The sequence below is a fragment of the Rhodospirillales bacterium genome (assembly GCA_023898805.1).
Classification (GTDB): domain Bacteria; phylum Pseudomonadota; class Alphaproteobacteria; order Micavibrionales; family UBA1664; genus UBA6145.
The window spans coordinates 514825-740718 of record CP060260.1 but is presented as its reverse complement, the minus strand read 5'-3'; the positions used below and the strand labels follow the sequence as shown (position 1 = coordinate 740718).

Genomic DNA, 225894 nt, shown 5'->3' with positions numbered 1-225894 from the left:
TAAGCAGGCATTCGTCGAAGCCTTCCTTGAGATAGATCTGGCGTTGCGCCATCTGGACGTCCGCAGTCAGCACGATCACCGGCAGACGTGGGCGCGACGGGTCCGCCTCTTCCTGTTCGCGGATCGCGCGCACCAGCATGTAGCCGTCCATTTCCGGCATGTGCAGATCGGTGAAAAGGATGCCGTATGCGCCGGTCTTGAGTTTTTCCAGCGCTTCCGCCCCGTTGATCACGAAATCGACCTCCGCCCCGCCCAGCGATTCGATCTGCTTTTGCAGGATGTTGCGCACGATGTCGGTGTCCTCGGCGATCAGCAGGCGGCGCGGTCCGGTCAGCATTTCCGAGCCGCGGCGCGCGTTGTCCTTGACCGCTTCGCCAAGGCCGAGGCGGCTGGCCGGTTTGGAAAGATAGGTCGCGCCCAGCATCCTGATCTGGTGCTGCAACGCGTAGTCATCGTGGACCGTGTACATGACAAGGCCGGTCGACGGGCGCAGGTCGTTGATTTCGCGCATCAGCTCCAGCCCGTTGCCGTCGGGCAAGCCGTGGTCGATGACCGCGACGTCGAACGGGCGGCGTTTGATGAGGTCGAGACCCTCTTGATAGAATGAACATGCCTCGACATCCGCGCCCATGGATTTGAGGGAGGAGACGATTTCCTTGCGTCCTTGTGGATGATCCTCGACCACCAGCACGGCCAGACCGTCGAGCTTGGGCAGGCTGACGGTGTTGTCGGAGGTGTGGATGGCAAGTGTCGGGATCTCGAACCAGAAGGTCGATCCCTTGCCGATTTCGGAATAAACGCCGATCTCGCCGCCCATCAGGGTCACGAGTTTTTTGCAGATGGACAGGCCAAGGCCGGTGCCGCCGAATTTTCGCGTGGTGCTGCTGTCGGCCTGGGTGAAGGACTGGAACAGGCGCGCGCAGGTTTCCTCGCTCATGCCCATGCCGGTGTCGACCACTTCAAAGCGAATGACGATACCGTCGGGGTCGACGGGCTTGACGTGCTTCGCGTTCGTGGTGACGCGCAGCGTCACCGAGCCTTCCTTGGTGAATTTGAGCGAGTTGCTCATGAAGTTGATCAGGATTTGGCGCAGGCGCTTGGGGTCGCCCTTGATGACGAAGGGGACGCCCTGTTCGATATCGTCGAGCAGCGCGACATTGCCGTGGCGCTTGACCGAAAGCGCCTCGACCGTGCCGCGCGCGAGCATGCGCACCGGCACCTCGAACTGGTCGAGTTCCATTTTGTCGGCGTCGAGTTTGGCGAGATCAAGGACGTCGTCGAGAATTTCAAGCAGGCCGGAGGCCGAAGCCTTGGCGGTGTTGATCATCTCCTCCATCGCGGGGGAGAGTTTTTCCTGTCCGATCAACTCCAGAAAACCGAACACCGCCTGCATGGGGGTGCGGATCTCGTGGCTCATGGTCGCGAGCAGGTTGGATTTCATCTCCGCCGCGCGTTCGGAGGCGCGGATCGCTTCGAGAAGTTTTTCCTCGTACATCTTGGTCGTGGTGGTGTCGAGGAACCACAGGGCGTAGGACGGCACGCCCTTGTAGGTCAGAAGCTCGCCCTTGACCCGCATCCAGCGGTCCTGCTTGATTTCCGCGATATGGACCGCGATTTCGTGCTCGAAGGACCGGGGATGGTTGTACAGCGCCATCTCGATTTCCGGTCCGAAGAATTCGGCCAGAAGCTGGTTTTTGACGATTCCGCGAAAGCCGATCAGCGGTCCGAAGGCCGGGTTGGCATAGGTGATCGAATAATCCCGGCCGTTGACCAGACAGAAGCCGAAGGGCGCGGTGTCGATCACCGAGAGGAAATCAGCCTGCAGGCCCTGAATCATTGGTGTTCGACCTTTTTAACCATAATGGACGTCATGGACGCTGTTGATTCTATCTGATTTTCGGCATCGCCCCAAGATACCTGCAAAATATGAAAATTTTTTAAATTCAAAAGGATGGACGCTAAAACCCGGGCGTGGTCTTATGACTTTTCAAAGACGTTTTTTTGGAGATTTGCATGGGTTTGAAGGTAGCTGTTGTCGGGGCCACGGGCGCGGTCGGGCGTGAGATGCTGGCGACGCTGGCGGCGCGGCAATTTCCGGCGGATACGGTGGTGGCGCTGGCCTCCCGTCAGTCGGCGGGGCGCGAGGTGTCGTTCGGGGACGACAAGGTTTTGAAGGTCGAGGCGCTGGACGGGTATGATTTTCGTGGCACCGACATCGTCCTGTCCTCGCCTGGCGGAAAGGTGTCGGCGGAATTCGCGCCGCTGGCGGCGCAGGCAGGGGCGGTGGTCATCGACAATACTTCGCATTTTCGCATGGATCCGGACGTGCCGCTGGTGGTGCCCGAGGTCAATCCGGAGGCGATCGCGGATTATAAAAAGCGCAATATCATCGCCAATCCCAATTGTTCGACCATCCAGATGGTGGTCGCGCTCAAGCCGCTGCACGATATCGCGACGCTCAAACGCGTGGTGGTCGCGACCTATCAATCGACGTCGGGCGCGGGCAAGGACGGGATGGACGAATTGTTCGAGCAGTCGCGCAAATTCTTCGTTTCCGACGCGGTGAAGCCGGAAATCTTCCAAAAGCAGATCGCCTTCAACGTCATTCCGCAGATCGACGTGTTCATGGACGACGGCAGCACCAAGGAAGAATGGAAGATGATGGTGGAAACCAAAAAGATCATGGGTACCGACATCAAGGTATCCGCGTCCTGCGTACGGGTGCCGGTCTTTATCGGTCATGCTGAGGCGGTGCACGCCGAATTCGCGGACGAAATGACGCCGAAAATCGCGCGTGCGGCCTGGAAAAAGGCGCCCGGCATCACGGTGATCGAGCGCGAAAGCGAGATGGAATACGTGACGCCCGCCGAAATCGCGGGCGAAGACGACGTGTTCATCAGCCGTATCCGGCAGGATATCAGCGTCGATAACGGGCTGGCTTTCTGGTGCGTCGCGGATAACGTACGCAAGGGCGCGGCGCTTAACGCCGTCCAGATCGCGGAGATCCTTGCGCAAAAATATCTTTGATTGTCGCGTAAGGATATGGCGCGATTTCGCAACTGCGAAGTCGCATGGGCGCAAAGTTTCCGAAACAAAAAGTACAAGTTCAGCTTTTTGCCTGAAGTTTGGAAAAAATAAAGAATTCTTGATTCCGGTGCGGCAGTTTGTCTAAGGTTTGCGTCCGTAGAACCGGTATAGGATTGATTCGACCATGACCGTTCCGTTCCCGCTTCCCGATATTACTTTGACTGCCGTACGCGCCGCTCAGGTGCGGGATGTGCTGCGCCAGATGACCGGAATGCTGGAAAAAACGCATGCGGTCGATTCCGCGGCGATGGCCCAGTTGCTGATGGACGCGGAAACCACTGGCGGGTCTGCGATCGGCGACGGGATCGCCGTGATCAGCGCGCGGGTGCCGGTTGATGTCGCGCCGCGCCGCCTGTGCGCTTTCGCGCGGCTGGAACGTCCGCTGGCGTTTCGTGGGGTTGAAACCCATCCCTGCGACATTGTCTATATGATGGTGACGCCGGAGCACGAGGCGCAGGCGCATCTGCGCGATCTTTCGGCGATCATCCGCGCCTTACGCGATCGTGATTTCGTGGCCCGGCTGCGCGAGGCCGACACGCCGGAGCGCGTCGCCAATCTGTTTCGCGCGCGCGACATGGCGCTTACCCGCGCGGCCTGATTTTTTGTAATTTGCCTTTTTAAAGCCTACTGCACCATCACCGGCAGCAGATCGCGTTCGCGCGCGGCCAGCGCGGCCAGATCCTCACTGGCCTCCAGCCCCAGCTTTGTGCCATCGGCACCGTGCAGGGCATAGGCGGGAATGCCGCCCATGTCGATGCGCCGGACATAGGCGACCAAAGGCACGCCAAGGGCCTGGAATTCGGATGCGTTCATGGTGCGGATCATATCGGCGGCGTTGTGCGGCGCGGTGATGCGGTTCATGACTGTCTTCCTTCCACCTCGATGATCTTTTCGGCCGGTTTGGCCGTTTTCGTACCTGCCTTCTGGATCCGGATTTTCTGGACCTGGCTTTCCGGCACGATGCGGCGCAGGTCGATATGGAGCAGGCCGTTGTCCAGCGTCGCTTCGCCGATTTCGATTCCGTCGGCCAGTACAAAAGCGCGCTGGAACTGGCGGGCGGCGATGCCGCGATGCAGGAAGATTCGCGCCGGTTCTTCCGTCTGTCTGCCGCGAATCGTCAACTGGTTGTTGTCGATCTCGACGTCGAGATCGTCCATCGAAAACCCGGCGACCGCCAGCGTGATGCGCAGGCCGTTTTCGCCGATTTGTTCGATGTTATAGGGCGGGTATCCGTCGCCGCCGGATTTCTTCAACCGGTCGAGCGAGCGTTCAAAATGCTCAAAGCCCAAAAAAAGCGGGGAATCAAAAAGTGTCAGGCGCGTCATTTTCTTGTCCTTTGCAAAGAAGCGACAAATTCATGCCGTTTCGTCATCGTTCGATGACGAAAGCATTCAGACGCAACGCAGGCTTCGCGCTATCGCGCGGGCTTGCAGTCGCAATCCTCATACCGATTTTTATCAAGAAATAAAAACCGGTATCACCGGCCCGATGGCACCGGCAGGGGGAGTATATAGGATTATAATCTTGAAGGGCGAGTCTATTTTTTGCTGAAAACCCGGTCGCAATAACCGCAGGTCACGGTGTCCGCGCTATCAAAGCTGTAATAGACGCGCGGGTGGCCAAGTGCGCCGTTGCCGCCATCGCAGGCGACTTCGTCGGCGCCTTTGGGGACCTGGATGTGGGTCGGTGCGGTTTTGGGGGCGGCGGTCATGGCGAGGGTTAACGCTTTGCTTACGGGTTACGGGCTATACATTGAGGGTAACCTGCCCTGTTTTCAAGGCTTTTTGGTCATGTCCGTTCCGTCATCCGCATCCTTGCCCTTGCCCGTTTTTACGGATAACCCCGTGGCGTTGGCGCAGGCTGGCCGGTATGCCGAAATCTGCGTCGATGCCGCGCGCGTGCTGGCGGACTGGCGGCGCAGCTTGTTCGCACACGAACTTTTGGACGCGGACGGCCGCGTCAAGGGCGACGAAGACCTGTCGGAAACGCGTCTTGAAAAACGCGAAGCGGCGCGCGCAAGGCTGCGTTCCGGCGCGGCGCTGGAAAAGCCAATCCTAGGCATCGGTATATTCGACAATGTCGAGATCGGCGCGGGGTCGGATGTGTTGGCGTTGCTGGTGCTGGAAGGGTGCACCGCGGTGCCCGTCCATGTCCGCAGCGGGCAGGTTTCCGACTTCAAGGCGTTTGTGGTTTGAAAAACCCCGCCGCATCGGGTTTACTCCCGATCATGGATACGACACATACGCTGAAGCTCACCAATTCCCTCGGCCGCCGCAAACAGGTCTTCGAGCCGCTTGATCCCGCGCGCATCGGCGTCTATGTCTGCGGCCCCACGGTCTATAACTACGCGCATATCGGCAATGCGCGGCCCGCGGTGGTGTTCGACGTGCTGCGACGGATTTTGACCTTGTTGTACGGGCGGGTCGAATATGTTTCGAACATTACCGACATCGACGACAAGATCATGGCCGCGGCGCAGGAAACGGGCCAGCCGATCGATGCGATCACGCGCAAATACACCGATATCTATAACGCCGACATGGCTGCGTTGGGCGTACTTGCGCCGGATCGCCAGCCGCGCGCCACAGACACGATCCCGGAGATGATCGCGTTGATCGAAAGCCTTGTCGCGCGCGGGCACGCCTATGAAGCAACAGGTCATGTGCTGTTCCACGTGCCGTCGTTTCCGGATTATGGGCGCCTGTCCGGGCGCAATCGCGACGAGCAGATCGCGGGCGCGCGGGTCGATGTCGCGCCCTATAAAAAGGATCCCGCCGATTTCGTTTTGTGGAAGCCGTCTTCCGACGACCAGCCGGGTTGGGAAAGCCCGTGGGGACGCGGCAGGCCGGGCTGGCATATCGAATGCTCGGCGATGGCGGAAAAATTCCTGGGCCGCGATTTCGACATTCACGGCGGCGGGCTGGACCTGACCTTTCCGCACCATGAAAACGAAATCGCGCAAAGCGTATGCGCGCACGACGATACAGGTTTCGCGCGGGTGTGGCTGCATAACGGGTTTTTGGCGGTCGAGGGCGAAAAAATGTCGAAGTCGATCGGCAACGTGCTGCTGGTCCACGATTTGATCGCGCACGCGCCGGGCGAGGCGATTCGCTTTGCGCTTCTGGCCACGCATTACCGCCAGCCCTTCGACTGGACGCAGGCGGGGCTGGAGGAAGCGGTCCGCACGCTTTCGCGTTTTTACGCGGTCATCGAGGCTGCGGGGCAGGCGGCGGAAGGCGGCAAACCGGACGCGGCCTTTATCGACGCGTTGTGTGACGATCTGAACACGCCGCTGGCCATCGCGCGGCTGCATGCGCTGGCCAAGGCCGGGGACGGCGCGGCTTTGCGCGCGTCGGCGCAGATCATGGGGTTGCTTGCCGAGACACCGGCGGAGTGGCGCGCGGCGCTTGAACGTACGGGGCGCGTGCGCCGCGTCGATGCGCAGGCGGTCGAGAAACTGGTGGCCGAACGCAACGCCGCGCGGGCCGCGAAAAACTGGGCGGAATCGGACCGGTTGCGTGACGTGCTGGCCGCGATGGGCGTGACGCTCAAGGACGGGCCGGGCGGTACGGAATGGTATGCTGAATAGGCTACAGGCGGATGCCTGTGACCTGCCAGTTTACGCCGTGACGGGTAAGCAAGGCTGCGGGTTTGCCTTCAGGGCTGGTCAGCACGAACTGATCCGTTGAAATCCAGTGGCCGTCGCGCAGCACGCGTTTCCATGAATCGCTGATGCCCAGCGCCTCGCGCGGCTGGCGGTCCTTGAGAACGGCGACCATCGTATCCGGGGTGACCAGCGACCCCGCCGCCGCGCCCGCCAAGTTGCCGATCATTTTTCCAAGCCCGCCGCCTTCGGCCTGTCCGCGCGCGGCCAGATCGCGTTGAAGATAGGCCTGTACCGCCTGCACGTCGACATAGGTGGCGACGGCCTTCGGGTTTTCATCCTCCAGCGCGGCGGCAAGGCGCGTGACGGTGTAGTAGGGCGACAGGAAAAGGGCCAGTGCGACAAGCACGGTGAGAGCGATGATGGTCTTGAGCATGTCGTGAATTTAGGGCGTGCGCGGCGCGGAATCAACCAGCGCCCAGCGCTTTGGATTCTGTTCGCTTTGAATCATCACATAATCAAAGAGTTCGGCTGCGCGCGTCCACGGCACAGCAAAGCGCATTTCGTTGTCGAGGATATAATCGCCTTGCGCGGTGCGTGCGGTCAATACGGCGTGGGTCGTGCGGTCGGCGAAGTCGGCCTGTTTCAGACGCACGATCGTTATCAGCAGTGATTCCTCAGGCCAACCCAGGTCCATCAGGCGGCGGCGCTTTTCGATCACGATGTCCTCGCAATCACCGATATTGTCTTGCGGATAATCCCAGTGATCGACGAGGTCGGAGTTAAAGAAAATGTCCTCGTTGACCTCGCGGTTGACGTCGTTGAGTTCGCGCATCCGCCGCGTGGTCAGTTGCGGGCGGGCATAGGATGGCGCGGCGGGCAGGCAATCCTCGGGGTGGCGGCGGCAGAAATCGAGAAAGCCAGCGGGCGCGCTTACGCTGGCGCCCATGGGGATCATGCCTACGGGGCGGTCCCATGGGTCGGTTGGCTGCATGGCATGCGTGACGCTATACGGCACAAGTGATGCCAGCATGCCCAGTGATACAAGTATGTGCCTGAATTGATGTTTCCAGAACATTGGTATTCTTTAATTTATGTTATGGCATTTGTCCATTCCATAATTCAAATCAGGGCTTTTAGCGGGTAAAAAAAACAGCGGAATGGAAACCATTCCGCTGTCCGTGTTGGGTTCAGGCCGGTTCAGGCGGCGCGGGTCGAAGAGGCCCCTTCGGTCATCGAGGGGTCGACCCAACCGATATGCCCGTCGGGTCTGCGGTAGACAACGTTCAGCCCACCGGATTTGGCGTTCTTGAACAGCATGAAATCCTGATCGGCCAGATCCATGCGCATCACCGCCTCGGAAACGCTGAGCGCGGGAATCTGGGTCGTGGTTTCGGCGATGATTACGTGGTCTTCGCTGCCCGATAGCTGTTGCGGCTCGTTCATCTGGGCGGTTTGTTCGTTTTCCTCCAGATCCGCCTCGTCGGTTTGGAGGGTGTAGTCGCGCGCTTGCAGATAGGCGCTTTCCGGTGTCTTTTCCAGCCGCTCATGGTGGTCGCGCAGGCGCGTCTTGTAACGGCGCAACTGCTTGCCCACGCGTTCAAGCGCGTCATCGAAGGCGGCATAGGCATCGGCATTTTCCGATGTCGCCTGCACCTTGATGTCGTGACCGACATGGAAAGTTACGGCAGAGCGGAAAAGATAGTGCCCTTCGCGGCTGAAAAAGACGGTCGCGGTCGTGACGCGGTTGAAATACTTGGATTTCAGATTTTCCATCTTTTCTTCGATATGGGCGCGTAAAGCTTCGCCGACATCCACGTGTTGGCCTTTGACGGACAGATTCATGGATTGCACTCCTGAATTTTTGTTTATGGGACAAGGGGCAATATAGCCGGTTTAGACATGGGCCTGAAGCCCCCTTATTTCAAGTCTGGTCTTTATTCTTTAAGAAGATTTTAACTTAGCCGAGGGCGGACTTGTTTTTCAGGCGGCGGCGGCGTTCGGACGACGCGCCGATGCCTACCGCCTCGCGGTATTTCGCGACCGTGCGGCGGGCGATGTCGATTCCTTCGGCCTTGAGTTTTTCGGCGATGTCATCGTCAGACAGCACGGTATCCAGCGTTTCCGCGTCGATCATGGTCTTGATCTTGGCCTTGATGGCCTCGGCCGCCAGTTCGGTGCCGCCCGCGGCGCCGACGCCGGAATCGAAAAAATATTTGAGTTCAAAAAGCCCGCGCGGCGTGCCGATGAATTTGTTCATGGTGACGCGGCTGACCGTGCTTTCGTGGACGCCCACCGTTTCGGCGATGTCGCGCAGGGTCAAGGGTTTGAGGAATTCGACGCCGAACAGGAAAAACCCGTCCTGCCGTTCGATGATTTCCGAGGCGACCTTGAGGATCGTCTGCGCGCGCTGGTCCAGCGCGCGGACCAGCCAGTTGGCCGAGGCCAGCCGGTCGTTCAGATAGGTCTTGTCCTGTTTGTCCATGTGTTTGAGCCGGTCGGCCTGTCCCACATGCGCGTTCATCACGATGTTCGCGTATTCACGGTTGACCAGCACGCGCGGCAGCGTGTCGTGGTTGAGTTCGACTTTCCAGCCGCCGCCCAGGTGTTTCGGGATCGGGCGCATCACCACGTCTGGCAGGGCGGTTTGGGCTATGCTGTGATCGAAGCTGGCGGAAGGCTTTGGGTTGAGTTCGCGAATCTCGCGAATCATGTCGGCCACGTCCTCGACCTCCACCCCACAGATACGGGCCAGTCCCTTGAGATCGCCGTCCGCCACTTTCTGCAGATTGGCAAGGCAGGCCTGCATCGCGGGGTCGAGGCGGTCGCGTTCGGCCAGTTGCAGGGCCAGACATTCGGAAAGATCGTGCGCGAACACCCCGGACGGATCGAAGGCCTTCATGCGCTTGAGCAGCGCGTCGATCCGCGCCTTCGGGCAACCCAGTTGCTGGGCCAGAATTTCGATGTCCTCGCGCAGATAGCCGGCTTCATCCAGACGGTCGATCAAAAGCGTGCCGATCATACGATCCGCCGGCTGGTCGGCCATGATCGTCAGTTGTTCGATCAGATGCGCGCGCAGGGTCTTTTTTTCCGAGACGCGGTCGGTGAAGCTTTCGTCGTTTTCATCGAAACTGACGCTGCCGCCCTTGCCGACATTCGCCCAGTCGGATCCGGTGTCGAAGCCTTCGCCGGCGAAGGCTTCATCCATCGGGTCGCTTTCGCCGCCTTCGGGTGCGGATTCCGGTGCGACGTCGTCTGAACCGCCATCCTCGCCATCCGGGGATTTTTCGTCTTTTTCAAGGAAAGGGTTTTCGGCCAGTTCGTTTTCAAGATAACCGGCAAGCTCGATATTATTGAGCTGAAGCAGCGAAATCGCCTCGCGCAGTTGCGGCGTCATGACGAGCGCCTGCGCGTTTTTCAGTTCCAGCGTGATCTTGGGCTTGAAATCGGCCATGCGGCGCAAGGATAGCACCGCACGGCCCGGAATCAGAGCGAGAATTTTTCACCCAGATAGACGCGCTTGACCTCGTCATGCGCGACAATTTCGTGCGGGCTGCCTTCGGTCAGTACCTGGCCATCGTGCAGGATATAGGCGCGGTCGACGATATCCAGCGCCTCGCGCACGTTGTGGTCGGTGATCAGTACGCCGATCCCGCGTGTCTTGAGATAGGCGATCAGCATACGGATGTCGCCCACCGCGATCGGATCGATGCCCGCCAGCGGTTCGTCAAGCAGCATGAATTTCGGGCGGCAGGCCAGCGCGCGCGCGATTTCCAGCCGCCGCCGCTCGCCGCCGGAGAGGGCGACCGAGGGGGTGTGCCGCAAATGCGCGATCGAAAATTCCTCCAGCAATTCTTCAAGAAAGCGGTTTTGGTCGGCGTCGCTCAGGTCGCCGCCCTGAAGGACCGCGCGGATATTGTCTTCGACGTCGAGGCCGCGAAAGATCGAGGCTTCCTGCGGCAGATAACCGATGCCCAAACGGGCGCGGCGGTACATCGGCAGGCGGGTGATGTCCTGTCCGTCGATCAGGATGTTGCCCCCATCGGCGTGGATCAGCCCGGTCATGATGTAGAACAGCGTTGTCTTGCCCGCGCCGTTAGGACCAAGCAGCGCGACCGATTCGCCGCGTTCAACGCGCACGGACACGTCGCGCAGCACCGGGCGCTTCTTGTATGACTTGGCGATATGCAGGGCGGACAGGCCGGGTTCGACCGGGCGCAGACGCGCCTTGTTTTTCGCTTGTGTGTTCGCGCTTGCGTTCATCGCCTTAAGGGATAGATCAGGACCCGAAATCCGTCAACTTTCATGCGGTTCATTGCGAGTCGGGGTAAAATACCCCGCGTACGCGGCCATCGTCGCTGGTTGCGCCAGTTCCGGTCGTAGCCGGGCCGCCGAATATTTTGGAAATATTGGTGTTCATGTCGATTTCGCCGCGTGCGCCGGTAATCACGTTCGGGCCGCGGTCGATGCGTACGTGCCCGGTCACGGTCGCAGTGTTGCTGGCGGCGTAATAGATGCCACGATCGCCATGCAGTACATCGGTCGGCGTGGTGATAACGACGTTGCCTATGGCCTCCATCTCCTTCATTTTCGAGGTGCCGTCCGAGGCTTTTTCAAAGCGGCCGATCAGACGGTCGGCGGTGATGACGTCGCTGCCGCGGGTGGCACGCGCGTTGCCGTACGCATTCGCCTGGTTTGCGCCGGCTTCATAGGTGAGTTTGTCGCGGGCGGTAACGGTATCGCCGCCGTTCGAGGTCAGTTTCAGATTGCTGCCGGTCAATTCGGCATAGCCGCTCGCGACGTCGTAATAGCCCTGATCGCCGGTGGCGGTGGAGCCGTCGGAGACGACGGTGACATTGCCCGCCGCGTCGATACGGGTAATGGTCGATCCCTTGCCGGTCTTGCCATCGACGTATTTCGCGGTCAGCGTGTCGCCGTGCAGTTCGCTCGTACCCTGTTTCGCGACCGCAAGCCCGCGTGCGATATAAAGTTTCTTGTTGCGGTTCCATTCCAGCGATTTTTTCGCCGTCACCTCGATCGGTTCCTTCGAGGGCTTGAAATCCTGCGCGCCCGCCGCGCCTGCGTACAGCAGGGTCAGCACGATCAAGGCAATACGGAACGGCATCACGGTCATGGCTTGCCTTTCGGTTCAGTGGCGGTCTGGCTTGGCGCCGGGTTTGGCGTGTCGCCAGTGGAATATAAAATCAGTTTCGCCGGGCCGGCAAAGATCGTCACCGCACCGCCATCGGTCATATCCATACCCTGCGCGGTCAGGTGGCCTTGCGGCCCGTCGATCGCAACCGGCATGTTTGTGTGGGAATCATTGGTCATCAGATCCACGAAAAGCTCTTGCGTGGTCATAGTCGTGCCGTCGGAACGGGTCAGCACGACATCGGATTCAAGGGTCAGGTGCCGACTTTCCTGCGCGTACAGACCCTGTTTCGCCTGTGCGGAGAGGGTGGTATCCGCGTTTAGGCGCAACGTACCGCGCGGGTCTTCCAGAATCACTGTATCCGGGTCGTCGTTCTTTTGAATCGCCTGTTTCGCAATAATGCTAAACGGGCGACCATTGGAGTCGAGGGCCGAAAAATCCGCCCCGATCAGCCGGTTTTCGGATGCGGCCTTTTCCAGCGCGGCCTTGTCCAGTCTGGAGGGCGCGAAGCGGCGCTGTGCCAATTCGGTTTCGATTTTGGGCCAGATCATGACAACGCCCAGGATGCCCAATGCTGTCATCGGGAGGATGCGGCGCAAATGGTGGACAAAGCGCGAATAGGCGCGTTCGGCCGGGGCAAAGCGAATATTGCGGCGGCGATCGGTCAGTGCCTCCAGCCGTATGGGCGGGGGGGCATCGCTTTGTGGTCCTTTTTCGGTGGATTCGGCCATAACCCTGTTATATCGCGGCGGTCACAGAACGCCAGCCTGCAAGCAGGTCTGAAGGCGGATCAGGCCCGCAAGGCGGCCATCCTTCATCACCAAAAGGCTGGTGATTGGGGTTTTGAAGGTCCTGAGCATCATGTCCACCGCCTCGGCCGCCAGCGCGTCGGGGGCGATGGATTTCGGGTTGGCCGTCATCACCGCGCCCGCGGTTTGGGTGAGCAGCGTCGGTGACATATGCCGTTTCAGGTCGCCGTCGGTGATGATGCCTGCGACCGTGCCTTTTTCGTCCTCGACGATGACGCAACCTAGATTCTTTTCCGTCATCACCAATAACGCCCTGTCCATTGTGGTGGCGGCGGCAATGACCGGAAGATCGGCCAGCGGGTCCATCAGGTCCGAAACCTTTTTCAGGCGTTGGCCCAGCTTTCCGCCGGGATGAAAGACGCGATACTGTTCCGGAGTCAGGCCGCGACGTTCAAAAAGCGTGACCGCCAGCGCGTCGCCCAGCGCCATAGCGGTGGTGGTCGAAGTGGTCGGGGCCAGACCGTTGGGGCAGGCCTCGGGCATGTCGGGCAGGGCCAGCACAACGTCGGAATGCTGGGCCAGAGTCGATGCCGGTTTCGCGCTTATGCCGATCAACGGAATACCGAAACGGCGGGTATAGGCGATGATGTCGGAAAGCTCAGGCGCTTCGCCGGAATTGGAAATCGCGATCACCGCATCGCGTTCGGTGATCATGCCCAGATCGCCGTGGCTGGCCTCGGCGGGGTGGACGTATTGCGCCGGGCTGCCGGTCGATGCCATGGTCGCGGCGATCTTGCGCGCGATGTGGCCGGATTTTCCCATGCCGGTGATGATGACGCGACCGCCTGTTTTGAGCGCCTTTTCCAGTGTTTCGATCGCGTGCACAAAACGTCGGTCAAGCGCATCCGCCAACGCACCCAACCCGTCGCGTTCGGCGAGGATGGCGGCGCGGGCGGTATCGAGGGCGTCTTTCATCGGGGGTATCAATGCGCGAAAATATCCGGATCTTCCCATTCAAGAAGATCAAGCTCGGCGCGGGTGGGCAGGAAGTCGAAACATTCCTGCGCCAGACGGTCGCGTTCCTCGCGCTTTAAAAGCACGTCGAGTTTTTCTTTAAGCGCGTGGAGGTGCAGGACGTCGTTGGCGGCGTATTGCAACTGTTCGTCGGAAAGCGTGTCCGCACCCCAGTCCGAAGTCTGTTGCTGCTTGCTGATTTCAACCTGCAAAAGGTCGCGTAGCAGCTCCTTAAGGCCGTTGCGCTCGGTATAGGTGCGGGTCAGTTTAGCCGCTAGTTTGGTGCAATAGACGGGCGTGGTGCGCACGCCCAGATAATGTTGTATCACCGCGATGTCGAAGCGGGCGAAATGAAAGATTTTGAGCAGGCGCGGGCTTGCCAGTACGGCCTTGAGGTTTTTTGCATCCTCGTAATCGTCGGGGCCTAGCTTGACCAGATGCGCGTCACCGTCACCGCCCGAGATCTGAACCAGGCACAGCCGGTCGCGTTTTGGCTTCAGGCCCAAGGTTTCGGTGTCCACCGCGATCGCGGGGCCGAAGGATAATCCGTCGGGCAGGTCGCCGTGATGCAGATGAATGGCCATGGGATGTTTCCAATCGTATTCGGGTGGCCTTGAAGTATGGTGCCCAGAAGAGGACTCGAACCTCCACGCCTCGCGGCACAGGTACCTGAAACCTGCGCGTCTACCAATTCCGCCATCTGGGCATTCTATTTGGTCGGCTTACTTACCAAACCGTCCGTTAAAAAATGCGCCCTTTCCTTAACCTGCATTGTCAGGCCTGTCAATTGGCTGATAGAATAGCGGGATTGCCGGTCCTGCCGTGGCCGAAACAACCCTTTCCTGCCGGATGCCCGCACCATGAACATCCTGATTATCGACCGTGACCGTGATTCCTGCGAGCACCTGCGCGGTCTACTGGAAGACGAGGGGCGCAACCGCGTTGCGGTGGAGCCGATCAAGAACAGCGCCATCGAACTGATCCGCAAGGAAGATTTCGACGTTATTTTTTATGACCCCGTACCGCAGAACGAAATGCGCTCTTTCATCGTCGGCGTGCGGCGCAGCACCGGGGCGTTTCCGCCGTTCGTGCTGATTACGCACAATCTTACCCGGGCTCAGGCGCTGGCGGCGGGCGGAAATGCCATACTGCAAAAGCCGATCGACGATGCGAAAGCGCTCAAGGCCGCGCGCGATGCGGCCTCGATTTCCAAAATCTCACGGTTGATGGCCGACGAGTCGGAGGATTTCCCCTCCAAAAACGGGATCATCGCGAAATCCGCGTTCAACCAGCTCTGGATCACCTCTCTTGACCGTGCAGACCGGCACGGCGAGGAATCATTCTTTATTTTCATCGAGGTTGAAAATCTCGACCAGATCGCCGCCAAGGATGGGGCTGAGGCCGCGGCGGAAGTCGCCGGCAATCTGCGCAAGACAATTAGCCGTACGCGCCGTACGTCTGATATCGCCGGGCATATCAGGTCCGCGCAATTTTGCCTTTTGCTGTCACGGCCATCGCGCGAGGACGAGCCATTTCTGGCCGCCAACCGTTTTGCCGAGTCGCTTAAAGAGAATCACGACCTGATCTCGACCACGCCGACGCGCGCGATTCTAAAGATTTCGCTTCTTTCCGTTCCTTCGGGCGAAACGCCGATCGAGCATATTGTCGGACGCGATTCCTGACACATTTCATGCTGATGTCTTACGAGCCAGACCCGGATCGCGGCATTCGCGAACAGCTTTTGCGTCTTGCCCGCGCGGCAGGGGCCGAAGCGGCGGACGTCGTGGCCATGCGCGCGCAGACGCTGGATGTCAGCGTGCGCAAAGGTGCGCTTGAGGATGCAGCGCGGGCCGAAAGTTTCGGCGTTGGTTTGCGCGTGTTCAAGGGCAAACGGCAGGCCTATGGGTCGAGCGCGGACACCAGCCCTGAAGGCCTGCAACGGCTGGCCGAGCAGGTGAGCGCGATGTGCGGCGCGGTACCGGAAGATCCTTTCACGCGACTGGCGGAACCTGCGGAAATGGCGCGCGGATGGATTATTCCAGACCTGTACGATGCCGCGCCCGCACTTTCGGTCGCGCAGCTTGGCGATCTTGCGCGCGCAGCCGAGGATGCGGCGCTGGCACAGTCTGGCATCACCAATTCCGATGGTGCCGGGGCCGGACAATCCGTGCATTGGATCGGGCTTTCGACCAGTACGGGTTTCAGCGGCGGTTATGCGCATGGCGGCACGCATGTTTCGTTGGGCGTGATCGCTGGCAAGGGCGACGGGATGGAAACCGATCATGCCTCGGCTCAGGCCACCTATGCCACGGATCTTGAAAAACCAGAATCGGTGGGCTTACGCGCCGCCACACGTACACTGGCGCGGCTGGGTGCCAGACCGGGAAAAACTGGTGCGTTTCCGGTGGTGTTCGATCGACGGATCGCGGCATCGCTTTTGCGGACGCTTTCACGCGCGATTTCCGGGCCGCGCCAGGCCAAAGGTACAAGTTTCTGGCAGGAACGTATCGGTACGGCAGTGTGCGCATCCGCGATCACGGTGATTGACGACCCGCTTAAGCCGCGCGGCCTGCGGTCGGTGCCGTTCGACGCGGAAAGCTTGCCGGTCGCGCGGCGGGCGATGGTCGAAAACGGGGTGTTGAACGGGCTATACCTCGATTTGCGTTCGGCGGGGCGGCTTGGTCTTACGCCGAGCGGTCATGCTTCGCGCGGGCTTTCGTCACCGCCGGGACCAAACCCGTCCAATCTTTGGATCGCGGCGGGTACCGTCACGCGTGACGACATGATCGCGGGTATCGACGAGGGGTTTTTGGTGACCGAGCTGATGGGGGCGAGCATCTCGCTTTCCACAGGGGATTATTCTCGCGGTGCATCTGGATTCTGGATACGCGGCGGTAAAGTTGTCCATCCCGTCGCCGAGATGACCATTGCGGGAAACCTCAAGGACATGTTTCTCAACATGGTTCCGGCGGACGACCTCGAATTCCGCGATGGCGTCGATTCCCCTTCGCTTCTGGTCATGGGCATGACCGTGGCAACGCGCTGATATTGTTTCGTCATCATGCGATGACGAAAGCGTTCAGACGCCACGAGAGGCTTCGCGCTATCGCGCGGGTTGCAGTCGCAACCCTCATACCGATTCTCATATAATGAATGAGAATCGGTATGACGTACGGCCGTACGACCCTGGTTTTCCGGCATAAAATTTCTTATGCCGGACTTGGTAATCATTCGCGAATACGGCACAATTGTGGATAAGTGGTCAGCTTTTCCCCTTTCGATTCCAACATGATGTCAATTTTTATCCACCGTGTTTCAAAATATCTGATGATATTCGGCGTGCTGGTGCTGGCCGGATGCTGTAACCATGCCTGCGCGCCCGCCGCGCCGATGGCGGTTGATGCGCTCCACAAGCCACAACCCGTTTCCAGCGTGCCACATGTGATTGTCACGGGCGACGTGCTTAAGGTCACGGTTTTCGGTGAAAGCGATTTGAGCGGCGATTACATCGTCGGGGAAGATGGCGAAATCGCCATGCCGTTGATCGGCGCGGTGGAGGCGGCGGGACAGACGCTGGAATCCCTGCCCGGCGACATCGCCGGGGCGTATCGCGCCGGTTACCTTAAAAATCCAAACGTCACGGTCGAACTTAAAAGCCGCGGGGCGTCATGAGCATGTTCAGCGAGGTTCCGGTGCGTGACGGCGCGGTTTTGCGCGCGCGCGGCGCGTATGCGGGGCATGCGTGGTTGCGGCTGGCCGACGCGCTTTGGCGCGCGCGGCGTATACCGCTGCTTTGCATGACTGTGGGCGCGGGGCTTGGGTTGGCGCTGTGGCTGGCGCTGCCACCGGTTTATAACGCACGCGCGCAGATCATGATCGCGGACGGGGCGCGGCAAGACAGGTTGTTAGGCGGATTGCTGGAATCCGAAGTTGCGATCGCGCAGTCGGTGCCGGTGCTTTCCAAGGTCGCCGGGCGGCTGAATTTATATCGCGACCCGGTGTTCGCGCGCACGGGCTTTCTTGCCCGCATATTCAGACATGACCGTGACGAAAGCGCGGCGGCCGCGCGCGTGATGGGGCGACTGCGGAGGATGATCAGCGTCCACGTGCATGGCGGCACAAGTATCATCGACATGGATGCGCGTGCGGCGGATCCGGCGCGCGCGGCGCAGATTGCGAACGCGCTGCTGGCATCGTATCAAGAGCGCAAGGTGGACGAGCGTTTCGAACAGTCGCGCCAGATCGGTGCGTGGATGGGCAAGCGGCTTGAAAGCATCAAGGCGGAAGGCGATTCGGCGCGGCAAGCGCTTGGCGATATTCGTGTTGCGCATGTACGGCTTGCGCCGGGCGGCGCCGATCTGTCGGGTGCGCGCATCACGCTTTTGAATGGCGACATCGCGCGCACGCAAAACGATATCGCGACACTGTCGGCACAATTAGGCGCAATAAAAAAGGATGGCGGCAGCGGGCCCGCGACGCTTGTCGAGGTTCTGAAATCGCCGCGCATTAGCGCGCTCAAAAAAAGCGAGAGCAGGCTTGAGGACGAGCTTGCGCAGATGAGCGAGCGTTACGGCGATCTGCATCCGAAAATCATCGCCAAGAAAGCCGAAATCACACGGATGCGCCGCGCGATCGTGCGCGAAACGCAACTGGCGGTCACCGCGATCGGACAGAATCTGGAGGCCGCGAAGGCCAAGCTTTCGGCTCTGGAATCGCAGGTCGCCACGATAGACGACAATATCGATTTTGACAGCCGTTTGCAGGAACAGACGCGGACGCTGGAAAGCCAGATCGCGGCGAATGACCGGCTTTATGCCGATTTTATGATGAAATATCAGGAAGAAATGGCACAAAGCGAGTTGGCGGGTGCGGATATCCGGGTCATCAGCATGGCAACGGTGCCGGAGCGTCCCGACAATGCAGTGCGGGCGCGGCTGGTTTTGCTGCTTGCCGCGGTTGGCTTCGCTGGTGGGTTTTTGTTCGTGCTTTCGCGCATTTTACTGGCGCGCGGTTTCACCACCGCCGACCAGCTTGAGGCGATGACCGGATATCCCGTACTGGCTGCGGTTCCGTTGGCTAGTGCCCGTACGCCTGATGGCGTACATCACAGCGTAATGCAAAATCCTGCCGCCATTCTTGCCGAGTCCTTGCGCGGCTTGCGCATCAGTCTGCGCTTGCGCAGTGAGATGAACAACGAGGCGGGCGGCAGGCTGGGGCGGCGGGCGCGGGTGATCGCGTTTACCTCGACACTGCCGGACGAAGGCAAGACGTCGCTTGCCGTGATGCTGGCGATGATTGCCGCCAAGGCGGGCGAGCGTGTGTGCGTGGTCGATTGCGATTTGCGTCGGCCTAGCGTGCATAAGGCGTTTCGTATCGGCAACGCACGGGGATTGACCGATTACCTTGGCGAGCGGCTGGATATCGATGATGCGATCTATCGCAAGGATCCTTCGGGCGTGCATCTGCTGGCGGCCAAAGCCGTGCCGTCCTATTCGCTTACGCTTTTGACATCGGGCCGGATGGAAACGCTGATCGAAACGTTGCGCGAGCAATACGATCTGGTCATTCTTGACGCGCCGTCGTCACTGGCCTTCGTGGATTCACGCGTGCTGGCGCGCATGGTCGACCAGACGCTGTATGTCGTTGCGTGGAACCGTACGCGTCGGGATACCGTGCTTGCCGCGCTCAAGCCCTATGCCGATATGGGGTATGCCGGGTTGTCGCTGGTGCTCAACAAAGTCGATCTGGACGCCTATTGCCGCGATTCCGCAGCAGGGGTTGTTTATCGCTATGGACAGGAAGGTGGCGAAGACGGCTCTCTGGCTCCGGCTTGACAGACGGCATGTGAATTCCGTATTATAGGTATATTGTCCTAGGAGGACTCTGCCCGGACCGCTGCTGCGGCCCGGGTTTTTTTATGTCCGAAACCCGTTTCAAGGAGATTTTTTCCATGACCACACTTCCACTCGATTCCGACCAGTTTCCGATTCCAGCGCTGCGCCTTAAACCCACAGGTGGCGCGCACGCCATTGCCGCCTCCACGTCCAGCGCGCGCAACGGCACCACGTTTGACGCGAATACCCGCGTGGTTTCCGTCTATGCGACCGGGAATGTCTATTTGCGCTTCGGCGGGGCCAGTGTTGCGGCGACGAATGGCGATCACTTTTTTCCAGCAGGCGTGTATTATGATTTCGCGATCGGCGGCGGCAAGATCGGGCAATTTTCAAATTTGGCCGTGTTGCGCGCGGACGCCAGCGACTGCATGGTGTACGTGTCTGAAAAGGCCTGATTTCAGGCGTTTTTAACCGCAGTGCGGGAGCGCAGCGCGGTGGTCAACGTGCCGTCGTCCAGGTAGTCAAGTTCACCGCCAACAGGCATGCCATGGGCCAGCCGGGTGATGCGGACATTCATCTGCGTCAAACGATCGGTCAGATAATGCGCGGTGGTCTGGCCGTCGACGGTTGCGGAAAGCGCAAGCACGATTTCCCCGACTCCGCCTGCCGCCACGCGTTCCAAAAGTTCGGCGATGCGCAGATCGTCGGGTTTGATTCCGTCAATCGCGGAAAGCACGCCACCGAGCACATGATAGACGCCGTCATAGGCACGGGTGCGCTCGATGGCCCAGATGTCAGCGATGCCCTGCACGACGCAGACGATTTCGTGGTTGCGGCGTGGTCCCGCGCAAATCATACAGGGGTCGCTGGCATCCAGATTCCCACACGTATGGCATGTCCGAACATTGCCGTATGTCTTTTCCATCTGGAGCATCAACGGTTTCATCATCCCTTCGCGATCCTCCAGCAATGTCAGGGCCAGACGTCTTGCCGAACGCGGACCAACGCCCGGCAGGCGCGCGAGTATGCGGATCAGATCGTTGATGTCGGGGCTGGTCATGCGGGTTCCGGGATTTCGATGTCGGTGTAAATGAAGGCCGGGTTTGCACCTTGCGCACGCAGGGTGGCATAGACCGGCGGCATCATGGCGTGCGGCCCGCTGATATAAATCGCATGATTCGCAAGGTCGGGGGCAAGATCCTGAATCAATCGGTCAGGTGTGATGTGGCCGGAGGCCAGATGCAGGGTCAATTCACCTGTCGCGCGCAACTGGTCGAGTTCGCGCGCGCAGTACAGAGTTTGCGCATCGCGTGTGCCATAGATCAAGGTCAGGCCTTCCTCGGTCAGGCCGCGGCGGGCGATGTCATAGGCCAGCGCCAGCATCGGCGCGATACCTGTGCCGCCCGCGACCATCAGAACTGGGCGTGCCGTTGCGTGATCGGCGATCATTTCACCGAACGGGCCTTGGATGAATACCCTGTCGCCGCACTTGACGGATTTAGCGAGATGGCGGCTCAATCCACCACCTGTGTCGCGGATGTGAAAACACATGTTTCCGTCCATCGAGGGGGCGGCGGCCATTGAAAACGGGCGCGGCTCAAAACCGTCGCTGTGGATCAGTGCGTATTGCCCCGCGCGCCAGTGAAAATGCGCCTGCGGGTGCAGGGCCAGGACACGTACATCTTCCGCCCGGTCCTCGATCGCGACGATTTTCGCTTCGATGGTGCCGGGTTCATGTTGCGTATCAGAGGAAACCATGGTGCGTACGGCCTAGTTGTTGAGGCGCGTACGGCCCGTCGGGTCCTTGTAGACGAAATATTGCGGCGGGACGGGTACGCCGAGCTGCAGATCGCTTAAGGTCATGCGGGTGGTCAGGCCCTGCGCGTCGACGACACTCCACGACCGGAGCATGAACGGATCGAGGGTGAAATCGACGGTCAATTGGCCCGCGTCCGGGTTTTTGGTCTGGACCATGGCAATCGACACCACGCCGTCATGTTCGCGCACGGCGCGCACGGTGACGTCACCGCTCAGGCTTGCCTTCTTGCGCAGCAGGAAATCGGCCAGCGTGGTGCCGATCGGCGCGGTCGAGGTCTGGCGCTGCTGCGCATCGTAGAAATAGATGAACACGCCGTCCGCGACCACGAAATCCTTGGCTGGCGGGTCGTATTCAAAACGCAAACGGCCGGGGCGCGAGATATAAAAGGTGCCGGCGGCCGTGCTGCCGTCATAGGCTTGCTGGACGAAGCGGGCGCGGCCGGTTTTCAGGTTGCGCAGCCAGTCTTCGGCCTTGCGCACATATTCACGGGCGTCGATTTGCGTAGCCTGAGTCGCGACTTGCCGCTGCGCGGCTGTTTCCGGATAGGAGCGGCGGGCGTCCTGCGCGCAGGCGGGCCATGCGAGCAGAACCGCAAGAATTCCGGCGGCGAAAGAAAACGGGACGTTTTTCATCATTTTTTTCATGGTTGCCAGCATAAGCGCGCATTGCGGCCTTGGGAAGGCGCTGAAATGGCGGGTCGTGACCTTTTCAGTCCAACCCGACATAGGCGCGTATATCCGCAGGCGTCCAGCCCTGTTTGCGCAGCGCATGCAGTGTGATGGAATGGTCGCGCTTGGCGAAACGCTTGCCGGTTTTCGGGTCCAGAATCATTTTGTGATGCGTGATTTCAGGTGGTGTATGGCCCAGCAGGCGAAAAATCAGGATATGCAGATCGGCGATGTCGGCCAGATCCTCGCCGCGAATGATTTGGGTCACGCCCTGATCGGCGTCGTCCATCACGCAGGCGAGGTGATAGGACGTGCCGACATCCTTGCGGCCCAGAATGACGTCACCATGACGCGCGGCGGCGCGTTCGCCCGTGATTTCGATCGCGCGCGCCATGTTCAGGCGCCAGGAAAAAGGCAGGCCGCGCGCCAGTTTTTCGTCCTCGCGCGGGTCGGGTGCGCCGGTAAATGCCTGCGCGTGTGCGTGCGCGTGTGGGGCGCCCATGCTGTCCGCGATATCCTTGCGGGTTTTAAAGCAGCGATAGACAAGGCCGCGCGCGTGCCACTCGCGCAGCTGCGCCTCATAGACCGCAAGGCGTTCCGATTGGCGGCGCACCGGCCGTTCCCACGCAAGGCCCAGCCACGCCAGATCCTCGTAAATCGCGGTTTCGTATTCGGGTTTGCAGCGCGTGTTGTCGATGTCCTCGATCCGCAGCAGGAAACGCGCGCCCGCGTGCGCGTTCAGGATCGCGCTGTAGGCATGGCCGGGGTGCAGATAGCCGGTGGGCGAGGGCGCGAAGCGGGTGACAGGCCGGATGTCAGCGGTTTCCAACCAGCACTTCCCGCTTGCCGACATGGTTGGCGGGGCTGATGACCCCTTCTTTTTCCATGCGTTCGATCAGCGTTGCCGCGCGGTTGTATCCGATCTGGAGGTGGCGCTGGATGAAACTGGTCGATGCCTTGCCTTCGCGCGCGACGATCGCGACCGCCTGATCGTACAGGGTGTCGCCGGACCCGCCGCCGGGGCCGCCGAACATGTCGCCGGTTTCGCCGTCGTCGCCGCCTTCGGTGACGCTTTCGACATAATCCGGTTCGCCCTGCGCGCGCAGGTGTTCGACGATTTGCTGGACTTCGTCGTCGGAAACAAACGGGCCGTGGACGCGCTGGATGCGCCCGCCCGCAGCCATGTACAGCATGTCGCCCTGGCCGAGAAGCTGTTCCGCGCCGCCTTCGCCCAGAATGGTGCGCGAGTCGATTTTGGATGTGACCTGAAAGGAAATGCGGGTCGGGAAGTTCGCCTTGATCACGCCGGTGATGACGTCGACCGACGGGCGCTGGGTCGCCATGATGATGTGAATGCCGGCGGCGCGCGCCATCTGCGCCAGGCGCTGGACCGCGTTTTCGATCTCTTTGCCCGCGACCAGCATCAGGTCGGCGAATTCGTCGACGATGACGACGATATGCGGCAATTCGACCAGTTCGATCGGCTGTTCCTCGTAGATCGGCTTGCCGGTTTCGGGGTCGAAGCCGGTCTGGATCTTGCGGGTCAGGACCTCGCCCTTGCCGCGCGCCTCGCGGATGCGCTGGTTGTAGCCGTCGATGTTGCGGACGCTGAGCTTGGACATTGCGCGGTAGCGCTCCTCCATCTCGTGCACCGTCCATTTCAGGGCTACCACCGCCTTGCCGGGCTCGGTGACCACGGGGCTGAGCAAATGCGGAATGTCGTCATAGACCGAAAGCTCCAGCATCTTGGGGTCGATCATGATGAAGCGGCATTGTTCCGGGCTGAGCTTATACAGCAGCGAGGTGATCATGGTGTTGACCGCGACCGACTTGCCCGAGCCGGTGGTCCCGGCGACCAGAAGGTGCGGCATGCGCGCAAGGTCGGCGATGATCGGTGCGCCGCCGATATCCTTGCCCAGCGCCAGCGGCAGCTTGCATTTCGATTCGGCGTAGTCGTCGGTCTGGAGCAGCGAGCGCATGTATACCATGCGGCGTTTTTTGTTCGGAATCTCGATGCCGATGACATTGCGTCCCGGCACCACGGCGGCACGCACGGACACGGCGGACATGGAACGCGCGATGTCATCGCACAGGCTGATGACGCGGCTGGATTTTGTCCCCGGCGCGGGTTCGAGTTCATACAGTGTGACCACCGGGCCGGGATGGATTTTCACGATTTCGCCGTTGATGTTGAAATCCTCCAGCACCTGTTGCAGCAACTCGGCGTTGCGGGTCAGGATTTTTTCGTCGTGTTCCTCGCCCGCGTTTTCGTCCGGTTCCTCTTGCAGGATTTCAATATCCGGAAATTCCCATTCATCCTCGCGCAGGGTCAGAGCGTTCTGGCGCGGCTTCTTTTTCTTGATGGGTTTTTTCAGTTTTCGGACAAGGGAATCGTTGCTCGGCCTGATCGCCCGCAGCAAGCCGCCGCCGCGTTCTTCTTCCCCGTCGTCATCGTCCTCATCCTCATCTTCTTGTGCGTCCTCATCCTCGTCATCGGCGTCGACGATGTCGTCTTCCTCGTCGTCTTCATCTTCGTCACTACTTGCGATGGCTGGGGCGCGGCGCATGTTGCGCGCGGTGGTTGCGCGGCGGCGCGGCGAGAGATCGTCGTCCGCATCGCCGGATGAAAACCAACCGTGGATGCGCGCGACAATGGCGGCAGTGCCCATCGTGACCCATGCGGTGAAAGACAAGGCGATGCGCCCGGCATCGCCCCAGTTGGATGCAGGCATTCCAAGCGCGAGGCCAGCCAGAATCAGGGCGGCGACGCCAGAGAGGAGTGCGGTGATCAGGAAGGCCGCCCCGCCCGTCCATGGCTGGATCGCGCCCGCGATGCCCGAAAGCATGCCTGTACCTGCAACGCCGCCCATGTAAGGCACGGGTGCCCATGATTCCGGTGCGCCGATACGGGCGCAGGCAATGGCGGCGACAAGGGTCGCGAAAACGGCGAAGATCAGGCGCAGCCCCAGACCGAACACAGTTTCGGACCGGCGCAGGACCATAAAACCGCGGCCAAGTGCGATCAATGCGGGCAAGATGCCCGCGATGCCGATGGTCTGGACCAAGGCGTCGGCAATTGTCGCGCCGAAGCGCCCGCCTAGATTCGCGGGAATGGCGGCTGAGGCGTTGTTAAGCGAAGGGTCACCGGGCGTATAGGATGCGAGCGCAAGCAGGACATAGGCGCCGGAGCACAGCAGAATCAGGCCCCAGGCGTCGGTTGTGCGGGCGCGGAGGAAGCGGCTGACCGGTTCGGGCAGGAAGCGGCGGGACGTGTCGCGGCGGCGATAGCTGGCGGCGTAGGAGGCGCGGGGCATGGAACCTGTAATTTTATGGCGGATTTGCTTGAGTCTGGCCGAGGGCCAGCGCAGCGGATTCTATCTGAATCGAACCTTTCATACAAGGAAAAGGCATTCTTATGACATTAACGCTTTTTTAAGAGTCGTGAACGGAAAATGAAGACAGTCACCACGCGATTTCCGGCTTCCTTCGGGAATCGTCATCAGGACAAAACAGGGTTTAGATCGTTACCGGAAAGGACGCCGCGCCTATGGGGCCTATGGGGAGTCGAATACCTGCCATGCTTATGCCTGCCGTGAATTCCTATTTCGCGATTTATACGCTTGAAGGCGCGCGCGCCGCCGATACTGCATCGCGTCGCGGCCTGTTTTGGGATTTGCACGCGACCGCCACAGACCGGACGCTGGCGATTTCACATGCGCGGATGCTGGTCTTGCAGCCCGGCGTGCGCGAGGTGCAGGTCAAGCAGGTGACAGAGGACATGGCTTCTGGGCAGGTTAGTGTACGCGACGTCAAGCGTTGCCGTCGCGGGCAGGTCGCACATCGCGGCGCGGCCGCACTAGCCGTATGCGCCGGAATCTGCGCGCTGATGCTTATGCGTGCGTGGCTGTAGGCGTTTATTTATTCAGCCGGAATTTCGCCTGCGGGAAGGTGCCGAGGATGCGGTAATCATTCGTGGTGTAGAACGCGACTTCATCAAATGCCAGTTGCATCCTGCGTTCATCAGGATGGCCTTCGACCTCGCAATAAAAATGGGCGGCGCGGAAATCCTCGACATAAGATTCGATCTTGGTGAAATTGATCTGGTTGGTCGCAAAGGCCCCAAGTACCTTGTACAGAAACGCGGGGATGCTTTTACCCACAAAGATGAAGGCGGTGAGGCATGGAACGGAAACGTCCGGCACCACTTTTTCTTTTGAAAAGACCACGAAGCGGGTGACGTTGTCCTGCGTGTTCTGGATGCCGCGCTTGAGAATCTTCAGGCCATAGAGTTCCGCCGCCAGTGCCGAGGCCAGCGCGCCCTGCGTGGGATCTGCCTTTTTTGCGATCATTTCTGCCGCGCCCGCCGTGTCTTCGTGTGTGACCTCCTTCAGGCCCAGCGCCCGGGTCGCCTTGCGGCACTGGGGCAGGGCCATGACGTGGCTGTGGACATGGGTCAGGGTCTTGAGCGTGCTGTCCTTCGTGCCAAGCAGGCAGAATTCAACCGGCTGGAAATGTTCGGCCACGACGTGCAGGCCCTGCATGCGGGGAATTAAATGGTGAACGTCTGCAACGCGGCCTGCGATCGCATTTTCGATCGGGATCATGGCCAGATCGACCCGGCCGTCGTTGAGCGCGGCAAAGGCGTCGTCGAAGGTGACGCAGGGCAGGGTGCGCGCGCGCGGAAACATCGCGCGACAGGACATATCGGAGTATGATCCCGCGATTCCGGAAAATGATATGCTGGATGCATGCTTTAAGGTTTTTGCGCGCCCCGCGCTGGTTTTGCGCTTTGCCGGCTTTCCGATCTTGGTCATGTTTTTGCCATGGGTTTGCGTTCTATTGTTTTGTGCTGTTTTCTCTGCCATAAGGTACGGGAATTCAGGGGAATTCTCCATTCACTCCAGCAAACGAGTCAACATATGTCAGGCAAGATCAGTAAAGTTTTCGCGGCCCTTCTTATCGCAGGTGCCGTTGCGGTGACCAGCAATTTCGTTGCGCACAAGGTGATGGCGGTCGAGCCGTTGAAGCAAAACGCCTATAAAATCGAGGTCGCGCAGGCCGATACGACCAGCGCCGCGCCCGCTGCCCCCGCCACGGATGCCGCACCCGCGGTGCCGGCCACGGAAGCAGCGCCTGCAGCCGCCGCGCCGGAGGGGGCGGAGCCGATTTTGGGCCTGCTTAAATCGGCAGACGCCGCCAAAGGCCAGACCATCGCCAAGGCCTGCGCCGCCTGCCACAGTTTCGGCAAGGGCGAGCCTGCTCGCGTGGGACCGAACCTTTACGGCATCGTCGGCAACAAACATGCACATATGGAAGGCTTCGCCTATTCCAGCGCGATGAAGGGTCTGCACGATCAAACCTGGACCTATGAAGCGCTCAATGCCTTCCTTTGGAACCCGAAAAAGGACATCGCGGGCACCAAGATGACCTTCGCCGGCCTGAAAAACCCGGAACAGCGCGCCGATGTGATCGCTTATCTGCGCACGCTGTCGGATTCGCCGGCGCCGTTGCCGACGGATGCCGAGATCGCCGCTGAAGGCAAAAAGTAACATTATCCCGTAGCCACGCCGCATTTGTCATAATTTGACTTTTTTGTGTGGCGTGGCTATATACGTAGCCATGGTTTCCGATACCCTGAATTTTGCGCGATCATCCGCTTTGTCATCATCCCCTTGCGCGCGGACCCTGCAGGTCGATTTCAACGGGGTGGCGGGATGGAAAAAGTTCTCCGTTTTAAGACCCTTGCAGCTGCGGCGCGGCTTGCTGTCCCTTCTGGCTGTCGTGACAGGCCTTGGTATTTTTCGCGATACGTATGTCAGCGATCCGCGCCAATCCCTGAAATTCGAGGCGCGCCGCTTTGCCCATTTGCGCCGGGCCGGGTTTCTTGCGCCTGAAATCGTCGAATACAGCCCGGACTGGTCATGGTTCGTGACCGGATCGATCGGCAAATCCCTGCGTCAGATATTGCTGGACGAAAACGATCCGCGCGCGCGGCGCGCCCTGCTGATTCACGGGATCGAGGAATTGGCCCGGCTGCACAAGGCGGGCCAGTATCACGGGCGGCCATATATGCGTGATATCGTTCTGTCACCAGATGGCAAAATCGGCTGGCTCGATCTGGAGCACGATGCGTTACGTTCCATGCCCCTGCGCGAGGCGCAGGCGCGGGACGCGCTTTTGTATCTGCTGGGGGCGACGCGGTACCAAAAATCCGACGCGCAGCTTTTGCCGCATCTTTTGCACCGCTATGCACGTCTTGCGCCCGACGGGGCGGTTGCAAAGATGGGCGATATTACGCGAAAACTGCGTCCTGCCGCGCTGACGGCCTGTTTCGCGGCCAAAGCATTCGGGACCGGCCGTCCGCCGCGCGCGGCGGACGTAATACGGTTTACGGCGCGGGTGTTGTTGCGCCCGCGCCCAGAAGAACGCGGTGCAGCTCGTATAGCAGCGCGGCCAGCGTAACCAGCGCGCCCGCCTGATAGAGTATCGCCAAGGGCAGGGTCGCGCCGGAAACCACTGTGAGAACACCCAACCCCAACTGAATCACGATGGCGGTCGCCAGCGTCGGGCTTTGCGCGCGCCATGCGAAGCCAAGGACGATCGCGCAGACCGCCAGCATCGGCGTGTGCCGGATGATCTGTGCCATCGCTGGGTTTGCGAGCAGGTTCGTGACGGTGGGATGTTCCGCCCATTGATCCGGATTCATCCATCCCGCGTCGTTCAAAACCGCGTTCGGTACGGGACGGAACGCGGCAAGAGCCGCCAACAGACCGGCCAGCGCGAGCGCAACGCGCCCGTGCGTGCGCAGGGACGGGGTGGAATCGACGGGGCGCATCACCAGCGCGCCGTCACGGCGCAGCAGAGTGAGCGCCATCCAGAATGTCATCGCGCCCGCCAGCATTGCAAGCACGGGGTGGATAAAATTACAGGTTTCCAGCGGCGTGTAGGGATTGGCGGTCGCGCACCAGCATGCCGCGCATTGAATACCCACCAGCGCCAGTATACCGACGTATTTCGCGCCGTAGCCGCGCGCAACGCCGTGCGCGGCCCAGAACAGCAGCAGCGGCAGGAATACCGTAAGAAGGGTCAGCCCGTCCCAAAGGCGAAGCAGGGCGCCGGGCGCGAATACAAAACGCGCGACCTGAAACCCCGTCCGATCCATGGGAAAGGCCCCGATCATTACCGCCGCGAATGAAAGCGCGGCGCAGACCAGAAGCCAGTTTGCGTTCAGAACATCGGTTGAAAGCGTGCTTTTGTCCAAAGTCAAAGCCTTGTCATTGTCCTTGATATAAGTATTGTGCCTGACCATGGAAGACAACATGCAATCGACGGATGTGATCATTGTCGGCGCCGGGCCGGTCGGCCTGTTCGCCGTGTTCGAACTTGGGCTTCTGGGCCTGAAATGCGCGCTGATCGACATTCTGGACAAGCCGGGCGGCCAGTGCGCCGAGCTGTACCCCGAAAAGCCGATTTACGACATTCCCGCACTGCCCATCGTCACCGGGCAACAGCTGACCGACCAGTTGATGGAGCAGATCAAGCCCTTCAACCCGGTCTTTCATCTGGGACAGATGGTCGAAAAGCTGGAGCGCGCGGGCGATGCGTGGCAATTGACCACCGATACCGGGCAGATATTGCGCGCGCCAGTGATTGTGATCGCGGCGGGCGGCGGGTCGTTCATGCCCAAGAAACCCCCGATTCCGGGGATCGAGGCGTATGAGGGCGAATCCGTGTTCTATGCCGTGCGCAAGATGGAGGCGTATCGCGACCGCACGCTGGTCGTCGCGGGCGGCGGCGATTCCGCGCTGGACTGGTCGATCAATCTGCAACCGCTGGTCAAGAAGCTCACGCTCGTCCACCGCCGCGACGAATTCCGCGCCGCGCCGGATTCCGTGCGCAAGATGCGCGAGCTGGTGGCCGCGGGCAAAATGGAGCTTATGATCGGGCAGATCACGGGGATCGAGGGCGCCGGGGCGCAGATTTCTGGCATCGTTACCGACAAGGGCACGATTGCGTGCGACCGATTCCTTGCGTTTTACGGCCTGACCATGAAGCTCGGGCCGGTTGCCGATTTCGGGTTGGAACTGAAAGACAATCTGATCGTCGTCGATACCGAAAAATTCCAGACCAGTCAGGCGGGTGTGTTCGCGATCGGGGATATCTGCACCTATCCGGGCAAGCTCAAGCTCATCCTTTCCGGCTTCCATGAAGCCGCGCTGATGGCGCAGGAAGCGTTCCGTATCTGCCGCCCGGGCGAAAAGCTGCGTTTCCAGTACACGACATCGTCCTCGGATTTGCAAAAAAAGCTTGGCGTGGCCTGACCCGGCGGTATCTTGGGGCGCATGTTCAAGGATACCCCACCACCGCCGCCATTCCCGATCATGGAATCGTTCCTGGGCGGTTTTCGCCTGTGCGCCGCGCATGCGCGGCTGATCCTGCTGATGTCGTTTTTGCCCTTCGTGGTGACGCTTGCGACCGTGGTGGCGTTGCGTCTTGCGGGCGATTCCGTGCCGCTGTTCTGGCTGCCGCTGGCGCAACTGCCCGCCGGGTTCGTCACCGGGCTTGAAAGCGCGTTGATCCTGCGGTTGATGGTGTTGCACGAATATCCGCTGATCGACGACGAGGTGTCGCGGCGCGCGCGCAACCGCGCGGTGGTGCAATCCGGGTTCATCTATGCCGCGGTCGGGTATTTTACCACCGGCCTCTATGTCGCCATGGCCACGGCGCGGCAGTGGTTTGTTTCCGACCCCCCCGCGTCCTCGCCCTATGCGCCGTTGGCGCTGGCGCTCCTTATCCTCGCGCTGTTCGCCGTGCGCTGGTTCTGGCTGCACGTGCCGCGCGCGCTGGACTGGCAGACGCAAGGGTTTTACGCGCGGCTGGGGGGTTGGGGCGGCAGTCTTCGGGTTTTCGCGCTGTTCGCCCTGTGCTCGCTTTGCCTGAGCGTCGTCATCACGTTCGTGCAGGTGGTGATCCATGCGCTGGCGGCGGCGCCGATGGCGGGGTTTGCGGCGGCGTTCGACGATGCGGCGGTGGCGGCGGGCACGCTTGCGCTGGCAATTCTGTTTACGGCGTGCACCGCGGCGGCGGTGCGATTTATGATGAAGGCAAGGACGGCAAGGCCATGAAACTGAAAGTTACGGACCAGGACGGCAACAAACACGAGTTGGAAGGGCTTGAAGGCTGGCGCGCGATGGAGGTCATCCGCGATTACGGCCTGCCGATCAAGGCCGAATGCGGGGGGTGTCTGGCCTGCGCGACCTGTCACGTCTTCGTCGCGCCGGAATGGGCCGCGCGGCTGCCCGCGCCAAGCCCGGAGGAGCAGGACATGCTGGCTGACCTGCCGGATTCAAGCGAATATTCGCGCCTGTCGTGCCAGATCATCATGAATGACGATCTGGATGGGCTGGAGCTTACCCTGTCCGAAAGCGCGCGACCCTAACCTCAGGGCTTATTTCGTCTTGCACGCCTTGTCGATCGCGTCGTGGGCGGTGCCAGAGCCTTTGAGCGAGTATGTATCGGTGGTTTCCGTGCCGCGGGCAGACGTTCCCTTGACCACCATTTTCGAGCCTTTTTTCACCGCGTCGGTGATGCGGTTGTCGGTGTCGGCGTCCTTGGCCCAGGCCATGTCCTTGTGGGTGAACAGGTTGAAGGTCTTGTCGTCGATGGTCAGGATCACATCCGACCCGGTCTTGTAGGTATAGCCCGCGATATAGCTGAAGACGTTATGCGTGTTTTCCGCCGGGCGGTGGGTGATCAGCGCGAAAACGGGGTCGCGTTTGGTGTATTTGCCTTCGGCCTTTTTGGGCTGGCTGGCCATGTAGCATACCGTGCCGTTGCCTTCCTTGAAGGAATAGGCCGACCAGTCGCCACTGGTGGAAATCAGTTTCGGTTCGTCGGCCAGCGCGGGAAGCGTGAACAGGCAAAGCAGCGCGGCGGCGAGAACGAAACGGCGGATGGTCATGATCGGGGTACCTTTTATCGATGCGATTGAAATGAACGGAACTAGGTGTTCGTCATGCGAACCGGCAAAACTTAGGAAAATTCGCCGCGCATGGCAAGCCGCGAGGCACGCGGTTTATTTTTCCTGTGATTTCAGGGCCCTGCGGCTCAGGCGCCGGTGACTGCCGAAAGGTTGCATTTCAAGGTCCTCGGTCGGGCCGCCGGGCCGCACGGGTCGCGGGGCGTGGCGCCCAAGGCTGATCAGCCGGTCGTACATCACCAGCGCGCCCGCGACGCCGACATTGACGCAGAATTTCATCGGAATTTTGATCACATGGTCGCACAGCGCCAGCATTTCCGGCGAGAGTGAGCCCATTTCCGGCCCCAGCACATAGGCCGCTTGCAAAGGGTGATGGAAGGACGGCAGGTCGACCGCATCAGGCAGAAATTCGACCCCGACCAGCGCGCAGCCGCGCGGCAGCATCATCTTTTTCGGGTTTTCGTAGACGTAAAACGGCATGTGCAGCGCCGATGCGGCGGTGTCGGAAACACGGATTTCCTCCATCGCCACGTTGGGGGCGATGGTGAAAAAGAAACTGCCGCCGAAGGCGTGGGTCGAGCGCACGAGATTGCCCAGATTCGCGCCCTTGGAAATGCCTTCGACGCCGATGCCGAAATAACCGCGCATGTCACCCATGGTCGTAATGTACGCGGTCAAGGTCCTTGAAGCGCGTGTACTGGGCGTCGAAATACATCTCGACGATGCCGATCGGTCCGTGACGCTGTTTGCCGATCACCGCCTCGGCGACGTTGTGGACCGCGGTCATGCGATTTTGCCATTCGGCCATTTTGGTGGCGTCTGCCTCGTTCGGTTTTTCGCGCTCGACGTAATATTGCTCGCGATAGACGAACATCACGACGTCGGCGTCTTGTTCGATCGATCCGGATTCACGCAAGTCGGAAAGTTGCGGGCGTTTGTCCTCGCGGTTTTCGACGGCGCGGGAAAGCTGCGAAAGCGCGACCACGGGGATCGCCAATTCCTTGGCGATGGCCTTCAGGCCGCGCGTGATTTCCGATACTTCAAGCACGCGGTTTTCCGATTGTTTCGAGCCCGTGCCGCGCAAAAGCTGAAGATAGTCGACCACCAGCATCCCCAGATTGTGCTTGCGCTTCATGCGCCGGGCGCGGGTGCGCACGGCGGTGATGCTCAAGGCCGCCGTGTCGTCGATATAGATCGGGATCTGCGCAAGCCGTGTCGATTGTTCGGCCAGACGGTGGAAATCCTCCTTCGAGAATTCGCCGCGGCGGATTCGATCGCCGGAAATCTCGGCAAGGTCGGAAAGAAGTCGGGTGGCCAACTGGTCGGCCGACATTTCCAGGCTGAAGAAACCCACGATCGCGCCTTCCTGCCCGCCGGATTCGGCATAGGCGCGCGCGGCGTTGAAGGCCATGGTGGTGGCGAAGGCGGTCTTGCCCATCGATGGACGGCCCGCGACGATGATCAGATCGGAAGGTTGCAGGCCGCCGAGTTTTTTATCGAGATCGCGCAGGCCGGTGGTCACGCCCGTGACGTGGCCGTCGGATTTGAAGGCCTTTTCGGCCAGTTCGATCGCCGCCGCGGTAGCGGCGTGCATGGTCACGAATCCACGGTCGGCCTGGCCGCTTTCGGCCATTTCAAACAGACGGGATTCCGCGGATTCCAGACAGTCGGTGGCGGAGGTGTCGATGTCGGCCTCGTACGCCTCGTTGACCAGATCGTTGCCTACGGCGATCAGGTTGCGGCGCAGGTAGAGATCGTGGATGAAGCGCGCGTAGTTGGCGGCGTTGATCACGGTGACGACGCTGGCCGCCAGATCTGCCAGATATTGCGCACCACCGCGTTCCTCAAGCTCCGCATCGTTTTCAAAATAGGGTTTAAGGGTTATCGGGTCGGCATTCTGGCCGCGGTCGGCCATTTTTCGGACCGCGTCGAAAATACGCTGGTGGACCGGGGCGAAGAAATGCTCGGCCTTGATGATGTCGCCGACGTTTTCAAGCGCGCGGTTGTCGACCAGAAGCGCGCCCAGAAGGGCCTGCTCGGCCTCCAGATTATGGGGCAGGATGCGGAAGCCCTGCGCCTCCAGCGCCGTGCCCGCGCCGGTGCGGCCGCCCGGCAGGGTAATGAGATTGTCGGAAACCATGCCCGGACCCTAGCAGATGCCGGATGCGGATGTGAATCGGAATCGGCCAAGTTGTGGATGCAATTGATGTTTTTTTGTGGGGCAAGCCTGTGCAAAAGCATCGGGAAAAGCGGTGGACGGCATGGGGTGGGTGGTAGGAGGCGGATGGCAGGGGACACGATATTGCCTTTTTTGGGTCACGCGAATGACCGAAGCCAGGGCAAGGATTCCTGTATTGAAAAAGGACATCCCCATGCGCCCGTTTTATAAATCCGTGATCCTGACCGGCGTCGCCGGGGTAACTTTCGGGGCTTTCGCGCCGCAGGCCACGGCCGGGGCGGATACGCCGATCAATAGCGCCTATAACAATCTGGTGGCGGCGAACAGTTCGATCGCCGCGCGGCGCGACGTAAAGGCGATCGACAGGCTTGAAGACGCGAAATGGGCGCTGCGCGAAAACGAGATCATGAACAAGAACAATGCCGAGGTGCAGGCGGACGAAACCCTGCGCAGCGACATCGCCGCGATCGTGGGGATTTTGCGCGGCCAGGATACAAACCGGTTCGACGCGGCAGCAGCGGCCACGCAAAAAGTCGAGGACGCGGTGCAGGCGCGGATCGAAAAGAAGGACACGCATAAAGTCGATTGAGTTTTCATCCCACCGGCGAAGGCGGGGGCCTGCCATTCTCCCCCTGCGTTATGCACGGGTCTCCGTTTTCGCCGGTGGGATGAAAAAACGCCATATAAATAAAAAGCCCCGCGAAATTCGCGGGGCTTTGATCGTTGTAGGCAGGAAGATCAGGCGGCCTGTTCTTCGTCGGTTTCCGCGTTGGCTTCCACATTGGCCTGGGCTTCGCCGTCGGCTTGTGCCGCAGGTTGGGCCTTGGGCGCTTCGTCCTCGTCGGTCTTGACCAGAGCCTTGCCGGTTTTTTTCTGGATCGCGGCCTCTTCCTCGGTGCGGGCGATGTTGACCGTCACTTCGACCTTCACCTCGGGGTGCAGGGCGACGGTGACCGGGAACAGACCCAGCATCTTGAGCGGGGCGTGGAGCACGACGTGGGTGCGCTCCACATGCACGCCCGCGCCCGCGGTCGCCGCCTCGGCGATGTCGCGGGTGCTGACCGACCCGTACAGAGCGCCCGCTTCGGACGCCTGACGGATGATGGTCACGTGCTGGCCGGAGAGTTTCTTCGACTCTTTCTCGGCGGCATCGCGTTTTTTGGCGTTGTTGGCTTCGAGGGCGGCCTTTTCACGCTGGAAATAGGCGCGGTTCGATTCTGTCGCGCGCAGCGCCTTGTTTTGCGGCAACAGATAATTGCGCGCATAACCGTCGCGAACGCGGACTTCTTCGCCCAGCGAACCCAGATTGTCGATCTTTTCAAGAAGGATGACCTGCATGATTAACCCTCCTTCGTGTTTTCAAAGTTGCCGAAGGAACGGTCGCCACGGTCGCCGCGCGGGGCGCGGTCACCACGATCGCCACGGTCGGCGAAGCTGCGTTGCGGCGGCAGTTCGTCGCGGACATAGGGCATCAGCGCCATGAAGCGCGCGCGCTTGATGGCCAGTGCCAGTTCGCGCTGCTTGGTCGCCGAAACGGCCGTGATGCGCGAAGGCATGATCTTGCCGCGTTCGGAGATATAGCGCATCAGGGTCTTGACGTCCTTCCAGTCAATGCGCGGGGCATTGTCACCCGAAAACGGGCAGGTCTTGCGACGACGGAAGAACGGCGCGCCGCCGGAGGACGGGCCGCGGCCTTCGCCGCGTTCGCCACGGGATTCACCACGGCCTTCGCCGCGCGATTCGGAACGGGGTTCACGTTTTTCAAAAGACATTACGCAGCCTCCTTCGCGGGTTGGTCCTTGCGCTCGGACGAGAATTCCTCGATCCGCAGCGACATGTGACGCAGCACGTCCTCGGACAGGCGCAGATTGCGCTCAAGCTCGTGCAGGGCGGCGGGCGGCGTGTCCAGTTCGAACAGCACGTAGTGGCCCTTGCGGTTTTTGTTGATGCGGTACGCCAGGGTCTTGAGGCCCCAGTGTTCGGTTTTGTGGATTTTGCCACCTTGATCGGTGACGATCTTGCCCATCTTTTCGGCCAGTTGCTCGACCTGTGCGGGCGCGAGATCCTGCCGTGCGATGAACACGGTTTCGTATTTCGGCATTCGTTTCTCCTTACGGTTATGACGGGGACCATCCCCGCCAAAGCCGGATTTCCCGGCAAGGTTGCGCGCAAAAAAGCACAAAACCGGGGGGAAAGGCAAGCCTTTCTTGACAGAAGCCGATTCCGTGGGTTTTGGTAATGCCGACCATAACCGCGACAAGAGGGAATTCATGACACGCGCATTCGTGTTTCCGGGACAGGGCAGCCAGAGCATCGGCATGGGCAAGGCGCTGGCCGAAAGCTTCGCCGAGGCGCGCGAGGTATTTGAACGGATCAACGACGCGCTGGGGCAGGATCTGACCAAGGTCATGTGGGAGGGCGCGGAATCCGACCTCAACCTGACTGAAAACACCCAGCCCGCGCTGTTCGCCGTGTCGATGGCCGTGGTGCGCATCCTTAAAAAGCAGGGCGGAATCCGGATTTCCGAAGCCGGGGCGTTCGTCGCCGGGCATTCTTTGGGCGAGTATTCGGCGTTGACCGCCGTCAAGGCGCTGGAGCTGGACGACAGCGCGCGGCTTTTGCGCGCGCGCGGGCGGGCGATGCAGCGCGCGGTGCCGGTGGGCCAAGGCGGCATGGCCGCGATTTTAGGCCTCGATTTCGAATCGGTGAGCGCGCTTGCGCGTGAAAACGCCGCGACGAACACGGACGGTGACGGTGTATGCGAGGCCGCCAACGACAACGCGCCGGGGCAGGTGGTGATTTCCGGTCATCTGGAAGCGGTGCAGCGTTTCATGGCGTTGGCGCAGGGGCATGGCGCGAAGCGCGCGATCATGCTGCCGGTTTCGGCGCCGTTCCATTGCCGTTTGATGGCGCCTGCCGCCGCCGAAATGGCCAAGGCGCTGGCGCAGGTGACGATCCGCCCGCCGTCGATCCCGGTGGTGTGCAATGTTTCGGCCAAGGCCGAGGACGAGCCGGGCCGCATCCGCCAATTGCTGGTCGACCAGATCACGGGCCGGGTGCGCTGGCGCGAAAGCATCCAGTGGATGGCGGGCGCCAACGTCACCGAGGTAGTGGAACTGGGCGCGGGCAAGGTGCTTTCCGGTCTGACGCGGCGCATCGACGACCGGCTGGCCGCGTTCAACGCCGGTACGCCCGCCGAGATCGAGGCGCTGATCAGGCATATCAAGGGATAAATTGACTAATACAACTTCCGAGCCTTAATGTCTTTTCATATTTAGACAAGGAGAAGGTCATGGTAACTGCGGATTACTTGGGTGACGATCCCGAGGATATTTTTAATCCTTACGAGGTGCCCTCTGCTGAAATTGCGAGGGCGTTTGCGGCTGCGGTAGCGCAAGCTGGAGAGGGTGGGCTAGTACATCAAGTTTACGGTTTGGGGACGTACACGGCCAAAGGCTATAGACCAGACGAAATTCCGGAGGAATTGCGGCGTGAATTCCGTATTTAAGCTTTAACCTTCGGGCAGTTGCGTTATAAACCTCGCATATAATCATGCGAGGTTTTTTATGTTCTCACTTTCAGGCAAAACGGCATTGGTCACCGGCGCTACCGGCGGTATCGGCGAAAGCATCGCGCGGGCGCTGCACGCGCAGGGTTGCGTCGTTGGCATTTCCGGGCGCAACCGCGACAAGCTGGACGCTTTGGCCGCCGAATTGAAGGAACGCGTGCATGTGCTGCCCGCCGATCTTGCCGACGCTGCCGCGACGGACCAGCTGGTCGCCGACGCCACGGCGGCCATGGGCAAAATCGACATCCTGATCAACAATGCGGGCCTGACGCGCGACAATCTTGCGCTGCGCCTGAAGGACGAGGACTGGCAAGCCGTGCTGGACGTCAATTTGACCGCGCCGTTCCGCCTTGCGCGCGCGTGCCTGAAGGGGATGATGAAAAACCGTTTCGGGCGGATCGTGAACATCACCTCGATTGTTGGTGTTACCGGCAATCCGGGGCAGGCGAATTATGCCGCGTCCAAGGCGGGGATGATCGGCTGGTCGAAATCGCTGGCCGCCGAAATCGCCTCGCGCAATGTCACGGTCAACTGCATCGCGCCGGGATTTATCGCGACCGCCATGACCGGCGCGCTGGACGACAAGCAGAAAGCCGCGATTGATTCCCAAATTCCGATGGGGCGCATGGGCGTGCCCGCCGAAATCGCCGCCGCCGCCGTGTATCTGGCATCGGACGAGGCCGCCTATGTGACCGGCCAGACGCTGCATGTGAACGGTGGCATGGCGATGATTTGATGAAGGCCACGCTTTATATCGCCAGCTCTCTCAACGGCTTTATCACCAAGGGCGAAACAGATTCCAACTGGGTTTCGTCCGAAGATGAAAAAATGTTCACACAGGTTTGCGGACAGGTCGGCTGCGTTCTTGTCGGGTCGAAAACTTTTCAGCAATATCAGGATACGGTTTATCCCGTGCCGGGCGTGCAGAATGTCGTTTTGACGACGCGCGCCCTGCCGCAGGTCGATCCTTCCGTCCACGGTGCCAGCGACATGGATACAGCCCTGAACAAAATAAGGGCTCTTGGTTTTGATCGTTTTGTCGTGGTGGGCGGTGCCAGTGTTATCGACCAATGTTTTCAACGCAAATTGATTGATCGTGTTTATTTAAGTTTACACCCCTGTCTGTTTTCCGATGGGTTGCCGTTGGCCCTGGTGGATGCGCGGTTGTCCTTTGAAGGTATCAAGGCGCAATCCGACGCATTTGTTCTTCTGGATTACAAGGTCATTGCTTATGACTAAGGCTGTTCTTTTCGATTGCGACGGGACGCTGGTCGATACCGAGGAATTGAGCGCGGTGGCGTTCACGGACGTGCTGCGCCGCGATTTCGGCATCGATATTCCGTGGGATAATTTTCGCGATACGTATATGGGCATGTCGCTTGCGAACATCGTCAGAGCGATTTGCCTGCGATTCGAACGCGACCTGCCGTTCGAAGCGATACGCGACGGGTACGCGGCGGGCATGGAAGCCAATATCGCCACCCATATGCGCGTGCTGCCCGAAAGCGTGGCCTTCGTCCGCGAGTTGGCCGGACGACCGGCGAAGATGGCCGTGTGTTCCAACGGGGTGCGGCGTTTGGTGCTGCAGGAGCTTGCGGTTGGCGGATATGGCGACTTGTTTCCCGAAGCACATGTGTTCACGGGCGATCAGGTGGCGCGGCCCAAGCCGGAACCCGATCTGTTTCTTTACGCGGCGCAGGTCATGGGCGCGGCACCCGAATCCTGCGTAGTGGTCGAGGATTCGGCGGCAGGGGTGCGCGCGGGCGTGGCGGCGGGGATGCGGGTTCTTGGTTATACCGGACTTGCGCACGATCCGGCGGCGCAGGCGCAGACCCTTGAAAAGGCAGGTGCATTCAAGGTTTTCAGCCGGCTTGAGGCGATCGAGGACTGGCTTTAAGGGGGTGTTACAGGAAAGCGGTTGTCTTGACCTTCCGGGCCTGCTAAGACTCTCGCGGCTTAAAGCACCTGTAAACAGAATCAAGGAATTAGGAACATGAGCGATATCGCAGCCCGCGTTAAGAAAATCGTTGTCGAGCACCTCGGCGTCGAAGAGGACAAGGTGGTCGAATCCGCCAGCTTCATCGATGATCTGGGCGCGGATTCCCTGGACACGGTCGAACTGGTCATGGCGTTCGAGGAAGAATTCAACATCGAAATCCCGGACGACGCCGCCGAGAAAATCCAGACCGTGGGCGATGCCGTGAAATTCATCGGCGAAAAAGCCGCCGGCTGATCCGCCTTTTAGGTTTTTGCGTCGCGCCGGCACTTCACTGCCGGCGTGTTGCGTTTGAGAATATGTACGAACGGGGTTTGGCAAGGGTATGAAACGGGTCGTCGTCACCGGCATGGGCATGGTCACTCCGCTTGGGGCCGGGGTGGGGCATAACTGGTCGCGGATCACCGCCGGCGAGTCGGGCATCACGCGCATCGCGCATTTCGACGCGTCGGAGCTGTCGTCGCAGATCGCCGGCATGGTGCCGCGCGGATCCGCGCCCGGTCAAATGAACCCGGATATCGCGGTCGCGCCCAAGGATCAGAAGAAAATCGACGATTTCATCCTGTACGCCATCGCGGCGGCGCAGGAGGCGGTGGCCGATTCCGGCTGGGTCGCGCAAAGCGAGGAAGACAAATGCCGCACCGGCGTCATGATCGGTTCGGGCATTGGCGGGCTTACGTCCATCGCCGAAACGTCGCTGCAATTACGGGACAAGGGGCCACGGCGGATATCGCCGTTCTTCATTCCGGGGGCGCTGATCAATCTTGCCTCCGGGCAGGTGTCGATCCAATACGGATTCAAGGGGCCGAACCATTCGGTCGTCACCGCGTGCGCCACCGGTTCGCACGCGATCGGCGATTCGGCGCGGCTGATCATGTGGGGCGACGCGGATGTCATGGTCGCGGGCGGGACGGAATCGGCGGTCAATTATCTGGGTGTCGCGGGCTTTGCCGCGTTGCGCGCGCTTTCAAGCGGGTACAACGACAGACCGGCGGAGGCTTCGCGTCCGTTCGACGCGGGCCGCGACGGATTCGTGATCGCCGAGGGCGCGGGCGTCGTGGTGCTTGAGGAATACGAGCACGCGAAAAAGCGCGGCGCGAAAATCTATGCCGAAGTCACGGGGTACGGGCTTTCGGGCGACGCCTATCACATCACCAGCCCGGCCGAGGACGGCGATGGCGGCTTCCGCGCGATGCAGGCCGCCCTGGCGCGGGCGCAGATCAACCCCGGCGATATCGATTACATCAACGCGCACGGCACCTCGACGCCCGTCGGCGACGGAATCGAATGCACCGCGATCAAGCGTCTGTTCGGCAGCGCACTCGACCATGTGTCGATGTCGTCGACCAAATCGGCGATCGGGCATCTTCTGGGCGCCGCGGGCGCGGTAGAGGCCATTTATTCGATCAAGGCGATCGAAACCGGCGTGTTGCCGCCGACTCTGAATCTTGAAAACGTCAGTCCGGAATGCGCGGGCATCGACCTTGTGCCCAAAGTCGCGAAAGAGAAAAAAGTCCGGGTCGTTTTGTCCAACTCCTTCGGTTTCGGTGGCACCAACGCCTCTCTGGTCATGAAGGCGGTCTAGCCATGCGCGCGCTTTTGCGGTTTGCCGTTCTGGTCATCATTGTCGGGGCGGCGGCGGCCTTCGCGCTTAACTGGTTCGGGCGCGAGCTTGCGCGCCCCGGCCCCAATCAGGCGGAAAACATCGTTTATATCGCGCCGGGCACCGGCGTGCGCGCGATGGCACAGATGCTGGCGCAAGAAGGCATCATCCGCGAACCGCTTTTGTTTCTGGCAGCGGTGCGGATCGAAGGGGTGGAGAGCAAGCTCAAGGCCGGGGAATACCAGATGCCGGCCGCCATATCGCTGGGCGACGTGGTCGAAAAAATCGCCAGCGGCACGGTATTTCGGCGCGACGTCACTCTTCCCGAAGGGTTGTGGTCGTCGGAAATCAAGCAAATCATCAATGGCGCTCCGGCGATGAACGGGACGATCGCGCAAACCCCGGCGGAGGGCAGCATCCTGCCCGAAACCTATGCCTATATCCGTGGGGAGGACCGGGAAAAACTGCTGGCGCAGGCGCAAAAGGCCATGGACGAAACGTTGGCACGCGCATGGGAATTACGCGCCTCCGGCCTGCCTTTCGCCAGCAAGGAGGAGGCGTTGATCCTTGCCTCGATCGTCGAAAAGGAAACCGGCGTTGCGGCGGAGCGTCCGCGCATCGCGGGGGTGTTCATCAACCGGTTGCGGGCGGGGATGATGCTGCAATCCGATCCGACGGTGATTTACGCGGTCACGCACGGGGAATCGAAACTGGATCGCGTGCTGTATGCGCATCTCGCGGTCGATTCGCCCTATAATACCTATCGTCATGCAGGTTTGCCGCCGGGACCGATCTGCAATCCCGGCAAGGCTGCGATCGCCGCGGTGCTCAACCCCGAAGCCAACGATTTCCTGTATTTCGTGGCTGACGGCAAGGGGGGGCATGTCTTTGCCAAAACCATGGTCGAACACAACGCCAACGTCGCCCGGTTCCGCACGGTGCAGCAGGCCGAGCGCGCCGCCCGCAAGGCGGCGGAAGCGGGAGCGGCGCAGGGGGTGGAACAAGCCGGGCAGAAAGCTGTGGACACCGCGCCGAAAGCGCCTTGAAAACAGGTTGTTTGGCGTTTTGTGCGTGATATACCTTGGGTCAGGATTCTTTATCTGGAAGGGCTTTTGCACCCATGAAACTCTCGATCAGCCGGGCTGACCTGATGCGGGCGCTCTCCCACGTTCAAAGCGTGGTCGAACGGCGTAACACAATTCCCATTCTTTCTAACGTGCGTCTACAGGCGCGCGACGGGGCGTTGAGCCTGTCGGCCACCGACATGGACCTTGAAATCAACGAAACCGTGCCCGCCAACGTCCAGACGGTGGGCGCGACCACCGCGCCCGCGCACACGCTGCACGACATCGTGCGCAAGCTGCCGGAAGGCGGCAATGTCGACATGGCGCTGGAAGGCGCGGGGGCGATGATGACCGTGAAATCGGGACGTTCGACCTTCAAGCTGTCCTGCCTGCCGGTTTCCGACTTCCCCGAACTGGGCAAGGGCACGCCGGACGTCAGCTTCTCGATCCCCGCCGCGTCGATGCGCGATTTGATCGACAAGACACGCTTTGCGATGAGCGCGGACGAAACCCGTTATTACCTCAATGGTATTTACGTACATGCGGCACAGCACAGCGGCGTCGCGGTGCTGCGCGCGGTGGCCACGGACGGGCACCGTCTGGCGCGGTTCCAGATGCCCTTGCCCGATGGCGCGCAGAAAATGCCGGGCGTCATCATCCCCCGCAAGACGGTGGGCGAGCTGCGCAAGCTGCTTGAAGAAGCGGCGGACAACGTCAAGATCGGCCTGTCGGAAAACAAGATCCGTTTTTCGGTCGATCATATCGAGATGACGTCGAAGCTGATCGACGGTACTTTCCCCGACTACGAAAAGGTCATTCCGAACGACAACAACAAGGTGATCGAGGTCGATTCCAAGGTGTTTTCCTCGGCCATCGACCGGGTGTCGACCATTTCCTCGGAAAAAACCCGCGCGGTCAAAATCACGATCAACGGCAAGGGCATGACGCTTTCGGCGCAGTCGCCGGATGCCGGTTCCGCGACCGAGGAAATCGAAATCAACAATGACGGTGTGGCGATGGAGATCGGGTTCAACTCGCGCTATCTTCTCGACATTACGCAGCAGATCGATTCCGACGGTTGCCGCATGATACTGGCGGACGGCACGGGGCCGACCATCATTCAGGATACGGCGGATGAATCGGCGCTTTACGTTCTGATGCCGCTACGCGTGTGATCAGAATCGGATTAGGCTTGATCCATCACCAGTTACGCCGGGGCCGGATATCCGCCCCGGCGATTTTTATTGTGATGGCCGCATTGATGCGGAAATCCATGACATTCACGGGGCCCGGCCCTAAAATGGCGTGATGAGCGCGGTTCTTTCCCTGCAACTCCATGGTTTTCGCAATTACCGCGATACGCTGCTGGGCGATCTCGGTGCCGGGTTCGTCGTGCTGACGGGCGCGAACGGTGCGGGCAAAACCAACGTGTTGGAGGCGGTAAGTCTGTTGTCCCCCGGTCGGGGTCTGCGCGGCGCGCGGGTGGGCGAGATGCGCAACCGTTCGTTGCCCGACGGCGTGCCATGGTCGGTCGCGGCCAGCGTCGATACGCCGGTGGGAATCGTCAAAATCGGCACCGGGCTCAAGCCCGCCACGGGCGAAGCGAAGGCCGAGCGCCGCGCGGTGCGTGTCAACGGCGTCGATCTGAAGGCGCAGGCCGATCTTTCCGAATACGTGTCCTGCGTATGGCTGACGCCGCAGATGGACGGGCTGTTTTTGGGGCCGGCGTCCGAACGGCGGCGGTTTTTCGACCGGTTGGTCTATGCCTTCGACGCGGCCCATGCGGGGCGGGTGACGCGGTATGAAAATGTTTTGAGTCAGCGCGCGCGGCTGTTGCGTGCTCAGGCCGAGGACGGGGTGGCTGCGGACCCGGCGTGGTTGTCTTCGCTTGAGGCACAGATGGCTGAAACCGGTGTTGCGATCGCCGCCGCGCGCGCGCATACGCTGGAATCGCTGATCGTGCGGGGCGAGGGGATTCTTGCGGGCACCGGGTTTCCGGCGGCGCGGCTTACGCTGGCGGGCGGGGTCGAGGACATGCTTGCGCATATGCCCGCGCTGGAGGTCGAGGACCGGATGCGCGCGCGGCTTGAACGGGCGCGCGGCGCGGACGCGCAGACCGGCGGCGCTTCGGTGGGGCCGCATCGCACCGATTTACAAGTCGTTTTCGCGGCCAAGGACATGCCCGCCGCGCAATGTTCGACCGGCGAGCAAAAGGCGCTTTTGACCGGTATCGTGCTTGCACATGCGATGCGCACCAAAACGCTGCGCGATGCTGCGCCGATTTTGCTGCTTGACGAAATCGCGGCGCATTTCGATGCCGTCCGGCGGGATGCGCTGTTCGGCATTCTGCACGATCTGCGCGCGCAGGTGTTTTTGACCGGCACGGACGCGCATTTGTTTTCAGGTCTGTCGGACGCGCGATATCTGGGAATCCACGCCGATTCGGTGCGCGAGGCGGCTTAAAAACGCATGCGTCCGTCCGCCCGGATGAAGAAAAGCACAAAGTCCAGCCAGTCTTACAAAAATCAATTTAAAATCAATATTTTGCGCCTGTGTCCATGATGCGTTTTTGCTTGGTTATTGGGCGCGAAACCTGCTAGTTTCAGGCATTCATTCCGGCAGGCGAAACGCAGGCAAAACCATGGCTGACAATACCGTGAAAAAGACGACGAACGATTCCGATTACGGCTCCGATTCCATCAAGGTCCTCAAAGGGCTCGACGCGGTGCGCAAGCGTCCGGGCATGTATATCGGCGATACCGACGACGGGTCTGGCCTGCACCACATGGTTTACGAGGTCGTGGACAACGCGATCGACGAATCCCTGGCCGGGTATTGCGACGAGATTTTTATTTCCCTCAATCCCGATGGGTCGGTGACGGTGCGCGACAACGGGCGCGGCATTCCGGTCGACATCCATAAGGAGGAAGGCGTCAGCGCGGCCGAGGTCATCATGACCCAGCTGCACGCGGGCGGCAAATTCGACCAGAATTCGTACAAGGTGTCGGGCGGGCTGCACGGCGTGGGCGTGTCGGTGGTGAACGCGCTGTCGGAGTGGCTGGATCTGCGCATCCGCCGCCAAGGTAAGGAATGGTACATGCGCTTCCGCCACGGCGAGGCCGAGGCGCCGCTCAAGCCCGTGGGCGAATGGGATGGGCGCAACGGGACCGAGGTTACCTTCCTGCCCAGCCCCAAGACGTTCACCAAGACGGAATTCGATTTTTCGACGCTTGAGGACCGGCTGCGCGAGCTTGCCTTCCTCAATTCCGGGGTCAATATCCTGTTTTCGGACCGGCGCAGCGAACCGCACAAGGAAGTGCGCTTCAATTACGAAGGCGGGATCGAAAGCTTCGTTGATTATCTCGACCGGTCGAAAACGCCGCTGATCAAGCCTTCGATCTCGATGAAGGGGCAGGAGGGCGGTATCGGCATCGAGGTCGCGATGGAGTGGACCGATTCCTATCATGAAACCACGTTGTGCTTTACCAACAACATCCCGCAACGCGACGGGGGCACGCACCTTGCCGGGTTTCGTGGCGCGCTGACGCGATGCATCAACAAATACGCCAACGATTCCGGCCTTTTGAAAAAAGAAAAGGTGGATTTGACCGGCGAGGACATGCGCGAGGGGTTAACCTGCGTGCTTTCGGTCAAGGTGCCTGACCCGAAATTCTCGTCGCAGACCAAGGACAAGCTCGTATCCTCGGAAGTGCGGCCGGTGGTGGAATCGGTCGTCGGCGACAGGCTTGCGACATGGTTCGAGGAAAATCCGCAGGAAGCCAAAAAGATCGTCGGTAAGATCGTCGAAGCCGCGACCGCGCGCGAAGCGGCGCGCAAGGCCCGCGACCTGACGCGGCGCAAGGGGCTTTTGGACGTGTCCTCGCTGCCCGGAAAGCTGGCCGATTGTCAGGAGCGGGATCCCGCGAAATCCGAAATCTTCATCGTCGAGGGGGATTCAGCCGGCGGTTCGGCCAAGCAGGCGCGCGACCGCCGCAACCAGGCGATTTTGCCCCTGCGCGGCAAGATTTTGAATGTGGAGCGCGCGCGCTTTGACCGGATGCTCAATTCCGCTGAAATCGGCACATTGATCACCGCGCTGGGCACCGGCATCGGACGCGACGAATTCGACGTCGAAAAGACGCGTTATCACAAAATCGTCATCATGACCGACGCCGACGTCGACGGGTCGCATATCCGTACGCTTTTGCTGACGTTCTTCTTTCGGCAGATGCCCGCGATCATCGAGCGCGGATACCTGTATATCGCGCAGCCGCCGCTGTACAAGGTCAAGCGCGGGTCGGGGTCGGAAATGTACCTTAAGGACGATCGCGCGATGGAGGATTATTTGATCCGCATCGCGCTTGACGACGCGCAACTCGTATCAGGCGAAGATCAGTCGGATACCCGCTTGTTCGAGCAAATCATCGAGGAGTGCCGCAAGCTGCAACCCGCGATCGCGGCGCTTGCGCGCAAGACCGGTTCGCAGGACATCATCGAACAGGCCGTTGCCGCCGGGGCGTTCGACCCCGCGATCGCGTCCGACGAAAAGCAGGGCGAGGCGGCTGCCAAGGCGCTGACCGCGCGGTTGAACGGTGTCGCGGCTTCGCGCGGAAAATGGGCGGTGATGTACAGCGCGGTTGGCGGTTTCGTCGTTACCTGCACCGCGCGCGGCGTCACCCAGACCAACCGGATCACGCCGGAACAGCAGCGATCTTCGGAAGGGGCGCGGCTGCACGCCAAGCAGGATTTCATCGCCGAAATGTTCGCAAACCCGGTTGTGCTGCGCGTCAAGGACAAGACGCACGGGCAATATACCGGGCCGGCCGGGTTGCTGGCCGGTGTGTTCGAAGTCGGGCGCAAGGGGTTGCAGATGCAGCGATACAAAGGCCTTGGCGAGATGAACCCGGAACAGTTGTGGGAAACCACGCTTGATCCCAATGTACGCACGCTGCTCAAGGTCGGGGTCAAGGATGCGGAAAAAGCGTCGGAAATCTTTTCGACCCTGATGGGCGATATCGTCGAGCCGCGCCGTGAATTCATTCAGGACAACGCGCTTAAAGTCAGCAATCTCGACGTTTAATACAAAGGGCGCCTTTACGGCGCCCTTTGTATTTCATCCCCTATTGCTTTACCGGCCTTACGACCTGCGCGGGGTTGCCTGCGATGATCATGTTCGGCGCGCAGGTGAAGCCTGGCATCAGCACTGCGCCGGCGGCGATGACGCAGCCGTTGCCAATGGTGACGCCCTTTAGGATGCACACGCGCGCCCCGATAAAAACATCGTCGCCGATACTGACGGGGCGGGGGCGGCTGTCTGGTTCGCGGCGGCGGTCGATGGCGAGCTCGTGGCCGTTGGAGTCGCCGATCAAACAGTCAGGGCCCATCAGGCAGTTTCGGCCAATGGTGATGGACGAGCCGTTAGCCACGATGCTGACGCGGTTGTTGATGGCAGAGTGCGTACCGAAGCTTATGCGCGAATCTTCTGTGATTGCGGCTATATACGAGTAGGAGAGGTTTCCCGGCGAACCGATGACCCCGAAGACGACGTGATCGGGAATGCTGATCTTGCCGCGACCGTGAAACTGGACGGGTGCGGAGAGGCTGAGCTTGGCGTCCTCTTCCGGCTTTTCGCCTTCCAGCACGTCCTGATTGGAGATGTGCAGATGGTAGAGGATAAAGAGTTTACGGACCGCAACCTCAAGATGGTTTGCGGCAGTAGCCTGGATCTGGCCTATGGCGACTTTGATAAGATCAAGCAGTTGCATAGGGGTATACTGCCCTATGACACCGTAAAGGCCAATGGTCGATCAGCGCTTGAACGGCGTGGTGTTGTTCAGCGGCGCGTTGGGCAGTTTCAGGCCCTTGCCACCGCCGCCGCCCGCGGCGCCGGGTTGCAATTCGGGCGAGCCGAACAGGCCGGCGGCCAGATTGTCAGCCGCGGATTTGAGGATCGATTTGACTTCGTCCGACAGGTTTTCCGGCATCATGGTCATGCCTGTTTTGGCCTTGTGTTCCACGGCTTCCATGGAATCGAACTTGCCTTGCGGTACGTTTTGAATGTTCGCGCTGTCGGTCGCGTTCTCGGCTGTTTTGGGCGCCTTGCCACCGCCGCCGGAGGATGAGCCGGATTTGCCCTTGCCTTCCGTGTCGTCCCCGTCCTTGTCCGCGACTTCGTCGAGTTTCTTGCGCGAGGCAAAGAAATCCATCGGGTTCGTGGATGCGCTTGCCTGTGTGCTGTCCTGCGCCGCCGCCGTACCGGCGGGGGCGGCCATCTGGTCGAGGTTTCCGTTCAGGGCCTGTACGCCAACGATCGCCAGCGCGCCGTCATGCATCGGATCGCCGGTGTTCAGACGGGTCGATTGGGCGATTGCGGCGATTTCCGGCGCAAGCGGCAGTTTTCCGCCCTTGGCGGCGGTCCAGCCTGGCGACATCAGGCGGTCGCGCAGCGCGCCGATGTCCTTGACGTGCTTGAGAATGAAGTCGTCTGTCTTGGGCAGGCCGACAAAACGCTGCACGCGCATCGCCTTGGCGGTGCCGGGGTTGGCGTAATACAGGTTGACGACGTTCATCACCATGCCGAAGGCGAGGATCGCCTCGCCTTCCTTGAAGCCGCGCAAATCGTCGAAGGTGGCGCGTTGTTTGAAGTCGACCGAGGCCGAGGTGTTGCCGTAGTACGAGCTGGTTGAGGATTCGCCGGTGCCGCCCAGCGTCCAGCCGCCGACCACCGAAACCAGCGCCTTGCCCATGGTGCGGTCGAAAAAGTCCTGCGTGCCCATCGGGTCTTCGATTTTGCCGAAGATCTTGATGTTACAGTTACCGGTGATCGATTTGGCCTCTTCCTTGACGCGTTTTTCCAGCGCGGCCAAATCCTGCGCCGCGTAGACGAGGCAGAAACCGAGCGAGCGCGCCTGCGCCGCCATCACGCCCATGCCCTGGGTGGTGTAGTAGCCGACTTCGTCGAACACCGTGATGAACGGCGTGTTGGAACGCGTCGGCTTGTTTTCGATCACGGTGTTGGATTCGCCTTCGACCGTGGCGCCGAGGGTCGAGCCCATCATGCCCTTGAGTGTCGCGGCGACGAGTTTACCCAGGTTCGCCGCTTCGTCCGGCGATTTTTCCAGCGCCGGGATCAGCACCACCAGAATGCGGCGGTTCAAGACGACGTCGACCATGTCGATGTCGGCGTTCTTGGCCTCGAAAATATAGCCGTAATCGTTGCCAAGCGATTGCAGCGCGCGGGTGAACTGCATCGTCAAATAGCCGTGCTGCTGTTTGACGACGTTGGTGTCGACCATCGGTTGGTCTGGACCCAGCGGTTTTTCCATGCCGTTGTCGTCGAAGGCAGCATCGACATAGCCGGGCAGTGTGTCGAGATAGCCTTTTAACCCTTCGCGAATGCGATCGGGCAGCGCGGCGTCACGCGAAAGTTTGACGACCTCGGGGAAGTTCATCACGTGGCGGATGGTGTTGATGTTGAGCGGCAGGTCCTGATGGTCGCGTTTCCACGTCAGCGCAGGCATGAGCGAGGACAGCAGCGAAATCGCGCGTTCCTTCCACATTGCGTTGTCGCCGCCCGCCTCGGGCATCAGCGAAACCAGCATCTGGGTAAGGTAGGAGGCCGAGCCGGATGAGAACGGGTTGAGCGTGTTCGACGGCGCAGGGTCGTCGGAGTTGCCGGTCATGTAGTTGAGGACAAGCAGGTCGTCGTCGCGGCCGAAGCGGCGGACCATCGCGCACAGCGAGGCCCAGAGGTCTGTATCCGCCTTGCCGTCGATGTAGATGAAGCCGGAGCCCCACATCAGCGCGTTGGAGACGATGGATTTCAATCCTTCTGTCTTACCGGCGCCGGTGGTGCCGAGGTAGAGAATGTGAGTGCGGACGTCCGCGTTGTTGAACCAGATTTCCTCATTCTCGTATTGCTGGCTGTTGCCCATGAACATGATGCCGCGCGGCTTGCCGTCGCGTTCGTTCTTGTCCTTGTACGGGGACCAGGCGGGCATCTTGTAGCACAGGGTGCGGTTGCACGCGATCAGGAACCACCAGTAAAGCAAACCGAGAAGCAGGATCAGGTCGGCGAAATACTGGCCCGGACCGGGCAGCAGGACAAAGACGATGGCGAGGAAATACAGGGTCGCCGCATAGTCCGAATTCGAGAGGAAGTCATAAATGCGCGTACCCAGCGGACGTGTGTCGCGCAGGATATGCGTCAGTTTATAGTCGTACTTCTTCTGAAATATGGCCATGGTCTTGGGTGGCTTTCGTACGTGTCCTTCGGTCTATTTCGGCAAGGTGCCGGGTTGGCTGCTGAGGAAATCGTCGGCCGACATCGGCACGCCCGCGGGCGCCGGTTCGCCCGGCGTCACAGGGGCGGTCCCATCTGGGTTGGCTTGAGGCTGGCCGGAATCCGATCCGGCAGGTCCGGCAGGCGAGGTCAGCGGCAGTTTCGAGAGATCGGTCTGGTTCATCAGAGCCTGGAGCTTCGCCATGTCCTCGGGGCTGATCTCCCCCGGCAGCGTGGTCGGCATGTTGCCAGCCGCGCCCTGTTGGGCCGCCTGATTTTGGGCAGCCACCGCGCGGAAGTCGACAAAGGGCGAAAGGATCATGCGCAGCGCGATCTTGTCGAGCGAAAGCATGTACAGCAAAAACCAGAACAGAACGAAATAGACGAACCATTTACCAATCCGCGGCACGGCGTTGACGACCATCGGGCGGCCGTCGGCGCCAATCGTAGTGCCGCGCGCTTTTTCCAGCGCCTTGGTGGCGGTGGCCAGCGCGCGCAGGCCGCGGTCGCGGTCGCGGTAAACCGCGACGGTCTCGGCGGTTTGCGTTTTCGCGCCTGCGGATGTGCCGTGTTTTTTGATGACGAAGAAACCCTTGGCGTCGTGTTCAAGGCGCAGCACGGCCATCCGTGCCTCGTCCAGATCCATCATCCACAGGGCCGGGGTTTCGGCATCGGGCAGCGAAAGGATCAGGCGGCCGTCGGCGACCTTGGCGGTGGGGTGCGTGGTGCTGGACATTTATGCTCTTTCCTTGTCTTTCATTACCTAGGCCGCGATTGCCGGCTTTTTGCGGCGGCGTCCGCCTTCGGCGCGCGGCGGGATCGGGCGCACCAGGACGGTGTTGGCCAGATAATCAATCAATCCGTCGTAAGCATCGCCGACACGCGGGCGCGGAATCGGGCGGTTGATCTGTTTTTCGGCGCGGTAATGCGCGGCGCAGCCCAGCGCCTCGGCATGGAAAGCCTGCCGTCCCATGTTGTTGAGCGGGTACCAAAGGCCGCGGTTATGGGCGCGCAGCCAGATGAATTGCGCCGGGGCCAGCACGCCGCCCTCGTTGCGCGCGGTATCGAGCGCGCGCATCATCGCGGTCGTGACATAGGCGTGACGGCCGCATGATGTCAGCACGCTTTCGGAAAGCTTCTTGTCACGCAGGATGCGCCGCGCTTCCCAGCTCAGCTTGCGGTCGCGCGAGAGTTTTAGCCCGGTCTTTGCGTCCCAGCACGCGCAAAGGCGGCCAAGCATTTCATCCGATTGCTCGCGCTTGCGCGCGGCCTTGAGGCAGAAGCAGGCGAGCAGCACGCGCAGTTCGGTCGGCAGCGCCTGATAACCGCGCCAGCGGGGGCCAAGCTGGCGGGCAAAGTATTCTTCCGACTGGGTGCGGTCGGGCTTGCCGTCGACCATGTCGATTTCGTTGAAGGCGATCCATTCTTCGGGGCTCAGCGCCTCGGAAAACAGGGGCAATTCGTGCGGCACCGGCGCGCCGGGCACGCGGTAGGGCTGTTTCACCGGGTTGAATTTCAGGAAGGGGCGAATGACCTTGAATATTTTCGACTGATCGGCGATCAACCCCTCAAGCCCCAGTTTGCGGTGGAATTTGCTGGTAGGGCCGCGGAATATCGTCCAGACGAACAGAAGGGCCAGACAGCCTGCGATTACAAACCGAAGCGGCCAAAGCGCGACATAGGTCAAGACCGGAATCTGGTCGTTACGCAAATTTTTCGGATCGGCATCCCGCGCGAAATCGCGCCATGCGCCAAAACGCGTAGAACGGACGGCGACGACACCTTCGTCGCCCATCTTGGCGTGCAGGCCCTGATCGTCGTTCGCCTGATAGGTGACCGGCACGTTCAGTTTGTCGTCGTTATTCCACCACAGCGAGGATAGGGACATCTCGGCGCTGCGCACGGCCAGAATGCCCGTGCTGATCTGCGGACGAAAATTATGCCAAATCAGCCACCCGCCGCCCCAGAAGATGGCGACGAGAAACAGAAGCATCCAAAGACTGGCGTCGCCGCCCTTATTGTCCGCCACGGAAGGCCGTTCCCTTAAATGTTGGTCTTGTTAAGAGGTTTGTATCAGAATCAGCATTGATTTTAAAAGAAAACTCTTTCAAAACAAAGCGTCTTCCCGGGCGTGGCATGGGGCGTCCCCCGGGGCGTCCCCCCGGGCGACTTCCGGGGGTCTTCCGGGCCGGCTTAGCTCAGCGGTAGAGCAGCGGTTTTGTAAACCGAAGGTCGGGGGTTCAATCCCCTCAGCCGGCACCATATTTTGCGTTCTGGAAAAATAATGGCAAGTCCGTTCAACAGGTTAGCTTTGAAGAACGGTTTAAATTTCAGGCGCTAATCGCTTTATTTTTCTGAACTCGATGCCATCGCTCTTGTCGTCCTAAATCGTGAACACTCTTCTGAGGGCGCGGCCGGTTGGTGAGTGCTTCAAAGCAAACATCCAGTTGCCACTAAAATTCAATCTCTCGCCATTCAGGCGTCGTACTTCCGGCGAAGGGGTAAAGGCTTTTGTTCTCGCCAAAGGAGCGGGCACCCAATAAAAACGCGCCAGTTGCGCTATGTATTCGTTATCCTCAGGAGAGGCGTCTTGTTTAAGGCGCTCAAGCGTGTCCGCATCGATCAGATCGGCATCGGCCACTTGAGATACGCTCCCATCTTTATTGGGCGTAACGGATATGATGATTGCGTCACCGAGTTTTCCGAAGCGTATCCCTTCTGGCGCCTGTCTATAGTGATCGCGAAAATAGGGTAGTCTTATATCAAGGTCTTTCGCGGCCTTTGATGTCCAGCCGGGGGCGAAATGCCCAAAATCATTCATATTCCACAGAAGTGGGGCGTTTCGATCCGTGAAATTCAACCCCGAGACTCTTATATTGAAACCGTCGTGTAATCTGATGGCGCTGTCGGCTTGATATTTTTTAACCAAGCCTTCTACACGATTTACAAATTTTGCGCATTTTTCAAGGTAGCCGGTGATGGCCCATGCAAGCGCGCTCCCCTCTTGGACAACGTAATAATTAACGTCAATGTCGTGATCGGGCATGAACATGTCGTTTCCTTTCGCTTGCTAAAGCCAATATCAGTCTTGCGCGATAATTTATGCAGCCAAATACCATAATGCAAGAAAACTATCTTTAGGCGGGCGCGGATAATGTGTTCCTTCCCCCCGGCGTTTCTGCCCGTGGGGGTGCTTTATATTACGTCCCGCGATTTTCTGGGTTGCCTGGCGCGGTCTGGCTTCAGGGTTTAATCAACACCCGCGCGCTGACGGTCAGGTTAAGTTCCGTTTCACCCGCCTTCGCACTTGGTGCGGCTACGCCCTCCTGTGCGACATCGGCCACGGCCATCGCCATGCGAGCCATGGGCTGGAACACGACGGGCGCGGGCGGGGGGCCGTCAAGGTTGATGTCGAGCATTTCATAGCTGCCCTTGCCCAGCGCGGTCTGCACCAGTTTCGCCTTTTCGGTCAGTTTTTTGAGCGCGTTGCCCAGCATCTCGTTCTGCGCGGCTTCGGCCTTTTCCGTGGAAAGGCTGTAGGTCAGGCCGCTCATGGTAAAGCCGAGCGACTGGATCTTGCCCGCAAGGTCCAGCAGTTTGGCCGAATCCTTCGATTCCAGATCGACGCTTTGCGAACCGCGCCATTTTTTGGAGGTGCTGACCGGACGGCCGGTGCGCGGGTCGATGCTGTTCTGCTCGTCATAGACATAGGCCTGATAATAGCCGGTCGAGGTTTTGACCTCCGGCACTTTCTTGGCTTCGGCCAGCGCCTCGGACACGGCCTTGTTGATGCGGTCCTGCACCTCGTTGGCGGAGGATCCGTCCATTTCGTAGTTGAGCGAGGCGTTGAGCGTGTCCTGATCCAATTTGGTGTGTTCGGTCGCCGACAGGTTGACAATGGTGGTGCCGGCGGGCGGCATCGGGATCGCGTTGTCGTCCGCGTTGGCGGGCAGGGCGAAGGCCAGAACGGCAAGGGTAGAAAGCAGGGCGGTGCGCATCGGATCATTCCCTTTTTAGGTTGCGGGAATAAGCTAGCGCTGCGGGCGAGGAAAGAAAAGGGTTAAACCGTCTGATCGAAGCGGTCGATCAGTTCGCGGTCCATTTCGCTGGCGACACGGGCGACCGCGGCGTTGGCGCGATAGGCGGTACGCGCCTGATCGAGTTCGATCATGCTCTGTGCCAAATCTGGCGATGCATCCGTGGAATTCTGTGTTTCCAGTGCGGCTGGATCGATGGGTTTCGTGCCCGATGCCGCGATATCGCGGGCGGCGGTAGCGGCGCGGCCGGTAGCGGCGGTCATGCCGCCCAAGGCGATGGACAGAACGCTGGTCATATGTGAATAATATCATGGATTTGGTTGCCAAACGGTAAATTACGAAGGGGTAAAAGGGGTCGTGAAAGTCAGGATTTTCATGCTTTTGGCCGCAAGCGCGGCCGTGCTTGCAGGGTGCAACGGGCACCGGTTTAACGATGACGGGGATTTCAAACCCTATATCGTCAACCAGCAGGATACGGTCGCCGGGTATTATCCCGAAACGCCGTGGGCTTATCCGCAGGGCACCAGAACCGCCGAAATCGTCAGGCGCTGGAAGGCCGCAGGGCTGATCATGGATGCGATGACGCGCAAGGACGGTGTGCTGGAGATCACGGCGGGACCGCAATTCTACAATCTTTCGCAGCCCAGCCAGCAGGGGCTGGCGCGCGCGGTCGCACGGATGTACGGCGGGCGGCAGTTTCAGTTGACCGACTGGCACACCAGGCGTGTCGTCGGTGTCTATACTGGGCAGGGGCTTCAGCTTTACTGATTTTCGCCGATCACTTCGTCCGGCGTAATCTGATGGCGCAGCCATGTGCGCTGGCGCTTGGTGTACTGGCGGGTTTCGATCGCGGTGCGTTCGATGGCGTCCTCCAGCGTCATATCCCCTTTTAGGGCTTTGCGCAGGTATTTGAATCCGTGCGCCACGGTCACTGGCGCGTTTTCCGGTACGGCACCATCGTCGATTTTTTGCGCGAGGGCACGGACCTCTTCCATCACTCCGGCATCGACCATCGCATCCAGCCGCGCACGGATATTGCGTTCCAGAATGTCTTTGGGCGGGTTCAGCGCGATGACGCGATAGGCCCAATCACCGTCGGGTTTACGGGGTGGCTGGTTTTGCCATGCGCTTAAGGATTCTCCGGTCGTTTCCAATACCTCCATCGCGCGCATGATGCGCTGGGTGTCGCCGGGTTCAAGGCGCGCAGACATGACCGGATCGCGGGCCTGAAGTTCGGCATAAAGCGCCGCGCGCGGGGTGGCGCGGACGCGGGCGCGGATGTCGTCCGGGATGTCGGGCATGGGCGAAAGCCCCTGCATCAATGCCTTGAGGTACAGGCCGGTACCGCCGACCAGCCATGGCGCGCGGCCCGTGGCAAAGGCAGCGCGGATTTCGGTGGCGGCACGGGCGGTCCAGTCGGCGGCGGTGGTTGTTTGTGTCGCATCCAGAAAACCATAAAGACGGTGCGGCAGGCCGCCTTGTTCGTCCCCGCGTTCGTCCCCGCGCGGCTGGGCGGTCAGGATGGGCAGCGTGTCATAGCACTGCATCGCGTCGGCATTGATGATCGTGGCGTTTTCAGTACGCCCGCGCGCAACCGCCAGCGCGGATTTTCCGCTGGCGGTCGGACCGATCAGGATCGTGACCTGCACGCGTTACCGGGGCGCGTTACGGTGCCGGGCTTGGCTCGGCCGGGATCGCGGGCGGCGCCAGTTTGGTCTTCGCGTCTGGCGTGGCGCCGGATTTGTCCGTGTCCCGTTCGGCCAGCTTCACGGCGATGAACTGGATATCGCCTTGATGGTTGACCAGCATGAGCACCGATGATTTTTTCGCGGCGCGCATTTCAGCAATCACCTTGCGCACGTCGTCGATCGTTTTCACCGGGGTCTGGTTCATCTCGACGATCACGTCGCCTTCCGAAAGACCCTTACGGGCCGCGTCGGAGCCGTTGTCGATGTCCATCACCACCAACCCGTTCGTATCGGCGGCGATGCCGAACTGGCCGCGGATCGACGGGCTTAACGGCAGAAGATGGACGCCCAGTTCACCGATCGATTGACCGGTTTCGGGGGCCTCGGGTTCGGCCGGGCTTTGTTTTTCGATCAGGCCCTTGGCTTCGGCGGCTTCAAGTTCGCCGACCGCGACATTCACGGTCATTTCCTTGCCGTTGCGCCAGGCCACCATCGGCACGGACCGGCCGATTTCGGTGTCGGCCACGATCTTGGGCAGGGCGCGCATGTCGGGCACGTCCTTGCCGTCGAATTTAAGGACGATGTCGCCCGCCTTGACGCCTGCCTTTGCGGCCGGCCCGGTTTCGGTGATCGAGGCGACCAGCGCGCCGCGCGTCTTGTCCATGCCCAGCGCCTGGGCAATTTCGTCGGTCACGGTCTGGATGCGCACGCCCAGCCAGCCGCGGCGCGTCTTGCCGTATTTGACCAACTGGTCGATCACGGATTTCGCCATCGAAGACGGAATCGCGAAGCCGATGCCGACCGACCCGCCCGAAGGCGAATAAATCGCGGTGTTGATACCGATGACCTGACCTTTGAGGTTGAACATCGGGCCGCCCGAATTGCCGCGGTTGATCGAGGCGTCGGTCTGGATGAAGTCGTCATAAGGACCGGCGTTGATGTCGCGCTTGCGGGCGGAAACGATGCCGGCGGTCACGGTGCCGCCCAGTCCGAACGGATTGCCGATCGCCATTACCCAGTCGCCGACGCGCAGCGCGTCGGAATCGCCGAAGGCGGCGGCGGCAATGTCGTGTCCCTTCAGGTCGGCCTGAAGCAGGGCGATGTCGGTCTTGTCGTCCTTGCCGACCACGCTGGCGTTGACGATTGAATTGTCGTGCAGGGTGACGCGGATTTCCTCGGCGTCCTTGATGACGTGGTTGTTGGTGACGATATAGCCCTTTTCACGGTCGATGATAAAGCCGGAGCCGAGCGAGGTGGGCGGCACGGATTGCATCTGTTCCTGATGGCGTTTCATGTAGTCGTTGAAAAAATCCTCGAAGGGCGAGCCTTCGGGAAATTCCGGCGCGTCCTGCGTCTGCGCGTCCGCGTTGTCCATCTTCTGGGTCGAGGAAATGTTGACCACGGTGGGCAGCAGGCGTTCGGCCAGATCGGCGAAGGTCATCGGCGCGCCGGCGGGCGGGGCTGCGGCGGTGAGCGCGTAACTTGGCGTGTAGGCGCCTGAATAGGCGAAGACGGCAAGCGCGCCCGCCGCGAAGGCGGCGACGGTCAGAACGGTGTTGCGCAACATGGATGAAAACTCCTTGTGGGCTGTTGGCAGTCGCGGAGAACGCCAGAATCACGAAAAACTTAGTCAATTTTTTGGCACGGTATGAAGGCAGATGAAAGGGATCATTTGCGGCGCGGCCTGTTTGATATAAAAATTGACATAATGTTTCGCGCGTTTCTACAGTGCCGCCATGTACATAAAGCCGCCATTGGAACGGATCGAGGAACAAGCCCGGCGCCTGTTGCTGGAGGGCATCGCGCTGTTCGATCCGCGCTATGGCGGGACGGCGTTCGAGAATTTCGGGCGCGACGGCCGCGTGCATTTGCGCCCTGTGATGGGGGCGGAAATCGAATTTCTGGCATGGCCGCGCGCGAATGCGTTTTTCGCGGACGGCAAGAACCCCTTGCGCAGTGAAGGTTTTTTATCGCGCATCTTCGAAGACGGCGCCGCGTGCGGCGGACCCAACGAAAAGCAAAAAGCAAAGCGTATTTTGACGGCGCAGGCACCGCACCGTTTTGCGCGTTCGCGCTATCTTTCCCGCATCGGGCGGGCCTATCGCGACGCTGCTGTCACCTGCGGCGAAATCACCTTGCGGCACGACCATCCAGATACGATGGGGTCGCCGCTTGCGTTGGCGCTGACCTTGCCGCGATTTGTACGAGGCATCGCGGATGCCGCGTCGGATTACGATCTTGCTTATGTCGATTTTCGCGCATTTCCACAGCCCGCGCCGGAATTGATCGATCATGTCACGCAGACCTATGGCGTGGAACGTCAAGAATACCTGTATGGCATGCCGGCGCTTGATTTCAGGAACGTATCGGTCACGAACCAGTTCATCGCCTGCAATTCCCTTCAGGTCAGCCTTAGTCTCGCGCCGATGCTGAAGGATGTTTCCATCGCAAAAAAGCCCATGCGCTATCGCATCGGGGATAGGTGCTACATTACTGGCCGCGATGCGATGGATTTTCGGATGTACAAGGGGTTGGTCGCAATGGATGAAAACTATCTCGGCATCGGGTTCGACATGACCGAGCCGCATCGCCATGACTGGCTTAACCTGCCTCCCAGTATCTTCAGAATGCAGGGTAAACCCGTACGCATTAAAAGGGCGGGGCGGATTGAAAACGGCTGGCTTAGCCCGACCGGCATCGCGGCGGTTTCGGTTTTATGCAGCCTTGCGGGTGCTTATGCGGCATTAAAAGATAATCTTGTCATGGATGGGAATGGCGATATCGACGTCGCGTCATATCCCACGGAGGAATTTATCGTCGGCCCGGATTATCCCGCAGGTGCGGCGATTTTTCTCGAAGGTGATGTCCATTACAGGCGGGCGGGAAGCAGCCCTTATCTCGAACGCGTGTTTCTGGAGCGCGATTACCCGGCGATGATCGAGAAGGCGGCGCAGGCCGGGACGTTGCGTTCGGTGATGAACACGCTCAGCCGTGGCGATCTGGGCACGCGCATTCATGATGTCTTGCTGCACCGGGCGGGCCGTATTCTTGACGCCATCGAAAATAAAAGCTGGCCCTATCTGGCGCTGCCGCAGCCGGCGATGATGCCCTCGATCAATTTATAATTTTTTAGTTCAGGGTCGCGTTCTTGGATTTCAGATATCTGAGGAACGCGGCGTCGGGCGAAAGCACCAGCGTCGTATCGGGGTTGGCCAGCGTGTCCTGATAGGCGAACATGGTCTTGATAAAGGCGTATAAATCCGGGTCCTGATTGGCGGCGGCGGTGATCGTCTCGATCGCGTCGCGGTCGCCCTCGCCGCGGGTGGTTTCGGCCTGCTGGTGCGCCTGGGCCAGGATCACGGTGCGGTCCTTGTCGGCGGTGGCGCGGATCTGTTGCGCCTTTTCGGTGCCGCGGGCGCGGGCCTCGGTCGCTTCCTCGCGGCGTTCGGTAATCATGCGCGCGACCGTGGAGTCGCGCAATTGCTCGGTCAGGTCGGCGCGGTTGATGCGGATATCGACGATGGCGACGCCGCGGTCTTTCATGTCGGCATTGACCCGGTCGCGGATACGGGCCATCAGTTCGGCGCGGTCGGGGGAAAGCAGCTGGCGCAAGGACGCCTTGCCCAGTACGTCGCGGGTGGTCGCGTTCATCACGCTTTCGATGCGGGTCTGGGCGTTTTCCTCGCCGCGCAGGCGTTGCAGGAACAGCACGGGGTTGACGATGCGGTAACGCGCGAAAGTATCGACGATGACCGGGATGCCGCCATTGTCCTTGGGTGTGTCGGCATTTTTGTCTTTCGCGTCCTTCGCGGCGTCGGCGGAGATGCCCACGTCGTCCGACGCCAGATTGACGCGTTCGGGCGCGGCATCGACGTCGAGGATGCGCTTGTCAAAATATTCCACGGTTTCGATCGGAAAGGGCAGTTTGGCCTTCAACCCCGCCTGCGCATAGACCTCGACCGGTTTGCCGAAGCGCAGCACGATGGCCTGTTCGGTCTGATCGACGACGAACAGGCAGCTTGCGCCCAAAACCAACAACAGGGCGAGGATGAAAATGGCGATCTGGGTGCGCAGGGAGAGCATGTCGTTCTTACCTTCTTTCCTTGGCCTTACTGTGCGGGTTTTTCGGGCGCGGCCGTTTTGGCGCGCAGCGTATCAAGCGGCAGGATCGGCACCACGCCCGCCGACCCGTCCTTCTGGTCGACGACGATCCGTTGGGCCTGAGAGAGCACGCGCTGCATGGTTTCGATATACAGGCGGTCGCGGGTTACGTCCTTGCCGGTGCGGTAGGCTTCGAGAATCGAGGCGAAGCGCTGTGCGTCGCCCTTGGCGCGCGCGATCACGTCCTGTTTATAGGCTTCGGCGTCCTGCAGGATGCCGATCGCCTGTCCGCGCGCCTTGGGGATGATGTCGTTGCGGTAGATCGTGGCCTCGTTCTGGAACCTTTCGGCGTCCTGCCGAGCGGCGGCGACGTCGTTATAGGCTTGAAGCACGTCGGGGGGGACCGTCGCTTCCTGAATCAGCACCTGCCGGACCGAAACGCCGGAATCGTAGCCATCGAGCACCGATTGCATCAAGGTTTGAATGCGCGCGGCGACCTGATCGCGCCCCTGGGTGATGATGGGTTGAAGCCGCGTCTGACCCACGATTTCGCGGATCGCGCTTTCGGCGACGCGCTTGATGGTTTCTTCGGGCGCGCGGATGTTGAAGACGAATTCCTCGGCGTTGGAGATGTTCCACAGCACCACCACGTCGATATCGACGATGTTGGCGTCGGCGGTCAGCATCAGGGATTCGTCCGCGATGTCCTGACGCTGGCCGGATGCGCGGGAGTCGACAAAACCGATCTGCACCCGGCGGTCTAGGCTGACATTGACCTTGGTCAGGGTTTCGACGGGCCATGGCAGGTGGTATCCCAGACCGGGCTGTTCTTGCGTGCGTTCGTATTTGCCGAAACGCTGGATCACCCCGTTTTCGGAGGGCTGAAGCACGTAAATGCCCGATGCGAACCATAATGCCAGCAGGGCCAGCAGCATCAGTGCAAGCGCATGCATCCCGTTGCCGAAGGGATTGCCGAGGTTTTCACGCGCGCGCTGGAGCAGGTCGTCGAGGTCTGGCGCGGGGCCGCCGCCGCGGTTTTTGCGCGCGCGATCCCACGGGCTTTCCTGCGGATGACGGGTGGGGTCAGGCTGGTTTGGCTTTGCCCACGGATTTTGCGGCGGTTCGCGCTCGTCATTGCCTGTCATGCGTGAATACCCATATAACAGTGGTGAACATCAAAACGAGGGACACCATACCGTGCTGGGGCTGCTTGGCAACCGTAAACCCGACGAGGCCGCGATCCGCGCCGCGCTGAAAGGATTCAACGTCGATTCCGTGGTGATCGAAGGACGCCGCGCAAGCGTCGTGCTGGCGGTGGCAGACGCACGCGAAGCCGAAAGCGCGCAGCGCGCGGCCGAGGAAAAACTTGGCTGCATACGCGGGCTTGAAAGCGTGCGGGTGATCGCGACCGCCGCGCGCGCGGCAAATGCGCCGAAAATGCCCGCACAGACTTCGGGGCATGGAAAGGGCATCGCGCCGTCGTTGACGATTGCGGTCCGGCATATCATCGCCGTCGCATCGGGCAAGGGCGGGGTCGGGAAATCGACCGTGGCCATCAATCTTGCCGCCGCACTGGCGGCGCAGGGGTTGGATGTCGGGTTGCTGGATGCCGATATTTACGGGCCGTCTTTGCCGCGTCTGGCCGGGTTGCGCGATGCCAAGCCCGAATATCGGGACGAGCGAATCCAGCCCGTGCGCGCGCACGGGCTGCGGTTGATGTCGATGGGATTCATGGTGGCGGAAAATGCGCCGATGATCTGGCGCGGGCCGATGATCCAGTCGGCGCTGCGGCAAATGCTGCGCGACGTCGTCTGGGACGGGTGCGACGTGCTGGTGATCGATCTGCCGCCGGGCACCGGGGACGTGCAATTGTCGCTTTGCCAGATGGCGAAGCTTTCGGGCGCGGTGGTGATATCGACGCCGCAGGACATCGCGCTTGCCGACGCGCGCAAGGGGTTGGAGATGTTCCGCACGCTGGGCGTGCCGATCATGGGCATCGTCGAGAATATGAGTTATTTCTGCTGTCCCGAATGCGGGCACCGGGCCGAGATTTTCGGGCATGGCGGCGCGCGCGAGGCCGCACGGGAGATGGGGGTGCCTTTCCTTGGCGAAATCCCGCTTGATGCTGATATCCGCGCCTTGTCCGATGCCGGCACGCCCATTGTGCTGGCCCGGCCCGAAAGCGCGCAGGCGCAAGGATTTAGCGCGCTGGCGGCGCAGGTCAGCGAGGCGTTTATCCGTCTTGCAAAATCCGCATGACCGCATCGCGCGCCGAAAGAAACGCGGCGGATACGGTGCCGCTGCCCTGATCCGACCGGCCCCAGCCTTCGCCCGCGAAATACAGATTTCCGTCCCGCATCGTGCCGGGGCGCGGACAATGCGGTTTCGCGCAGGTATATGCGCCGCGCGTGTATGGCTCCGCGTGCCATGCGGTGACCAAAGGCGGGGCTTCGTAAAACGCCTCGACGCCGCGCAGGCAAGGGATCTGATTGAGAACGCCAGTCAAGAAATCCAGCAAGGCATCGGGCGTCATGTCGGGAAGCGCGCGGGCAAGGCGATCGGTGGCCAGCAGGGTCACGGCTGGTCGATCCCCCGACAGGACATGGCAAAACAGCGGGGGGTCGTGATCGGGCAGGTCGGCATGGGTGTTGGCGCGAATTGCGCGCTGTTCAAAAAAATCCCGCCGCACCGGCATGAAAATCTTGGCCATGTCGAAGGTCCGGATGCCGTCGAGCGCCGCCTGTGTCGCGGGTTCGAGCGGCGGATCGAAACACAGGCTTTTGTTTTTGAGAATTTCCACGGGGAGTGTTATCAGCGCGGCGCGGGCCGATAAAACCTCGCCGCCCTCGATTTCCACCCGCGCGCCTGCGGGCGTCGTATGCACCCGGCGCACCGGCGCGTTCAGCCGCAGCGGGATGTCGCGCGCCCGTAAGTCCGCAATCATGCGGTGGATGGCGGTTTCCATGCCGGTGTTCAGATAAATTCCGGCGGGGCCATAGGGGTCGGAAAAGTAATCGTGCGCGGAAACGTCCCCGGCGGCGGGCGCGGCCATCCACGATACCGCCATGTAACGCAGCAGCGCGCGGCAGGGTTCGTCCAGTCTATCGCCCAGATCGGCCAGACTTAAATCCTTGCCGGGGTGGGCGGCTTGAAATTCGTCCCAGGCCTGCCGCACGGTTTCAAACGCGGTTTCCAGCCTTTCGTCCTTGTCCGGTCCGTTTACGGTTTTCAGGCGGTCGATGTCATCGAAACCGGCCAGCGGCGCAAGGTCGGGGTAACGCGCAAGCAGGAACTGCCAAAACGGATTGTCGTTTCCGCCGTGAAACCAATGCGCGCCCAAATCGGCATTGCGTCCGGCATACAGGGTTGTGCGCACGCGACCGCCGGGGCGATCGGTCGCTTCAAGAATGGCAATGCGCGTTCCGGGCGCCTGTTCGGCCAGCAGCAGGGCGGCCGACAACCCGGCCACCCCCGCACCGACTATGACGACATCGTGCCCGGTTTCCATGGGATGGAAATATAGCCGTTCCCATTAAGAATAGGACGAACAATCTAAGCTGAAGAAAAACTTGATACACATTTTACCGCTAAGAGCACTAAGCCTCGCTAAGGGACGCTAAGAATTTTAACGAAATCATATGGTTGCGTGAATTTTGCAGGGCCTTCCTTAGCGTTTCTTAGCGGCCCTTCGCGCACCTAGCGGTTTAAAAATTCAGGCGTAAAAAACGTCCGCTTCTTATCGGGAATGACCATATAAGGCAAGTGATGCGAGGATGGTAGGCGGGGGATGGGGGTAAAGAAAAACCCGGATCCGATGTTTGTTGCCGTCTCCGTATGGTTTTTCAAAGAAAAACCCGGATCCGGCTTGGGGTCCGGACCCGGGTTTCTTGGAAAGCGACCTGCCCTTGGGGTTGAGGCTTGGGGTGTCAACTGAGCTGATCGCTGTTTCGTTCGGACGCGTGAACGCCCGCCCGAATTCCTTCATGTCATGCGCGCGCTCTTTCGGTTTTCGCTTCCTTGCGCGCGGCGCGCTTGGCCTTGATCGCGTACATGCTGCTGTCGGCGCCGTGCAGGGCTGTGTCGACGCTGTCGCCAGCCGCATAGGCCCGCATGCCGATCGATGCGCGGACGTTGATCTTTTCACCCTTCCAGCGCAGGGTGAGCGTGTTCAATCGCATCGCCAGTTGTTGGGCGCGGTCGACCGCTGCCATGGTGTCGGCGTTGGAAAACAGCAGCACAAATTCATCCCCGCCCAAACGGGCCGCCACGTCCATGCGGCGGATCGTGCCTTTGAGCGTTTCCGCGACCAGACGCAGCGCGGCATCGCCCGCCGCGTGGCCGTATGTGTCGTTGATCAGCTTGAAATTGTCGAGGTCGATCATCAGCAACAGGCCGCCCTTGGTCAGGCCACGCGTGGTGCGGTCGAGTTCGCGGTCGAACGCTTCGACAAAACCGCGGCGGTTGGCAAGGCCGGTCAGGTCGTCGGTGGTGGCCGCCGCCTCAAGATGTTCGATACGTGCGCGTTGGGTGCCGATCTGGCGGTGCGCGTCTTCCAGCGCGACATGCGCCTCGCGCAGCATATCAAGCGCGGCATTGGCGATACGGCGCAGGCTGGCATCGTCGAATTCGCCGCGTTCACTCAGGCTGTTCAGGCGGGCGTGCAGCGCCTCGCCACGGCCTTCGAGGATTTGTGTGGCGGCGAAAGCCTGCGGTGCGGTGACGCCCTGTGCCTTGCCTTTGATAATCGCGTCGGAAACCATATCTGCGTATTCCTTTCCGGGTTTTAACTTTGCGAAACCCGTGCCAAAACAAAAATTGTTAAAAATCAACATGTTGTACATTTGTGCATGTGTTGTGGCGCGGTATGCGGCTGTCGCGGGCGGGGGCGTGGACGCGAGGGGCGGAAAATTTTGCCCCGGCGTAGAAGACACTTTCGGCAGGGGGGCGATTTTTGCTAAAATGGACGAATATGACGTTTTGCCGGACCCTTCGCTGGACCCTGCCCGTGGGCGTTTGCGCCGCACTGGTGCTGGGCGTGTGCGCGCTGGCGCCGGGCGGTTTTGTGACCGCGCGCGCGGCGCCGGTCGTCCCGCCCGCGCAATCACGGTCTGCGCAAAGCGCCGAGGACGTCAGATTCGCGCCGCACCGCGCGTTGTACGAGGTCACGCTGTCCTCGGTCAAAAGCGGCGGGCAGTTGGTCGATATTCGCGGCCGGATGTATTTCGCGTGGAAAAAGACCTGCGAGTCTTGGAACACCGACCATCGTTCCTCGCTGGTCTATGAATATGCCGACGGCACCTCGGCGCGGATCAATTCCGATTTCGCGTCGTATGAAACGCTGGACGGCAAGGATATGAGCTTTTCCTCGCGCCGGGAAAACAACGGCGTGCCGTTCGAGGAATTCCGCGGCCATGCCTCGCTCGACGCCAATGCCGATGGCAGCGCGGATTATTCGATCCCCGGCGACCTTAAATTCCGTTTGCCGAAAAACACGTTTTTCCCGATGCAGCACACAGCCGAGATCCTGGCGCGGGCGCGGCGCGGGGAAAAATTCTTCAACGCCGCGCTATTCGACGGGTCGGACGACCAGGGGCCGCAGCAGGTCAATGTGTTCATTGGCGAGACGGTCGACCCCATTTCGGGGCTGCGGCTGAACAAGAATATCGACTCTGCCCTGCTCAAGGCGCCGGCGCACCGGATGCGGCTGGCTTTTTTTCCGTCCGAGGACGCCGACAACAAGGAACCGGGCGCAGCCGCTTATGAAATGGACCTGACCGCACTCGACAACGGGGTCGTCAGCGACATAAAAATCATCTACGATACGTTCACCATTTCGCAGAAACTGGTTGCGCTTGAACGTATCGACATGCCCGTATGCACGGAAAACTCCGCATACCAGCCCGCCGCGCCGGTCAAGAAGTAAGCCAGAACAGTCATATCCGGGGCCAATGCGCAAAACTGTCTTAATCGTCGAGGACAACGAGTTGAACATGAAGCTGTTCAACGACCTGCTGGAGGCGCATGGCTATGCCACTGTCAAGACGCGGGACGGAACACGCGTACTTGAACTTGCCCGCGAACATAAACCCGATCTGATCCTGATGGATATTCAACTGCCGGAGGTGTCGGGTCTGGATTTAATCCGCTGGCTTAAGGAAGCGGCCGATCTCAAATCCATTCCGGTCATCGCCATCACCGCTTTCGCGATGAAGGGGGACGAGGACCGTATCCGCGAAACGGGGTGCGAGGATTATATTTCCAAGCCGATTTCGGTGCTGCCGTTCATCGAAACGGTGCGCCGGCATCTTGAAGCGCCGCAACCGGTTCAAAAACCGGCGCAGGAAAAGGAACAGGGATAATCCATCATGTCGGCGCGCGTACTGGTTGTTGATGACATCGCCCCCAACGTAAAGCTTCTGGAAGCGAAGCTGATGAGCGAATATTACGACGTGATTACAGCGACTTCCGGGCCGCAGGCGCTGGAACGTGTGAAGGCGGATACGCCGGACATCGTGTTGCTGGACGTGATGATGCCGGGCATGGACGGGTTCGAGGTTTGCCGCGCGATCAAGGCCGACCCTACGACCGCGCATATCCCGGTGGTGATGGTCACCGCGCTGACCGATGCGACCGACCGGGTGCGCGGGCTTGAGGCCGGGGCGGATGATTTCCTGTCCAAGCCGGTCAACGACGTGGCGCTGATGGCGCGGGTGCGTTCGCTGGTCCGGCTCAAGATGACGGTCGACGAATGGCGGGCGCGCGAAAATACCGCGACCACATTGGGCGTTTCGGGGGAATCTGCGGCGATGATGGCGCAGGCGACCGAAAACGCGAATATCCTGATCGTCGAGGATCAGGCTTTCGAGGCCCAAAAATGTCAAGAAGCGCTCAGCCGCGACCAGCACAAGGTGTTTTCGGTGACGGGGGGGCTGGCCGCGCTTGAACGTGCGAGCGTGACCGATTGCGACCTGATCATCGTTTCGCTCAACATGGAGAAGGAGGACGGGCTGCGCTTGTGTTCGCACCTGCGCTCCAACGACCGGACGCGCGCGGTGCCGATTTTGATGCTGGGGCAAGAGCAGGATCTGCCGAAAATCGCGCGCGGGCTGGAGATCGGCGCCAATGATTACATCCTGCGTCCGATGGATCGCAACGAACTGCTGGCCCGGGTGCGCACGCAAATCCGCCGCAAGAGGTTCCAAGAGCGTCTTAAAGCAAATTATGAAGTCAGTCTGTCGATGGCTTTGACCGACACGCTTACGGGGCTTTACAACCGGCGCTATCTTAACGTCCACCTTGAAAAGCTGCTCAATTCCACCGGCGACCAGCGCAAGCCGATCGCGGTGCTGCTGTTCGATCTGGATAAGTTCAAGTCGATCAACGACACTTACGGTCACGGCGTGGGGGATGAGGTTTTGAAGACGTTCGCCGACCGGCTCAAGACCAGGATGCGGGGATTCGACCTTCTGGCGCGCACGGGGGGCGAGGAATTCGTGGCGGTGCTGGTCGACGTGTCGCTGGAAAAGGCATGTTTTATCGCCGAACGTCTGCGGCGCGCGGTCGGGCGGCGGCCGATGCCGGTCAACACGCCGGAGGGACAATTGACGGTCACGACCTCGCTGGGCGGGGCCTATATCGGGACGCAGGTGGTCAGTGTCGAGGATGCCTTGAACCGTGCCGACGAGCAGCTTTACAAAGCCAAGGAAAGCGGGCGCGATGCGGTGGTGTTCGAGCGCGTGGGCAAGCTGGACCCCGCGCAATACGACGAACCCGAACGCGCGCCGCTCGAATAAAAGCCCTGTCTAATTCATTGCAAAACAATCGGGTATCGCGCGCTTTTCATGTGCAGGTAAAAAACCGCAAGTTGTTTGTAACGCAGCTTTTATAACAAAAACCCGCGGGGGTGTTTTCGTTTGCGGGTTTTATAACAAAAACCCGCGCTGGGGGCAGCGCGGGCTCTTTGTGTGCACTGGCAACAATGGGGATCGGTGCCATCACAAAGTCTGTTCCTGGGCCTTCATCCGGCCCTTCAGCCGGCGATGTCGCAGCCGGCAAAGAAATAGGCGATTTCGATCGCGGCGTTTTCGAGACTGTCTGACCCGTGAACCGAGTTTTCACCAATCGAAAGCGCAAAATCCTTGCGGATGGTGCCGTCCGCCGCCTGCGCGGGGTTGGTGGCGCCCATCACCTCGCGGTTTTTGGCGACGGCGTTTTCGCCTTCCAGCACCTGAACCACCACCGGGCCAGAGGTCATGGAATCCACCAGTTCGCCAAAGAAGGGGCGTTCGCGGTGGACGCCGTAAAACGTTTCCGCCTGCGTGCGTGTCATCATGATGCGGCGCTGGGCTATGATGCGCAGGCCCGATTTTTCAAGGCGATCGCAAATCGCCCCGGTCAGGTTGCGGCGCGTCGCGTCCGGTTTGATGATCGAAAAGGTCCGTTCGGTGGTCATTTATTATGTCACTCCTGATGTGTTCCGCGCTGTGCTTATAGCCAGCGCGGGCTGGCTTGACAACAGCCCTGTCCATTTGTCTAACCATAACTTGAGAAAATCTTTACATTATGCATTTTAACCCATTGTAATTGAAAGAGAAATGATAAGCCTTCCTTGTAAAAAATCTTTCCGGTGTGGCTGTTATTTGTTTTTCATAATTTAAATCATAGGGGGGTAAAAAACCGGATCTGTAACTTTTCTTGTAACTTTTCATGGGGCCGGTGCGTAAACCCCGATACAGCCTAAATCGTTTTCAGGGAGCCGTGATGAATCGCCGCATGTTTCTTACTGCATTACTGGGAGGTGCCGCTGTGGCGCGATTCGGCAGCCCAGCCTTTGCCGGTTGGTTTGGCCGAGAGGATAAAAACGCTGTTTCAGGAAAGGAGTACCCGGTTCACATGTCCGATACAGAATGGAAAGCCAGACTTTCACCCGAGGCCTATGACGTCTTGCGCGAACACGGCACCGAGCGCGCCTTCACCAGTCCGCTTAACGACGAACACCGCCACGGCACGTTCCTGTGCGCGGGGTGTGCCAATCCGCTTTATTCATCGGAGCAGAAATTCGATTCCGGCACCGGGTGGCCGTCCTTCTGGGCGCCGGTCGGTGCGGGCGCGGTCGAAACCGCAACCGACTACAAGATCGGCTATGCCCGCACGGAGGTGCATTGCGCGCGCTGCGGCGGGCATCTTGGCCACGTCTTCGACGATGGGCCGAAGCCGACCGGCAAGCGTTATTGCATGAACGGCGTCGCGATGACATTCAAGGAAGGCTGACGTCACCTTACGTGCCCGGAACCAAGGATGTGAGGTTCCCAAGGTCAAGACCATGATGGGCCGAGGCTGCCAGTGCGGCCGGGTTTGCCGCCTGCAGCCATATCGTTCCCGGTCCTTCGACCATCGTGTAGCGATTGCCTTCCTCGCCCAATACGCGATTTTAAATCCGGGTATTTTACGCAGGCTGATCCTTCATCAACATTCTACCGGGATGCGCGATCAGGCGTGCGCCCGGTTCCAGTTGATAGGAAACCAGCGGTATGATTCCGAAGGATTTTTTACGAACTGCTCTTTCAGGCTCATGGTTTTCTGTCCTTTCAGGGGCTGTTCGGATTGAAGGCAAGGGGTGAGGGCGCCGTGCGCACGGGTAGGCCCATAATGTCGGTCTCTCCGGTATAGCCCATGCGCTCGAATCCTTTGGAATCGCCGTATTTGACCAGCAGGTCGGCGTAAAGCAGCGGCAGGTAGTCCTTCCAGAAGCGCAATAAAACCTCGCTGCTGCGGAAGGTGTTGAGGCCCAGATTCATTTCACCTGCAGGCGCTGCGACATAACCGGTCTGCGCATTTTTGTTGAATGTGGCGCAAACGTTGATCTGTCCGTCGTCCTTAAGATAATCGTAGACGATTTTTGGTCGCATGATGCCCATGTCGGCCAAGGCGGCGATCAATTCGTCCTCGGTTTCCGGGATTTTCCCCCAGGCTTTATAGCCGCGCACTATTAGGTTGTGCAGGCGGGCCTGCTGTTCATGGTCTTGCGCGTAATGTTCGCGCGGCATCAGGGTCAGTAGCATATCTAGGCCCTGAAGGACGTCCGTGCCGAGTTTGTACAGGCCCGTGCGGTTGGCCAGAATGTTGCGGGCGTCGTTCAGAAACGCGCGGCGTGCGGTTATGTCCGATCCATCCTTGAACTGGAGGATGTGGATATGTTCTTCGCCGATAATATCGGAAACAGAAGGCGCCAAAAGCTTGCTGAGCGAGGAAGCGACCGCATAGCGATATGAGGAAAACCCGCTGAGCGCGAACGCCGCCACCGCGAACATGCGTAGGAATTCGATGCCAAGCAGCGGTTCCAGAATGTCGTGCGCCCGGGCGAAGGCCATGCGACTGGTCAGTATGCCAAGCACCGGCGCGGCGGGGTTGAGCGTCAGTCGATTGATGTGTATCGCACGGTCGTCGTTGTTCGGATTGGCGTAAGCCATGGTGAACGGCATTTCCAGCAGGCCGCGCGTACCCGAAAAGTATCCCTTGAAGGAAACCACATCCGGGCGCGGCGTGTCCTGATGCAGCCCTTTGGCCGGCCATTCGCCGAACTGAGCCGCGAAAATCTCGTCATCCGTGGCGCTGCCCTTGCGGATCAATTGCGCGACCCTGCGGTCGCGCTTGCGGAAACTGATGGGACCGATGAAATCCATGTTACATACCTCCCGGTCGCGGCAGAGCCAGCGCGGTAAACGGGTGAAGCCACTGGATGATGTGCCGGATCAGCGGGCGTTCGTACTGGATCGCAGGCAGACTGAGTTCGCGGCGCAGGGAATTGAGCAAGATGCTGACCGTTTCGTCGGTCAACTGGCCGACCTGATAACGGAACGCGTTTTCATGCACGGGCATCAGACGAACCCGATTCCATGTCAGGCCACGCATGTCCTGCGCACGGAACCGGTCCGGCAGCACGGCGACCGTATATGGGGTGTAATGTGTCGCGCCGTTTTCGGCTTCGTTCAGGAAAAACCGCCCGCGGCGCAGCAAAACCACCGCGTCCGCCTCGCAGGTTAGCGGACCTTCCGGATCGGGATTGGGAATTTCGATCGTCCAGACATGGCCGGGCAAACAGCCGCGCCGTTCGTTGAACAGGGATTTTAGAAAAAAACGCTTCTCCGGTTTCAGCACTACGTCCAGCCCGGCGGCGAGGTCTTTTCGCTGCTGGCCGTCCATGTTGCAAACCACGCGCATACGTTCGCCGCGCAGGGCGACCGATGCCAGAGAGTCGAACTGGAAATAACTGGTTTTCGTTGATTGCGGCGAGATTTTCATTTGGACGCCCGGTCGACCCTGCGCCAGAAAATCCTGCGTGGTGGCGCAGACCGCTTGCATGAACGCGTCATCAAGGCAGATATTGTCGGCATCAACCCTGACAACGGTTTTTTTAAGCGCGACCACCGGGCGCGGTTTGGTCGCCTGCCCGGTTTCCAAAATCTGCCGGGCGGGGGTCAGGGTCTGGAGCATATGTTCGATCCACAGGACAGATCCGGGGTAGATCGTCGTCCAGCGCGGCGCGTTTGCCTGAGGCCTTCCATGGCCGTGCGGATGGTTTGGATAGGGCATGGCTCAAGCGGGGGATTTTCCCCCGAGCGGTTGATCATGCCGTGCTTCCGGCATGGCGTTGTGGCCTTTCGGGACGTATTGGAAATAGTATTCACAAAGCAGGTCAATGGTAATGCTGCCTGAGTTGTCGGCTTCTCCCAGAATGGATTTTAGCCCGAACTGGTCCAGCGCTTTTGTCAATTTGCGCGCCAGCTCGTCGTGCAGTTGGCCGCGCGTAAATTCGGCGTGATCGATTTGCTGCACGCTGCGTCCTGCGCTGTTCTGGGTTGCGACGACGCTGATATACAGCCGCCACGTATCACCGAACAGGCTTGGAAAATTTAACCGTGTTTCGCTGATTTTTTGTGAGTCGACGGCAAAAGCCTTTGGGTTGTCGTCATCGGCGACATAGGGATAGACGCTTAGGGTCAGGTTTCTGCCAGATGCATCGAGGCGCGCGAGAATGCCGAATTCGCCATCAAGCATGGCCGCGACCTTGTCTTTGTTTTCAGGATTCCAGCAGAAATGGGTCTGGAGTTCGTCACGGGCTTCGGCGAATGACCGCGTCATTTGCTCGTTAGCTTGTGCGCATTCAAATTCGATGATGATGTCGCCGATATTCATGTTCTGTTTTTATGGCAATAAAACGAAGCTGGCAAGTTTTGTGCGCGCAGCCTATGACGTGGGCCATGAACCTTGAGGATCGTCTGATCTACCGCGACGGGCTGATGCTGGTGCTGGACAAGCCGGCGGGGATTCCCGTGCATCCGGGGCCGGGCGGCGGGCCGAATCTGGAGGACGGGTTCGAATCTTTACGGTTCGGCTTGCCGCGCGTGCCGCATCTGGCGCATCGGCTGGACCGCGACACGTCGGGGTGCCTTGTGCTGGGACGGCACCGCAAGGCGTTGGCGCGGCTGGGCAAATTGTTTGAAACGGGCCGGGTCGAAAAAACCTATCTGGCCGTGCTGCCGCATGTGCCCGAAGGCGCGACGGCGGGCACGATCGACCTGAAGCTGGCCAAGGTGCATAAATACAAAGGCTGGAAGATGCAGGTCGCGCCGGCGGATCTGCCGCCCGACCTACCCGCGAGCGCGGGCGGGGCGCAAAGCGCGATCACCGATTACCGCGTGCTTGGCGTGGCCGAGGGGCGGGCGCTGGTCGCGTTTTACCCGCGCACCGGGCGTACGCACCAAATCCGCGTGCATGCGCGGGCGCATTTCGGTGCGGCGATTTTGGGGGATACAATCTATGAGGGTGCGGCGGCGTCGCGCCTGATGCTGCATGCGGCGGCGATCGTATTGCCGCTTTATCCGAACCGCGCGCCGGTGCATGTGGCGGCGCCATTGCCGCCCGAATTCGCGCCGTGGGCGCATTTATGGACGGGCAACGCCGCGCACGGGATAGACAAACCGGGATGATTGTGTAGATTTCCGTCATGACCCATCCTGATTCCGCTGCCGCCTCGTCCAAAAGCCGTCCGCTGTCGCCGCATCTTCAGATTTATCGTCCGCAGATGACCTCGATCATGTCGATCCTGCACCGGGGCACGGGGGTTGTTCTTTCGCTGGGATTGTTCGTTATGGCGTGGTGGCTTCTGGCCGCGGCCAGCGGACCAGAAGCTTATGAGGCGTTCCGCCGCGCGGCGTCGCATCCGCTTGGCATATTGTTCGCGGTCGGGCTTTCCTATGCGCTGTTTTTCCATGCCTGCACCGGCATCCGGCACCTGTTGATGGATACCGGCCGGGCGGTCAGCATTTCCGGTCTTTATAAAAGCGGGTACACGGCGCTTGTCGCCTCGGTCGTGCTGACCGCCGTGTTCTGGGCCGCGATGATGATGGGGGGCTGAAATGGGCGCGCCTTTGATCAAATGGAAGTCCTATGGCCTCAAGAACCCGATGGCGCGGGCGACCGGGCTTGGCTCGGCCCATGCCGGGGTGCATCACTGGATGGCGCTGCGCATGACCGCGGTCGCGCTGATCCCGCTGACGCTGTGGCTAAGCTGGGCCGTCGTGCACATCGCGCGGATGGATTACGCGGCATTCGTCGCGTGGCTGCAAACGCCCGTCAACGCGATCTTGATGCTGTTGACGGTGTTGGTGATGTTCATGCAGGCGGCGCTGGGCGCGCAGGTCATCATCGAGGATTACCTGCACAACGAGGGCCTGAAATTCGTCAAGATGGCGGGCATGAAGCTGGTGCTGACCGCGACCTGCGTCGCGTGCCTGTTCGCGATTTTGAAGGTGGCCTTGTGATGAACGCGGAAATGAACCCGCATGCAAGCCCGGTGTTCAATGCCGTTTCTGGATTGGCCGAAAGTATCGTCCAGACCGTCGTATTCGGCGCCTTCGCGCATTATATGTATGCCAAGGGGCATCCGGTTGAGGCCGCTGCTTTGGCCGGGCTTACTTTTTTAATGGGCATGGGTGCCATTCAACATCTTCGCAAGATGCGCGGCATGTTCGCGCGGTCCACTGTTTCGTTACGTCCGTCATAAGGTTTTTTTCATGTCACAGGCCTATCCCATCATCGATCACGAATACGACGTCGTCATTGTCGGCGCGGGCGGTGCCGGTTTGCGTGCCGCGCTGGGCATGGGGGAACGGGGGCTGAAGGCCGCGTGCATCTCCAAGGTGTTTCCGACGCGTTCGCACACCGTGGCGGCGCAGGGCGGGATTTCGGCGGCGCTGGGCAATGGCGGGCCGGACGACTGGCGCTGGCATTTCTACGACACGGTCAAGGGGTCGGACTGGCTGGGCGATCAGGACGCGATCGAATACATGTGCCGCGAGGCGATCCCGGCGGTGATCGAGCTTGAACATTACGGCATGCCGTTCTCGCGCTTTGAAAACGGCAAGATCTATCAACGGCCCTTTGGTGGGCACACCACCGAATTCGGCAAGGGTATGGCGTTGCGCGCCTGTGCGGCCGCCGACCGGACCGGCCATGCGATGCTCCATACGCTGTATCAGCAATCGCTCAAGCACCGGGTCGAGTTTTTCGTCGAGTATTTCGCGCTCGACCTGATCATGGCCGATGACGGCGCGTGCGTCGGGGTCATGGCGCTCAACCTGCTGGACGGCACCATCCACCGTTTCCGCGGGCACCAGACGGTGCTGGCGACCGGCGGGTACGGGCGCGCGTATTTCTCGTGCACCTCGGCGCATACGTGCACCGGCGACGGCGGCGGCATGGTCTTGCGCGCCGGTCTGCCGTTGCAGGACATGGAATTCACCCAGTTCCATCCGACCGGAATTTACGGCGCGGGCTGCCTGATTACCGAGGGGGTGCGCGGCGAGGGCGGGTATCTGACCAATTCCAACGGCGAGCGGTTCATGGAACGCTATGCCCCCAACGCCAAGGATCTGGCCAGCCGCGACGTGGTTTCCCGCGCGATGACGGTGGAAATCAACGAGGGGCGGGGCGTGGGCGCGCATCGCGACCATATCCATCTGCATCTTGAACATCTGGGGGCGGAGGTCATCCACCAGCGCCTGCCGGGTATCGCGGAAACGGCCAAAATCTTCGCGGGCGTCGATGTCACGCGCGAGCCGATTCCGGTGCTGCCGACCGTGCATTACAACATGGGCGGCATTCCCACCAATTTCATGACCGAGGTTCTCAACCCCGTGACCGGCGATCCGGACCGCATCGTGCCGGGGTTGATGGCGATCGGCGAGGCGGCGTGCGTGTCGGTGCATGGCGCGAACAGGCTGGGGACCAATTCTCTGCTCGACCTTGTGGTGTTCGGGCGCGCGGCGGGCATCCGCGCGGCGCAGGTGGTGACGCCCGGCGCGCCGCACAGGCCGCTTGGCGCCGACACCGGCGAGCGGGCCGTCGCACGGCTGGATACGTACCGTCATTCCAAGGGCGCGCTGCGTCCGGCGCAATTGCGGCTTGAGATGCAAAAGACGATGCAGACCCATTGCGCGGTGTTTCGCGATGGGCCGGTCCTTGGCGAAGGCGTGCGCAAGATCGATACCGTGTTCGCGCGCAAGGGCGAGCTGGGCATCACCGATCGCGGGCTGGTCTTCAACACCGATCTGGTCGAAACGCTGGAGCTGGACAACCTGCTTTCGCAGGCGGTAGCCAGCCTGCATTGCGCGGCCAACCGCACGGAATCGCGCGGGGCGCATGCGCGCGAGGATTATCCCAAGCGCGACGACAAGATGTGGATGAAACACACCACCGTTTGGGTCAACGGGCAGGGCGGGGTGAAAATCTCCGACCGTCCGGTGCACAGCTATACGATGTCCAAGGACGTCGATTACATCCCGCCCAAAGAACGTGTCTATTGACGAATCTGCCGTTTCGCCCGCCAGTCCGCGCGCCGCGGCGCTGGCGGACGGGGTTTTGTGCTATCTGCATTTATGGGCCAGTCTGCGCAAGCACGTGCAACTGGCGGATGACGAGATCGAACCCGATATCGGATTGTGGGACGATCTTGCGGGCGGGTATTTCGCCGTGTTCACGCAAGACAGCCCGAAAAAACTGCGCCGCGCATCCAGCTATGTCTGTGCCATCGGGGCGGACGGGCCGGTGGTGGGGCAGTTCGACCGACTGCCGCCTTGTGCCGCGGTCAAACTGCCGCGCGAGGCTGGGATGATGCTGACCATGCTGGCGCGTTCGGGGCCGCAATCGGCGCGCGGCGCGGTACGGCAGATCGAGGTGGTGGCGGCGCTGATCGACAGGGCGCTTCCAGTCAAGCGCAGGAAGACAAAGCGCGGAGCCTGAAGCGCCAGACACCGGTGGACAAGGGAATGGCAGGGGCTATAATCGTCGGCATGGCAGCTTTCACCCTTCCCCAGAATTCCAAAATCGGCGATGGCCGCGATTTCGAGGCACCGGCGGGCGCCAAGCGCGCCAAGACCTTCGTCATCTATCGCTGGTCGCCGGAGGCGCCGGGCAATCCCACGCGCGATAAATACACGATCGACCTTGATTCCTGCGGGCCGATGGTTCTGGACGCGCTGATCCATATTAAAAACAACGTCGACGGGACGCTGACCTTTCGCCGCTCGTGCCGCGAGGGGATATGCGGATCGTGCGCGATGAACATCGACGGGACCAACACGCTGGCCTGCACCAAGCCGATCGCGGACGTGAAGGGCGATGTCAAAATCTATCCGCTGCCGCACATGCCGGTGGTCAAGGATCTGGTGCCGGATCTGACGCATACCTATGCACAACTGGGATCGATCGAACCGTATCTGAAGACCGAAAGTCCGGCGCCGAGCCGCGAAAGGCTTCAATCGCCGGAAGAACAGGCTTTGATCGACGAGGCGTCGAGCTGCATCCTGTGTTTTTGCTGTTCGACATCGTGTCCGTCCTACTGGTGGAACGGCGACCGATTCCTCGGGCCCGCCATCCTGTTGATGGCATATCGCTGGATCGCGGATTCGCGCGACGAGGCGACCGGCGAGCGTCTGGACCAGCTGGAGGACCCGTTCCGTCTGTATCGTTGCCATACCATCATGAACTGCACGCGCACCTGTCCCAAGGGGTTGAACCCCGCGCGGGCGATTGCGGAAATCAAAAAACTGATGGTCGCGCGCACGGTATAAAGTATTCAGCGATCAGGTTGGGTCACGACAAAAACCGTCATTACCCGCGTATGCGGGTAGCCCATGGCAAAGAATGGCAATGGATGCCCCGAACAAGTCGAGGCATGACGCGTGAGAGATTGCGTCAGTCCGAAAACGAAACACTTTAACGCGGTGCGTTTTCCTGTGCGGTTCAGATAAGGGCGGCGCAGGAATCCGGGTCTATTCCTTCGATGCGCAATGTTTTGTGACGGTCGGTTTCGCCCGATAAAATCGTAAACGCCGATTTGCGGATTTTCAGTTTTTTCGCCAGCATCTCGATCAGTGCCGCGTTGGCGCGGCCTTTTTCCGGGACTACGGTCACGGATGCGCGCAGCCATGCGCGTCCGTCGGCGTCGGTGAATACGCCACCGATTCCCATGCGCGCGGCATTGGGGGTCAGGCGCACGCGCAAGATCACGGTATCAAGGCGGGCATCGTAAAAGCGGGGTTGTGCATCCATGTTCCTAGATAGTGTCATGAGATTGCGCGCGAAGCCAAGCCGCACCCCGGCGGCTTCAAAAGCCTCGGTCGCAGGAACTGCTGCGCCCTTCGGTTTTTTCATGGGCGGATGCGCGGTTTGGCTTCGCGCGCAATCCATGACATTAATGGGTCCTGACCCTAGTATAAGATCAGCGTGGACATGGACAAGAAGCGACTAGCCGCATGGGCGGCGTTCGACTGGGCGAATTCGGCGGTCACGACCATCGTGTTCACCTTCGTTTTCGCCGTGTATTTCGCGCGCGCCGTTTACGGCGACGAGGTCGCAGGCTCGGCCGCGTGGGCGTTCGCGCAAGGGTGCGCGGGGGTGGCGGTCGCGGTGCTTTCGCCGCTTGTCGGTGCCGCGGTCGACCGGCACGGGCCGCGCAAGCCCGCGCTGAAGATCTTTACAATCCTGAGCATCCTTCTGACCGCCGCCCTGTATTTCATCGAGCCCGCGCGCGGCTATGTAATGCCCGCGCTGATCGGTGGCGGCGTGCTGAGCGTTGCCTACGAGCTGGTGCAGAATATTTACGGCAGCACGCTGCCGCTTGTGGCGCCACCCGGAAAAATCGGGCTGGTGTCCGGTATCGGCTGGGGCGCGGGATATGTGGGCAGCATTCTGAGCCTGGGTATCGCGCTGGTGTTTTTTATCGGGTTCGGCGACGGAACCGGCCTTTTTGGGCTTGGCAAGGACCATGCGTTGAACGTGCGGGCGACGATGCTTTTGGCCGCTTTGTGGTTCGCGGTGTTCGCCACGCCGTTTTTCGTTCTGTGTCCGGATGCGCCGCGCAGCGGGTTTGATTGGCGGGAAAGCGTGTCGGCCGGGGTGCGCGGCATCGCAGCCACGCTTCGGGACGCGTGGCGGGTGCCGGGGCTGATCCGCTTTCTGGTTGGGGCGGCGATTTATCGCGATGGGCTGGTGACTTTGTTCGCGGTGGGCGGATTGTATGCCGCAGGCGCTTTGGGCATGAGTTTTTCGCAAGTCATGATGTTCGCGATCGCGATGAACGTGGCCAGCGGTCTGGGCGCGATCACGCTGGCGTTTTGGGATGACAGGGTGGGGTCGCGGCGGATGGTGATGTTGTGTCTGATCGCGATGGCTGGTCTGGGCGTCGGGATCATCGCGACCCACGACAAGACGGTGTTCATCGCGCTTGCCTGTCTGCTTGGTCTATTTATCGGGCCGGTGCAGGCTGCAAGCCGCGCGATGCTGGTGCGGCTGTCGCCGCCCGAACATCTGGGCGCGTTTTTCGGCCTGTATGCGATGACCGGAAAATCGGTCGCTTTCATGGGACCGTTCGCCTTCGCGGCGCTTACGGCCCTGTTTCATTCGCAGCGCGCGGGCATGGCCAGTATCATAGGCTTTTGGCTTGTGGGGTTATTGGTGGTATACTCGCTGCGTCCGCCCCACGAGCGAGCGTCATGAGCAGCAGCCAGATCGTCATTCAAAGCAGCCCAAACTTCGACGACCGTCCCGCCGGGGCCGTGGTCGACGCCATCGTCATTCATTACACCGGCATGCAGACGACCGAGGCGGCGCTGGACCGGTTGAGCGACACCAGCCCCGAGGCGCGCGAGCGCGGGCGGGTGAGCGCGCATTACCTGATCGACGAGGCGGGTCTCATTTATGCGCTGGTCGACGAGGCAGGTCGCGCGTGGCATGCCGGGGTTTCGCAATGGCGCGGGCGGCACGGGCTGAACGACACGTCGATCGGTATCGAATTGTCGAATCCGGGGCATGATTTCGGCTATACGGCGTTTCCGCGCGTGCAGATGGATGCCCTGATCGATTTGTGCAAGGGCATTTGCAAGCGGCATCCGATCCAGCCCGATCATGTGCTGGGGCACAGCGATATCGCGCCGGGACGCAAGATCGACCCGGGTGAAAAATTCAACTGGCGCCTTCTTGCCCGGGCCGGCATCGGGTACTGGCCCGAGCCTGAGGCCGACGATTTTCCGCGCGCGCAGATGTATCTGTCATCCCCCACCGCGCTGCGCGCGGCGTTGGTTAAATTCGGTTACGATCCAGATCTTCCGACGGCGGTGCTGTGCCAGGCGTTCAATCGGCATTTTGCAGGGAGCGATTCCGACACGCTGACATGGCAGAATGCGGCCAGCCTGTCGTGGCTGAACCGCCAAATCTTGAAAAGCGCCGCCTGATCGCGCATAGTGCGCCCGCTGGCCAGAGGGCCGGACCACCGCGGGGGATCTTTGGTTCCGCGAGGAAAGTCCGGGCTTCATGGAATGACGGTAGCGGATAACGTCCGCCGGGGGCGACCCCAGGGACCAGGGCAACAGAAAGCAAACCGCCCTTGCGGAGTCCGAAGGACGAAGCAGGGTAAGGGTGAAAGGGTGCGGTAAGAGCGCACCGCGGACGTGGTAACACGGACGGCACGGCAACCCCTACCGGAAGCAAGACCAAATAGGGACCGCAGGACGGCGGCAACGCCGTCCGCCGCATTCCACGGTGCGCGGTCCGGGTTGGTTGCTTGAGCCTGCCGGCGACGGCAGGTCTAGAGGAATGGTGGTCGAAGGGGCTTGCCCCTTACAGAACCCGGCTTATAGGCCCTCTGGTCCGCGTTTTAAAACCCGGGAATTTTTGTGTAGCGGTCCTGCGTCAGGCGGTCGGCCGAAAGCATTTTCATCAATTCCTCGCCCGCGGTGTAGACGTGCAGGCCGGTGCGGTGCCAGCCATAGGTCTTGCAGACATGGCTGAGCGAGAGCAGGTAGTCCGCCATCAGGTGGGCGGTATGCATCCGCGCGTGATCCTCGTCGGATTTTTCGATCGTCATATTTTCCCCCAAGCAATTGATCGGATTAAAGAATGAAGCTGCCAAGCACGCGCGCCGGGCGGCGGGCCGCTTGATGAAAATTGCGCTGCACGCGGTGCGGCGCGGGCGCGGCGGTATCGGCCAGCATTTTGTAAAAATCGCGGCTGCCCAGCCAGTCGGCAAGCACCGCCCAAAGAATGGCGCTTACAAACAGCATCAGGCTTGCGCCCAGAACAATGCCCAGTTCCATCATCATGTTCATATTCCCCCGAATATTTATTGTTTTCCCAGTCTTGGCCCGTCTTTGCATGTCGGCGGGCATGAACAGACTATGCAATAACAATTATGACAAATCAAGAAAAAATTGAATAAAATCAATAGTTTAAAAAATAACAAAAATAAGTTTATATTTTCATAACTTTATATAGTCGCGCGGGTGATGCCGGGGCGGTGGTGATGGGCAATGGCAAATCCGGCTTTTAAAATTTGGAAAAAATGTATTTTTTTCAGTATTTTGCGCGTCGTTTCGCTTGACCGCCCATGAATTCCCATGATATCCCATTATAAGGGCGCGGTTTGCTGCCGGACCGCGGCTTTCCTTGGGGTTTTTCTCTTTTCGTTCATGGCGTTCCGGTTCTGAATTCATGAGTCTGTTCCTGTCCACATTCGTCAATCGCATCGACGCCAAGGGGCGGGTGTCGGTGCCGGGCGCGTTCCGTGCGGCGCTGGCGGATCGCGCGGCACCCGGCGTGAGCGCGGGGGTGGTGCTGATGCGTTCGCCGGTGCATGCGGCGCTTGAGGGGTTTGCTCCGGCGATGATGGATGAAATTGCCGCGCGGCTGGACCAGTTCCCTTTGTTTTCTCCCGAACAGGACCATCTGGCCGCCGCGACGTTCGGCGAATGCGTGGCGTTGGGTTTCGATGCGCAGGGGCGGATCGGGTTGCCGGCTGAGTTGGCGGCGCACGCGCAGATCACCGACACCGTCGCGTTCGTCGGCATGGGGCGCAAATTCCAGATGTGGAATCCGCAGCGATGGAGCGGGCAGCGCGACGCGGCGTCGAAAGCGGTCAAGGCGCAGGGGTTGACCCTGCCGAAGGTGCCGTGATGACGGGTGTGAGCACGGGGGCGAACATGGGGGCAAGCAGGGGAGCAAACAGGGGGACGAACGCGCCGCATGTCCCGGTGATGCTGGACGAGGTTCTGGCCGCGCTCGCGCCCCGCGCGGGCGCGGTCTATGTCGACGGGACGTTCGGCGCGGGCGGCTATACCCGCGCGATTCTGGATAAAGCCGATTGCCAAGTCATCGCCATCGACCGCGACGAAAGCGCGATCGCGCGGGCGCGGGGCATCGATCGGCTGATGCCGGTGCACGGCGCGTTCGGCGACGTGGCGGCGCATCTGGCCGCGCTGGGGCAAGGCGCGGTCGACGGTTTCGTTCTGGATATCGGCGTGTCGTCGATGCAGATCGACGATCCCGCGCGCGGGTTTTCCTTCGCCAAGGACGGGCCCTTGGACATGCGCATGGACCGCAGCCAGGGCGAGAGCGCGAGCATGGTCGTCAACACATGGCCGGAACAGGCCTTGGCCGACATCATCTGGCGTTACGGCGAGGAGCGGCACGCGCGCCGCATCGCCGCCGCCATCATCCGCGCACGCGCGGAAAAACGCATCGAAACCACCCTGGTGCTGGCCGATCTGATCGCCGGGGCGGTGCCGGGCGGCGGAAAAAAATACGCGATCCATCCCGCCACGCGCACGTTTCAGGCGTTGCGCATCGCGGTCAACGGCGAGTTGGAGCAACTGGAGCGCGCGCTGGAGGCGAGCATCGAGATCCTTAAACCCGGCGGGCGGCTGGTGATCGTCACTTTTCATTCGCTTGAGGACGGGATCGTCAAATCCTTCCTGCGCGCGCACGGGCCGACGCAGGGTGGATCGCGCCACCGCCCGGAAACCGCATCCGTCCCTGCTTTATTCACCCAGCCGGTTCGCCGCGCACTTGCGCCGGGCGATGCGGAAACCGCGCGCAATCCGCGCGCACGTTCGGCCAAATTGCGCTGGGCCGTGCGCAGCGACGCGCAAAACGAAAGGAGTGCCGCCTGATGCCCCGTTTCGGTCGTAAAATCCATGTTTCGCCCTGGCCGGTCGCGCTGATTCTGGCTGCAATCGCGATGGCGGTCGGCGTGTTCGCGGTGACGCAGGGCGTGCAGACGCGCGAAAGCCGCGTCGCGCAGATCAATCGCGATATCCTTGCGGAGCAGCAATCGGTGCGCGTGTTGAACGCCGAATGGGCTTACCTGACCCGTCCGCAGCGCCTGCAAACCCTGATGGCCATGCAGCATGACGCGCCTGAGCCGACTGTGCCCGAGATGAAGGAAGAAAAACCCACCGCGCCCGCGGTGATTGCGCAAAGCGAAGAACCGGCGCCCGTTGCGAAGCCCGCATTGAAACAGGCGGCGGCCGTGCCACAGGTTGTATCGAAGGCCGTGCCCGTGTCAGCGCCGGTGACGGTGCCCGCGCCGAAAAAATCTGTCAGCAAAAGCGCCGTTCGTGCCACGCCCAAGGCGGCTTCGCATATGGCGCAGGCGGACGATGTCTGGCACATTACGCGGCGCACGCCCGCGCGACCGGTGCTGCCCGCGCCGAAAACCGCGCAGATACCGGCCTATCCGCGCGCCGGCGTCGCGCATCCGATCGTGGAGTAATCGCGGCCCATGACCATCGTGCGCGCCATTCATGAAACGGCGACCCAGATCGTGGGTGCGCGCGGGTCCGCCGTGGAAACCGCGCGCGGACGGCTGATGGTGATGGGGCTTTTGTTTTTGGTGATGTTCGGCGGAATCGCCATGCGGGTCACCTATCTGTGCCTGTGGCAGCAGGGGGCGGAGCCGCGCTTTGAGGCTTTGCGCGCGAATGCCGATTCCTCGGCCGTGCTGGCGGCGGGGCGCGCGGATATCGTCGACCGCAACGGGGTCTTGCTGGCGACCACGCTGGATACGATGTCCTTGTATGTCGATCCCAAGATGATCAACGACGCGTCGCGACTTGCGGCCGAACTCAAAGGTGTTTTTCCGGACGAGGATCAGGCCGAGCTTGAAAAAAAGCTGAGCGCGAAAAGCCGTTTCATGTGGATTCGCCGCGGCCTTAGCCCGCATGAAATCGCGGCGGTCAACGCGCTGGGCCAGCCGGGTTTGAATTTCCGCCCGGAAAGCCGCCGTTTTTATCCGCAGGAAAATCTGGTCGCGCATATCGTCGGGTACACGGATCTGGATGGCACCGGGCTGGCCGGGGTGGAACGCGCGCGCGATTCCGAATTGAAGAAGGGTGGCGCGCCGTTGCGCCTGACCATCGACGTGCGCTTTCAACACGCGCTCAGGCGCGCTGTGGCGCAGGCGGTTTCGGATTTCACCGCGAAGGGGGCGGCGGGCCTGATTGTCGATGTCGCAAGCGGGGATATTCTTGCGGCGGTATCGTTGCCGGATTTCGACCCGCAGGAGGTGGGCGCGGCCACGGACGACGAAAAATTCAACCGTTTCGCGACCGGCGTGTATGAAATGGGTTCGACCTTCAAGACGTTTTCGCTGGCGGCGCTTTTGGACCGGGTCAACGGCGACGTGGGCCAGAAATTCGATGCCAGCAAACCGCTTAGACGCGCCGGATTCACGATCACCGATTACCATGCGCAGAACCGGGTGCTGACCCTGCCCGAAGTGTTCATGTACTCGTCCAATATCGGCACCGCGCTGGTGGGCGACAAGATCGGGACGGACCGGCTTAAAGATTTTTATACGCAGCTTGGGTTCACGCGGCCGGTGCCGCTGGCCGACATGCCGGAAGGCGCGGCGCCGCTGGTGCCCGATCCATGGCGCGACATCAATACGCTGACCGCCACTTACGGCCATGGCATCGCGGTCACGCCCGTGCACCTGATCCGCGCCTTCGCTGGCATCGTCAACGGCGGTACGCTGCCCGCGCTGCATCTGGCGGCGGACGAAAAGGACGAAATGCGCGCACGGATCATCCGGCCCGAAACCTCGCGCAAGATGCTGGAGCTTTTGCGGCTGGTCGTCACCCACGGCACCGGCGAAAAGGCCAACGTGCCGGGCGCGATGCTGGCGGGCAAGACCGGCACCGCGGAAAAGACCGGCCCCGGTGGTTACGATCACAGCAAGCTGGTGTCGTCGTTTATCGCGACGTTTCCCGCCGACCATCCGCGTTACGCCATTCTGATCGCGGTGGACGAACCGCACGGCAACAAACAAAGTTACGGCTACGCCACGGCCGGGTGGGTCGCTGCGCCGGGGGTCGGGCACGTGGCGCAGGCGATCATGGATTTAAGCGCGATGCCGCCCGCGGACGAAAAAGACGACGCATTGATGGCGGCCGACATGGCGCGATATATTCACCTGCCTGAAAACGAAATGCGGAAAATGGCCGCATACGAACGATGAACGACGACGACATCCTTGCCCGGATATCCGGGTTGACCGCTGACAGCCGCATGGCGCGTTCCGGCTGGCTGTTCGCCGCCCTGCCCGGTACGCGCAGCGACGGGCGCATGTATATACGCGACGCCATCGTCAACGGCGCGGCAGTCATCCTTGCGCCTGAGGGCACGGTGTTGCCTGAGGATGTACTTGGGGATGTACGGGCCATGCTGGTCACGGACATTGACGCACGCGGGCGGTTCGCGCGGCTGGCCGCACGGTTTTACGGACGGCAGCCGGAAACCGTGGCGGCGGTCACCGGAACCAACGGCAAGACATCCTGCGTCACCTTCGCGGCGCAGCTTTGGGACATGCTGGGGCATACCGCGGCATCGTTGGGCACGCTGGGCATCGTCAGCCGCATCACCATGAAAAAAGGCGGGCTGACCACGCCGGACCCGGTGCAGTTGCAGGCGGAGATGGCCGATCTTGCGGCGGCGGGCGTGACGCATCTGGCGATGGAGGCGTCGAGCATCGGTCTGGATCAAAGGCGGCTGGACGGCGTGCGGCTGAAGGCGGCGGCGTTCACGAATCTGAGCCACGACCATCTGGATTACCACGGCGACATGGAAACGTATTTTGCCGCCAAACGCCGCCTGTTCGACGTGCTGTTGCCGCAGGACGGCGTCGCGGTCATCAATACCGATGACGAATGGGGCGTGCGGCTTTCGGGTATGGTGCGGCAGCGGCAAATCCGTGTGGGCGGTGATTCCGGGTGCGAGATCCGGCTGGTTCGTCAGATTCCGAGCGCGACCGGGCAGGTGCTGGAGGTCGTGGCCGAGGGGCGGACGCATGAGATCGCCCTGCCTTTGGTCGGTCTGTTTCAGGGGATGAACGCGCTGGCCGCGGCGGGGCTGGTGATGGCGTGCGACGGGGTCGGGTTCGCGCAGCTTGTACCGCTTTTGGAAAAACTGCACGGCGTGCCCGGGCGGCTGGAGCTGGTCAAGGGCGCGCCCGTCTATGTCGATTACGCGCATACGCCGCACGGGTTGGAAACCGTCCTCAAGGCCCTGCGCCCGCATACCAGCGGGCGGCTGGTGGTGGTGTTCGGCTGTGGCGGGGACCGCGACAAGGGCAAGCGTCCGGTGATGGGCGGGATTGCCACAAAATTGGCGGATCTGGCGATTATCACCGACGACAACCCGCGCGGCGAGGATGCGGCGAAAATTCGCGCGGAAATCCGCGCGGGCGCACCCAACGCGGCCGAGATCGGTGATCGCCGCACCGCGATCAGCGAGGCGGTGGCTGGACTGGAAGCCGGGGATGTGCTTGTGATTGCCGGCAAGGGGCACGAGCAGGGGCAGATCGTGGGGGACGCGGTTTTGCCCTTCGACGACGTTAAGGAAGCCGAGGACGCAATACATGCTTTATAATCTTCTTTCGCCCCTGGCCGAACATATACAGGTGTTCAACCTGTTCCGTTACCTGACGTTCCGCACCGGGTGCGCGACATTGACCGCCCTGGTCATCTGTTTCCTGATCGGACCGCACCTGATCGCGTGGCTGCGCGCGAAACAGGCGGAAGGCCAGCCGATCCGCGAGGATGGACCGGAAACCCATTTCAAGAAGCGCGGCACGCCGACCATGGGCGGGCTGATGATTTTGATTTCGGTTACGATCAGCACGCTTTTGTGGTCCGACCTGCGCAATCAATATGTGTGGTTCGCGCTGATCGTGATGATCGGGTACGGTGCGATCGGTTTCGCCGACGATTACCTGAAGCTGACAAAACGCAACGTCAAGGGTTTGGCGGGGCGCAAAAAATTGTTCTGGCAGATCTTGATCGCGGGGCTGGTGACCGTTGGCATCGTTTTCAGCCTGCCGGACGGGTTGTACGACACGCTGGCGATTCCGTTTTTCAAATCGGTGCTTTTGCCGCTGGGCATATTGTTCGTGCCGTTTTCGATTCTGGTGATCATCGGCGCGTCGAACGCGGTCAACCTGACCGACGGGCTGGACGGGCTTGCGATCGTGCCGGTGGCGATCGCGGCGGCGTGTTTCGGCTTGATTTCCTATGTCGTGGGCAACGCGATCTATGCCGAATACCTGCAAATCCATTACGTGCCGGGGTCGGGCGAGCTTGCGGTGCTGTGCGGGGCGCTGATCGGCGGGGCGATGGGGTTTTTATGGTACAACGCGCCGCCCGCCATGGTGTTCATGGGCGATACCGGCAGCCTTAGTCTTGGCGGCGTGCTGGGCACGATCGCGGTGATCACCAAGCACGAACTGGTGCTGGCGATCATCGGCGGGCTGTTCGTGGCCGAAACCGTGTCGGTGATGATTCAGGTCGCGTATTTCAAGATGACCGGCAAGCGCGTGTTTTTGATGGCGCCGCTGCACCACCATTTTGAAAAGCACGGCTGGTCGGAACCCACCATCGTTATCCGGTTCTGGATCATCGCGGTCATTCTGGCACTGGTCGGGCTTTCGACCCTGAAGCTGCGGTAATGACGGCCCCGGCCTTCATTTTCGAATCCTTCGATTTCGACGCCGCAAGCGGCGTGCTCAGCCTTCGTTACGCTTTCGAGGGGGCGGAGAAGTTCGAGGAGCGCATTACCTTTCCCGCGCCGGAAACCTATGACCATGGCGCGGCGGAGCGGATTTTCCGGCTGATCTTCCTTTTGGCCGGGGTGAGCTATTACAAAACGCGCGCGCCGCGCGTGTTGAAATGCCCGGCCTTCGCGGTCGATGCTGACACGGCGGCGTTCGTCACCCGCGTCTATACGCTGGGGCTGGCGGAATTCGCCTATAAAAACAGGCTGGACCTTGCGGGGCATATCCAGTTTTCCGGGCACGGCACGGCCTTGGGACCGCTGCGGCTGGCGATGAAGGAGCGGATTTTGATACCCGTGGGTGGGGGCAAGGATTCGATCGTCACGCTGGAGGCCCTGCGCCGCCACAACCCGACGCTGTTCGCGCTGGGCGCGCCGGGTGGGGCGGCGCAACCCATCGCGGATACGATCCGCGTATCGGGGTTGACGTCGATTTACGTTTCGCGCCTGCTTTCACCGCAACTGGGGGTGATGAACGCGCGCGGCGCGTATAACGGGCATGTGCCGATTACCGCGATTTTGTCGGCGATCGCGGTCGCGTGCGCGATTCTATACGGGTATCGCGCCGTGGTCTTGTCGAACGAACATTCGGCCAGCGTGCCCAATTTCGACGACGTCAACCACCAGTACAGCAAGTCGCTGGAATTCGAGCGCGATTTCGCCGGGTGGCTGGCCGCGCATGTCTCTCCCGACATCGCCTATTTTTCGTTTTTACGGCCCTTGAGCGAAATCGCGATCGCGCAACGTTTCGCGCGGCACGGCGCCTATCACGATATTTTTCGCAGCTGTAATACCGCCTTCCGGCAGGATGCGGCGGCGCGCGGCACGCATTGGTGCCGCAACTGCCCGAAATGCCGGTTCGTGTTTCTGGCGCTGGCGCCGTTCGTCGAACGCACGCGGCTTGCGCAGATATTCGGCGGCAACATGCTGGACGACATGGCGCAGGCGGAAGGTTTCGCCGAATTGTGCGGGGTGGCCGCGTTCAAGCCGTTCGAGTGCGTGGGCGAGGTCGAGGAAAGCGCCGCCGCGCTTGCGCATCTGGCACAGATGCCGGAATGGCGCGACGACGCGGTGGTCGCGGCGCTGGCGGGGCGCGTGCGGGGCGGAAATTTCGCGGCGCTGTTCGATCTGTATCCCGATCACCGCGTGCCGCCCGCGTATCTTGGGGATCTGGCATGAAGGCCGAGGCGCTTTCGGGCAAGAACGTCGTCATCTGGGGCACAGGCCGCGAAGGGATGGCGGCGGCGGCATTCATCCGCGCGCGGGCGAAAGATGCACGCATCACCTTCGTCGACGAGGCGACGGGCGGGAATATCGCCCCGGCGCTGGCGCAGGCGGATGTCATCGTCAAGTCGCCAGGGGTAAGCCTGTATCATCCGTTGCTCAAGGGACGCGCGGTCACATCCTTGATGAATTTGTGGTTCGCGCAGGATCATGCGGCGAAAACCGTATGCATTACCGGGACCAAGGGCAAAAGCACCACATCGGCGCTTTTGGGGCATGTCCTGCGCAAGGCGGGCGCGCGCGTGGAGGTGGTCGGGAATATCGGCGTGCCGATCAGCGAGGCGCCTGAGGATTCGCAAGTGCTGGTCATCGAAACGTCGTCGTATCAGGCGGCGAATTTCGACGGGCGCTGCGACATCGCGGCGGTGACGTCGCTGTATCCGGAACATCTGGACTGGCACGGCGACTGGGAGTCGTATGCGCGCGACAAGCTGCATCTTTTGGGGCAGGCGGCGCACAAGATACTGCACGCGCAGGCAGCCGGGGCGGGGGTCGCGTATCCGAAATCCAGCGAAATCGTGGAGGATTTCGTTGGTGCTATCCCCAATGCCTATCTGGCGCGGGCGCATAACCGGGGGAATGTCGCCGTCGTGCTGGCAGTCGTGCGCGCGCTGGGTTACGACGCGGACGCGGCGCTGGCCGCGATGGTGGATTTTCAAGGCCTGCCGCACCGTCAGCAGGAACTGGGCACGCGCGCGAACGTCGTTTACGTCGACGATTCCATCGCCACCACGCCGCAGGCCGCCATCGCGGCGATGGAGGTTTACAAGGGTCGGGCGATCACCTTGATCGCCGGGGGGCACGACCGGGGCATCGATTACGCGCCGCTGGTCGATTACGTGCGCGGGCACAATATCGGGCTTGTGACACTGGGGCCGGCTGGCGCGCGCATTCGCGCCGCGGCGGGCGGCAGCGCGGCACAGGACATGGTGGATGCGGTGGCGCAGGCGCGGGGCATGACGCCGTCGGGCGGGGTGATCCTGTTGTCGCCCGCCGCGCCAAGTTTCGGGCTGTTTAAAAATTACGCCGAACGGGGCGAGGCCTTTGCCCGCGAAAGCGGATTTTAGCGCGGTTTAGTCCTTTCGCGACCCGTGCAAATCGGCGAGAATCGCAAGGATGTCATTGTTTTCGGATCAGGAACGTTCGCGCGTGGCGCGGTGGTGGTGGTCGGTCGACCGGCCCCTGCTGGCGGCGATGCTGGCGCTTGCGGTTCTGGGCATCGGGCTGGTGACGACGGCCAGTCCGCCGGTCGCAATACGCATCGGGGTCGCGCCCACGCATTTCATCGTCCGTCACATCATGTTCCTGCTGCCGTCTTTGGGTGTCATGTTCCTGTGTTCGATGCTCAGCCCCAAACAGATCTGGCGGCTGGCCACGGTGTTGTTCGCCGTGGGATGTCTGGGCATCGTCATGACGCTGTTACACGGCACGCAGATCAAGGGCGCGACGCGGTGGGTGTCGCTGTTCGGGTTTTCGATCCAACCGTCGGAATTCGTCAAGCCGTGTTTTGTCGTGGTCGCGGGGTGGCTTCTGGCGCGGCAGAAAACCATGGAAGGTTTTCCCGGCCTGCTGCTGGCTTCGGGGCTTTACGGCATGGTCGTGCTGCTTTTGATGGCGCAGCCCGATCTGGGGATGACGGTGGTGGTCAGCGCGACGTTCTTCGCCATGATCTTTCTGGCCGGGTGCCCCTTGCGTTACATTTTCATCATGCTGGTGGGCGGGTTGCTGGCGCTGGTCGCGGTGTATTACACGTTCGACCACGTCCATTCGCGCATCGACCGGTTCCTCGATCCCAGCAGCGGGGACACGTATCAGGTCGATCGGTCGCTGGAGGCGTTCGCCAATGGCGGGCTGTTCGGCACCGGGCCGGGCGGCGGGCAGGTCAAAAAGCAATTGCCGGACGCGCACGCGGATTTCATTTTCGCGGTGGCCGCCGAGGAATTGGGGCTTATATTCACGATATTACTGATGGGGGTTTACGTCTTCATCGTGCTGCGCGGGTTTGCGCGGCTTCGGAATGGCAATTCCGTCTTCGCCATGCTGGGCGGGGGCGGGTTGCTGGTGATGATCGGGGTGCAGGCCTGCATCCATATGGGATCATCGACCGAAATCCTGCCTGCCAAGGGCATGACCCTGCCGTTGATTTCGTATGGCGGGTCGTCGCTGGTGGCGGTGGGGATGACGATGGGCATGATCCTCGCGCTGACCAAGGGACAGGGGACAAGGCGTCATGACTTCCGCTGGAAGCCGGCCACAAGCGGCGAATTCTAAAGGGCCGGTCGTTTTAAGCGCCGGGGGCACGGGCGGACATATGTTTCCGGCCTTCGCGCTGGCGCGCGCGCTTCTGGTACGCGGGGTCAAGGTGCAGTTGGTTACCGATTTGCGCGGGGCGCGGTATCGCGACCAGTATCCGGACATTCCGTTCCAGATGGTGCGGGCGGAAACGCTGCGTTCCGGTTTCGTCGCAAAAATCCGGTTCGTGATCGATCTTCTGGTTGGCATCGGCCAGGCGATGCGCTTCCTGCGTGCGTTGCGTCCGCGCGCGGTGGTCGGTTTCGGCGGGTATCCGTCCTTTCCGGCGGTGATCGCCGCGCATTTTTTGAAAATTCCGGTGTTGTTGCACGAACAAAACGCCGTGCTGGGCCGTGCCAACCGGGTATTGGCGGGGCAGGCGAAGGCGATTGCGTTGTCCCTGCCCAATGTGGAGAGCTTGCCGGAAAAATGGCGCGCAAAGACCATCGTCACCGGCAATCCGGTGCGCGCGGAAATCGCTGAATCCAGACCGTATGCCGCGCCGGGGGCGGGGCCGGAGGACCGGCTGCGGGTGTTGATTTTGGGGGGGTCGCAGGGGGCGAGCGTGTTTTCCCGGCTGATGCCGGAGGCGGTCGCGCTGTTGCCGGAAGCCTTGCGCCGGCGTCTGGATGTCGTGCAGCAATGCCGCGCCGCGGATATCGGGATGTGCCGCCATGCCTATGACGTGGCGGGGGTGAAAGTACGGCTGGAAAGTTTTGTCACCGACGTGCCGCAGCAGCTTGCCGCCTGCCATCTTCTGGTGTCGCGTTCGGGTGCAAGCACGGTCAGCGAGGCGGCGGTGGCCGGAAGGCCGGCTTTGTTCATCCCGTATCCGCACCATGCCGACCAGCAGCAGCGCGCCAATGCCATGGTGCTGGTGCGCGCGGGGGCCGCGAAAATGCTCGATCAAAAGGGCCTGACGGCGCAGATTCTGGCGAAAGAGCTTGAATCGCTGCTGGAAAATCCGGCAGAGTTGGCCGCCATGGCCGGGGCGGCGCGCGCGGCGCTTGGCGCGGATGCCGCCAAACGCCTTGCGGATGCCATTTTAGCCCTTTAGAAGAACTGGAACGGGTTTTTTATTCGGTCTTAAGCACCGAAACCCTTCGTTTATCAAAGGATAACATCATGAGTTTCATGCCACGCAATATCGGGATGCTGCATTTCGTCGGAATCGGCGGGATCGGCATGTCAGGGATTGCCGAGATGCTGATGGGCCTGGGATATCAGGTGCAGGGGTCGGACGCGGTGGAGGGCGCGAATACGCGCAGGCTGGCGGAAAAGGGCATCGGCGTGATGATCGGCCACCATGCCGCGAACCTGATGACCGCGACGGGCGCGATGCCTGCGGCGGTCGTGGTGTCGAGCGCGATCAAGCCCGACAATCCGGAACTTGAAGAAGCCGTGCGCCGCAACATCCCGGTCGTGCACAGGGCGGAGATGCTGGCCGAGCTGATGCGCCTGAAATGGTCGATCGGCATTGCCGGCACGCACGGCAAGACGACCACGACGTCGATGGTCGGCGCGATGCTGGAGGCCGGGGGAATGGACCCCACGGTCATCAACGGCGGGATCGTCAATTCTTACGGCACCAACACGCGGCAGGGCGGGTCGCAGTGGATGGTGGTGGAAACCGACGAAAGCGACGGTTCGTTCATATCCCTGCCGCTCAATGCCGGGGTGATCACCAATATCGACCCGGAGCATCTGGATCATTACGGATCGTTCGCCGCGTTGAAGGCCGCGTTCGCGATGTTCGTCCAGAACCTGCCGTTTTACGGGTTCGCGGTTTTGTGCGCGGACCACCGCGACGTGCGCGAGCTGATCCCGCAGCTTTCCAACCGACGGCTGATCACCTATGGCTTTGCGCCGGACGCGCAGGTGCGGGCGAGTGACGTGCAGTTGCGCGCGGACGGGGCGGTGTTCGACATCACGGTCGCGGGTTGCGTGGTCAAGGGCGACGACCGGGTTTTCAAAGGTGTGCGCATCAACGTGCCGGGGCGGCACAACGTGCAGAATTCGTTGGCCGCCGTCGCGGTCGGTCTTGCGCTGGGTATGGACGAGGCGGGGATTCGCAAAGGGCTTGAAGGCTTCGCCGGGGTGAAGCGACGCTTTACCAATGCCGGTCAGGCGGGCGGCGTCACCGTGATCGATGATTACGCGCACCATCCGGTCGAGATCCGCACCGTGCTTGCGACCGCGCGCACGGTACAGGCGGAAAGCGGCGGGCGCGTCATCGCGGTGATGCAGCCGCACCGTTATACGCGGCTTGCCAATCTGATCGACGATTTCGCCGCGTGTTTCGTGGATGCGGATTCGGTTTTTATCGCCGACGTGTATGCCGCCGGGGAAAAGCCGATCGAGGGCGCGGATCGCGACCATCTGGTCGCGGCGGCGCGCGCGCGCGGGCACGAAGATGTCAGCGCGCTGGAAAGTCCGGACATGCTGGCCGCGATTTTGGCCGACAAGGTGCGGCCCGGCGACATGGTGGTATGCCTTGGCGCGGGCAGCATTACGAACTGGGCGCATGCGCTGCCCGGTCAACTTGAGCCGCTTCTGGCCAAGGACAAGGCCGCGTGAGCGATCTGGCGGGCCGCTTGCCGAAGGTGCGCGGGCGCTATACGGCGGATGCGCCGCTGGGCGCGACGACGTGGTTTCGTTGCGGCGGAAATGCACAGATGTTGTTCAAGCCGGAGGACGAGGCGGATTTGTCCGCGTTCCTTTCCGGTTTGCCGGACGACGTGCCGGTTACGGTTCTTGGCGTGTGTTCCAATACGATCGTGCGCGACGGCGGGATTCCCGGCGTGGTTATCCGGCTGGGCGGCGCGTTCGCGGACATCGCGGTGGAGCCGGATAGCGGGGCGGTGCGCGCGGGGGCGGCGGCGCTGGATGCCAATGTGGCGGCGGCGGCAGGGCGCGCCGGTCGCGCGGGGCTTGAATTTCTTTCGGGGATTCCGGGGACGGTCGGCGGGGCGCTGCGCATGAACGCAGGCGCCTATGGCGCCGAGATTAAAGACGTGTTGATCGAGGCGCGCGGCGTCGATCGCGCGGGGCAGGCGCATGCGTTCGATCCCGCCGGGATGGGCTTGGGTTATCGGCACTGCAGCGTGCCGGAGGACGTGATTTTCACCGGCGCGCGGTTGCGCACCATCGCGGGCGACCCCACCGAGATCGCGGCGCGGATGCGTGGGATCAAGGATCAACGTCAGGCGACGCAGCCGCAGGCGCGCACCGGCGGGTCAACCTTCGCCAACCCGACCGCCGACGCGTTGGCCGCGCTGGGGCTTGAGCCGATGAAGGCGTGGCAGATGATCGACAAGGCGGGGTGCCGGGGCCTTAAAATCGGCGGCGCGCAGATGGCCGAACTGCACTGCAATTTCATGATCAACACGGGTGATGCAACCTCGTCCGACCTTGAGGCGTTGGGCGAGGAGGTGCGGCGGCGGGTCAAAGACCTGTTCGGTTACGAACTGCGCTGGGAGATCAGGCGCATCGGCGTGCCCGCCGACATGGCTACGCACGGACAGGCGTAACCGTTTAGAGATTGAGTTTACGCTCGTACAGATCGGGCAGATCGTTTTCCAGCAGCACGATGTCGTTATAGGCCATATTGTCGCCAAGCCATTTCTGGGCATCGGCGAAGGTACGGCAGGGGATGACCGGCTTTTGCGGGGCGGCGGCGCGGAACGATTCCACCATTGCGGTGATGCGCATCGGGGACACGGGCAGGAAAATATCGGCGTGTTGGGCCGCAAGCGCGCCGATGCGCGCGTGTTCGGTGGCGTGCGCGTCGCCCAGTTCGATCATGCCGGGCGAGATCAGGATGCGGCGGCGATTGGCGCCGAGCAGGGAAAGTACCTCTAGCGCGGCGGCGAATCCGGCGGGGTTGGCGTTGTAGGCGTCGTCGATCACGATCGCGCCGGAGGTCTGATAGATGACTTCGAGGCGGTGGCGGATCTGCGGCGTGGTGCGCAGGGCATTGATCACCAGCGCCGGTTCCATACCGATGCGGCAGGCAGTGGCGAATGCGATGGCCATGTTGTCGGCGTGGTGCTGGCCGAAAAGCGGCGCGCTTAGGGCATAGGTCGCGCCCTTGTAATCGACATGCGCGGTCGTGCCTTCTTGTGTCTGCGTGACGTCGCGGATGCGTACGTCGTCGCCCGCCCGGTTGCCGACCAGCAGCACACGGGCGCGATGTTCGTCGACCAGCGCGCGGGCATAGTCCTGTTCCGTGACGGCGGAACCGATCACCGCCCAGCCATTGTGGGCGAAAGCGGATTCGGCCAGTTCGCTTTTGGCGCGGGCGACGGCATCCAGGGTCCGGAAGCGTTCGTAATGCGCGTGGCCCAGAGCGGTAATCACCGCGGCGTCGGGCGGGGCCAGATCGCACAGCGCGCGGATTGATCCGGGGCCGTAGGCGCCCATTTCACAAAGAAAGAATTTATGATGCGGGGTCAGGGTTTCGCGCACGACGCGGGCGATGCCCATCGCGGTGTTGACCGAACCGGGCGTGGCCAAAGTCGGCCCGAATTGCGAGAGGATGTGGGCGAGGATGTGCTTGGTCGAGGTCTTGCCGAACGAACCGGTGATGCCGATGGTGAAGGGTTTGAGATCGGCCAGCCTTGCATGCGCCTCGTTCCAGAAACGTTGCTGGATCTGCGCCTCGTACGGGGCGGCGAGCAGGTTGGCGAAGACCAGCACGAAGGGCACGGCCTGAATCATCACGACCCACGGCAGCAACGGTACGTGCATGGAAATCAACGAAATCGCGGCCAGCGCGAAGACCCCTTCGGCAATCCAGGCGATACGCGCGGCGCGCGCGGTCATGGCCAGTTTCTTTTTGCCGGTCAGGCGCGGATCGGGTTCGACCCAGCCGATGATCGCGATGCACAGGGCGGCGATGGCGTCGAAAAACGGCGCGAAAATAGGCAGCAGCAGTGCCGGAACCGCAAGCAGCAGCGCGCAGATCGACGCCTTGCGGTCGAAATTGCGGCCGCGGACCAGCCATTGCACGAAGCGCGCGGGGTCGTAATCGTCCTGCTGGAAGATGTGCAGGTAGGTCAGGGTGCGGCGAAACGCGAAAAATAGAAACGCGATCGCAAGAATGGTGTCGGCCAGCGTGTTCATATGGGCGTCTTCATGGTTGAGCGTTCATGCCTCGTCCAGAAAGGTTTGGATCAGGGCCGCCACCTGATGCCGGCCCGCCCCCAGAATGCCGTTATGATCGAAGCCGTCAAGCACGTGCAGCTGCGATCCGTGGATTTTCGCATGCAGGCGGTGCGCCATTTCCGGCGGCGTATCGCGGTCGTTTGCGCCGACGACGATCAGGGTGGGGCAGGCGATCTGCTCCGCCTCCTGCCCCAGATCCTCGTTGACGATGCGCACGAAACTATCGCGCAGAACGCCCGCGCGGCGGTAATCGGATGACCCGAAACGGGCGCGCAGCGCGTCGCGGCGCGGGCCTTCCGGCACCATGTGCTTGAGCGTCTTGAAGGTGTAGACACGTGCGTTGTGCGAAATTTTCTGGAACATGGTGCGGCGGCGGCGCAGGCCCGCCGGTGCGATCAGCGCCAGTTTCCGGAATAGGCCGGGATAATGCGCGGCAAGCTGGATGCCGACGCGGCAGCCGAAGCTGTGCCCGACCCAAAGCGCAGCCGGCGCGGGCAGGGTTTTGAGGAATTGCGCGGCGGCGTCGGCGAATTCGCGTGTGCCCCACGCTTCCGGCGGGGGCGGTGTCGCGCCGTGACCGGGAAAATCGATCAGATACGAGGTGGCGATGCCCGCAAGGCTTTGCGCCAGCGGGGCGAAGGCCTCGCCGCTGTGTCCCCAGCCATGCGCCCAGACGATTGTCGCCGGGCCGGTGCCGATTTGCCTTATATTCATCATGTTACCGACTTGATTCACCTGTCGAATTGCTTTGAGATGGCGATTAAATGGCGATTATAGGTCAGGGATTGCAAATGAAAAAGCGCATAGCGGTATTTATCGGCGGGCGAAGCCCGGAACACGATGTCAGTGTTGTTACAGGGCTTCAGGCGTTTCAGGCACTGGATCGGGCGAAATTCGACCCGTTTCTGGTTTATGTCAGCCTGACCGGGGAATGGTTCGTGGGTTCGGCCCTTGAGGATCGGGCGAATTACATCCCGACCCCGGAAACCCGCCGGATGCTTACCCGCGTCAGTCTGGACAGCAATGCCGACCCGATGGGGCGCGGGCATTTGATTCCTGAGAAGAAGGGGCTGTTCGGGCGGGCCGTGCCGATCGATTTTGATGCCGCGCTGCTGGCGTTTCACGGGCTGTTCGGCGAGGATGGCGGATTTCAGGGAATGCTTGAAAGCGCCAACGTACCCTATACCGGGATGCGGACCATGGCATCGGCGGTGTTGATGGACAAGGCCGCGACCAAGCGGGTGCTGGCGGGGACGAACGTGCCGCAGCTGCCCTTCGCGGTCATCGAACGGCCGTATGACGGGATGCATGTGGACGCCGGGGCGGTGGCGGCGCAGCTTGGCAACATCGCCTTCCCCGTCATCGTCAAACCCGCGCATCTGGGGTCGTCGATCGGGGTCGGGCGGGCGACCAGCGCCGAGGAGGTGGCGGCGATGCTGCCCGCGATCTTCGCGCTGGACCATCAGGCGATGGTCGAGCCGTTCGTCGAGAATTTGGTCGAATACAACGTCGCGGTCAGCGCGGTTTTCGGCGATCTGCGCACCAGCGCGATCGAGCGACCGAAACGCGCGAGCGATCTTCTGGACTTCAAGCAGAAATACATGTCGGGCGGCGGCACCAAAAAGGCGGGCGGGCAAAAGACGCCCGGTCAGTCGAGCGAGGGGATGCTGAGTCTGACGCGCGACATCAACCCCGACCTGCCGCCGGGCATGGCGGAAAAAATCCGCGGCTGGGCCGAGGCGGTGTTCCGCGCGGTCGGCGGCAGCGGCGCGCCGCGGCTGGATTTCCTGTCGAACGAAAAGACCGGCGAGGTCTGGTTCAACGAAGCCAATCCCTGCCCCGGCAGTCTGGGGTTCTTTTTGTGGGAGGCCGCGGAAAAGCCGGTTTTGTACACCGCGTTTTTAAGCGCGCTGATCGCCGAGGCGTTCGCGCTGCACGCGCGCGCGCAGCTTCCCGCCGATCCCACCTTGCGCGACGCGCGGCTGTTCGCGCGTCCGTTCAACTGTTAGATGGCGCGCGGCACGCGCCGGGCGGAGATGAAGGCGCGCCTGACGCCGCGGCGCCTGAGCTGGCTTGGCTGGTTCTGGGGGCGGGTATGGTTCGCGACCAAGATCGCAATCGCGATCGTCGCCGTGGCCGGGCTTCTGGCCTGGGCTTTGGCCAAGGGATATGTCGTTGCCGCCGGGCAATGGGCAGAATCGCGCATCGTCGCGGCCAGCGCGGATATGGGCCTGCGTATCGACAAGGTCACGGTGGACGGGATGCGTTATGTCGATCCGGCGACTTTGCGCCGCGCGATCGGGGTCGAAACGGGCGACGCGCTTTTGGGCGTGGACATCGCGGAGGCGCGCGTGCGGCTGGTCGCGATACCGTGGGTGCGCGATGCGCATCTGCGCCGGGTGTGGCCGGATACACTGATCGTCGCGCTGGATGAACGCGTACCCGCCGCAATTCAAGGCGACGCGCCGGGTGGGCCCGCGGTGATCGACGGTACGGGCGTGGTGCTGACGCATGACGACCCGGCGCGGTTCGGCAAATTGCTGATGGTCGCAGGCGCGGGCGCGGGGCCGCTTGCGGGTGCGTTGATCTCGCTGTTGAACGGGCAGCCGGAGCTTGCGGTGCGCGTGACGCGCGCCGCGCTCGTTTCCGGGCGGCGGTGGGATCTTACGCTGGATAATGGTACGGTCCTGCGCCTGCCCGATGACGATCCGGGCCTTGCGCTTGCCCGCGCGGCGCAGGCACAGACGGAAGACCATGTGTTCGATCAAGGGTATTCGGGCATCGACCTGCGGCAGAAAGACCGCATCATTCTGGAAGGCGCGCCCGCAAAAACGCCGGATGCGCTATCAAAAGACGGGAATCACGGTTAAATTTCACGAATCATGATCAGGCACAAACCCAAGCCCAAGGGCACCATCATCGCGGCGCTGGACATCGGGTCCACGAAAATCGCCTGTTTCATCGGGCGGGTCACGGACGAGCAGGGCGGCGTTTCGGTCATCGGCATCGGGCATGTGGCGTCGCGTGGGGTCAAGGCGGGGACGGTCACCGACCTTCTGGCCGCCGAGGAATCGATCAGGCAGGCGGTTCACGCCGCCGAAACCATGGCGGTCGGCGAGATGAAGGGGTATCCGCTGCGCGACGTCGTGACCGGCGTGCCGACCATGTACACGGAAAGCCACAAGACCGCGATCGATATCGCGATGCTGGGTCACGAGGTGGGCGAGGGCGATATCCGCCGCGCGATCCAGCGGGCGCAGAAGCAAGACCAGCGCGAGGGGCGGACACTGATCCACGCCATCGCCGCCGGGTATGCCATCGACGGGCATCGCGGCATCGAGGAGCCGCGCGGCATGGCGGGGCAGCGCCTGCGCGTCGACGTCAACGTCGTGACCGCGGAAAGCCCGGCGCTGGTGAATATCGCCCGCTGCGTCGAACGCACGCATCTGGATATCGAGGCGCTGTGCGTGCCGCCTTATGCCGCGGGCCTGTCCAGTCTGGTCGCGGACGAGATGGACCTTGGCTGCACCGTCATCGACATGGGCGGCGGCGTGACCAGTTTTGCCGTGTTTCGCGAAGGCGCGATGATTCATGCCGGGGCGATTCCGGTGGGCGGCGCGCATGTGACCAACGACGTTGCGCGCGGCCTGAACACCCGCGCGCAGGAGGCCGAGCGCATCAAGATTTTGTATGGTTCGGCGCTTACGTCCTCCACCGACGATTCGGAACTGATCGATGTGCCGCAGCTGGGCGAGGAGGAAGAATCCCAGCCCAACCACATCCCGCGTTCGTATCTTGTTTCCATCATCCAGCCGCGGCTTGAGGAGGTATTCGAGATGGTGCGCGCGCGGCTTGACGATTCCGGGTTGAGCGCGGCGATGGGGCGGCGCGTGGTGCTGACCGGCGGCGCGGCCCAGACGCCGGGAATGCGCGATCTGGCCGGGATGATTCTGGGCAAGCAGGTGCGGCTGGGCCGTCCGGTGCGGATCAAGGGGCTGCCCGATGCAACGTCCGGACCGGCCTTCGCCGCCACGGCAGGGCTTTTGCATTATGTCTGCGAGCGGGCGGACGAATTGCCGCAATACAGTGGACGGCACGACGCCGCCGAAGGCACGTTGGTCGCACGCGCCCAGCGCTGGCTGCGCGAGAACTGGTGAAGAACGCCTTATAAACCTGTGGATAACCGCCGAGTAAGCAGGGGATGGATTCACTTTTTTCTTCCGTGACTCTTGCCGCGCGTGAATCGAAGCATTTACACTTTTCAAAGTGATTTGTTGCTGCCGGTTTCCCGCCGGTTTCGCATCGCCCCAAATGCTTCAAACCGCGCCGCCCGCAAGGTGGTTTTTCAAGGATTTATACGGCCCATGCTGAACCTGACCGCCTCCATTCCCGACCAAGACCGGGATCTTTCGCCGCAAATCACCGTTATCGGCGTGGGCGGTGCCGGCTGCAACGCCGTCAACAACATGATCGCCAGCAAGCTGGAGGGGGTGCGCTTCATCTCCTGCAACACCGACGCGCAGGCGCTCAAGCACAGTCTTTCGCAAACCCGGCTGCAACTGGGGTCGCGCATCACGTCGGGCCTTGGCGCTGGGTCCAAGCCTGAAATCGGCCGCGCCGCCGCCGAGGAATCGATCGACCAGATCATCGCCGAAATGGAAGGCGCGCACATGGTGTTCATCACCGCCGGGATGGGCGGGGGCACCGGCACCGGCGCCGCGCCGGTCATCGCGCGCGCCGCGAAAGAGGCGGGCATCCTGACCGTGGGCGTGGTCACCAAGCCGTTCCATTTCGAGGGCGCGCACCGTATGCGCATGGCTGAAACCGGGCTTTCGGAGATGCAGCAATACGTCGATACGCTGATCGTCATTCCGAACCAGAACCTGTTTCGCATCGCGAACGAAAAAACGACTTTCGCCGAGGCGTTCAAACTGGCCGACTCTGTTTTGCAATCCGGCGTGCGCGGGGTCACCGACCTGATGGTCATGCCGGGCTTGATCAATCTTGATTTCGCGGATGTCCGCAGCGCGATGATGGAAATGGGCAAGGCGATGATGGGCACCGGCGAAGCCACGGGCGAGCGCCGCGCGGTCGAGGCCGCGGAGCGTGCGATCAACAATCCGCTGCTCGACGACATCTCGATGAAGGGCGCGAAGGGCGTCATCATCAACATCACCGGCGGCTACGACATGACCCTGTTCGAGGTGGACGAGGCGTGCAACCGTATTCGCGACGAGGTCGACGCCGACGCCAACATCATCTTCGGATCGACCTTCGACGAAGGGCTGGAAGGCGTGATGCGTGTGACCGTGCTGGCCACCGGTATCGATACCGAAGGCGCGCGCCGCCAGCGTCCGATCCGTGGCTCCAACACCAATGCGGTCGCGCCGCAAGGCGTGCAGCACGCCACGGAACAGCGTCCGATGCCGCAGCAGGGCACGCTTTCAGGTCAGCCGATGGGCATGGATTATTCGGCCGCGTCCGCGCCGCAAGGTGGTATGTACGGTTCAGCCAGCGGCGTGCAATCGCAACTGGTGGTGCCGCCTTTGACCTCGCGCGTTTCGGCGCCTGCCATCGCGCAGACCCCGGTTTACGCGCAGGAAGGCACGACGATGCGCAAAATCGAAACCGGCGGCGGCGATATGTATCAACAAGCCGAGCTGGGGATCGCGCCGCAGGGCGCGCCCGCCGGTTACGGCGCAGGCACCTACGGTGCGGGGCAGCCTACGGTCGCGGCCTCAGCTGCCGAGGTCAACCGCGGTATCCGCCATGCCGGGGCGTTCATTCCGCCGCGTCCGGTCGATCCGGAAAGCGCGCGCGGTTTCGGCGGCGCGCAGGTGCCCGCGATGCCGTCCCCGCAGCGTCCGCAAATGCCGGTGTTCGAGGATGACAACGCCTTCGCGCCCGATCTGTCGGCACGGCCCGCGGGGTTGCAGCTCAACCCGCCGGTGCCGGGTCAGCGTTCGGCCAGAAAACCGTCGCTGTTCGACAAGATCGCGGGCATGTTCTCGGAACATGACGACGATGCGGGCGACGACCAGGATGGCGGCGCGCACGGTTCGCAAGGCGGCACGGCGCAGGGCGGGGGGCTATTTTCCAGCTTCGCCGTGCGGCGCGGCGGCGGCCAGGCCATGGAAGCCGCGCCTATGCAGCAAGTCCAACCGCAGCAACCGATCGTGACACCGGCCGTTCAGGCTCAACCACCGGTCCAGCAGCCGCAGCAGCAGGCCGCGCCGGGCGCCGATCTGGATATTCCGGCCTTCCTGCGGCGGCAGGTTTCGTAAGGCCGTTTTCAACCAATACGAAAGCCCGCCGGTCATGGCGGGCTTTTTTATCGATAACCAAAGGTCAGGACCATGGATTGTTCCGCCATCGTGTGCCGTCTTTTCAAGCCGGAGGAATGGGGGATTTTGCGCGATATCCGTTTAAGCGCGCTTAAGGACACGCCGCAGTTTTTCGGCAGTAATTTCGCCAGAGAAAAGGATATGCCAGAGGTGTACTGGCGGGAAACGGCGCATTCGGAAAACTGTGTCACCGCCGGACTTTTCGACGGCACGCAGGTCATGGGCATCATGGGGATCGCCACGATGAAGGCGGATGCCAGCGGCGAAAGCGCGGTTTTATGGGGCACGTATATCAGCCCGGCATGGCGCGGCCGTGGGTTGGCGAAAAAGCTGTATGGGGTTCTTTTGGCGTATGCGGCAGCGCGCGCGGACTGGAAACATGTTTATATCTCGCATCACGAAAGCAACGCGGCATCGCGGCGCGCGACCCTGTCGCAGGGATTCGTTTATTCGCACAACGGAAACACCGCCCGCGCTTATGACGGCGTGAGGGATGTCGAGATGTTTTACACGCTTGAGCTTGCGACTATCCGCAGGTGATGTCGCGGATCACGCCTTTTTTGTCGAGTTTGAAATTGACGCGGTTGGCGACAAAATCACCCGAAACGGCGTTGCCGGGCACGATAATGCGGGTGGGCGACTTGAACTTGATCTTGTCGAGTTCGCTGACCGGCTTGCCGATCAGGCCTTTGGGGAATTCGCAGGTGTTGGGCGGCGCGTCATAGCCTTTTTCCTCGCGCACGATCTGGCTTAGGGTTTCACCTGTTCCGCCGCCCGTGCTTGCGCAAGCCGCAAGGCCGCAAGCCGACAGGAGGAGCGCGAGGGTCAAAAAGCGTTTTACAACAACATTTTTCATGGTGTGTCTTTATAGCGGGTCTGTAACATTGCGCAACAGGCGGTGATTATTCCTTTTGAACAGGTTTCCGTAGCATGAACGTTGAGATAACGGGTTTCGTTCCCGCCAGCCTTTTACAAGACGGTCGTTTACGCCATGCAACACACGCTCAGACAGCCTTCGGCGGTCATTCGCGGCACCGGCCTGCACACAGGGCGGGTCAGTGCGGTTCAAGTGCTGCCCGCGCCGCAGGACACCGGAATCGTGTTCGAGCGCAAGGATCTGGCCGGTATCGCGACCTATGTTCCGGCGCTGTACGACCGGGTGGCGGCGGAAAAATCGACGCGTTGCACATTTCTGGAAAATGAAGCGGGCGTGATGGTCCAGACCCCGGAACACCTGATGGCCGCGCTGGCCGGGTACGGGATCGACAACGCCATCGTCCAGATCGATGGGCCGGAGGTTCCGTTGATGGACGGCAGCGCCCAGCCCTTCCTTGCCGCGCTTATGGATGCGGGGCGCAAGCAGCAGGGCGCGCGCGACGTCATCGAGATATTGAAGACCGTGCGCGTGCAGGACGGCGACAAATTCGCCGAGCTTCGCCCGCTTGCACCGGGGCAGGGCGCGCATCTGCATATCGATTACAGCATCGCCTTTGACCGGCTGGGCGCGCAGCACATGACGCTGGATCTGACCGACGTTTCGGCCTTCGCGCAGGTCGCGGATTCGCGCACCTTCACCAAGCGTTCGGATGTCGAAAAACTGCTGGCCGCAGGCCTGATCAAGGGCGGGTCGATCGACAGCGCCCTGATCATCGACGATATGCCGGGCGCCGACGGAGCGCCCGCGCCGGACGTGTTTTACAACCGCGCGCGCCATGCGGACGAGCCCGTGCGGCACAAGATCATGGATGCGATCGGCGATCTGGCGCTAGCCGGACGGCCGATCATCGGCCAGTTCGTGTGCGCCTATGGCGGGCACGCGTTGACCAACCAGTTGTTGCGCGCCTTGTTCGATACGCGTTGCGCGTGGCGCACGGTGCGCGAGCTTTCAGGCATCCAAACCCCGGTTCCCGCGGGTATTTTCGCCGCTGAAACCGGCGATTTCGCTCGCCTCTAGACACTCCCTTATCCCGCCGATATTCTGGCCCCGTTCAAGAAACACGTTCTTAACGACGGTGGTGGTTTTATGCGTATTTTCCTGTTACTCGCCTTCGTGCTGACGCTGGCCGCGTGCGGCACCAGCAGCAAAAAGCAGGAGGACGCGGCGCTGACCGCCGATCGCCCGGTCGAGCAGATCTATAACGAAGCCGCCGACGCGATGGACGCGAACAGCTACCGCAAGGCGGCGAAGCTGTTTGCCGAGGTCGAACGCCAGCACCCTTACTCGCAATGGGCAACGCAGGCCGATTTGATGCGCGCCTTTGCCCTGTACAAGGATGCGCAGTATGACGAGGCGGCGGTGACGCTTGATGATTTCATCCGGCTGCATCCAGGATACAAGGACATCGATTACGCGTATTACCTGCGTGGGTTGTGCGATTACGACCAGATCACCGACGTCAAGCGCGATCAGGAAACGACGGCGCAGGCCTTGCAAAGTTTCGACACGCTTTTGCGCCTGTTCCCGGAAAGCAAATATGCGCGCGATGCCAAGCTTAAGCGCGATCTCACACTTGACCACCTGGCCGGCAAGGAAATGGATATCGGCCGGTATTACCTGACGCGCGGCTATTACACCGCCGCGGTCAAGCGTTTCATGGTCGTGGTGCATGATTACCAGACCACCACCCACGTGCCCGAAGCGTTGCACCGGCTGGTGGAGGCGTATCTGCACATGGGGCTGGTCGACGAGGCGACGCGCGTCGCGGCGGTGCTTGGCTATAACTATCCGGGCAGCAAGTGGTATGCGGATTCCTATCGCATCCTTAACCCGCAACAGCGTGAAAAGCTGATGGACGACCGCAGCTTCAAGGACCGCACCATCGACGCGCTGTTCAAGCCGGAATAGCGATTCCGAGCCGGAAAACGCCGGTTCGTGCTAGGAATAGGGGATGTTGCAACGCCTTTCCATTCGTGACGTGGTGCTGATCGATGCGCTGGACATCGAGGCAGGGGCAGGGCTGTGCGCCTTGACCGGCGAAACGGGCGCGGGCAAATCCATCCTGCTGGACGCCTTGGGTCTTGCGCTGGGTGCGCGGGGGGATGCGGGGTTGGTACGCGCGGGCGCGGCGCAGGCCAGCGTCGGTGCGGTGTTTCAACTGCCGAAAGATCACCCGGTTTTCGCGCTGCTGGACGAACAGGGAATCGCACATGAAGGCGACGGCGCATTGATGTTGCGCCGTCAGATCGCCGCCGACGGGCGCAGCAAGGCGTTCATCAACGACCAGATGGCCGGCGTGGCGCTTTTGCGCAGCGTGGGCACGCTTGTGGTCGATATTCACGGACAATTTGAAACTTACGGGCTTATGGACGCACGCATGCATCGCGCGACGCTGGATGCGTTCGCGGGGGCGGATTCGCGGCGCGTGCGTGAAGCGTGGGATTCATGGCGCGGGGCGGAGGCGGAACGCGCCGCGCTTTGCGCGCAGATCGTCGAAGCGCGGCGCGATCAGGAATACTGGCAGCAGGCAGGCGACGATCTGGGCGCACTGGCCCCACAGGCGGGGGAGGAGGACGCGCTGCACGCGCGGCGCACGCAATTGTCGGCGCGTGCGCAGATCGAGGCGGCGTTCACCGAGGCGCGTGCGATGCTGGAGGGCGAGGCCGGGGCCTTGGCCATGCTTAACCGCGCATGGAAAACCCTTGATCGCGCGGCGGGCAAGGCGGGCGAAGGTTTACGTGCCGCGACCGAGGCACTGGACCGCGCCGGGGGCGAGATGAATGCGGCGCTGGAGGTGCTTGAGCGTTGGTTCGACGCGGGCGAGGGCGGGCCGGACACGCTTGAGGCGGTGGACGACCGGTTGCACGCGCTGCGCGCGGCGGCACGTAAATTCCAGTGCCGGGTCGACGACCTGCCCGCGCTGCAGGAGGATATCGCGCGGCGGCTGGCCGCGATCAGGGATGATGACGGGCGGCTGGCTGCGCTGGAGCGTGCGGCCTTGTCCGCGCGGCGGGTGTACGAGGATGTTGCGGCGGCGTTGAGCAAGCAGCGCGTGGCGGCGGCAAAAAATCTGGATGCGCGGATCATGGCGGAGCTTGCGCCGATCAAACTTGAAAAGGCGCGGTTTGAAACGAAAATCACCGCACTGCCAGAGGATCAATGGGGGCCGGATGGCCGCGAAAGCATAGAGTTTCTGGTCGCCACGAATCCCGGCACGGCAGCAGGGCCGATCGAAAAGGTCGCATCGGGCGGCGAGCTGTCGCGATTCATGCTGGCGATCAAGGTGGTGCTGGCCGCAAGTTCGCCGGTCGCGACGCTGGTGTTCGACGAGGTCGATTCCGGTCTGGGCGGTGCCACGGCCGACGCAGTGGGCGAAAGGCTGTCCGCTTTGGCCCATGCGGGGCGGCAGGTTCTGGTGGTGACGCATTCGCCGCAGGTGGCGGCGCGCGCCGATCATCACTGGATCGTCGCCAAGGGCGCGAATGACGGTGCAATACGCACTACGTTGTATGTGCTGGGTGAACGCGCATCGCGGGCGCAGGAAATCGCGCGGATGATTTCGGGCGCAAACGTCACGCGCGAGGCGCTGGCCGCCGCAGACCGGCTGTTGCAGGAGGCGTCGTGAGCGCGGACGATAACGGCGAACAGCGGGAGGCGCAGGCGCGGCATGCGGCGTTGGCGGCGGCGCTGGCGCGGCACGACGCGCTGTATTACCAGAAAGACGCGCCGGAGATCACGGACGCCGAATATGACGCGCTGCGGCGCGAGATCGAGGCGATCGAGGCCGCGCATCCCGAACTTGCCGGTCCGCAAAGCCCGACCCGGCGCGTGGGCGCCCGGCCTGCGGGCGGTTTTGGCAAGGTGCGCCATCTTGTGCCGATGCTCAGCCTTGGCAACGTATTCAGCGCGGAGGAACTGGACGAATTTTTCGCGCGCGTGCGTAATTTCCTGAATCTGCCGGAAGGCGCCTGCGTTGCGTTTCTGGGCGAGCAGAAAATCGACGGGTTGTCGTTATCGCTGCGTTACGAGGGACGAAAACTGGTGCAGGCCGCGACGCGCGGCGACGGCGAGGAGGGGGAGGACGTCACGGCCAATGTGCGCACGCTTTCCGATTCCGAAATTCCGCAAAGCCTGCCCAAGGACGCGCCGGACAGCATCGACATCAGGGGCGAGGTGTATATGACCAAGGCCGCGTTCGCGGCTTTGAACACCGCGCAGGCACAGGCCGGGCGGCCCCTGTTCGCCAATCCGCGCAATGCGGCGGCGGGTAGTCTAAGACAACTGGATTCCGGCATCACGGCGGGGCGGACGCTTGGTTTTTTTGCCTATGCGCTGGGTGCAAGCGCCATGCCCGTGGCCGGATCGCAGGCCGGGATTCGCGCGGCGCTGTTGCGTTGGGGGTTTCGTGTGCCGGAGCCATCCATCGTTGCCGACACGGCAGCGGGATTGATGGCGTATTACGAGCGTATCGCGGCGCTGCGCGCGGATCTGCCGTATGACATAGACGGCGTGGTGTACAAGGTCGACGATCTGGCGTTGCAGGCGCGGCTTGGCTTTGTCGCGCGTGCGCCGCGCTGGGCCGTTGCGCATAAATTCCCGGCGGAAAAGGCCGTGACGCGGGTCAACGCCATCACCGTGCAGGTCGGGCGCACGGGCGTTCTGACGCCGGTGGCCGAGCTTGAGCCGGTCAATGTCGGCGGGGTGCTGGTTTCGCGCGCGACGCTGCATAACGAGGACGAGATCGCGCGCAAGGACATCAGGGTGGGCGACAGCGTAACCATCCAGCGCGCGGGCGATGTGATACCGCAGGTTCTGGGGTATCTGCCGGACAGGCGTCCGGCGGATTCGCAAGCGTTTGAATTTCCGCATGTCTGTCCTGCATGCGGGTCGCAGGCCATCCGCGAGGAAGGCGAGGTCGCGCGGCGCTGCACCGGCGGTTTGATCTGTCCGGCCCAGGCGGTCGAAAGGTTGCGGCATTTCGTGTCGCGCGGTGCCTTAGACATCGAGGGCATGGGCGAAAAGATCATTCAAGAATTATGGACGGAAGGGCTGGTGCGCTCTCCCGCCGATATATTCAGGCTGGAGGCGCGGGATAAAGACAGTCTTACGCCCTTGCGCGCGCGGGAAGGCTGGGGCGAGGTTTCGGCACGCAACCTGTTCGCGGCGATCGCGGCGCGGCGGCATATTCCGCTTGACCGGTTCGTCTATGCGCTGGGGATTCATCAAGTCGGCGAGGCGACGTCGAAAAAACTGGCCAAAAACTATCATGACATTGCGGCGTTGGCGGCGGCGATGCGCGCGGCGCAGGACGAAAGCGGCGAGGCCTATGCACGGTTGGTCGAAATCGATGATATCGGGCCGAGCGTGGCGGACGATCTGATCGGGTTTTTCACCGAGGCGCATAATATCGCGCTGCTCGACGATCTGCTGGCGCAGGTCGCGGTCGAGGATTTCGTCGCGCCAGACACCAGCGGCAGCAAGGTTGCGGGTAAGACCGTGGTGTTCACTGGCACGCTGGAGACGATGTCGCGCGACGAGGCCAAGGCGCAAGCCGAGCGGCTGGGCGCGAAAGTTTCAGGCAGCGTGTCGTCGCGCACCGATTACGTGGTGGCCGGAGCGGATGCTGGATCGAAACTGAAAAAGGCCAAGGATCTGGGTGTCGCGGTTTTGAGCGAAGCCGAGTGGCGGGAATTGGCACGTTGAAGCGCGCGAATCCATGGCTCGGTTTCGCAATCGGCGTCGAATTTGCGTCACGATAATACCCCGGACAAGCCGGGGTATGCGCGATCATTCGGATGCTTTAGTAGGAACGGCGGAGTTCGCCGAGTTTTTTCATCGCGGCGTCATAGACCGCCCCGGCCTCGCGCCGTTCGGTGAAGCCCTTGCCGCCGCTCATGCGGGTGAGGGAGTCGTCGAGCGCCTTGGAAAGTTCCTCCGCCACCTGAAGGTCGCGTTGTTCAAGCGCGAGTTGCAGGGCGTGCAGGATGCGGTCGGAAAGGCGTTTGAATTCGAGTGGCATCAGGCCTGCTCCATCCGCAGTTTGTCCAGGGTCTTCATCGCGGCGTCGTAATCGGTGGTGAAATCGCGGCGTTCGACATAGCGGTGGCCATCGGGGGTGCGGGTCAGTGCGATTTCAAGCGCGCGCGCAAGACGTTCGGACACGACCAGATCATTCTGTTCCAGCGAAAGCTGCAGGGCGTACAGGACACGGTCGGAAAGGCGTTTGAATTCCATGGCATTAGATTACTGCGCGGGCACATGCTTGGCAATATAACCCATGTCACATAAATCGACTGGATTATGTGGCCGCTCATACGCCGCTTAGGCTTCGCGCGCATAAGCTCGCGCGGCGACGGTCGTCGCCGTTTTAGCCGCTCATACGCCGCTTAGGCTTCGCTCGCATAAGCTCGCGCGGCGACGGTCGTCGCCGTATGGTGCGGCATATCGTGGTCGTTTTATATGAACCGCGCCGTAAAAGCCTCGAACCCGGCCCAGAACAAATCGCGATATTGATCACGCTCCATCATGACCTCGTGCAGGGCGCCGGGAACGGGCAGAATTTCGACGTTCGGCAAATACCGGGCGGCGCGGTCGATGGCTGGATTGGCGATCACCGCGTCGGCACCGGAACGAACCATCAGGCAGGGCGTGTGGACGGATGCCAGATAATCTGGCTGCGCGGCAAGGCGCATGGTTCGGAATGCCGCGCGCACCCATTGCATCGTCACGCCGCCCATGCGCAGTTCCGGTTTGTGGGTCATCCAGTATTTCTGCATCGCCGCGCGCTCAGGGTCGCTGGTCAGCAGGCGCAGGCCCAGCGTCATGCGTTCGGCGCTCCACGGGCCGTTGCCGGGGGCGTAGGATTCGTCCATCCCGATCGCGCACAGCGTTTCGGCCAGCGGCCCCCCCGCCCAGTCCGGAACCGGCAGGCCCAGCATCGGCGCGGTCATCACCGCCGCCACGAACAGGTCCGGACGGTCGTGCAACAAGCGCAGGCCGATCTGTCCGCCCATGGAATGGGCGAGCATGATGCGCGGCAGATTGGCAGGCAGGGGGGCGCGGGCGATAAAGGCCTCGGCGTCGGCGACATCAAGCGCGAAATCGTCGTGGTGGCGCCGGGCGCGGTCGCCCGCGCGCCAGGACAGGCCCTGTCCGCGCCAGTCGATGCAGGCCAGCGCGAAATCACGGCGCAGCAGGTCGTGCGCGACCTCGAAATATTTTTCGGCATATTCGGAAAGGCCCGGCAGGATATAGATGCAGGCGCGCGGATTTTCAGGTGCGGCCCAGCCAAGGCGCAGAAATTGCCCTGGACGGGTTTCCAGCCGGTCGGTCCATTGCCAACCGGCGGGGATGGTAAAACGCTCGGGAAGATTTTGCATATTGCAGTAAAACCTGTTATTGCACCAGCATGGCAGAGGCCGCAGAAAAACCAAAGGGCGAAGCGCCTGATTTACGGTACCAGTTTACGCTGGCCGCAATCGGGCCGTATGTCGTCATTCGGCTTCGCGATCCCGACCGGCGCGCGCAGATCTATCACTACGACAAGGATAAGTCGAAAGAAGGCCGGCTTTCGCTGTTGCTGGGTTATGCGGCTGCGCTCTCTGTCGTTTGGAAAGCAAGCGCTTACGTGGCCGTGCGCTATCCCTGGCAGATGGGTCTTCCGGCTTCGCTTGCCGTCAGCGTTTTCATTGCGATGGTTTCCCCGTTGCCGGGCCGGGTGGTGTTGCGAAACCGTTTCAGCGAAGTGGCGAAATCAAAAAACTTCAATGATTTCGCAGGTATCACGTTTCCGATCAGTGCCCAGACCCATGCGGCGATGCTTGCGGATTTGCAGGCGAAAAAATTCCGGTTTTATTCCTCGGGGCTGTATAACTGCGCGCATTTTTTCACCGGGCTGATGCGGCGGCACGGATTGCCCGCGCCCACGGGCATCATCCAGACGCCGGGCAGCACGCGGCGCTGGATCCGCGCACAGCGCGCCTTGAGGCGTTCGGAAGCGTCGGTGCCGGCGCTTACTGTTCCAACGCCTTGATGATGTCCTCGGACATTTTCTTGGCGTCGCCAAGCAGCATCATCGTATTTTCGTTGAAGAAAAGCGGGTTATCGACACCGGCGTAACCCGTGCCGAGCGAGCGTTTGACGAACAGCACCGTTTTGGCTTTTTCGACATCAAGCACCGGCATGCCGTAAATCGGCGATTTTGGGTCGTTCTTGGCGGCGGGGTTGGTGATGTCGTTGGCGCCGATGACGAAAGCGACGTCGGTTTGCCCGAAATCGCGGTTGATGTCGTCAAGTTCGAGCACGTCGTCATAGGGCACGTTCGCCTCGGCCAGCAGGACGTTCATGTGGCCGGGCATCCTGCCCGCGACGGGATGGATGGCGTAGCGGACCTGCACGCCTTCCTTCTTGAGTGTATCGGCCATTTCGCGCAAGGCGTGCTGGGCCTGCGCCACCGCCATGCCGTAACCGGGCACGATGATCACCGAGGCCGCGTTTTTCAGGATGAAGGCCGCGTCCTCGGCCGAGCCGATCTTGACCGGCCGGTCGCCGCTTGCGGCGGCGGCACCGGAATCCGCCGCATCGCCGCCGAACCCGCCGAGCAGCACGTTGATGAAAGAGCGGTTCATGCCCTTGCACATGATGTAGGAAAGAATGGCGCCGCTGGCGCCGACCAACGCGCCGACGATGATCAGCAGCGGGTTTTGCAGCGTGAAACCAATGCCCGCCGCCGCCCAGCCGGAATAGGAATTGAGCATCGAAACGATGACCGGCATGTCGGCCCCGCCGATCGGGACGATCAGGGTGATGCCCAGCACCAGCGCCACGGCGACGATGGCGAAGAACACGAAATTCCATTCGGTCGCGCAGAAGGCAAGGATGAGCACCAGCATCGCGCCGCCAAGCGCGGCGTTGAGCATGTGCTGGCCCGCGAAGGTCAGCGGCTTTCCGGAAATCAGGCCCTGAAGCTTGCCGAAAGCGATGATCGACCCCATGAAGGTGATCGCGCCGATGGCGGCGCCGAGCGACATTTCGACCAGCGAGGTCAGCGCGATGGCCCCGCGCGAACCGATGCCGTAGGCGATGGGGTTGTAAAGCGCGGCGGTGGCGATGAACACGGCGGCAAGGCCGACCAGCGAGTGGAAGGCGGCCATGAGTTGCGGCAGCGCGGTCATTTCAACCTTTTTGGCGATGCCCGCGCCGACCATGCCGCCAAGCGCGATGCCAAGCAGCGGGGTGATGTTGGCGTCGACGACGTCGAGCGAGAAGGTAGTGACGATCGCGATCGCCATGCCCAGCATGCCGTAAAGCACGCCGGTGCGGGCGCTTTCGGGCGAGGACAGGCCGCGCAGCGCCATGATGAAGGCGATGGCGGCGACGAGATACAGCAGGGCAGGCATGGTGGCCATTATTTTTTCGCCCCTTCCTTACGTTTGAACATGGAAAGCATGCGGCGGGTGATCAGGAAGCCGCCAAAAATGTTGACCGAGGCGAGGACGATCGCCATGAAGCCGAGCAGGGTGGAGAACCAGTAGCTGTCCTGCGGGGCGGCGGCGATAATGGCGCCGACGATGATGACCGAGGAAATCGCGTTGGTGATGCCCATCAGCGGCGAGTGCAGCGCGGGGGTCACCCGCCAGACCACGTAGTAACCGACAAAGCAGGCAAGCACGAAAATCGTGATGCCGGTCATCAGGAAGTTTTCGTGGCCGTTTCCGTAGTGCTGGGCCTGAAGGGCGACGTTGCCCGCCAGCGTGGTCATGTCCTGCGCCAGATCGGCGGAGCGCATGGCCAGGTCGCGGGCGTCCTGGATCAGGGTTTCGGAGGACATGATCAGGCTTCCTTGGATTCGGGTTTGCGTTTGAAAGCCGGTTTGTCGTCGGCTTTTTGTTCCGCCTTGGTTGGCGCTTTCGGTGTTTCGGATTTCGGCGTTTCCGCTTTTTTGGTTTCGGATACGCCACCAAGCAACTTATGGACCGCCTTGCCGTTATGGATCAGGGTGAAGCCCTGAATGATTTCATCCTCGAAATTAAAGACGGGCGCGGTTTTTTCCTTGCCCAGCAGCAGCGTCACGACATTGAGGACGTTGCGTGCGTAAAGTTGCGAGGCGTCAACCGCGATGCGTGCGGGCAGGTTGCCGTAGCCGATGATGGTGACGCCGTGTTTTTCGACGACCTTACCCTTTTCCGAAAGGGGGCAGTTGCCGCCGGCCTCGGTCGCCATGTCGACGATCACCGAACCCGGCTTCATCGATTTGACCATGTCGGGCGTGACCAGAACCGGCGCGGGGCGGCCGGGGATCAGGGCGGTGGTGATGACGATGTCCTGTTTCTTGATGGTTTCGGCGATCAAGGCGGCCTGCTGGCGCTTGTAATCCTCCGACATTTCCTTGGCGTAGCCGCCGGCGGTTTCGGCCTGTTTGGTTTCCTCGTTCTCCACCATCACGAAGGTCGCGCCGAGCGAGTGGACCTGTTCGCGCGCGGCGGCGCGCACATCGGTCGCCGAAACGACGGCACCCAGACGCCGCGCGGTCGCAATCGCCTGCAACCCGGCGACGCCCGCGCCCATGATGAAAACGCGCGCCGGTGCGACGGTGCCCGCGGCGGTCATCATCATCGGCATGGCGCGGCCATAGATCGACGCCGCCTCGATCACCGCGCGGTAGCCGGCAAGGTTGGCTTGCGAGGAGAGCACATCCATCGCCTGCGCGCGCGTGATGCGCGGCACGAGTTCGAGTGCGACGGCGGAGGCGCCGGTGCGTTCAAAGCGCGCGGCATCGCGGAACTGATAGGGCGACAACATGCCGATCAGGGTCGCGCCGGGTTTCATGCGTTCAAGAATATCGGCTTCGGGCTTTTGCACGCACAGGACGATGTCCGCGTCCTTGAGCGCGGTCAGCGCGTTGGGCACGATCCTGGCGCCGGCGGAAGCGAAGGTGTCGTCGCTGATCGCCGCGGATTCGCCCGCACCGGCCTGTACGGTCACGGATGCGCCCAGCGCCTCGTATTTGCGGACGGTTTCCGGCGTCGCGGCAACACGGGTTTCGTCGGGCGCGGTTTCCTTCAGGACAGAGATGGATAAGGCCACGGTCGCGGTTTCCTTGTGGTTCCGGTTTTTGACAAGCGGGGCCAGATTGCAACACTTTCAGCAGGTTGTGAAGCGTTATAGATCGTCTTTGTGCTTGAGCCACAGGACAAGGTCGGGCTCGGCCATCGGGCGGGCATAGAGATAGCCTTGCACCAGTTCGCAACCGTTTTTGAGCAGGATGTCCGATTCCTCTTGTTTTTCAACGCCTTCCGCGACGATGGACATGCCCAGACCCTTGGCCAGCGCGATGATCGCCTTGACCAGTGTCAGGCTGGCGTGGCTGGTGACCATTTCGACGACGAAGGAACGGTCGATCTTCATCGTGTCGATCGGGAAACGGTGCAGGTAAGAGAGCGAGGAATAGCCGGTGCCGAAATCGTCGAGCGCGACGGTCAGTCCCGCCTCGCGGCAGCGGCGCAGCGTGTTGATCGCGCCTTCCGGATCGTCGATCAGCATGCGTTCGGTGATCTCCAGCTTGACGCGCGAGGGATGCACGCCCGTGCCTTGCAGGGTTTCGGTGACGTGGTCGGCGAAATCCTCGGCCGCGAGGTCGAGGCCGGTGAAGTTGAGGGATATAAACCACGGATCGGGCAGGTCGTGGTCCATCTTCAGGCGGTTGAGCATGTAGACCGCCTCGCGCAGGGCCCATCGGCTGGCGTGGACGATCAGGCCCGAATCCTCGGCAATCGGGATGAACGTGGCGGGGCCGATCATGCCCTTGACCGGATGGTGCCAGCGCATCAGCCCCTCGAACCCCACGACCTGACCGTTCGCGATGTTGACGATGGGTTGGTAATGCAGGCGCAGCTGGTAACCCAAAATCGCTTCGCGGAAATCATGGGTCATCTTGATGGTTTCAAACGCCTTTTCGGAGACGGTGGCGGGTTTGGAATCGCCGCCGTCATCCTCGTCGTGCGCGATGCCGGAAAGCAGGGCGCGGTAGCGCGCGAGTATCGCGTGCACCACCATTTTCATCACCGGGTCTGCGTGTTCGAGGCGGCGTTCAAAATCCTCACGCCCGATGGCCAGCAGGGTACACGGCGTAATCGCACGTACCGTGGTCGGGCGCGGTTTGGAATCGACGATGGCCATTTCACCGACAATGCTGCCCGTGCCGCGTTTGCCAAGGGATTGCGGCGTCCCGCCGGTTTCGGAGAGGATCTCGACCTGGCCTTCCTCGATCAGGTAGGCGCTGTCGCCCGGATCGCCCTGTTTGAAGATCAGGTCGCCGGGGGCAAAAATCTGTCGTTTGGTGCGGATGGTCAGTGTCATGGCTTTGTCATGCTATCCGTCTGTCCGGTAAAGTAAAGATTGTTGACAGGGCGCATGGCTTCCTGTTAAACCCTGCGCCAGTTAAAGGATAAAAGGCCATGAAAGTCAGAAATTCGCTCAAAACCCTTAAGAAACGCAGCCGCACCTGCAAGATCGTCCGGCGCAAGGGTCGCGTATACGTGATCGACAAGGAAAACCCCCGCTATAAGGCGCGTCAGGGTTAAATTTCCCGTTATTCGGGACGAAGCAAGCCGCGTTGCCCACGCGGCTTTATTCATTTGAAGGCGCCAGTGGAGCGCATAAGAGTATTGTTTTGGCAGTCGGGCATTTGTTTGCTAATGCTGTGCATCATCACGAACGAGATGTCTTGAAGCAATGTTTTCAAAGCTGTTCAGCTTTGTTTCGGCCGACATGGCCATGGATCTGGGGACCGCAAACACATTGGTGTATGTGCGCGATCAGGGCATTGTGCTGAACGAGCCGTCGGTCGTCGCGATCAGCAATATCGACGGGCGCAAGCAGGTGCTGGCGGTGGGCAACGAGGCCAAGCAGATGCTGGGCCGCACGCCGGGCAACATTACCGCGATCCGGCCTTTGCGCGACGGGGTGATCGCGGATTTCGAAGTCGCCGAGGCGATGATCAAGCATTTTATCCGCAAGGTGCATAACCGTCGTTCATTCGTTTCCCCGGAAATGATCATTTGCGTGCCCACGGGGTCGACCGCGGTGGAGCAGCGCGCGATCATCGAGTCCGCCGAAAGCGCCGGCGCGCGCAAGGTCTGGCTGATCGAGGAGCCGATGGCCGCCGCGATCGGCGCGGGGTTGCCGGTGATGGAGCCGACAGGGTCGATGGTCGTCGATATCGGCGGTGGCACGACCGGGGTCGCGGTCATCTCGCTTGGCGGGATCGTGTATGCGCGTTCGGCGCGCGTGGGCGGCGACCGGATGGACGAGGCCGTCATCGCCTATATCCGTCGCGTGCACAATCTTTTGATCGGTGAAAGCACGGCCGAGCGCATCAAAAAGGAAATCGGCGCGGCCTGTCCGCCCGCCGACGGCGATGGGCGGACCATGCAGATCAAGGGCCGCGACCTGATGAACGGCGTGCCCAAGGAAACCGTGGTTACCGAACGGCAGATGGCGGAGGCGTTGGCCGAGCCGGTCAGCCAGATCGTCGAAGCGGTCAAGACCGCGCTTGAGAACACCGCGCCGGAGCTGGCCGCCGACATCGTCGACAAGGGTATCGTGATGACGGGGGGCGGATCGCTGCTTAAAAACCTCGATTACGTGTTGCGCTATGCCACCGGCTTGCCGGTCACCGTGGCCGACGATCCGCTGGCCTGCGTCGCGCTGGGCACCGGGCAGGCGCTTGAGGACCGGGCGGTCCTGCATGGCGCCTTGAAAACCGCCTGATTCGGCGTCAAGGGCAGTTATCCACAGGGAAGTTCTTCGCGTCCTTTTGCAACGTCTTGTAAAATACGGGTTTTTCGCCTACTCCTTGGATGAAAATTCAAGAGTTTTTGGGTTATTCCCTCGTGACCGGCAACCGCATCAACTATGTCCCGTATGCGAATACGTATGCCAGCCCCGCCATCGCGGCGAGCGGCGCACGGCGGCGCTTCTCTCTCTCTTTCGTTCTGATGGCCGCGGCGGCGGGGTTGATGACCGCGCATATGATCGCGCGTCCGTCACTCGACCGTTTGCAGCAAACCGTGTTCGACGTCGCGGCGCCGGCGATTGAGTTTGCGCAAAAACCGATCGAAGGGATCCGTGCCCGGTTGGACACTGTGGCGGAGTGGACACAGATGTCCAAAGACAACGCCGCATTGCGCGCCGAAAACGAAAAGCTCAAGGCATGGTATCAAGCGGCCTTGATGCTGCAATCCGAGAACAAGGCGCTGCGCGACCTGCTCAACGTCGACCGCCAGCAGGCCCAAAGCTTCATCACCACCCGTATCATCGCCGATGGATCCTCGACCTACGCCAAAAGTCTGGTGATCGAGGGCGGGCGCGATGTCGGCGTGTTCAAGGGGCAGGGCGTGGTTTCGCACGAAGGGCTTTTGGGTCGCGTCATCGAAACGGGCAGCCGTACCGCGCGCGTGCTGCTGTTGCAGGACATCAATTCACGCATCCCGGTGCTGGTCGAAGGCGCGAATGAACGCGCCATACTGGCCGGGACCAACGGCGACATGCCGACTTTGGATCATCTTGCCACGGGTTCCCAGATCCGCGCGGGTGAGCGCGTTGTCACTTCCGGCCTTGGCGGTCTGTTCCCTTATGGCATTCCGGTCGGCGAGACCGTGGCCAACGGCGACGGCGGCGTCGGCGTGCGTCTGTACGCCGCGCCGGAGCGCAGCCAGCACGTGCAGGTGGTCGATTACGGCATCAAGCCGCTTTTGGGCGATCCCGTCTTCTCCTCGACCGCCGCGGCGACGGACGCCGGTCTTGCCGAACCAAACTAAACGGCGGCGCGGTCACGCGCTTCCCGTACCGCCCGCGTTGCGCATGGCGCCGGCGGTGTTTTTGACATGTTTGTTCATCGTGCTTTCCGCGCAATCCTATCCGCTTTCCGCATCGGTTACGTTGCAGATGATACTGGTGCTGCACGCGTTGTATTACTGGACGATTTTCCGGCCTGCGCTATTTCCTGTATGGGCGGCGTTTCTGGCCGGGTTCGCGATCGACCTCGTGGGCGGATCGCTTCTGGGGCTTAACGCGTTCTTGCTGGTTTTGACCCAGATCGTCATCGGGCGGCAGCGGCGCTATCTGCTTTCCCAGCCCTTCGCCACGCAATGGGCCGGGTTTTTGGTCGTGTCGCTGGCATATGAAGGGGCGCGCTGGGCGGTCATGGGGCTGGTGACGTGGACGATTTTTTCGCCGGTGTCGGCGATGGCGTCGGCGGTGTGCAGCGGAGCCCTGTATGCCCTGAGTTCGTTTTTGATGACGGGGTGTCTGCGGCTGGTCGCGGGGCCGGGCCGTTCGGATATTCTGCAGGACTGATTGATGGACAACGATCAGGAACGGGTTCTTTCATTTACGCGGCGCGCCCTTATTCTGGGCGGGATCAATGGCGCGCTGATGATGACGCTGGCCGGGCGGCTGGCGTGGTTGCAGCTTGCGCAGGGCGACAAATTCCGCACGCTGGCGGAAAACAACCGCATTCAGGTCAAGCTGATCGCGCCGGTTCGCGGGTTGATCTATGACCGCAGCGGGCAAGGACTTGCGATCAACGAGCAGGATTTCCGCGTCCAGATCGTGCCCGAACAGGCCGATGACATCGAGGCGTCTTTGGAAACGCTTTCGCGCATCCTGCCGCTGCGACCCAACGAGATCGACGCGGTTTTGAGTCGCGCACGGCAGCAACCGCGATTTTTGCCGATCGAGATCATCGACAACCTGTCGTGGGAGCAGGTCGCCGCGATCGAGGTCAACATGCCCGATCTGCCGGGTATTTCGATCGATGTCGGGCAACGGCGGTTTTATCCGCAAGGTCCCGCCACCGCGCATGTGGTGGGATATGTCGGCGCGGTCGCGCGCAGCGACCAGACGGGCGACCCGGTTTTGGGCTTGCCGGGATTCCGGGTCGGCAAGACCGGGCTTGAAAAGGCGTTCGAGGACGAATTGCGCGGCGGCGCCGGGACCAGCCGGATCGAGGTCAACGTCGCCGGGCGCACGGTGCGCGAGCTGGAACGCGAGGACGGGACGCCGGGGGAAGACCTGTCTTTGACCATCGATCTGGGTTTGCAGCAAAAGATGCAGGAATATCTGGCGCGCGAGAAAAGCGCGTCGGCGGTGGTGATGGACGCGCATACGGGGGCCGTCTATGCGCTGGCGTCCAGCCCGTCTTTCGACCCCAATCTGTTTTCGACCGGCATTCCGCAAAGCCTGTGGACGCAGTTGACCGGCGACGATACCCATCCGCTCAACGACAAGGCGGTGGGCGGCGTGTATCCGCCGGGTTCGACCTTCAAGATGGTGTCCGCGATGGCGGGGCTGGAGGCCAATGTCATCAAGCCGGGGACGCGCGTGTTCTGTCCCGGCTATTACGACCTTGGCGACCACCGCTTTCACTGCTGGAAGCATAACGGGCACGGCACGGTGAATTTGACGGATGCGTTGGCGCAGTCGTGCGACGTGTTTTTCTATAGCGTGTCGCGCGACATCGGCATCGACCGCATCGCCGCGATGGCGCGGCGTCTTGGATTGGGCGAGGCGCTGGGCATCGAGTTGCCGGAGGAGCGCGCGGGCACGGTGCCGACGCAGGCGTGGAAGGAAAAGACATTTGGCAAAAAATGGGACGGCGGCGAAACCGTGGTCGCCAGCATCGGGCAGGGGTATCTTCTGGCGACGCCGTTGCAATTGGCGACGATGGTCAGCCGGCTGGTCAATGGCGGGGTGGCCGTGCGTCCGTGGCTGGTGGCGCAGGAAGGCGGCCGCGCGACGCCCAACACCGTGCGGACATGGCCGCAAATCGGGCTGAACACCAAGGCGCTGGCGCAGGTCAAGGCGGGAATGGACGCGGTGGTGAACGACGACAAGGGTACGGCGCATCCGTTTGCGATCAAGGACGAGTCCAGGACCATGGGCGGCAAGACCGGGACCGCGCAGGTCCGCCGCATCACCATGCAGCAGCGTAACGAGGGCGTGCCCGCGCAGGAGGACCAACCCTGGAAATACCGCCACCACGGGTTGTTCGTGGGGTATGCGCCCGCGGATGCGCCGCGCTATGTGACCTGCGTGGTGGTCGAGCACGGCGGCGCTTCGGGCGCGGCGGTGCCAATCGCGCGCGACATTTTGCTGGCGGCACAAGACATCGATCCGGCCGCGAAGCCGGTGCAGGCCCCGAAACAGGCGCCGAAAACATCGACCGGGAAGGAGGGCGCATGAACATGTTCCTTGCTCGCGACAATTTCGGGCGCGGCGGATTTTCCGGTCGCGTCGCGGCGGTGCCGTTGCCGCTGGTTTTGGCGGTTGCGGCGCTGGCGTTTGTCGGGTTCGCGGCGCTTTACTCGGCGGCGGGCGGCGACTGGGACCCGTGGGCGCGGCAACAGGCGATCCGGTTCGCGATCGGTTTCATCCTGATGCTGGCGGTGGCGTTGAGCGACCTGAAATGGATTTACCGGCTGGCCTATCCTTTCTGGGCGTTTTGCGTCGCGCTGCTGCTGTTTGTCGAGATCAAGGGCGTGATCGGCATGGGGGCGCGGCGCTGGATCGATCTTGGATTCGTCAACCTGCAGCCTTCCGACCTGATGAAAGTGGCGATCGTCATGGCGCTGGCGCGGTATTATCACGCCTTGCCGCCGGGGCGCGAAAGGCGTCTGCGCACGCTGCTGGTCCCCGCGCTTTTGACCATCGTGCCGGTGGCGTTGATCGTGTTGCAGCCGGACCTTGGCACATCGGTGATGATCGTGATGGTCGCGGCGGCGATGGTGTACATCGGCGGCGCGCCGGGCTGGCTGTTCGCGGGCGGATTCGCGTTGTTCGCCGCGGCGGTGCCAACGGCGTATCATTTTCTGCACGGGTATCAGAAAAAGCGGGTGATGACGTTCCTTGACCCCGAAAGCGATCCGCTGGGCGCGGGGTATCACATTACGCAATCGAAAATCGCCATCGGGTCGGGCGGATTTTCAGGCAAGGGGTATTTGCAAGGGTCCCAGGCGCATCTCAACTTTCTGCCGGAAAAGCATACCGACTTCATTTTCACGATGATCGCCGAGGAATGGGGGTTTGTGGGCGCGATCGCGCTTTTGGCGCTGTTTTCGTTCATTCTTTATCAGGGCTATCGCGTAAGTCTGCGCGCGCGCACGCAATTCGGGCGTCTTCTGGCGCTGGGATTGATCACAAATTATGCGATCTATATCGTCATCAATATCGGCATGGTCACCGGGTTGATGCCCGTGGTGGGTGAGCCGTTGCCGCTGATATCCTATGGCGGCACGGCCATGATCTCGACGCTGTTCGCGTTCGGTCTGATCCTGTCGGTCGCCGTCAACCGCAACGCCAGCCTGCCAAGGGGGTAATCGTCATGTCCAGCCTGTTCGAACCGCTGGAGGCGGGCGCCCTCCATTTGAAAAACCGTGTGGTCATGGCGCCGCTGACACGCGGACGCGCGGGCGAAAGCCGCCTGCCCAACGCGCTGATGGCGCAATATTACGCGCAGCGCGCCGGGGCAGGGCTGATTGTGTCGGAGGCCACGGCGATCAGCCGCGAAGGATACGGCTGGCGCGGCGCACCCGCGATGTACACCGACGAACAGGAGGCGGCATGGCGGCAGGTGACGGACGCCGTGCACGCGGCGGGCGGGCACATGGTTTTGCAGCTTTGGCATATGGGGCGGCTGAGCCATCCCGATCTTCTGGACGGGGACTTGCCGCTTGCGCCTTCCGCCATCGCGGCGGCGGGCGAGCACCGATCGGTACACAAGCCTTACGTTACGCCGCGTGAAATGGGCGCGGACGATATCGCGCGTACGGTCGCCGATTTCGCGGCGGGCGCGCGTCGCGCGATCGGGGCCGGGTTCGACGGGGTCGAGATCCACGCGGCCAACGGATATCTGATCGACCAGTTTCTGCGCGACGGGTCCAACACGCGCAAGGACGGGTATGGCGGCAGTATTTCAAACCGCGCGCGCTTGATGCTGGAGGTTACGCAAGCGGTCGTGGATGCAATCGGCGCCGCGCGTACGGGAATCCGCCTGACGCCAATGAACGGGGTGCAATCCTGCGACGACAGCCGGCTTGAGGAAACCTTCGTCCACGCGGCGGAGGCGCTGAACGATTTCAACCTTGCCTATCTGCATATCCGCGAGGCGGCGGAGGCCAGCGTAATAGGGCCGAAAATGCGCCGCGCGTTCAAAAACACCCTGATCGTCAACGACGGATATGACGGCGCCACGGCCAAACAGGCGGTGGAAACGGGCGCGGCGGATGCGGTGGCGTTCGGGGTCAAATTCATCGCCAACCCGGACCTGCCCGCGCGGTTGGCAGGCGGCACGGCGTTGAATGTGCCTGATATGGCCACGTTTTACAGCGGCGGGGCCGAGGGATATGTCGATTATCCCGCGCTGAGCGAACGGGCCGCATGACAGACGACATCGCCGGATGGCGCGCATGGGTGGGGGCGATCGCCGTCGCCGTATCGTTGATCGCGATGGTGCCGTATCTGGTTTCGACATGGCGCGGGCATACGCGACCGCATGTCTTTTCATGGACGATCTGGGGTGTGTTCAACTTGATGGGCGGGATTGCCCAGATCGTCGATCACGGGGGGCCCGGCGCGTGGGTGAACATCGTGGGTGCGACGACGTGCTGGATTGGCGCGGCGCTTGGGTTTTATCGCAACGGGACGCGGGACATCACGCGCAGCGACTGTTTCGCGGCGGGCGGTGCGGTCATTGGAATCGCCCCATGGGTTTTGACGCACGACCCGCTGTGGTCGGTTGTCATCATCACGTTTGTCGACATGATGGCGTTTTACCCGTCGTTCCGTAAAGGCTGGATCAAGCCGCATGAGGACATGCCGCTGGTTTATGCCGTCAGCGCGCTCAAACATGCGTTGGGCATCGCGGCGTTGACGCGGTTCAACGTGACCACGGTGCTGTTTTCGGCATCGCTGGTATGCACCAACAGCGCGTATGTCGCGATGCTGTTTTTGCGGCGGCGTATGATGCGCGCCGTTTAGGCCGCGTCCTGTTCGCGGAAGGCGATGGATTTATCCTTGAACAGGGATTGGAGTTCGCCGGTTTCGTACATTTCGCGCACGATGTCGCAGCCGCCGACGAATTCACCCTTGACGTAAAGCTGCGGGATGGTCGGCCAGTTGGTGAAGTCCTTGATGCCCTGACGCAATTCGGCGTCGGGCAGGACGTCGACGCCCTTGAACGATACCTGCAAAATCGAAAGAATCTGGACCACCGCGGCGGAGAACCCACATTGCGGAAAGACCGGCGTGCCTTTCATGAACAGCACCACGTCGTTTTCCGAGATGTCTTTTTGAATACGGTCGGCAATGGCGCTCATGGCTGGTCCTTCCCCTGAAAGTTTCTTTTTTTGATGGATTCCAACTATACGCGTGCGGGGGGCGGTTTGCAAATTCGTGCGGCCGTCAGGGCGCGCGCGTGTGGATTTGCAAGGCGTGCAGGTCAGTGCCCAGTTTTCCTTTAAGGGCATTTTGCACCAGTCTGTGCTGGGCCACGCGGGAAAGTCCGGCAAAGGCCGCGGCGGTGATGATGACCGCATAATGATCGCCGTCGCCGCGCAGATCCTCGATACGGATTTCCGCTCCGGGAATACCCTCGCGGAGCCGCTGTTCGATTTCGCGCGCGTCCATCGCCATCAGTTTTTACCGGCCATGTAATCGGGCAGCCACGAGTCGTTCGCCGCGACCAAGTCGCCGACATGCAATGCGCCGCCGGGCAGGATGACACGATCGGGAATGGCGAGGCCCAGCACCTGCGCGGGCACGCCCGCGTCATGCGCCCGTTTTTTCACGGCATCGGGGTCGCGCGTGGCGACCACGTAACGCGCCTGATCCTCGCCGAACCAGAAGGCCGCATCCCCGGGGTGGCCGCCCTTGTCGAGGTCGACGCCGCATTTGCCCGCCATCGCCATTTCCGCCACCGTGACCAGCAGACCGCCACCGGCGATGTCGTGGCAGGCGTGGACAAGCGATTGCGCGATCAGTGTGCGGATCAGGTCGCCGTGGCGTTTTTCCCTTGCAAGATCGACTTGCGGGGCGTCGCCGGTTTCGGTGCCATGGATTTCGCGGGCGAAAAGGGATTGGCCCAGATGCGTGCCGTTCCCGCCGATCAGCATCAGCGTGTCGCCCGCGACGTGCAGCGCGATCCCCATGGATTTGCGCGCATCGTCGATGACGCCGACGCCGCCGATCACAGGCGTGGGCAAAATCGCCTTGCCGCCGGTTTCGTTGTACAGCGACACGTTGCCGGAAACGACCGGATAGTCGAGGGCTTTGCAGGCTTCGGCCATGCCTTCGATCGCCTCCACCAGTTGGCCCATGATTTCCGGTTTTTCCGGGTTGCCGAAATTGAGGTTGTTGGTGATCGCAAGCGGCGTTCCGCCGGTGGCGGTGATGTTGCGCCAGCTTTCGGCCACGGCCTGTTTCGCGCCTTCGCGCGGGTCGGCCTGCACATAGCGCGGCGTGCAGTCGGAGGTGATTATTAGTGCTTTTTGGCGCCCGTCCAGACGCACCACGGCGGCATCGGCCTGCGCGGGGCCGTAGCGCGTTTCACCCCGCACCAGCGGGTCGTATTGTTCGTAAATCCATTTTTTCGAGGCGACATCGGGGCAGGCGACGAGTTTTTCAAGTGCTGCAGCCAGCCCGCCTTCAGGCAGGCGCATGGCGGATTCGGGCAGTTTCGCCGGTTTCGCGGGCGTCGCGGTGGGACGCAGGTATTTCGGCGCCTCGTCAACCAGCGGCGGAACGGGGATATCGCACCACACGCGGCCATACATGGTGAGGGTCAGGAAGCGGCGTTCGACCGTGCGGCCGATCACCGCGAAGTCGAGATCCCATTTGTCGAAGATTTTCTTTGCCTGTTCCTCGCGCCCCGGCTTGAGGATGACGAGCATCCGTTCCTGGCTTTCGGAAAGCATGATCTCGTACGGGACCATGCCGGTTTCGCGCATCGGCACGCGGTCGAGGTCAAGTTCCAGGCCAACATCGCCCTTGGCGGCGATTTCGACCGAGGACGAAGTCAACCCCGCCGCGCCCATGTCCTGCAAGGATACGATGCAATCGGTCTTCATCAGTTCGAGGCAGGCTTCGAGCAAAAGTTTTTCGGTGAAAGGGTCGCCGACCTGCACGGTCGGGCGCTGGTCGTCGCCGCCTTCCTCGAATTCGGCCGAGGCCATGGTCGCGCCATGGATGCCGTCGCGCCCGGTTTTCGAACCGACATAGACGACAGGCTGGCCGACGGCGGCGCCGCGCGAATAGAAAATCTTGTCGGTGTCGGCCACGCCCACGGTCATCGCGTTGACCAGAATGTTGCCGTTATAGGCGGCGTGGAAATCGGTTTCGCCGCCCACGGTGGGCACGCCGACCGAATTGCCGTAGTCGCCGATACCCTTGACCACGCCTGCGACCAGCGCGCGGGTCTTGGGGTGCGACGGGTCGCCGAAACGCAGTGCGTTCAAATTGGCGACCGGGCGCGCGCCCATGGTGAAAACGTCGCGCAATATGCCGCCCACGCCGGTGGCCGCGCCTTGATAGGGTTCGATATAGGACGGATGGTTGTGCGATTCCATCTTGAACACGGCGGCCTGACCATCGCCGATGTCGATCACGCCCGCGCCTTCGCCTGGCCCCTGAATCACCCAAGGCGCGCTGGTGGGCAGTTTGGCCAGATGCGCGCGCGAAGATTTATAGGAACAATGTTCCGACCACATCACCGAAAATACGCCAAGTTCGGTATAGGTCGGCTCGCGCCCCAGTATCTTGAGGATATGATCGTATTCGTCCGCCTTGAGGCCGAAAGAGGCGGCGAGTTCTATGTTCACCGTAGGTTCGCGGAAGGCTTCGGGCAGTTTTTGCGCGGTGTTGTTCATCATCTTACCTCGCGACCGCCGCGCACATGCCGGCGAAAAAGTTTTTGGCGGAGTCGTTGCCGAGGTCTGGGTCGGTCGCGTCCTCCGGGTGGGGCATCATGCCCAGAATGGTCTTGGTTTCGTTGTAGACGCCCGCGATGCGGTCGACCGAGCCGTTGACGTCCTCAAGGTAGCGGAAGGCGATCTGGCCGTTGTCATTCATGGCCTTGAGCGTGTCTGGGGCGACGACGTAGTTGCCTTCGCCATGTGCAACGGGCGTACGAATGACGTCGCCCGGTTTCATCCCGCCGGTAAAAGTTGCGCTGGCGCTTTCCAGCCGCAGATCGACCTGTTTGCAGATAAAGCGCAGCGAGGCGTTGCGCAGCAGCGCGCCGGGGACCAGCCGGGTTTCGACCAGCATCTGGAAGCCGTTGCACACGGCAAGCAGCGGCGTACCCGATTTCGCCAGCCGAATGACTTCCTTCATCACCGGGGAATGGGCCGCGATGGCGCCGCAGCGCAGATAGTCGCCGTAGGAAAATCCGCCGGGCAGGACGATCAGGTCAGGGTTGCCGAGTTCGGTTTCCTTGTGCCAGAGCAGACGCGGGCGTGCGCCTGAAACGCGTTCGATCGCGTCCGCCATGTCCTTTTCGCGGTTGGAACCGGGGAAGACCACCACCACTGATTTCATTTCACGCCTCCAAAGCCCCTTGCCTGTCATGTTGTTTGTCACGCCGGGGGCGCAAAAGACAAGGGAAAAATGCACGATAATCGCGGGAAAACAACGGGTTTGGAAAAAGCGGAAAGAATCCTGTTGGCAAGTATGCGGCGGCGGGCTAGCGTCAACACTCTGGTATAATATTGGTGAGTTGAACACAGGGTAACGGCGGTTAGTAAGACGCCACAAAAAAGAACGATAATAAAGACGCACGGCCCATCGCGGCCGTGCTTTTATATTGTAACCATAATGCGGTGCGCCAAGTGACGCGTTTCAGGCGGCCTTGATCTGTTCCTCCGCCTCATGCAGAAAGCGCGTGAGCATCGAAGCGACCGCGTCGGCGGGGCGGCCCTTTTCGGTCAAATCGGCGGAAACCTTGCCGATGACATCGTTCAGCCCCGGTTCTTTCAGGTTGAAGGCGACAAGGTCGCCCGCATAAATCTTCGCGGCTTCGGTGTCCATGCCTATTTCCTGCGCGGCCCACAGGCCGAGGAGTTTGGTTGCCCGCGCCTCGATCCGGAAACGGGTATCCTGATCGTGGGCGTATTTGGTTTCAAAGGCGTTCTGGCGGTCCTTGAACGAGTCCATGGCGTTTAAGATTTTCCTTCCGTTTGCGGCTGCAAGCCTTTAGTACTGGGGCATATTATATAGGGATATTTCCATGTCTTTGACCAGCGTTTCCTCTCGCCGCCGTCAGATTTACGAAGGCAAGGCCAAAATTCTGTACGAAGGGCCGGAGCCGGGTACGGTCGTCCAGTATTTCAAGGACGACGCGACCGCCGGCAACGGCGCCAAAAAGGATGTGATCGCGGGCAAGGGCATCTTGAACAACCGGATCTCGGCGCATCTGATGACAAGGCTGGAATCGATCGGCGTGCCGACGCATTTCATCAAATCCCTGAACATGCGCGAGCAGTTGATCCGTCAGGTCGAGATCATTCCGATCGAACTGGTGGTGCGCAACGTCGCGGCCGGGTCGCTGTGCAAGCGTTTGGGCATTGCCGAGGGTACGCGCTTGCCGCGTCCGATCGTCGAATTCTATTACAAGAACGACGCGCTGGGCGATCCGATGGTGAACGACGACCATATCGTCAGCTTCGGATGGGCCGATCCGTACGAGATCGAGGAAATGGTCAATCTGGCCTTCCGGTGCAACGACTACCTCAACGGGTTGTTCGCGGGCGTCGGCTTGATGCTGGTCGATTTCAAGCTGGAATTCGGACGCATCTGGGGCGAGCAAGGCGAGCTGTATATCGTGTTGGCCGACGAGATCAGCCCGGATAATTGCCGCCTGTGGGACATGAAGACCCGTGAAAAGATGGATAAGGACCGTTTCCGGCAGGACCTGGGCGGTCTGGTCGAGGCGTATCAGGAGGTCGCGGTGCGTCTGGGCATCATCCCGCGCGAGGCGCTGGTCGCGGGCGGTTTCAATGAAAAGCTGATGTCGAATCTGGAAGAAATCGAAAACGAACTGGGCGATGCGCGGAGCCTGCGCGCCGTCAACAAAACCAAACCGAAGAAGTAAGGCCGTCATGAAAGCCGTCATCCATGTTTCATTGAAGAAAGCCATTCTGGATCCTCAGGGCAAGGCAATCGCCCATGCCCTTAAATCCATGGGATTTGATGAGGTCGAGGAGGCGCGACAGGGCAAGGTGATCGAGTTGCAGCTTTCCGGCAAGGGCGACGAGGCGCGGCTGAAGGATATGTGCGACCGGTTGCTCGCCAATCCGGTGATCGAGGATTACAAAATTGAGGTGGTTGCGTAGGATTCAACCACCAAGTTCACCAAGAACATTAGGTTTTTTGCGATCTTGGGGCGTTTCCTTTTTAGACTGACGCAATTTTTCGCTCGTCATTACCCGCATACACGGGTAATGACGGTTTTTGTAATGACTTAGCCTGATCGCAGAATGCTCTTAAATAAGCACAAATCCATTCGTCCATCGCTTGAACACCTTGTTCAAAACGACCGGCATTTCAAAAAAATCTTCACGCTTTCAGATATCGACTCTATCGCGCACCGGCATCGCCCGTGCAGCTATGCGGCGTTCGTACGCACCATCGTGGGACAGCAGCTTTCGACAAAGGCTGCCGCGACGATCTGGGGACGGGTCGCCGCACTGGCCGATCCGTTCGTGCCTGAAACCGTGCTTGCGCTTGATGATGCGGCGTTGCGTGGCGCGGGGCTTTCGGGGCAGAAAATCGGGTATCTGCGCGGGTTGAGCGCGGCGGTCGCGGCGGGGGATTTTAGTTTTTCCCGTCTGCGGCACATGGACGATGCCGAGGTCATCGCCGCGATTACCGCGCTTAAAGGATTCGGGCGCTGGAGCGCCGAGATGGTTTTGATTTTCGCGCTGGCGCGCCTTGATGTTTTTTCAGGCGGCGATCTGGGGCTGCGCGAAGGGATGCGCCGGGTGCTGAAGCTGGACGCGCGGCCGAGCGAGAAGGCGGCCGTCAAGCTGGCCGAACGCTGGGCGGGGCACCGGACGGCGGCATCCTTGTTGCTGTGGCATACGCAAACCCTGCGCGATTAGAAAATCCTAAAACCCGAATTGTTCGTCGCGGATGCGATCTTCAAGGCTGTGGTCCGGCGCGAACAGCAAGGTCGCCTTTTGCGCGCGGTCGAGACGGATGTCGAGCGAAGCCACGGATTCCACCGCGTTGAAATCGGCGATGGCATGAACCGGGCGGCGTTCGGGGTCGAGGACGTCTAGGGTGATGCGCGAGGTGTCGGAAAGCAGCGCGCCCGACCAGCGGCGCGGGCGGAACGGACAGATAGGGGTGAGCGCAAGCAGGCTTGCATCCAGCGGCAGGATCGGCCCCTGCGCGGAGAGGTTATAGGCGGTGGAGCCCAGCGGCGTCGCCACCAGCGCACCGTCGCCGACCAGTTGTTCCATGCGCGTTTGTCCGTCGATGACGATGCGCAGCTTGGCTGCCTGAACGCCGGTGCGGACCAGCGAGACTTCGTTGAAGGCGATTTCCTCTTGCGTTTTTCCGTCCAGTGTTTGTGCGGTCATGCGCAAGGGGTGGACCGATACGGGTTTGGCGGCCGCGATCGCGGCGGTAATGTCGACATCCGCGCCAGCCGGATTGAGCAGGAATCCGTGCGTGCCGCGATTAATGCCGTAAAACGGTTTGTTCAGATGCATATACTCGTGCAGGGCGCGCAGCAGAAATCCATCACCGCCCAGCGTGACGATGATGTCGGCTTCCTCCGGCGCGACGGGCGTGGTACGCGCGCGCAGCAGTTCGACGTCTTGTGCAAGGTCGCGTTTTCCGGAGGCGAGGAGCGCGATTTTCATCAGGCGGCGACTCCGCTGGCATCCTCGCCCTTGCCGCCATGGGCAACCGACCAGGCGACCGGATCGGCGAGGAAGGATTCGAGAGAGGCCAGCATCTTTTCATCAAAGCGTTTTTCTGCGCGCGCCAGATCGATGATGTCGCGCCAGCTGGCGAGGGCCAGAAGTTTCAGACCTTCGTCGGCCATGAATTTTGCCGCGCTGGCATGGCCGTAGGTGAAGATCACGCATACATGTTCGACAATCGCGTCGGCGGCGCGCAGGGCGTCGACGAAAACCTTGACGCTGTTGCCGTAGTTTTGCAAATCCTCGCAAATCAGGACGCGTTTGCCATGGTCCAGATGGCCTTCGATCTGGGCGTTGCGTCCGACGCCCTTGGCCTTTTTGCGGACGTAGATCATCGGCTTTTCCAGACGGTCGGCGATGAAGGCGGCGTAAGGGATGCCCGCCGTTTCGCCGCCGGCCACGACGTCAGTGTCCGGCGCCTGTGCGCGGATCGCCTGCGCCGCGAAATCCATCAGGGTTTTGCGTTCTTTCGGGAAGGAGATCAGACGGCGACAATCGACATAGACCGGGCCTACGCGGCCCGATGTGTAGGTGAAAGGCGGATTGTCGCGGATCAGCACGGATTGCGTATCAAGCAAGATACGCGCGGTTTCGCGCGCGATGTCATTTTGTGCGGTCATTGGATACCCCCCCCCCACGGCAAATGTTTGGACGTTCTTGGTTGTGCCAGCCCGCGCGGGTCAGATCAAGCCTATTGGCTGACCCACAGGATACGCGCGATCCACAATATCTCGGCGGCGGCAAGGGTGCGGTCGTCGTGGTCGGGGTTAAGCGAGTGCAGTTCGATGCGCTGCATCGTCTTGCGCGTCAGTTCCTTGGCCATTACCTCGCCACGCCTTGTCTTAACGACGACGCGGTCGCCCTTGCGCAATTGCGCGGCCGGGTTGACGACCACGATGTCGCCGTCGCGATACAGCGGGCGCATCGAATCCCCCTGAATTTCCAGGGCATAGGTGTTGTCGTCGAAAGATTGCGTATCGGGAAAGCGGATTTCGTCCCATGCCGCGCCGACCGGGAATCCGGCATCGTCGAAATATCCGTCGCGTCCCGCCTGCGCCAGCCCGATCAACGGAATCGCGCGCGGCCCGCCCGCAGGACGCGCGTGAATGGTGATTTCACGGGTTTCGACCAGCGCGATGAAATCGGACATGCTCGCGCCCGTGACCTGCAGCACCTTGGAGATGCTTTCGGTCGACGGCCAGCGGGGTTTTCCTTCCGGGCTGATGCGTTTTGAGCGGTTGAAGGCGGTGGGGTCCAGCCCCGCCTTGCGGGCAAGGCCGGAGGTGGAAAAGCCCGCGCTTTCGGCAAGACGGTCGATGGCGATCCAGATGGTGTCGTGGGAAATCATGCTTAAGAAGTGGGCGTTGAGGCGAAATATCTAGGAAAACTGTCATATAGGAATCGGGCTAGGTAAATAGGAAAATAGTCACTTTTTGTGTAGCTAAAAAGCCAAATCAAACTTTCCGATGTGTAAATCCCTGGCATTTTAATAGGAATATAATCATATAATTTTCTTGACAGCGCAGGGTGTTTTGATCAATTTGGAACAAAACAAGAACAAAGACAAGCCCAAAGGACCACTCCGCCATGCGCAAGCCCCCACACGCCCCCGCCCGCACCAGCCACCAGACCTGTCATCCCTTCGCAACCGCCGAAGAGGCGTGGTTCTGGTTCATCGACGCCAATCAGGCGCGGCTTGACGGTGCGCGGTTCACGGCAGCGCGCGGCAATATCCGCCGCCCGTGCGAGCCTGTGGACATTTTACGCATCATGGACCGGCTGCACCGCACGCGGCGTCTTTCGATGGATCATTTCCGCGTGTTGCGGTTTTACGGGTTGCGGCAGATGCCGCCCGAAGCCTGGCGCCGGTCGGAGGCGCGGGCCGCGACGCTGTGGCGCGAGGCGATGCGCGCGATCGAGCCCGTGCTGATCGCCAAGGGCATTTTGCGCGACCCTTTGTGTACGCGCGTGCGTCTGGACGACGCGGCGGGCGAGTCCGCCATCGTGCCGCTGTGGCTGATGGCCGGAGCCGCACAGTCCGGAATATCCAGCGGGGCGCGGCGATGAACGAGATCTGGATCGCGTTTTCCGGCAAGGCGGATATCCGTCTGTTGCGCTTGTTGCGCCCCGGATTCAGGCATTGTTTCGCGCTTATGCGCGTAAGCGGTCAGCGCGGCGGTCAATGGCTGTTCGTCGATTCCATGCTGCACCGGCTGGAGGTGCGGGGATGTGATTTCCCCGTGGATTTCGATATGCCGCGGCATCTGCGCGCGCAAGGTTATCGCGTCATCCGCGCGCCGCGTCTTGATCCCGCGCCACGTTTCGCGGGCATCCGCCCGTTCACCTGTGTCGAGGCGATGAAGCGCCTGATCGGGCTGGATGCGCGGTTCGTGTTCACGCCGTGGCAGCTTTATCGCCACCTTGTTTCCATCACCCGTGCTTGAAAAGGAGTCCATCATGGGAAGCCTGTATTCCAAACCAAAAATTCCGGCCAGCGTCGTGACCTATGCCGCGCCCGCCGCCGATACGACAGCGGCGAGTGCCGCGACGACAGCATCTGCATCCACCTCCACCTCCGTCGCGGCCAGCGAGAGCGCCGCCACTGACGCCGCGCTGGCGGCTGAAAGCGAAAAGGCCGCGGCGGCGGTGCGGCGGCGCAGCCTGCCGCAAACCATCTTGACGTCGTTTCGCGGTGTTCTGGATCAGAACGCGTGGATGCCCACGCGCAAAAGCCTGCTGGGAGAATGACCATGCGCGAGCCAATACAGGTGAATACAAAAGATAACGGCGCGGCCGATGCCGCGCGGATCGCCGACCAGTATGCGAAGGCGCGCGCCGCGCGCGCCGGTTGGGAAGGGGTGTGGCGCGCATGTTACGCCTATGCCTTGCCCAACAGCGATGCGTTCACGGCGCGGACCACGGCCGCGCAGGTGTTCGATGGCACGGCAATGGACGCGGTGGACCAGCTTGCGTCTTCACTTCTGGCCAATCTGACGCCGCCATGGTCGTCATGGTTCGGGCTGAAACCCGGCCCGGCGCTTTCGGCGGCGGAGGCGACGGCGCTGGCGCCGGCGCTGGAGGGTGCGGCGCGGATCCTGCAAGCGCATTTCGACCGCAGCAATTTCGCGGTGGAGATGCACCAGGCGTTTCTCGACCTTGTCACTGCGGGCACCGGCACATTGTTGTTCGAGGAAACCGCGCCGGGGCAGATGTCGGCGTTCCGGTTCACCGCGCTGCCGCTGTCCAGCGTCACGCTGGAAGAAAGCCCGGCTAGTGGCCGGTTGGAGCGCGTCTACCGTGAAAACGCGATGGATGCGGAAACGTTGCGCGCGCGTTTTCCCGAAATCGAACTGCCGCCCGCCATCGCGCGCGAACGCGACGGGCAACGTAAATGGCGGGTCATCGAATACGCCGCGCCGGATGCCGAAAAGCCGTTCGTGCGTTACGGAGTCGTGCTGGCGGATCAAAGCGCGCAGGCCGTGCTGGCGCAGGCCAGCCTGCCCGCGTCGCCATTTATCGCGTTTCGCTGGGCCAAGGCGCCGGGCGACGTGTACGGGCGTTCGCCGGTGATGAAGGCTTTGCCCGACATCAAGACCGCGAACAAGGTGGTCGAGTTGATTCTCAAGAACGCGTCGATCGCGGTGACCGGTATCTGGCAGGCGGACGATGACGGGGTGCTCAACCCCGCGACCATCGACCTGACGCCGGGCAGCATCATTCCGAAGGCGGTCGGCTCGCAAGGGCTTAAGCCTTTGGAAATGCCGGGGCGGTTCGATGTCAGCCAATTGGTGCTTGACGATTTGCGCGCGCGCATTCGCCACGCGCTTTTGATCGACCGGCTGGGCCAGATCGGCGATCGGCGGATGACCGCGACCGAGGTGCTGGAGCGTTCGGGGGAAATGGCGCTGCTTTTGGGCGCGACGTACGGGCGATTGCAATCGGAATTGCTGACGCCGCTGATCGCGCGCGCATGGGCGATATTGCGGCGGCGCGGCGAGGTGCCGGACGTCGCCATCGACGGACGCACGGTGCAACTGGATTACCGCAGCCCGCTTGCGCGCGCGCAGGGACAGCGCGGGGTGCAGAACACCATCAACTGGATCACCACGACGCTGGGCATGGGGGCCGAGGCCGCAATAGCCATCGACCTGCCCGAAGCCGCGCGGTTCATCGGCGAATCGCTGGGCGTGCCCAGCGACCTGATCCGCAAAGACCTTTCACAGATCACACAGAAGGAGACCAAGGACCATGTTCCGGCTGATACAAAAACAGTTTCGTAAATCCCTGCTGCAGGAGGAGGGCGGTCCGGCGCCGACGCGGGCCGAGGCGCCGCGCATTTTCGCCCGAGTCTTTTCCGGTCCGGACGGGGCGTGCGCGCTGTCTTACCTGCGCGCCACCGTCAACGCACGCGTCGCGGGACCGGAGGCAGGCGAGGCCATGCTGCGTTATCAGGACGGGCAACGCGGTCTTTTGCAAACCATCACCGGCCTGATCGAACAAGGCCGCAATCAAAACCAAGGAGAGTGAAGATGAGCGAAACAAATCTTTTGGAACAGGCATCTGAAGTGGATGCCGCACCAGCGCAAGGCACGTCCGCGCCGGATATATCCGCGCGGCCGCAGGGACTGCCTGATAAATTCTGGGACGAAGGAACGGGGCAGGTGCGGCTTGATGATTTGATCAAATCGTATTGCGCGTTGGAAAAACGTCTGTCGACCGGATTCCAGATGCCCGAAGACCCGGAAGGACGGATGCGCGTTCTGCGCGCGATGGGCGTGCCGGAAACGGCGGACGGGTACGTCATCGATCTGAAGACCGATCTTCTGCGCCCCGATACGCAGGTCAACGAGCGTCTACACGCCAAGGGCTTCACCCCCGAACAGGTGCAGGAGGTCTATGACCTGGCGGCGGAGCGGCTGGTACCGATGGTGCTGGATGTCGCGGCGGAATTTCAGGCCGACCGCGAGATCGAGCGGCTGGTCGCCGATTTCGGCGGGCCGGAACAATGGCGCGAGGTATCGCGGCAATTGCTTGCCTATGGGCGCAAGTCCCTGCCGCCCGCTGTGCTTGAAGGTTTGTCGGCCTCGTATGACGGGGTGATGGCGCTTTACCGGATGATGAAGGGCGACGCGCCCGGCGTGATGGACAAGGCGCAAAGCGGTGCACCGGCCAGCGAGTCGGATCTGCACGCGCTGATGCGCGACCCAAAATACTGGCGTGATCGCGATCCCACGACCATCGCCCGGGTTACCGAAGGATTCAAACAACTTTACGGCGCGAATTGAGTTACAAATTAAAACGCAAGACCCCGCCCAAAAGGCGGGGTTTTTAGCGGTGGCGGATTTTCAGGCCAGGTTTTCGGCTTCTTCGTCGCGGGCGTTCTGGGCATCGCGGATCACCTTGGCGAAGGCCTTTTCGATTTTTTTCGGCATGTCGACGAATTCAAGCGCGACGCGCGTCTTGCCTGTGCGCGCGACGCGGGCCGTAACCGGAATTTCGCTGACCGTTTCGGAAAGGCGGAATTTCATCACGACCTGCAGATGCGCGTCGATTTCAAAACCGCGGCCGTCCGCTTCGAACAGCACGCCGCATTGCGACCAGTCGCTGACCGGATAGGTGGTGCCGTCGACCTCGGCCACGCAGACATCGTGGATGCGGCGCGGAAAACGGCGCCGGGTGATTTCGGTGTTGTCGTTGGTCGCGCTGGCCAGTGCCTTGCGGATGCGTTCAATGCTGCTCATGCCGCCATTCTACGGGTTCGGGCGGGGGCGCGTCAAAAAATAGGTTGACAGATAAGGAATTTAATCCTATATTGTGAGCGTAAACGCCAGAAATGCGCCCAAAACTTTGGTTTCGGGCGCATTGTTTTTATCGGGCGGGGTTTTTACGTGCGTTTGCCCCGCCCATCCTTTCGCGTTGACGGAGAACGGCCCGGTGCGGGCCGCCCGGCATTGCGCATCCGCAAACCTTCGCGGGCAGGCCCGACATTCGGACAACCCCCCTTAGGGTCTTTTTTCAGATTTTTAAAAAAACTCAAACCCAAGAGAGAGGACCGCAATGTCCATTTCCATCGATAACGCGTTCGTCAAACAGTTCGAGCGCGAGGTGTTCGAGGCTTATCAGCGCATGGGGTCGAAGCTGCGTTCGCAAGTCCGCAGCAAGTCCGGCGTCAACGGGTCGAGCACGACGTTCCAAAAGGTCGGGGCGGGCACCGCTTCCACCAAATCCACCCACGGCATGGTGCCGGTGATGAACCTGAACCATACGGCGGTCGAGGTCGCGTTGGCCGATTATTACGCCGGCGACTGGATCGACAAGCTGGACGAGCTCAAGCTCAACCACGACGAACGTCAGGTGATCGCCAATGCCGGCGCTTATGCGCTGGGCCGCAAAAGCGACGAGCAGATCATCACCGCGCTTTCGGGTGCCAGCCAGGCGGTCAGCGATTCAGCCGCGGGCATGACCCTCGACAAGGTGCTGGAGGCGTTCGAGAAACTGGGCGCCGCCGACGTGCCGGACGACGGGCAGCGCACTGCCGTGGTCGGCTGGAAGCAATGGTCGCAGTTGCTTGCGATCGAAGAATTCGCCTCGGCCCAGTATGTCGGGCCGGACGAACTGCCGTTTCGGGGCACGCAGGCCAAGATGTGGCTGGGCACGCTGTGGATGCCGCATTCCGGCCTGCCGGTCAATGCGACGACCGGCGTGCGCAAGTGTTTCTGGTTCCACAAAACCGCCATCGGCCATGCCGTGGGCGCGGACGTGGAAACCGACATCACATGGCACGGCGACCGCGCCGCCTTCTTCGTCAACAACATGATGAGCATGGGCGCGGGCCTGATCGAAGACGCGGGCGTGGTCGTCATGACCTGCGATGAAACCCCGGCCTAACGCCAGCGCACTGAAGGAGAAATTCAATGGCTTATTCATCCAACAACCTCAGCGTTCTGGCCTATGCCAACAATTTTACGCTGTGGCATTACACCACGAGCGAGAGCAGCGTCACCGGGACGGGGTATTTTAACGCCGCCTCGGACATGTTGCGGGTCAACGACCTGATCATCGCCAACATCGCTACCGGCGGGACGCCGCAGACGATCTTCTACATCGTCACCGGCAATGCCGGCGGCGCGGTGAGCGTTACCGCGTTTACCGCGTAACGCCTCCCGTGCGGGCGCGGGGCGCCCATGTTCACGCGCTTTTGCCCCTTTGGCGCGCGGGCGCCCCACGCCTATCGGCAGCGAGCGGGAGGGACCGGACGTCACGGTCCCTCCCTTGATCTTTTACCTTACGGAGATATTCATGGCCCTTAATGATGTTGCCTTGTGCAGCCGCGCTTTGATGCGCATCGGCTGCGCGCCGATCGCGTCGTTCGACGACGGGACGGCAGAATCCGAAATCGCGGGCGCGCTGTACGCGCCGGCGCGCGATGCGCTGCTTTCGGCTTATGGCTGGTCGTTCGCGACGGGCCAGCAGGCGCTTACCCGCCTTACCGCCGCGCCGGAGGCGGATTATCAATACGCCTATGCGCTGCCGTCCGATTTTCTGCGCGCGCTTTCGGCGGGGACCGGTGCGCGGGGCCGCGGCCTCGATTATCGCGTTATCCGCAACGTGCTGCACACAGACGCGGAAAGCGTGCTTTTGACCTATATCTTCCTGCCCGACGAATCCGAATTTCCGCCGTTTTTCGACGCGGCGCTGATCGTGCGGCTGGCGGCGGAATTCTGTATTCCGTTGACCGAAAGCACGAGCCGGGCCGAGGCGCTTTACAGCATGGCCGAAAGCGAATTCCGCAAGGCCAAGCAAATCGACGCGCAGCAGGATACGCCGTCGCGGATCGAAAACTTCCCGCTGGTCGATGTGAGGGGCTGATGCCGATCATCCGCCAGATCAAGACCAATTTCACCGCGGGCGAGGTGTCGCGTCGGTTGTTGGGGCGCGGTGATCTGCGCGCCTATGAAAACGGCGCGCTGACTTTGCGCAACCTGTTCATCCATCCCACCGGCGGCGTCACGCGCCGCGCGGGGATGCGGTTCGTCGATCTGGCCGCCGGGCCAGGTCGATTGATCGATTTTGAATTCAACACCGAGCAGACCTATCTTCTGGCCCTGTCGGCGGGGCAGATCCGCATCTATCAAGACGATACACTGGTTGTGACGTTAAGCGCGCCATGGAGCGCGGGGCAAATCGCCGCGCTTGGCTGGACGCAGTCGGCGGATACACTTTTGCTGGTGCATCCGGATGTCGCGCCGAAAAAACTTACGCGGTCCGGTGCCGGGGTTTGGGCGCTTTCGGACTGGACGTTCGATGCGGACGAAAACACCGGCGTCGTGTACCAACCGATGTTTAAATTCGCGGACAGCACCGTGACGTTGACGCCCAGCGGGACCAGCGGCGCGATCACGTTAAGCGCATCGTCCGCGGTGTTCGCGGCGGGACATGCCGGAACACGCATGCGCGTGGGCGGCAAGGAGGTCGCGGTCACGGCCGTGCTTTCGGGGACGGTGGTCAATGCCAGTGTCATCCAAACCCTGTCGGGCACCGCCGCGACCAAAGAATGGGAAGAACAGGTCTTCAGTGCGGTGCGCGGCTATCCCGTGTCCTGCGCGTTCCATCAGGACCGGTTGATCATCGGCGGCAGCCGCGATCTTCCTAACCGGCTGTGGATGTCGCGTTCGGGCGAATTGTGGAATTTCGACCTTGGCACCGGGCTTGACGACGAAGCGATCGAATTCGCCATCCTTTCCGATCAAGTCAACGCCATCCGCAACGTGTTTTCTGGGCGGCATCTGCAATGTTTTACGTCGGGCGCGGAATGGCAGGTTTCGGGCGATCCGCTGACGCCGACGACGGTGCAACTCAACCGTCAGACGCGGGTGGGATCGATCGTCGATCGCAACGTGCCGCCGGTCGACGTGGACGGCGCCACCATATTCGCCGCGCGATCTGGGCGCGAGTTGCGCGAATTCGTCTATACCGACGTCGAGCAGGCGTATCAGGCCAACGATCTTGCGCTGCTGGCGCAACACATCATCAAGGACCCGGTGGACCAGGCGTTCGACAAGCGCAACCGGCTTTTGCATCTGGTGCTGGCGGACGGGCGCATCGCGACGCTGACGGCCTATCGCGCCGAACAGGTGGCCGCGTGGACGTTGCAGGAAACGCAGGGCGCGGCGCTGTCGGTCGCGGCGGTGGGCGAGGACGTGTACCTGTTGCTTAACCGTGGCGGCGTCTACACCATCGAGATTTTCGACGACACGCTTGCTGTCGATTCCGGCCTTGCGGGCAGCGCGGAAACGCCCAGCGCGACGTGGTCCGGCCTTGGCCATCTTGAAGGACGCAGCGTGGCTGTGGTCGCGGACGGCGTGGTTCAGCCGGACAGAACCGTCAGCAGCGGCGCGATCACGCTGGCCGCGCCCGCGGGCAGCGTTCAGGTGGGGCTTGCCTATACACATATCGTCGAACCGTTGCCGCCCAACGCGGTGGCGGAAGGCGGGCAATCGCGCGCGGCGCGCCTGATCGAGACGGTGTTCCGGATCGAGGATACACAGGCGCTGCGCGTCGACATGGGGCGCGGTGCACGGGACATTCCCTTGCGCGAAACCGGCACGGCACTGGACACGCCGGTCGAGCCTGTTTCCGGCGACATCCGGGTGCGCGCCTTTGGCTGGCGGCAGGACGGCACGCAGCCTTTGTGGCGGATCGAGCAGACGACGCCGTTGCCCTTCACGCTGTTGTCGGTCGCGGCGGACATCAAGACAAGCGAATAACATCAAAGCAATTTCAAGGAGACGAAAGAATGGGAAGTTTGACATCGGTGCTGCCGACGATCCTGTCGGGGGCGGGGCTGCCGGCGGCGCTGGTCGGCATCGGCCTCGACGTCGCGGCGCAAAAATCCGCCTATACGAAACTGGTAAACCAGCAGGATCAGGCGCTGACACAGCTTAAGGAGCGTCAGGCGCAGGACGAACAGGCGGCGGCGCAGGACGTGGCGGCGCAAAAGGCACAGATCGCCGCGGACGCGCAGACGGCGGAGGCGCGGCGGCTGGCTGCCCTCAGGCGCGCGGTGGCGCGGCAAAAGACGTTGTTTTCGGCGCAGGGCATGGGCGGCGACACGGGCAGCGGGTCGAACGAGGCGGTGCTGCTGGGGCTTTACAATGACTCGCAGGCCGAAGCTGACGCGCAAACGCAGGCGGATGCGCTGCGCAATACGGCGCTGGACCAGAGCCTTGCGCAGAAAAAGCAGAAAAACCTTCTTGAGGCGGCACAGCTGGAACAGCAGCAAAGCCTTGCCCGCGTCATCAAGGGGTTCTAGGCCATGAGCGACACGCATATCAAAATGCCGGACGTGGTGCCGGTGGTGCGCTATGCCGCAAACGGCAGCGACACGGTTTTCGCTTTCGCCTTTCCCGTCTTTGCGTCGGAAGACGTTGCGGTCTATCTGGACGGCGCGCGGCAGGCCAGCGGGTATGACGTCGCCGGCGCGGGGTCGAGTCTGGGCGGCAGCGTCACGTTCGACGACGCGCCGGTCGCGGGCAGCGTGGTGACCATCGAGCGCCGCATCCCGATCGAGCGGACGACCGATTTTCTGGAGGGCGGGGAGTTATCTGCCCGCGCGTTGAACAACGAACTGGATTACCTGACCGCCGGGTTGCAGCAGGCGATCCGCGATCAAGGCGGGATGTTGCGTTACGACGGATTGGAAACACCGGGGCCGGTGACGTTGCCTGCGCGCGATTCCCGCGCAAGGCGGGTATTGGGATTCGACGAAAACGGCGATCTGACCAGTTACGCCACCGGCAACACGCTGGCCGCGCCCGATTATCTGCAATCCGGTGCAGGGGCGGTAACGCGCGCGATCGACGCCAAGGCAGCGGAATTCGTTTCCGTGCGCGATTTCGGCGCGACGGGCGACGGGCTTGCGGACGATACGGGGGCGTTCATACGTGCGCTGGCGGCGCATGACGCGGTCGTCGTGCCTGCCGGAACATATCGCGTTACGGCGACCATCGTGCTGGGCGCGGGGAAAAGCCTGACCGGTGCGGGACAGGCCAGCGTTATCGCTGCATCCGGCACGGGGTTCAACGTCATTGAAATGCGCGCGGAGTATGCGCGGCTTGCGAATTTAAAAATCAGTGGCGGCGACGCAGGTGTGAAGCTGTACGGGCGCGATGCGCCATGCGTGCATAATACGCTGACGGATCTGGTGATCGTGCAGGCACGGACGGGAATTCTTCTGGATGGGTATCAAAATCCGTCCAATCCTTGTTACTGGAACATGGTTTCGCGCGTGCTGGTGTTCGCGCCAGCGATCGACGGGGTCAGGCTGGATAAAAGCGGCGCGGGGGATACGCCCAACGCCAACAGGTTTCAAAATCTGCGCGTGTATTCAAGCGGCGCGGACATATCCGGTTGCGGCATTTATGTCGCCTATGGCGGCAACGCCAACAGTTTTACGGATTGCGAGGTCAACGTCAAAAACACCGCCGCTGCGTGCGTGCGGCTGGGCGCGCATGCGGACAGCACGTTTTTCGTCAATCTGTATACCGAAAGTTCGGGCGGCGTGCCCAACATGCAGTTGGATGCCGGGTCGGCGCATACGTCGTTGACCAATCTGCACGCAATGTCGGACGGGGCCGCGATCTACGATCTTTCGGGCGGGGCGTATCTTGCGCACAATGCCGGGTATCCGGTGCGCACGACGCTTGGCCGGGCGAAGATCGCGGATGCGACGCTGACGCTTTTACGGCGGGATACGGTTTATGTCGATGCGCCGGGCGCGGCCGTTGTGGATGCGACAGCCGCGCGCAGCGTGCATCTGGTGGCCGCGACCAATGGACAGATCACGCTGCGCCTGCCCGCGGCTGCGGACGCGGTCGGTGCAAGCTATACGATCAAGAAAGTCGATTACACCGGCAACATGGTGGTGGTCAGCGCGATAAGCGGCAGCGGGCCGGACGGGCGCAACATCCAGCTGGGCGGGCCGAACGATTACGTCAGCGTGCTTTCAAACGGGGCGGGATGGTTCATCACCGCCAGCAACCGGATGAGCGGCAACACGCGCTATCACGACGGGGCGGGGACATACGATATCGACATGGCGGTCGACGTATACCTGCTTTCGGCCTATGCGGGGGCCAAGACCGCGCGGCTTCCGCCCGCGGATGCGGCAAACGCCATCGGACGTGTCGTGCATATCAAGAAAACGGACCCGTCCGGAAACGCCGTGACGTTAAGCGTACAGGGCGGCGGCATGATCGACGGCGGAACCAGTCTTGCGCTGAACGGCCAGTACAAATCGGCCAGCGTCGTGTCGAACGGCGCGCAATGGTTCGTGCTTCAGAAATACCTCTAATCATGGAAACGCAATGCCCCGAAGAAAAAAGGACGGCGTCCTTGACGACGTCACGCGCGCGAAAATCGCCGCCTGCCTGCCTCAAGCCATTGGCCACGCGCTGGATTCATACCGCGATTTCGCACAGCCGGGACAGATCGTGGACGTCAAGACCTTCGCCGCGCACCACGCGGCGTGCAAGGCGGCGGTCGCGCATATCGAATTGCTTTTACGGCTGGCGGCATCGGTCGAAATGCCGGCGGCTGACGACGACGGCCTGGCCACGCTGATAACGGACGCGGAGGGCGAATTGCTGCGCTACCGCGCGCAAGAAGACGACGAGGACGGCGCATGAACGATTTTCCCCTGTTCCTTTCCATCTGGAATAGGGCGCAGGGGCAAACCACGCCGCATGTGCATTTTCGCATCGCGCACTGGCTTTCCCATCGCGACCGGGCCGGGGATACGCGGCTTTTGCTGATGGCGTTCCGGTCGTGCGGCAAATCGACGATTGTCGGGCTTTACGCGGCGTGGCTTTTATGGCGCGACCCGGATCTGCGGATTCTGGTGCTGGCGGCGGATGGAACGCTGGCTGCCAAGATGGTGCGCAATACGCGCCGGATCATCGAACGGCATCCGTTGACCGCACATCTTTGTCCCGATCGCGCCGACCAGTGGGCGGCGGATCGTTTCACCGTGGCGCGGCGCGCGGAATGGCGCGACCCGTCGATGGTCGCCTTCGGTATCGGCGCGAATATCACGGGTTCGCGCGCCGATGTCGTCATCTGCGACGACGTGGAGGTGCCGAATACCTGCGATAGCGCGGAAAAGCGCGTGAATTTGCGCGATCGGCTGGCGGAATTATCCTTCGTGCTGGTGCCGGGCGGAACACAGATTTACGTCGGCACGCCGCACGCCTTCGATACCATTTATGCGGTGGCGCCAGGCGACGGGCCGGAAACAGGCGCCCCGTTTCTGGCGGGGTATAAGGATCTGCGCGTGCCGCTTCTGGCCGATGACGGGACATGCGCGTGGCCGGAGCGTTTTTCGCCCGCAGCAATCGCCGATCTGCGCAAAAGCGGCGGGCCGCGGCGTTTCGTGGCGCAGATGATGCTGGCGGCACAGCCGGTGGCGGCGGCGCGGCTGAACCCCGATCTTTTATGCTGGCACGAGGACGCGGTCGCATACAGCGAGGCAGGCGGTGCGCCAGTGCTGCGCATTGGCGGGCGGCGCATGGAATCGGCCAGCGCGTGGTGGGACCCGGCCTTCGGCGACGGGGGCGACGGCAGCGTGGTCGCGGTCGTGTACGGGGACGGACAGGGCGAATACTGGTTACAACGGCTTGAGTATCTGCGCGTGCGTGCGGAGTCGGGCGAGGACGCGGCGACGCAGCAATGCCGTGCGGTCGCACGTATCTGCGCCGAGATGCATTTGTCCGCGATCGCGGTCGAGATCAACGGAATCGGCAAGTTCCTGCCTGCGATTTTGCGGCGGGAATTGCGCGGCGGCGCGGCGGTGATCGAGGCGGCAAGCCGCCGCGCCAAGGATGTTCGCATTGTGGAGGCGTTCGACGCGGTGCTGGCAGCGCGCGCGTTGCATGTGCATCGCTCGGCCGCGGCGACGCCGTTCATCGAGGAAATGCGCAATTGGCGCCCCGGCGGAAAGGGCCGCGACGACGGTCTGGACGCGGTGGCGGGCGCGCTGGCGCAGCAGCCGGTACGCGTGCGGGGTGCTGGTGCAGGGGGTGCGGGCATAAGACGGGCGGGATGGCAGGGGGCGGACGCGCGTTACCGCGCGCGCAGCGAATTCAACGTGATGGAGCAAGGAGAATGATCGAAGCCTTTTTTGAAGACGGGGTCGCCTGGTGGGTCAGTGCGATCGAATTGCCGGCGTTGGCGGGTTTGCTCGCGCTGGTGATGCACCAGCGCGAATTGATGGCGCAGGAGAAACTGGAGGCGATGCGCAATTTCGCCAGCATCGCGGCGGTGCGTGAGCTGGAGCAGCGTCTGGCATCACACCTTTTGCGGATCGAGGCGAAGCTGGACGCGACCGCCCTGAAGGCCGAGGCCTTGACCGGGAGGGAGCGATGAGCGCGGATAAAACAACGGACGATACCGCGCGCGCGATCGACGTGCTGGCGCGCACCATATGGGGCGAGGCGCGGGGCGAAGGCCCGCGCGGGATGGAGGCGGTGGCGGCGGTGGTGCTCAACCGCGTCGCGGTGGCAAACAGGCATGGCGGGTATTGGTGGGGCAAGGACATCGCGGATGTGTGCCTGAAGCCGTTTCAGTTTTCGTGCTGGAACGCGAACGACCCGCAGCGCGCGAAACTTTTGTCGGTGGCTGAAAACAACATTCATTTCGCGACCGCGCTGCGTATCGCGCGGCGCGCGGCATACGGGCTTTTACCCGACAGTGTCGCGGGGGCCACACATTACCACACGCTGGATATATTGCCGCGCTGGGCGCAGGGGCAAACGCCGGTCGCGATCATCGGACACCATATGTTTTACAGGCTGGAGGCGTGATGCTGGAAACGATACTGGGCAAGCTGGGCTTGCCGCTTTTGATCGAAATCGTGCGCGGGGCATTGGCCAAGATCGACAACCCCGTGGCGCAGGGGGCGGCCAAGGCGCTGGACCAGACGCAGGCGGCGATGAACACCGGCGCGATCACGCCCGAGGCGCAGGCCGAGGCAAACCGGCATCTGGAGCGGATGACCGAGTTGGCGCAAAAGGAGCGCAGCGACGTGCTGGATTCGATCAACCAGACGATGCGCACGGAAACGCAATCAAGCGACGTCTATGTGCGGCGGATGCGCCCGACCTTCGGATATCTGATGGCGGTGACGTGGGCGGCGCAGATGCTGGCGCTGGCGTATATCATCGTTTTCGACACGGGCCGCGCGCCGGTGGTGTTGCAGGCGGTGGAATCGCTTTCGACCATCTGGGGCATCGCCCTGTCCGTCCTTGGTCTGTATGTCTATAAGCGCAGCGACGAAAAACGCCCGATCGTTCTGGCCGCGCCGCAGGCCGAACAAGGCGGCGCGGCGCAGATTCCTGTTCCGTCGCGCAAGCCGTTTACCGGCGGGACGTTCAATCAGTGAGTCATCAACCGACCGCGGCGCAGGGAATGCAGAATGTAGATGCCCGCGCCCATGACCAGCAGGGAGCCCGCGAAAATGCGCGCGGTCGGCGGCTGGTCGAAAACCAGCCAGCCAAGCAGCACGCCCCAGAGCATCTGGGTGTATTGCAGCGGGGCGACCTGCGAGACGACGTGCGAGCGCGCGAAAACCAGCGAGATCGAGATCATGGCGATGCTCAACAATACGCCGTACAGCACCATCAGGCCGAGATCGGGCAAGGCGGGCATCACCGGCCCGTCGACGAACAGCATCACAGGCAGGTTGAGAAGGACCAGCGTGGCGTGGGTCGCAAGGCTGAAATTGGTGGGCGGTTCGTGCCCGCCGATGCGGCGGGCGAGCAGCGCCGCCCCGGCCGAACACAGCGAGGCCGCGAGCGCGGCGAGCGCGCCGACATTGAGATCGGCGAAGCGCGGACCCGCAATCACCAGCACGCCCAGAAATCCGGCGCCGATCGCCAGCCAGCGCGAGGGGGGGATATGCTGTTTGAGAATCAGGCGCGAGATCAGCGCGACCCAGATCGGGTTGAGGAAAACGATGCCGTAGAAATCGGCCAGCGGCAAATGACGGATCGCGATCAGCACCAGCATGGTCGATCCGCCCAGCAGCAGGCCGCGCAGGAGATGCAGACGCCAGCGTTCCCCTTTGAATATAGCGCGCGGCCCGCGTATCACGGCGGCGACACAAAGCATCAAGGCAAAGCCGGTGACATTGACGGTCACAAGAATCTGCGCCGCGCCGTAACCCCCGGCTTGAAGCCATTTGCCCAGCGTGTCGCTTAGGGTGAAAAACAGATAGGCGAAAATGGCCAGTCCGAAGGCGTGGAAGGGGGGAAGGATCCTGTTGGCGTCAGCGTGCATCGTCCCGCATCTCTATCCGATTCAGATTATGTTTAAAACGGGCTTCTGGCTGTGGCCGTACATCGTGGGCCTGTTCTTAGGGGATTGTTAGGATATACTGTGCTTTGCTCGTCCCGCTTGCATTCCGCGGCGTCAAAAGGATTATCGAAATGAAGAAGATTCCCATCACGGTCGCGCATGGCGACGGCATCGGCCCCGAAATCATGGCGGCCACGCTTGATATACTGAACGCCGCCGGCGCGCCGCTGGAGGTCACGACCATCGAAGTCGGGCAAAAACTGTTCGAGCGCGGGGTGATGACCGGAATCGAACCCGCCTCGATCGAGGCGATCCGCGCGACGGGCGTCCTGCTCAAGGCGCCGATCTTCACGCCGTCGGGCGGGGGGTATAAATCCCTCAACGTCACCATCCGCAAGCTGATGTCGCTTTACGCCAATGTGCGTCCCTGCCAATCCTATCATCCGTATATCGAAGCGCTGCACAAAACCATGGATCTGGTGGTGGTGCGCGAGAACGAGGAAGACCTTTACGCCGGAATCGAGCACCGCCAGACGCAGCAGGTATGTCAGGCGCTGAAGCTGATTTCCCGTCCGGGGTGCGAACGCATCATCCGCTATGCCTTTGAATACGCGCGCGCGAACGGGCGCAAAAAGGTCACCGCGATGGTCAAGGACAACATCATGAAAATGGTGGACGGGCTTTTCTATCAGGTGTTCGAGGCGGTGGCGAAGGATTACCCGGATATTCAGAACGACCGTTATATCATCGATATCGGCGCGGCGCGCATCGCCGCGCGGCCGCAGGATTTCGACGTCATCGTCACCGAAAACCTTTACGGCGACATCATTTCCGACATCGCGGCGGAGGTGACGGGTTCGGTTGGTTTGGGTATTTCGGCCAATATCGGCGAACATTGCGCGATGTTCGAAGCCATGCACGGCACCGCGCCGGATATCGCCGGGCGCGGCATCGCCAATCCGTCGGGCCTGCTTTTGGGCGCGATCATGATGCTGACGCATATCGGCTGCGGCAAGGTGGCGGAGGACGTGCACAATGCATGGCTCAAGACCATCGAGGACGGGATTCATACCGGCGATATCTATCGCGAGGGCACGTCGAAAAAACGCGTAGGCACGCGCGAATTCACCGACGCGGTGATCGCGCGGCTGGGCAAGAAGCCGGTCGAAATGAAGGCCGTGACCTATCCCGACGGGCAGGGCGGAATCAAGATTCCGCCGCTTGCGGTGGTACCGCCCGCCAAAAAGGAATGGATCGGCGTCGACGCCTTCATCGAATTCAACGGCAAGGCGGATGCGCTGGCCGAAAAGGTGAAACCGGCGCTGGCGGCGGGGCTCGATTTGTCGCTGCTCTCCAACCGCGGAGTCAAATGCTGGCCCAACGGGTCGGACGGGACGTTTTGCACCGACCATTGGTGCGCGCGCATCCTTGGCGCGTGCGATACGGCCAAGCTGGTCGAAACGTTGCAAAAACTCGACGCCGCGGGCATTGCCGCGGTCAAGACCGAGAATCTGTATAGTTTCGACGGGAAAGACGGCTTCACCGCCGCCGCGGGTTAATCGCCGCTTTTCGCGGCCTTGAGGGTGTTGGCCAGAAGGCAGGCGATGGTCATGGGGCCGACGCCGCCCGGCACGGGCGTAATGGCCCCCGCCACTTGCGAGGCCGCGGCGAAATCGACATCGCCTTTCAGTTTGCCGTCATCCATGCGGTTGATGCCGACGTCGATCACGATTGCGCCCGGTTTCACCCAATCGCCCTTTACCATTTCCGCGCGGCCGACCGCGGCCACCAGAATGTCGGCGGTGCGGCAGAGTTCAGGCAGGTTTTTCGTTTTGGAGTGCGCGGTCGTGACCGTGCAGTTTTCGGCCAGCAGTAATTGCGCCATCGGTTTGCCGAACAAAAGCGAGCGGCCGATGACGACGGCGTTCAGGCCCGTCAGGTCCCGTTTTACGGTTTTGATCAAGCGCAGCGCGCCTTGCGGCGTGCAGGGCACAAGGCCGCTGCCGTCGCCCGCCACCAGCTTTCCGGCGTTGACGAAAGTCAGTCCATCCACGTCCTTTTCCGGCGCGATGCGCTGGATCAACGGATCGGAGTCAAGATGCGCGGGCAAAGGCAGTTGCAAAAGGATGCCCTGCACCTTTTCGTCTTGGTTAAGGGTGTCGATCAGAAGGGCGATTTCGTCGCGCGTGGCCCCGGCGGGCAGGCGGCATTCGATGGAGCGCATGCCCACCTCTTGCGTCGCCTTCACCTTGTTTTTCACATAGACGTGCGAGGCGGGGTCGTCCCCCACCAGAATGACCGCAAGGCCGGGTTTGGCTTCCATGCCCGCGACGTTGTCCGCGATGGATTTGCGAAGTCCGGCGGCGATGGATTTTCCGTCGATGATGGTGGCGCTGGCGGTCATGACGCGAACCCGTTGTTAGTAATAGAAGACCATGCCAACCACGCGTTCAAGCAGCGTGATCGCGAAGATGACGATGATCGGCGTGATGTCGATGCCGCCGATCGGCGGCACGTAACGGCGCACCGCGCCCATTACCGGCTCGGTCGCGCGCGAGAGGGCGGAGACGAGGCGCGCGGCCTGCGGATTCGCGGTATTGAGGACGCCGAAGGCGATCAGCCAGCTGATCACCACCTGCGCGATGATGATGAAGGTGTAGATCTGAAGGGCGAGGATAAGCAGGGACCCGATAAGCGCCATGACGTGAAACCTCCGTATCAAAATACCGCGAAGCGCGGTAGCATAAACCAGATTTTAGCAAAATGCCCGGAAACTGGTATAGAGGGGCCAAAAGGGGTTTCATAGAGCAAAATGACCGGTTTTGAACTGATTCTGGCCGCGCATCTGGCGGCGTCGCATCCGGGTCCGGCGCAATTCGTCAGCGCGGGCGCGAACGCGCCTGTTGCCTGTCCGGCCCAGAAAAGCGCGCAAGTCGACGTGCATTGGCGCAGCGAGCCGATCAAATACGACATCAGCCAGTCCGAGGCCGAACTGGCCGCGCACCACATCGACACCAAAAACCCGTACGGCGTGCATGTGGCGACCGACGTGGGCGGGTTGATGTCGGGCAAGATCAGCTTTCAGTCGTCGACCGAAATTTCGAGCGTGCGGTTCCCGGCGCAAAGCCTGACCTGTTTATGGATCAACCGGGTGAGTGTCGACATCGTCATGGACCCGACCATCCAGATCGCGAGCGAACACCCCAAGGGAACGTGCGAATACGTCGCGATCCTTGAACACGAATCAAAACACGTCGCCATCGACCGGGGCGTGATCGAGGCATATCTGGACACGATCCGCGCCGCGGCGGCGCAGGCGGTGCAAAAGGTCGGCATGGTCGGTCCCAAGCCGAGCGAAACGGGCGAGGATTTCAAGACCAAAATGTCGAAATATGTCGAAGGCCAGATCAAGGCCGCGATGGACCAGATGTATGCCGCGCGCGTGGCGCGGCAGCAGGCGCTGGATTCCAAAGCCGAATATGATCGCATCGCCGCGCAATGCCCGAAGGGCGGGCAGTAATCACTTCGTTTACCGGGGCGTGTCTTAATGTGCGGCTTGATCTGGCGCGGGCAGTTGCGCCATCGAGCGGACGATTTTGATGCGCCGGTCGCCGGGAAGCCGTTTTTCCGCGCGGTCCAGCAGTTTCAGGGTTTCTTTGACGTCGCGTTCCAGAACGACGCGCAGCGCGGCCAGCCGAATCATGGTTTCGGCGTCGTCCGGTTTTTGCGCCAGCGCGCGGGTGAATGCCGCTTCCTGATCAAGGTCGGCCTGCCGCGTATCCTGCGCGGACATGTCGGCGATGCGTCCGGAATCCGGGACGGGGCCGTCCATGCGCGCGGGTTGGCGCGCATACAGCGCGGCCAGCACGATGGCGGCGAAAGCCAGCGCGAGCGCGAAGGCAAGGATGCGAAAACGGGAGGCGGTCATGTTTGAAGCCTAAAACAGCGGCGGTTCGATGAAAATAAAAATTCGTTGACGTGCGAAAGCGGCTTTTGTTTTGATTACAAAAAACGATAAACGTCTGGGACCAAAACGTGCCTGTTCTGACCAAGCCTGCCGAAGTGCCGGTTTTCCTGTGCCATGACCCGCATTGGGAGGAACAATACGACCAGTTGCACAGCAAGCTTCGGGCGCAATGGTGCGCCGCGCGCCGCGAAAAAGACGTGGAGCGGCGCGGCGCGATCAAAGATGAATGCCGGGACACGCTGGGCAAAATGCGGCAGGTCCGGCTGCGCCGCTTCCGGTCGGTGGCGGAGGTCGCGGTCAAGCCCCTTAATGCCGTGCGGTATTACGCATTAAGGCGGGGCATTCGGGATATTCTGTTGCCCGGGCCGGAAGATTTTAAAACGCTGGCCGAGATCAACCGCTTTATCCGCGATCGCGATACCTATTTAGCGGCGCATTGGCGCCGTGCGGCCGTGATCGCGAAAATCAGGGACGATGCCGGGGCCATCGACCGGCTTTATCAAGGCGGGACGGTCATGACGATCAATCCTTCCGGGCTTTTGGGGCCTTCGGGGCTTTAATTTCCAGCATCTGGCGGTCGTTAACCCGGCTTTATCTTTCGCGCGGGCATGGTACGCTTGTTTTCGGGCGTTGCCGCCCAGTTTTTCCGTATTCTTTTTTCAAAGGTTTTCGCCATGGCCCGCACCGGACTCGATACGCTTCAAACCCGCCGCACGCTTGATGTCAACGGCATGAAATACGACTATTTCTCGCTGCAGGCCGCGGCGGAAAAGCTGGGCGATGTCAGCCGGCTGCCATATTCGCTCAAAGTGCTTTTGGAAAACATGTTGCGCAACGAGGACGGGCGCTCGGTCAGCGTCGAGGACGTGGAGGCGTTCAAGACATGGCTGAGCACGTTGGGCAAGAGCGAGCACGAGATCGCCTATCGTCCCGCGCGCGTGTTGATGCAGGATTTTACCGGCGTCCCCGCCGTGGTCGATCTGGCCGCGATGCGCGAGGCGATGGTCGCCCTTGGCGGCGACGCGCAGAAGATCAATCCGCTTTCGGCCGTGGACCTTGTGATCGACCACTCGGTGATGGTCGACGAATTCGGTTCGCCCAGCGCGTTCCAGAAAAACGTCGATCTGGAATTCGCGCGCAATCTTGAACGTTACAAATTCCTGAAATGGGGCCAGAAGGCGTTTCGCAATTTCCGCGTCGTGCCACCCGGCACCGGCATCTGCCATCAGGTGAACCTCGAATATCTGGCGCAGACCGTATGGGTGGATGCGGACGATGCAGACACCGATGCAGACACTGATGCAGACAAGGCGCGCATGGTCGCCTATCCCGATACGCTGGTCGGCACCGATTCCCACACCACGATGATCAACGGGCTTGCCGTGCTTGGCTGGGGCGTCGGCGGGATCGAGGCCGAGGCCGCGATGCTGGGCCAGCCCGTGTCGATGCTGATTCCGGAAGTGATCGGATTCAAGCTGACGGGCAAACCAAAGGAAGGCACGACCGCGACCGACCTTGTGTTGACCGTCACGCAGATGCTGCGCAAGAAGGGCGTGGTGGGCAAGTTCGTCGAATTTTACGGCGACGGGCTCGATCACATGGCGCTGGCGGATCGCGCGACCATCGCCAACATGGCGCCGGAATACGGCGCGACCTGCGGGTTTTTCCCGGTCGACGAAGAAACCTGCCGCTATCTGGAATTTTCGTGCCGCGATGCCCAGCGTGTCGCGCTGGTGCGGGCGTATGCCAAGGCACAGGGTATGTGGCGCGAGGCCGGGTCGCCCGACCCCGTGTTTACCGACACGCTGGAACTGGACATGGGGACGGTCGAACCGTCGCTGGCGGGGCCCAAGCGTCCGCAGGACCGCGTGCCGTTGTCCGTTGCCGCGCCGGAATTCAAAAAACATCTGGAAGCCGTGCACGGCAAGACGTCCGAAGTCGCGGTCAAGGGTACGGATTACGCGATGCGCGACGGGCATGTGGCGATCGCCGCCATTACGTCATGCACCAACACGTCGAACCCGTCGGTGATGATCGCCGCGGGGCTGGTCGCGCAAAAGGCCAACGCTCTGGGCATGACGGTCAAACCGTGGGTCAAGACCAGCCTTGCGCCGGGATCGCAGGTCGTCACCGATTATCTGGCCAAGGCCGGGGTGCAAGCGGATCTCGACGCGCTTGGATTTAACCTTGTGGGTTATGGCTGTACCACCTGTATCGGCAATTCCGGGCCGCTGCCGGATGCGATCGCCGCCGCCGTCACGGAAGGCGACCTGAACGTGTGTTCGGTGCTGTCAGGCAACCGCAATTTCGAGGGTCGCGTCAACCCGCACGTCAAATCGAATTATCTGGCCTCGCCGCCGCTGTGCGTGGTTTACGCGCTGGCGGGCAGCATGCTGATCGACGTCACGAAGGACGCGATCGGGAAGGATAAAAACGGCAAGGACGTTTTCCTGAAGGATATCTGGCCGACCAATGCCGAGGTGGCGGCGGCGGTGCAAAAGGCGCTGACGCCGGAAATGTTCAAGTCGCGCTATGCCGACGTGTTCAAGGGCACCAAGGAATGGCAGGCGATTTCGGGCGCGGATGGACAGACCTATCAATGGGACGCGGCATCGACCTATGTCGCCAATCCGCCCTATTTCGTGGACATGCCGAAAACGCCGGGCGCGTTCGCCGATGTGCGCGGCGCGCGGGCGATGGCGGTGTTCGGGGATTCGATCACGACCGACCATATCAGCCCCGCCGGGTCGATCAAAAAGGACAGCCCTGCCGGTAAGTACCTGATCGCGCACGGCGTGCAGCCCGCGGATTTCAACAGTTACGGCGCGCGGCGCGGGCATCACGAGGTGATGATGCGCGGCACCTTCGCCAATATCCGCATCAAGAACGAACTGGTGCCGGGCACCGAGGGCGGGGTCACCAAGTACGAGGGCGAGGTAATGCCGATTTACGACGCCGCGATGAAATACAAGGCGGCGGGTACGCCGCTGGTCGTGGTCGCGGGCAAGGAATACGGCACCGGATCGTCGCGCGACTGGGCGGCCAAGGGCACCAACCTTCTGGGCGTCAAGGCGGTGATCGCCGAAAGTTTCGAGCGCATCCACCGTTCCAACCTTGTCGGCATGGGCGTGTTGCCGCTGCAATTCAAGGGCGGGATGACGCGCGCGGATCTGAAAATCGACGGCAGCGAAACCTTCGACGTCACCGGCGTCGCGGGCGGCATCACGCCGCGCATGGACGTGACGTTGACCATCACACGCGCCGACGGCAAGACCGATAGCGTGATGCTGCTGTGCCGGATCGACACGCTGGACGAGGTCGAATATTTCCGCAACGGCGGCATTCTGCCTTACGTTCTGCGCAGTCTGGCGGGATAGGCGCGGGCGCTTTTCAAAAGTATTTGCGCGGGCGGCCATGTGCCGCCCGCGTCACATTTCGGTCACAGGATTGTACGGATTTTTCCCTGCTCTCGTGGGGATTTTGTTACACGGGATACCCATATCGCCGTTCATGTCTTTGAACGTAAAGGCATGACGGGTGACGATCTGTTGAGTTTTTTGCGGCTCTTTTCTTCGTCCTTCGTTCTTTCTTGCACATTTTTAAGGAGATTTGAGATGAAAACGCTTCATAGAAATTTGATTGTCGCCCTGATGGCCGGGACCTATCTTTGTGGCGGTGTTGCCGCCGCCTATGCCGCCGAAGGCGGCAACGCCGCCGCGCCCACGCCGCCCGCGCGCAGCGCGTTGCAAAATGCGCAGACGCCAGAGATGCAGGCGCAATCCCTGATGACGCGGATGGTGATGGCGCGGGTCGCGCTGGACCTTTCGGACGGAACGGATGCGCGCATGATCTTGAAGGAAGCGCAAAACGAGGCGCGCCAGATTCTGGCCGCCGCGCCGAGCGCAGATACGGTCGAAACAATGCGCAGCGGCAAGATCACCGTGCAGGCAAGCGACGTAACGCATGATTATCTGGTGCCCGCCGCGGACGATTTTATGGTCGTCGATCAACTGGCCGGCAAGGTCAAGGACGGCAAGGCAAAAGGGATCGACGTGACCGATGCGGCGGTGGTGCATACGCATCTGGACCTGAACATCGCTTCGGTTTCGGCGGCGATCGACCAGGCGTCGGAACTGGCCGCGAAGGGCGATCTGGCCGCCGCTTCAAAAGCGATGGACGGCGCGTTCAACGGCGCGGTGAGCGAGCAGGAGGTTCTGGTCGATCCGCTTTGGACCGTGTACGACAATCTTGTCCTGACCCAGACTTTCCTGAACGGTGGGCACGATCAGGCCGCGCAATACAGTTTGAAAAACGCACGCGCGCAGCTTGATGCGTTCAAGAAAGCCAATCCTGGCGCGACGGACCCCGCGATCGATACGATGGGTCTGGATATGAAGGAGCTGTCGTCGCTTTTGTCCGCCGACGAGAACAGCCGCAAGGCGCATCACGACGACATTCTGGCCAAGATCAAACATATGATCGATACGGCCGAACCGTGGCACCACGCCAAATCTGCGCAGGCACGGTAACGCTTCGCTTGGTGTGGTGTGCAAGAGGGTAGGCGGGTTGCCGTTTTTCGGCGGCCCGCCTGTTTTTTATCTGGGTTGTGCCGTTTCTTCGGTATCCGGGCGCATCGGCGTGGCGTGGACCACGTTTTTATCCTTGTTGTCCGCGTCCGTGTTTCCGGTTTCGCCGCGTCCGAATGCGCCCGCGCCCACTGTGGCGAAGCCCGGCACGGTGTTCGTGCCCATGTCCGGCATCGTCATATCGGTGGTGTCGAAATGTTTGGGTAGGGTTTTCGGGGCGTCCGGCACGCGTGGTTCATCGGGTGCGGGCGGGCGCGGTTTGGAGACGGCCAAAGGTTGGGCCGGGGTGTAGCTTCCTGCGGTTTTGGACGTGTCCGCCTTGGTGGGCGTGGACGGTTTTTCCGCCTCGGTTTCGCTGGATTTGGCCAGCGGCGCGGGTTTGACCGCTTTCATCGCGTCCGGTATTTCACGCGGCGCTGCGGTTTTGGAATCCGTCGTTTCGGGTTTTGTCACCACAGCGGATTTCGTGTCCGGCCTTTCCGGGCGGCTGGCGATTGCGGCGGCATGCGCCTCGCGCAGGGCTTCGACGTTTTTGGCGTTGCCTTTGACCAGCGTGTCGACGATCGCCGGGTTGCGCAGCGTGGTGGTGGCAAAGGCGGCAAGGGCGCGCGGTTCGTCCCATGTTGAAACCGGGCCGGGCGCCTGACCCTTGGCGTGCAGTATTGTGCCCTGTCCTTCGACCAGGCGGGCGCGGCCGCCGCCGGTATCGACGGCAACGCGGCCTGCGCGGTCAAGTACGCCGTATTCGCCATTCACCATGCCAGCCCAGAACGCCCCACCCTGCACGGCCAGCGTGCCATAAAGGATTTCGATGCGGATATGCGCGTTGTCGTTTTGGCCCATCAGACCGGATTGATAGGCGATGCTGCCCTTGGTTACCTTGTAGGACGCGGTGTCGCGGCGGTCGTTTTGGCCCGCGAAGGCAAAATCGACCGGTTCCCACTGTGTGTTTTCGCCAAGAGTGAATTGCGTGTCGTCGATCATCTGGACGAAGACCCGCGCACGCGGGCCGGTGGTCACCAGATCCTGCGGATGGAGCGCCATAGACGGCTTGGCCAGCGCCGGTTTCGGCCGGCCGAAAATATTGACGGTGGCCAGACCGTCGACCGCAAGGATGGTGCCGATGACGTTTTCGGATGCGGCTTCGGCGGCGGCGGGGTTTTTGAAATCCTGCGCCTGTGCGGGTGTTGTGACGAGCGCCAGCGCAATTATAAAAAGAGCAAGGCGCATGGCGGTCACTCCACCGGCTGGAAGTCGCCGCGGGCGAAGGCGGCGGCTTCGTCGATCAGGTCCAGCATATCCGGGCGTTCCGGGCGATAGCGGGTGTTAAAGCTTTCCTCGAACTGCGTGATTTCGGCGTTCAGGCGGCCAAGGCGGCGCTGGGCCGCCTCCATCCCCGGGGCTTCGGTCAGGGTGGTGCCGCGTTTGGCCTGAAAAAAGCCGACGGTGACCGCAAGCTGCACCAGTTCCAGCCACGCCGCCGCGACAAGCAGGCATTGATGCGGTTCGGGCATCGCGGCGCTTTTGGTGAAAATCGAACCCTTGGATTCGGCGGTGAAATTGAATGTCGTCGAGCGGCGCGGGTTGCGATAGATCAGCCCCACGCGCGCGCTTTCGGCCATCGCGCCGATCACCATGGCGATGGTGGTGTTGTGGTCGATGGTGACGCCGCGCCCGGCCATGTTGAAGGCATCCTCGGCGATTTTGACCGCGCGGTCGTATTCGTCGCGGTTGCGGGCGTCGCATTGTTCGATTACGTCCATGAAGGGGTGATAGGCGCCGTTTTTGTATATGCAGCGCCCGCCCTGATAGACCGCGACCCATGAATTGGGGTTGGTTTCGGTTTCATAGTCCGGCACCGTGGCAAGCCAGTTCGGCCCCCACGGATAGGACGGGGAGCGCGTCGTCACCGGGCCGTCGCGGTAAAAGGTGCGCACGATCATCGCCGCCATGCGCAAGGTGGTGTGCATGTTATGGCCGCGCACGACCATCCGTTCCGTATGCTGGCCGCTTTTGCTGATCAGCGGCAGGAAAATGCGGTTGCCCTGCGCGACCATCGGGGCGCTGCCCCGGTCTTCGTGGACCGTGAATTTTTCACGCAAAAGGGTGGTGTTGAGCAAAAACATGCAACATCCACGCTAGCAAAATCGTGGCGGTTTAGAAACGCCGATTACGCGCGCGGCGGGGATACGGTCAGGCGGCGAATTTCATGCCCGGCGCGGCAGGGCGGCGCTGGGCGGGGGATGCCATCTGGTCGGGCGCGGCGGTCTTGGTTTTGGCGGTGTTGGCCATAACCGGCTTGCCTTCGGCGCCGACCAGCATCGAGACCTGATTACCGTTCTTGTCATAGGCCGAGACGCGGCGGGCATAGGCGTAGCCGCAGGACAGCAGGGCGACCAGCGTGCCGATGTCCTGACGCTGTTGCTGCATTTCCAGTTTGATGTTCTTGCGGCGGGTGGCCGGATCGATGCCGCGCAGGGCCAAAGATTTGGCGGCGGATTTCGTATTGTTGCGGGCATTGCCGCGCGCGGCGGAGGCGCGCAGGATCGAGGTCGCGCCCATCATCGGGCGGCGGCGCGGGGCGACGACGGGGGCCTTGCGCGCGTCGAAGACGCTTTTGGATTTGGCGTCGTCTTTACGCTTGAAGGCCGGGCGGTCGGCTTTCTTTTCCTTGTCCTGATCCAGCATATCCGCAGCCATGCCCGAGGCGATGTCGAGCGCTGTCGAAGCCGCGCCGTCGGCCGCCATGCCAAAAGAGTGGGCGAGCGTGTCGCCGGCGACCTTGCCCATCGCGCCCTGAATGAAGAATGAATAATCGTCGTGCATGATCACGCCCGCGTCGCGCAGCATGACCTCCAGACCCGGCATCTGGCCTTTCTGGCCGGGTTCGGGCGGCAGGGCCGCGAGTTCCTTGTAATTTTGCTTAAAGCCCTCGACCGCGTGGCGGTAAAGCTGTTCGATCGGCAGATCGGTGTAGGTTTCAAGCGGCTTTGCCGGCGTGTAGTGCATTGTGGCGTCCCTGCGAAATTTTGTTTTCTTGTTCATTTCACAGTACGCCCGGCCGCTGAATATAAGGTTAATTTTCTTGTTTATTTTCAGGTACTTAATACAATTTTACTCAAATTTTATTAATTTTTTATGTAAATAAAAACGCCTGATTGGTGGTCAGGCGCTCTTTTATAATGGTTTCAACGGGATAACGCTATTTTTTTGTTTTATGGCCAATTTCCAGGTCTGGGTTTATTTGTCGTTGCCCATGCGCAGGGCCTCGATGAAGGCGGTCTGGGGAATGTCGACGGAACCGTATTGCTGCATCTTCTTCTTGCCTTCCTTCTGTTTGTCGAGAAGTTTGCGTTTGCGCGTGATGTCGCCGCCATAGCATTTGGCCAGCACGTCTTTTTTCAGGGCCGAAATGTCCTCGCGCGCGATGATCTTGCCACCGATCGCGGCCTGAATCGCGACCTTGATCAGTTGGCGCGGGATCAAGGTCTTGAGGCGTTCGCAAAGCTGCCGCCCGCGGCGTTCGGCCTGTTCGCGGTGGACGATCATGGCCAGCGCGTCGACAGGTTCCTGATTGACCAGAATGTCCATCTTCACCAGATCATCCTCGCGGAAGCCGTCGAGGGCGTAGTCGAAGGACGCATAACCGCGCGAGATGGATTTGAGCCGGTCGTAGAAATCGAACACGACTTCGTTCAGCGGCAGGCGATAGACCAGCATCGCGCGGGAACCGGCATAGGTCAGTTCGATCTGTTCGCCGCGTCGTTCCTGACACAGTTGGAGGATGCCGCCGAGATATTCGTCGGGCACCAGAATCGTCGCCTTGATGATCGGTTCCTCGATCGATTTGATACGCACCACATCGGGCATGTCGACGGGGTTGTACAGTTCGATCGATTCACCGTTGGTCAGGTGGATTTTATAAACGACCGAGGGTGCGGTGGGAATGAGGTCGAGGTCGAATTCGCGGTGCAGGCGCTCTTGAATGATCTCCATATGCAACAGCCCTAAAAAGCCGCAGCGGAAACCGAGGCCCAGCGCCTGCGAGTTTTCGGGTTCGTAGTGCAGGGAGGCATCGTTGAGGGCGAGCTTGCCCAGCGAGTCGCGCAGATGTTCAAAGCTTGAGGCGTCGGCCGGGAAGAGCGAGCAGAACACCATCGGGATCGACGGTTTGAAGCCGGGCAGGGGGGCGGGGGCCTGATTGCGTTCGTCGGTGATGGTGTCGCCGACCTTGGTGTCGGAAATCGTCTTGATCGCGGCGGTGATGAATCCCATTTCGCCGGGTTTGAGTTCGTTCACCATCACATGCTTGGGCGTAAAGATGCCGACACGCTCGACATCCTTGACCGATCCGGTGTTCATGAAGCGGATCTTCATGCCCTTTTTAAGCGTGCCGTCGAAAACGCGGATCAGGATGACCACGCCAAGATAGGCGTCGTACCAGCTATCGACCAGCAGGGCCTTCAACGGCGCGTCCGGGTCGCCCTTGGGCGCGGGCAGGTCGGTCGTGATCGCCTCAAGCAGGCGGTCGATGTTGATGCCGGTCTTGCCCGATACCTCCACCGCGTTGTGCGTGGAAATGCCGATCACGTCCTCGACCTGTTTTTTTACCGCCTCGACGTCGGCGGCGGGCAGGTCGATCTTGTTGATCACGGGCAGGATTTCAAGATTGTTGTCGATGGCCTGATAGACGTTGGCCAGCGTCTGCGCCTCGACCCCTTGGGTCGAGTCGACGATCAGCAACGCGCCCTCGCACGCGGCGAGCGAGCGCGAGACTTCGTAGGAAAAGTCCACATGGCCCGGCGTGTCCATCAGGTTCAACTGGTACATTTCGCCGTTCCGGGCCTTGTAATTCAGGCGCACGGTCTGGGCCTTGATGGTGATGCCGCGTTCCTTTTCGATGTCCATGTTGTCGAGGACCTGTTCGGTCATCTCGCGCAGCTCCAGCCCACCGCAGGTCTGGATCAGGCGGTCGGCTAGAGTCGATTTCCCATGGTCGATATGGGCAATGATCGAAAAGTTACGGATATGGGATTGAGCAACCACAAAGACACCCCTGAAAAGCAAAACGCCCGGCAGGTTTTAAGGCCTTCCGGGCGGCAATTCAAGGTTTAAGCAGTTATCCGTTACGCAAGGTCATGCCCAAGGCGGGACTTGGCTGGCTTGGCGCGAAGCCAGCGTCACGTTTGGCGCCTGATGCGGCAGCGTTGGAGAACGATTGCACAAAACCCTCGCCGGATAATTTCTGTCCTGCCAATTTTGAAAATTTATCCATATATTCCTCCCTTATGCCGCGTGGACGATCAGGGGCAGATCGACCCCGTTTTCCACTTTTTTTGTAACCGGATTCATCTGGATCATGCTGACCAGATGGGTGTTCAGGAAATAGGCCCGCAATTTGCGGTCGACGGCGATGCCGAAATTGCGGATGTCGCCATCCTCCATCACGAAATCGACCTTGCTGTTGGCGGTGTCGTATTCCAGCCATGAAACGGTCTTTGAAAACGGCCGGTCATGGAAAACGCAGACTTCGGCGCCGTTGCCGATAAACAATTCAACCACCATATCCGTGTCCGGATCCGTGGCCCTTGCGCCTGCGATCGGCGCGGATGGAAAAGGCGATGCCTGCATAATCCCAAGTCTACACCCGATGGGGGTGAATCCTCAAATTTCCTTACGTGCCATTAGGCCATAAGGGGGTTAATAAAGCTTTAAAATTATGGAAATCAATGCCGGAAGTGGCGCATTCCGGTGAAAACCATGGCTAGGCCGCGTTCGTCGGCGGCGGCGATGACCTCTTCATCCCGCACAGAACCGCCGGGCTGGATGATGGCGGTTACGCCCGCCTCGGCGGCGGCGATCAGGCCGTCGGCGAAGGGGAAGAAGGCGTCGGAGGCGACCACCGCGCCATGGGTCAGGGGTTCGGGCAGGCCTTCGGCCTTCGCGGCCTCGGCAGCCTTCCACGCGGCGATGCGGGAAGAGTCGACACGGCTCATTTGTCCCGCGCCGATGCCGACGGTGGCGCTGTTTTTGGCGTAGACGATGGCGTTCGACTTGACGTGCTTGGCGACGCGGAAGGCAAAGACCAGATCGTCCATTTCGCGCTTGTCCGGGGCGCGCTTGGTGACGACGCGCAGATCTTCGCGCGCGATGCGGCCATTGTCGGCATCCTGAAGCAGGAAGCCGCCCGCGATCGGGCGCAGGGTGCGGCGCGCGGCGGCGGGGTCGGGCATCGCGCCGGTGACCAGCAGGCGCAGGTTCTTTTTGGCGGCGATGATTTTCGCGGCCTCGTCCTCCACCGCCGGGGCGATGATCACCTCGGTGAAGACCTTGACGATTTCCTCGGCCGTCGCCGCATCCAGCGTGCGATTGAGGGCGACGATGCCGCCGAAGGCCGAAACCGGGTCGCAGCGCAGCGCATGGCGGTAGGCGTCGTAAAGCGAGCCGTGGGTGGCGACGCCGCAGGGATTGGCGTGCTTGATGATCGCGACGGCCGGCGCCTCGAACTCCGCGACCAGTTCAAAGGCCGCGTCGGTGTCGTTGAGGTTGTTGTAGGAAAGCTCCTTGCCCTGAAGCTGTTTCGCGGTGGCGATGCCGGGGCGGTTCGATCCGTCGAGGTAGAGCGCGGCCTTTTGATGCGGGTTTTCACCGTAGCGCAGTTCCTGTGCGAGTGTGCCGGAGGCGGTGAGCGTCTGCGGCCATGCATCGCCCAGCTGGCCTGAAAACCAGGCGGCGATCGCGCCGTCATAGGCGGCGGTCGCGGCATAGGCACGGGCCGCGCATTCGCGGCGGGTGGGATAGCTGATTTTGCCGTCGTGCCGGTCGAGTTCGGCGATCAGGTCGGCGTATTGCGCGGGGTCGGTCAGGACGGTGACGAAGTCATGGTTTTTGGCCGCGGCGCGAATCATGCCGGGGCCGCCGATGTCGACGTTTTCAACGCACAGGGAGAAATCGCCCCCGCCCGCCACCGTCTGCGCGAACGGGTAGAGGTTGACCACCAGAATGTCGATCGGGCCGATGCCGTTTTCGTCCATCGCCCGTTTGTGCGCCGTGTCGTCGCGGCGGGCCAGCAGACCGCCATGCACGCCGGGGTGCAGCGTCTTGACCCGGCCGTCCATGATTTCGGGGAAGCCGGTGATTTCGCTGACGTCCCGGACGGGCAGGCCCGCGTCCTTGAGTGCCTTGTGCGTGCCGCCGGTCGAGACCAGTTCGATGCCGTGGCGGTCGAGCGCGCGGGCAAGGTCGAGAATGCCGGATTTATCGGAAACGGAAAGCAGGGCGCGGACCGGTTTGACCGGTTCGTGAAAAGCGGGGAAGGATTTTGTGACCATGGGCATCACATACGCCCATGGCGCGCCCTTGGCAAGTCGGGATCAGGCCCGGTTCAGGCCGCCTGTCGCGGTGGCCGGCGGACGTATGGCAGATGGGGACGCAGCAGACGGGGATGCGGCAGGTTGGCCGGAAGGGGTGGTTCCCAGCGGTTGTGCCGGGGCGGAAGCCGGAACGTAAAGCCCGCGTTCGCCTTCCAACGGGCGGAAGGTATCGGTGATGCCCAGCACGGTTTCGGCGCCGCCCAGAAACAGAAAGCCGTGATTGGCGATGCGCTTGGCCATGCGGCCGAGGATGTTGCCCTTGGTCTGTTGATCGAAATAGATCAGCACGTTGCGGCAGAAGATGATGTCGAAATTGCCGAGCGAGTCCATCGGATCAAGCAGGTTGAACGCCTTGAACTGGACCATCGATTTGATGTCGTCCTTGACCGTCCATTGTTCGCCGGTTTGCGTGAAATATTTGACCAGCATCATGATTGGCATGCCGCGCTGGACCTCGAACTGGCTGTATTTCGCGGCGCGCGCCTGATCGAGGATTTCGCGGCTGAGGTCGGTCGCAATGATTTCAAACTTCACGCCTGCCCATTTGGCGGCGTTTTCCTTCATCATGATCGCAAGCGTATAGGGTTCCTGCCCCGACGAGCAGGCGGCGGACCAGATGCGGATGGTGCAGTTCGGCCCCTTGGCCTTGACGATCGCCGGCACGACCACATCGCGGAATTTATCGAAGGGCCGTTGGTCGCGGAAAAACATGGTTTCGTTGGTCGTCATCGCGTCGACGATGTCTTCGACCAGCGCCGGGGGCGGGGCCATGCGCAGCTTTGCCGCCAGCGCATCCATCGATTCGATGTTGTGTTTCTTGATGACCGGGGCAAGTCGCGATTCCAACAGGTACGCCTTGTCCATGGTGATGACCAGCCCGGACTTGGCGTAAAGCATGTTTTTGAAAATGTCGAAATCAGCCGGTTTCATCACAGTACCCGTCTTGCAACGTGCCCCCCGATATCCTTGAGCGGCAGGACCGCCGCGCATATGCCCGCCATCGCGGTCGCACCCGGCATCCCCCACACGACGCTGGAGGCCTGATCCTGCGCATAGGCGCAGCCGCCGGCTTCCACCACCGCCTTGGCCCCAAGCATACCATCGGAGCCCATGCCTGTCAGAATAACCGTAAGTATGTCGCGGGAATAGTGGGGAATCAGGCTGCGCAGCATCGGATCGACCGCAGGCTTGCAGAAATTTTCCGGTGCGCCGTCGTCCAGCGTCAGGACCATCTGGCCCTGATCGTTCTTTTTGACCAGCATGTGCAGGCCGCCGCGCGCGACATGGGCGCGTCCGGGCAGCAGGGGCATGCCTTCCTCGGCCTCGACGCAGGGGACGCCGGTCTGCTGGGTGATGTGCTGGGCCAAAATGGCGGTAAAGGTGGGAGGCATGTGCTGGGTGATCACCACCGGCACGTTCTTGATTCCCTTGAGCGGCTTGAAGAATTCAAACAGCGCTTGCGGGCCGCCGGTTGAGGACCCGACCGCCAGAATGCGCGGACGCCAGGTTGCCGGGGGCTCCGGGCGCAGCGCGAATTTCGCGCCTGTCGGCGGCAGGATGAAGCCGCCCTTGGCTTCCGATTTCACGGTTTGCGGAATGGCGGACGGGGCGACCGATGGTACGGGGTCCGATTTACCTGCGCCGCGCGGTTTACCGAAGGCCCGCACCAGTTCAATCACGCGGGCGTGAAAGACGCTGGAGGAGTTGATCTCGGTCGACGAGGTGGGTTTGGGGATGTAATCGACCGCGCCGATCTGCATCGCGCGCATCGAAATTTCGGCGTTTTGCAAGGTCAGGGTCGAGCACATGATCACCTTGGCGTTCGGGTGCGCCTTGATCAGCTTGCCCAGCGCGGTGATGCCATCCATCACCGGCATTTCGATATCCATGATCACGACGTCCGGTTTTTGCCGTTCGTACTGGCCAAGCGCGACCTCGCCATTCTGGGCGGATGCCGTCACCTTGATATTCGGGTCGGATTCGAGGATGCGCGTGATCATGCCGCGGATGACGGCAGAGTCGTCTACGACCATGACCTCGGTGATAGTGGTATCGGGCATTCGGATCCTGTCTTAAGAAGGAAGGCTTAGATCAGGCCGACCTGAGAGAATTTGTTGTATACGATTTCGCCGTCGAACGGCTTCATGATGTATTCGTTGGCGCCCGCCATGATCGCGCGCTGGATGAAGGACATGTCGTTTTCGGTGGTGCAAAAAACGACCTTGGGCGCGTCGCCACCCGGCATGGCGCGCAACTTTTCCAAAAACTCGATGCCCGACATGTTGGGCATGTTCCAATCAAGCAGGATCGAATCCGGCATCTGTTTCTGGCAAAATTCGTATGCTTGGACGCCGTCCTCGGCTTCGTCGCAGTTGAAGCCCAGTTCCTCGATGATGCGGCGGGCGACCTTGCGGACCACGCGGCTATCGTCCACGACCAGACAGGATTTCATCGTCAGATCCTTTCATGCCCTTTATTGGGCGGCAATTCCCGTAATTTTATCAAAATGCCGATTAAGGGTGCCTTAATGCACGCTATGACGCAACAGCCGTGCAATGTCGGCCACGATCAGCAATTGTTTGTCCAAACGATATATGCCGGTGGCGATTTCCCGCCAGGTGTCGTCCATGGTCGGCGGGATTTGTTCAAAATCACGGTTATGGAGGGAGAGCACGTCGCCCACTTTGTCGATGATCAGGCTGTAGAGCTCATTTTCATGTTCGACCACTACGGCCATGGTTTTTGTTCCGGCGGGCAGGTCCTCAAGGCCGAGTCGGCAGCGGACGTTGATGGCGGTAACGATGCGCCCGCGCAGGTTGAGCGCGCCTGCGACCTCGGCCGGGGCCAGCGGAACGCGGGTGACGTTCTGCTGGCGCAGAACGTCCTGCACCTGCATCACGGGGATGCCGAACATCTGCTGGCCGATCATGATGGTCAGGAATTCGGTCGTTCTTGGCGCGGAATCGGTTTCTCCCGCCCGGCGTTTCTGGAATTTTGTAACTTCCCCGGTCAGGCTCATGCGATTTTCTCCCCGTGGCGCTGTTCGGCCAGTGTCTGCGAAAGGGTGTTGAGCAGCGTGTCGCGGTCGAATTTCGCGACGTATTTGGTGAAGCCGACCTGCATTCCACGCTCGATGTCGTTCTTGGTGGCATGGCTGGTCAGCGCCACCATCGGCGTGGTTTTCCAGGCGCCTTCATGTGCGCGCACCTTTTCGGCGAATTCGTAGCCGGACATTTCCGGCATTTCGATGTCGGAGATGATGATGTCGAATTCCTCGCCGCGTTCCTGTAGCTCCAACGCGCGCAGCGGGCTTTCCGCGGTCACGACCTCGTACCCCGCGACCGAAAGCAGCGGCGTGAGCATGTTGCGGAAGAAGGGGCTGTCGTCGACGATCAGGACGCGGCGCAGACGTTTCATTTCGTCGCGGTCGAAATCGTCTTCGCCGTGGTCCTTGAACCAATCCTTATAGGCCGTCTTCAGGTAGGCGCCGACATCGATAATGTCCGTCGCCTTGTCACGGATGATCGCTGAGCCAAGGAAGCCGGGGCGGTCGGAGCCGATCTGGACGTTGATCACGTCCTCGATGATGTCGATGATGTCTTCGACCATCAGACCCATCGAGCGGTTGCCGTCGGAAAAGACCAGAGTCTGCTGCGGCCGGTCGACGTGCAGGACCATGTCGTCCGCGAACTTGACCAGCGGCATCAGGCCGCCACGATATTGAATCAGCATCTTGCCGCCGGAATGTTCGATGCGGGCGGTGTCGACTTCCTCAAGCCGCGCGACGAGGGCCAGGGGCACCGCCTTGGGCATCGCATCGCCGGCGGAAAACAGCAAAAGCGAAGTGCGCGCGCCTTCATGGCGGATCGACGCGGTTTCGACCGCTTCCGCCGCGTCGGCGCTTGCGACCTTGATTTCGCCCGTGGCTTTGGCCACGCCGGCGGGGTCGAGAATCAGGATGACCGAGCCGTCGCCCAGAATGGTGTTGCCGGAGAACATCTCGATATCCTGAAGGATGCGGGCCAGCGGCTTGACCACGATTTCCTCGGTGTCGAATACGCGATCGACGATGATGCCGAAGACATAGTCGCCGACCTTGGTGACCACGATGTAGCGGTTGTTGCCCGATGCGCGCGCGACGTCGTCGGCAGGTTTGAAGTCAGGCAGGTGAAGCAGTTTTTGCAGCGTCACCAGCGGCAACAGATGGTCGCGCAGGCGGAAAACCGGCGTGCCGTTGATGTATTCGATGCGGTTTTCGCCCTTGTCGGAGCCAAGCACCAGTTCCTGTACCGCAAGTTGCGGGATGGCGTAGCGTTCGCCCGCGACCTCGACGATCAGGGCGGAAACGATGGCGAGGGTGAGGGGAATCTTGATGGTGAAGGTGGAACCCTTGCCTTCCTCGGACACCAGGTCGATGGTGCCGCCGATTTTTTCGATATTCGTGCGCACCACGTCCATGCCGACGCCGCGGCCGGAAACGGATGTCACCTTTTCCGCCGTCGAGAACCCGGCGTCGAAGATGAACATGTGAATCTGCTTCTTGTTCATCTGCGCCAGTTCGTCGGCGCTGGCGATGCCTTTTTCGATCGCCTTCTGGCGAATGCGGTCGGTGTTCAGGCCTTTGCCGTCGTCCTTGATCTCGATGATGATGTGCCCGCCCTCGTGATAGGCGCGCAGCCAGATCTTGCCGATTTCGGGTTTGCCCGCGGCCAGGCGGTCGGCCGGCGTTTCGATGCCATGGTCGCCCGAATTGCGCACCATGTGGGTGAGCGGGTCCTTGATGAGTTCGAGCACCTGACGGTCGAGTTCCGTATCTTCACCCGACATCACCAGTTCGATCTTCTTGCCCAGTTCGTGGCTGAGGTCGCGGATGATGCGCGGCAGTTTCGACCACGCGGCGCCGATCGGCTGCATGCGGGTTTTCATCACGCCTTCCTGCAGGTCGGAAACAACGTGGTTGAGGCGTTGCAGCGGCGCGCCGAATTCGGTGCCCTTGGCGGTGCGTTGAATCTGAAGCAGCTGGTTGCGGGTCAGCACCAGTTCCGAAACCATGGTCATCAGGTTTTCGAGCACGTCGACGTTGACGCGCAGGGTCTGGTTGGCCAGCGACGATTCCTTGGCGGTGTGGTCCTCGGTCGTGGGTTTGGCAGCGGGCGCAGCCGGGGCGGGCGCCGCAGCAGGCGCGGGCGCGGGGGCCGGGGTGGCCTGTGCCGCGGGTTGTTCTTCGGCAAACGGATCGCCCACGGGGCCAGGGGTCGCGTCCCACAGGGCCTGAAGCGCGTCCACCGGCTCGGCAGCGGGCGCAGGGGCCGGGGCGGGCGCGGCGGACGAAGCCGGGACGTCGCGCCCTTCGTAAACCGCGTCGAGTTTTTCGATCAGGTCGGTGTCGGCACCCTCGGGCTCTTTCTCGTTCGCTTCCAGTTCGCCCAGAATGTATTTGATCCGGTCGATCGATTCGAAAATCAGGGTGACGTAATCCGGGGTGACTTCCAGCGTGCCGTCGCGGAAACGGCCCATCACGTTTTCGGCGCGGTGCGCGACGGTTTCAAGGCGCGGCAGACCCAAAAACCCGCATGTGCCTTTGATGGTGTGCATCAGGCGGAAAATGGAGCCGAGCAGGTTTTTGTCGTTGGGATTTTGTTCAAGACCCACGAGTTGAAGGTCGATTTCGGCCAGGGATTCGTTGGTCTCGGTCAAAAATTCGACAATAAGATCATCCATGGCTTTCTTGCCCCTGCCGGTTTAGCGCCTTGATTTATTGAAATAAAACGGTGCGTTTCGTGTTGGAATCATAACAAGAATCGCGCCCGAAAACCAAGGGTGTTTGCATGTTCCAGCTTACGTTAACTTGCGTTAGCAAAAAGTAACGACAATAGGGAAAAGCGCAGGCGCGCGAAGCGCGGTCAAGATGCGCGTTTGCGCGCCCATGCGATATGCGGATTCGCTTTTTCAACGGCGGCGAAAATTATGTCATCACACAGATGTTCGACATACATACCTATGTCGCGCATCTGGGCGATGCCGTTCTGGTGTACGAAGTGATCGGGTTCGTGCATGGCGTAATACACCGCGCGGATTCCGGTTTCGATGATTCGTCTTGTGCAGGTCGGTCCGGCCGAGAGGCGCGTGCCGCAGGGTTCGACGGTGGAATAGAGTTTAAGTTTCGCGGGGTCGATGCCGGGGGACAGTTTGCGCAGGGCGATATCTTCGGCGTGGGATTGCTCGATCCCGTCTTCGCGTGAAAATCCGGTGGCGACGACGTTTCCAGCCTGATCGGCGATGACGCAGCCGACCGCGAGTTCGTTTTCCGTATGCGGCGCCTTCAGGCCGAGTTCGGCCGCAAGACGCATCAGGTCGATATCGGTCATGCCCGCAGTTTAGTCTGGTAATCCGGTTCGTCCAGCGGTTTGGCGAAATAATAGCCCTGACCCAGCGCGACGTTCATCGCCCGCAGCGCATCGGCCTGTTCGCGGGTTTCGACACGTTCGGCGACGACGCTGACGTCTAGATCGGCACACATGCGCACGAGGTTCGAGATCATCGAGCGGTCGCGGTCCGAGGACAGGATGTTGGTGATGTACTGGCCGTCGATCTTGACCGAGTCGACGTGGATCTTGTGCAGATACTGGAAGGATGCGGCCCCCGCGCCGAAATCGTCGAGGCTGACCTTGAATCCATCGTCCTGCAGGGCGCGGACGAAGGTGTTGACCTTGTCTAGGTCTGTGATCTGGCTGCTTTCGGTGATTTCAAAAATCAGGCGCGAAGGGATGTCTGATTTCAGATGCGGTTCCAGCTTGTTGCGCAGCTTGTCGATGAAACGCTGGTTCTGGATCGAGACGCCAGAAAGGTTGACCGAAACCTTGAATTTTTTGCCCTTCGAATTGAACACCAGATAGTTGATGATTTTGCCGCAGATCGCCAGATCAAGTTCGGGTGAAAGGCCAACATCTTCGCAGAACACGATGGAATCGTAGGGCGATTTGTTTCCATCGAAACGTACCAGTGCCTCGTAATACGCAGGCTCGCCGGTGGCGAGATCGACGATGGGCTGGAATTTGAGGTCGAAGCGAGATTGGTTGATGATGGTCTTGAATTCGCTGATTTTCTGGGCGTTGGATTCAAGGAAGGATTCAAAGCCCTTTTGCAGATTATTCAGGGTCAGGCCCTGGCCCTGCTTTTCAAACTGGTTGATCGTGTACATCAGCGCCTTGGCCAGCTCGCGTTCCGAAAGCGTATCGTTGTCGAGGTCGATTTCGTTGGCTTCGGCGGCGGTGCCCCGGTTTTCCGGATCGCTGTCGAGGGCCAAGGATTCGATGTCGGCGCGGATCGCATCGGCCGTGACGTTCGTGCCGTGCACCACACCGAACCGTCCGTCGCCCATGGTCCCGGCAGTGCGTCCGTCGGCGGCGTAGGAGCGCAGCATGATTGAAACACTCTCGCGGAAGGTGGACCAGCGTTCGGCGCCGATGCGGTTTTTAAAGTCGCCGACCTGCGGCATATCGACCAAGGTCATGCCCACGGACTGGCCCAGCGTGTCGGAGGCGGCGATGACATCAAGCGCGGCGGCGGCGAAGCTTTCCGCATCCATCAGCGCGGCTTCGGACGATGCGCGTTCGGCCTTGCTTTCGGCGACTTGCGCGATCGTGCCTTTTGACAGGGTCAGGAATACGCGGCCCGGACGGTCGGGCATGGAAAGGCCCGAGAGCATCGCCTTGCGGAAGGATGTGTGTTCGTCGTTGAGGTTGACAAGGACGGGGCCGAAACGCTGCCCCGGTTTGGCGCGTCCGCACAGGGTCGATACCAGCCCGCGGTCACGTGGCGCAAAGATATCGCCCAGTTTGCGGCCCGTCAGCGTGCCATCGGCGGAACCCGTCATGCCCTTGGTCGCGCCAAGCGCGTAAAGCACGGTGCCGTCGGCATCGACCTCGATCATCAGGTCGGCGCCGGCGAAGGCGAACGCCAGAAAGCGGTCGCGCTGATCCTTAATGTCTGAAGTCTGTGGGTTCATAAAAGACGATTAAAATTTTCTCCTTATTCTAGAGGAACATACAAGCGTTGATAACGGGTTAATTGCATTTGTTTGGATTGCACATAAAAAAGCTGGCGCGCATGCGGTCCATGCGCGCCAGCCCTAGAGATTAGGGGGTGTGTTCAGCGGTTATTGAGCTCCCGCGCGGCGTCGATGGCGGCGTAGGTCAGGATGCCGTCGGCCCCGGCGCGGCGGAAGCACATCAGCATTTCCATCATCGCCTTTTGGTAATCCAGCGCCCCGGCCTCGGCGGCAAAGCGCAGCATCGCGTATTCGCCCGAGATGTTATAGGCGAAGGTCGGCATTTTGAACGTGTCCTTTACGCGCCAGAGAATGTCGAGATAGGGCAGGCCGGGTTTGACCATCACCATGTCGGCGCCTTCCTCGATATCAAGGGCGACTTCGCGCAGGGCCTCGTCGCCGTTGGCGGGGTCCATCTGATAGGTCTTGCGGTCGCCTTTGTTGAGGGAGCATCCCGCCGCCTCGCGGAACGGGCCGTAGAAGCTGGAGGCGTATTTCGCCGCATAGGCCATGATCGGCAGGTTGTCGAACCCTTCGGCGTCGAGCGCAGCGCGGATCGCGCCGACCTGTCCGTCCATCATGCCCGACGGGGCCACGATGTCTGCGCCAGCGCGGGCCGCGACCACGGCCTGACGCCCGATGTTTTCGATGGTTGCGTCGTTGATGACATAGCCGTTGTCGTCCAGCGGGCCGCAATGGCCGTGGTCGGTGTATTCGCAAAAGCACAGATCGGGGATCACCACCATTTCAGGGGCGGCGTCCTTGGCGCGGCGGACCATGCGGTCCAGCAGCCCGCCCGCGCGCATGGAATCGGAGCCTGTCGCGTCCTTGTGGCGGCTGACGCCGAACAGCATTATGGCGCCGAGGTTTTGCGCCTGCGCTTCCCTGACCAGCGCGCCCACGCTGGCCTCGGTCTCGCGGAAAACGCCGGGCATCGAGCGGATGGGGGTGCGTTCGTCCAGCCCTTCCTCGACGAACAGGGGCAGGATCAGGTGCCGGGGTTCAAGCGCGGTTTCGCGCACCAAACGGCGCATCCCCTCGCTTACCCGCGTGCGGCGCATCCGCGTGCGCGGAAAGGCGGTTTGGGCCGCGGCTTTGCCATCGGCGTTTTCGGATATAGTCTTTTGCCATGACTGGGGTGCCAGAACACTCATTACAGCCTCTTTCGGATGAAGACCTCGTTCTAGAGGAAGAGGGCGGGCTTGTCCATGTCCGCCTGAACCGCCCGGCGCAGTTGAACGCGCTTTCGGACGGGATGCTGGCGGGGATCGGGCAGGCGATCGATACGGCAGAAGGGCGGACCATCCTGCTTGACGGCGCTGGCCGCGCCTTTTGCGCGGGCGGGGACATCAAGGCACAGGCGCTGGCGATCCGCGCCGGGCGGCCGGAAATTCCGGCGGATTACTTCCGGCGGGAATACGGGTTGAACGCTAAAATCCACGCTTATAAGCGTGCGCCTTTTGTATCGTACCTCAATGGAATCGTCATGGGCGGCGGGTACGGCGTTTCGGGGCACGGGTCACATCTGGTGGCGTGCGAGGCGACGCGGTTCGCGATGCCGGAGGTTAAAATCGGCTTCTTTCCCGATGTCGGTGCGGTCTTCAACCTTGCGCGCGTGCCGGGCGAGCTTGGCACCTATATGGCGCTGACCGGCAACAGTGTCGGGGCGGCGGACATGATCCATATCGGGCTGGCGCATGCGTATGTACCCATGGACGATTTTCCCCGCTTTCGCGCGGTGCTTGTGTGTGAGGGGGCGGCGCGTGAAGGGGTGGCGGCGGCGCTGGACCAAACCGCGCAACCCGTGCCGGATGACGGAATTTTGCGCCGGCATGAAGAAATGATCGCCCGCTGTTTTGCCCATGACAGGGTCGAGGCGATCGTCGACGCCCTGCGGTCCGAGGGCGGCGATTTCGCCATTGAAACCGCGATGGATATCGAGGCCCGCGCGCCCTTTGCCGTCAAAATCGCGCTTGGACATATTCGCAAGGCGCGGGGCGAGACGTTTGAAACCGTGATCGCGCGGGATCTGGCGCTTGCGCTTCGCTTTCTGACCGTGCCGGATTTCGCCGAAGGCGTGCGTGCCGCCGTGATCGACAAGGACCGCGCCCCGCGCTGGTCGCCCGCGCGGCTGGATCAGGTCGACGATAAACTTGTTGCCCTTTACTTGGGGAATCCAGAGAGTTAACCTTTTATCAGGACAATTCGTGAATACTTTTATGGATTGAACCATTTTCCCGGAGTTTTCCCGTGCTCAGCAACGCCTATCACGACTCCATTCAGCTGATCGAACGCCTGCACCGCCGGTTCCTCGACGTGGTCAAGGCGGAGCTGGACCGGCTTGGCATTCAAGACATCAATAACGTTCAGGCGATGATCCTTTATAATATCGGCGACGACGACCTGACCGTGGGCGAGTTGACGCTGCGCGGTTATTACATGGGCTCGAACGTGTCGTACAACGTCAAGAAGATGGTCGAGAACGAGTATATCGTCCAGGAGCGATCGGTACACGATAAACGCAGTGTGCGCGTGCGCTTGTCGGACAAGGGGCGCAAGCTCAATACCGCGCTGACCAAGATGTACCAGAAGCACGAGGAGCTGATCCGCACCACGGATCTGTCCAAGGAGAAGCTGGATCTGCTCAACGCTTCGCTCAAGCAGCTTGAACGGTTCTGGGCGTCACAGTCGGCCTTCGCGGGTCTTGATACTCTTGACGAGGATTTTTAATTTTTTTCCGTCATTGCTCCGTCATTGCTCCGTCATTGCAATGGCAGGGCAGGGCACTTTCTTCTCGTCCTTGCGGCAAAAGCAGACGAATTCCAGCTTGTACCGGATTATCCCGCAGTCCAGATTTTTGGATCGGCATCAGCCTGTCCGCCCGATCGCATGTCCTTGACCTCGTGTCTTCCCGCGTCGTCGAAGGGCGGGAACCAGACATAGGGTATCCCTTTTTTATTCGCGTATTCCATCTGTTTACGGACGTTTTGCGGGGCGTGGTACAGTTCCACGTTCATGCCGCGCGCGCGCAAGATTTTTGCGGTTTCGGCGGCATCCTTGCGCCGTTCTTCCGACGGCAGGACGACCAGCACCTGGGTCGGGCATTTGCCCGCGGGCTGGATGCGCTTGAAGTGCGAGAGCACGTCGAACAGGCGGGTAAAGCCGATGGAAATGCCGACGCCGGGCAAATGGCGGTTGATGTACGACCCGGCCAGATCGTCATAGCGGCCGCCGGAGCAGACGGAGCCCGTGAATTCCGGCACGTCGAGCAGCGCGGTTTCGTACACGGTGCCGGTGTAATAATCGAGGCCGCGCACGATGGAGAGGTCGGCAACGGCGTCGATGCCGCCGAGTTGTTCCATCACGAAGGTGAGTTCCTTCAGCCCTTCCTCCATCTGCGCGTTTCGCGCGTCGATTTTGCCAAGCGCGTTCGCCGTGCCGCGTATCTGCGCCAGATGCAGGATCGCGTCGACGGCGTTTTCGTCCAGTGAAAGTTCCTGACGCAGCATGCCGCCGACCGCGGGCGCGCCGATCTTTTCCAGCTTGTCGACGATGCGGGTCACGGTAATCGCGTCGGCGATGCCCAGCGCCTCGATCAGGCCCAGAAGAATTTTGCGGTTGGAAATGCGGATCTGCGTGCGGCCGATGTTCAGGCCCTGCAGCGCCTCGTACATCACCGAAGGCATTTCCGCGTCGAAGGCGAGGGGCAGGGTTTCGACGCCGATGACGTCGATGTCGCATTGGTAGAATTCGCGCAGACGGCCCAGTTGCGGGCGTTCGCCGCGCCAGACTTTTTGCATCTGATAGCGTTTGAAGGGGAAGGCGAGGTCGCCGAAATGCTGGGCGACGTAGCGGGCGAGGGGGACCGTCTGGTCGAAATGCAGGGCGAGTCGCGCCTCGCCCTTGTCCTCGGTGTCGGCATGTAGACGCTGAAGGACGTAGATTTCCTTGTCGACCTCGCCCTTTGCGGCCAGAACCTCCAGCTCCTCGACCGCGGGGGTTTCGATGGAGCAATAGCCGTAGGATTCAAACACGCGGCGCAGATGGTCCATCCATCGCTGTTCGACCGCGCGGTATTCCGGCAGCCATTCGGGGAAGCCGCTGATGGATTTCGGTTTGTAGACGGATTTTTTTTCGGCGCTCATGCAAGGTCCGGCAATTCGGTTTCCGCCACCGGGTCGGCGGGGGTGTAGGTCAATGTCAGGGTCAGGGTATTTTCGCCGGCTTCAAGCGTAAGCGGAAAACCGAAATGCCTGGCGAAGGCGTGGGTGACGTACGGATGCACGGTCTTGGGCGTAAGCTGCGAAACGGGCAAGGCGCCGGAAAGGGCTTCCGCCATGCCTTCGCGGATGGTTACGGTTTCGCCGGTCGCGGTCACGCGCATGGTCATGCCGTCCTTTTTCACCGCGACGGTGCCGCCGCGAATCAGACATTCGCGCGCGAACAGCATCGCGTTCAACAGGATCTTGAAGAATCCGGGGTTGAGGTCTTCGTCCGGGACGTCGTTCATCAAATCCCAGTCCAGCTTGACGCGGTCGGATTCGATGAAGTGCAAAAAGGCTTCGTAGATCATCTTGCCGGAAACGAGGGATTCCGACCCGCCCGCGCCGTAGCACAGACGAAAGGCCTGAAGCCGAACCGAGGCCTGCCGCGCGGAATGGCCAAGCAGGCCAAGCGCGTCGTTCAAGCCGTCCGCGCCCATTTCGCCCAGAAGCTCGACCCCGTTCGCGATCGCGGCCACAGGCGAAACCAGATCGTGACAGATGCGCGAGCACAGCAATTCGACCACCCGCACCTGCAGACCGATCGATGGATCGGGCATGGTTCCGGCCAACGGTTCCGGCGTGGCATCGGAAACAGGTTTCGGCATTTCGGCGGCGTTGCTGGTCATATCGTGCGGCCCTTTTACGGGGTTGGGTTCAGTTCCCGATTCTAATGATTATTCGTGCCGGGTAAACCAAGTTGTTCCCGCGCCAGCGCCGCGACCAGCCGTTCGCGCAGAAGATCCATGATTTCCGGGGTTTCGCCCTCGATCCGCGCGACCATCGCGGGCTGTGTGTTGGACGGCCTGACAAGCAGCCAGCCCCGCGGCCCGTCAAGGCGGATGCCGTCAATGTCGGTCAGGGTATAGTTTTCGCCCGCGAAAAGTTCGGCCAGATGGTCCTTGAGGCGGCGGGCCACGTCGAATTTGCGCGCGTCGTCGACCTCGAACCGGATTTCGGGGGTGCCCAGCCGCGCGGGCAGATGCGCGAAATGCCCGGAAAGGGGCGCATCCCCCGCACCCACGATGTTGAGCAGACGGATCGCGCAGTAAAGCGCGTCGTCGAAGCCGTAATAACGGTCGGCAAAAAAGATATGGCCCGAAAGCTCGCCCGCCAGTGGCGAATGTGTTTCGGCCATCTTGGCCTTGACCAGCGAGTGGCCGGTCTTCCACATCAGCGGTTTGCCGCCCAGCCGGTCGATTTCGGCGAACAGCGCGCCGGAGCATTTGACGTCGCCGATGATCGTCGCGCCGGGGCTGGATTTCAGCACTTCGGCGGCGTAAAGGGCCAGCAGCATGTCGCAGCGAATGACGCCACCGTGTTCGTCGATCGCGCCGATGCGATCGCCGTCGCCGTCGAGCGCGATGCCCAGATCCGCGCGCTCGGCCTTCAGGCAGGCTTGCAGGTCGGCAAGGTTTTCATCGACCGTGGGATCGGGGTGGTGGTTGGGGAAGCGCCCGTCGATGTCGCCATACAGTACCGTGTGCCGCCCCGGCAGGCGGGCGACAAGGCGCATGAGAATTTCACCGGCCGCGCCGTTGCCCGCGTCCCAGACGACGTTAAGTTCGCGATCCGGCACGAAATCGGCCAACAGGCGATCGACATAGGCGTCGCGGATGTCGGCGGCGTCTTGCGTTCCGCCTTGCGCGCGGTCGATGTCGTTCGCGGCGGCCATGCGGCCCAGATCCTGAATCGCCGCGCCGTAAAACGGCTTGTTGAACAGGACCATTTTAAAGCCGTTATATTCGGGCGGGTTGTGCGAGCCGGTCACCATCACCGCGGCGTCGGCGCCAAGGTGGTGCGCGGCGAAATAGGTCATCGGCGTCGGGCCCACGGGCAGCGTGGTGACATGGCAGCCGGTTTCGAGCAATCCCGCACACAGCGCCGCGTGCAAGGCGGGCGAGGAAAGACGGCCGTCCAGCCCGCAGGTCACGGTTTTGCCACCCGCGCGGGTAATCGTCGTGCCGAAGGTCAGGCCCAGGGTTTTGGCGTCGGCCTCGGTCAAGGACTGGCCGACGATGCCGCGCACGTCGTATTCGCGCAGGATGCCGGGGTCGAAACTATGCGGCATCGCGGGCGGATTCATGCGAGTAGCGGGCAAGGATGCGGCGCATTTCAGGCCCGAATTCGGGGTCGGCGAGCGCGAAGGCGATGTTCGCCTCGATAAAGCCGGTGTGGTGGCCGCAATCGAAATAGGAATCCTTCAAGCGCATCGCGGTGAAGGGCTGCGTGCGCATCAGGGTCTGCATCGCGTCGGTCAGCTGGATTTCGCCGCCCGAACCGGCCTTCTGGGTTTCAAGGATTTTGAATATCTCGGGCTGGAGGATGTAGCGGCCGACGATGGAAAGGGTCGATGGCGCGTCCGCCGGTTTCGGTTTTTCGACCATGGCGCGGATGGGGGTCGTGTCGGCGCTTTGGTCCGCGACGTCCAGAATGCCGTATTTGCCCACGTCCTCGCGCGCGACGTCGGCGGCGGCGATGACGTTGCCGCCGGTCTTCGCGTAAACGTCGATCATCTGCGCGGTGCAGCCGCGCCCTTGCGAAAGCACCATGACGTCGGGCAGCAGCAGGGCGAAAGGTTCGTCGCCCAGAATCTTGCTCGCGCACCAGATGGCGTGGCCCAGGCCTTTCGGATTTTGCTGGAGGATGGAGGAGAAAAAGCCGGATTCAAGATTGCTGGCGCGGACTTTTTCCAGCAGCGCGGTCTTGTTCTTTTCCTTGAGCGCGATGATCAGTTCGGGCTGGTATTCAAAATGTTCGGTCACCAGCGACTTGCCGCGGCCGGATACGAAGATGAATTCCTCGATCCCCGCCTCGCGCGCTTCCTCGACCGCGCGCTGAATCAGCGGGCGGTCGACCAGCGGCAGCATTTCCTTTGGCAGAACCTTGGTCGCGGGCAGAAAGCGCGTGCCAAGCCCGGCCACGGGAAAAACCGCCTTGCGGATCGGGCGTTTGAGATCGGTCGTAGGATTGCTTGTCATTGGCGCGACTTTGGCCGAAAAGCGCGGGAAAAGCAATTGCCGCGCTTTTTTCGGGTTCAGGCGGTGCCGGAAGCCGCTTTTTTACGGCGGACCAGGGCGATGCGCATGTCTTCGGGCACCACGGCGTGGATCAGGTGGCGGATTTCGGCCCGCGCAGCAAGTTGCGAGGGGCTTAACCCCTTGCCGCTTTCCCCGCCGGGCAGGTCGAGCAGGGTCAAGCCCTTCAAAAACATTTCGCGGAAGATCAGGCGTTCGGTAAAGCCGGGGACATAGGTGAAGCCCATGCGTGCGCCAAGGTCGGCGAGGATCGCGCCGATGTCGCGCTTGCTTTTCAGGTTGTGGGGGCTCATCCGATTGCGCATGACGATCCAGCGAAAGCCCATGTTCAATTCCTTCTTGCGGCCTTCGCGCACGGCCATGACGTGGCGGGCGTAGACGCTGGGCGCTTGCAGGTTTCCGTTGTCCGGATCGAACTGGGCCAGCAGGTCGAGGTCGATGAAGGAATCGTTGACCGGCGTCACCAGCGTGTCGGCGAAGCGGTGGGCAAGGCGGTTGAGGTGCGAATCCGCGCCCGGCGTGTCGACCACCACGAAGTCGTTGTCGCGGGTCAGGTCTTCGAGCGCGGCGAAGAATTTTCCGGTTTCCTCGGCCTTGCGTTCTTCCAGCGTGGCGGCGTGCGAAACGGGAATGGCGACATGGCGCGGGATGGGTTGGCTGCGGTCGGCGGCCAGACGCGTGCGGTAGCGGTTGGCGATATAGCGCGAAAACGTGCCCTGACGCGCGTCGAGATCGATGGTGCCGACGCGATAGCCAAGGCGCAGCAACCCGACCACGGTATGCATCGCCGCGGTGGATTTGCCGCATCCGCCCTTCTCGTTGCCAAAAACGACGATATGCCCCACAGTGTCGGTATCCGCCATTTGTCTATGCCCCCGGTGAATCCGATGACGCATGATGTCAAATTCGATCCGAAAACGCCAGAGCAGCGTCTTGCCGCGATGCGCGCCGCGATGCGCGCGCAGGGTCTGGACGCGTTCATGGTGCCTTATGCCGATGCGTTTCAAAGCCGCAACCGTGCCGCCGACGGGTCGGACCGTCTACGCTGGCTGACCGGGTTTCGCGGGTCGGCGGGGTCGGCTGTGGTGACGATGGATCATGCGGCGGTGTTCGTGGACAGCCGGTACACGCTTTCGGCGCGTAGCCAGATCGACACCGGTCTTTACGAAATTGTCGACGAGGCGGGCAAGGTGCGGCCGGAAGCATGGGCGCGCGACCATCTGAAGCCGGTGCAGGCGCTGGGTTACGATCCGTTTTTGCATACCAGGGCGGAAATCGACGCGATGGGCAAGGTCGTGCCCCTTAAACCCGCGCAGGGCAATCCCGTTGATGCGGCGTGGGGCGACAAGGGGCTGGCGCGGCAGGCCGCGATCGCGCACGCCATCGTCTATGCCGGACGCGGGGTGGATGAAAAAATCGACGAGATATGCGGCCTGATCCGCGCGGGCGGGCGGGGGGCGGCGGCGATCACGCGGCCCGATTCCGTTTCGTGGCTGTTGAATTTGCGGGTGCCCGCATTGCCCATCGCGCCGGTGGTGCACGGTTATGCGCTGGTGGATGCCGAAGCCGGGCATGTGCATCTGTTTACCGATGTCGATTGTTCCGCGCCCGCGATTGCGGCGTCGTTCGGCAACAGGGTCAGCGTGCAGCCGCTTGCGGCGCTTGGCGCGGGTTTGGCCGCGCTGGCCGGGCGGGTGCGGGCGTGGGGAATCGATGATTGGAACACGCCCGCATGGTTTCGCGCGGCGCTGGAGGGAGCGGGGGCGCAGGTCGCGCATATGCCCGACCCCGTGACATGGTCCAAGGCGTGCAAGAACGTGGTCGAGCAGGCGGGCATCCGCGATGCGCATATCCGCGACGGGGTGGCGGTGGTGCGCTTTCTTCACGCGATCGACACGCGGCCCGGTCTGCGCGAACGCGAGATCGAGGCGCTGGTGCTGGAGATGCGCGCGCTCGACCCCGCCTGTTTCACGCGCAGTTTCGACCCCATCGTCGGGTTCAACGCCAACGGCGCCTTCGTGCACGGGCAGGTGCCCGACGATCAGATCAAGACCGTGACGGGGGATGGTTTGCTTTTGATCGATTCCGGCGGGCAGTATTTGAACGGCACCACCGACATCACCCGCACCGTCGCCATCGGCACGCCGGGGCCGGAGATGAAAACCGCCTTCACGCTGGTGATGCGCGGGCATATCGCGCTGGCGCGCGCGGTGTTTCCGGAAGGTACGTCGGGCGGGCAACTGGACGCGTTGGCGCGCGCGCCGCTGTGGGAGGCGGGGCTGGATTACGCGCACGGCACCGGGCACGGGGTGGGGTATTGCCTGAACGTGCATGAAGGCCCGTGCAATTTTTCGCCCAAGGTCACGCGTGCGGCGGAGCCGCTGAAGCCGGGGATTTTGATGTCGGTGGAGCCGGGCGTGTATCTGGAAGGGAAATTCGGCATCCGGCTTGAAAATCTTTGCCTTGTCGTGCCCGCCGAAGACATGCCGGGATATCTGCGCCTCGACCCCGTGACGCTGGCGCCTTTCGATACGCGTGCGCTCGACCTTGCCCTTATGCGCGCGGACGAAAAGGCGTGGCTGAACGCCTATCACGCGCGGGTGCTGGCGGTGCTGGCGCCGCTTGTTCCGCCGGATTTGGCGGAGTGGTTGACGGGGATGTGCGCGCCGGTCTAAATGTCCTGACCAGTTCAATAGTCAGGAGCCGTCATGGATTCGTGGAGCCTACAGGATACCAAAGCCAAATTTTCCGAATTCGTGCGCCGGGTCAAGGCCAAGGGGCCGCATATGGTGACATTGCGTGGCAAGCCGGAAATCGTGGTGATGACCGTGCGCGATTACGAGGCGCTGAGCGCGCAAAAACCCTCGCTTCTCTCGTTGATGCGCTCCTCGCCGCTTTCGGGCATGGAGCTTGCGGCGGAGCGTGAAGGCAAAACGCGGGAGTTCGCGCTGTGAGCCGAAAAACCCAGAACGCACAGGGCTATCTGCTTGATACGTCCGTTCTGCTTGAAACGCTGCGGCCCGATCCGTCGCCGCAGGTCACGGCGTGGATGGAAAGCGTCGATCAGGATAGATTCTATGTTTCCGCCATCACCGTCGGCGAGCTTATGGCGGCGCTGGACCAGGTCAACGATCCCGACCGGCGCACTGCGCTGATGCGCTGGATCCTGACCGACATGCAATCGTGGTTTCGCGGCCATATCCTGACCCTGACGCCCGAAGTCGCGGCGTTCTGGGGGTCGCTCGCGGGCAGGCTGGATTCGCGTCTGAGCGCGATCGCGGGATTACAGGCGGCTTTCGCGCTCAAACACAATCTGCAGCTTGTGACGCGCGATTCCATTGCCGCGCCGCATCTGAACATCGTCAATCCCTGGGTGGCCGAGGCGGCCTGAGGCGGGTTTTTCTCACGCTATCGCGCGGGGCTGCGGCGTTTGGGCGCAGGCGGGAATTTTGACATCGTATCACCCACTGCTATATTTATGTAAATATTAAAAGCCGGGCAAACCGGCGGTATAGAGAAAAAAACAGGTGTGTGATGGCTTACGATCCGAACGGTCTGGGATACGGGCGCCGTTATTGCGGTGTGGATAGCAGGGACGAACCCGTCAGTTTGCGGGATTTGTGCAAAGCCGTTCGTTCGCCGCGCGTTATCGCGGCGGGGGCGGTTGGCATGTTTGTGCTGGGCGTGGTTTTCTTTTCATCGGCACGGGGCGCGGATTCCGGCTTTGCCGGTGTCGCGCCGAAATATGTGCCCGCGCAGACTTTGTCCGCCATCCGGGTTCGCGTGCAGCCATAAAAAAACCGCCCGAAAGGGCGGTTTTTTGTTTTTTAGCGATCCTTGCGCTTGCGTTCCATCTTGCGCCAGCGGCGGACGGCTTCGGACGCTTCGCGTTTTTTCTTTTCCGACGGCTTCTCGTAATGTTTACGGAGCTTCATCTCGCGGAAAACGCCTTCGCGTTGCAGCTTTTTCTTGAGTGCGCGCAACGCCTGTTCGACGTTGTTGTCACGAACTGATACCTGAACCAAAAAAATCCCTCCCCTCAAAACAAACCGGGGGTGTGCCGGTGCAAAAGTGAATTTGGGCGTTTATGCCCGGATTTTGCGGGTATGGCAAGCTTTTTACGCGGCCTTTTTACGCAGCCTTTTTACGCAGCCTGGGCCCGGATTTCAAAGGCCGCTTCCATCAGCGCCCTTGTGTAATCGGTTTTAGGCGCGGCGAACAGGCTTTCGGCGGGGCCGTGTTCGACCATTTTGCCGTCCTTCATCACCAGTACGTGGTGGGCCAGCGCGCGGACCACGCGCAAATCGTGGGAAATGAACAGATAGGCGAGGTTGCGGCGTTCCTGCAGGCCGCGCAGCAGGTCCACGACCTCGGCTTGTACCGACATATCCAGCGCCGAGGTCGGTTCGTCGAGCACAAGGAATTTCGGTTCAAGCACCAGCGCACGGGCGATGGCGATACGCTGGCGCTGACCGCCCGAAAATTCATGCGGGTAGCGGTGGCGCGTTTCGGGGTCGAGCTGGACGTCCTTCATCGTGGCGACGACGATGGCGTCGCGTTCGTCCGGCCCCAGATGCGGGCGGTGGATGCGCAGACCTTCGGCAACGATGTCGGCCGCGCTCATGCGCGGAGAGAGAGAGCCGAACGGGTCCTGAAACACGATTTGCATGTCGGCGCGCAAGCTTCGCAGGTCCGGACCGGCAAGCGTGTCGATGCGCCGTCCTTCCAGCGTGATTTCGCCCTGTGCGCGGTTCAGGCGCAAAAGCGCCATGCCCAGCGTCGATTTTCCCGACCCGGATTCGCCGACCACGCCCAGGGTTTCGCCCGCACGGACGCTCAGGTCGATGCCGTCGACCGCGCGCACGTAATCGGTCACGCGGCCGAAGAACCCGGTGCGGATGGGGAAATGCACGCGGATGTCCCGCGCATGCATGATTAACGGGGCGCCATCGGGCACCGGTCGCGCGGTGCCGCGCGGCTGGGCGGCCAGAAGCCGTTTGGTGTACGGGTGTTGCGGGTCGTCGAAGACGTGGTCGGTCTGGCCTTGTTCGACGATTTCACCGTGCTGCATCACCGCGACACGCGCGGCCATTTTGCGCACGATGGTCAGGTCGTGCGTGATCAGCAAAATCGCCATGCCCAGTTTGCGCTGGATGTCCTGCATCAATTCGAGGATCTGGGCCTGAACCGTCACATCCAGCGCGGTGGTCGGTTCGTCCGCGATCAGAATATCGGGATTGTTGGCCAGTGCCATCGCGATCATCACGCGCTGGCGCTGGCCGCCCGAAAGCTCGTGCGGATAGGCGCCAAGACGGGATTTCAGCCGGTGCAGGCCGACAAGGTCAAGGAGTTCGCGCACGCGCACGCGCGCGTCGGCGGCGTTGAGGCCGCCATGAACGGTCAACATCTCGCTGATCTGGCGTTCGATGGTGTGCAGCGGGTTGAGCGCGGTCATCGGTTCTTGAAAGATCATGCCGATTTTCAAGCCGCGCACCGCGCGCATCACGGTTTCGCCCTTGCCGATCAGGTTTTCGCCCGCGAACAGCACCGCGGATTTTTCGCCATAGCGCGTGGTGTTTTTCGGCAGAAGCTGGAGGATGGAAAGCGCGGTCACCGATTTTCCCGAACCGGATTCGCCGACCAGCGCCAGCGTTTCGCCGCGGCGCAGTTCAAACGATGCCCCCTTTACGGCGTGGAAGCTGCGTTCCCCGCCGGTGGAAAAGGTGACGTCGAGGTCCTGAAGGCGAAGGATGGGCGCGGCCTGAAGCATGGCGCCACTATAGCCCGCCGGGCCATGCGTGGCCATAGTATTCGCCGCTTACAAGCCTGGGCGCGGGCGTACATTCACGCGGGCGTTTTCAAGGCACCACGCCAGAACGGCCTTTTGCGCGTGCAGGCGGTTTTCGGCTTCGTCGTAAACGACGCTTTGCGAGCCGTCCATGACTTCATTTGTCACTTCCTCGCCGCGATGGGCGGGCAGGCAGTGCATGAAAATCGCATCCTTTTTGGCGTGCGCCATCAGGCTCGCGTTTACCTGCCATGGCATGAACAGGGTGTTGTCCTTTTTCGTCTGTCCCATCGATGTCCATGTGTCGGTCACGATTACATCCGCGCCGGTGGCGGCTTTTCGCGGGTCGCGGACGATGCTGATGTTGGGGTGTTGGTATTCGACGGAATCAAGGGGCAGATGGGGTGGCGCGCTCATCGTCAGATGGAAGTCGAAAATTCCGGCGGCCTGCGCGAAGGTCCTGCTGACGTTGTTGTCGTCGCCGAACCACGATACGTTCAGGCCTTTGAGTTTTTTGCCGTGTTCCTCGATGGTCATCAGATCGGCCATGATCTGGCAGGGGTGCGAGGCGTCGGTCAGCGCGTTGATCACCGGGATTTCCGCGTCGCGCGCCAGTTCCTCGACCATCGTGTGGTCCGAGGCGCGGATCATGATCGCATCGGCGTAGCGCGACATGACCTTGGCCGTGTCGTAAATGCTTTCGCCATTGCCAAGCTGGATGTCGCCCTTGTTCAAAACCTCGACATGGCCACCGAGCTGTTTGAATGCCAGCGCAAAGGACATGCGGGTGCGGGTCGAAGGTTTGTCGAAAATCATCGCCAGCGACATGCCGTCAAAAATCTGGACGTGGCTGTATTTGTCCTTTTTTAGCGTGTGCGCGTTTTTAAGGATCTTTTTGAGCGTTTTTGCATCGAGATCGGCCAAATTGATAAAATGGCGCATGCCGTCGGTATCAGATCCGATTGCGATTTTTTGGGCGAGTTTTTTTGCGGGTGACATTCCGGACCTCAGGCGATTTTCAAAAAAGGTTGGTCTGCAAACATGGCGGCGGCGATGGGCTTGTGCATGAACACGCATTTATACGCTTCGCCCGCCACGGCGGTTTCCGGTCCGGGCGTGTAGCCGGCATGTTTGAACAACCGGATGCTGTCGGTGTTTTCAAGGTCGGTCTTGGCCAGAAGATGCGCACGGCCATTTTCGGCGGCGATCATCTGCGCGGCATCCAGCAGGGCCGACATCACGCCTTTGCCATTCTGGCCGGGCGCAAGGCCAACGGTCTGGACGATGGCGCAGTGTTCAGGTGCGTGGGTGCCGGGGCCGACCGGGTATCCCAACAGGTTTTTGCCGCCCCTTAGGTCGGGAAAAGTCAACAGCAATTGGCCGATCATGTTGCCCGCGGCGTCGAATGCGCCAAGGGCAACATTGCCATTGCGGACGTGGTTGCGGATGTCCGAAAACAGCCTGCGTTTGACCCAGTGCCGGCCGTGGGCGGGCAGGGCAGCCAGCACCTGTTGATGCAGGCGGATGAATTGACCGATGTCGTGGTTGGTGGCCGCGACGGGTTCGATGCGCGCGGCGGCGGCGAAACGCGGCTTTACCTGCGGCGCGAGGGCTGGGCTGTGTGCAGTGGCGGTCATTCGATGTCCTGTCATGTGCTGTGTGTACGCGATGCGTGGTCTGGTGCGTTTGGCACCGGCCCTGTGGCAGGAGTCAGCGAGCGTCGGATAAAGCGGAGGTTCATGCAAAGACGGTGGCATCCACCCGTTATTTCCAAAGCCGATGTCACCCACAGGGCGGCAATCAGCCTGGACGTCGTCGTCCCTCCGCGCTTTGGCGGGGACGGGCGAAAATACGGGTTCTCGTCAATGACATGCCTTTACTATGGGGGCATGGGCGGGGGAATTGTCAAATTTAATTTGCGAGGGCACCCTGACCCGCTTTCTATTTCAGGGGCAGTTCGGTTTCCACGATCTCGGCGAAATAGTCCATGGCGATGGGCAGAACCTCGTCGTTGAAGTCGTAGCCGGGGTTGTGCAGGCTGCGGTTGTGGGGGCTTTTCTTGTCGGCCATGCCCTGACCGATGTGCACATAGGCGCCGGGCACCTGCATCATCATGCCGCCGAAATCCTCGCCCCCCAGTGAGGGGCGCATATCGGTTTCGACGTTTTCCGCCCCCAGAATGCGGCGCAGCGCGGTTATCGCGATCGCGGTCTGTTCGGCGTGGTTGATGGTGGCGTCGATCTCGCGCTCGTAATGCACCGACACCTTGGCGCCATAGGCGTTGCAGATTTCGGTGGTGATGGTCTTGAGGCGCGATTCCATCGTATCGCGCACATCCGGGTCGAAGCTGCGCACCGTGCCGGTGATCACGGCCTGATCGGGGATGACGTTGAACGCGCCCGTGCCCGCGTTGAAATTGGTGATCGAAAGCACCGCCATGTCCTGCGGCGCGACCATGCGGGCGACGATGGTTTGCAGGGCATTGACGATCTGCGCGCCGACGACGATGGGATCGACGCATTGCGCGGGATAGGCGGCATGGCCGCCATGGCCCACGATTTCGATGCGGAAGGTGTCGACCGCGGCCATCAGGGCGCCGACGCGCGTGCCCGCGCGACCCAGCGGCAATTGCGGCCAGTTGTGCAGGCCATAGACCGCATCGCAGGTCAAATCGTCCTTGAACAGGCCGTCGCGCATCATGGCGAACGCGCCGCGCCCGCCTTCCTCGGCCGGTTGAAAGATCAGCAGCACGCGGCCGTCGAAATTCTTCGTTTCGTTTAAATATTTCGCCGTGCCCAACAGGATCGAAGTATGTCCGTCATGGCCGCAGGCGTGCATCCGCCCCGGCACCTGCGAGGCCCATGGCTGGCCCGAGGTTTCATTGATCGGCAGCGCGTCCATGTCGGCGCGCAGGCCGACGGTGCGGTTCGACGTGTTCTGCCGTCCTTCGATGATGCCGACGATGCCGGTCTTGCCCAGACCGCGTTTGAAGGGGATGCCCCATTCGCCCAGTTTGTGCGCGACAAGGTCGGATGCGTAATGCTCCTCGTACATGATGCCGGGGTTCTGGTGCAGGTCGTGCCGCCAGGCCGCGACCTCGTCCTTCATCGGGGGAATGGAATTGCGTCGTGTCATGCCATGATAATGGCTGGAAACCCGATTTGGTTCAAGGTTATGTCACGACAAGGTGCGGATTTCGCTCGTTATTCCGTTTGCGTTCGGCGACATAGTCCGCAAGAGCGCGGTCATACTGGGCCATGCCGCCGCGCTGGCGCACCATTTTAAAATCCCCACTGACGACGGACAGGTGGGTATTCAAGGAAGGCATGATCGCTTTGCAGGTTTCCTCATCCGCCTCGTGCAGCGGTGTCAGGAATTTCCGGCCCAGCGCATAACCTTGCCAGCGCATGATTTCGCCCGGGGTCAGCGTTTCAGGATGCGTGTAGTCCACGCCGCTTTCGGCACTGACCAGCGCGCATGTCCCTTGCTTGCGCAAAGACGCCCTTTGCCGAAGCGTGTTTTTAAGCATTTTACGATCGATGCCCAATGCGTCGATGCGCTTTTCGCATTGTTGCAAAAGCGGGTGGGTGTGGGGCACGATATATAACAGGCTATTATAGATCAGGCCCGCGTAATACAGCATCACGATATCGGCTTCGCCCGTGCATTCAGATTGGTCTTTGCGTATCAGCCCGGCCAGTTTTTCGACCCCGTCGAAAAAAATGTCGATCTTTTTCTTCAGCTTGCGTCCCGTCACCGTGTGATCAAGCCGGGCGCGGTAAAGTTGCGCATGCGTGTGCAGGGCATGGAATTCATAAGGATTTTCGCCCAGATTGGCCAGTCCGGCACGGCGACCAACATCAGAATGATAGATGTGCAGATAGGAGCTTCTGCTCCATTCAAAGGGTAAATCGCTTTGCAGCGTGAGCATGCCGGTTTCGTACCGTCCGGAAAGAATGCGTGCATAAGGTTGCTGACCCTCGCGCAGCGCGGCACCGTTCACCAGGAAATAGGCGTTGATGTTTCTGGCCGTCAGATGATGAAAGTAATCGTGATTTTTGATGGATTCGATGTCCTGTAATGTCCGCAGGATTTCATCCATGCCGTGGGATCGCGTAGCATGATAGATGCTGTCATGAATCATCAGCAGGGGAAGGGCGTATAATTTGTCCTCGGTGACCGGCGTTCCTGCCGCCATACGCGTTTCGCGCTTGCGGACAAGCATGAAGTCGAATTTGCTGCGCAAGGGCATGCCGCGGTCATAGGCGATCGTGCTGACGCCGAATAAACCGCTGATTCCAATGCCTAGTTTGGCGCCATATCCATCAAAATAGGCGTTATCGGGCGCCATGTATCTGCTGAACAGGTTGGGTTCATTCAAGCTTAGCGGCGCGATCACCGGGCGTTGCGTCTGGACCAGATTCATAAAGGTCGCGACGTTACCAAACAGCGCGCGCAGCGCGCGGCGGTCGGCAACGCCTTCCTGCGCCAGCGCGTTCCAGACCGGGGCCAGATCGCTGTTCTGGGCGTGCGCGGCCGTGCGCAGCGGCATCAACAGGAAGGCGTCGAACCCAGGTTCCATGCGATGATCCAGAATCGGGGCAAGAGCATCGAGGATTTCGCCTGTCTTCGGCGCGGCATAACCGTATTGCGGATAGTGCTCAGCAAGAAGGATCGCGGCGGAAGTGCGCAAGTATGGCCGGTCGTTTGATGTTGCCGCGGCGGTCATGGATTCGTATAAAGCGCGCGCCTGTCCGGCGGTTAAAATATCGTGGCGGAAATGCAGGCCGTAATCCGGCGTGCTGATGAAATGCAAAATGTCGACATGGCGCGCGGCGGGCCGGGCCAGCATCGCATCGACGATGTTTGTGCCAAGCGCGCGCATTTCGTCGCTATCAGGTTGCAGGATTTCTTTCATCCGCTCGATTTTCTTCCAGCCATCGGCGGGGGTGGCGGCGGTGAATGCATCCGTTATGGATTGGGTGAAATGTTCCAGCAATGCACCACGCGCGGGTGCCAGCGCGGCGCGGGCTTGCGGTTGCAAATCCGGGCCCATTTTATGCGAAAGCGTTTGCAGTCTTTCGATTTTATCCATGCGTCCGCCAGCCAGAAAGGCGTCGGCCATTTGCTTGACCTGTGTGCCAGAACCGATGGCGTCGTATGTGGAAAATGTTTTCAGCCGGCCTGCTTCCTCCAGCAGTTCGAGCGCGCATTCAGGGTGGCCAGCGTCGATAAACACCGCCAGGACATGGCGGCCATACGCGTCGATGGCTTTTTGGGAAACGCGCCATTTATTGCGCAATTCGTTCAGGCCGGTACAAGCGACAACGATATAATCTTCCTGAAGATTGTCGCGGATATTGCGCCAGAGGTCCTTTATATTCCCGCGGCGTTGCGAGGCCTGTTGCCGCTTTATATCCGCCGCGACGTCCGGATACAGGCCGGAAAAAAACCTGTACCAGAGTTCGCAATTATCCGGATGCTGATAGGTGAGCGCGTATTTGCCGAGTTTTCGCGCCTCGTCGCGTGTGATGCTTTGGTCAAGCGGCTCCAGCATTTCGCGTATGCGATCGCTGTAGATCAATTCCAATATGCTGCCCGTGCGTCCCGTATCGAAATAGGTTTCGATCAGCCGGCGGGCGAAAGGGCGCAGCCATTCCTGTTCGATCGCGCCGCGCCGCAATTCATAGGAGAGTTCCGTCAGATCCGCGCTTGAGAGAGTGAATTTTCCTTCCGCCACCCTGCTTAGAATCCGCGCTGTCAGCGTGTCCATGCGCGCGCGTCCCTCGGCATCGGATTCGAAGGGCGGTTCCTCGTGCATGAAGCGAAAATGCGCAAAAATCTCGCGCGCCTTTGCGGGTGGTTTTTTGAACAGAAGTTCCGACATGGCCTGTTTTAGGTTTTTAGAAACCCCAATTGTTTACATAATCTTTTATCGTTATGCAAGTTTTGTGGCCGGGGATGGTGGGCGAGATGCCATTAAAGCGCGGTTTTGCGCGGGTCGAAGGCATCGCGCACGGCTTCGCCGACGAAGGTCAGCAAAGTGAGGATCAGCGCGATGCTTAAAAACGCAGTGATGCCAAGCCATGGGGCTTCGAGGTTGTTTTTGCCCTGCTGTAAAAGTTCGCCCAGGCTGGGCGAGCCGGGCGGCAGGCCGAAGCCGAGAAAATCGAGCGAGGTCAGCACCGTGATCGACCCGGTCAGGACGAAGGGGATCAGGGTCAGGGTCGCGACCATCGCGTTGGGCAGAACGTGGCGGACCATGATGACGGGGTTGGAAACGCCCAGCGCACGCGCGGCGCGGACGTAATCGAAATTACGGGCGCGCAGGAATTCGGCGCGCACCACATCGACCAGCGTGGTCCACGAAAACAGCAGCATGATGATCAAAAGCGACCAGAATCCGGGTGTGATGACCGACGCCATGATGATCAGGATGAACAGCACCGGCAGTCCGGACCAGATTTCGATGAAACGTTGCATCAACAGGTCGGTGCGGCCGCCGAAATAACCCTGAATGCCGCCCGCCGTGACGCCGACCAGCGAGGAAACGAGGGTGAGGGCAAGGCCGAAAAGAATGGAAATACGCAGGCCGTAGATCAGCCGCGCCAGCACGTCGCGGCCCTGATCATCGGTGCCCAGCCAGTCCTCGCGGTCGGGCGGCGATGGCGCGGGTTTCGGGTTGGCGAAATTGATGGTGTCGTAGCTGTAGCGTATCGGCGGCCAGATCATCCAGCCGCGCTTTTCGTGGATCAGGTTTTGCACATAGAGGTCGCGGAAATCGGCCTCGGTTTCAAAATCGCCGCCCAATGCCTTTTCGGTGACAAGCTGGAAAACCGGCATATAGGTATGGCCGGGTACATGCAGGATAATCGGTTTGTCGTTGGCGATGAATTCCGCGCACAGGCTCAGACCGAAAATCAGCAGAAACAGGATCAGCGAATAACAGCCGCGGCGGTTGGCGCGGAATTGTTGAAGCCTGCGGCGGGTAAGGGGGGAAAGGGTCATGCCACCAGCCTTCTGACGTCGCGCATTCTTAAAATTTCCGGGCCTGACGCCGCGATAAAGGCCGGAGCCGAGCGGGTCGTTTCGTGCGGTATGGCATAGCGGATTTCGGCACCCGTCGCACGTTCGTGGATAACGCCGCCCGCGGCCAGCAGAATCGCGTGCGCGGGCGCAAGTTCGGATTGCGGCAGCGGGCGGTTATGCAGGTAAAGGTCGAAACTGCCCTGGGCCAGACGGCACAGGCCATAGGACGCGCCCGTATCGGTGAAGTTGCGGCTTATACCGTGGGTGTTTCGTGCCGCGCGGAAGGCGGATGATTTTCGGTCGCCGTATATCGTCGCTGCGACTTGTTTTCGGGGGTCGCGGGCTTTGACGGAGATAGCGCGGGCGCGTTTCGCGGTGTGCAGATCACACCAATGGGGGGCGTGGGCGATTCCGGCATACGTCCGATTCAGGCGCGGCAGGTGGACGATCCCGGCGATCGGGCGGCCATGGTCGATCAGCGCGATGCCCAGCGAGGCATCATCGGCATCGACGCCCGAAAACGCGTTGATCAGCCACCAGCGGTGTGTATGGCGCGGGACCATGTCGTGCACCGGCGCATCACTTACGACCGGCAATTTTGGCGTTATGGCGCGCAGACCGGCGGCAAGGATACCGCGTGCGTCACTGTGCGCCTCGTCCTGCGGGAAGGCTGCGCCCATGCCGTTGACATGCGCCGCGCCCGCGCGGGCGTTGAAGTGGCGGCGCAGCGGTTCGCCCGCCAGTTTCGCCACGTCCATCAGCGCACGCATGAAGGCCTCACGGTTTTTTGGGGTGCGTTTATAGTTCGCGACGATGAACTGGGCGCGTTGCTGTTCAAAGGCGGCAACACGGCTGCGCAGCGTGGCGATATCCTCGCCTTCAAACATCGGCAGGTCGATCTGGCGCCTTGGGCCAGCAACGTCCAGTTCGTTCAGTCGTGCAATTAGGCTGGCTTTAAGGGCCGCGTCGTCGGCGATGCCTTGGCGGGTGGCGCGGATGCCGGTCATGCGGCCCTCGTATTAAAATCGATGCGCGGGTCGACCAGCACATAGGTGATGTCGGAAACGATTTTCAGCACCAGACCCATCAGGGTGAAAACATACAGCGTGCCGAACATCACCGGGTAGTCGCGGTTGATGGTCGATTCAAAACCCAGAAGCCCCATGCCGTCGAGGGAGAAGATGACCTCGGTCAGCAGGTTGCCGGTAAAGAAAATCGCCATGAAGGCGCCGGGAAATCCGGCGATGACGATCAGCATCGCGTTGCGAAAGACGTGGCCGTACAGGACGCGGCGTTCGCCCAAGCCCTTGGCACGGGCGGTCAGCACGTATTGCTTGCCGAGTTCGTCGATAAAGGAATTCTTGGTCAGCATGGTCAGGCCCGCGAAGCCGGAAATGACCAGCGACGCCACGGGCAGGGTGACGTGCCAGAGGTAATCGAGCGCCTGTTTCCACCATGGGAAACCCTCCCACCCATCCGAGGTGAGGCCGCGCAGCGGAAACCAGTCAAGGTAACGGCCGCCCGCGAACAGGATGATCAGCAGGATGGCGAACAGGAAAGACGGTATGGCGTAGCCCACGAAGATCACGCCGGAGCTCCAGACATCGAAGGCAGAGCCGTCCCTGACCGCCTTGCGGATGCCCAGCGGAATGGAGATCAAATAAATCAGCAGCGTCGACCACAGGCCGAGCGTGATCGACACCGGCATTTTTTCGACGATCAGGCTGGTAACGCTGACGTCGCGGTAATAACTTTGGCCGAAATCGAATTTCAGATCGTTCTTCATCATCAGGAAAAAACGTTCGTGCAGCGGCTTGTCGAAACCGAACTGTTTTTCCAACTCGGCGATGAAGGCGGGGTCCAGCCCTTGCGCGCCGCGATATTTACTGCTCGATCCGCCGCCCGCGCTGCCGGGTTCCGGTGCCTTCATGCCCTTGGCGGTGTCGCCGCCCGCGCCGGAAAAACGAGCCGTCGCCTCGGTGTCCAGTCCCTGGATTTTGGCGATCATCTGTTCGACCGGGCCGCCGGGCGCAGCCTGCACGATCAGGAAGTTGAGCAGCATGATGCCGAACAGCGTCGGTATGATCAGCAGCAGGCGGCGCAGGATATAGGCGGAAATGGACATCAGGGCATTGTAATCGCCCGCTGCAACACGGGCAACAGCCCGAAAAGCCCGTTTGTTAAGGTTTTACATTCCAGTGCGCGATCATCCACAGGCCGCCGGAGCCTTCAAAAATCGACAGGGCGCCGGTCGACATTTTGCGGTTTTTGATTGTAACGACGTCGGCGCCGTTGCCCGCGATCTGCGGGGCGAACCGTGCGACGCCGTTCGAGGTGACGACCAGAACCGTCTGGTCCGGGTGGGTTTTTTCGCAGTAGGCGGCGAAATCCTGCCAGCGTTTGGAGAGCACTTCCGGTTTGGGCGACCATTCGCGCGGCATGATGTTGCCCTGTTCCCATTTCGCGAACGCCTCGACCCCCAGACGCGCCACGATTTCCGGGTCGGTCTTGTTTTCGTCGGGTCCGTGGTCGATTTCGTCGAACAGGTCGGATTGCTGGATGGCGCGGCGGATATCCATTTCGGTCAGCGCGGCCTCGGCCGTTTCGCGGGTGCGGATCAGGCGCGAGGTGTAAACGGCATCGGGCACCATGGCGTTGTCGCGCAGCCATGCGCCGAGCCTGCGGCCCTGCTCCTTGCCTTTGTCGGTCAACGGCAAATCGGTGCGCGCGCCGATGCGGCGGGGCGTTTCGTCGGCGTTGAAGGTATTGCCGTGGCGGGCGACGATCAAACGGATTGTCATACGGATTCTTCCTGTTCGATGATCTTTTTCGCGCGTTCCAGATCTTCCGGCGAATCGATGCCGGCGTGAATCAGCAGGCCAGGCGTGATTTCAACGCACTGGACGGGGATGCCGTTTTCGATGAAGCGCAATTGCTCCAACCCCTCCAGTTCCTCGTACGTGCCGGGTTTGAGGTTGGTGAAACGTTCAAGCATGGCGACCTGATAACCGTAAAGGCCCAGATGCTGGTAGACGGGCGAAAATTCCCCGGTTTCGCGCAGGGCCTTTTCCTTGCGGATCGCGGGAATGACGTTCTTGGAAAACCACAGGGCGCGGCTTTGGGTGTTGACCGCGACCGTGGTGCCGGAAAAAGGCGTGGTTTTCTTGGCTTCGCGCAGGGCGTCGAGTTCGGCCCAGCGCAAGCGTTTGACCGGCGTCGCGACCTTGGTCGCGGGATGGGTCCAGAATTCGTCGAGCATGGCCCGGATCGCAGCCACCGGCATCAGCGGCGCATCGCCCTGAAGGTTGATGACGACGTCGTCGGAGATCAGGCCCATTTTATCCGCCGCCTCGATCACACGGTCGGAGCCGGTCGCGCAATCCTCCGGCGTCATGACCACGGGCATGGATTTGTCGCGGCAATGCGCGGCGATGCGTTCGTCGTCCGTCGCCACCGCGATGCGGATATCGGGGTCGCCGGCCACCGCGTCCTTCGCCTTGGCGTAGACGCGTTCAAGCATGGTGCGCCCGCCCAGTTCGGCCAAAGGCTTGCCGGGAAAGCGCGTCGACCCATAGCGGGCAGGGATGATGATGCAGATGCTCATGTCATTTTCCGTTCGTTGATTCCGGGGTGGTCCACCATGTGTCGACGATGCCAAGGTCGTATGGCGCCTGCGCCGATGGGCGCCCAAAGCGGTTCCAGTGCGCGACCTTCCACAGATCCGTGTACCATTGCGGGACGACATAGTAATTCCAAAGCAGCACCCGGTCGAGCGCCTTGACCGCGGCGACCAGATCCTCGCGCGTTTCGGCGGTTGCGATTTTGTCGATCATCGCATCGACCACGGGGTTTTTGACGCCGATAAGGTTGCGCGATCCCGGCGCGTCGGCCTTGGCCGAGCCCCAGTAATCGCGCTGTTCGTTGCCGGGGCTTAGGGATTGGCCGAAGCCGGAGATGGTCATGTCGTAATCGAAATCGTTCAGGCGCGCGACCATCTGGCTGGTGTCGACGACGCGGAAATTCGCCTCGATCCCGATGCGTTTGAGGTTGCGGATGAAAGGCAGGACCCAGCGTTCAAATTCGGCCTGATTGTCGACGATTTCAAAGGACAGGCGCACGCCGTTTTTGGCACGCACGCCGTCAGCGCCGATGGTCCAGCCCGCGTCGTCGAGGATTTTCGCGGCCTGACGCAGGTTGTCGCGCACGTTGCCGGTACCGTCGGTGACCGGGTTTTTGTATTCCTGCGTGAACAGTTCGGGCGGCAGCCGGTCGCGGAAGGGTTCAAGCAGCGCCAGTTCCTTTCCTTCCGGCAGGCCGGTCGCGGCGTATTCCGAATTGGTGAAATAGGAATAATCGCGTTTGTACGCGCCGTGGGCCAGCGCCTTGTTCGACCATTCAAAGTCGAAGGCATATTGCAAAGCGCGGCGCACCGCGCGGTCGGCGAAAACCGGGCGGCGGGTGTTCATGATGAAACCCTGCATCCCGGCGGGCAGGCCGTTTTTGATTTCCTCTTTCACGATGCGGCCGTCGCGCACCGGGGGGGCGTCGTATCCGGTGGCCCAGACTTTGGCGATATATTCCTGCCGCACGTCGTAGCGGTTGGCGAAGAACGCCTCCACCGCCACGGTGGCATCGCGGTAGTAATCGACCGTAATGCGATCGAAATTGTACCGGCCCTTGCCGACCGGCAGGTCGTCGCCCCACCAGTCCTTGACGCGTTCGTAGGTGATGGAATGGCCGGGATCGACCGAGGCGATTTTATAGGGACCGTCGCCGACCGGCGGTTCCAGCGTGGTCTTGGTGAAGTCGTGCTTTTCCCAGTAATGTTTGGGCAGGACAGGCATCTGGCCCATGATCAGCGGCAATTCGCGGTTGCCTGCGCGCTTGAATTTAAAAGTCACGCGCGTGGGGGTTTCGGTTTTGGCGCTTTCGACGTCGTGGTAATAGGAGGCATAGAACGGCGCGCCGTCCTTCATCAGTGTGTCGAATGACCACACGACATCGGCGGCGGTCACCGGCTGTCCGTCGGACCATTTGGCGTTTTTGCGCAAGTTGAAGGTGACGGAAGACCTGTCCTCCGGCATTTCGACGCTTTCGGCAAGAAGGCCGTATTCGGTGAACGCCTCGTCCGACGAACCCGTCATCAGCGTGGTGTAAAGCAGCCCCAGATTGTCGGCGGGCACGCCCTTGACGATAAAGGGGTTGAGGGTGTCGAAGGTGCCGATGGCCGAAAGGCGCAGCGTACCGCCCTTGGGCGCGTCGGGGTTGACGTAATCGAAATGGGTAAAGCCGGCTTGATATTTGGGTGCGCCGTAAATCGCAAGTCCGTGCACGGGTTCGGCGGCAAGGGCATGAAGGGGAAGCAGCAGGGCGGCGGTCAGGAGCAGGCGGCGCAGCATGGAACCTCGGACAAAGTTTGGTAAACTATAACCATGAAAATCCTATTTGTCTGTACCGGGAATATCTGCCGATCCCCCACCGCCCATGCGGTTATGCGCCATAAGGTGCGCGCGGCGGGGCGGGCGGATATCGTCGTCGATTCCGCCGGCACGCACGGCTATCACACGGGCGAAGGGGCGGACCGGCGCGCGGTTGCGGCGGCGCAGGCGCGCGGCTATGCGATGGACGATCTGCGCGCGCGTCCGGTAACGCACGCGGATTTCGCCGATTTCGACCTGATCCTGTGCATGGACGCGGGGCATAAGCTGATCCTTGAACGTGTGGCACCGAAGGACGCGCAGCATAAAATCCGCATGTTCGACCGGCGCGACGTGGGTGACCCGTATTACGGCGGCGAAAGCGGGTTCGAGGACGTGCTGGACCAGATCGAGGCCGCGTGCGACGTGTGGCTGGACGCGGTGTGAATTATCAGGGTTTGAAGCCGTGCATCAACGCGCTGGGGGCGGGTCTGCCCGCCAGCGCCCGTTCGACCTTGGCGGCGTCGATGGTGCCTTTGGTGCTGACTTCGTCCCAATGGATGCCGATGACGTTCCAGACCACGTCGCAGCCGAAATTCGCGGCACCGGCGATATCGGTCAGCAATCCGTCGCCAATGGCCAGAATGCGCGATTTGTCCGGATTGCCCAGCATCGCGCGCGCCTGATCGTAAATCGGGCGGTATGGTTTTCCGATCCATGTCACCGTGCCGCCCGCGTTTTCATAGCGTTCGGCCAGAGCACCCACGCATAGATGCAGGGTGGCGCCGTAACCGACGATGCGGTCCGGATTGCCGCACACCATCGGCAGATCGCGCGCGCGGGCGCGGGCCAGTACAGCGTCGTAATCCACGGCTATGGCATCGTATGGCACCAGAGAGCCGTATATGAAATCGGCGGCGTCGATCTCGAATACGCGTTCAAGTCCTGCGTTGTCTATGGCGGTCGATTCCTCCTCGTCCCAGAAGGTATAGACTTTCTGTCCCGCGTGATGGTCGCGCATATGGGCGTGCGCGGCCTCGCCGGAGGTCAGGATGTGGTCGTACAGATCGGGGCCGATGCCGATGGGACCCAGCACTTTTTCGATCACGCGGGTGGCGCGGTTGGGTGAATTGGAAAGCAACAACACCTGTTTGCCCGCGGCTTTGAGCGTACGCAGCGCATCCGCCGCGCCGGGATAGGCATTGCGCCCGTCATGCAGCACGCCCCAGACGTCGATGATGAAATGGTCGTATGTGTCGGCGATCTGTTCGATGCCCTGAATCAGTTTCGGGGTCATCGGTGGTCCGCGCCGATGGCTTCGGTAATGCTGCCAAATCCATCGCGGCGCAGAAGATCGGCGAGGCCGGATTTGATGTCGCCCACCAGCGCGGGGCCGTGATAGACCAGCGCGGTGTACAGTTCGACCAGCGATGCACCGGCACGAATTTTGGCATAGGCATCGGTGGCCGATGAAATGCCGCCCGCGCCGATGATCGGCAGCCTGCCGCCGGTGAGTGCGTAGAAGGCGCGGATGGTTTCGGTCGCGCGGTCGCGCAGCGGTGCTCCCGAAAGTCCGCCTTGCTGTTGCGCGAAGCCGGTGGCCAGCGTGTCGGGGCGCGCGATGGTGGTGTTGGTCAGGATCAGGCCGTCGATCCCGGCCTCCAGCACGGTTTTGGCGATGTCCTCGCATTCATCTTGTGTCAGGTCGGGCGCGAATTTGACCAACAGGGGCGGCTGTTTCGGGCCGCAGACCAGCGCGCGGCGCCCCAACAGCGCATCCAGCATGGGCAGTAAATATTCACGTCCCTGCAATGCGCGCAGGCCCGGCGTGTTGGGGGAGGAGACATTGACCGCCAGATAATCGGCCATGGGCGCGAAGCGCTCGATCAGGGTCAGGTAATCCGCCGCCGCGTCCTCGGTGTCCTTGTTCTTACCAATATTGATGCCGACGATGCCGGCGCGGTTGCGGCCCTTTTCACGGAAGGCGCGGTAGTGCCGGGTGAATGCATTCATGCCGTCGTTGGGGAAGCCCATGCGGTTGATCACCGCGCGCGCGGCGGGATCTCGGAACACGCGCGGGCGCGGGTTTCCGGTCTGGGGCCGGGGGGTGACGGTGCCTGCCTCGACGAAGCCGAAGCCGAGGGCAAAGATACCGTCCAATGCCTCGGCGTTCTTGTCGAAACCCGCCGCCATGCCGACGGGGTTTTTGAATTCCAGATTCCACAAAGTCTGCGCAAGGATCGGGTCGGCGGAATTTTTGTCGCGCGGGTGCAACCCCATGGCCAGTGCGCGCAGCGTGGCCTTGTGCGCGGTTTCGGCGTCAAGCGCGTGCAGGGCCGGGCGCAGCAGGGGGAACAGGTCTTTCACGACCCGGTCTCGTCCATCGCCTGAATATGCGCAAGGCCCTTGCGCATGTAATCCCATCCGGTGACGACGGTCAGAACGGCGGCGAAGGTCAGCCCGACTTGGCCGATCAGCAAAGTGTGCGGCAGCACGACATCGCCGTGGCGTCCCATGATCAGGAAGCCCATCGCGAACATCTGGAAGACGGTCTTCCATTTGGCCAGGCGCGAAACGGGCAGCATGATGCGGTGCGGGCCGAGAAATTCACGCAGGCCCGCGATCAGCATTTCGCGCATCATGATGACGATGGCGGGAATGGTCCAGATACCCGGCAGGCGGTTAAAAGCCGCGATCAGGATCAGCATCGCCGCGACCAGCAGTTTGTCGGCGATAGGGTCGAGAAAGCGACCAAAGGCCGACATCTGGTTCCAGCGCCGCGCCAGATAGCCGTCGAAGAAATCGGTGACCGCACCCAGCGTGTAAACCCCCAAGGCCGCCCAAAGCGACCAGCGTTCCTGCATCAGGAACAGAGCGCAGAGCACCGGGATGATCGCGATGCGGAACAGGGTCAGGAGGTTTGGCAGGTTTAGACGCATGGGCGTACGTTAAAGGAATAAGGCGGTTCTGCAACAGCCTGAAATCCGATAAAAACTTGTCTTATCTCTTTTCATAATTATAATCGAGGCCATGGGCGATTACGGCGACAAAGCGCTGGACCGGCTTTTCAGCGGATTTGAGTACATCCTGCCGGACGGGGATATCGACCTTGTCTGGAAGTTTTTCTGCGCCTTGAACCTGCCGGTCCCGCAGCGCGACGAATACATCGCTGGCAATGAATGCCTGCTGGTCTTTTTACGGCGCTATGGGATGGTGGTGCGCATTGGATCCAATCTGGATGTCGATACGGATATCGACCATCCGCATGTCCTCAGGCCGATCGCGCAGTGCAAAGGCGCCGATATCGTCATTGAGTTGTTGCCCGCGCTTGTCGTGGAGCATCGTCTTGAAGGGTCGAGAAGAACGGTCATAAGTATCCTGAAAAAATCAGGCATAAGTGTTCATGACCCGATAGCGGAGAATTTTGGATATCTGCCAGATGAAAGCGGTTTTTGTCTTGTCCTTGACAGGGGCTGTGTAAGCCGGTTCTGGCCGATCGGCGAGGAAAAGAAAAAAATCGCTACACTGGACCCGGGCTTTGTAAAGCGGGGGCTTCAAAGAATCTTTCGTTTCATCGTTGGGCCTGACGACGATGTTTCCGAAACATTTGCTTCCGATCTTGACCAGGGCATCGACCGGCAGGCCGAATATTTCGCGCCGGTCGTCGCAAAAGCGCGTGCGCTTTTGCCCGATTTTTCACAGCCGATCGGCCAGATCCTGCAACAGGACAATGTCACGGGCGTGCAGGAATTCTGGGCCTATTGCGAGGCCGAGGTTGAAAAATCGCGGCGAGGCGAGTGCGGCGTTCTGTTCAACCCGTGGGGCAGGTACCGCGTTGCGCCGGGAACGGTGGACCCTCCGTTCAAAATCGAAAGCATCCCCAACGTCGCCGCGCGATATATGCCGGTCTGACACGCATATCGCCAAGGGTTTATTTATCCAGCGTGGCGATCAGTTTGTCGCGGATGGCCTTGCGGCGGGCGTTCCATGTCGCGTCGTCGACAAAGGGCGATGCGGCGGGTTGCGGTTGGGCGGATTGCGCGTCGGCGGCGGGTGCGCTTGCGTCAGCCCCCATGTTCGGCATGGTGTTCGTTCCGTCCCGGCATACCCAGGCGGCGGCGGGGCGCGATGCCTTGCGGGTGTCGTAGGCGTCGATGGCTTCGCGCATTTTTTCCTTCGCGTCGGCGGGAAACTGCCTGTACATCGCGACCATGTCGTCGGTCAGCCCCTGCCAGCCGTGCAGGGCCGCCTGTCCCGCCGTCTGATCGGCGCAGCGGGCGATGTCCTCGCGCAGGATCAGGCTGTCGCCCAGATAGCGGATCACGGACTGGGTCTGGAACATCGCGGCCTGTTGCGCATGTTCCGGGTTTCTTGCGAAGGTGTTGGCCAGTTTCGCCTCGATCACCGCGAGGGTCAGACCATAGCGCGGGTCGGCGCTGTCGGTGTCGCGGGCGGAGAGAAAGCGCGTCGTGCCCATCAGTTTTTCAGGATCGACGTCGGCGTCGGAGACGGTCCTGCCGATCAGGTCGATCGCCGCCTCGGTGCCCTGCGACGTGTCGATGTCCTGTAAATGTTTTTCAAAGGCCAGCGTGGCCGCCGAAGGCTGGCCAGAAGATTCCTGCGCACGGGCGGGAAGGGACGCATACGCAAGCGAAAACGCCGCGAGTCCAAGCACGCCCGCGATCAGGCGGCGGGGCATGCGCTGGATCATGCGGTGGCTTTCTTCTTGCCCGAATCCTTTTCCGCCTTGTTGTCGCCGGCAGTGTCGGGATCGCGCAGGACATAGCCGCGGCCCCAGACGGTTTCGATGTAGTTGATGCCGTTCGACGCGTCCTCAAGCTTTTTGCGCAATTTGCAGATGAACACGTCGATGATCTTGATTTCCGGCTCGTCCATCCCGTTGTACAGGTGGTTGAGGAAGGTTTCCTTGGCCAAGGTCGTGCCCTTGCGCAGGGCAAGGAGTTCGAGGATGCCGTATTCCTTGCCGGTCAGGTGGACCGGCTTGCCGTCGACGTCGACGGTGCGGGAATCGAGATTGACCACCAGCCGGTCGCCGACCTTGATCTGGTTCTGGCTGTGGCCCTTGGAGCGGCGGATAATCGCCTGAACCCGCGCCATCAGTTCGCGCTTGTCGAAAGGCTTGGTCAGGTAGTCGTCGGCGCCGAAGCCCAGCCCCTTGATCTTGTTGTCGAGCTCGGCGAGGCCCGAAAGGATCAAGATCGGGGTTTCGATCTTGGCCGCGCGGAGTTTTTTGAGGACGTCATACCCGTCCATGTCGGGGAGCATGAGGTCGAGGATGATGATGTCGTATTCATAGACCTTGCCGAGATCGAGGCCTTCTTCGCCCAGATCGGTGGTGTCGACGACGTGGCCGTCGGATTTGAGCATCATTTCGATGCTCTTGGACATGGAGCTGTCGTCTTCTACGAGCAGGACGCGCATGGCGGTTTCCTTATCTTACAGGTGGCGTATTTTGGCCAACTATGTTAACCTTGGTTAAAATTTTAACAAAGTTTAACACCCGGCACAAATATTATTGTGAGCCAGATTCCGTCCCCCGACCAGAATGCCCGCCGCCGCATCGAAACCATCGTGTCGGAGATCGGCGCGCTGGAGGCTGGAAAGGTTTATGGCAGTGTTACCAAGATCTTGGGTCTGGTGGTTGAGATCGTGGGTTTTCCTGAAACCCTGGCGCTGGGGTCGCGCGTCACGCTGACGCCGGAGGACGGGCGGCGCATTCCGTGCGAGGTCGTGGGATTCAAGGATTCGCGCGCGCTGGTCATGCCGTTCGGCCCGCTGGAGGGCATCGGCCTTGGTTGCCGGGCCGAAATCGGGGACAGCCGCCCGGTGGCGATGCCGTGTCAGGCGTGGCTGGGGCGGGTTATCAACGCCCTTGGCGAACCGCTTGATGGGAAAGGACCTTTGCCGCATGGCGATGCCTTGATGGCGCTTAAGGCGCCGGCGCCGCCCGCCAACAAGCGCACGCGCATGGGCGAAAAACTCGACCTTGGCGTGCGGGCGGTCAATTGTTTCCTGTCGGTGTGCCGCGGCCAGCGCATGGGGATTTTTTCGGGTTCGGGCGTGGGCAAATCGGTGCTGCTGTCGATGATGGCGCGGTACACCGAGGCCGAGGTCGCGGTCATCGGCCTGATCGGCGAGCGCGGGCGCGAGGTGCAGGAATTTCTTGAGGACGATCTGGGCGAGGACGGTCTGGCCCGGTCGGTCGTCATCGTCGCGACGGGGGACGAGGCGCCGTTGATGCGGCGGCAGGCCGCGTATCTGACCATGGCGACGGCGGAATATTTTCGCAATCAGGGTGCGGACGTCCTGTGCATGATGGATTCGCTGACGCGATTCGCCTTCGCGATTCGTGAAATCGGCCTGTCGGCGGGCGAGCCGCCGACGACCAAAGGGTATCCGCCCAGCATGTACGGGGAAATGGCGCGGCTGCTTGAACGCGCGGGTCCGGGTACGGACGGGCAGGGCACCATCACCGGCATTTTCACCGTGCTGGTCGAGGGCGACGACATGAACGAGCCGGTGGCCGACGCGGTGCGCGGGATCGTCGACGGGCATATCGTGATGGACCGGGCGATCGCCGACAGAGGGCGGTATCCGGCGATCGACGTGCTTAAATCCGTGTCGCGTTCGATGCCGGCCTGTCAGACGCCGGGGCAATGGGCGCTGGTCAAGCGCGCGAAACAGTTGATCACGACCTATGAGGATATGGCCGAGCTGATACGTCTGGGCGCGTACCGAAAGGGGGCGGACGCGCTGACCGACGAGGCGGTGAAATATTATCCGCAGCTTGAGGAGTTTCTTTCACAGATGAAATCGGACCACACCCTGCTTGAGGACGGATTCAAGCGGTTGGGCAAGATTCTTGAGATGCCGTATACGGGATAACGCGCGATGGCCGAACCAGACCTTTCCGGGTTGATCCGTTACCGCCGCTACCAGCTTGATGAAAAGCGGCGCTTCATCGCGCGGCTATATGCCGAGGCGGACAAGATCTACGGCACCAAGAAGCGCGCGCTGGACGAGGTCGCGCATGAACGGGCCTATGTCGTGGAATCGAGCGACCCGCACGTCATTACCGGGTTTTTGACCTATCAAGGGATGATGAAAAAGAAAGTCGCGCTGATCGACAAGGAGATCCAGCGCATCGATACGCGCATTCAGGTCGCGCAGGACGATCTGCGCGAGGAATACGCCGAAATCAAGAAATACGAAATCGTCCAGCGGCGGCGGCTGGAGCGCAAGCGCGCGGAGCTGGCGCGGCGCGAGGCGGCCTTGTTCGACGCGCAGGCGCTGGAAATGTATCGCCGCGCGGTGGAAAACGCCTGATTGGCGGTTATTGACAGAATACTGTTTTTCGCGCTTAGCTTGGCGTCATGACGCAAGAAAAACTGTCCCTGCATTCCGTGTACCTGCTGCGTGCGCATTTCGACCCAGCGGTTCTGGCCGGGCGCGAGATCCTGCGGGAGGGGTATGTACCCGGAGAACGCTCTATCCGTCTGGACGATGTCGTTCTGGAAGGGCCGGACCGGCAGGTGGAGGGGCGCGGTAAAATCGTCGCCATCGGCTGCGCCGCCGAAATGGTCGGGGACCGCACATACACCAACCTGATCAAGGTGACGGGGATTCCGGTCGAAAAAAACAGGCTTAAAATCATTGCCACGCCGGACGGCATGGTCATCGGCGTGGTCGTTGCAAGAACCCTGAAAGACGAAGAAGACTCCGCGCTTTACGTTGCGCCCGCCGATGCGCTTTTCAACCCGCCACCCGAACATGTCCGCGAAAGTCTGAAGGGAAAATTCGATCGTGCCGTGCTGGCGGGCCGTGAAATCGTCCAAACGCATGATTGCGGCTATGCCTGCGTGACGGATGCATCGGACGACAGGGTTTCAAAAATGGATTTTATGCCGGACGATGTGGAAATCGACGGTGTCGCCTATACCGGCGCCTGGAGGACTTGTTCGTATTCCAGATTCGGGCCGCATTTCGCGCAGGACGGCGATGTCGGCAAGCTGGTGGTCGCGCGCGGCGATATCACCCAGCCGTTCAACGCTGCCACCGCGCCCGTGGTCGGCGTGGTCGCGGCCATCAGGCAGCAGGCGGAGCCGCATTACGGCCGTCCTTCCGGTGACGATACCATCCAGACCACTTATATCGTTCCGGCGCGCACGCTGGTGATGGATTAATGGGTCCTGACCCTGGTTTAGGTTTTCCTGTTTTCTAAATCGTTGCCCAGCCCTTGCGGTCCGGGGCGGCGGAGAAATTGAGGTCGCCGGCGAAGCCGATATTGGCGACGGCGTTCGCGTAGCGCACGCGCATCGCCTCGCGCATCGCGGGGCTGAGGTTTTTTTCGCTGCGTAGCGTGACGTCAAGGCGGCGGCCGGTCGAAAAACCATCAACCTGCATTGGTCCCATGCGGGTCAGGGTCAGGTCCATGACAAAACGGGTGCCGGTCTTGCGGCCCGGCGTTTCGCCGGGATAGGCGTCACGCTCGAACCCCCGGTAATGCAAAGCGATGCGCGAAACCTCGCCTTCATGGGCAAGAAAGGGCAGTTGGATCGAACGCCAGTCACCCGCGGGTTTCGCGTCCTCGGTTCCCAGTTTGCGCGCGCTCGCGGCAAAGTCACCCGCGATGCGGGCCAGCGCGTCGGCCTTGCGCGCGCCACGCCCGATGGCGTCGAGCCCGCGTTCGCCCAGCCATGCCGCGATGTCGCCGCCACGCAGGGCGGAGACGAACATCATCACCGGCGCGGCGAACCCGCCCGCGTCCGGCTTCGGCAGGGCGGCAATGATCGCGGCCTGTGCCGCCTGCGTGATCGGCGTTTGTCCCGGGCGGGTTTGCAGGATGTCGTCGAACGCATCCCAATTGATGGTGGTTTGCGGCGCTGCTTGCGCGGCGGCGGATGTGGCTGTGGCTGTCGCGGATGTGAGCACGTCGAGGCGCAAGGCAGTGGACGCACCAAGGCCTTTGGCCGGAAACTGCAGCACCATGGTGGCGGGCGCGGTATGTGGCGCAAGCCCGTCTTCGGTCAGCGTGGTGAAAGTGGGCAATTCTACGACAGGCAGGCCCTGCGCTGTCTGGCCGGTGACGTTGGCGAACAAAGAAGGCGTTGCGGGCGTGCCGTGCAGCAGGGTCGCCACGTTCGCGCCCGGTAGGGTGCCCGCGGGCTGCATTGGCATGATCGCAGCCACGCGTACATCAAGCGCTTGCGGCATCGGGGTTTGTACGGCGCCCGCCGGGGCCGCGATCACCGTCTGGCCGGGCAGAACCGGCAGCCGGGCATGGATCGCGGCGGCAATCGGCGGCAAGGATTGCGGCAGCACCGTTGCGGGGGCGGTCGGTGCGGCGGATGGTGATGTTGTCGGGATGGTTGCGGGCGTTGGCGTTTGCGCGGGTGTTTGTGCGGGCGTCAGCGGCGCGAGAATGCGTAATGCAAGATTGGCGGGCAGTGGGCCGGCGGCCGTCGCGGCGGCCGGGGTCAGGTTCGCGATGCCGTTATTGGCGGCGGTCGCGATCGCGCTTTGGTTTGCGGGCATTTGCGCAGGGGCGGCTGAGGTCTGGGCGGCGGCGACGGAAATGGTGCGCGGGGCGGCGGATGTTGCGGCGGATTGCGGCAGGGCCGTTTGTTGCGCATTCAGGGTCGTGGCGTGTTGCGGCGCGAGTCCGGGCACCTGTGTCCCGGATGCCTGTGTCCCGGATGGTTGTGTCCCGGATGGTTGTGTCGTTGCGTTAGGAAGTCCGGGCGCGGCCAGCGGGCGGGTGGCTTGTCCCGCGGGCAGCGGCGTCAGGCGCGCGAGCTGGTCCATCTGAAGCGGGCGCTGGCCCGCCTGTGCCGGGCTGGCGTCGGTAGTCGATCCCTTGACCAGGTTTTGCATCGAGGTCTTGAGGAAATCGAGCAGGCCGCGCGGGTTGATACTTTGCGTGGCGCCAGCGTCGAGCGTCGGGTTTTGCGTGACAGGCGTTTGTGTGGCGGCGGGTGCTTGCGCGCCTTGATTTTGTGCGCCCTGTGTTTGCGGGGTGGCCGCCGCCGTGTTTTGCAACGCCGTGTTTTGCAACCCAGGCAGGACGGCGGGTGGTGTTTCCAGCTGCGCGGCGACGGTGGATGCCTGTGCCTGTACAGCGGGCAGGGTGACGCCGGCCGTGCGCGGCGGCGTGCCAGCGGGCAGGTTGATTTCGACATCCGTGCCGCGCGCGGGCTGCGGGTCGGGCAGGCGCACATCGATGGCGCCGCGCGGCGTGGCGATGCGGGTGGTGCCGTCGTCGTTTTGCTGGACAACCTCGCCGCGCAGGGTGATGGCGCGGTCGGTCGCGGCAAGGGTGGGCGGCAGGCGGGTTATGTCGGCGGGTACGGTGTCGCCGTCCACCGGGGCGGCGCCGCTGGCGCCGCCCTGCGGCGGGATGTAACCGGTTGGCGGGGTGACGCTGGCCATGCAGGCATATTACCACAAAGCGCGGTTACGCGGGAAACGGCGTTCGCGCCAAGATCAGGCGCGGACCGGGTCAGGCGCGGACCGGGTCAGGCGTGGGCGGCTTTTTTAAGCATCATTTCGACCTGACGGGCGATGCGCTCGATATCGGTCGCGGCCTCCGCGTTCGGCGAGCGGATCAAAAGCGGCGTCTGATGGCGGATGCATTCCTTGACCTTGGGGTCGTGGCGCACCATGCCCGCCATGGGCGGCGAGAGGCGCAGGAAGTTTTCGCACGCCTTGAGCAGGGTCTTGTAGGTCTTTTCCCCCTCCAGCGTGTTCTGGGCCTGATTGACGACGATCGAGATGTTTTTCGACATGCCAGCGGCGGCGCCAAGCTTGATGAAGGCATAGGCGTCGGTCAGCGAGGTCGGTTCGTCGGTTGTCACCAACAGCGTGCGGGTGGCCGAGGCCGACATCATGCGCACCGTGCGGTCGACGCCCGCGCCAAGGTCGATGACCACCGCATCGTATTCGTGGGAAAGGTCGATCAGCTGGTCGCGCAACATTACAAGGCGCTGCGTCGGCAGGGCGGAAAGCGACGCCTGACCCGAACGGCCGGCGATGATGTCGAAATTGCCGTCCTCGAAACGCTGGACGACCTTGTCAAGACCAAGGCGGCCGCGGATCACGTCGTTGAGGTCGCGCTTGGGCATCAGGCCAAGCTGAACGTCGACGTTGGCCAGACCCAGATCGCCGTCGAACAGCAGCACGCGTTTGCCCATGCGGGCCAGCGCGGTGGTCAGGCTGATCGAAAACCACGTTTTACCGACGCCGCCTTTGCCGGATGCGACGGCGATGATGTTGTGCCCCTGCGGGAAGCCGCCGATCTGGCTGTCGTTGCTGATGGTTGAATGAATGACGTTGGCCTCGGTCATGACTTATCCTGTCTGGCGTAGGTTTTTGGTTGTTGCGCCGCCTTCTGCAGCGTTGGTGCCGGCGCGCCCCTCGCGCGCCAGAAGAAGTTTGGCCAGCGACATGGCCGAAAGGGTGACGACGCCGTTCGCGACCATCGGTGTGTTGGATGCGTCGGAAAACGCGATGCCCGCGCGGCCCACCGCCGCGATCAGGCCACCCAGACGTCGGGTGACGTCAAGGCGTGTGGAAAACAGGCGCTGGACGCCCAGCACCGCGAAGCAGCGGGCGATTTCGGCCGATTCCTCGGCATCGCCGCCGGCGGCCATCACCAGCACGGGTTCGATGGTTCCGGCTTCAAGCAAGGCGGCGTGGCGGCGCATGTCGTCGACGTCGAACGGGTTGGCGCCGCCGGTGTCAATCAGGGTCAGGTCGGCGCCGCGCGCATCGTTCAGCCGGGCGCGCAGTTCGTCGGCACCGCGTGCCTTCATCAGCGGGATCTGTAACAGACGGGTAAAGGCCTCAAGCTGCTCGACGCCGCCCGCGCGCACCGTGTCGGTGGTGCAGACCGCGACCTTCAGGCCCGCCATCGCCGCGCGCGCGGCCAGCTTGGCGGTGGCCAGCGTCTTGCCCGCACCGGGCGCGCCCACCAGCATCAGGGCCTTGCGCGGGCTTTTAAGCGGCAGGGGTGTGAAGGTAAAGCTGTGGTCCAGTGCCGTTTTCATTGCCGATTGCGGATCGGCCAGCCCCATCATCGTGGCGGTCGACAAAATCGTGTCGCCGATATCGCCGGGCACGCCGTGGCGCAGCAGCGTGTCGGTGAGGATTTCATGGACCGCGTCCTCGGCCTCCTCCTCGGAATCGTATTGCAGGTAATCGCTTGGCACCGCCGGTTCCTTGACGCGCACACGCACCGGGTTTTGCGCTTCGGCGTGCGGAGGCGTGCCCGTGGCGGGTGCCGGTTTTTTCGCGCGCGCCGCCGGTGCGGCGGCGGCAGGTGTGACGGGTTCGTAGGGGCGTGCGTCCTCGACGCGGTCGATCGCGGCGGTCACGCGTACCGAGCGCCCGCCGTTCTCCTCCCGCGTGGCGACGATGATGGCGTCGTCGCCCAGCTGATCGCGCACCATCTGCATCGCTTCGGTCATTGTTTTTGCATAAAACGATTTTAGCCGCATGAAGCGCAGCCTTCCCAACGAATCATCATTTAAAGTATTGGGTCTGATTCGGGAAAAGTCCAGCCAATCAAGGAGTTCCGCGCCTCTATCCCCGATTGCAGGCACGCCACCCGAAACGTAAAGATTGTGTTAACGGGCGGATTATGTGCATGTTTTCAGGACCCTGCACCATATATTGCCATAAAATTATACCGATTTTAAGAGCGGCCAGCTTAGACTATGTGTGCATGAGCGAAGCGAAAAAACGGAAAAAATCCTTTGCGCGCCGGGTGGCGGGCGCAGCCGCCGGCAGCCTGATGAGCATGTTTAATTATTGTGTGACTTTTCCAGTCACCGTGAGCAATTTCGCCTATTTTACCGCCTATAGCAACGCGGTCACGCCGCTTAAGACGATGTTCAACGATCGGGCGTGGGATCCGGCGATCATGGGCTTCGTTCCCAAGACGGTGCGCGACAATGCGACGTTTATCGCGCCGGATGCCAATCCCGAAGCGGTGAAGCTGTATTTGAAGATGCGGGATCGCTGGTCGGCCCTGTCCCATCTTTCATATACCGCGTTTGCATCGCGAGGTTCCGATGAAGGCGAGGACGAGGGGTGCATCGTCTCGCTGTACGGTTCGGGTGAACGGGAATCAGATCGGGCATGGCAGACGCCAGAGGTGCTCAAGCACGTTTCGCGGCAGGAGATGGATGAATACGCCCTGTTGCACGAGGCCCGCCACTGTACGGATGAAAACAAGGCGCTGGCGCAGCCGCAGAACGAGGCCGATGCCGATCTTTACGCGATCAAATCGATGGAGGCGGCCAATCCAGCCAGCCAGATCCGGAAATTCGTTCTGGCTTACAGGGCCATGGATGGCGGGGACAGCCATGGCGCGTTGATGCTGGACGCCATGATGCATGGACGGACGCTACCGACGATGGCGGGTATTAAGGTGTCGCTGGCGGCGTCCGATAAGGCTTCGGCGTCCGGGCAAAGCCGGCTGCGCGATTTTTTGATGGAGCGTGCGGGCGCGATGGAGGATGCGGGCCAAAGCGATCCGGCGCTTTCGCAGTTCATTACCGTTCGACGTTACGGCGGCGGGGCGCGAAGTTATTCCTTCGGCGATGGCAAGCTGATCGAAATGGGCGGGGCGTCGCTGGCGCTCAGGCAGTTCGATGGCGATTCCAAAAACGCGGATGCGCTGCGGCTTATGCAGTTGCGTATCGACGCCTATCGGTTTTTGCAGCCGGAATTGTTGCAAAAGGCCGAAAGATTGGTCGCTTATTACGGCATTTCCAATATCCGAGCCGATCAAGCGCCCGTGCCACAGCCGCAATCTGTCCGTCCTTAGATCATCGGGGATTGACTTTCCTGTGCGCCGATTTCTAATCGGCGGCGTCTGTACAACCTTTTTCGGATTTTTCTTCCATGAACGCCGTTCTTGCCACGCTTAATCGGTTGCCGCTTGCCACCGCCATGACCGACGCGCTGCGCGCCGGGTACGGGGCGGCGTCGCTGCGCCGCGATCTGATCGCCGCGCTGATCATATCGCTGGTCGCGCTGCCACTTTCCATGGCGCTGGCCATCGCGGTCGGGTTGCCGCCGCAGCACGGGCTGTACACCGCCATCGCCGCCGGGTTTTTCGCGGCGCTTTTGGGCGGGTCGAAAACGCAGGTCAGCGGCCCAACCGCGGCTTTCGTAGTCATCGTCGCGCCGATCGTCGCCGAATTCGGGATGCGCGGCATCGTCTGGTGCCAGATTCTAGCGGGCATATTCCTTTTGATTTTGGGCATATCACGGCTGGGGCAGATCATCACCTATGTGCCTTATACGGTGACCATGGGGTTTACCATGGGCATCGGGGTGGTCATCGGAACCATCGCGTTGAACGATTTTTTCGGCGTCGCGGGTGATTCCGCCGGACACTGGCCGCACAAGGTCGCGGTTCTGGCGCAGAACCTGCCGGATTTAAGCCTGCCCACGCTGGGTGTCGGGCTGCTTGCCCTCGCGATCATGGCGGGTTTGCCATACATCAATAAAAAAATTCCGTCTGCGATCGTGGGGATCGTCGCGGCAACGCTTGTCTCGCTTGGGCTATCGCGCGCGGGCATCGATATCGCCACCATTGGCAGCCGGTTCAGCTATACCGATGCCGCGGGCGTGCTTCATCACGGGATTCCGTCGATGCCGCCGGTATTGCATTTGCCCGGTTTTTCCGACGACCGCATTTATGCCCTGCCCAGCATCGCGGAGCTTTCAAAATGGTTCATGCCCGCGGTGGTGATCGCGATTCTCGCGGCGCTGGAATCCCTGTTGTCGGCCACGGTAGCGGACAGCATGGCGGGGACGCGGCACGAACCGAACGCGGAACTGAACGGCATCGGCATCGCGAACATCATGTCCGGTCTGTTTTTGGGCATCCCCGCCACGGGTGCGATCGCGCGCACGGCGACCAACATCAACGCGGGCGCGGTGTCGCCGGTTTCGGCGATGGTCCATGCCCTGTTGCTTTTGCTTTTTATGGTCGTGCTGGCGCCGGTCATCGCCTATGTGCCAATGAGCGCGCTTTCGGCCCTGCTTCTGGTCACCGCGTGGCGGATGAGCCATGTGCATCAGTTCATCCATCTGGTGCGCAGCGCGTCGCGTTCGGATATCGCGGTTACGTTGGCCTGTTTTGGGATGACGGTGGCGATCGATATGGTCGCGGGCGTGATCACGGGGATGAGTCTTGCGATCCTGCTGTTCATGAAACGCGTGATGGATACGACCGCCGTCAGCCATCACCACGGCGCGGACAACCGCACGGAATACGATCTGCCCGACGGGACCCTGCTGTTCCACGTCGAAGGGCCTTTATTCTTCGGCACCGCCAACAAGGCATTCGACTTTCGTCCCGGGCTGCTGGCCCATGTCGAACGCGTGGTGCTTGATCTGGGCGATGTGCCGGCGATCGACGTTACGGCGATGAACCTGCTGGAGGATTATATCGGCGAATTGCTGGAGGGTGGACGTCAGGTCGTCATTTGCGCCGACGCGGACCTGACCGCGCGCATCCGTCGCCGCCTGCGGCCGGATGTTATCGTACGCGTGCATTTTGTTGGTGATGTCGAGGATATGTTGAATCGTCGCGCTGCGATCCGAGTCTAGGCGTCGACATCCTTGTGTGGCTGCTGTTTGCGGGCACTGGTGTTCAGGGCCGCGCTTAGGCGGCGCAGCGTTGTGGTCATGCAGGGGAAGGGCGCTTCCACCGCCATGGTGGGCGGGTCGGTGAATGTGTAGCTGAACCGGGCGTAGAATGCCGCCAGTTTTTCGTTCAATGGGTCGCAGATGCGCAGGTCATCGCAGCTAATGCTTTTGGCTACGCACGCGCTAAGATGTTCGCACACAATTGTGAAGATACCGCGCAGCATATTGCGCTGGTCTTTCCATGATTCGCGGAAATGGCCCTCGATCACCGGGCCGTTTTTTGTATCGTACATCCGACTTGCGCTCAATCCGCACAGAATCTGTCCAAACCACACAGCGAAGCTAAGCGATGTTCCGTCTGCCGGGTATGAGTCATGGCATTTGAACGTGCCGTCGGGGTTGTCTTCTTCGACACATAATGCGCCGTCCTGCCATAGCCAGCGAAAATATTTGTACCTGTCCGGCCATTTCTGCTGCGCCGCTATAGAGTCAGCGTCCACGGGTGTCAGGCGCATGCCGGGGTAGTCGAGCAGGGCGGTGGTTTTTTGTAACGCTGCGTTCAAAATGTCAGGGGTAATCACACTTGGCCTACCGTTTTGATACGGACCTTGGGGTGGATTTCATTCTGGCTCATCACCACGGTGGCCGCGCGGAAGCGTTCGACCACCGAGCGCACATAAGGGCGGATGCCCGGAGAGGTCAGCAGGACCGGCGCTTCGCCCCGGCTTTGGAAATCTTCGTAAATGTCGCGCACGCGGGCGATGAACTGTTGGAGCTGGCTGGGTGCCATCACCAGCTGGCGTTCCTCTCCCTCGCCCATCAACGCTTCGCTGAAGGCCTGTTCCCATTCGGGGCTGAGGGTGACCAGCGGCAGCACGCCGGTCGTGTTCATATTGGCGGTGCAAATCTGGCGCGCAAGGCGCGAGCGCACATGTTCGGAGATCAGCGCGACCGATTTGGTGTATAGGCTGGCTTCGGAAATTCCTTCCAGAATCGTCGGAAGGTCGCGGATCGAAATGCGTTCCGAAAGCAGGTTTTGCAACACGCGCTGTAGGCCGGAAAGCGAGATCTGGCCGGGAATGACGTCGGCCACCAGTTTCTGGAACGGTTTGCCCATTTCGTCGAGCAGTTTCTGGGTTTCGGTATAGGAGAGCAGGTCCGCCATGTTGTCCTTGACCACTTCGGTCAGGTGCGTGGTGACGACGGTGGAGGCGTCGACGACGGTGTAGCCGCGGAAGTTCGCCTCCTCGCGGTATTGTTCGTCGAGCCACATCGCGGGCAGGCCGAAGGTCGGTTCGGTCGTCGCCTCGCCGGGCAGGGATATCGGCTCGCCCGCCGGGTCCATGCACAGCAGCATGCCGGGGCGCACCGTGCCGCGTCCGGCCTCGATCTCCTTGATGCGCACGACATAGTCGGAGGCGGTGAGCTGGAGGTTGTCCTGAATCCGCACGCTGGGCAGGACGAAGCCCATTTCCTCGGCCAACTGGCGGCGCAGGCCCTTGATCTGGTCAGTCAGTTTCTGGCCTTCGCCGTTGACCAGCGTGAGCAGGCCGTAGCCGAGTTCGAGGCGGATGATGTCCATGGCCAGCGATTTGGAGATCGGCTCCTCGGCCGGTTTGGCCTTTTGCGATTCGATCGCGGCTTGCTGTACGCGGGCGGCGGCCTTTGCGCGGTTTTGCTTCTGGATCATCCATGACAGCCCGCCCATCGCGCCGGCCAGCGTCGCGAAGGGGATGAAGGGCAGACCCGGCATGATGGCCAGAAACGACATGGTGCCTGCGGTCAGGGCCAGACCCTTGGGATATTGCGAAAACTGTTTGAACAGCGCCTTGTCGGCCGATCCGGATACGCCGCCTTTTGACACCAGCAGGCCTGCGGCGATGGAGACGAGCAGCGCCGGAATCTGGCTGACCAGCCCGTCACCAGCGGTCAGGAAGGTATAGGAATGGGTCGCGTCGCCGATCGACATGTCGTGCTGGACCGTGCCGATGATAATGCCGCCGACGATGTTGACGAAGGTGATGATCAGGCCCGCGATGGCGTCGCCGCGCACGAATTTGGCCGCGCCGTCCATCGCGCCGTAGAAATTGCTTTCCTGTTCCAGCTCGCTTCTGCGGGTGCGCGCCTGTTCCTCGGTGATCAGGCCGGCGGACATGTCGGAATCGATCGCCATCTGCTTGCCCGGCATGGCATCCAATGAAAAGCGGGCCGCGACCTCGGCGATACGGCCGGAACCCTTGGTGATGACCACGAAGTTGATGATGATCAGGATGGCGAAGACGATCAGGCCGATGACGAAATTATCGCCCATGATGAACGAGCCGAAGGCCTTGATGACGTGACCCGCCGCGTCGGTGCCGTCCTGTCCGTTGGCCAGAATTAGCCGCGTGGTGGCGACGTTGAGCGACAGGCGCAGCATGGTCGCGATCAGCAGCACGGTAGGGAAAGTGGTGAAATCCAGCGGCCGTTCGATGAACAGCACGGTCATCAGAATCAGCACCGAAAAGGTGATCGACAGGGCCAGTGAAATATCCAGAAGCCATGTCGGCATCGGAAAGATCAGGCCGCAGATGATGGCGATAATGGCCAGCGCCAGCAACACGTCGCCGCGCGCCATCGACGCCTTTAACGCGCCGAAATCAAACCCACCGCCTGTTGCCGCCTGTTCCGCCAAAGCTCTGCCCCGAATAACCGTCGGTTCAGTATACAGAAAGTCGGGCGGCGGAACAAACCGCGCAGATCGTTAAAGCCATGAGGAATCAATCCCTTTTCAAAGAGTTATTCCCCAGAAACGCCGTATTCCTTGAGCTTGTTGCGCAGGGTGCGGATGGAAATGCCAAGGATTTTCGCGGCGGCGGTGCGGTTGCCCAAGGTGTGTTCGAGCGTGTCGAGGATCAGTTTGCGTTCGACATCGGCCAGCGATTGTCCCGCCTGCGCGGCGGGGGCCGGTTTTGCGGATGCCGTTTCCGGCGCGTCGGCGGTGTGGACGGCATCGGCCTCGATTTCGTCTTCAAGGGCGATCAGAATCGCGCGGTGCATCGCGTTTTCCAGTTCGCGCACGTTGCCGCGCCAGCCCGATGCCATGATCTTGTCCAGCGCCGCACGGGAGAGTTTCTTTTTCGGCACGCCGTTCACTTCCGCGTATTTGTCGACATACATCTGGGCAAGGGCGGGCAGGTCGCCCTTGCGTTCGCGCAAAGGCGGCAGGGCGATGTTGACGACGTTGAGGCGGAAATACAGATCCTCGCGGAACTGGCCTTCCTTGACCGCGTCCATCAGGTTGCGGTTGGTGGTGGCGATGATGCGGACGTTGACCTTGACCGGCTCCTTGCCGCCGATGCGGTCGATCACGCGTTCCTGAATCGCGCGCAGCAGTTTCGCCTGAAGCGAGGGGTGCATTTCCGTGACCTCGTCCAGCAGCAGGGTGCCGCCGGATGCTTCCTCGAACTTGCCGATGCGGCGGGCGACCGCGCCTGTGAACGCGCCTTTTTCATGGCCAAACAGCTCGGATTCCAGGAGGTTTTCCGGGATCGCGGCGCAGTTGAGCGCGATGAACGGCCCGTCCTTGCGTTTCGATTTTTTGTGGATGTAGCGCGACATCACTTCCTTGCCGGTGCCGGATTCACCGGTGATCAGGACCGTCGCCTCGGACGGGGCGACCTGGTCGGCCAGTTTGACCACGCGCTGCATCGCCGGGTCCGCCGCGATCATCGCGGTCTGTTCCTCGGTCACCGCCTCGATCACCGCGGCAATCAGTTCGGCATCGGGGGGCAGGGGGACGTATTCCTTGGCACCCGCCTTGATCGCCTTGACGGCGGCCGTGGTGTCGGCGCCGACGCCGCAGGCGACGACGGGGATGGCGAAGCGTTCCTTGTCCAGCGCGTCGATAAAGGCGGCGATGTTCTGTTTGACGTCGATCATCACGACGTCCGCGCCCTTGCCGTTACGCAGCGCGCCGAGCGCCTGCATCGTATCCTCGCAATGGATGACCTTGGCCCCGCGCTGGAGCGCGATTTTGCCGGCGGCGGAAATATGCCCTTCCAGATGGCCTACGATCATCAAACGCATGTCTTGTCCTTTTTCGTTTGCCGTAGTGTAGGCGCTTCGGTCCGGCGCGCCAACCCCGCGGGGCCGTGCCTTGTTTGATCAGGTTTGGCCGGCGCGCCGATTTATTTTGCATATTTTCATCCGGCTTTGTAGAAACGGTTGTATGACCAAAGCCAAACTTGACGAGGATTCAGGCGGATATGCGCCTGATCGGGTAGAGGGTACGCATCTTGACCCTGTGTGGATAGCCCGGCTGGATGATGTTATCACCGCCGCGCAGGAAGCCGCGAAGGCATTGAAAGCGCTGTCTGCGGGCCAGCTTGTGGACCGCGCGGCGCAGGCGCGCGCGTCGTTCGGGCGCGTCGTTTCCCTGTATCCCGATCCTTTCGACATACGTCCGGCCGTCGATGCGATCGTGGAAGCGTTCAACGCGGCGGCGTCCTGTGCGACGCTTCAGCGACCTGTGATTTTGCTGTTTGGCGAGTCCCACGCCAATGCGTTGCATAAAATCGTCCAGCTTGGCGTGCTGAGCCGTTTGAAGGATCAGGGTTTGAAATTCGGCTTCGGGTATGAATACCCGTATGACCTGATCGAGCAGGTTTTTGGCCGCGTCGTTTCCGAAGATTCTCATCCGGACCTTTTGTCCGCGATGAAACGCGATCCGTTGGGGGTCGCGATCGTGCGCTGGAAACGCCCGTTCGCGCCGGTGACGCGCGATCATCTGTTTTATTTCTGTCGCGCCAGCCGCATACGCGTCGCCTTTAACGATGTCAGCCGGGTTGACGATTTGGTCGTCGTCGAGGACCCGGCAACGCAAAAGGTCATGGCAAGGCTGTTTGGCCATGAGCCTGATATTTTGCCTGTCCATCATCCGCTTGGGTTGTATGCCCGCAACGCGTTCATGGCCGAACGGATCATGCGCCGGACGCGGGCGGCGCATCCGTGCGTCTATATCCAGCATTGCGGCATGCATCATGTATTCGGCACACATACGAGCGAGGCTTACCGGCAATCGCTTTCATATCAACTCGCCGCGCACGGTGCGGCGGTCGTGCCTGTCTATTTCGATGAAATGGAACAACCCGATCTGGCTGAAATTCCATCCGAAGCCGTGGGCGCCATGCCGAAGCATTCGGTTTTGATCCAAACGCAGGACAATCCACGGTATTTCGCACCCCGATATCTGAAGAAGAATTTTAAAAAAATACAGGAGGAAGGGTATCGGGAACCCGATATGAGCGAGCGCGCGTATCTGGACGCTGTGCGCGAGGCGTCGGGCCGGATATTCGATATTCCCGATGTCGATGGCTGGCTGGCGCGCATCAAGGCCGAAAGGGCGCGTCATCGCGCCGCCTTGTGCCGGCCGGGCTGATCAGGCCATGCGCAGCACGGCTTCGGCGGCCTGAAGCATTCGGCCTGTCATGATATAGGCGCATATGCCCTTCGCCAGCATCATGCGGCCTTCCGCGCTTTTTACAACGGCTTCAAGCGGGCGGTAGTCGTTTGCCGCCTTGCCAAAAGCATCTTCGCGCAGCGTGCATCCCGTCGCGCAATCATGTTCAAAATATCTAAAGCCATTGTCCGCGGGGATTCCGTTCGTAAGGCGAATGGCGGAGAGTGCGAGGCGTCCGCGTTTGGCGGCGTTTTCAAATGCGATGGACAATGTTCCCTGAGGCAGATCCGCGCTGAGCTCGAAGGTCGCGTCCGCATCCGCAATGGCGGCGCCGATATGTGTCGCACCGCGCTCGGTCAGGGAAAGCCTGCCCCAGTCTTTTTGCAAGACGCGATCCTTCAGATTCGGAACGCCCGTTATTTTGGCGAGTTCGGCGTAAGTAAAATCCCTCATGGCTTTAATCTCCCTGTTTTGCGCGAGATTAGAGCCGATGTTTTGTTATGTCAATTTTCGTGTGCGGCGGTGGGTTACTGGTTGAAATAGCGGACGCGCTGGCCGGGAGGCAGGAGCATGTTGAGTTCGTGCTCCAGCTTGCGCGGGTGGTCCTGCCGCGCCATCGAGATGATGGCCGCCAGCACCATGTCCTTGATCATTACGTCCTCGCCGGAATTGCGTTCCAGCTTGGCTGCCAGCGGCATCAAAAGCACCGTCGACATCATCGCGCCGTAAAAGGTGGTAAGCAGCGCGATCGCCATGGCCGGGCCGATCTTGGACGGGTCGTCGAGGTTGTTGAGCATCTGCACCAGACCCATCAGCGTGCCGATCAGTCCCATGGCGGGTGCGACTTCGGCCGCGCGGCGGGCGATGGAGGCGGTGCGGCGGTGACGGTCGATGACGGATTCGATGTCCTGGGTCAGGATGCGGTGGATTTCGTCGGCGTTATAGCCGTCGGCGATGAACATCACACCCTGATAAAGAAACGGGTCCTTGCGCAGCTCGTTTTCGATCTGCGAAATCGCCAGCGGCCCCTTCATGCGCACGAGGGTAGCGAGGTCGAGCAACTGGCGCGCCATGGCGGAAGGGTCGCGGTGATTCTTGATCAGGGCGGAGCGGAAAATCTCGACGCTTTTTTTCAGGTCGTCGGCGGAATAGGAAACGGCGGTGATCGTCACCGTGCCGCAGATCACCATCAAAACGCCGTGCAGGTCGAGATACGAGCCGATGGAGCCGGTCAAAAACAACGCCGCGCCGATCAGGGCCACGGTCGCGAACATGCCGATCGCGGTCGCCATGTCGATGCGGCGCTGGGGCCGGGCGATCCTGACAGCGCCCGGGGCGCTGATGGTGGAGGCGGATGTGTCTTCGGCCATCGTCGAGGCGGGTTTCAGGACCGGTCGGATTTGATGATTTCGGTCATGGTGATGCCGAGTTTGTCTTCGACGACCACGACCTCACCGCGCGCGACAAGCCGGTTGTTGACGTAGATGTCGATGGCTTCGCCCACCTTGCGGTCCAGTTCGACCACCGCGCCGCGGCCGAGCTTGAGCAACTGGCTGACCTGCATGGTGGAGCGGCCGAGAACTGCCGAAATCTGGACCGGGATGTCGTAAATCGCCTCGACATCCTTGGCCATGGCCTCGCCGACTTCGTGTTCAAAGGTTTCCGCTTCCGCATTGGGATCGGTCATTTCCTGAAGGTTCATGTCGTTGTCGGTCATTACGCGCCTCCGTCCTTGGGTGCGGTGTCGGGTTCATCAGTATGGGGTGTTTGCGGCGCCTCGTCCATCGCGGCATCCTCGATCGGAGTCGCGACCTGCGGTTTCAGGTGGTCCGGCAGGTGGCCGACGATGGTTTCCAGCAGGCGCGCGGCGACGATGTTCGGGTCCCACTGCGCGCCGCCGCCCGACCATTCGATGCGGCATTGCAGGTCGTGCAGTTTCGGGTCGGGCTGGATGGTCCAGTCCTGTTTGCGGCGCATGTTCGCGGCCATGGCATGCAGACGTTCGGTGACGGCCTGTTCGCGCACGGGCGGAACATGAATGACGATGGATTGGTGGCCGACATGGCCTTCCAGCACGCCGACAGTGAAATTCGCGATCTGTTCGACGCTGAGCGTATCCAGCAGCACAGGCAGGGTGCGCACCAGCGCCTGCACGGCGACCAGCGCCGCCTGATCGATGAAGGTGGCGGTGCGGTCGGCCTCCTGCGTCGAGAGGCGTTCGGCCGAAATCACCATCTGCTGGACCAGATCGCGGATCTGGGCTTCCTGACTGTTGATTGCTTCCTGCAGGCCGGCGATGCGGCCTTCCTCGAATCCGCTTTCGCGGGCGGCGGCCAGTTCCTCCTGTGAGAAGGTCGGGCGGCGGGCCAGCGCGGCCTTGGCGCGGATCGCCTCCTCGTCGAAATCGTTGAGGTCGAACAGGAATTTCTTGCCGGGCAGGTTGATGTTTTTGTTCATCGCGCGCGCGGATCATCAATAGATGATCTCGTCCTCCTCCTTGCCGGTGGCGACGCGGATCTCGCCGCGCGATTCCAGATCCTTGGTGACGGAAACGACGTATTGCTGCGCCTCTTCGACGTCCTTGAGGCGGACGGGGCCGAGTGCGCCCATGTCCTCACGCAGGATCTTGGCCGCGCGTTCGGACATGTTGGAGAAAAATAGATCGCGCAGGGTTTCCGTCGCGCCCTTGAGGGCGAGGGGGAGTTTTTCCTTGTCGATCGCGCGGATCAGCGACTGGATCGATTGCGGGTCGAGCTTGCCCAGGTCCTCGAAGGTGAACATCAGGGAACGGATCTTTTCGGCCGCGTTCGGCTCCGATTCCTCAAGTCCCTGCATGAAGCGCGTTTCAACCTGACGGTCGAGGTTGTTGAATATTTCGGCCATCATCTCGTGGCTGTCGCGGCGCTGGCCGCGGGCGAGGTTGGACATGAATTCGGTGCGCAGCGTTTTTTCGATGTCCTCAAGCACGTCCTTTTGCACGGATTCCATGCGCAGCATGCGGTGGATGACCTCCATCGCGAAGCCCTGCGGTAAAAGCGCCATTACGCGCGCGGCGTGGTCGGGCTGGATCTTCGACATGACCACCGCGACGGTTTGCGGGTATTCCTTGACGAGGAAAGAGGCCAGCACCTCCTCGTTCACGTTGCCCAGCTTTTCCCACATGGTGCGACCGGCGGGACCGCGGATTTCCTCCATGATCGCGCCGACCTTTTCCTTGTTCAGGACCTTGGCCAGCAGGCGTTCGGTGGAATCGAGCGTACCGACCAGCGAGCCGGTGGACGACATCTGTTCCGCGAAATCGACAAACAAGCGTTCGATCACGGTGGAGGATACCTTGCCAAGGCCCGCCATGGTGGTCGAGATTTCCATGATCTCGTCCTCGTCCATGAATTCAAACAGTTTGGCTGTGTGGTCCTCGCCCAGGGCAAGCAGGAAGATCGCGGCCTTTTCCTTGCCGCTGAGCGTCCTGTAATCCTCGCGCATCCTTATCGCTGCCATGGCGCTACTCCTGCGTCATCCAGTTGCGGATGATGGACACGGTTTCGTTCGGGTGGTTGGTGACGATGTCGCCCACCTTGCGCACCGTCGATGCCTTGACCTTGCCCTCCACCGCTTGCATGTCGATCAGCGAGTCCTCCTCGGCCTGCGCGCGCGCCTCCATCTCGGCGGGGCTGGGTCCGGTCAGGGCGGGAGCGGAGGTGTTCTGGGCCAGCAGCATCTCGCTGCGCGCTTCCTCGATCGCGGCTTTCTGCGCCTGGAAGAGCGACGTCATGATCGGTTTCAAAACCAGCAGGATGACCAGGATACCCATGACCGCGAGCATGATCATCTCGGCGGTTTGCAGCAGCTGGCCGCGGTCGAAACCGAAGAGCGTCGAATCCTCGCCGACATCGGGGGCATCGACTTCGGTGAACGGCATGTTCACGACTTCAACCGTGTCGCCGCGCGTGGCGTCGTAGCCGATCGCGGATTTGACCAGACTTGCAATCTTGTCCAGTTCTTCCTGCGAGCGCGGCTGGTAGGTTTTCTTGCCGTCCTTGTCGGTTACTTGCGCGCCGTCGACCAGCACCGCGACCGAGAGTTTCTTTACCTCGCCGGTTTCACGGGTAACGCTTTGCACCGTCTTGCTGATTTCGTAGTTGGTCGTTTCTTCGGTGCGTTTTGATGTGTTGGCGGATTCGCCGCTGGCGGCGGTGGAGTTACCGCCGGGTACGTTGTTGGCGACGCTGACGCTGCCGCTGCCGGTTGCGCCGCCTGCGTTCGAGCCCGTTTCAGACGCGTTGTCCTCGGTCGTTTGGGATGAACGCACGACCTGACCGTTCGGATCGTAGGTTTCGGAATTGGTCTGGATGCGGTCGAAATTCAGGTCGGCGGTGACGTGGGCGCGGACCTTGTTGAAACCGACGATGCGCCCGACCATATCCTCGACGGCGGTTTGCAGGCGGGTTTCATAGTCGCGGCGCATGTCGTCGGCCTTTGCACCGGCCATCGCCTCGGAATTATCCGTGTTGCCGCCAGCCAGCAAATTCGCCTCGGTGTCGATGATGGTGACGTGTTCGGCCTTGAGTCCCGGCACCGCGTTCGCGACCAGGTTCTGGATCCCGTATATTTGCTCGCGGCTCAGCCGTGCCGCGGGTTTGAGTTTGAGTGTCACGGACCCCGAGGCTTCCTGCGTGTCGCGGGAAAACAGTTCGCGCTGCGGCAGGACCAGGTGCACCTTGGCAAATTCGACAGGATCAAGCGTGGCAATGGTGCGCGCCAGTTCGCCCTGCAGGGCGCGAACCTGATTGATGTTCTGGACGAAGCTGGTGGTGCCGAAGCCGTTTTTCTGGTCGAAAATTTCATATCCCATCGAGCCGCCGTTGGGCAGGCCTTCCTGCGCCAGCACCATGCGGGCGCGGCCGATTTCGTTTTTCGGGACCCGGATCTGGGAGCCGTCGGTCGAAACCTCGAACGGGATTTTCATTTCATCGAGTTTGGCCGCGACGGCTCCCGAATCGATTGAGGACAAGCTGCCGTAAAGCAGGGTGAGGGAGGGTTTCGATACTTGCGCCGAAACGAAGACGAAAAAGATCAAAAGGCCCAGAAAAACGCCGCCAAGCATGGCCAGACGGGCGGGGCCAAGACTTCTTACGGTATCGACAAAACTGCTCATTCCGGTCGTTTCCCCCGCATGGCGGCCTTCCGGGCCGAAAGCGGCCACGGCGGGATGGTGTGTGGATGTGCCGAAAACGGCAAACTAAGTCGCTGTAAAAGCAGAATTTTAGCCCATATCATCCCTGTTGTTAACATACATTAATTTTAACTTATTGTCCAATGATTGGGTTGCGGCGCATGAAAAGCCACCAATTTTAGACTGGTTTTCGAAATAGGCTGAGGTCTTGCGGCCATAGATACGAATCGAATACGCGGCCTGTTCCGGGGCGGTGTCGCAGGTCTTGTTGAATGCGATAAAGCATATCGGCGTATATTCAGTCGGTTACGGTTGTTTTTTGCGATAAAACCGCAATAACTGGATGGGTTTGTAACAAAAGCGTTAACATACCGAAATTCTTGAATAATTTTTAAAATGAATTGTTTTTTCCCTGCGGATGCGGTATGATGATAATAGGGCAAGTAGACCTTGCCGCTTGGGGAAAATATGATTGAGGCAATTAAATCTTCGGTCGCAAATAGCGTCCTTCAACGGGGGAGTGTGGACCAGTCGTCCACGCTCAACTCGTTTGCCGCCAATCCGGACAAAGTCCAGAGCGTTTCGCAAACCCCGTATGTCAGCCCGACGGTTCGGGTCGACGTCAATACGAAGATTGCGATTCTGGAGTTTCGTGAATCAACCACGGGTGAAGTGGTCACCCAGATTCCGTCCGAACAGGCGATCCGCACTTATAAATTGCGGGAAGCAAAAGAAGATGCGCAACTCCTCGCCAAGCTGACTCAAAAATCCGGCACCCAGAATGGTTCTGTGCCTTCAACGGGAAATACGGGTTCTTCGCATATCGCGCAGGAAAGCGCGAGCGCCCAGACATCCAACGCTCCTGTTCAGACCAGTTCCTCCGAGGTGGCGGACGCCAGTCTGGCTAAGGAATTAAGTGCGATCACCACACAACTGGTCGAGGTTTCCGCCTAATTGCGGGGATTTCAACCGGTCCAGCCTGCCACGCACGCATGATATGCGTTTTGCGGTTGGTTGTTTTGTAACTGAAGCGCCGGTTTCCGGCATTCCGTGCCGGTTTCGTATCCGGTGTTCGTATCCGGTGTTTGTATCGAGCTTATGCGCTGTTGTTCTGGATAAAAAAGACCGCCTTTTGGGCGGTCTTTCGTTTTTGAATTGGAAGGATGCGTGAAAGCTCACGCGGTCGTAGCGGTTCCGCCCGACGAGGTCTGGCCATGCGGCGGCGGGACGGGAGCGTCAGCCGATTTCGGGCGGGCAGTCATAAGGCCGGCCGCGATCTGGCGGTTGATGTCGACCAGCACGCGCAGCTTTTCCTTGCTGGGTTCGGAAAGAATGTTGAGCGAGCGTTTGAAAATGAAATTGCACAGATTGACGATGTTGTTGCGCAAATCGACAGGGCGATCGTCCGGATTCTCGATCGCGGTGTCGAAGAACAGCATCCACAGCTTGCGGTTATAGGTCAGGATATTGTCGATATCCTCCGGCGTGGCCATATCCCAGTTGTCGTGCAGTTTCTGGATCTCGTTTGCGGCCTTGAGCAGCAACTGACCTTCCAGATCGCGCTGATCCGGTGTTTCCTTGGCGGTTTTGCCGTATTTGCCGGCGGCGTGTGCGTGCGGGTTCTTAGACATTGGCCATCAGCTCCTGTTCATAGTCGATCAGTTTTCGCGCCTCGCGCAAGGCCTTGTAATAATGGCCGCCTAAAATCTGCGCCGAAATATCGGCGATCAAAAGGGCGGTGGAGGGCGCGGCCTCCTGCACCTCGCGCACGGCAGAAAAATACTGGTCGTATATTTCCGTCGCGTCGGTCGCGAGATACATCATCTGGATAATGAAATAGATGCGTTTGCACGGAGAGGTAGCATCCTGCTCGCGCAGTACGTCCTTTTCGCGCAGGATCGGGGCGTCGCCCTCGATATGCAGGCGCGTGCGCTGGTTATCATTGGTGATAACGGCGTTGCCGACGATAATCCGTTCTTTGGGTTTCAGGTCTATGACCAGGGCCATGAGCTTCTCTCACATTCTTGCAGGGACGTTCTGTCCCGGATGTTGGCAGTTTTGGTTCAAAATCAAAAGGTCAAAAGAAAAAAATCGTTTTTTCCTTGGACCTTCCGACCCTGCGGGTGGGAAGGGGAAGGAGGACCGGCCTTCTGCCGGTCCCCTTTCCGGAATTTATTAGAACAGGCGGAGAACCGACTGTTGGGACTGAGAGGCCAGCGACAGGGCGGTAACGCCGAGTTGTTGGCGGGTCTGCAGGGCCAGCAGTTTGGCGCCTTCCTCGTTCTGGTCGGCCAGCGTCAGCTTGTCCGAACCTTCGTTGAGGGTGGCAACCAGGTTCTTCGTGAAGTCCTCGCGGGTTTGAATGATCGAGAGGGAGTTCGCCAGCGTAGACCCGAAGGAACGCAGGGTGGTCGTCGCCGCGCGCACCTGAGTGCCCGCTTTCTCGATCGTATCGGAACGCGAGAAGTCCGCTTTATCAAGGCCAAGGCCAGCCGAGTTCAATTGTGAACCTGACGTGGTCAGCTTGTTGGAGCGATCTTCGTTGAAGTAGGTGTCGAGGTTGTCGCCACCGATCAGGTTGACGCCGCGGTAACCGGAGTCCTTGACCAGACCGTCGATCTGTTCGCGCAGCGAGTTGTAGTCGCTTTCGTACTGTGAAAGCGTCGACGCCGCCGAAGCCAGAATGAACGTTTCACCTTCCGAACCGGATGCAGCGCCGGACAGGAAACCGTCCGTAGCCGTATCCCCAGCGTCAACACCAAAGCCAAAGTTGGCTTGTGCAGTACCGTCGCCGGTCGATGCTTCTGTGAGGGCGATTTTAACAGTCTGCACATCGGACGAAATCGCCGCAATGCTGAATTTGCCC

The 225894-nt window shown here is 61.3% G+C and carries 234 protein-coding genes, 2 tRNA genes and 1 other RNA gene (2 of these 237 cut by a window edge); 115 read left to right on the top strand and 122 right to left on the bottom strand.

Features of this window, described 5'->3' with window-relative positions; genetic code table 11:
• On the bottom strand, positions 1-1837 hold the 5' portion of the coding sequence (locus H6866_03740; GenBank protein USO08334.1) for a response regulator. 491 nt of this gene lie to the left of the window's left edge; the window shows 1837 of its 2328 coding nt (coding positions 1-1837); the start codon lies at positions 1835-1837; its stop codon lies beyond the left edge, outside the window.
• 176 nt (positions 1838-2013) lie between these two features.
• On the opposite strand from H6866_03740, the gene H6866_03735 reads away from it, so the two are divergent.
• Together H6866_03735 and H6866_03730 are read left to right on the top strand one after the other, a co-directional pair.
• Positions 2014-3027, top strand: a complete 1014-nt coding sequence (locus H6866_03735; protein USO08333.1) for an aspartate-semialdehyde dehydrogenase — start codon at positions 2014-2016, stop codon at positions 3025-3027.
• Positions 3028-3211: 184 nt separating this feature from the next.
• Positions 3212-3685: a PTS sugar transporter subunit IIA gene (locus H6866_03730; protein USO08332.1), complete on the top strand. Its 474-nt coding sequence runs from the start codon at positions 3212-3214 to the stop codon at positions 3683-3685.
• Between the two features lie 26 nt (positions 3686-3711).
• Here the strand turns inward: H6866_03730 and H6866_03725 are convergent, their stop codons facing one another.
• The 3 genes from H6866_03725 to H6866_03715 all read right to left on the bottom strand — a co-directional run bounded on the left by H6866_03725 (position 3712) and on the right by H6866_03715 (position 4798).
• Positions 3712-3948 (bottom strand): DUF1150 family protein, encoded by a 237-nt coding sequence (locus H6866_03725; GenBank protein USO08331.1) that lies wholly within the window; start codon positions 3946-3948, stop codon positions 3712-3714.
• The gene (locus H6866_03720) at positions 3945-4412 is read right to left on the bottom strand and encodes an Hsp20 family protein (protein USO08330.1); all 468 of its coding nucleotides are present in this window, start codon (positions 4410-4412) and stop codon (positions 3945-3947) included. The genes H6866_03725 and H6866_03720 overlap by 4 nt, the downstream gene beginning before the upstream one ends.
• Before the next feature lie 212 nt (positions 4413-4624).
• A complete protein-coding gene (locus H6866_03715; GenBank protein USO08329.1) occupies positions 4625-4798 on the bottom strand; it encodes a zinc-finger domain-containing protein in 174 nt (57 codons plus the stop codon).
• A gap of 79 nt (positions 4799-4877) precedes the next feature.
• Between H6866_03715 and H6866_03710 the strand changes: the two genes are divergently transcribed.
• Both H6866_03710 and H6866_03705 read left to right on the top strand, forming a co-directional pair.
• On the top strand, positions 4878-5282 hold the full coding sequence (locus H6866_03710) for a hypothetical protein (protein USO08328.1): 405 nt from the start codon (positions 4878-4880) through the stop codon (positions 5280-5282).
• Between the two features lie 32 nt (positions 5283-5314).
• Positions 5315-6676, top strand: coding sequence for a cysteine--tRNA ligase (locus tag H6866_03705; protein ID USO08327.1), 1362 nt, complete (start codon positions 5315-5317; stop codon positions 6674-6676).
• Between the two features lies 1 nt (position 6677).
• Here H6866_03705 and H6866_03700 read toward each other — a convergent pair whose 3' ends face one another.
• The 10 genes from H6866_03700 to H6866_03655 form a co-directional block, all read right to left on the bottom strand.
• On the bottom strand, positions 6678-7127 hold the full coding sequence (locus tag H6866_03700; protein USO08326.1) for a DUF2939 domain-containing protein: 450 nt from the start codon (positions 7125-7127) through the stop codon (positions 6678-6680).
• Between the two features lie 9 nt (positions 7128-7136).
• Positions 7137-7724, bottom strand: a complete 588-nt coding sequence (locus H6866_03695; protein ID USO08325.1) for a transglutaminase-like cysteine peptidase — start codon at positions 7722-7724, stop codon at positions 7137-7139.
• Positions 7725-7891: 167 nt separating this feature from the next.
• Complete coding sequence (raiA, locus tag H6866_03690; GenBank protein USO08324.1) at positions 7892-8536, bottom strand: ribosome-associated translation inhibitor RaiA; 645 nt, start codon at positions 8534-8536, stop codon at positions 7892-7894.
• Between the two features lie 115 nt (positions 8537-8651).
• Positions 8652-10145, bottom strand: a complete 1494-nt coding sequence (gene rpoN / locus H6866_03685) for an RNA polymerase factor sigma-54 (protein ID USO08323.1) — start codon at positions 10143-10145, stop codon at positions 8652-8654.
• A 32-nt stretch (positions 10146-10177) separates the two neighbouring features.
• Positions 10178-10954, bottom strand: coding sequence for an LPS export ABC transporter ATP-binding protein (gene lptB / locus H6866_03680; GenBank protein ID USO08322.1), 777 nt, complete (start codon positions 10952-10954; stop codon positions 10178-10180).
• A 49-nt stretch (positions 10955-11003) separates the two neighbouring features.
• Positions 11004-11825 carry an ostA-like family protein gene (locus tag H6866_03675; protein USO08321.1) on the bottom strand — a complete coding sequence of 274 codons (822 nt, stop codon included), beginning with the start codon at positions 11823-11825 and terminating at the stop codon, positions 11004-11006.
• The gene (gene lptC / locus H6866_03670; protein USO08320.1) at positions 11822-12574 is read right to left on the bottom strand and encodes an LPS export ABC transporter periplasmic protein LptC; all 753 of its coding nucleotides are present in this window, start codon (positions 12572-12574) and stop codon (positions 11822-11824) included. The genes H6866_03675 and lptC overlap by 4 nt, the downstream gene beginning before the upstream one ends.
• Before the next feature lie 21 nt (positions 12575-12595).
• Complete coding sequence (locus H6866_03665; protein USO08319.1) at positions 12596-13567, bottom strand: KpsF/GutQ family sugar-phosphate isomerase; 972 nt, start codon at positions 13565-13567, stop codon at positions 12596-12598.
• Between the two features lie 8 nt (positions 13568-13575).
• The gene (locus tag H6866_03660; GenBank protein ID USO08318.1) at positions 13576-14190 is read right to left on the bottom strand and encodes a ribonuclease D; all 615 of its coding nucleotides are present in this window, start codon (positions 14188-14190) and stop codon (positions 13576-13578) included.
• Between the two features lie 37 nt (positions 14191-14227).
• Positions 14228-14312 (bottom strand) — tRNA-Leu (locus H6866_03655).
• A 154-nt stretch (positions 14313-14466) separates the two neighbouring features.
• Between H6866_03655 and H6866_03650 the strand changes: the two genes are divergently transcribed.
• From H6866_03650 to H6866_03630, 5 genes are all read left to right on the top strand, one after another.
• Positions 14467-15288 (top strand): response regulator, encoded by an 822-nt coding sequence (locus tag H6866_03650; protein ID USO08317.1) that lies wholly within the window; start codon positions 14467-14469, stop codon positions 15286-15288.
• 14 nt (positions 15289-15302) lie between these two features.
• Positions 15303-16652, top strand: a complete 1350-nt coding sequence (locus H6866_03645) for a TldD/PmbA family protein (GenBank protein ID USO08316.1) — start codon at positions 15303-15305, stop codon at positions 16650-16652.
• Positions 16653-16894: 242 nt separating this feature from the next.
• Positions 16895-17278 (top strand): polysaccharide biosynthesis/export family protein, encoded by a 384-nt coding sequence (locus H6866_03640; protein ID USO08315.1) that lies wholly within the window; start codon positions 16895-16897, stop codon positions 17276-17278.
• Positions 17275-19440 carry a polysaccharide biosynthesis tyrosine autokinase gene (locus tag H6866_03635; protein ID USO08314.1) on the top strand — a complete coding sequence of 722 codons (2166 nt, stop codon included), beginning with the start codon at positions 17275-17277 and terminating at the stop codon, positions 19438-19440. The genes H6866_03640 and H6866_03635 overlap by 4 nt, the downstream gene beginning before the upstream one ends.
• A 194-nt stretch (positions 19441-19634) precedes the next feature.
• Positions 19635-19895: a hypothetical protein gene (locus tag H6866_03630; GenBank protein ID USO08580.1), complete on the top strand. Its 261-nt coding sequence runs from the start codon at positions 19635-19637 to the stop codon at positions 19893-19895.
• Positions 19896-19897: 2 nt separating this feature from the next.
• Here H6866_03630 and recR read toward each other — a convergent pair whose 3' ends face one another.
• From recR to H6866_03605, 5 genes are all read right to left on the bottom strand, one after another.
• Positions 19898-20500, bottom strand: a complete 603-nt coding sequence (gene recR / locus H6866_03625) for a recombination protein RecR (GenBank protein USO08313.1) — start codon at positions 20498-20500, stop codon at positions 19898-19900.
• Positions 20497-21198, bottom strand: a complete 702-nt coding sequence (locus tag H6866_03620) for a hypothetical protein (GenBank protein ID USO08312.1) — start codon at positions 21196-21198, stop codon at positions 20497-20499. The genes recR and H6866_03620 overlap by 4 nt, the downstream gene beginning before the upstream one ends.
• A gap of 12 nt (positions 21199-21210) precedes the next feature.
• On the bottom strand, positions 21211-21903 hold the full coding sequence (locus tag H6866_03615; protein ID USO08311.1) for an outer membrane lipoprotein carrier protein LolA: 693 nt from the start codon (positions 21901-21903) through the stop codon (positions 21211-21213).
• 64 nt (positions 21904-21967) lie between these two features.
• Positions 21968-22741, bottom strand: coding sequence for a tRNA glutamyl-Q(34) synthetase GluQRS (gluQRS, locus tag H6866_03610; protein USO08579.1), 774 nt, complete (start codon positions 22739-22741; stop codon positions 21968-21970).
• A gap of 1 nt (position 22742) precedes the next feature.
• Positions 22743-25241, bottom strand: a complete 2499-nt coding sequence (locus tag H6866_03605) for a DNA translocase FtsK 4TM domain-containing protein (GenBank protein USO08310.1) — start codon at positions 25239-25241, stop codon at positions 22743-22745.
• 263 nt (positions 25242-25504) lie between these two features.
• Between H6866_03605 and H6866_03600 the strand changes: the two genes are divergently transcribed.
• Positions 25505-25837: a hypothetical protein gene (locus tag H6866_03600; GenBank protein ID USO08309.1), complete on the top strand. Its 333-nt coding sequence runs from the start codon at positions 25505-25507 to the stop codon at positions 25835-25837.
• Between the two features lie 4 nt (positions 25838-25841).
• On the opposite strand, the gene H6866_03595 is transcribed toward H6866_03600, so the two are convergent.
• On the bottom strand, positions 25842-26741 hold the full coding sequence (locus tag H6866_03595) for a prephenate dehydratase (protein ID USO08308.1): 900 nt from the start codon (positions 26739-26741) through the stop codon (positions 25842-25844).
• Between the two features lie 105 nt (positions 26742-26846).
• Between H6866_03595 and H6866_03590 the strand changes: the two genes are divergently transcribed.
• The gene (locus H6866_03590) at positions 26847-27476 is read left to right on the top strand and encodes a cytochrome c family protein (protein USO08307.1); all 630 of its coding nucleotides are present in this window, start codon (positions 26847-26849) and stop codon (positions 27474-27476) included.
• A 70-nt stretch (positions 27477-27546) separates the two neighbouring features.
• Complete coding sequence (locus tag H6866_03585) at positions 27547-28389, top strand: hypothetical protein (protein ID USO08306.1); 843 nt, start codon at positions 27547-27549, stop codon at positions 28387-28389.
• Here H6866_03585 and H6866_03580 read toward each other — a convergent pair.
• Positions 28316-29236 (bottom strand): COX15/CtaA family protein, encoded by a 921-nt coding sequence (locus tag H6866_03580; protein ID USO08305.1) that lies wholly within the window; start codon positions 29234-29236, stop codon positions 28316-28318. The two genes, H6866_03585 and H6866_03580, sit on opposite strands and share 74 nt — an antisense overlap.
• On the opposite strand from H6866_03580, the gene H6866_03575 reads away from it, so the two are divergent.
• From H6866_03575 to H6866_03565, 3 genes are read left to right on the top strand one after another with little or no spacing between them, the layout of a single operon-like run.
• A complete protein-coding gene (locus tag H6866_03575; GenBank protein USO08304.1) occupies positions 29235-30248 on the top strand; it encodes an NAD(P)/FAD-dependent oxidoreductase in 1014 nt (337 codons plus the stop codon). The genes H6866_03580 and H6866_03575 overlap by 2 nt on opposite strands.
• 21 nt (positions 30249-30269) lie before the next feature.
• Positions 30270-31052 carry a hypothetical protein gene (locus H6866_03570; GenBank protein USO08303.1) on the top strand — a complete coding sequence of 261 codons (783 nt, stop codon included), beginning with the start codon at positions 30270-30272 and terminating at the stop codon, positions 31050-31052.
• Positions 31049-31366, top strand: coding sequence for a 2Fe-2S iron-sulfur cluster binding domain-containing protein (locus H6866_03565; GenBank protein USO08302.1), 318 nt, complete (start codon positions 31049-31051; stop codon positions 31364-31366). Before H6866_03570 ends, H6866_03565 begins: the two co-directional genes overlap by 4 nt.
• A 9-nt stretch (positions 31367-31375) precedes the next feature.
• Here the strand turns inward: H6866_03565 and H6866_03560 are convergent, their stop codons facing one another.
• From H6866_03560 to H6866_03550, 3 genes are all read right to left on the bottom strand, one after another.
• Complete coding sequence (locus H6866_03560) at positions 31376-31888, bottom strand: hypothetical protein (GenBank protein USO08301.1); 513 nt, start codon at positions 31886-31888, stop codon at positions 31376-31378.
• 114 nt (positions 31889-32002) lie between these two features.
• Entirely contained in the window at positions 32003-32554 is a 552-nt protein-coding gene (locus H6866_03555; GenBank protein ID USO08578.1) for an RNA methyltransferase, read from the bottom strand.
• Between the two features lies 1 nt (position 32555).
• A complete protein-coding gene (locus H6866_03550; protein USO08300.1) occupies positions 32556-34046 on the bottom strand; it encodes a replicative DNA helicase in 1491 nt (496 codons plus the stop codon).
• 232 nt (positions 34047-34278) lie between these two features.
• Here H6866_03550 and H6866_03545 point away from each other — a divergent pair, with 232 nt between their 5' ends.
• Positions 34279-34674, top strand: a complete 396-nt coding sequence (locus H6866_03545) for a hypothetical protein (GenBank protein USO08299.1) — start codon at positions 34279-34281, stop codon at positions 34672-34674.
• A 149-nt stretch (positions 34675-34823) separates the two neighbouring features.
• Here H6866_03545 and rplI read toward each other — a convergent pair whose 3' ends face one another.
• From rplI to rpsF, 3 genes are read right to left on the bottom strand one after another with little or no spacing between them, the layout of a single operon-like run.
• Positions 34824-35423 carry a 50S ribosomal protein L9 gene (gene rplI, locus H6866_03540; GenBank protein ID USO08298.1) on the bottom strand — a complete coding sequence of 200 codons (600 nt, stop codon included), beginning with the start codon at positions 35421-35423 and terminating at the stop codon, positions 34824-34826.
• A 2-nt stretch (positions 35424-35425) separates the two neighbouring features.
• Positions 35426-35857: a 30S ribosomal protein S18 gene (locus tag H6866_03535; GenBank protein ID USO08297.1), complete on the bottom strand. Its 432-nt coding sequence runs from the start codon at positions 35855-35857 to the stop codon at positions 35426-35428.
• Positions 35857-36186, bottom strand: a complete 330-nt coding sequence (gene rpsF / locus H6866_03530; protein USO08296.1) for a 30S ribosomal protein S6 — start codon at positions 36184-36186, stop codon at positions 35857-35859. Before rpsF ends, H6866_03535 begins: the two co-directional genes overlap by 1 nt.
• 169 nt (positions 36187-36355) lie before the next feature.
• On the opposite strand from rpsF, the gene fabD reads away from it, so the two are divergent.
• The 11 genes from fabD (at position 36356) to gyrB (ending at position 47396) form a co-directional block, all read left to right on the top strand.
• Positions 36356-37318 (top strand): ACP S-malonyltransferase, encoded by a 963-nt coding sequence (gene fabD, locus H6866_03525; protein ID USO08295.1) that lies wholly within the window; start codon positions 36356-36358, stop codon positions 37316-37318.
• A 59-nt stretch (positions 37319-37377) separates the two neighbouring features.
• Positions 37378-37593 (top strand): hypothetical protein, encoded by a 216-nt coding sequence (locus H6866_03520; protein ID USO08294.1) that lies wholly within the window; start codon positions 37378-37380, stop codon positions 37591-37593.
• A 58-nt stretch (positions 37594-37651) separates the two neighbouring features.
• Positions 37652-38389: a 3-oxoacyl-[acyl-carrier-protein] reductase gene (fabG, locus tag H6866_03515; GenBank protein ID USO08293.1), complete on the top strand. Its 738-nt coding sequence runs from the start codon at positions 37652-37654 to the stop codon at positions 38387-38389.
• Positions 38389-38892, top strand: coding sequence for a dihydrofolate reductase family protein (locus H6866_03510; protein USO08292.1), 504 nt, complete (start codon positions 38389-38391; stop codon positions 38890-38892). Before fabG ends, H6866_03510 begins: the two co-directional genes overlap by 1 nt.
• Positions 38885-39550, top strand: coding sequence for an HAD family phosphatase (locus H6866_03505; GenBank protein ID USO08291.1), 666 nt, complete (start codon positions 38885-38887; stop codon positions 39548-39550). The genes H6866_03510 and H6866_03505 overlap by 8 nt, the downstream gene beginning before the upstream one ends.
• Positions 39551-39646: 96 nt before the next feature.
• Positions 39647-39886 carry an acyl carrier protein gene (locus H6866_03500; GenBank protein ID USO08290.1) on the top strand — a complete coding sequence of 80 codons (240 nt, stop codon included), beginning with the start codon at positions 39647-39649 and terminating at the stop codon, positions 39884-39886.
• Positions 39887-39974: 88 nt separating this feature from the next.
• The gene (fabF, locus tag H6866_03495) at positions 39975-41234 is read left to right on the top strand and encodes a beta-ketoacyl-ACP synthase II (protein USO08289.1); all 1260 of its coding nucleotides are present in this window, start codon (positions 39975-39977) and stop codon (positions 41232-41234) included.
• A gap of 2 nt (positions 41235-41236) precedes the next feature.
• Complete coding sequence (mltG, locus tag H6866_03490) at positions 41237-42298, top strand: endolytic transglycosylase MltG (protein USO08288.1); 1062 nt, start codon at positions 41237-41239, stop codon at positions 42296-42298.
• A 74-nt stretch (positions 42299-42372) separates the two neighbouring features.
• On the top strand, positions 42373-43491 hold the full coding sequence (locus tag H6866_03485) for a DNA polymerase III subunit beta (GenBank protein ID USO08287.1): 1119 nt from the start codon (positions 42373-42375) through the stop codon (positions 43489-43491).
• Positions 43492-43624: 133 nt separating this feature from the next.
• On the top strand, positions 43625-44779 hold the full coding sequence (recF, locus tag H6866_03480; protein ID USO08286.1) for a DNA replication/repair protein RecF: 1155 nt from the start codon (positions 43625-43627) through the stop codon (positions 44777-44779).
• Positions 44780-44957: 178 nt separating this feature from the next.
• Complete coding sequence (gene gyrB, locus H6866_03475) at positions 44958-47396, top strand: DNA topoisomerase (ATP-hydrolyzing) subunit B (protein USO08285.1); 2439 nt, start codon at positions 44958-44960, stop codon at positions 47394-47396.
• Positions 47397-47436: 40 nt separating this feature from the next.
• On the opposite strand, the gene H6866_03470 is transcribed toward gyrB, so the two are convergent.
• From H6866_03470 to H6866_03455, 4 genes are read right to left on the bottom strand one after another with little or no spacing between them, the layout of a single operon-like run.
• On the bottom strand, positions 47437-48081 hold the full coding sequence (locus tag H6866_03470; GenBank protein ID USO08284.1) for an acyltransferase: 645 nt from the start codon (positions 48079-48081) through the stop codon (positions 47437-47439).
• Positions 48082-48123: 42 nt separating this feature from the next.
• A complete protein-coding gene (locus H6866_03465; GenBank protein ID USO08283.1) occupies positions 48124-50559 on the bottom strand; it encodes a type IV secretion system DNA-binding domain-containing protein in 2436 nt (811 codons plus the stop codon).
• 33 nt (positions 50560-50592) lie between these two features.
• The gene (locus H6866_03460; GenBank protein ID USO08282.1) at positions 50593-51333 is read right to left on the bottom strand and encodes a hypothetical protein; all 741 of its coding nucleotides are present in this window, start codon (positions 51331-51333) and stop codon (positions 50593-50595) included.
• Between the two features lie 27 nt (positions 51334-51360).
• The gene (locus H6866_03455; protein USO08281.1) at positions 51361-52626 is read right to left on the bottom strand and encodes a type IV secretion system protein; all 1266 of its coding nucleotides are present in this window, start codon (positions 52624-52626) and stop codon (positions 51361-51363) included.
• Between the two features lie 158 nt (positions 52627-52784).
• Here H6866_03455 and H6866_03450 point away from each other — a divergent pair.
• A tRNA-Thr gene (locus H6866_03450) sits at positions 52785-52859 on the top strand.
• Positions 52860-52980: 121 nt separating this feature from the next.
• Here H6866_03450 and H6866_03445 read toward each other — a convergent pair.
• From H6866_03445 to H6866_03435, 3 genes are all read right to left on the bottom strand, one after another.
• Positions 52981-53643: a hypothetical protein gene (locus tag H6866_03445; GenBank protein USO08280.1), complete on the bottom strand. Its 663-nt coding sequence runs from the start codon at positions 53641-53643 to the stop codon at positions 52981-52983.
• A 196-nt stretch (positions 53644-53839) separates the two neighbouring features.
• Positions 53840-54595, bottom strand: coding sequence for an SIMPL domain-containing protein (locus tag H6866_03440; GenBank protein ID USO08279.1), 756 nt, complete (start codon positions 54593-54595; stop codon positions 53840-53842).
• A gap of 62 nt (positions 54596-54657) precedes the next feature.
• Positions 54658-54930, bottom strand: coding sequence for a hypothetical protein (locus H6866_03435; protein USO08278.1), 273 nt, complete (start codon positions 54928-54930; stop codon positions 54658-54660).
• A 61-nt stretch (positions 54931-54991) separates the two neighbouring features.
• Between H6866_03435 and H6866_03430 the strand changes: the two genes are divergently transcribed.
• The gene (locus H6866_03430; protein USO08277.1) at positions 54992-55402 is read left to right on the top strand and encodes a hypothetical protein; all 411 of its coding nucleotides are present in this window, start codon (positions 54992-54994) and stop codon (positions 55400-55402) included.
• Here H6866_03430 and miaA read toward each other — a convergent pair.
• Positions 55396-56283: a tRNA (adenosine(37)-N6)-dimethylallyltransferase MiaA gene (gene miaA / locus H6866_03425; GenBank protein USO08276.1), complete on the bottom strand. Its 888-nt coding sequence runs from the start codon at positions 56281-56283 to the stop codon at positions 55396-55398. The genes H6866_03430 and miaA overlap by 7 nt on opposite strands.
• A 16-nt stretch (positions 56284-56299) precedes the next feature.
• Complete coding sequence (locus H6866_03420; protein USO08275.1) at positions 56300-57889, bottom strand: DegQ family serine endoprotease; 1590 nt, start codon at positions 57887-57889, stop codon at positions 56300-56302.
• 169 nt (positions 57890-58058) lie between these two features.
• Here H6866_03420 and H6866_03415 point away from each other — a divergent pair, with 169 nt between their 5' ends.
• Positions 58059-59447, top strand: a complete 1389-nt coding sequence (locus H6866_03415) for a hypothetical protein (protein USO08274.1) — start codon at positions 58059-58061, stop codon at positions 59445-59447.
• Positions 59448-59451: 4 nt separating this feature from the next.
• Here H6866_03415 and H6866_03410 read toward each other — a convergent pair whose 3' ends face one another.
• Together H6866_03410 and hflK are read right to left on the bottom strand one after the other, a co-directional pair.
• The gene (locus H6866_03410) at positions 59452-60405 is read right to left on the bottom strand and encodes a protease modulator HflC (protein USO08273.1); all 954 of its coding nucleotides are present in this window, start codon (positions 60403-60405) and stop codon (positions 59452-59454) included.
• A 26-nt stretch (positions 60406-60431) separates the two neighbouring features.
• Positions 60432-61568, bottom strand: a complete 1137-nt coding sequence (hflK, locus tag H6866_03405) for an FtsH protease activity modulator HflK (GenBank protein ID USO08272.1) — start codon at positions 61566-61568, stop codon at positions 60432-60434.
• On the opposite strand from hflK, the gene H6866_03400 reads away from it, so the two are divergent.
• Positions 61567-62682 carry an Mrp/NBP35 family ATP-binding protein gene (locus tag H6866_03400; protein ID USO08271.1) on the top strand — a complete coding sequence of 372 codons (1116 nt, stop codon included), beginning with the start codon at positions 61567-61569 and terminating at the stop codon, positions 62680-62682. The two genes, hflK and H6866_03400, sit on opposite strands and share 2 nt — an antisense overlap.
• On the opposite strand, the gene H6866_03395 is transcribed toward H6866_03400, so the two are convergent.
• Positions 62657-63931, bottom strand: a complete 1275-nt coding sequence (locus H6866_03395; GenBank protein ID USO08270.1) for an FAD-dependent oxidoreductase — start codon at positions 63929-63931, stop codon at positions 62657-62659. The genes H6866_03400 and H6866_03395 overlap by 26 nt on opposite strands.
• Positions 63932-64409: 478 nt before the next feature.
• Positions 64410-65183: a GGDEF domain-containing protein gene (locus tag H6866_03390; GenBank protein ID USO08269.1), complete on the bottom strand. Its 774-nt coding sequence runs from the start codon at positions 65181-65183 to the stop codon at positions 64410-64412.
• A gap of 209 nt (positions 65184-65392) precedes the next feature.
• Between H6866_03390 and H6866_03385 the strand changes: the two genes are divergently transcribed.
• Genes H6866_03385 through H6866_03375 form a run of 3 tightly spaced genes read left to right on the top strand, consistent with a single transcriptional unit; the run spans position 65393 to position 68216 of the window.
• Positions 65393-66346, top strand: a complete 954-nt coding sequence (locus tag H6866_03385) for a DUF1849 family protein (protein USO08268.1) — start codon at positions 65393-65395, stop codon at positions 66344-66346.
• 25 nt (positions 66347-66371) lie between these two features.
• Positions 66372-66782 carry a response regulator gene (locus H6866_03380; GenBank protein USO08267.1) on the top strand — a complete coding sequence of 137 codons (411 nt, stop codon included), beginning with the start codon at positions 66372-66374 and terminating at the stop codon, positions 66780-66782.
• 6 nt (positions 66783-66788) lie between these two features.
• Complete coding sequence (locus H6866_03375; GenBank protein ID USO08266.1) at positions 66789-68216, top strand: PleD family two-component system response regulator; 1428 nt, start codon at positions 66789-66791, stop codon at positions 68214-68216.
• Between the two features lie 236 nt (positions 68217-68452).
• Here H6866_03375 and ndk read toward each other — a convergent pair whose 3' ends face one another.
• Entirely contained in the window at positions 68453-68875 is a 423-nt protein-coding gene (gene ndk, locus H6866_03370; GenBank protein USO08265.1) for a nucleoside-diphosphate kinase, read from the bottom strand.
• Positions 68876-69183: 308 nt separating this feature from the next.
• Here ndk and msrB point away from each other — a divergent pair, with 308 nt between their 5' ends.
• Complete coding sequence (gene msrB, locus H6866_03365; protein USO08264.1) at positions 69184-69693, top strand: peptide-methionine (R)-S-oxide reductase MsrB; 510 nt, start codon at positions 69184-69186, stop codon at positions 69691-69693.
• A 317-nt stretch (positions 69694-70010) separates the two neighbouring features.
• Here the strand turns inward: msrB and H6866_03360 are convergent, their stop codons facing one another.
• From H6866_03360 to H6866_03350, 3 genes are read right to left on the bottom strand one after another with little or no spacing between them, the layout of a single operon-like run.
• Positions 70011-71105: a hypothetical protein gene (locus H6866_03360; protein USO08263.1), complete on the bottom strand. Its 1095-nt coding sequence runs from the start codon at positions 71103-71105 to the stop codon at positions 70011-70013.
• A gap of 1 nt (position 71106) precedes the next feature.
• Positions 71107-72015, bottom strand: coding sequence for a hypothetical protein (locus H6866_03355; GenBank protein ID USO08262.1), 909 nt, complete (start codon positions 72013-72015; stop codon positions 71107-71109).
• Between the two features lie 3 nt (positions 72016-72018).
• A complete protein-coding gene (locus H6866_03350; protein USO08261.1) occupies positions 72019-72618 on the bottom strand; it encodes a hypothetical protein in 600 nt (199 codons plus the stop codon).
• A 53-nt stretch (positions 72619-72671) separates the two neighbouring features.
• Here H6866_03350 and H6866_03345 point away from each other — a divergent pair, with 53 nt between their 5' ends.
• Genes H6866_03345 through H6866_03315 form a run of 7 tightly spaced genes read left to right on the top strand, consistent with a single transcriptional unit; the run spans position 72672 to position 77555 of the window.
• The gene (locus H6866_03345; protein ID USO08260.1) at positions 72672-73412 is read left to right on the top strand and encodes an RluA family pseudouridine synthase; all 741 of its coding nucleotides are present in this window, start codon (positions 72672-72674) and stop codon (positions 73410-73412) included.
• Between the two features lie 17 nt (positions 73413-73429).
• Entirely contained in the window at positions 73430-73840 is a 411-nt protein-coding gene (gene sdhC / locus H6866_03340) for a succinate dehydrogenase, cytochrome b556 subunit (GenBank protein USO08259.1), read from the top strand.
• 1 nt (position 73841) lies between these two features.
• Positions 73842-74246 (top strand): succinate dehydrogenase, hydrophobic membrane anchor protein, encoded by a 405-nt coding sequence (gene sdhD, locus H6866_03335; GenBank protein ID USO08258.1) that lies wholly within the window; start codon positions 73842-73844, stop codon positions 74244-74246.
• Positions 74246-74488, top strand: coding sequence for a hypothetical protein (locus H6866_03330; GenBank protein ID USO08257.1), 243 nt, complete (start codon positions 74246-74248; stop codon positions 74486-74488). Before sdhD ends, H6866_03330 begins: the two co-directional genes overlap by 1 nt.
• Positions 74489-74498: 10 nt before the next feature.
• Positions 74499-76289, top strand: a complete 1791-nt coding sequence (locus H6866_03325; GenBank protein ID USO08256.1) for a succinate dehydrogenase flavoprotein subunit — start codon at positions 74499-74501, stop codon at positions 76287-76289.
• Entirely contained in the window at positions 76279-76725 is a 447-nt protein-coding gene (locus tag H6866_03320) for a hypothetical protein (protein USO08255.1), read from the top strand. Before H6866_03325 ends, H6866_03320 begins: the two co-directional genes overlap by 11 nt.
• 50 nt (positions 76726-76775) lie before the next feature.
• A complete protein-coding gene (locus H6866_03315) occupies positions 76776-77555 on the top strand; it encodes a succinate dehydrogenase iron-sulfur subunit (GenBank protein USO08254.1) in 780 nt (259 codons plus the stop codon).
• A gap of 172 nt (positions 77556-77727) precedes the next feature.
• Here H6866_03315 and H6866_03310 read toward each other — a convergent pair whose 3' ends face one another.
• On the bottom strand, positions 77728-78036 hold the full coding sequence (locus H6866_03310) for a DUF167 domain-containing protein (GenBank protein ID USO08577.1): 309 nt from the start codon (positions 78034-78036) through the stop codon (positions 77728-77730).
• 180 nt (positions 78037-78216) lie between these two features.
• Between H6866_03310 and H6866_03305 the strand changes: the two genes are divergently transcribed.
• The 3 genes from H6866_03305 to rnpB all read left to right on the top strand — a co-directional run bounded on the left by H6866_03305 (position 78217) and on the right by rnpB (position 80634).
• Positions 78217-79482 carry an MFS transporter gene (locus H6866_03305; protein ID USO08253.1) on the top strand — a complete coding sequence of 422 codons (1266 nt, stop codon included), beginning with the start codon at positions 78217-78219 and terminating at the stop codon, positions 79480-79482.
• On the top strand, positions 79479-80216 hold the full coding sequence (locus H6866_03300) for an N-acetylmuramoyl-L-alanine amidase (protein ID USO08252.1): 738 nt from the start codon (positions 79479-79481) through the stop codon (positions 80214-80216). Before H6866_03305 ends, H6866_03300 begins: the two co-directional genes overlap by 4 nt.
• 22 nt (positions 80217-80238) lie before the next feature.
• Positions 80239-80634: RNase P RNA component class A (gene rnpB / locus H6866_03295), an RNA gene on the top strand.
• A gap of 4 nt (positions 80635-80638) precedes the next feature.
• On the opposite strand, the gene H6866_03290 is transcribed toward rnpB, so the two are convergent.
• From H6866_03290 to H6866_03280, 3 genes are all read right to left on the bottom strand, one after another.
• Entirely contained in the window at positions 80639-80848 is a 210-nt protein-coding gene (locus tag H6866_03290; GenBank protein ID USO08251.1) for a hypothetical protein, read from the bottom strand.
• A 25-nt stretch (positions 80849-80873) separates the two neighbouring features.
• A complete protein-coding gene (locus tag H6866_03285) occupies positions 80874-81089 on the bottom strand; it encodes a hypothetical protein (protein USO08250.1) in 216 nt (71 codons plus the stop codon).
• 150 nt (positions 81090-81239) lie between these two features.
• Complete coding sequence (locus H6866_03280; protein ID USO08249.1) at positions 81240-81473, bottom strand: hypothetical protein; 234 nt, start codon at positions 81471-81473, stop codon at positions 81240-81242.
• On the opposite strand from H6866_03280, the gene H6866_03275 reads away from it, so the two are divergent.
• The 12 genes from H6866_03275 (at position 81472) to murB (ending at position 94970) form a co-directional block, all read left to right on the top strand.
• A complete protein-coding gene (locus H6866_03275) occupies positions 81472-81933 on the top strand; it encodes a division/cell wall cluster transcriptional repressor MraZ (protein ID USO08248.1) in 462 nt (153 codons plus the stop codon). The genes H6866_03280 and H6866_03275 overlap by 2 nt on opposite strands.
• 26 nt (positions 81934-81959) lie before the next feature.
• Complete coding sequence (gene rsmH, locus H6866_03270; GenBank protein ID USO08247.1) at positions 81960-82928, top strand: 16S rRNA (cytosine(1402)-N(4))-methyltransferase RsmH; 969 nt, start codon at positions 81960-81962, stop codon at positions 82926-82928.
• A complete protein-coding gene (locus H6866_03265; GenBank protein ID USO08246.1) occupies positions 82928-83530 on the top strand; it encodes a hypothetical protein in 603 nt (200 codons plus the stop codon). The genes rsmH and H6866_03265 overlap by 1 nt, the downstream gene beginning before the upstream one ends.
• Before the next feature lie 9 nt (positions 83531-83539).
• The gene (locus H6866_03260) at positions 83540-85276 is read left to right on the top strand and encodes a penicillin-binding protein 2 (protein USO08245.1); all 1737 of its coding nucleotides are present in this window, start codon (positions 83540-83542) and stop codon (positions 85274-85276) included.
• Positions 85273-86685, top strand: coding sequence for a UDP-N-acetylmuramoyl-L-alanyl-D-glutamate--2,6-diaminopimelate ligase (locus H6866_03255; GenBank protein USO08244.1), 1413 nt, complete (start codon positions 85273-85275; stop codon positions 86683-86685). The genes H6866_03260 and H6866_03255 overlap by 4 nt, the downstream gene beginning before the upstream one ends.
• Positions 86675-87760: a phospho-N-acetylmuramoyl-pentapeptide-transferase gene (locus H6866_03250; protein ID USO08243.1), complete on the top strand. Its 1086-nt coding sequence runs from the start codon at positions 86675-86677 to the stop codon at positions 87758-87760. The genes H6866_03255 and H6866_03250 overlap by 11 nt, the downstream gene beginning before the upstream one ends.
• Positions 87760-89043 carry an endonuclease domain-containing protein gene (locus H6866_03245; GenBank protein USO08242.1) on the top strand — a complete coding sequence of 428 codons (1284 nt, stop codon included), beginning with the start codon at positions 87760-87762 and terminating at the stop codon, positions 89041-89043. The genes H6866_03250 and H6866_03245 overlap by 1 nt, the downstream gene beginning before the upstream one ends.
• Positions 89040-90215, top strand: a complete 1176-nt coding sequence (gene murD / locus H6866_03240) for a UDP-N-acetylmuramoyl-L-alanine--D-glutamate ligase (protein ID USO08241.1) — start codon at positions 89040-89042, stop codon at positions 90213-90215. The genes H6866_03245 and murD overlap by 4 nt, the downstream gene beginning before the upstream one ends.
• 49 nt (positions 90216-90264) lie before the next feature.
• Complete coding sequence (locus H6866_03235) at positions 90265-91419, top strand: cell division protein FtsW (GenBank protein USO08240.1); 1155 nt, start codon at positions 90265-90267, stop codon at positions 91417-91419.
• Complete coding sequence (gene murG / locus H6866_03230) at positions 91379-92497, top strand: undecaprenyldiphospho-muramoylpentapeptide beta-N-acetylglucosaminyltransferase (protein ID USO08239.1); 1119 nt, start codon at positions 91379-91381, stop codon at positions 92495-92497. The genes H6866_03235 and murG overlap by 41 nt, the downstream gene beginning before the upstream one ends.
• Positions 92498-92565: 68 nt before the next feature.
• Positions 92566-94017, top strand: coding sequence for a UDP-N-acetylmuramate--L-alanine ligase (locus tag H6866_03225; protein USO08238.1), 1452 nt, complete (start codon positions 92566-92568; stop codon positions 94015-94017).
• The gene (murB, locus tag H6866_03220; protein ID USO08237.1) at positions 94014-94970 is read left to right on the top strand and encodes a UDP-N-acetylmuramate dehydrogenase; all 957 of its coding nucleotides are present in this window, start codon (positions 94014-94016) and stop codon (positions 94968-94970) included. Before H6866_03225 ends, murB begins: the two co-directional genes overlap by 4 nt.
• Positions 94971-94974: 4 nt before the next feature.
• Here murB and H6866_03215 read toward each other — a convergent pair whose 3' ends face one another.
• Together H6866_03215 and H6866_03210 are read right to left on the bottom strand one after the other, a co-directional pair.
• Positions 94975-96564: a UDP-N-acetylmuramoyl-tripeptide--D-alanyl-D-alanine ligase gene (locus H6866_03215; GenBank protein USO08236.1), complete on the bottom strand. Its 1590-nt coding sequence runs from the start codon at positions 96562-96564 to the stop codon at positions 94975-94977.
• Positions 96565-96588: 24 nt separating this feature from the next.
• Complete coding sequence (locus H6866_03210) at positions 96589-97323, bottom strand: alpha/beta fold hydrolase (protein USO08235.1); 735 nt, start codon at positions 97321-97323, stop codon at positions 96589-96591.
• A 74-nt stretch (positions 97324-97397) separates the two neighbouring features.
• Between H6866_03210 and H6866_03205 the strand changes: the two genes are divergently transcribed.
• The 5 genes from H6866_03205 to H6866_03185 all read left to right on the top strand — a co-directional run bounded on the left by H6866_03205 (position 97398) and on the right by H6866_03185 (position 103490).
• Positions 97398-98615 (top strand): D-alanine--D-alanine ligase, encoded by a 1218-nt coding sequence (locus H6866_03205; protein USO08234.1) that lies wholly within the window; start codon positions 97398-97400, stop codon positions 98613-98615.
• Positions 98616-99476 (top strand): FtsQ-type POTRA domain-containing protein, encoded by an 861-nt coding sequence (locus H6866_03200; protein USO08233.1) that lies wholly within the window; start codon positions 98616-98618, stop codon positions 99474-99476. It abuts the gene before it with no gap.
• A gap of 15 nt (positions 99477-99491) precedes the next feature.
• Positions 99492-100763 carry a cell division protein FtsA gene (gene ftsA, locus H6866_03195; GenBank protein ID USO08576.1) on the top strand — a complete coding sequence of 424 codons (1272 nt, stop codon included), beginning with the start codon at positions 99492-99494 and terminating at the stop codon, positions 100761-100763.
• A 207-nt stretch (positions 100764-100970) separates the two neighbouring features.
• Positions 100971-102890, top strand: coding sequence for a cell division protein FtsZ (gene ftsZ / locus H6866_03190; protein ID USO08232.1), 1920 nt, complete (start codon positions 100971-100973; stop codon positions 102888-102890).
• A gap of 72 nt (positions 102891-102962) precedes the next feature.
• Positions 102963-103490, top strand: coding sequence for a GNAT family N-acetyltransferase (locus tag H6866_03185; GenBank protein ID USO08231.1), 528 nt, complete (start codon positions 102963-102965; stop codon positions 103488-103490).
• Here H6866_03185 and H6866_03180 read toward each other — a convergent pair.
• Positions 103477-103806, bottom strand: a complete 330-nt coding sequence (locus H6866_03180) for a hypothetical protein (GenBank protein ID USO08230.1) — start codon at positions 103804-103806, stop codon at positions 103477-103479. The two genes, H6866_03185 and H6866_03180, sit on opposite strands and share 14 nt — an antisense overlap.
• A 135-nt stretch (positions 103807-103941) precedes the next feature.
• On the opposite strand from H6866_03180, the gene lpxC reads away from it, so the two are divergent.
• From lpxC to ligA, 4 genes are all read left to right on the top strand, one after another.
• Positions 103942-104904, top strand: coding sequence for a UDP-3-O-[3-hydroxymyristoyl] N-acetylglucosamine deacetylase (lpxC, locus tag H6866_03175; protein ID USO08229.1), 963 nt, complete (start codon positions 103942-103944; stop codon positions 104902-104904).
• 69 nt (positions 104905-104973) lie between these two features.
• Positions 104974-105795 carry an outer membrane protein assembly factor BamD gene (locus H6866_03170; GenBank protein USO08228.1) on the top strand — a complete coding sequence of 274 codons (822 nt, stop codon included), beginning with the start codon at positions 104974-104976 and terminating at the stop codon, positions 105793-105795.
• Positions 105796-105838: 43 nt separating this feature from the next.
• Positions 105839-107512, top strand: a complete 1674-nt coding sequence (gene recN, locus H6866_03165) for a DNA repair protein RecN (GenBank protein ID USO08227.1) — start codon at positions 105839-105841, stop codon at positions 107510-107512.
• Positions 107509-109590: an NAD-dependent DNA ligase LigA gene (ligA, locus tag H6866_03160; GenBank protein USO08226.1), complete on the top strand. Its 2082-nt coding sequence runs from the start codon at positions 107509-107511 to the stop codon at positions 109588-109590. Before recN ends, ligA begins: the two co-directional genes overlap by 4 nt.
• 97 nt (positions 109591-109687) lie before the next feature.
• Here ligA and H6866_03155 read toward each other — a convergent pair whose 3' ends face one another.
• The 3 genes from H6866_03155 to H6866_03145 all read right to left on the bottom strand — a co-directional run bounded on the left by H6866_03155 (position 109688) and on the right by H6866_03145 (position 111266).
• Positions 109688-109906: a hypothetical protein gene (locus tag H6866_03155; protein USO08225.1), complete on the bottom strand. Its 219-nt coding sequence runs from the start codon at positions 109904-109906 to the stop codon at positions 109688-109690.
• On the bottom strand, positions 109906-110121 hold the full coding sequence (locus H6866_03150) for a hypothetical protein (GenBank protein ID USO08224.1): 216 nt from the start codon (positions 110119-110121) through the stop codon (positions 109906-109908). The genes H6866_03155 and H6866_03150 overlap by 1 nt, the downstream gene beginning before the upstream one ends.
• Before the next feature lie 221 nt (positions 110122-110342).
• A complete protein-coding gene (locus H6866_03145; GenBank protein ID USO08223.1) occupies positions 110343-111266 on the bottom strand; it encodes an alpha/beta hydrolase in 924 nt (307 codons plus the stop codon).
• A gap of 29 nt (positions 111267-111295) precedes the next feature.
• On the opposite strand from H6866_03145, the gene H6866_03140 reads away from it, so the two are divergent.
• Positions 111296-111919 carry a hypothetical protein gene (locus H6866_03140; GenBank protein USO08222.1) on the top strand — a complete coding sequence of 208 codons (624 nt, stop codon included), beginning with the start codon at positions 111296-111298 and terminating at the stop codon, positions 111917-111919.
• On the opposite strand, the gene H6866_03135 is transcribed toward H6866_03140, so the two are convergent.
• The 4 genes from H6866_03135 to H6866_03120 all read right to left on the bottom strand — a co-directional run bounded on the left by H6866_03135 (position 111900) and on the right by H6866_03120 (position 116244).
• Positions 111900-113294 (bottom strand): NAD(P)(+) transhydrogenase (Re/Si-specific) subunit beta, encoded by a 1395-nt coding sequence (locus H6866_03135; GenBank protein ID USO08221.1) that lies wholly within the window; start codon positions 113292-113294, stop codon positions 111900-111902. The genes H6866_03140 and H6866_03135 overlap by 20 nt on opposite strands.
• Complete coding sequence (locus H6866_03130) at positions 113294-113716, bottom strand: NAD(P) transhydrogenase subunit alpha (protein ID USO08220.1); 423 nt, start codon at positions 113714-113716, stop codon at positions 113294-113296. The genes H6866_03135 and H6866_03130 overlap by 1 nt, the downstream gene beginning before the upstream one ends.
• A 2-nt stretch (positions 113717-113718) precedes the next feature.
• A complete protein-coding gene (locus H6866_03125) occupies positions 113719-114972 on the bottom strand; it encodes a Re/Si-specific NAD(P)(+) transhydrogenase subunit alpha (GenBank protein ID USO08219.1) in 1254 nt (417 codons plus the stop codon).
• A gap of 75 nt (positions 114973-115047) precedes the next feature.
• On the bottom strand, positions 115048-116244 hold the full coding sequence (locus tag H6866_03120; protein USO08218.1) for an EAL domain-containing protein: 1197 nt from the start codon (positions 116242-116244) through the stop codon (positions 115048-115050).
• Positions 116245-116342: 98 nt separating this feature from the next.
• Here H6866_03120 and rpmJ point away from each other — a divergent pair, with 98 nt between their 5' ends.
• The 8 genes from rpmJ to H6866_03080 all read left to right on the top strand — a co-directional run bounded on the left by rpmJ (position 116343) and on the right by H6866_03080 (position 123924).
• Positions 116343-116468 (top strand): 50S ribosomal protein L36, encoded by a 126-nt coding sequence (gene rpmJ, locus H6866_03115; GenBank protein USO08217.1) that lies wholly within the window; start codon positions 116343-116345, stop codon positions 116466-116468.
• Between the two features lie 151 nt (positions 116469-116619).
• Positions 116620-117657, top strand: coding sequence for a rod shape-determining protein (locus tag H6866_03110; protein ID USO08216.1), 1038 nt, complete (start codon positions 116620-116622; stop codon positions 117655-117657).
• Between the two features lie 89 nt (positions 117658-117746).
• Entirely contained in the window at positions 117747-118706 is a 960-nt protein-coding gene (mreC, locus tag H6866_03105; protein USO08215.1) for a rod shape-determining protein MreC, read from the top strand.
• A gap of 55 nt (positions 118707-118761) precedes the next feature.
• Entirely contained in the window at positions 118762-119244 is a 483-nt protein-coding gene (gene mreD / locus H6866_03100; protein ID USO08214.1) for a rod shape-determining protein MreD, read from the top strand.
• Between the two features lie 3 nt (positions 119245-119247).
• A complete protein-coding gene (gene mrdA / locus H6866_03095) occupies positions 119248-121131 on the top strand; it encodes a penicillin-binding protein 2 (protein ID USO08213.1) in 1884 nt (627 codons plus the stop codon).
• Positions 121132-121133: 2 nt separating this feature from the next.
• Positions 121134-122264, top strand: a complete 1131-nt coding sequence (gene rodA / locus H6866_03090) for a rod shape-determining protein RodA (GenBank protein ID USO08575.1) — start codon at positions 121134-121136, stop codon at positions 122262-122264.
• 5 nt (positions 122265-122269) lie between these two features.
• Positions 122270-123328, top strand: a complete 1059-nt coding sequence (locus tag H6866_03085) for an alkene reductase (protein USO08212.1) — start codon at positions 122270-122272, stop codon at positions 123326-123328.
• Positions 123325-123924, top strand: a complete 600-nt coding sequence (locus H6866_03080) for a hypothetical protein (protein USO08211.1) — start codon at positions 123325-123327, stop codon at positions 123922-123924. Before H6866_03085 ends, H6866_03080 begins: the two co-directional genes overlap by 4 nt.
• On the opposite strand, the gene grxD is transcribed toward H6866_03080, so the two are convergent.
• From grxD to H6866_03055, 5 genes are all read right to left on the bottom strand, one after another.
• Entirely contained in the window at positions 123921-124262 is a 342-nt protein-coding gene (gene grxD, locus H6866_03075) for a Grx4 family monothiol glutaredoxin (GenBank protein USO08210.1), read from the bottom strand. The genes H6866_03080 and grxD overlap by 4 nt on opposite strands.
• Before the next feature lie 85 nt (positions 124263-124347).
• Positions 124348-124578 carry a BolA family transcriptional regulator gene (locus H6866_03070; protein USO08209.1) on the bottom strand — a complete coding sequence of 77 codons (231 nt, stop codon included), beginning with the start codon at positions 124576-124578 and terminating at the stop codon, positions 124348-124350.
• A complete protein-coding gene (gene purL / locus H6866_03065) occupies positions 124578-126809 on the bottom strand; it encodes a phosphoribosylformylglycinamidine synthase subunit PurL (protein USO08574.1) in 2232 nt (743 codons plus the stop codon). Before purL ends, H6866_03070 begins: the two co-directional genes overlap by 1 nt.
• A gap of 4 nt (positions 126810-126813) precedes the next feature.
• Positions 126814-127479, bottom strand: a complete 666-nt coding sequence (gene purQ, locus H6866_03060; GenBank protein ID USO08573.1) for a phosphoribosylformylglycinamidine synthase subunit PurQ — start codon at positions 127477-127479, stop codon at positions 126814-126816.
• Between the two features lie 300 nt (positions 127480-127779).
• Positions 127780-128094 (bottom strand): DUF1476 domain-containing protein, encoded by a 315-nt coding sequence (locus H6866_03055; GenBank protein ID USO08208.1) that lies wholly within the window; start codon positions 128092-128094, stop codon positions 127780-127782.
• 73 nt (positions 128095-128167) lie between these two features.
• On the opposite strand from H6866_03055, the gene H6866_03050 reads away from it, so the two are divergent.
• The 3 genes from H6866_03050 to H6866_03040 all read left to right on the top strand — a co-directional run bounded on the left by H6866_03050 (position 128168) and on the right by H6866_03040 (position 130040).
• Positions 128168-129031 (top strand): phosphoribosylaminoimidazolesuccinocarboxamide synthase, encoded by an 864-nt coding sequence (locus H6866_03050; GenBank protein USO08207.1) that lies wholly within the window; start codon positions 128168-128170, stop codon positions 129029-129031.
• A gap of 7 nt (positions 129032-129038) precedes the next feature.
• The gene (purS, locus tag H6866_03045; GenBank protein ID USO08206.1) at positions 129039-129272 is read left to right on the top strand and encodes a phosphoribosylformylglycinamidine synthase subunit PurS; all 234 of its coding nucleotides are present in this window, start codon (positions 129039-129041) and stop codon (positions 129270-129272) included.
• A gap of 144 nt (positions 129273-129416) precedes the next feature.
• Positions 129417-130040: a DNA-3-methyladenine glycosylase 2 family protein gene (locus tag H6866_03040; GenBank protein USO08205.1), complete on the top strand. Its 624-nt coding sequence runs from the start codon at positions 129417-129419 to the stop codon at positions 130038-130040.
• Positions 130041-130046: 6 nt separating this feature from the next.
• Here H6866_03040 and H6866_03035 read toward each other — a convergent pair whose 3' ends face one another.
• The 3 genes from H6866_03035 to H6866_03025 all read right to left on the bottom strand — a co-directional run bounded on the left by H6866_03035 (position 130047) and on the right by H6866_03025 (position 132219).
• Entirely contained in the window at positions 130047-130808 is a 762-nt protein-coding gene (locus H6866_03035) for an NAD kinase (protein ID USO08204.1), read from the bottom strand.
• Entirely contained in the window at positions 130808-131491 is a 684-nt protein-coding gene (locus H6866_03030; protein USO08203.1) for an orotate phosphoribosyltransferase, read from the bottom strand. The genes H6866_03035 and H6866_03030 overlap by 1 nt, the downstream gene beginning before the upstream one ends.
• 71 nt (positions 131492-131562) lie before the next feature.
• Positions 131563-132219, bottom strand: coding sequence for a helix-turn-helix transcriptional regulator (locus H6866_03025; protein ID USO08202.1), 657 nt, complete (start codon positions 132217-132219; stop codon positions 131563-131565).
• Between the two features lie 326 nt (positions 132220-132545).
• Here H6866_03025 and H6866_03020 point away from each other — a divergent pair, with 326 nt between their 5' ends.
• From H6866_03020 to H6866_02995, 6 genes are read left to right on the top strand one after another with little or no spacing between them, the layout of a single operon-like run.
• On the top strand, positions 132546-132938 hold the full coding sequence (locus H6866_03020) for a hypothetical protein (protein USO08572.1): 393 nt from the start codon (positions 132546-132548) through the stop codon (positions 132936-132938).
• Positions 132935-133315: a hypothetical protein gene (locus H6866_03015; GenBank protein USO08201.1), complete on the top strand. Its 381-nt coding sequence runs from the start codon at positions 132935-132937 to the stop codon at positions 133313-133315. Before H6866_03020 ends, H6866_03015 begins: the two co-directional genes overlap by 4 nt.
• A gap of 13 nt (positions 133316-133328) precedes the next feature.
• On the top strand, positions 133329-133619 hold the full coding sequence (locus H6866_03010; protein ID USO08200.1) for a hypothetical protein: 291 nt from the start codon (positions 133329-133331) through the stop codon (positions 133617-133619).
• Positions 133616-135151, top strand: a complete 1536-nt coding sequence (locus H6866_03005; protein ID USO08199.1) for a head-tail connector protein — start codon at positions 133616-133618, stop codon at positions 135149-135151. The genes H6866_03010 and H6866_03005 overlap by 4 nt, the downstream gene beginning before the upstream one ends.
• Positions 135120-135398 (top strand): hypothetical protein, encoded by a 279-nt coding sequence (locus H6866_03000; protein USO08198.1) that lies wholly within the window; start codon positions 135120-135122, stop codon positions 135396-135398. Before H6866_03005 ends, H6866_03000 begins: the two co-directional genes overlap by 32 nt.
• A 2-nt stretch (positions 135399-135400) precedes the next feature.
• Positions 135401-136156, top strand: a complete 756-nt coding sequence (locus H6866_02995; protein USO08197.1) for a hypothetical protein — start codon at positions 135401-135403, stop codon at positions 136154-136156.
• A 60-nt stretch (positions 136157-136216) separates the two neighbouring features.
• Here H6866_02995 and H6866_02990 read toward each other — a convergent pair whose 3' ends face one another.
• Positions 136217-136612, bottom strand: coding sequence for a PilZ domain-containing protein (locus tag H6866_02990; protein ID USO08196.1), 396 nt, complete (start codon positions 136610-136612; stop codon positions 136217-136219).
• Positions 136613-136928: 316 nt separating this feature from the next.
• Between H6866_02990 and H6866_02985 the strand changes: the two genes are divergently transcribed.
• From H6866_02985 to H6866_02935, 11 genes are all read left to right on the top strand, one after another.
• Entirely contained in the window at positions 136929-137759 is an 831-nt protein-coding gene (locus H6866_02985) for a hypothetical protein (GenBank protein USO08195.1), read from the top strand.
• A gap of 26 nt (positions 137760-137785) precedes the next feature.
• Positions 137786-138028 (top strand): hypothetical protein, encoded by a 243-nt coding sequence (locus H6866_02980; protein ID USO08194.1) that lies wholly within the window; start codon positions 137786-137788, stop codon positions 138026-138028.
• A gap of 142 nt (positions 138029-138170) precedes the next feature.
• Positions 138171-138740 (top strand): hypothetical protein, encoded by a 570-nt coding sequence (locus H6866_02975; protein USO08193.1) that lies wholly within the window; start codon positions 138171-138173, stop codon positions 138738-138740.
• Entirely contained in the window at positions 138740-140638 is a 1899-nt protein-coding gene (locus H6866_02970; protein ID USO08192.1) for a hypothetical protein, read from the top strand. The genes H6866_02975 and H6866_02970 overlap by 1 nt, the downstream gene beginning before the upstream one ends.
• 29 nt (positions 140639-140667) lie before the next feature.
• Entirely contained in the window at positions 140668-141183 is a 516-nt protein-coding gene (locus H6866_02965) for a hypothetical protein (GenBank protein ID USO08191.1), read from the top strand.
• 3 nt (positions 141184-141186) lie between these two features.
• Positions 141187-143223 carry a hypothetical protein gene (locus tag H6866_02960; protein USO08190.1) on the top strand — a complete coding sequence of 679 codons (2037 nt, stop codon included), beginning with the start codon at positions 141187-141189 and terminating at the stop codon, positions 143221-143223.
• A gap of 13 nt (positions 143224-143236) precedes the next feature.
• Positions 143237-143557, top strand: coding sequence for a hypothetical protein (locus H6866_02955; protein ID USO08189.1), 321 nt, complete (start codon positions 143237-143239; stop codon positions 143555-143557).
• Positions 143554-145035: a phage terminase large subunit gene (gene terL, locus H6866_02950; protein ID USO08188.1), complete on the top strand. Its 1482-nt coding sequence runs from the start codon at positions 143554-143556 to the stop codon at positions 145033-145035. The genes H6866_02955 and terL overlap by 4 nt, the downstream gene beginning before the upstream one ends.
• Positions 145035-145292, top strand: coding sequence for a hypothetical protein (locus H6866_02945; protein USO08571.1), 258 nt, complete (start codon positions 145035-145037; stop codon positions 145290-145292). The genes terL and H6866_02945 overlap by 1 nt, the downstream gene beginning before the upstream one ends.
• Complete coding sequence (locus H6866_02940) at positions 145289-145729, top strand: cell wall hydrolase (protein USO08187.1); 441 nt, start codon at positions 145289-145291, stop codon at positions 145727-145729. Before H6866_02945 ends, H6866_02940 begins: the two co-directional genes overlap by 4 nt.
• A complete protein-coding gene (locus H6866_02935) occupies positions 145729-146307 on the top strand; it encodes a ribokinase (GenBank protein USO08186.1) in 579 nt (192 codons plus the stop codon). The genes H6866_02940 and H6866_02935 overlap by 1 nt, the downstream gene beginning before the upstream one ends.
• Here the strand turns inward: H6866_02935 and H6866_02930 are convergent.
• Positions 146301-147203, bottom strand: coding sequence for a DMT family transporter (locus H6866_02930; protein USO08185.1), 903 nt, complete (start codon positions 147201-147203; stop codon positions 146301-146303). The genes H6866_02935 and H6866_02930 overlap by 7 nt on opposite strands.
• 149 nt (positions 147204-147352) lie before the next feature.
• Between H6866_02930 and H6866_02925 the strand changes: the two genes are divergently transcribed.
• A complete protein-coding gene (locus H6866_02925) occupies positions 147353-148780 on the top strand; it encodes an NADP-dependent isocitrate dehydrogenase (GenBank protein USO08184.1) in 1428 nt (475 codons plus the stop codon).
• Here the strand turns inward: H6866_02925 and folD are convergent.
• Positions 148777-149625, bottom strand: coding sequence for a bifunctional methylenetetrahydrofolate dehydrogenase/methenyltetrahydrofolate cyclohydrolase FolD (gene folD / locus H6866_02920; protein USO08183.1), 849 nt, complete (start codon positions 149623-149625; stop codon positions 148777-148779). The two genes, H6866_02925 and folD, sit on opposite strands and share 4 nt — an antisense overlap.
• Before the next feature lie 15 nt (positions 149626-149640).
• Positions 149641-149922 carry a YggT family protein gene (locus H6866_02915; GenBank protein ID USO08182.1) on the bottom strand — a complete coding sequence of 94 codons (282 nt, stop codon included), beginning with the start codon at positions 149920-149922 and terminating at the stop codon, positions 149641-149643.
• A gap of 111 nt (positions 149923-150033) precedes the next feature.
• Here H6866_02915 and H6866_02910 point away from each other — a divergent pair, with 111 nt between their 5' ends.
• Positions 150034-150741 (top strand): hypothetical protein, encoded by a 708-nt coding sequence (locus H6866_02910; GenBank protein USO08181.1) that lies wholly within the window; start codon positions 150034-150036, stop codon positions 150739-150741.
• A gap of 24 nt (positions 150742-150765) precedes the next feature.
• Here H6866_02910 and H6866_02905 read toward each other — a convergent pair whose 3' ends face one another.
• Positions 150766-151149: a hypothetical protein gene (locus tag H6866_02905; protein ID USO08180.1), complete on the bottom strand. Its 384-nt coding sequence runs from the start codon at positions 151147-151149 to the stop codon at positions 150766-150768.
• 107 nt (positions 151150-151256) lie between these two features.
• On the opposite strand from H6866_02905, the gene H6866_02900 reads away from it, so the two are divergent.
• From H6866_02900 to H6866_02890, 3 genes are all read left to right on the top strand, one after another.
• Complete coding sequence (locus tag H6866_02900) at positions 151257-151748, top strand: hypothetical protein (GenBank protein USO08179.1); 492 nt, start codon at positions 151257-151259, stop codon at positions 151746-151748.
• A gap of 114 nt (positions 151749-151862) precedes the next feature.
• Complete coding sequence (acnA, locus tag H6866_02895) at positions 151863-154565, top strand: aconitate hydratase AcnA (GenBank protein USO08178.1); 2703 nt, start codon at positions 151863-151865, stop codon at positions 154563-154565.
• A 237-nt stretch (positions 154566-154802) separates the two neighbouring features.
• Positions 154803-155717 carry a YfdX family protein gene (locus H6866_02890; GenBank protein ID USO08177.1) on the top strand — a complete coding sequence of 305 codons (915 nt, stop codon included), beginning with the start codon at positions 154803-154805 and terminating at the stop codon, positions 155715-155717.
• A 66-nt stretch (positions 155718-155783) separates the two neighbouring features.
• On the opposite strand, the gene H6866_02885 is transcribed toward H6866_02890, so the two are convergent.
• The 14 genes from H6866_02885 to hemB form a co-directional block, all read right to left on the bottom strand.
• A complete protein-coding gene (locus H6866_02885) occupies positions 155784-157004 on the bottom strand; it encodes a hypothetical protein (protein ID USO08176.1) in 1221 nt (406 codons plus the stop codon).
• A gap of 5 nt (positions 157005-157009) precedes the next feature.
• The gene (locus H6866_02880; GenBank protein ID USO08175.1) at positions 157010-157900 is read right to left on the bottom strand and encodes a hypothetical protein; all 891 of its coding nucleotides are present in this window, start codon (positions 157898-157900) and stop codon (positions 157010-157012) included.
• A 67-nt stretch (positions 157901-157967) separates the two neighbouring features.
• Complete coding sequence (locus H6866_02875; GenBank protein ID USO08174.1) at positions 157968-158783, bottom strand: hypothetical protein; 816 nt, start codon at positions 158781-158783, stop codon at positions 157968-157970.
• 231 nt (positions 158784-159014) lie between these two features.
• Positions 159015-160820 carry an elongation factor 4 gene (gene lepA, locus H6866_02870; GenBank protein ID USO08173.1) on the bottom strand — a complete coding sequence of 602 codons (1806 nt, stop codon included), beginning with the start codon at positions 160818-160820 and terminating at the stop codon, positions 159015-159017.
• 240 nt (positions 160821-161060) lie between these two features.
• The gene (locus tag H6866_02865; protein USO08172.1) at positions 161061-161405 is read right to left on the bottom strand and encodes a hypothetical protein; all 345 of its coding nucleotides are present in this window, start codon (positions 161403-161405) and stop codon (positions 161061-161063) included.
• A gap of 95 nt (positions 161406-161500) precedes the next feature.
• Positions 161501-163105 (bottom strand): bifunctional phosphoribosylaminoimidazolecarboxamide formyltransferase/IMP cyclohydrolase, encoded by a 1605-nt coding sequence (gene purH, locus H6866_02860; protein USO08570.1) that lies wholly within the window; start codon positions 163103-163105, stop codon positions 161501-161503.
• 42 nt (positions 163106-163147) lie between these two features.
• Entirely contained in the window at positions 163148-164077 is a 930-nt protein-coding gene (locus H6866_02855) for a protein-glutamate O-methyltransferase CheR (protein USO08171.1), read from the bottom strand.
• Positions 164077-165180: a chemotaxis response regulator protein-glutamate methylesterase gene (locus tag H6866_02850; protein USO08569.1), complete on the bottom strand. Its 1104-nt coding sequence runs from the start codon at positions 165178-165180 to the stop codon at positions 164077-164079. The genes H6866_02855 and H6866_02850 overlap by 1 nt, the downstream gene beginning before the upstream one ends.
• 53 nt (positions 165181-165233) lie before the next feature.
• Entirely contained in the window at positions 165234-165599 is a 366-nt protein-coding gene (locus H6866_02845) for a response regulator (protein ID USO08170.1), read from the bottom strand.
• 72 nt (positions 165600-165671) lie between these two features.
• Complete coding sequence (locus H6866_02840) at positions 165672-166166, bottom strand: chemotaxis protein CheW (protein USO08169.1); 495 nt, start codon at positions 166164-166166, stop codon at positions 165672-165674.
• On the bottom strand, positions 166163-168868 hold the full coding sequence (locus H6866_02835) for a chemotaxis protein CheW (GenBank protein USO08168.1): 2706 nt from the start codon (positions 168866-168868) through the stop codon (positions 166163-166165). The genes H6866_02840 and H6866_02835 overlap by 4 nt, the downstream gene beginning before the upstream one ends.
• A gap of 182 nt (positions 168869-169050) precedes the next feature.
• A complete protein-coding gene (locus H6866_02830) occupies positions 169051-169515 on the bottom strand; it encodes a dCMP deaminase (GenBank protein ID USO08167.1) in 465 nt (154 codons plus the stop codon).
• Complete coding sequence (locus tag H6866_02825) at positions 169512-171155, bottom strand: EAL domain-containing protein (protein ID USO08166.1); 1644 nt, start codon at positions 171153-171155, stop codon at positions 169512-169514. The genes H6866_02830 and H6866_02825 overlap by 4 nt, the downstream gene beginning before the upstream one ends.
• 143 nt (positions 171156-171298) lie before the next feature.
• A complete protein-coding gene (gene hemB, locus H6866_02820; protein USO08165.1) occupies positions 171299-172351 on the bottom strand; it encodes a porphobilinogen synthase in 1053 nt (350 codons plus the stop codon).
• On the opposite strand from hemB, the gene H6866_02815 reads away from it, so the two are divergent.
• Positions 172327-173385 (top strand): enoyl-CoA hydratase/isomerase family protein, encoded by a 1059-nt coding sequence (locus tag H6866_02815; GenBank protein USO08164.1) that lies wholly within the window; start codon positions 172327-172329, stop codon positions 173383-173385. The genes hemB and H6866_02815 overlap by 25 nt on opposite strands.
• Positions 173386-173480: 95 nt before the next feature.
• A complete protein-coding gene (locus H6866_02810) occupies positions 173481-173927 on the top strand; it encodes a MarR family transcriptional regulator (protein USO08568.1) in 447 nt (148 codons plus the stop codon).
• A gap of 107 nt (positions 173928-174034) precedes the next feature.
• Here H6866_02810 and H6866_02805 read toward each other — a convergent pair whose 3' ends face one another.
• Genes H6866_02805 through H6866_02785 form a run of 5 tightly spaced genes read right to left on the bottom strand, consistent with a single transcriptional unit; the run spans position 174035 to position 179360 of the window.
• The gene (locus tag H6866_02805) at positions 174035-175342 is read right to left on the bottom strand and encodes a histidine--tRNA ligase (GenBank protein ID USO08163.1); all 1308 of its coding nucleotides are present in this window, start codon (positions 175340-175342) and stop codon (positions 174035-174037) included.
• Entirely contained in the window at positions 175339-176088 is a 750-nt protein-coding gene (locus H6866_02800) for a hypothetical protein (protein USO08162.1), read from the bottom strand. The genes H6866_02805 and H6866_02800 overlap by 4 nt, the downstream gene beginning before the upstream one ends.
• A 41-nt stretch (positions 176089-176129) precedes the next feature.
• Positions 176130-177530, bottom strand: coding sequence for a phosphomannomutase/phosphoglucomutase (locus H6866_02795; protein USO08567.1), 1401 nt, complete (start codon positions 177528-177530; stop codon positions 176130-176132).
• On the bottom strand, positions 177520-178440 hold the full coding sequence (locus tag H6866_02790) for a UTP--glucose-1-phosphate uridylyltransferase (protein USO08161.1): 921 nt from the start codon (positions 178438-178440) through the stop codon (positions 177520-177522). Before H6866_02790 ends, H6866_02795 begins: the two co-directional genes overlap by 11 nt.
• Before the next feature lie 56 nt (positions 178441-178496).
• A complete protein-coding gene (locus tag H6866_02785; protein ID USO08160.1) occupies positions 178497-179360 on the bottom strand; it encodes an AAA family ATPase in 864 nt (287 codons plus the stop codon).
• Positions 179361-179384: 24 nt separating this feature from the next.
• Here H6866_02785 and H6866_02780 point away from each other — a divergent pair, with 24 nt between their 5' ends.
• The 4 genes from H6866_02780 (at position 179385) to H6866_02765 (ending at position 182292) form a co-directional block, all read left to right on the top strand.
• The gene (locus tag H6866_02780; protein ID USO08159.1) at positions 179385-181172 is read left to right on the top strand and encodes an aminopeptidase P family protein; all 1788 of its coding nucleotides are present in this window, start codon (positions 179385-179387) and stop codon (positions 181170-181172) included.
• A 33-nt stretch (positions 181173-181205) separates the two neighbouring features.
• Positions 181206-181451, top strand: a complete 246-nt coding sequence (locus H6866_02775; GenBank protein USO08158.1) for a type II toxin-antitoxin system Phd/YefM family antitoxin — start codon at positions 181206-181208, stop codon at positions 181449-181451.
• Entirely contained in the window at positions 181448-181888 is a 441-nt protein-coding gene (locus tag H6866_02770; GenBank protein ID USO08157.1) for a PIN domain-containing protein, read from the top strand. The genes H6866_02775 and H6866_02770 overlap by 4 nt, the downstream gene beginning before the upstream one ends.
• Before the next feature lie 143 nt (positions 181889-182031).
• Positions 182032-182292, top strand: coding sequence for a hypothetical protein (locus H6866_02765; protein USO08156.1), 261 nt, complete (start codon positions 182032-182034; stop codon positions 182290-182292).
• Positions 182293-182324: 32 nt separating this feature from the next.
• Here the strand turns inward: H6866_02765 and H6866_02760 are convergent, their stop codons facing one another.
• The 12 genes from H6866_02760 to H6866_02705 form a co-directional block, all read right to left on the bottom strand.
• Positions 182325-182522 (bottom strand): 30S ribosomal protein S21, encoded by a 198-nt coding sequence (locus H6866_02760; protein USO08155.1) that lies wholly within the window; start codon positions 182520-182522, stop codon positions 182325-182327.
• Between the two features lie 119 nt (positions 182523-182641).
• Entirely contained in the window at positions 182642-184267 is a 1626-nt protein-coding gene (locus tag H6866_02755) for an ABC transporter ATP-binding protein (GenBank protein ID USO08566.1), read from the bottom strand.
• A 48-nt stretch (positions 184268-184315) separates the two neighbouring features.
• Positions 184316-185284, bottom strand: a complete 969-nt coding sequence (gene argF, locus H6866_02750) for an ornithine carbamoyltransferase (GenBank protein USO08154.1) — start codon at positions 185282-185284, stop codon at positions 184316-184318.
• Positions 185285-185292: 8 nt separating this feature from the next.
• Positions 185293-185922, bottom strand: a complete 630-nt coding sequence (locus H6866_02745) for a GNAT family N-acetyltransferase (GenBank protein USO08153.1) — start codon at positions 185920-185922, stop codon at positions 185293-185295.
• A gap of 304 nt (positions 185923-186226) precedes the next feature.
• The gene (locus H6866_02740; protein ID USO08152.1) at positions 186227-187420 is read right to left on the bottom strand and encodes an amidohydrolase; all 1194 of its coding nucleotides are present in this window, start codon (positions 187418-187420) and stop codon (positions 186227-186229) included.
• A gap of 37 nt (positions 187421-187457) precedes the next feature.
• Positions 187458-190172, bottom strand: coding sequence for a hypothetical protein (locus H6866_02735; protein USO08151.1), 2715 nt, complete (start codon positions 190170-190172; stop codon positions 187458-187460).
• 92 nt (positions 190173-190264) lie between these two features.
• Complete coding sequence (locus tag H6866_02730; GenBank protein USO08150.1) at positions 190265-191293, bottom strand: ABC transporter permease; 1029 nt, start codon at positions 191291-191293, stop codon at positions 190265-190267.
• Entirely contained in the window at positions 191290-192321 is a 1032-nt protein-coding gene (locus H6866_02725; GenBank protein ID USO08149.1) for a hypothetical protein, read from the bottom strand. Before H6866_02725 ends, H6866_02730 begins: the two co-directional genes overlap by 4 nt.
• Positions 192318-193433 carry a microcin C ABC transporter permease YejB gene (locus H6866_02720; protein USO08565.1) on the bottom strand — a complete coding sequence of 372 codons (1116 nt, stop codon included), beginning with the start codon at positions 193431-193433 and terminating at the stop codon, positions 192318-192320. The genes H6866_02725 and H6866_02720 overlap by 4 nt, the downstream gene beginning before the upstream one ends.
• A gap of 61 nt (positions 193434-193494) precedes the next feature.
• Positions 193495-194115: a histidine phosphatase family protein gene (locus tag H6866_02715; GenBank protein ID USO08148.1), complete on the bottom strand. Its 621-nt coding sequence runs from the start codon at positions 194113-194115 to the stop codon at positions 193495-193497.
• Positions 194112-194918, bottom strand: a complete 807-nt coding sequence (gene kdsB / locus H6866_02710) for a 3-deoxy-manno-octulosonate cytidylyltransferase (protein USO08147.1) — start codon at positions 194916-194918, stop codon at positions 194112-194114. The genes H6866_02715 and kdsB overlap by 4 nt, the downstream gene beginning before the upstream one ends.
• 1 nt (position 194919) lies before the next feature.
• The gene (locus H6866_02705) at positions 194920-196713 is read right to left on the bottom strand and encodes an ABC transporter substrate-binding protein (GenBank protein USO08146.1); all 1794 of its coding nucleotides are present in this window, start codon (positions 196711-196713) and stop codon (positions 194920-194922) included.
• A gap of 27 nt (positions 196714-196740) precedes the next feature.
• On the opposite strand from H6866_02705, the gene H6866_02700 reads away from it, so the two are divergent.
• Positions 196741-197178 carry a low molecular weight phosphotyrosine protein phosphatase gene (locus H6866_02700; protein ID USO08564.1) on the top strand — a complete coding sequence of 146 codons (438 nt, stop codon included), beginning with the start codon at positions 196741-196743 and terminating at the stop codon, positions 197176-197178.
• A 4-nt stretch (positions 197179-197182) separates the two neighbouring features.
• On the opposite strand, the gene H6866_02695 is transcribed toward H6866_02700, so the two are convergent.
• The 3 genes from H6866_02695 to pgsA are packed head-to-tail and all read right to left on the bottom strand — an operon-like array spanning position 197183 to position 199670.
• Positions 197183-198028 (bottom strand): TIGR01459 family HAD-type hydrolase, encoded by an 846-nt coding sequence (locus tag H6866_02695; protein USO08145.1) that lies wholly within the window; start codon positions 198026-198028, stop codon positions 197183-197185.
• A complete protein-coding gene (locus H6866_02690) occupies positions 198025-199155 on the bottom strand; it encodes a quinone-dependent dihydroorotate dehydrogenase (protein USO08144.1) in 1131 nt (376 codons plus the stop codon). Before H6866_02690 ends, H6866_02695 begins: the two co-directional genes overlap by 4 nt.
• Positions 199095-199670 carry a CDP-diacylglycerol--glycerol-3-phosphate 3-phosphatidyltransferase gene (pgsA, locus tag H6866_02685; protein ID USO08143.1) on the bottom strand — a complete coding sequence of 192 codons (576 nt, stop codon included), beginning with the start codon at positions 199668-199670 and terminating at the stop codon, positions 199095-199097. The genes H6866_02690 and pgsA overlap by 61 nt, the downstream gene beginning before the upstream one ends.
• Positions 199671-199761: 91 nt before the next feature.
• Between pgsA and H6866_02680 the strand changes: the two genes are divergently transcribed.
• Entirely contained in the window at positions 199762-200643 is an 882-nt protein-coding gene (locus H6866_02680) for a hypothetical protein (GenBank protein USO08142.1), read from the top strand.
• 19 nt (positions 200644-200662) lie between these two features.
• Here H6866_02680 and H6866_02675 read toward each other — a convergent pair whose 3' ends face one another.
• Together H6866_02675 and H6866_02670 are read right to left on the bottom strand one after the other, a co-directional pair.
• The gene (locus H6866_02675) at positions 200663-201430 is read right to left on the bottom strand and encodes a hypothetical protein (protein USO08141.1); all 768 of its coding nucleotides are present in this window, start codon (positions 201428-201430) and stop codon (positions 200663-200665) included.
• An 8-nt stretch (positions 201431-201438) separates the two neighbouring features.
• Entirely contained in the window at positions 201439-202173 is a 735-nt protein-coding gene (locus H6866_02670; GenBank protein ID USO08140.1) for a response regulator transcription factor, read from the bottom strand.
• A 138-nt stretch (positions 202174-202311) separates the two neighbouring features.
• Between H6866_02670 and fliI the strand changes: the two genes are divergently transcribed.
• From fliI to H6866_02655, 3 genes are read left to right on the top strand one after another with little or no spacing between them, the layout of a single operon-like run.
• Positions 202312-203637 (top strand): flagellar protein export ATPase FliI, encoded by a 1326-nt coding sequence (gene fliI / locus H6866_02665; GenBank protein ID USO08563.1) that lies wholly within the window; start codon positions 202312-202314, stop codon positions 203635-203637.
• Positions 203638-203643: 6 nt separating this feature from the next.
• The gene (locus H6866_02660; protein USO08139.1) at positions 203644-204078 is read left to right on the top strand and encodes a hypothetical protein; all 435 of its coding nucleotides are present in this window, start codon (positions 203644-203646) and stop codon (positions 204076-204078) included.
• 47 nt (positions 204079-204125) lie between these two features.
• Positions 204126-204935 (top strand): hypothetical protein, encoded by an 810-nt coding sequence (locus H6866_02655; GenBank protein ID USO08138.1) that lies wholly within the window; start codon positions 204126-204128, stop codon positions 204933-204935.
• 34 nt (positions 204936-204969) lie between these two features.
• Here the strand turns inward: H6866_02655 and H6866_02650 are convergent, their stop codons facing one another.
• The 3 genes from H6866_02650 to H6866_02640 all read right to left on the bottom strand — a co-directional run bounded on the left by H6866_02650 (position 204970) and on the right by H6866_02640 (position 209216).
• The gene (locus H6866_02650; protein ID USO08137.1) at positions 204970-207180 is read right to left on the bottom strand and encodes a hypothetical protein; all 2211 of its coding nucleotides are present in this window, start codon (positions 207178-207180) and stop codon (positions 204970-204972) included.
• Positions 207181-207266: 86 nt separating this feature from the next.
• Positions 207267-208094, bottom strand: a complete 828-nt coding sequence (locus tag H6866_02645) for a MinD/ParA family protein (GenBank protein ID USO08136.1) — start codon at positions 208092-208094, stop codon at positions 207267-207269.
• A gap of 3 nt (positions 208095-208097) precedes the next feature.
• A complete protein-coding gene (locus H6866_02640; protein ID USO08135.1) occupies positions 208098-209216 on the bottom strand; it encodes a GTPase in 1119 nt (372 codons plus the stop codon).
• A 257-nt stretch (positions 209217-209473) separates the two neighbouring features.
• On the opposite strand from H6866_02640, the gene H6866_02635 reads away from it, so the two are divergent.
• Entirely contained in the window at positions 209474-210580 is a 1107-nt protein-coding gene (locus H6866_02635; GenBank protein ID USO08134.1) for a hypothetical protein, read from the top strand.
• A 77-nt stretch (positions 210581-210657) separates the two neighbouring features.
• Complete coding sequence (locus tag H6866_02630) at positions 210658-212376, top strand: STAS domain-containing protein (protein ID USO08133.1); 1719 nt, start codon at positions 210658-210660, stop codon at positions 212374-212376.
• Here the strand turns inward: H6866_02630 and H6866_02625 are convergent.
• From H6866_02625 to H6866_02615, 3 genes are all read right to left on the bottom strand, one after another.
• Complete coding sequence (locus H6866_02625) at positions 212373-212996, bottom strand: hypothetical protein (protein ID USO08132.1); 624 nt, start codon at positions 212994-212996, stop codon at positions 212373-212375. The two genes, H6866_02630 and H6866_02625, sit on opposite strands and share 4 nt — an antisense overlap.
• Positions 212993-215032, bottom strand: a complete 2040-nt coding sequence (flhA, locus tag H6866_02620; GenBank protein USO08131.1) for a flagellar biosynthesis protein FlhA — start codon at positions 215030-215032, stop codon at positions 212993-212995. Before flhA ends, H6866_02625 begins: the two co-directional genes overlap by 4 nt.
• 161 nt (positions 215033-215193) lie before the next feature.
• Positions 215194-216483, bottom strand: a complete 1290-nt coding sequence (locus H6866_02615) for a sigma-54-dependent Fis family transcriptional regulator (protein USO08130.1) — start codon at positions 216481-216483, stop codon at positions 215194-215196.
• 142 nt (positions 216484-216625) lie between these two features.
• Here H6866_02615 and H6866_02610 point away from each other — a divergent pair, with 142 nt between their 5' ends.
• Complete coding sequence (locus tag H6866_02610) at positions 216626-217834, top strand: hypothetical protein (protein USO08129.1); 1209 nt, start codon at positions 216626-216628, stop codon at positions 217832-217834.
• On the opposite strand, the gene H6866_02605 is transcribed toward H6866_02610, so the two are convergent.
• The 6 genes from H6866_02605 to fliF form a co-directional block, all read right to left on the bottom strand.
• Positions 217835-218308 (bottom strand): hypothetical protein, encoded by a 474-nt coding sequence (locus tag H6866_02605; protein ID USO08128.1) that lies wholly within the window; start codon positions 218306-218308, stop codon positions 217835-217837.
• Positions 218309-218382: 74 nt separating this feature from the next.
• Positions 218383-219225 (bottom strand): MotA/TolQ/ExbB proton channel family protein, encoded by an 843-nt coding sequence (locus H6866_02600; GenBank protein USO08127.1) that lies wholly within the window; start codon positions 219223-219225, stop codon positions 218383-218385.
• Between the two features lie 14 nt (positions 219226-219239).
• Positions 219240-219572, bottom strand: a complete 333-nt coding sequence (gene fliN / locus H6866_02595; GenBank protein ID USO08126.1) for a flagellar motor switch protein FliN — start codon at positions 219570-219572, stop codon at positions 219240-219242.
• Positions 219572-220312 carry a hypothetical protein gene (locus H6866_02590; protein USO08125.1) on the bottom strand — a complete coding sequence of 247 codons (741 nt, stop codon included), beginning with the start codon at positions 220310-220312 and terminating at the stop codon, positions 219572-219574. The genes fliN and H6866_02590 overlap by 1 nt, the downstream gene beginning before the upstream one ends.
• 15 nt (positions 220313-220327) lie before the next feature.
• Positions 220328-221353 carry a flagellar motor switch protein FliG gene (gene fliG, locus H6866_02585; protein USO08124.1) on the bottom strand — a complete coding sequence of 342 codons (1026 nt, stop codon included), beginning with the start codon at positions 221351-221353 and terminating at the stop codon, positions 220328-220330.
• 4 nt (positions 221354-221357) lie between these two features.
• On the bottom strand, positions 221358-223010 hold the full coding sequence (fliF, locus tag H6866_02580) for a flagellar M-ring protein FliF (protein ID USO08562.1): 1653 nt from the start codon (positions 223008-223010) through the stop codon (positions 221358-221360).
• A 540-nt stretch (positions 223011-223550) separates the two neighbouring features.
• Here fliF and H6866_02575 point away from each other — a divergent pair.
• On the top strand, positions 223551-223982 hold the full coding sequence (locus H6866_02575) for a hypothetical protein (GenBank protein ID USO08123.1): 432 nt from the start codon (positions 223551-223553) through the stop codon (positions 223980-223982).
• A gap of 221 nt (positions 223983-224203) precedes the next feature.
• Here H6866_02575 and flaF read toward each other — a convergent pair whose 3' ends face one another.
• The 3 genes from flaF to H6866_02560 all read right to left on the bottom strand — a co-directional run.
• Positions 224204-224659: a flagellar biosynthesis regulator FlaF gene (flaF, locus tag H6866_02570; protein USO08122.1), complete on the bottom strand. Its 456-nt coding sequence runs from the start codon at positions 224657-224659 to the stop codon at positions 224204-224206.
• Positions 224652-225035, bottom strand: coding sequence for a flagellar biosynthesis repressor FlbT (gene flbT / locus H6866_02565; GenBank protein USO08121.1), 384 nt, complete (start codon positions 225033-225035; stop codon positions 224652-224654). Before flbT ends, flaF begins: the two co-directional genes overlap by 8 nt.
• Before the next feature lie 168 nt (positions 225036-225203).
• Positions 225204-225894, bottom strand: the end of a protein-coding gene (locus H6866_02560) for a flagellin (GenBank protein ID USO08120.1). The gene runs 1049 nt beyond the window's last position; only the last 691 of its 1740 coding nucleotides appear in the window; its start codon lies beyond the right edge, outside the window — the gene reads right to left on this strand; it ends in the stop codon at positions 225204-225206.

Bases quoted from the DNA above. Each gene is read 5' to 3' on its own strand.
- H6866_02965 (USO08191.1), top strand. From the start codon at position 140,668: ATGGGAAGTTTGACATCGGTGCTGCCGACGATCCTGTCGGGGGCGGGG.
- H6866_02985 (USO08195.1), top strand. From the start codon at position 136,929: ATGTCCATTTCCATCGATAACGCGTTCGTCAAACAGTTCGAGCGCGAG.
- H6866_03345 (USO08260.1), top strand. From the start codon at position 72,672: ATGACGTGGGCCATGAACCTTGAGGATCGTCTGATCTACCGCGACGGG.
- H6866_03505 (USO08291.1), top strand. From the start codon at position 38,885: ATGACTAAGGCTGTTCTTTTCGATTGCGACGGGACGCTGGTCGATACC.
- H6866_03185 (USO08231.1), top strand. From the start codon at position 102,963: ATGGATTGTTCCGCCATCGTGTGCCGTCTTTTCAAGCCGGAGGAATGG.
- H6866_03715 (USO08329.1), bottom strand. From the start codon at position 4,798: ATGACCGCCGCCCCCAAAACCGCACCGACCCACATCCAGGTCCCCAAA.
- H6866_02740 (USO08152.1), bottom strand. From the start codon at position 187,420: ATGACACGACGCAATTCCATTCCCCCGATGAAGGACGAGGTCGCGGCC.
- H6866_03180 (USO08230.1), bottom strand. From the start codon at position 103,806: ATGAAAAATGTTGTTGTAAAACGCTTTTTGACCCTCGCGCTCCTCCTG.
- flhA (USO08131.1), bottom strand. From the start codon at position 215,032: ATGGCGCGCGGCGACGTGTTGCTGGCGCTGGCCATTATCGCCATCATC.
- H6866_03170 (USO08228.1), top strand. From the start codon at position 104,974: ATGCGTATTTTCCTGTTACTCGCCTTCGTGCTGACGCTGGCCGCGTGC.
- H6866_03385 (USO08268.1), top strand. From the start codon at position 65,393: ATGACGTTTTGCCGGACCCTTCGCTGGACCCTGCCCGTGGGCGTTTGC.
- H6866_03570 (USO08303.1), top strand. From the start codon at position 30,270: ATGTTCAAGGATACCCCACCACCGCCGCCATTCCCGATCATGGAATCG.
- lpxC (USO08229.1), top strand. From the start codon at position 103,942: ATGCAACACACGCTCAGACAGCCTTCGGCGGTCATTCGCGGCACCGGC.
- lptC (USO08320.1), bottom strand. From the start codon at position 12,574: ATGGCCGAATCCACCGAAAAAGGACCACAAAGCGATGCCCCCCCGCCC.
- H6866_03725 (USO08331.1), bottom strand. From the start codon at position 3,948: ATGAACCGCATCACCGCGCCGCACAACGCCGCCGATATGATCCGCACC.
- H6866_03260 (USO08245.1), top strand. From the start codon at position 83,540: ATGACCATCGTGCGCGCCATTCATGAAACGGCGACCCAGATCGTGGGT.
- H6866_03380 (USO08267.1), top strand. From the start codon at position 66,372: ATGCGCAAAACTGTCTTAATCGTCGAGGACAACGAGTTGAACATGAAG.
- hemB (USO08165.1), bottom strand. From the start codon at position 172,351: ATGAGTGTTCTGGCACCCCAGTCATGGCAAAAGACTATATCCGAAAAC.
- H6866_02805 (USO08163.1), bottom strand. From the start codon at position 175,342: ATGAGCGCCGAAAAAAAATCCGTCTACAAACCGAAATCCATCAGCGGC.
- H6866_03085 (USO08212.1), top strand. From the start codon at position 122,270: ATGTCCAGCCTGTTCGAACCGCTGGAGGCGGGCGCCCTCCATTTGAAA.
- H6866_02815 (USO08164.1), top strand. From the start codon at position 172,327: ATGACTGGGGTGCCAGAACACTCATTACAGCCTCTTTCGGATGAAGAC.
- H6866_03300 (USO08252.1), top strand. From the start codon at position 79,479: ATGAGCAGCAGCCAGATCGTCATTCAAAGCAGCCCAAACTTCGACGAC.
- H6866_03050 (USO08207.1), top strand. From the start codon at position 128,168: ATGTCTTTGACCAGCGTTTCCTCTCGCCGCCGTCAGATTTACGAAGGC.
- H6866_02960 (USO08190.1), top strand. From the start codon at position 141,187: ATGAGCGACACGCATATCAAAATGCCGGACGTGGTGCCGGTGGTGCGC.
- H6866_02800 (USO08162.1), bottom strand. From the start codon at position 176,088: ATGACCAGCAACGCCGCCGAAATGCCGAAACCTGTTTCCGATGCCACG.
- H6866_03265 (USO08246.1), top strand. From the start codon at position 82,928: ATGCCCCGTTTCGGTCGTAAAATCCATGTTTCGCCCTGGCCGGTCGCG.
- H6866_03205 (USO08234.1), top strand. From the start codon at position 97,398: ATGAAAAAGCGCATAGCGGTATTTATCGGCGGGCGAAGCCCGGAACAC.
- argF (USO08154.1), bottom strand. From the start codon at position 185,284: ATGTCACCCGCAAAAAAACTCGCCCAAAAAATCGCAATCGGATCTGAT.
- rodA (USO08575.1), top strand. From the start codon at position 121,134: ATGTTCCTTGCTCGCGACAATTTCGGGCGCGGCGGATTTTCCGGTCGC.
- H6866_03070 (USO08209.1), bottom strand. From the start codon at position 124,578: ATGGCGATGGACGCGCGCGAAATCGAACAGCGGCTCCGCGAGGGTATT.
- H6866_02615 (USO08130.1), bottom strand. From the start codon at position 216,483: ATGCGTTTGATGATCGTAGGCCATCTGGAAGGGCATATTTCCGCCGCC.
- H6866_03605 (USO08310.1), bottom strand. From the start codon at position 25,241: ATGCCCCGCGCCTCCTACGCCGCCAGCTATCGCCGCCGCGACACGTCC.
- H6866_03010 (USO08200.1), top strand. From the start codon at position 133,329: ATGGGAAGCCTGTATTCCAAACCAAAAATTCCGGCCAGCGTCGTGACC.
- H6866_02640 (USO08135.1), bottom strand. From the start codon at position 209,216: ATGACCGAAGCGATGCAGATGGTGCGCGATCAGCTGGGCGACGACGCC.
- H6866_03595 (USO08308.1), bottom strand. From the start codon at position 26,741: ATGACCAAGATCGGAAAGCCGGCAAAGCGCAAAACCAGCGCGGGGCGC.
- H6866_03635 (USO08314.1), top strand. From the start codon at position 17,275: ATGAGCATGTTCAGCGAGGTTCCGGTGCGTGACGGCGCGGTTTTGCGC.
- H6866_02695 (USO08145.1), bottom strand. From the start codon at position 198,028: ATGACCCCGAAACTGATTCAGGGCATCGAACAGATCGCCGACACATAC.
- H6866_02890 (USO08177.1), top strand. From the start codon at position 154,803: ATGAAAACGCTTCATAGAAATTTGATTGTCGCCCTGATGGCCGGGACC.
- H6866_03615 (USO08311.1), bottom strand. From the start codon at position 21,903: ATGAAAAAAATGATGAAAAACGTCCCGTTTTCTTTCGCCGCCGGAATT.
- H6866_03520 (USO08294.1), top strand. From the start codon at position 37,378: ATGGTAACTGCGGATTACTTGGGTGACGATCCCGAGGATATTTTTAAT.
- fabG (USO08293.1), top strand. From the start codon at position 37,652: ATGTTCTCACTTTCAGGCAAAACGGCATTGGTCACCGGCGCTACCGGC.
- H6866_03030 (USO08203.1), bottom strand. From the start codon at position 131,491: ATGACCGCACAAAATGACATCGCGCGCGAAACCGCGCGTATCTTGCTT.
- H6866_02610 (USO08129.1), top strand. From the start codon at position 216,626: ATGACCAAAGCCAAACTTGACGAGGATTCAGGCGGATATGCGCCTGAT.
- H6866_02660 (USO08139.1), top strand. From the start codon at position 203,644: ATGGCCGAACCAGACCTTTCCGGGTTGATCCGTTACCGCCGCTACCAG.
- H6866_02730 (USO08150.1), bottom strand. From the start codon at position 191,293: ATGACCCTTTCCCCCCTTACCCGCCGCAGGCTTCAACAATTCCGCGCC.
- mreC (USO08215.1), top strand. From the start codon at position 117,747: ATGAAAATTCAAGAGTTTTTGGGTTATTCCCTCGTGACCGGCAACCGC.
- H6866_03700 (USO08326.1), bottom strand. From the start codon at position 7,127: ATGCTCAAGACCATCATCGCTCTCACCGTGCTTGTCGCACTGGCCCTT.
- H6866_02670 (USO08140.1), bottom strand. From the start codon at position 202,173: ATGCGCGTCCTGCTCGTAGAAGACGACAGCTCCATGTCCAAGAGCATC.
- H6866_03390 (USO08269.1), bottom strand. From the start codon at position 65,183: ATGGTTTCCGACGCGATTATCAAAGGCAAGGCACAGGGCGTCACCGCA.
- murD (USO08241.1), top strand. From the start codon at position 89,040: ATGAAGGCCGAGGCGCTTTCGGGCAAGAACGTCGTCATCTGGGGCACA.
- H6866_03735 (USO08333.1), top strand. From the start codon at position 2,014: ATGGGTTTGAAGGTAGCTGTTGTCGGGGCCACGGGCGCGGTCGGGCGT.
- lptB (USO08322.1), bottom strand. From the start codon at position 10,954: ATGAACGCAAGCGCGAACACACAAGCGAAAAACAAGGCGCGTCTGCGC.
- H6866_02825 (USO08166.1), bottom strand. From the start codon at position 171,155: ATGAACCCACAGACTTCAGACATTAAGGATCAGCGCGACCGCTTTCTG.
- H6866_02975 (USO08193.1), top strand. From the start codon at position 138,171: ATGGCCCTTAATGATGTTGCCTTGTGCAGCCGCGCTTTGATGCGCATC.
- H6866_03420 (USO08275.1), bottom strand. From the start codon at position 57,889: ATGTTGCGCAACACCGTTCTGACCGTCGCCGCCTTCGCGGCGGGCGCG.
- H6866_03440 (USO08279.1), bottom strand. From the start codon at position 54,595: ATGCGCACCGCCCTGCTTTCTACCCTTGCCGTTCTGGCCTTCGCCCTG.
- H6866_03280 (USO08249.1), bottom strand. From the start codon at position 81,473: ATGAATTCAGAACCGGAACGCCATGAACGAAAAGAGAAAAACCCCAAG.
- H6866_02705 (USO08146.1), bottom strand. From the start codon at position 196,713: ATGCTGCGCCGCCTGCTCCTGACCGCCGCCCTGCTGCTTCCCCTTCAT.
- rpsF (USO08296.1), bottom strand. From the start codon at position 36,186: ATGCCGAAATACGAAACCGTGTTCATCGCACGGCAGGATCTCGCGCCC.
- H6866_03035 (USO08204.1), bottom strand. From the start codon at position 130,808: ATGAAAATCGCGCTCCTCGCCTCCGGAAAACGCGACCTTGCACAAGAC.
- H6866_02865 (USO08172.1), bottom strand. From the start codon at position 161,405: ATGCAGGCATCGCCTTTTCCATCCGCGCCGATCGCAGGCGCAAGGGCC.
- H6866_03590 (USO08307.1), top strand. From the start codon at position 26,847: ATGTCAGGCAAGATCAGTAAAGTTTTCGCGGCCCTTCTTATCGCAGGT.
- H6866_03485 (USO08287.1), top strand. From the start codon at position 42,373: ATGAAACTCTCGATCAGCCGGGCTGACCTGATGCGGGCGCTCTCCCAC.
- rsmH (USO08247.1), top strand. From the start codon at position 81,960: ATGGGGGCAAGCAGGGGAGCAAACAGGGGGACGAACGCGCCGCATGTC.
- H6866_03040 (USO08205.1), top strand. From the start codon at position 129,417: ATGCTCTTAAATAAGCACAAATCCATTCGTCCATCGCTTGAACACCTT.
- H6866_02990 (USO08196.1), bottom strand. From the start codon at position 136,612: ATGAGCAGCATTGAACGCATCCGCAAGGCACTGGCCAGCGCGACCAAC.
- mltG (USO08288.1), top strand. From the start codon at position 41,237: ATGCGCGCGCTTTTGCGGTTTGCCGTTCTGGTCATCATTGTCGGGGCG.
- H6866_02680 (USO08142.1), top strand. From the start codon at position 199,762: ATGGGCGATTACGGCGACAAAGCGCTGGACCGGCTTTTCAGCGGATTT.
- sdhD (USO08258.1), top strand. From the start codon at position 73,842: ATGGGCGCGCCTTTGATCAAATGGAAGTCCTATGGCCTCAAGAACCCG.
- H6866_03305 (USO08253.1), top strand. From the start codon at position 78,217: ATGGACAAGAAGCGACTAGCCGCATGGGCGGCGTTCGACTGGGCGAAT.
- H6866_03640 (USO08315.1), top strand. From the start codon at position 16,895: ATGATGTCAATTTTTATCCACCGTGTTTCAAAATATCTGATGATATTC.
- H6866_02765 (USO08156.1), top strand. From the start codon at position 182,032: ATGGCTTACGATCCGAACGGTCTGGGATACGGGCGCCGTTATTGCGGT.
- rpoN (USO08323.1), bottom strand. From the start codon at position 10,145: ATGGCCGATTTCAAGCCCAAGATCACGCTGGAACTGAAAAACGCGCAG.
- H6866_03135 (USO08221.1), bottom strand. From the start codon at position 113,294: ATGGCCACCATGCCTGCCCTGCTGTATCTCGTCGCCGCCATCGCCTTC.
- purL (USO08574.1), bottom strand. From the start codon at position 126,809: ATGAACAACACCGCGCAAAAACTGCCCGAAGCCTTCCGCGAACCTACG.
- H6866_03120 (USO08218.1), bottom strand. From the start codon at position 116,244: ATGACACTGACCATCCGCACCAAACGACAGATTTTTGCCCCCGGCGAC.
- fliN (USO08126.1), bottom strand. From the start codon at position 219,572: ATGACCGACAACGACATGAACCTTCAGGAAATGACCGATCCCAATGCG.
- H6866_03395 (USO08270.1), bottom strand. From the start codon at position 63,931: ATGGAAACCGGGCACGATGTCGTCATAGTCGGTGCGGGGGTGGCCGGG.
- H6866_02980 (USO08194.1), top strand. From the start codon at position 137,786: ATGGCTTATTCATCCAACAACCTCAGCGTTCTGGCCTATGCCAACAAT.
- H6866_03400 (USO08271.1), top strand. From the start codon at position 61,567: ATGCGTGAATACCCATATAACAGTGGTGAACATCAAAACGAGGGACAC.
- pgsA (USO08143.1), bottom strand. From the start codon at position 199,670: ATGCGTCTAAACCTGCCAAACCTCCTGACCCTGTTCCGCATCGCGATC.
- H6866_03145 (USO08223.1), bottom strand. From the start codon at position 111,266: ATGCAAAATCTTCCCGAGCGTTTTACCATCCCCGCCGGTTGGCAATGG.
- purQ (USO08573.1), bottom strand. From the start codon at position 127,479: ATGAAATCAGTGGTGGTGGTCTTCCCCGGTTCCAACCGCGAAAAGGAC.
- kdsB (USO08147.1), bottom strand. From the start codon at position 194,918: ATGAGCATCTGCATCATCATCCCTGCCCGCTATGGGTCGACGCGCTTT.
- H6866_03555 (USO08578.1), bottom strand. From the start codon at position 32,554: ATGCGCGGTTATTTCGGCATCGGCGTCGAAGGCATTTCCAAGGGCGCG.
- H6866_03225 (USO08238.1), top strand. From the start codon at position 92,566: ATGAGTTTCATGCCACGCAATATCGGGATGCTGCATTTCGTCGGAATC.
- H6866_03665 (USO08319.1), bottom strand. From the start codon at position 13,567: ATGAAAGACGCCCTCGATACCGCCCGCGCCGCCATCCTCGCCGAACGC.
- purH (USO08570.1), bottom strand. From the start codon at position 163,105: ATGGTCACAAAATCCTTCCCCGCTTTTCACGAACCGGTCAAACCGGTC.
- rplI (USO08298.1), bottom strand. From the start codon at position 35,423: ATGCAGGTCATCCTTCTTGAAAAGATCGACAATCTGGGTTCGCTGGGC.
- H6866_03410 (USO08273.1), bottom strand. From the start codon at position 60,405: ATGCTCTCCCTGCGCACCCAGATCGCCATTTTCATCCTCGCCCTGTTG.
- H6866_02855 (USO08171.1), bottom strand. From the start codon at position 164,077: ATGAAACCGGCTGATTTCGACATTTTCAAAAACATGCTTTACGCCAAG.
- terL (USO08188.1), top strand. From the start codon at position 143,554: ATGAACGATTTTCCCCTGTTCCTTTCCATCTGGAATAGGGCGCAGGGG.
- H6866_02925 (USO08184.1), top strand. From the start codon at position 147,353: ATGAAGAAGATTCCCATCACGGTCGCGCATGGCGACGGCATCGGCCCC.
- H6866_03375 (USO08266.1), top strand. From the start codon at position 66,789: ATGTCGGCGCGCGTACTGGTTGTTGATGACATCGCCCCCAACGTAAAG.
- H6866_03600 (USO08309.1), top strand. From the start codon at position 25,505: ATGCTTATGCCTGCCGTGAATTCCTATTTCGCGATTTATACGCTTGAA.
- fliF (USO08562.1), bottom strand. From the start codon at position 223,010: ATGAGCAGTTTTGTCGATACCGTAAGAAGTCTTGGCCCCGCCCGTCTG.
- H6866_02905 (USO08180.1), bottom strand. From the start codon at position 151,149: ATGACCGCCTCCCGTTTTCGCATCCTTGCCTTCGCGCTCGCGCTGGCT.
- H6866_02735 (USO08151.1), bottom strand. From the start codon at position 190,172: ATGTCGGAACTTCTGTTCAAAAAACCACCCGCAAAGGCGCGCGAGATT.
- H6866_02600 (USO08127.1), bottom strand. From the start codon at position 219,225: ATGGCCGAAGACACATCCGCCTCCACCATCAGCGCCCCGGGCGCTGTC.
- H6866_02630 (USO08133.1), top strand. From the start codon at position 210,658: ATGAACGCCGTTCTTGCCACGCTTAATCGGTTGCCGCTTGCCACCGCC.
- H6866_03200 (USO08233.1), top strand. From the start codon at position 98,616: ATGGCGCGCGGCACGCGCCGGGCGGAGATGAAGGCGCGCCTGACGCCG.
- H6866_02885 (USO08176.1), bottom strand. From the start codon at position 157,004: ATGCGCCTTGCTCTTTTTATAATTGCGCTGGCGCTCGTCACAACACCC.
- H6866_02775 (USO08158.1), top strand. From the start codon at position 181,206: ATGGATTCGTGGAGCCTACAGGATACCAAAGCCAAATTTTCCGAATTC.
- H6866_02795 (USO08567.1), bottom strand. From the start codon at position 177,530: ATGCCGCATAGTTTCGACCCCGGCATCCTGCGCGAATACGACGTGCGC.
- mrdA (USO08213.1), top strand. From the start codon at position 119,248: ATGGACAACGATCAGGAACGGGTTCTTTCATTTACGCGGCGCGCCCTT.
- H6866_03275 (USO08248.1), top strand. From the start codon at position 81,472: ATGAGTCTGTTCCTGTCCACATTCGTCAATCGCATCGACGCCAAGGGG.
- msrB (USO08264.1), top strand. From the start codon at position 69,184: ATGAATCGCCGCATGTTTCTTACTGCATTACTGGGAGGTGCCGCTGTG.
- H6866_03445 (USO08280.1), bottom strand. From the start codon at position 53,643: ATGCCCGATCACGACATTGACGTTAATTATTACGTTGTCCAAGAGGGG.
- H6866_02835 (USO08168.1), bottom strand. From the start codon at position 168,868: ATGGATGATCTTATTGTCGAATTTTTGACCGAGACCAACGAATCCCTG.
- murG (USO08239.1), top strand. From the start codon at position 91,379: ATGACTTCCGCTGGAAGCCGGCCACAAGCGGCGAATTCTAAAGGGCCG.
- ndk (USO08265.1), bottom strand. From the start codon at position 68,875: ATGACCACCGAACGGACCTTTTCGATCATCAAACCGGACGCGACGCGC.
- hflK (USO08272.1), bottom strand. From the start codon at position 61,568: ATGACAGGCAATGACGAGCGCGAACCGCCGCAAAATCCGTGGGCAAAG.
- H6866_03510 (USO08292.1), top strand. From the start codon at position 38,389: ATGAAGGCCACGCTTTATATCGCCAGCTCTCTCAACGGCTTTATCACC.
- H6866_02780 (USO08159.1), top strand. From the start codon at position 179,385: ATGACGCATGATGTCAAATTCGATCCGAAAACGCCAGAGCAGCGTCTT.
- flaF (USO08122.1), bottom strand. From the start codon at position 224,659: ATGTCTAAGAACCCGCACGCACACGCCGCCGGCAAATACGGCAAAACC.
- H6866_03545 (USO08299.1), top strand. From the start codon at position 34,279: ATGCGCCCGTTTTATAAATCCGTGATCCTGACCGGCGTCGCCGGGGTA.
- H6866_03285 (USO08250.1), bottom strand. From the start codon at position 81,089: ATGAACATGATGATGGAACTGGGCATTGTTCTGGGCGCAAGCCTGATG.
- H6866_03235 (USO08240.1), top strand. From the start codon at position 90,265: ATGTCATTGTTTTCGGATCAGGAACGTTCGCGCGTGGCGCGGTGGTGG.
- H6866_02690 (USO08144.1), bottom strand. From the start codon at position 199,155: ATGGGATTACATGCGCAAGGGCCTTGCGCATATTCAGGCGATGGACGA.
- H6866_03695 (USO08325.1), bottom strand. From the start codon at position 7,724: ATGCTGGCATCACTTGTGCCGTATAGCGTCACGCATGCCATGCAGCCA.
- H6866_02910 (USO08181.1), top strand. From the start codon at position 150,034: ATGACCGGTTTTGAACTGATTCTGGCCGCGCATCTGGCGGCGTCGCAT.
- rpmJ (USO08217.1), top strand. From the start codon at position 116,343: ATGAAAGTCAGAAATTCGCTCAAAACCCTTAAGAAACGCAGCCGCACC.
- H6866_03255 (USO08244.1), top strand. From the start codon at position 85,273: ATGAACGACGACGACATCCTTGCCCGGATATCCGGGTTGACCGCTGAC.
- H6866_03620 (USO08312.1), bottom strand. From the start codon at position 21,198: ATGGTTTCCTCTGATACGCAACATGAACCCGGCACCATCGAAGCGAAA.
- H6866_03710 (USO08328.1), top strand. From the start codon at position 4,878: ATGTCCGTTCCGTCATCCGCATCCTTGCCCTTGCCCGTTTTTACGGAT.
- H6866_03465 (USO08283.1), bottom strand. From the start codon at position 50,559: ATGGCCATATTTCAGAAGAAGTACGACTATAAACTGACGCATATCCTG.
- H6866_02755 (USO08566.1), bottom strand. From the start codon at position 184,267: ATGCTTCAGGCCGCGCCCATCCTTCGCCTTCAGGACCTCGACGTCACC.
- H6866_03660 (USO08318.1), bottom strand. From the start codon at position 14,190: ATGGCCATTCATCTGCATCACGGCGACCTGCCCGACGGATTATCCTTC.
- H6866_03585 (USO08306.1), top strand. From the start codon at position 27,547: ATGGTTTCCGATACCCTGAATTTTGCGCGATCATCCGCTTTGTCATCA.
- H6866_02635 (USO08134.1), top strand. From the start codon at position 209,474: ATGAGCGAAGCGAAAAAACGGAAAAAATCCTTTGCGCGCCGGGTGGCG.
- H6866_02675 (USO08141.1), bottom strand. From the start codon at position 201,430: ATGCCCCGCCGCCTGATCGCGGGCGTGCTTGGACTCGCGGCGTTTTCG.
- H6866_02935 (USO08186.1), top strand. From the start codon at position 145,729: ATGCTGGAAACGATACTGGGCAAGCTGGGCTTGCCGCTTTTGATCGAA.
- H6866_03110 (USO08216.1), top strand. From the start codon at position 116,620: ATGTTTTCAAAGCTGTTCAGCTTTGTTTCGGCCGACATGGCCATGGAT.
- H6866_03310 (USO08577.1), bottom strand. From the start codon at position 78,036: ATGGATGCACAACCCCGCTTTTACGATGCCCGCCTTGATACCGTGATC.
- H6866_03080 (USO08211.1), top strand. From the start codon at position 123,325: ATGACAGACGACATCGCCGGATGGCGCGCATGGGTGGGGGCGATCGCC.
- H6866_03315 (USO08254.1), top strand. From the start codon at position 76,776: ATGGCAGCTTTCACCCTTCCCCAGAATTCCAAAATCGGCGATGGCCGC.
- raiA (USO08324.1), bottom strand. From the start codon at position 8,536: ATGAATCTGTCCGTCAAAGGCCAACACGTGGATGTCGGCGAAGCTTTA.
- H6866_03000 (USO08198.1), top strand. From the start codon at position 135,120: ATGTTCCGGCTGATACAAAAACAGTTTCGTAAATCCCTGCTGCAGGAG.
- fabF (USO08289.1), top strand. From the start codon at position 39,975: ATGAAACGGGTCGTCGTCACCGGCATGGGCATGGTCACTCCGCTTGGG.
- H6866_03140 (USO08222.1), top strand. From the start codon at position 111,296: ATGGCAGAGGCCGCAGAAAAACCAAAGGGCGAAGCGCCTGATTTACGG.
- H6866_02790 (USO08161.1), bottom strand. From the start codon at position 178,440: ATGACAAGCAATCCTACGACCGATCTCAAACGCCCGATCCGCAAGGCG.
- H6866_03350 (USO08261.1), bottom strand. From the start codon at position 72,618: ATGAATATCGGCGACATCATCATCGAATTTGAATGCGCACAAGCTAAC.
- H6866_03325 (USO08256.1), top strand. From the start codon at position 74,499: ATGTCACAGGCCTATCCCATCATCGATCACGAATACGACGTCGTCATT.
- H6866_03565 (USO08302.1), top strand. From the start codon at position 31,049: ATGAAACTGAAAGTTACGGACCAGGACGGCAACAAACACGAGTTGGAA.
- H6866_02940 (USO08187.1), top strand. From the start codon at position 145,289: ATGAGCGCGGATAAAACAACGGACGATACCGCGCGCGCGATCGACGTG.
- H6866_02715 (USO08148.1), bottom strand. From the start codon at position 194,115: ATGACAATCCGTTTGATCGTCGCCCGCCACGGCAATACCTTCAACGCC.
- H6866_03290 (USO08251.1), bottom strand. From the start codon at position 80,848: ATGACGATCGAAAAATCCGACGAGGATCACGCGCGGATGCATACCGCC.
- H6866_03210 (USO08235.1), bottom strand. From the start codon at position 97,323: ATGATGAATATAAGGCAAATCGGCACCGGCCCGGCGACAATCGTCTGG.
- recF (USO08286.1), top strand. From the start codon at position 43,625: ATGAGCGCGGTTCTTTCCCTGCAACTCCATGGTTTTCGCAATTACCGC.
- H6866_03535 (USO08297.1), bottom strand. From the start codon at position 35,857: ATGTCTTTTGAAAAACGTGAACCCCGTTCCGAATCGCGCGGCGAAGGC.
- H6866_03155 (USO08225.1), bottom strand. From the start codon at position 109,906: ATGCCACTCGAATTCAAACGCCTTTCCGACCGCATCCTGCACGCCCTG.
- H6866_03550 (USO08300.1), bottom strand. From the start codon at position 34,046: ATGGTTTCCGACAATCTCATTACCCTGCCGGGCGGCCGCACCGGCGCG.
- H6866_02880 (USO08175.1), bottom strand. From the start codon at position 157,900: ATGTTTTTGCTCAACACCACCCTTTTGCGTGAAAAATTCACGGTCCAC.
- H6866_02875 (USO08174.1), bottom strand. From the start codon at position 158,783: ATGCACTACACGCCGGCAAAGCCGCTTGAAACCTACACCGATCTGCCG.
- H6866_03360 (USO08263.1), bottom strand. From the start codon at position 71,105: ATGGATTTCATCGGTCCCATCAGTTTCCGCAAGCGCGACCGCAGGGTC.
- H6866_02590 (USO08125.1), bottom strand. From the start codon at position 220,312: ATGAACAAAAACATCAACCTGCCCGGCAAGAAATTCCTGTTCGACCTC.
- H6866_03470 (USO08284.1), bottom strand. From the start codon at position 48,081: ATGCAACTGCTTGATCTTATCAAAGTCGCCATAGGCCAGATCCAGGCT.
- H6866_03645 (USO08316.1), top strand. From the start codon at position 15,303: ATGTCTTACGAGCCAGACCCGGATCGCGGCATTCGCGAACAGCTTTTG.
- purS (USO08206.1), top strand. From the start codon at position 129,039: ATGAAAGCCGTCATCCATGTTTCATTGAAGAAAGCCATTCTGGATCCT.
- H6866_02970 (USO08192.1), top strand. From the start codon at position 138,740: ATGCCGATCATCCGCCAGATCAAGACCAATTTCACCGCGGGCGAGGTG.
- H6866_03415 (USO08274.1), top strand. From the start codon at position 58,059: ATGTACATAAAGCCGCCATTGGAACGGATCGAGGAACAAGCCCGGCGC.
- H6866_03130 (USO08220.1), bottom strand. From the start codon at position 113,716: ATGTCCTCCGAAACCCTGATCCAGGACGCCCGCGACCTGGCCATGCGC.
- H6866_03575 (USO08304.1), top strand. From the start codon at position 29,235: ATGGAAGACAACATGCAATCGACGGATGTGATCATTGTCGGCGCCGGG.
- H6866_02850 (USO08569.1), bottom strand. From the start codon at position 165,180: ATGGTCGTAGACGACTCTGCCGTCATCCGCGGCATGATCACGCGCATC.
- H6866_03215 (USO08236.1), bottom strand. From the start codon at position 96,564: ATGAACACGCTGGCCGACACCATTCTTGCGATCGCGTTTCTATTTTTC.
- H6866_02725 (USO08149.1), bottom strand. From the start codon at position 192,321: ATGACCGGCATCCGCGCCACCCGCCAAGGCATCGCCGACGACGCGGCC.
- H6866_02830 (USO08167.1), bottom strand. From the start codon at position 169,515: ATGACCGATATCGACCTGATGCGTCTTGCGGCCGAACTCGGCCTGAAG.
- H6866_03355 (USO08262.1), bottom strand. From the start codon at position 72,015: ATGCCCTATCCAAACCATCCGCACGGCCATGGAAGGCCTCAGGCAAAC.
- fabD (USO08295.1), top strand. From the start codon at position 36,356: ATGACACGCGCATTCGTGTTTCCGGGACAGGGCAGCCAGAGCATCGGC.
- folD (USO08183.1), bottom strand. From the start codon at position 149,625: ATGACCGCCAGCGCCACCATCATCGACGGAAAATCCATCGCCGCCGGA.
- recN (USO08227.1), top strand. From the start codon at position 105,839: ATGTTGCAACGCCTTTCCATTCGTGACGTGGTGCTGATCGATGCGCTG.
- H6866_03730 (USO08332.1), top strand. From the start codon at position 3,212: ATGACCGTTCCGTTCCCGCTTCCCGATATTACTTTGACTGCCGTACGC.
- H6866_03005 (USO08199.1), top strand. From the start codon at position 133,616: ATGACCATGCGCGAGCCAATACAGGTGAATACAAAAGATAACGGCGCG.
- H6866_02995 (USO08197.1), top strand. From the start codon at position 135,401: ATGAGCGAAACAAATCTTTTGGAACAGGCATCTGAAGTGGATGCCGCA.
- recR (USO08313.1), bottom strand. From the start codon at position 20,500: ATGACCAGCCCCGACATCAACGATCTGATCCGCATACTCGCGCGCCTG.
- H6866_02930 (USO08185.1), bottom strand. From the start codon at position 147,203: ATGCACGCTGACGCCAACAGGATCCTTCCCCCCTTCCACGCCTTCGGA.
- grxD (USO08210.1), bottom strand. From the start codon at position 124,262: ATGAGCGCCATTGCCGACCGTATTCAAAAAGACATCTCGGAAAACGAC.
- H6866_03650 (USO08317.1), top strand. From the start codon at position 14,467: ATGAACATCCTGATTATCGACCGTGACCGTGATTCCTGCGAGCACCTG.
- flbT (USO08121.1), bottom strand. From the start codon at position 225,035: ATGGCCCTGGTCATAGACCTGAAACCCAAAGAACGGATTATCGTCGGC.
- fliG (USO08124.1), bottom strand. From the start codon at position 221,353: ATGGCAGCGATAAGGATGCGCGAGGATTACAGGACGCTCAGCGGCAAG.
- acnA (USO08178.1), top strand. From the start codon at position 151,863: ATGGCCCGCACCGGACTCGATACGCTTCAAACCCGCCGCACGCTTGAT.
- H6866_02745 (USO08153.1), bottom strand. From the start codon at position 185,922: ATGACCGCCACTGCACACAGCCCAGCCCTCGCGCCGCAGGTAAAGCCG.
- H6866_02655 (USO08138.1), top strand. From the start codon at position 204,126: ATGACGCAAGAAAAACTGTCCCTGCATTCCGTGTACCTGCTGCGTGCG.
- H6866_03435 (USO08278.1), bottom strand. From the start codon at position 54,930: ATGACCAGCGTTCTGTCCATCGCCTTGGGCGGCATGACCGCCGCTACC.
- H6866_03460 (USO08282.1), bottom strand. From the start codon at position 51,333: ATGTCCAGCACCACGCACCCCACCGCCAAGGTCGCCGACGGCCGCCTG.
- H6866_02605 (USO08128.1), bottom strand. From the start codon at position 218,308: ATGAGGGATTTTACTTACGCCGAACTCGCCAAAATAACGGGCGTTCCG.
- H6866_02840 (USO08169.1), bottom strand. From the start codon at position 166,166: ATGAGCCTGACCGGGGAAGTTACAAAATTCCAGAAACGCCGGGCGGGA.
- H6866_03705 (USO08327.1), top strand. From the start codon at position 5,315: ATGGATACGACACATACGCTGAAGCTCACCAATTCCCTCGGCCGCCGC.
- H6866_03560 (USO08301.1), bottom strand. From the start codon at position 31,888: ATGACCATCCGCCGTTTCGTTCTCGCCGCCGCGCTGCTTTGCCTGTTC.
- H6866_02650 (USO08137.1), bottom strand. From the start codon at position 207,180: ATGGCCAGCGTCACCCCGCCAACCGGTTACATCCCGCCGCAGGGCGGC.
- H6866_02785 (USO08160.1), bottom strand. From the start codon at position 179,360: ATGGCGGATACCGACACTGTGGGGCATATCGTCGTTTTTGGCAACGAG.
- gyrB (USO08285.1), top strand. From the start codon at position 44,958: ATGGCTGACAATACCGTGAAAAAGACGACGAACGATTCCGATTACGGC.
- H6866_03330 (USO08257.1), top strand. From the start codon at position 74,246: ATGAACGCGGAAATGAACCCGCATGCAAGCCCGGTGTTCAATGCCGTT.
- sdhC (USO08259.1), top strand. From the start codon at position 73,430: ATGACCCATCCTGATTCCGCTGCCGCCTCGTCCAAAAGCCGTCCGCTG.
- H6866_02845 (USO08170.1), bottom strand. From the start codon at position 165,599: ATGAAATCCTGTCTGGTCGTGGACGATAGCCGCGTGGTCCGCAAGGTC.
- H6866_03580 (USO08305.1), bottom strand. From the start codon at position 29,236: ATGGTCAGGCACAATACTTATATCAAGGACAATGACAAGGCTTTGACT.
- H6866_03015 (USO08201.1), top strand. From the start codon at position 132,935: ATGAACGAGATCTGGATCGCGTTTTCCGGCAAGGCGGATATCCGTCTG.
- H6866_03500 (USO08290.1), top strand. From the start codon at position 39,647: ATGAGCGATATCGCAGCCCGCGTTAAGAAAATCGTTGTCGAGCACCTC.
- H6866_02645 (USO08136.1), bottom strand. From the start codon at position 208,094: ATGACCGAGGCCAACGTCATTCATTCAACCATCAGCAACGACAGCCAG.
- H6866_03150 (USO08224.1), bottom strand. From the start codon at position 110,121: ATGGAATTCAAACGCCTTTCCGACCGTGTCCTGTACGCCCTGCAGCTT.
- H6866_03245 (USO08242.1), top strand. From the start codon at position 87,760: ATGACGGCCCCGGCCTTCATTTTCGAATCCTTCGATTTCGACGCCGCA.
- H6866_03720 (USO08330.1), bottom strand. From the start codon at position 4,412: ATGACGCGCCTGACACTTTTTGATTCCCCGCTTTTTTTGGGCTTTGAG.
- H6866_03025 (USO08202.1), bottom strand. From the start codon at position 132,219: ATGATTTCCCACGACACCATCTGGATCGCCATCGACCGTCTTGCCGAA.
- H6866_02955 (USO08189.1), top strand. From the start codon at position 143,237: ATGCCCCGAAGAAAAAAGGACGGCGTCCTTGACGACGTCACGCGCGCG.
- H6866_03250 (USO08243.1), top strand. From the start codon at position 86,675: ATGCTTTATAATCTTCTTTCGCCCCTGGCCGAACATATACAGGTGTTC.
- H6866_02915 (USO08182.1), bottom strand. From the start codon at position 149,922: ATGGCGCTTATCGGGTCCCTGCTTATCCTCGCCCTTCAGATCTACACC.
- H6866_03675 (USO08321.1), bottom strand. From the start codon at position 11,825: ATGACCGTGATGCCGTTCCGTATTGCCTTGATCGTGCTGACCCTGCTG.
- ftsZ (USO08232.1), top strand. From the start codon at position 100,971: ATGCTGAACCTGACCGCCTCCATTCCCGACCAAGACCGGGATCTTTCG.
- H6866_03055 (USO08208.1), bottom strand. From the start codon at position 128,094: ATGGACTCGTTCAAGGACCGCCAGAACGCCTTTGAAACCAAATACGCC.